Annotated in this window: 198 protein-coding genes, 7 tRNA genes, 1 pseudogene and 1 riboswitch (2 of these 207 cut by a window edge); of the genes and pseudogenes, 92 read left to right on the forward strand and 114 right to left on the reverse strand. The window is 62.7% G+C overall.

Annotated elements, in window-relative coordinates; genetic code table 11:
* The 6 genes in view from ACPFMA_RS17825 to mdcH are tightly spaced (at most 5 nt apart) and all read left to right on the forward strand, a layout consistent with a single transcriptional unit that may run on beyond the window.
* Window positions 1-769, forward strand: partial view of a triphosphoribosyl-dephospho-CoA synthase gene (locus ACPFMA_RS17825; RefSeq protein WP_425928363.1) — the 3' portion only. 86 nt of this gene lie to the left of the window's left edge; only the last 769 of its 855 coding nucleotides appear in the window; the start codon falls outside the window, past its left edge; it ends in the stop codon at window positions 767-769.
* A gap of 2 nt (window positions 770-771) precedes the next feature.
* Window positions 772-1,071 (forward strand): malonate decarboxylase subunit delta, encoded by a 300-nt coding sequence (locus ACPFMA_RS17830; protein WP_009401959.1) that lies wholly within the window; start codon window positions 772-774, stop codon window positions 1,069-1,071.
* A complete protein-coding gene (locus ACPFMA_RS17835; RefSeq protein ID WP_420058437.1) occupies window positions 1,064-1,918 on the forward strand; it encodes a biotin-independent malonate decarboxylase subunit beta in 855 nt (284 codons plus the stop codon). The genes ACPFMA_RS17830 and ACPFMA_RS17835 overlap by 8 nt, the downstream gene beginning before the upstream one ends.
* Window positions 1,915-2,697 (forward strand): biotin-independent malonate decarboxylase subunit gamma, encoded by a 783-nt coding sequence (mdcE, locus tag ACPFMA_RS17840; protein ID WP_009401963.1) that lies wholly within the window; start codon window positions 1,915-1,917, stop codon window positions 2,695-2,697. The genes ACPFMA_RS17835 and mdcE overlap by 4 nt, the downstream gene beginning before the upstream one ends.
* 5 nt (window positions 2,698-2,702) lie before the next feature.
* Window positions 2,703-3,320 carry a malonate decarboxylase holo-ACP synthase gene (locus ACPFMA_RS17845; protein ID WP_425928364.1) on the forward strand — a complete coding sequence of 206 codons (618 nt, stop codon included), beginning with the start codon at window positions 2,703-2,705 and terminating at the stop codon, window positions 3,318-3,320.
* Window positions 3,317-4,246 (forward strand): malonate decarboxylase subunit epsilon, encoded by a 930-nt coding sequence (gene mdcH, locus ACPFMA_RS17850; RefSeq protein WP_425928365.1) that lies wholly within the window; start codon window positions 3,317-3,319, stop codon window positions 4,244-4,246. Before ACPFMA_RS17845 ends, mdcH begins: the two co-directional genes overlap by 4 nt.
* Window positions 4,247-4,568: 322 nt before the next feature.
* Here mdcH and ACPFMA_RS17855 read toward each other — a convergent pair whose 3' ends face one another.
* From ACPFMA_RS17855 to ACPFMA_RS17910, 12 genes are all read right to left on the reverse strand, one after another.
* Window positions 4,569-5,489 carry a LysR family transcriptional regulator gene (locus ACPFMA_RS17855; protein ID WP_425928366.1) on the reverse strand — a complete coding sequence of 307 codons (921 nt, stop codon included), beginning with the start codon at window positions 5,487-5,489 and terminating at the stop codon, window positions 4,569-4,571.
* Window positions 5,490-5,593: 104 nt separating this feature from the next.
* Window positions 5,594-6,940: an SLC13 family permease gene (locus ACPFMA_RS17860; RefSeq protein ID WP_009398922.1), complete on the reverse strand. Its 1,347-nt coding sequence runs from the start codon at window positions 6,938-6,940 to the stop codon at window positions 5,594-5,596.
* 568 nt (window positions 6,941-7,508) lie between these two features.
* On the reverse strand, window positions 7,509-7,751 hold the full coding sequence (locus ACPFMA_RS17865) for a hypothetical protein (RefSeq protein WP_425928367.1): 243 nt from the start codon (window positions 7,749-7,751) through the stop codon (window positions 7,509-7,511).
* A gap of 991 nt (window positions 7,752-8,742) precedes the next feature.
* Window positions 8,743-9,339, reverse strand: a complete 597-nt coding sequence (locus ACPFMA_RS17870; protein ID WP_425928368.1) for an imm11 family protein — start codon at window positions 9,337-9,339, stop codon at window positions 8,743-8,745.
* Between the two features lie 163 nt (window positions 9,340-9,502).
* Complete coding sequence (locus tag ACPFMA_RS17875) at window positions 9,503-10,036, reverse strand: SMI1/KNR4 family protein (RefSeq protein ID WP_425928369.1); 534 nt, start codon at window positions 10,034-10,036, stop codon at window positions 9,503-9,505.
* Window positions 10,037-10,292: 256 nt separating this feature from the next.
* Window positions 10,293-10,640 carry a hypothetical protein gene (locus ACPFMA_RS17880; RefSeq protein WP_425928370.1) on the reverse strand — a complete coding sequence of 116 codons (348 nt, stop codon included), beginning with the start codon at window positions 10,638-10,640 and terminating at the stop codon, window positions 10,293-10,295.
* Window positions 10,641-10,718: 78 nt separating this feature from the next.
* Entirely contained in the window at window positions 10,719-11,039 is a 321-nt protein-coding gene (locus ACPFMA_RS17885) for a YrhB domain-containing protein (protein WP_425928372.1), read from the reverse strand.
* A 69-nt stretch (window positions 11,040-11,108) separates the two neighbouring features.
* Complete coding sequence (locus ACPFMA_RS17890) at window positions 11,109-11,483, reverse strand: hypothetical protein (RefSeq protein ID WP_425928373.1); 375 nt, start codon at window positions 11,481-11,483, stop codon at window positions 11,109-11,111.
* A gap of 208 nt (window positions 11,484-11,691) precedes the next feature.
* The gene (locus tag ACPFMA_RS17895) at window positions 11,692-12,327 is read right to left on the reverse strand and encodes an SMI1/KNR4 family protein (protein ID WP_425928375.1); all 636 of its coding nucleotides are present in this window, start codon (window positions 12,325-12,327) and stop codon (window positions 11,692-11,694) included.
* A 3-nt stretch (window positions 12,328-12,330) separates the two neighbouring features.
* Window positions 12,331-12,522 (reverse strand): NucA/NucB deoxyribonuclease domain-containing protein, encoded by a 192-nt coding sequence (locus ACPFMA_RS17900; RefSeq protein WP_425928376.1) that lies wholly within the window; start codon window positions 12,520-12,522, stop codon window positions 12,331-12,333.
* Between the two features lie 1,365 nt (window positions 12,523-13,887).
* Window positions 13,888-14,136 (reverse strand): hypothetical protein, encoded by a 249-nt coding sequence (locus ACPFMA_RS17905; protein ID WP_425928377.1) that lies wholly within the window; start codon window positions 14,134-14,136, stop codon window positions 13,888-13,890.
* Window positions 14,137-14,151: 15 nt separating this feature from the next.
* Entirely contained in the window at window positions 14,152-14,391 is a 240-nt protein-coding gene (locus ACPFMA_RS17910; protein WP_425928378.1) for a hypothetical protein, read from the reverse strand.
* Between the two features lie 110 nt (window positions 14,392-14,501).
* Here ACPFMA_RS17910 and ACPFMA_RS17915 point away from each other — a divergent pair.
* Window positions 14,502-14,669: pseudogene (locus ACPFMA_RS17915) on the forward strand (IS4 family transposase); the annotation flags it as partial.
* Between the two features lie 192 nt (window positions 14,670-14,861).
* Here ACPFMA_RS17915 and ACPFMA_RS17920 read toward each other — a convergent pair.
* From ACPFMA_RS17920 to ACPFMA_RS17970, 11 genes are all read right to left on the reverse strand, one after another.
* The gene (locus tag ACPFMA_RS17920; RefSeq protein ID WP_425928379.1) at window positions 14,862-15,173 is read right to left on the reverse strand and encodes a hypothetical protein; all 312 of its coding nucleotides are present in this window, start codon (window positions 15,171-15,173) and stop codon (window positions 14,862-14,864) included.
* Window positions 15,170-34,732, reverse strand: a complete 19,563-nt coding sequence (locus ACPFMA_RS17925) for a hemagglutinin repeat-containing protein (protein WP_425928380.1) — start codon at window positions 34,730-34,732, stop codon at window positions 15,170-15,172. Before ACPFMA_RS17925 ends, ACPFMA_RS17920 begins: the two co-directional genes overlap by 4 nt.
* 246 nt (window positions 34,733-34,978) lie before the next feature.
* Window positions 34,979-36,673 (reverse strand): ShlB/FhaC/HecB family hemolysin secretion/activation protein, encoded by a 1,695-nt coding sequence (locus ACPFMA_RS17930; protein ID WP_425928381.1) that lies wholly within the window; start codon window positions 36,671-36,673, stop codon window positions 34,979-34,981.
* 150 nt (window positions 36,674-36,823) lie between these two features.
* On the reverse strand, window positions 36,824-37,597 hold the full coding sequence (locus ACPFMA_RS17935) for a Fic/DOC family protein (protein WP_425928382.1): 774 nt from the start codon (window positions 37,595-37,597) through the stop codon (window positions 36,824-36,826).
* Window positions 37,594-37,857, reverse strand: a complete 264-nt coding sequence (locus ACPFMA_RS17940; RefSeq protein WP_064302947.1) for a hypothetical protein — start codon at window positions 37,855-37,857, stop codon at window positions 37,594-37,596. The genes ACPFMA_RS17935 and ACPFMA_RS17940 overlap by 4 nt, the downstream gene beginning before the upstream one ends.
* 161 nt (window positions 37,858-38,018) lie before the next feature.
* A tRNA-Gly gene (locus ACPFMA_RS17945) sits at window positions 38,019-38,094 on the reverse strand.
* Window positions 38,095-38,159: 65 nt separating this feature from the next.
* A complete protein-coding gene (gene pgsA, locus ACPFMA_RS17950; RefSeq protein ID WP_009394220.1) occupies window positions 38,160-38,720 on the reverse strand; it encodes a CDP-diacylglycerol--glycerol-3-phosphate 3-phosphatidyltransferase in 561 nt (186 codons plus the stop codon).
* A gap of 33 nt (window positions 38,721-38,753) precedes the next feature.
* On the reverse strand, window positions 38,754-40,577 hold the full coding sequence (gene uvrC, locus ACPFMA_RS17955) for an excinuclease ABC subunit UvrC (protein WP_425928383.1): 1,824 nt from the start codon (window positions 40,575-40,577) through the stop codon (window positions 38,754-38,756).
* Between the two features lie 2 nt (window positions 40,578-40,579).
* Complete coding sequence (gene gacA, locus ACPFMA_RS17960; RefSeq protein ID WP_009394222.1) at window positions 40,580-41,221, reverse strand: response regulator transcription factor GacA; 642 nt, start codon at window positions 41,219-41,221, stop codon at window positions 40,580-40,582.
* 134 nt (window positions 41,222-41,355) lie between these two features.
* Entirely contained in the window at window positions 41,356-41,709 is a 354-nt protein-coding gene (locus tag ACPFMA_RS17965; protein WP_009394223.1) for a helix-turn-helix domain-containing protein, read from the reverse strand.
* Between the two features lie 134 nt (window positions 41,710-41,843).
* Window positions 41,844-42,275 (reverse strand): GNAT family N-acetyltransferase, encoded by a 432-nt coding sequence (locus ACPFMA_RS17970; RefSeq protein ID WP_425928384.1) that lies wholly within the window; start codon window positions 42,273-42,275, stop codon window positions 41,844-41,846.
* Window positions 42,276-42,461: 186 nt separating this feature from the next.
* On the opposite strand from ACPFMA_RS17970, the gene ACPFMA_RS17975 reads away from it, so the two are divergent.
* Complete coding sequence (locus ACPFMA_RS17975; RefSeq protein WP_425930608.1) at window positions 42,462-44,072, forward strand: inorganic phosphate transporter; 1,611 nt, start codon at window positions 42,462-42,464, stop codon at window positions 44,070-44,072.
* Here the strand turns inward: ACPFMA_RS17975 and ACPFMA_RS17980 are convergent, their stop codons facing one another.
* Window positions 44,073-45,137 carry a sigma-54 interaction domain-containing protein gene (locus ACPFMA_RS17980; RefSeq protein WP_420058454.1) on the reverse strand — a complete coding sequence of 355 codons (1,065 nt, stop codon included), beginning with the start codon at window positions 45,135-45,137 and terminating at the stop codon, window positions 44,073-44,075.
* 294 nt (window positions 45,138-45,431) lie between these two features.
* On the opposite strand from ACPFMA_RS17980, the gene ACPFMA_RS17985 reads away from it, so the two are divergent.
* Window positions 45,432-46,655, forward strand: a complete 1,224-nt coding sequence (locus ACPFMA_RS17985; protein WP_420058455.1) for a lipase family protein — start codon at window positions 45,432-45,434, stop codon at window positions 46,653-46,655.
* 12 nt (window positions 46,656-46,667) lie between these two features.
* Window positions 46,668-47,855, forward strand: a complete 1,188-nt coding sequence (locus ACPFMA_RS17990) for an LLM class flavin-dependent oxidoreductase (protein ID WP_425928385.1) — start codon at window positions 46,668-46,670, stop codon at window positions 47,853-47,855.
* A gap of 119 nt (window positions 47,856-47,974) precedes the next feature.
* Here ACPFMA_RS17990 and hpaA read toward each other — a convergent pair whose 3' ends face one another.
* Window positions 47,975-48,877 carry a 4-hydroxyphenylacetate catabolism regulatory protein HpaA gene (hpaA, locus tag ACPFMA_RS17995; protein WP_064304449.1) on the reverse strand — a complete coding sequence of 301 codons (903 nt, stop codon included), beginning with the start codon at window positions 48,875-48,877 and terminating at the stop codon, window positions 47,975-47,977.
* A 166-nt stretch (window positions 48,878-49,043) separates the two neighbouring features.
* Between hpaA and ACPFMA_RS18000 the strand changes: the two genes are divergently transcribed.
* From ACPFMA_RS18000 to hpaI, 8 genes are all read left to right on the forward strand, one after another.
* Window positions 49,044-49,715 carry a fumarylacetoacetate hydrolase family protein gene (locus tag ACPFMA_RS18000; RefSeq protein ID WP_064304450.1) on the forward strand — a complete coding sequence of 224 codons (672 nt, stop codon included), beginning with the start codon at window positions 49,044-49,046 and terminating at the stop codon, window positions 49,713-49,715.
* Entirely contained in the window at window positions 49,715-50,488 is a 774-nt protein-coding gene (locus ACPFMA_RS18005; protein ID WP_009394231.1) for a fumarylacetoacetate hydrolase family protein, read from the forward strand. Before ACPFMA_RS18000 ends, ACPFMA_RS18005 begins: the two co-directional genes overlap by 1 nt.
* 5 nt (window positions 50,489-50,493) lie before the next feature.
* Entirely contained in the window at window positions 50,494-51,954 is a 1,461-nt protein-coding gene (gene hpaE, locus ACPFMA_RS18010) for a 5-carboxymethyl-2-hydroxymuconate semialdehyde dehydrogenase (protein ID WP_420058472.1), read from the forward strand.
* 156 nt (window positions 51,955-52,110) lie between these two features.
* Complete coding sequence (hpaD, locus tag ACPFMA_RS18015) at window positions 52,111-52,968, forward strand: 3,4-dihydroxyphenylacetate 2,3-dioxygenase (RefSeq protein ID WP_420058459.1); 858 nt, start codon at window positions 52,111-52,113, stop codon at window positions 52,966-52,968.
* Between the two features lie 15 nt (window positions 52,969-52,983).
* Window positions 52,984-53,376 (forward strand): 6 5-carboxymethyl-2-hydroxymuconate delta-isomerase, encoded by a 393-nt coding sequence (locus ACPFMA_RS18020; protein ID WP_009394234.1) that lies wholly within the window; start codon window positions 52,984-52,986, stop codon window positions 53,374-53,376.
* Between the two features lie 49 nt (window positions 53,377-53,425).
* Window positions 53,426-54,730 (forward strand): MFS transporter, encoded by a 1,305-nt coding sequence (locus ACPFMA_RS18025; protein WP_425928387.1) that lies wholly within the window; start codon window positions 53,426-53,428, stop codon window positions 54,728-54,730.
* Window positions 54,731-54,741: 11 nt separating this feature from the next.
* Window positions 54,742-55,545 (forward strand): 2-oxo-hept-4-ene-1,7-dioate hydratase, encoded by an 804-nt coding sequence (gene hpaH, locus ACPFMA_RS18030; RefSeq protein WP_009394236.1) that lies wholly within the window; start codon window positions 54,742-54,744, stop codon window positions 55,543-55,545.
* Between the two features lie 13 nt (window positions 55,546-55,558).
* Window positions 55,559-56,362 carry a 4-hydroxy-2-oxoheptanedioate aldolase gene (hpaI, locus tag ACPFMA_RS18035; RefSeq protein WP_425928388.1) on the forward strand — a complete coding sequence of 268 codons (804 nt, stop codon included), beginning with the start codon at window positions 55,559-55,561 and terminating at the stop codon, window positions 56,360-56,362.
* Window positions 56,363-56,453: 91 nt separating this feature from the next.
* On the opposite strand, the gene hpaR is transcribed toward hpaI, so the two are convergent.
* Entirely contained in the window at window positions 56,454-56,879 is a 426-nt protein-coding gene (gene hpaR, locus ACPFMA_RS18040; protein ID WP_009394239.1) for a homoprotocatechuate degradation operon regulator HpaR, read from the reverse strand.
* Window positions 56,880-57,046: 167 nt separating this feature from the next.
* On the opposite strand from hpaR, the gene ACPFMA_RS18045 reads away from it, so the two are divergent.
* Window positions 57,047-57,412 carry a cupin domain-containing protein gene (locus ACPFMA_RS18045; RefSeq protein ID WP_009394240.1) on the forward strand — a complete coding sequence of 122 codons (366 nt, stop codon included), beginning with the start codon at window positions 57,047-57,049 and terminating at the stop codon, window positions 57,410-57,412.
* A gap of 48 nt (window positions 57,413-57,460) precedes the next feature.
* Here the strand turns inward: ACPFMA_RS18045 and ACPFMA_RS18050 are convergent, their stop codons facing one another.
* The 4 genes from ACPFMA_RS18050 to ACPFMA_RS18065 form a co-directional block, all read right to left on the reverse strand.
* Window positions 57,461-58,039: a TetR/AcrR family transcriptional regulator gene (locus ACPFMA_RS18050; RefSeq protein WP_064304455.1), complete on the reverse strand. Its 579-nt coding sequence runs from the start codon at window positions 58,037-58,039 to the stop codon at window positions 57,461-57,463.
* 121 nt (window positions 58,040-58,160) lie between these two features.
* On the reverse strand, window positions 58,161-59,120 hold the full coding sequence (gene feaR / locus ACPFMA_RS18055; RefSeq protein ID WP_425928389.1) for a transcriptional regulator FeaR: 960 nt from the start codon (window positions 59,118-59,120) through the stop codon (window positions 58,161-58,163).
* A gap of 151 nt (window positions 59,121-59,271) precedes the next feature.
* Window positions 59,272-59,859 (reverse strand): DUF3156 family protein, encoded by a 588-nt coding sequence (locus tag ACPFMA_RS18060; protein WP_425928390.1) that lies wholly within the window; start codon window positions 59,857-59,859, stop codon window positions 59,272-59,274.
* Window positions 59,819-61,321: an APC family permease gene (locus ACPFMA_RS18065; protein ID WP_425928391.1), complete on the reverse strand. Its 1,503-nt coding sequence runs from the start codon at window positions 61,319-61,321 to the stop codon at window positions 59,819-59,821. Before ACPFMA_RS18065 ends, ACPFMA_RS18060 begins: the two co-directional genes overlap by 41 nt.
* A 212-nt stretch (window positions 61,322-61,533) precedes the next feature.
* On the opposite strand from ACPFMA_RS18065, the gene ACPFMA_RS18070 reads away from it, so the two are divergent.
* A protein-coding gene (locus ACPFMA_RS18070; protein WP_425928249.1) for an IS3 family transposase occupies window positions 61,534-62,891 on the forward strand; the annotation gives its coding sequence in 2 pieces (ribosomal slippage) (window positions 61,534-62,007 and window positions 62,010-62,891; 1,356 coding nt in all).
* Between the two features lie 97 nt (window positions 62,892-62,988).
* Here ACPFMA_RS18070 and ACPFMA_RS18075 read toward each other — a convergent pair.
* Window positions 62,989-63,486 (reverse strand): PaaI family thioesterase, encoded by a 498-nt coding sequence (locus tag ACPFMA_RS18075; protein WP_064304459.1) that lies wholly within the window; start codon window positions 63,484-63,486, stop codon window positions 62,989-62,991.
* Between the two features lie 149 nt (window positions 63,487-63,635).
* Between ACPFMA_RS18075 and ACPFMA_RS18080 the strand changes: the two genes are divergently transcribed.
* Window positions 63,636-64,040 (forward strand): hypothetical protein, encoded by a 405-nt coding sequence (locus ACPFMA_RS18080; protein WP_009394251.1) that lies wholly within the window; start codon window positions 63,636-63,638, stop codon window positions 64,038-64,040.
* A 159-nt stretch (window positions 64,041-64,199) separates the two neighbouring features.
* Complete coding sequence (locus ACPFMA_RS18085) at window positions 64,200-64,844, forward strand: TIGR04211 family SH3 domain-containing protein (RefSeq protein ID WP_009394253.1); 645 nt, start codon at window positions 64,200-64,202, stop codon at window positions 64,842-64,844.
* Here ACPFMA_RS18085 and ACPFMA_RS18090 read toward each other — a convergent pair.
* On the reverse strand, window positions 64,841-65,785 hold the full coding sequence (locus ACPFMA_RS18090; RefSeq protein WP_425928392.1) for a LysR family transcriptional regulator: 945 nt from the start codon (window positions 65,783-65,785) through the stop codon (window positions 64,841-64,843). The genes ACPFMA_RS18085 and ACPFMA_RS18090 overlap by 4 nt on opposite strands.
* Before the next feature lie 91 nt (window positions 65,786-65,876).
* On the opposite strand from ACPFMA_RS18090, the gene ACPFMA_RS18095 reads away from it, so the two are divergent.
* From ACPFMA_RS18095 to fusA, 8 genes are all read left to right on the forward strand, one after another.
* Window positions 65,877-66,929 (forward strand): Gfo/Idh/MocA family protein, encoded by a 1,053-nt coding sequence (locus ACPFMA_RS18095; RefSeq protein WP_420056679.1) that lies wholly within the window; start codon window positions 65,877-65,879, stop codon window positions 66,927-66,929.
* A gap of 144 nt (window positions 66,930-67,073) precedes the next feature.
* Window positions 67,074-68,450 carry an MFS transporter gene (locus ACPFMA_RS18100; protein ID WP_425928393.1) on the forward strand — a complete coding sequence of 459 codons (1,377 nt, stop codon included), beginning with the start codon at window positions 67,074-67,076 and terminating at the stop codon, window positions 68,448-68,450.
* Between the two features lie 18 nt (window positions 68,451-68,468).
* On the forward strand, window positions 68,469-68,909 hold the full coding sequence (gene aroQ / locus ACPFMA_RS18105; RefSeq protein ID WP_425928394.1) for a type II 3-dehydroquinate dehydratase: 441 nt from the start codon (window positions 68,469-68,471) through the stop codon (window positions 68,907-68,909).
* A 217-nt stretch (window positions 68,910-69,126) separates the two neighbouring features.
* Window positions 69,127-69,249, forward strand: coding sequence for a hypothetical protein (locus tag ACPFMA_RS18110; RefSeq protein WP_420056682.1), 123 nt, complete (start codon window positions 69,127-69,129; stop codon window positions 69,247-69,249).
* A gap of 113 nt (window positions 69,250-69,362) precedes the next feature.
* Window positions 69,363-71,987 (forward strand): T6SS effector BTH_I2691 family protein, encoded by a 2,625-nt coding sequence (locus ACPFMA_RS18115; RefSeq protein ID WP_425928395.1) that lies wholly within the window; start codon window positions 69,363-69,365, stop codon window positions 71,985-71,987.
* Window positions 71,988-73,157, forward strand: a complete 1,170-nt coding sequence (locus tag ACPFMA_RS18120) for a DUF6708 domain-containing protein (protein WP_425928396.1) — start codon at window positions 71,988-71,990, stop codon at window positions 73,155-73,157.
* The gene (locus ACPFMA_RS18125; RefSeq protein ID WP_425928397.1) at window positions 73,158-74,240 is read left to right on the forward strand and encodes a DUF6708 domain-containing protein; all 1,083 of its coding nucleotides are present in this window, start codon (window positions 73,158-73,160) and stop codon (window positions 74,238-74,240) included.
* 331 nt (window positions 74,241-74,571) lie between these two features.
* Window positions 74,572-76,677 (forward strand): elongation factor G, encoded by a 2,106-nt coding sequence (gene fusA / locus ACPFMA_RS18130; RefSeq protein WP_009394274.1) that lies wholly within the window; start codon window positions 74,572-74,574, stop codon window positions 76,675-76,677.
* A gap of 95 nt (window positions 76,678-76,772) precedes the next feature.
* On the opposite strand, the gene ACPFMA_RS18135 is transcribed toward fusA, so the two are convergent.
* Window positions 76,773-78,236 carry a SulP family inorganic anion transporter gene (locus ACPFMA_RS18135; protein WP_420056686.1) on the reverse strand — a complete coding sequence of 488 codons (1,464 nt, stop codon included), beginning with the start codon at window positions 78,234-78,236 and terminating at the stop codon, window positions 76,773-76,775.
* Window positions 78,237-79,100: 864 nt separating this feature from the next.
* Here ACPFMA_RS18135 and ACPFMA_RS18140 point away from each other — a divergent pair.
* The 6 genes from ACPFMA_RS18140 (at window position 79,101) to ACPFMA_RS18165 (ending at window position 88,906) form a co-directional block, all read left to right on the forward strand.
* Window positions 79,101-80,378 carry a bifunctional O-acetylhomoserine aminocarboxypropyltransferase/cysteine synthase gene (locus ACPFMA_RS18140; RefSeq protein ID WP_425928398.1) on the forward strand — a complete coding sequence of 426 codons (1,278 nt, stop codon included), beginning with the start codon at window positions 79,101-79,103 and terminating at the stop codon, window positions 80,376-80,378.
* Window positions 80,379-80,622: 244 nt separating this feature from the next.
* Entirely contained in the window at window positions 80,623-82,392 is a 1,770-nt protein-coding gene (locus ACPFMA_RS18145; RefSeq protein WP_425928399.1) for a flavin monoamine oxidase family protein, read from the forward strand.
* Window positions 82,389-84,071: an alpha-keto acid decarboxylase family protein gene (locus tag ACPFMA_RS18150; protein ID WP_425928400.1), complete on the forward strand. Its 1,683-nt coding sequence runs from the start codon at window positions 82,389-82,391 to the stop codon at window positions 84,069-84,071. The genes ACPFMA_RS18145 and ACPFMA_RS18150 overlap by 4 nt, the downstream gene beginning before the upstream one ends.
* Before the next feature lie 21 nt (window positions 84,072-84,092).
* Window positions 84,093-86,090 carry a hypothetical protein gene (locus ACPFMA_RS18155; protein ID WP_425928401.1) on the forward strand — a complete coding sequence of 666 codons (1,998 nt, stop codon included), beginning with the start codon at window positions 84,093-84,095 and terminating at the stop codon, window positions 86,088-86,090.
* A 219-nt stretch (window positions 86,091-86,309) separates the two neighbouring features.
* Window positions 86,310-86,825 carry a hypothetical protein gene (locus ACPFMA_RS18160; RefSeq protein WP_425928402.1) on the forward strand — a complete coding sequence of 172 codons (516 nt, stop codon included), beginning with the start codon at window positions 86,310-86,312 and terminating at the stop codon, window positions 86,823-86,825.
* A 125-nt stretch (window positions 86,826-86,950) separates the two neighbouring features.
* Window positions 86,951-88,906 (forward strand): DNA topoisomerase III, encoded by a 1,956-nt coding sequence (locus ACPFMA_RS18165; RefSeq protein WP_425928403.1) that lies wholly within the window; start codon window positions 86,951-86,953, stop codon window positions 88,904-88,906.
* 118 nt (window positions 88,907-89,024) lie between these two features.
* Here ACPFMA_RS18165 and ACPFMA_RS18170 read toward each other — a convergent pair whose 3' ends face one another.
* Window positions 89,025-89,846 (reverse strand): class I SAM-dependent methyltransferase, encoded by an 822-nt coding sequence (locus ACPFMA_RS18170; protein WP_064303755.1) that lies wholly within the window; start codon window positions 89,844-89,846, stop codon window positions 89,025-89,027.
* A gap of 116 nt (window positions 89,847-89,962) precedes the next feature.
* Here ACPFMA_RS18170 and ACPFMA_RS18175 point away from each other — a divergent pair, with 116 nt between their 5' ends.
* Window positions 89,963-90,352, forward strand: a complete 390-nt coding sequence (locus ACPFMA_RS18175; RefSeq protein WP_420056694.1) for a VOC family protein — start codon at window positions 89,963-89,965, stop codon at window positions 90,350-90,352.
* A gap of 82 nt (window positions 90,353-90,434) precedes the next feature.
* On the opposite strand, the gene ACPFMA_RS18180 is transcribed toward ACPFMA_RS18175, so the two are convergent.
* The 3 genes from ACPFMA_RS18180 to ACPFMA_RS18190 all read right to left on the reverse strand — a co-directional run bounded on the left by ACPFMA_RS18180 (window position 90,435) and on the right by ACPFMA_RS18190 (window position 94,890).
* Entirely contained in the window at window positions 90,435-92,528 is a 2,094-nt protein-coding gene (locus ACPFMA_RS18180) for a TonB-dependent siderophore receptor (protein WP_425928404.1), read from the reverse strand.
* A 178-nt stretch (window positions 92,529-92,706) separates the two neighbouring features.
* Window positions 92,707-93,651: a p-hydroxyphenylacetate 3-hydroxylase reductase component gene (locus ACPFMA_RS18185; protein ID WP_420056696.1), complete on the reverse strand. Its 945-nt coding sequence runs from the start codon at window positions 93,649-93,651 to the stop codon at window positions 92,707-92,709.
* A 69-nt stretch (window positions 93,652-93,720) separates the two neighbouring features.
* Entirely contained in the window at window positions 93,721-94,890 is a 1,170-nt protein-coding gene (locus ACPFMA_RS18190; RefSeq protein ID WP_425928405.1) for a p-hydroxyphenylacetate 3-hydroxylase oxygenase component, read from the reverse strand.
* 259 nt (window positions 94,891-95,149) lie between these two features.
* Here ACPFMA_RS18190 and ACPFMA_RS18195 point away from each other — a divergent pair, with 259 nt between their 5' ends.
* Both ACPFMA_RS18195 and ACPFMA_RS18200 read left to right on the forward strand, forming a co-directional pair.
* Window positions 95,150-96,634, forward strand: coding sequence for an aldehyde dehydrogenase family protein (locus ACPFMA_RS18195; RefSeq protein ID WP_425928406.1), 1,485 nt, complete (start codon window positions 95,150-95,152; stop codon window positions 96,632-96,634).
* A gap of 185 nt (window positions 96,635-96,819) precedes the next feature.
* Window positions 96,820-97,683 (forward strand): LysR family transcriptional regulator, encoded by an 864-nt coding sequence (locus ACPFMA_RS18200; protein ID WP_425928407.1) that lies wholly within the window; start codon window positions 96,820-96,822, stop codon window positions 97,681-97,683.
* On the opposite strand, the gene ACPFMA_RS18205 is transcribed toward ACPFMA_RS18200, so the two are convergent.
* From ACPFMA_RS18205 to ACPFMA_RS18225, 5 genes are all read right to left on the reverse strand, one after another.
* Window positions 97,680-98,828, reverse strand: a complete 1,149-nt coding sequence (locus ACPFMA_RS18205) for an HPP family protein (RefSeq protein ID WP_425928408.1) — start codon at window positions 98,826-98,828, stop codon at window positions 97,680-97,682. The genes ACPFMA_RS18200 and ACPFMA_RS18205 overlap by 4 nt on opposite strands.
* A 201-nt stretch (window positions 98,829-99,029) precedes the next feature.
* Complete coding sequence (locus ACPFMA_RS18210; RefSeq protein ID WP_425928409.1) at window positions 99,030-99,740, reverse strand: anti-sigma factor; 711 nt, start codon at window positions 99,738-99,740, stop codon at window positions 99,030-99,032.
* The gene (locus tag ACPFMA_RS18215; protein ID WP_420056702.1) at window positions 99,737-100,273 is read right to left on the reverse strand and encodes a sigma-70 family RNA polymerase sigma factor; all 537 of its coding nucleotides are present in this window, start codon (window positions 100,271-100,273) and stop codon (window positions 99,737-99,739) included. Before ACPFMA_RS18215 ends, ACPFMA_RS18210 begins: the two co-directional genes overlap by 4 nt.
* 68 nt (window positions 100,274-100,341) lie before the next feature.
* A complete protein-coding gene (locus tag ACPFMA_RS18220) occupies window positions 100,342-100,866 on the reverse strand; it encodes a DUF3455 domain-containing protein (protein ID WP_425928410.1) in 525 nt (174 codons plus the stop codon).
* Between the two features lie 121 nt (window positions 100,867-100,987).
* Window positions 100,988-101,275 (reverse strand): hypothetical protein, encoded by a 288-nt coding sequence (locus ACPFMA_RS18225; protein WP_064303765.1) that lies wholly within the window; start codon window positions 101,273-101,275, stop codon window positions 100,988-100,990.
* 154 nt (window positions 101,276-101,429) lie between these two features.
* Between ACPFMA_RS18225 and ACPFMA_RS18230 the strand changes: the two genes are divergently transcribed.
* Window positions 101,430-101,867, forward strand: coding sequence for a hypothetical protein (locus tag ACPFMA_RS18230; RefSeq protein WP_009408865.1), 438 nt, complete (start codon window positions 101,430-101,432; stop codon window positions 101,865-101,867).
* A gap of 71 nt (window positions 101,868-101,938) precedes the next feature.
* Here the strand turns inward: ACPFMA_RS18230 and ppnN are convergent, their stop codons facing one another.
* Together ppnN and ACPFMA_RS18240 are read right to left on the reverse strand one after the other, a co-directional pair.
* Window positions 101,939-103,312 carry a nucleotide 5'-monophosphate nucleosidase PpnN gene (ppnN, locus tag ACPFMA_RS18235; protein WP_064303766.1) on the reverse strand — a complete coding sequence of 458 codons (1,374 nt, stop codon included), beginning with the start codon at window positions 103,310-103,312 and terminating at the stop codon, window positions 101,939-101,941.
* Window positions 103,313-103,476: 164 nt separating this feature from the next.
* Window positions 103,477-104,670, reverse strand: coding sequence for a Bcr/CflA family multidrug efflux MFS transporter (locus ACPFMA_RS18240; RefSeq protein ID WP_420056704.1), 1,194 nt, complete (start codon window positions 104,668-104,670; stop codon window positions 103,477-103,479).
* A gap of 232 nt (window positions 104,671-104,902) precedes the next feature.
* On the opposite strand from ACPFMA_RS18240, the gene ACPFMA_RS18245 reads away from it, so the two are divergent.
* A complete protein-coding gene (locus ACPFMA_RS18245) occupies window positions 104,903-105,451 on the forward strand; it encodes a cupin domain-containing protein (RefSeq protein ID WP_009408871.1) in 549 nt (182 codons plus the stop codon).
* Window positions 105,452-105,484: 33 nt separating this feature from the next.
* Here ACPFMA_RS18245 and ACPFMA_RS18250 read toward each other — a convergent pair whose 3' ends face one another.
* Window positions 105,485-106,966, reverse strand: a complete 1,482-nt coding sequence (locus ACPFMA_RS18250) for a DASS family sodium-coupled anion symporter (RefSeq protein WP_425928411.1) — start codon at window positions 106,964-106,966, stop codon at window positions 105,485-105,487.
* Between the two features lie 445 nt (window positions 106,967-107,411).
* Between ACPFMA_RS18250 and ACPFMA_RS18255 the strand changes: the two genes are divergently transcribed.
* The gene (locus ACPFMA_RS18255; protein ID WP_009408875.1) at window positions 107,412-107,744 is read left to right on the forward strand and encodes a hypothetical protein; all 333 of its coding nucleotides are present in this window, start codon (window positions 107,412-107,414) and stop codon (window positions 107,742-107,744) included.
* Between the two features lie 97 nt (window positions 107,745-107,841).
* Here ACPFMA_RS18255 and ACPFMA_RS18260 read toward each other — a convergent pair whose 3' ends face one another.
* The 5 genes from ACPFMA_RS18260 to ACPFMA_RS18280 all read right to left on the reverse strand — a co-directional run bounded on the left by ACPFMA_RS18260 (window position 107,842) and on the right by ACPFMA_RS18280 (window position 110,784).
* Complete coding sequence (locus ACPFMA_RS18260) at window positions 107,842-108,144, reverse strand: hypothetical protein (RefSeq protein WP_420056706.1); 303 nt, start codon at window positions 108,142-108,144, stop codon at window positions 107,842-107,844.
* Window positions 108,145-108,318: 174 nt separating this feature from the next.
* Window positions 108,319-108,510 (reverse strand): hypothetical protein, encoded by a 192-nt coding sequence (locus ACPFMA_RS18265; protein WP_009408879.1) that lies wholly within the window; start codon window positions 108,508-108,510, stop codon window positions 108,319-108,321.
* A 137-nt stretch (window positions 108,511-108,647) separates the two neighbouring features.
* Complete coding sequence (locus tag ACPFMA_RS18270; protein WP_064303770.1) at window positions 108,648-109,532, reverse strand: EamA family transporter; 885 nt, start codon at window positions 109,530-109,532, stop codon at window positions 108,648-108,650.
* Window positions 109,533-109,812: 280 nt separating this feature from the next.
* Window positions 109,813-110,364 (reverse strand): ATP-dependent Clp protease proteolytic subunit, encoded by a 552-nt coding sequence (locus ACPFMA_RS18275; RefSeq protein WP_064303771.1) that lies wholly within the window; start codon window positions 110,362-110,364, stop codon window positions 109,813-109,815.
* 27 nt (window positions 110,365-110,391) lie between these two features.
* Window positions 110,392-110,784, reverse strand: coding sequence for a low affinity iron permease family protein (locus tag ACPFMA_RS18280; RefSeq protein ID WP_064303772.1), 393 nt, complete (start codon window positions 110,782-110,784; stop codon window positions 110,392-110,394).
* A gap of 166 nt (window positions 110,785-110,950) precedes the next feature.
* Here ACPFMA_RS18280 and ACPFMA_RS18285 point away from each other — a divergent pair, with 166 nt between their 5' ends.
* From ACPFMA_RS18285 to ACPFMA_RS18295, 3 genes are read left to right on the forward strand one after another with little or no spacing between them, the layout of a single operon-like run.
* The gene (locus ACPFMA_RS18285; protein ID WP_420056708.1) at window positions 110,951-111,868 is read left to right on the forward strand and encodes a DUF72 domain-containing protein; all 918 of its coding nucleotides are present in this window, start codon (window positions 110,951-110,953) and stop codon (window positions 111,866-111,868) included.
* A gap of 12 nt (window positions 111,869-111,880) precedes the next feature.
* Entirely contained in the window at window positions 111,881-112,309 is a 429-nt protein-coding gene (locus ACPFMA_RS18290) for a hypothetical protein (RefSeq protein ID WP_425928412.1), read from the forward strand.
* Window positions 112,310-112,352: 43 nt separating this feature from the next.
* Window positions 112,353-112,724, forward strand: coding sequence for a hypothetical protein (locus tag ACPFMA_RS18295; RefSeq protein ID WP_064303775.1), 372 nt, complete (start codon window positions 112,353-112,355; stop codon window positions 112,722-112,724).
* A 48-nt stretch (window positions 112,725-112,772) separates the two neighbouring features.
* Here the strand turns inward: ACPFMA_RS18295 and ACPFMA_RS18300 are convergent, their stop codons facing one another.
* Both ACPFMA_RS18300 and ACPFMA_RS18305 read right to left on the reverse strand, forming a co-directional pair.
* The gene (locus ACPFMA_RS18300) at window positions 112,773-113,009 is read right to left on the reverse strand and encodes a metallothionein (protein ID WP_009408894.1); all 237 of its coding nucleotides are present in this window, start codon (window positions 113,007-113,009) and stop codon (window positions 112,773-112,775) included.
* Between the two features lie 15 nt (window positions 113,010-113,024).
* On the reverse strand, window positions 113,025-113,492 hold the full coding sequence (locus ACPFMA_RS18305) for a hypothetical protein (RefSeq protein WP_064303776.1): 468 nt from the start codon (window positions 113,490-113,492) through the stop codon (window positions 113,025-113,027).
* A gap of 152 nt (window positions 113,493-113,644) precedes the next feature.
* On the opposite strand from ACPFMA_RS18305, the gene ligD reads away from it, so the two are divergent.
* Genes ligD through ACPFMA_RS18330 form a run of 5 tightly spaced genes read left to right on the forward strand, consistent with a single transcriptional unit; the run spans window position 113,645 to window position 119,168 of the window.
* On the forward strand, window positions 113,645-116,116 hold the full coding sequence (gene ligD, locus ACPFMA_RS18310; protein ID WP_064303777.1) for a DNA ligase D: 2,472 nt from the start codon (window positions 113,645-113,647) through the stop codon (window positions 116,114-116,116).
* A 13-nt stretch (window positions 116,117-116,129) separates the two neighbouring features.
* A complete protein-coding gene (locus ACPFMA_RS18315; protein ID WP_425928413.1) occupies window positions 116,130-117,173 on the forward strand; it encodes an acyl-CoA dehydrogenase in 1,044 nt (347 codons plus the stop codon).
* A complete protein-coding gene (locus tag ACPFMA_RS18320) occupies window positions 117,170-117,922 on the forward strand; it encodes a PIG-L deacetylase family protein (protein WP_420056710.1) in 753 nt (250 codons plus the stop codon). Before ACPFMA_RS18315 ends, ACPFMA_RS18320 begins: the two co-directional genes overlap by 4 nt.
* A complete protein-coding gene (locus tag ACPFMA_RS18325; protein WP_420056711.1) occupies window positions 117,919-118,518 on the forward strand; it encodes a class I SAM-dependent methyltransferase in 600 nt (199 codons plus the stop codon). The genes ACPFMA_RS18320 and ACPFMA_RS18325 overlap by 4 nt, the downstream gene beginning before the upstream one ends.
* The gene (locus tag ACPFMA_RS18330; protein ID WP_420056712.1) at window positions 118,515-119,168 is read left to right on the forward strand and encodes a glycosyltransferase; all 654 of its coding nucleotides are present in this window, start codon (window positions 118,515-118,517) and stop codon (window positions 119,166-119,168) included. Before ACPFMA_RS18325 ends, ACPFMA_RS18330 begins: the two co-directional genes overlap by 4 nt.
* 28 nt (window positions 119,169-119,196) lie before the next feature.
* Here ACPFMA_RS18330 and ACPFMA_RS18335 read toward each other — a convergent pair whose 3' ends face one another.
* From ACPFMA_RS18335 to ACPFMA_RS18360, 6 genes are all read right to left on the reverse strand, one after another.
* The gene (locus ACPFMA_RS18335) at window positions 119,197-120,030 is read right to left on the reverse strand and encodes a Ku protein (protein WP_425928414.1); all 834 of its coding nucleotides are present in this window, start codon (window positions 120,028-120,030) and stop codon (window positions 119,197-119,199) included.
* A gap of 9 nt (window positions 120,031-120,039) precedes the next feature.
* Window positions 120,040-120,174: a PSPA7_2676 family Cys-rich small protein gene (locus ACPFMA_RS18340; protein WP_425928415.1), complete on the reverse strand. Its 135-nt coding sequence runs from the start codon at window positions 120,172-120,174 to the stop codon at window positions 120,040-120,042.
* A 72-nt stretch (window positions 120,175-120,246) separates the two neighbouring features.
* Window positions 120,247-120,432, reverse strand: a complete 186-nt coding sequence (locus tag ACPFMA_RS18345; RefSeq protein WP_158467786.1) for a hypothetical protein — start codon at window positions 120,430-120,432, stop codon at window positions 120,247-120,249.
* Between the two features lie 110 nt (window positions 120,433-120,542).
* Complete coding sequence (locus ACPFMA_RS18350; RefSeq protein WP_009408912.1) at window positions 120,543-120,719, reverse strand: general stress protein; 177 nt, start codon at window positions 120,717-120,719, stop codon at window positions 120,543-120,545.
* A 379-nt stretch (window positions 120,720-121,098) separates the two neighbouring features.
* Complete coding sequence (locus tag ACPFMA_RS18355) at window positions 121,099-121,578, reverse strand: copper chaperone PCu(A)C (RefSeq protein WP_420057056.1); 480 nt, start codon at window positions 121,576-121,578, stop codon at window positions 121,099-121,101.
* Window positions 121,572-122,177 (reverse strand): SCO family protein, encoded by a 606-nt coding sequence (locus tag ACPFMA_RS18360; protein ID WP_009398928.1) that lies wholly within the window; start codon window positions 122,175-122,177, stop codon window positions 121,572-121,574. Before ACPFMA_RS18360 ends, ACPFMA_RS18355 begins: the two co-directional genes overlap by 7 nt.
* A 310-nt stretch (window positions 122,178-122,487) precedes the next feature.
* Here ACPFMA_RS18360 and ACPFMA_RS18365 point away from each other — a divergent pair, with 310 nt between their 5' ends.
* Window positions 122,488-124,431: an autotransporter outer membrane beta-barrel domain-containing protein gene (locus ACPFMA_RS18365; protein WP_425928416.1), complete on the forward strand. Its 1,944-nt coding sequence runs from the start codon at window positions 122,488-122,490 to the stop codon at window positions 124,429-124,431.
* Between the two features lie 171 nt (window positions 124,432-124,602).
* A complete protein-coding gene (locus ACPFMA_RS18370; protein WP_009394085.1) occupies window positions 124,603-125,436 on the forward strand; it encodes a bifunctional allantoicase/(S)-ureidoglycine aminohydrolase in 834 nt (277 codons plus the stop codon).
* A 172-nt stretch (window positions 125,437-125,608) separates the two neighbouring features.
* Here the strand turns inward: ACPFMA_RS18370 and ACPFMA_RS18375 are convergent, their stop codons facing one another.
* The 6 genes from ACPFMA_RS18375 to feaR (ACPFMA_RS18400) all read right to left on the reverse strand — a co-directional run bounded on the left by ACPFMA_RS18375 (window position 125,609) and on the right by feaR (ACPFMA_RS18400) (window position 133,424).
* Window positions 125,609-126,484, reverse strand: coding sequence for a LysR substrate-binding domain-containing protein (locus ACPFMA_RS18375; protein WP_425928417.1), 876 nt, complete (start codon window positions 126,482-126,484; stop codon window positions 125,609-125,611).
* A gap of 45 nt (window positions 126,485-126,529) precedes the next feature.
* Window positions 126,530-126,970, reverse strand: coding sequence for a lysozyme (locus tag ACPFMA_RS18380; protein ID WP_064303785.1), 441 nt, complete (start codon window positions 126,968-126,970; stop codon window positions 126,530-126,532).
* A 108-nt stretch (window positions 126,971-127,078) separates the two neighbouring features.
* Window positions 127,079-129,097, reverse strand: coding sequence for a TonB-dependent receptor family protein (locus ACPFMA_RS18385; RefSeq protein ID WP_425928418.1), 2,019 nt, complete (start codon window positions 129,095-129,097; stop codon window positions 127,079-127,081).
* A gap of 164 nt (window positions 129,098-129,261) precedes the next feature.
* Window positions 129,262-130,122: a transporter gene (locus ACPFMA_RS18390; protein WP_425928419.1), complete on the reverse strand. Its 861-nt coding sequence runs from the start codon at window positions 130,120-130,122 to the stop codon at window positions 129,262-129,264.
* Window positions 130,123-130,205: 83 nt separating this feature from the next.
* The gene (locus ACPFMA_RS18395; protein ID WP_064301746.1) at window positions 130,206-132,323 is read right to left on the reverse strand and encodes a PQQ-dependent dehydrogenase, methanol/ethanol family; all 2,118 of its coding nucleotides are present in this window, start codon (window positions 132,321-132,323) and stop codon (window positions 130,206-130,208) included.
* A 168-nt stretch (window positions 132,324-132,491) separates the two neighbouring features.
* Window positions 132,492-133,424, reverse strand: a complete 933-nt coding sequence (feaR, locus tag ACPFMA_RS18400; RefSeq protein WP_420056717.1) for a transcriptional regulator FeaR — start codon at window positions 133,422-133,424, stop codon at window positions 132,492-132,494.
* Window positions 133,425-133,676: 252 nt separating this feature from the next.
* Between feaR (ACPFMA_RS18400) and ACPFMA_RS18405 the strand changes: the two genes are divergently transcribed.
* A complete protein-coding gene (locus ACPFMA_RS18405) occupies window positions 133,677-135,860 on the forward strand; it encodes a TonB-dependent siderophore receptor (protein ID WP_425928420.1) in 2,184 nt (727 codons plus the stop codon).
* 142 nt (window positions 135,861-136,002) lie between these two features.
* Window positions 136,003-137,907, forward strand: coding sequence for a sigma-54-dependent Fis family transcriptional regulator (locus tag ACPFMA_RS18410; RefSeq protein WP_425928421.1), 1,905 nt, complete (start codon window positions 136,003-136,005; stop codon window positions 137,905-137,907).
* A 110-nt stretch (window positions 137,908-138,017) separates the two neighbouring features.
* Here the strand turns inward: ACPFMA_RS18410 and aldA are convergent, their stop codons facing one another.
* Window positions 138,018-139,451, reverse strand: a complete 1,434-nt coding sequence (aldA, locus tag ACPFMA_RS18415) for an aldehyde dehydrogenase (RefSeq protein ID WP_425928422.1) — start codon at window positions 139,449-139,451, stop codon at window positions 138,018-138,020.
* Window positions 139,452-139,477: 26 nt separating this feature from the next.
* Entirely contained in the window at window positions 139,478-141,658 is a 2,181-nt protein-coding gene (locus ACPFMA_RS18420; protein WP_425928423.1) for a PQQ-dependent dehydrogenase, methanol/ethanol family, read from the reverse strand.
* A gap of 258 nt (window positions 141,659-141,916) precedes the next feature.
* On the opposite strand from ACPFMA_RS18420, the gene ACPFMA_RS18425 reads away from it, so the two are divergent.
* The 6 genes from ACPFMA_RS18425 (at window position 141,917) to ACPFMA_RS18450 (ending at window position 149,492) form a co-directional block, all read left to right on the forward strand.
* Window positions 141,917-142,237 carry a nucleotide pyrophosphohydrolase gene (locus ACPFMA_RS18425; protein ID WP_037058315.1) on the forward strand — a complete coding sequence of 107 codons (321 nt, stop codon included), beginning with the start codon at window positions 141,917-141,919 and terminating at the stop codon, window positions 142,235-142,237.
* On the forward strand, window positions 142,237-144,438 hold the full coding sequence (locus tag ACPFMA_RS18430) for a DNA/RNA helicase domain-containing protein (protein ID WP_425928424.1): 2,202 nt from the start codon (window positions 142,237-142,239) through the stop codon (window positions 144,436-144,438). Before ACPFMA_RS18425 ends, ACPFMA_RS18430 begins: the two co-directional genes overlap by 1 nt.
* Before the next feature lie 16 nt (window positions 144,439-144,454).
* Complete coding sequence (locus ACPFMA_RS18435) at window positions 144,455-145,390, forward strand: LysR substrate-binding domain-containing protein (protein WP_009394067.1); 936 nt, start codon at window positions 144,455-144,457, stop codon at window positions 145,388-145,390.
* Window positions 145,391-145,534: 144 nt separating this feature from the next.
* Window positions 145,535-146,989 (forward strand): FAD-dependent tricarballylate dehydrogenase TcuA, encoded by a 1,455-nt coding sequence (tcuA, locus tag ACPFMA_RS18440; RefSeq protein WP_420056721.1) that lies wholly within the window; start codon window positions 145,535-145,537, stop codon window positions 146,987-146,989.
* Window positions 146,970-148,151 carry a tricarballylate utilization 4Fe-4S protein TcuB gene (tcuB, locus tag ACPFMA_RS18445; protein WP_425928425.1) on the forward strand — a complete coding sequence of 394 codons (1,182 nt, stop codon included), beginning with the start codon at window positions 146,970-146,972 and terminating at the stop codon, window positions 148,149-148,151. The genes tcuA and tcuB overlap by 20 nt, the downstream gene beginning before the upstream one ends.
* 48 nt (window positions 148,152-148,199) lie before the next feature.
* Window positions 148,200-149,492 (forward strand): MFS transporter, encoded by a 1,293-nt coding sequence (locus tag ACPFMA_RS18450; protein WP_064301754.1) that lies wholly within the window; start codon window positions 148,200-148,202, stop codon window positions 149,490-149,492.
* Window positions 149,493-149,543: 51 nt separating this feature from the next.
* Here ACPFMA_RS18450 and ACPFMA_RS18455 read toward each other — a convergent pair whose 3' ends face one another.
* Both ACPFMA_RS18455 and ACPFMA_RS18460 read right to left on the reverse strand, forming a co-directional pair.
* Window positions 149,544-150,926 carry an amidohydrolase family protein gene (locus ACPFMA_RS18455; RefSeq protein WP_425928426.1) on the reverse strand — a complete coding sequence of 461 codons (1,383 nt, stop codon included), beginning with the start codon at window positions 150,924-150,926 and terminating at the stop codon, window positions 149,544-149,546.
* Window positions 150,927-150,966: 40 nt separating this feature from the next.
* The gene (locus ACPFMA_RS18460; protein ID WP_425928427.1) at window positions 150,967-152,340 is read right to left on the reverse strand and encodes a nucleobase:cation symporter-2 family protein; all 1,374 of its coding nucleotides are present in this window, start codon (window positions 152,338-152,340) and stop codon (window positions 150,967-150,969) included.
* A 140-nt stretch (window positions 152,341-152,480) separates the two neighbouring features.
* Between ACPFMA_RS18460 and ACPFMA_RS18465 the strand changes: the two genes are divergently transcribed.
* Both ACPFMA_RS18465 and chrA read left to right on the forward strand, forming a co-directional pair.
* Window positions 152,481-153,380, forward strand: coding sequence for a LysR family transcriptional regulator (locus tag ACPFMA_RS18465; protein WP_425928428.1), 900 nt, complete (start codon window positions 152,481-152,483; stop codon window positions 153,378-153,380).
* Window positions 153,381-153,446: 66 nt separating this feature from the next.
* Entirely contained in the window at window positions 153,447-154,811 is a 1,365-nt protein-coding gene (gene chrA, locus ACPFMA_RS18470) for a chromate efflux transporter (RefSeq protein ID WP_425928429.1), read from the forward strand.
* Window positions 154,812-154,817: 6 nt separating this feature from the next.
* Here the strand turns inward: chrA and ACPFMA_RS18475 are convergent, their stop codons facing one another.
* The 12 genes from ACPFMA_RS18475 to thrS form a co-directional block, all read right to left on the reverse strand.
* Window positions 154,818-155,405, reverse strand: coding sequence for a cytochrome b (locus tag ACPFMA_RS18475; protein ID WP_425928430.1), 588 nt, complete (start codon window positions 155,403-155,405; stop codon window positions 154,818-154,820).
* Window positions 155,402-156,652, reverse strand: coding sequence for a catalase family peroxidase (locus ACPFMA_RS18480; protein ID WP_425928431.1), 1,251 nt, complete (start codon window positions 156,650-156,652; stop codon window positions 155,402-155,404). The genes ACPFMA_RS18475 and ACPFMA_RS18480 overlap by 4 nt, the downstream gene beginning before the upstream one ends.
* An 8-nt stretch (window positions 156,653-156,660) precedes the next feature.
* Window positions 156,661-156,736: transfer RNA gene (locus ACPFMA_RS18485), tRNA-Gly, on the reverse strand.
* 95 nt (window positions 156,737-156,831) lie between these two features.
* Window positions 156,832-156,908 (reverse strand) — tRNA-Pro (locus ACPFMA_RS18490).
* Window positions 156,909-157,007: 99 nt separating this feature from the next.
* Entirely contained in the window at window positions 157,008-157,364 is a 357-nt protein-coding gene (locus ACPFMA_RS18495) for a MerR family transcriptional regulator (protein ID WP_009394050.1), read from the reverse strand.
* Window positions 157,345-157,647 carry an integration host factor subunit alpha gene (gene ihfA, locus ACPFMA_RS18500; RefSeq protein WP_009394049.1) on the reverse strand — a complete coding sequence of 101 codons (303 nt, stop codon included), beginning with the start codon at window positions 157,645-157,647 and terminating at the stop codon, window positions 157,345-157,347. The genes ACPFMA_RS18495 and ihfA overlap by 20 nt, the downstream gene beginning before the upstream one ends.
* Before the next feature lie 3 nt (window positions 157,648-157,650).
* Window positions 157,651-160,026, reverse strand: a complete 2,376-nt coding sequence (gene pheT / locus ACPFMA_RS18505; RefSeq protein ID WP_425928432.1) for a phenylalanine--tRNA ligase subunit beta — start codon at window positions 160,024-160,026, stop codon at window positions 157,651-157,653.
* A gap of 35 nt (window positions 160,027-160,061) precedes the next feature.
* Window positions 160,062-161,078 (reverse strand): phenylalanine--tRNA ligase subunit alpha, encoded by a 1,017-nt coding sequence (gene pheS / locus ACPFMA_RS18510; protein WP_009394047.1) that lies wholly within the window; start codon window positions 161,076-161,078, stop codon window positions 160,062-160,064.
* A gap of 107 nt (window positions 161,079-161,185) precedes the next feature.
* The gene (gene rplT / locus ACPFMA_RS18515; protein WP_009394046.1) at window positions 161,186-161,542 is read right to left on the reverse strand and encodes a 50S ribosomal protein L20; all 357 of its coding nucleotides are present in this window, start codon (window positions 161,540-161,542) and stop codon (window positions 161,186-161,188) included.
* A 28-nt stretch (window positions 161,543-161,570) separates the two neighbouring features.
* Window positions 161,571-161,765 (reverse strand): 50S ribosomal protein L35, encoded by a 195-nt coding sequence (gene rpmI, locus ACPFMA_RS18520; RefSeq protein ID WP_009394045.1) that lies wholly within the window; start codon window positions 161,763-161,765, stop codon window positions 161,571-161,573.
* Between the two features lie 60 nt (window positions 161,766-161,825).
* Window positions 161,826-162,377 carry a translation initiation factor IF-3 gene (gene infC / locus ACPFMA_RS18525; RefSeq protein WP_170395068.1) on the reverse strand — a complete coding sequence of 184 codons (552 nt, stop codon included), beginning with the start codon at window positions 162,375-162,377 and terminating at the stop codon, window positions 161,826-161,828.
* Window positions 162,377-164,299, reverse strand: coding sequence for a threonine--tRNA ligase (gene thrS, locus ACPFMA_RS18530; RefSeq protein WP_009394043.1), 1,923 nt, complete (start codon window positions 164,297-164,299; stop codon window positions 162,377-162,379). The genes infC and thrS overlap by 1 nt, the downstream gene beginning before the upstream one ends.
* 369 nt (window positions 164,300-164,668) lie before the next feature.
* On the opposite strand from thrS, the gene ACPFMA_RS18535 reads away from it, so the two are divergent.
* Window positions 164,669-164,977 (forward strand): hypothetical protein, encoded by a 309-nt coding sequence (locus tag ACPFMA_RS18535; protein ID WP_064301761.1) that lies wholly within the window; start codon window positions 164,669-164,671, stop codon window positions 164,975-164,977.
* 150 nt (window positions 164,978-165,127) lie between these two features.
* A complete protein-coding gene (locus ACPFMA_RS18540) occupies window positions 165,128-165,340 on the forward strand; it encodes a cold-shock protein (protein WP_064301762.1) in 213 nt (70 codons plus the stop codon).
* A gap of 59 nt (window positions 165,341-165,399) precedes the next feature.
* Here ACPFMA_RS18540 and ACPFMA_RS18545 read toward each other — a convergent pair whose 3' ends face one another.
* Both ACPFMA_RS18545 and ACPFMA_RS18550 read right to left on the reverse strand, forming a co-directional pair.
* Window positions 165,400-165,720, reverse strand: coding sequence for an I78 family peptidase inhibitor (locus tag ACPFMA_RS18545; protein WP_064301763.1), 321 nt, complete (start codon window positions 165,718-165,720; stop codon window positions 165,400-165,402).
* A gap of 135 nt (window positions 165,721-165,855) precedes the next feature.
* Window positions 165,856-166,158, reverse strand: coding sequence for a hypothetical protein (locus ACPFMA_RS18550; RefSeq protein ID WP_425928433.1), 303 nt, complete (start codon window positions 166,156-166,158; stop codon window positions 165,856-165,858).
* A gap of 183 nt (window positions 166,159-166,341) precedes the next feature.
* Here ACPFMA_RS18550 and ACPFMA_RS18555 point away from each other — a divergent pair, with 183 nt between their 5' ends.
* Window positions 166,342-166,602, forward strand: coding sequence for a hypothetical protein (locus ACPFMA_RS18555; protein ID WP_009400229.1), 261 nt, complete (start codon window positions 166,342-166,344; stop codon window positions 166,600-166,602).
* Here ACPFMA_RS18555 and rbsK read toward each other — a convergent pair.
* The 5 genes from rbsK to ACPFMA_RS18580 are packed head-to-tail and all read right to left on the reverse strand — an operon-like array spanning window position 166,547 to window position 171,966.
* Window positions 166,547-167,455, reverse strand: a complete 909-nt coding sequence (gene rbsK, locus ACPFMA_RS18560; protein WP_064301765.1) for a ribokinase — start codon at window positions 167,453-167,455, stop codon at window positions 166,547-166,549. The two genes, ACPFMA_RS18555 and rbsK, sit on opposite strands and share 56 nt — an antisense overlap.
* A gap of 9 nt (window positions 167,456-167,464) precedes the next feature.
* Window positions 167,465-168,487 carry a LacI family DNA-binding transcriptional regulator gene (locus ACPFMA_RS18565; protein ID WP_064301766.1) on the reverse strand — a complete coding sequence of 341 codons (1,023 nt, stop codon included), beginning with the start codon at window positions 168,485-168,487 and terminating at the stop codon, window positions 167,465-167,467.
* Between the two features lie 4 nt (window positions 168,488-168,491).
* Window positions 168,492-169,481, reverse strand: a complete 990-nt coding sequence (locus ACPFMA_RS18570; protein ID WP_064301767.1) for an ABC transporter permease — start codon at window positions 169,479-169,481, stop codon at window positions 168,492-168,494.
* On the reverse strand, window positions 169,478-171,022 hold the full coding sequence (locus tag ACPFMA_RS18575) for a sugar ABC transporter ATP-binding protein (protein WP_425928434.1): 1,545 nt from the start codon (window positions 171,020-171,022) through the stop codon (window positions 169,478-169,480). Before ACPFMA_RS18575 ends, ACPFMA_RS18570 begins: the two co-directional genes overlap by 4 nt.
* Window positions 171,019-171,966, reverse strand: a complete 948-nt coding sequence (locus ACPFMA_RS18580; RefSeq protein ID WP_425928435.1) for a sugar ABC transporter substrate-binding protein — start codon at window positions 171,964-171,966, stop codon at window positions 171,019-171,021. Before ACPFMA_RS18580 ends, ACPFMA_RS18575 begins: the two co-directional genes overlap by 4 nt.
* Window positions 171,967-172,347: 381 nt before the next feature.
* Between ACPFMA_RS18580 and ACPFMA_RS18585 the strand changes: the two genes are divergently transcribed.
* Both ACPFMA_RS18585 and ACPFMA_RS18590 read left to right on the forward strand, forming a co-directional pair.
* Window positions 172,348-172,593 (forward strand): DUF1654 domain-containing protein, encoded by a 246-nt coding sequence (locus ACPFMA_RS18585; RefSeq protein ID WP_064301770.1) that lies wholly within the window; start codon window positions 172,348-172,350, stop codon window positions 172,591-172,593.
* A gap of 5 nt (window positions 172,594-172,598) precedes the next feature.
* The gene (locus tag ACPFMA_RS18590) at window positions 172,599-173,288 is read left to right on the forward strand and encodes an endonuclease (protein WP_009400241.1); all 690 of its coding nucleotides are present in this window, start codon (window positions 172,599-172,601) and stop codon (window positions 173,286-173,288) included.
* Window positions 173,289-173,290: 2 nt separating this feature from the next.
* On the opposite strand, the gene ACPFMA_RS18595 is transcribed toward ACPFMA_RS18590, so the two are convergent.
* The 6 genes from ACPFMA_RS18595 to ACPFMA_RS18620 form a co-directional block, all read right to left on the reverse strand.
* Window positions 173,291-173,716, reverse strand: a complete 426-nt coding sequence (locus tag ACPFMA_RS18595) for a GTP pyrophosphokinase (RefSeq protein WP_425928436.1) — start codon at window positions 173,714-173,716, stop codon at window positions 173,291-173,293.
* Window positions 173,717-173,816: 100 nt separating this feature from the next.
* Complete coding sequence (locus tag ACPFMA_RS18600) at window positions 173,817-174,386, reverse strand: SPOR domain-containing protein (protein WP_425928437.1); 570 nt, start codon at window positions 174,384-174,386, stop codon at window positions 173,817-173,819.
* A gap of 58 nt (window positions 174,387-174,444) precedes the next feature.
* On the reverse strand, window positions 174,445-176,700 hold the full coding sequence (locus ACPFMA_RS18605) for an Orn/Lys/Arg decarboxylase N-terminal domain-containing protein (RefSeq protein ID WP_425928438.1): 2,256 nt from the start codon (window positions 176,698-176,700) through the stop codon (window positions 174,445-174,447).
* Window positions 176,701-176,787: 87 nt separating this feature from the next.
* Entirely contained in the window at window positions 176,788-177,534 is a 747-nt protein-coding gene (gene dnaQ, locus ACPFMA_RS18610) for a DNA polymerase III subunit epsilon (RefSeq protein WP_009400247.1), read from the reverse strand.
* Between the two features lie 86 nt (window positions 177,535-177,620).
* On the reverse strand, window positions 177,621-178,067 hold the full coding sequence (rnhA, locus tag ACPFMA_RS18615) for a ribonuclease HI (RefSeq protein ID WP_009400248.1): 447 nt from the start codon (window positions 178,065-178,067) through the stop codon (window positions 177,621-177,623).
* Complete coding sequence (locus ACPFMA_RS18620) at window positions 178,064-178,858, reverse strand: methyltransferase domain-containing protein (RefSeq protein ID WP_425928439.1); 795 nt, start codon at window positions 178,856-178,858, stop codon at window positions 178,064-178,066. Before ACPFMA_RS18620 ends, rnhA begins: the two co-directional genes overlap by 4 nt.
* A gap of 79 nt (window positions 178,859-178,937) precedes the next feature.
* Here ACPFMA_RS18620 and gloB point away from each other — a divergent pair, with 79 nt between their 5' ends.
* From gloB to fabI, 8 genes are all read left to right on the forward strand, one after another.
* Window positions 178,938-179,717, forward strand: coding sequence for a hydroxyacylglutathione hydrolase (gloB, locus tag ACPFMA_RS18625; protein ID WP_425930609.1), 780 nt, complete (start codon window positions 178,938-178,940; stop codon window positions 179,715-179,717).
* A gap of 100 nt (window positions 179,718-179,817) precedes the next feature.
* Window positions 179,818-181,263, forward strand: coding sequence for a lytic transglycosylase domain-containing protein (locus ACPFMA_RS18630; protein ID WP_009400252.1), 1,446 nt, complete (start codon window positions 179,818-179,820; stop codon window positions 181,261-181,263).
* A 118-nt stretch (window positions 181,264-181,381) separates the two neighbouring features.
* Entirely contained in the window at window positions 181,382-183,211 is a 1,830-nt protein-coding gene (locus ACPFMA_RS18635) for an extracellular solute-binding protein (RefSeq protein ID WP_425928440.1), read from the forward strand.
* Window positions 183,208-185,055, forward strand: a complete 1,848-nt coding sequence (locus tag ACPFMA_RS18640; protein WP_420056983.1) for an extracellular solute-binding protein — start codon at window positions 183,208-183,210, stop codon at window positions 185,053-185,055. Before ACPFMA_RS18635 ends, ACPFMA_RS18640 begins: the two co-directional genes overlap by 4 nt.
* 1 nt (window position 185,056) lies before the next feature.
* The gene (locus ACPFMA_RS18645) at window positions 185,057-186,130 is read left to right on the forward strand and encodes a microcin C ABC transporter permease YejB (RefSeq protein ID WP_009400259.1); all 1,074 of its coding nucleotides are present in this window, start codon (window positions 185,057-185,059) and stop codon (window positions 186,128-186,130) included.
* A 1-nt stretch (window position 186,131) separates the two neighbouring features.
* Window positions 186,132-187,151 carry an ABC transporter permease gene (locus tag ACPFMA_RS18650; RefSeq protein ID WP_064301776.1) on the forward strand — a complete coding sequence of 340 codons (1,020 nt, stop codon included), beginning with the start codon at window positions 186,132-186,134 and terminating at the stop codon, window positions 187,149-187,151.
* Between the two features lies 1 nt (window position 187,152).
* On the forward strand, window positions 187,153-188,769 hold the full coding sequence (locus ACPFMA_RS18655) for an ABC transporter ATP-binding protein (RefSeq protein WP_009400261.1): 1,617 nt from the start codon (window positions 187,153-187,155) through the stop codon (window positions 188,767-188,769).
* 13 nt (window positions 188,770-188,782) lie between these two features.
* Window positions 188,783-189,577 (forward strand): enoyl-ACP reductase FabI, encoded by a 795-nt coding sequence (gene fabI, locus ACPFMA_RS18660; protein WP_009400262.1) that lies wholly within the window; start codon window positions 188,783-188,785, stop codon window positions 189,575-189,577.
* Between the two features lie 209 nt (window positions 189,578-189,786).
* Here fabI and ACPFMA_RS18665 read toward each other — a convergent pair whose 3' ends face one another.
* The 7 genes from ACPFMA_RS18665 to ACPFMA_RS18695 form a co-directional block, all read right to left on the reverse strand.
* Window positions 189,787-191,658 (reverse strand): SurA N-terminal domain-containing protein, encoded by a 1,872-nt coding sequence (locus ACPFMA_RS18665; protein WP_425928441.1) that lies wholly within the window; start codon window positions 191,656-191,658, stop codon window positions 189,787-189,789.
* Between the two features lie 192 nt (window positions 191,659-191,850).
* The gene (locus tag ACPFMA_RS18670) at window positions 191,851-192,123 is read right to left on the reverse strand and encodes an HU family DNA-binding protein (RefSeq protein WP_009400264.1); all 273 of its coding nucleotides are present in this window, start codon (window positions 192,121-192,123) and stop codon (window positions 191,851-191,853) included.
* Between the two features lie 138 nt (window positions 192,124-192,261).
* Window positions 192,262-194,658 carry an endopeptidase La gene (lon, locus tag ACPFMA_RS18675; protein WP_009400265.1) on the reverse strand — a complete coding sequence of 799 codons (2,397 nt, stop codon included), beginning with the start codon at window positions 194,656-194,658 and terminating at the stop codon, window positions 192,262-192,264.
* 149 nt (window positions 194,659-194,807) lie between these two features.
* The gene (clpX, locus tag ACPFMA_RS18680) at window positions 194,808-196,091 is read right to left on the reverse strand and encodes an ATP-dependent Clp protease ATP-binding subunit ClpX (RefSeq protein ID WP_009400267.1); all 1,284 of its coding nucleotides are present in this window, start codon (window positions 196,089-196,091) and stop codon (window positions 194,808-194,810) included.
* A 108-nt stretch (window positions 196,092-196,199) separates the two neighbouring features.
* Entirely contained in the window at window positions 196,200-196,841 is a 642-nt protein-coding gene (clpP, locus tag ACPFMA_RS18685) for an ATP-dependent Clp endopeptidase proteolytic subunit ClpP (RefSeq protein WP_009400269.1), read from the reverse strand.
* 91 nt (window positions 196,842-196,932) lie between these two features.
* On the reverse strand, window positions 196,933-198,246 hold the full coding sequence (gene tig / locus ACPFMA_RS18690; RefSeq protein ID WP_425928442.1) for a trigger factor: 1,314 nt from the start codon (window positions 198,244-198,246) through the stop codon (window positions 196,933-196,935).
* A 225-nt stretch (window positions 198,247-198,471) separates the two neighbouring features.
* Window positions 198,472-198,777, reverse strand: a complete 306-nt coding sequence (locus ACPFMA_RS18695) for a DUF6388 family protein (protein WP_420056985.1) — start codon at window positions 198,775-198,777, stop codon at window positions 198,472-198,474.
* Between the two features lie 337 nt (window positions 198,778-199,114).
* Between ACPFMA_RS18695 and ACPFMA_RS18700 the strand changes: the two genes are divergently transcribed.
* A complete protein-coding gene (locus ACPFMA_RS18700) occupies window positions 199,115-199,357 on the forward strand; it encodes a hypothetical protein (RefSeq protein WP_425928443.1) in 243 nt (80 codons plus the stop codon).
* 187 nt (window positions 199,358-199,544) lie between these two features.
* Here the strand turns inward: ACPFMA_RS18700 and ACPFMA_RS18705 are convergent.
* The 4 genes from ACPFMA_RS18705 to ACPFMA_RS18720 form a co-directional block, all read right to left on the reverse strand.
* A tRNA-His gene (locus ACPFMA_RS18705) sits at window positions 199,545-199,620 on the reverse strand.
* Between the two features lie 72 nt (window positions 199,621-199,692).
* Window positions 199,693-199,777: transfer RNA gene (locus tag ACPFMA_RS18710), tRNA-Leu, on the reverse strand.
* Window positions 199,778-199,830: 53 nt separating this feature from the next.
* Window positions 199,831-199,906: transfer RNA gene (locus ACPFMA_RS18715), tRNA-His, on the reverse strand.
* 43 nt (window positions 199,907-199,949) lie between these two features.
* Window positions 199,950-200,026: transfer RNA gene (locus ACPFMA_RS18720), tRNA-Arg, on the reverse strand.
* Between the two features lie 280 nt (window positions 200,027-200,306).
* On the opposite strand from ACPFMA_RS18720, the gene folD reads away from it, so the two are divergent.
* The 11 genes from folD (at window position 200,307) to ACPFMA_RS18775 (ending at window position 210,926) form a co-directional block, all read left to right on the forward strand.
* The gene (gene folD, locus ACPFMA_RS18725; protein WP_009403826.1) at window positions 200,307-201,161 is read left to right on the forward strand and encodes a bifunctional methylenetetrahydrofolate dehydrogenase/methenyltetrahydrofolate cyclohydrolase FolD; all 855 of its coding nucleotides are present in this window, start codon (window positions 200,307-200,309) and stop codon (window positions 201,159-201,161) included.
* 92 nt (window positions 201,162-201,253) lie between these two features.
* A riboswitch (cobalamin riboswitch) is annotated at window positions 201,254-201,455 on the forward strand.
* A gap of 118 nt (window positions 201,456-201,573) precedes the next feature.
* On the forward strand, window positions 201,574-203,508 hold the full coding sequence (locus ACPFMA_RS18730; RefSeq protein WP_425928444.1) for a TonB-dependent receptor plug domain-containing protein: 1,935 nt from the start codon (window positions 201,574-201,576) through the stop codon (window positions 203,506-203,508).
* A 140-nt stretch (window positions 203,509-203,648) separates the two neighbouring features.
* The gene (locus tag ACPFMA_RS18735) at window positions 203,649-203,999 is read left to right on the forward strand and encodes a (2Fe-2S) ferredoxin domain-containing protein (protein ID WP_425928445.1); all 351 of its coding nucleotides are present in this window, start codon (window positions 203,649-203,651) and stop codon (window positions 203,997-203,999) included.
* Entirely contained in the window at window positions 203,996-204,913 is a 918-nt protein-coding gene (locus ACPFMA_RS18740; RefSeq protein WP_064301782.1) for an ABC transporter substrate-binding protein, read from the forward strand. Before ACPFMA_RS18735 ends, ACPFMA_RS18740 begins: the two co-directional genes overlap by 4 nt.
* Window positions 204,914-205,046: 133 nt before the next feature.
* Window positions 205,047-205,964 (forward strand): citrulline utilization hydrolase CtlX, encoded by a 918-nt coding sequence (gene ctlX / locus ACPFMA_RS18745; protein ID WP_064301783.1) that lies wholly within the window; start codon window positions 205,047-205,049, stop codon window positions 205,962-205,964.
* Window positions 205,965-205,992: 28 nt separating this feature from the next.
* Window positions 205,993-207,039 carry an ornithine cyclodeaminase gene (locus tag ACPFMA_RS18750; protein ID WP_425928446.1) on the forward strand — a complete coding sequence of 349 codons (1,047 nt, stop codon included), beginning with the start codon at window positions 205,993-205,995 and terminating at the stop codon, window positions 207,037-207,039.
* Between the two features lie 268 nt (window positions 207,040-207,307).
* Window positions 207,308-208,087 (forward strand): ABC transporter substrate-binding protein, encoded by a 780-nt coding sequence (locus ACPFMA_RS18755; protein ID WP_425928447.1) that lies wholly within the window; start codon window positions 207,308-207,310, stop codon window positions 208,085-208,087.
* An 83-nt stretch (window positions 208,088-208,170) separates the two neighbouring features.
* Complete coding sequence (locus ACPFMA_RS18760; RefSeq protein ID WP_425928448.1) at window positions 208,171-208,881, forward strand: ABC transporter permease; 711 nt, start codon at window positions 208,171-208,173, stop codon at window positions 208,879-208,881.
* A complete protein-coding gene (locus ACPFMA_RS18765; protein WP_064301786.1) occupies window positions 208,878-209,591 on the forward strand; it encodes an ABC transporter permease in 714 nt (237 codons plus the stop codon). Before ACPFMA_RS18760 ends, ACPFMA_RS18765 begins: the two co-directional genes overlap by 4 nt.
* A gap of 3 nt (window positions 209,592-209,594) precedes the next feature.
* Complete coding sequence (locus ACPFMA_RS18770; RefSeq protein WP_240500597.1) at window positions 209,595-210,419, forward strand: ABC transporter ATP-binding protein; 825 nt, start codon at window positions 209,595-209,597, stop codon at window positions 210,417-210,419.
* Between the two features lie 12 nt (window positions 210,420-210,431).
* Window positions 210,432-210,926 (forward strand): Lrp/AsnC family transcriptional regulator, encoded by a 495-nt coding sequence (locus tag ACPFMA_RS18775; RefSeq protein WP_009403806.1) that lies wholly within the window; start codon window positions 210,432-210,434, stop codon window positions 210,924-210,926.
* Between the two features lie 107 nt (window positions 210,927-211,033).
* Here the strand turns inward: ACPFMA_RS18775 and ACPFMA_RS18780 are convergent.
* Both ACPFMA_RS18780 and ACPFMA_RS18785 read right to left on the reverse strand, forming a co-directional pair.
* Window positions 211,034-212,400, reverse strand: a protein-coding gene (locus ACPFMA_RS18780) for an IS3 family transposase (protein WP_425928449.1) whose coding sequence is annotated in 2 segments (ribosomal slippage) — window positions 211,034-211,935 and window positions 211,935-212,400 — 1,368 coding nt in all. Because the reading frame shifts where the segments join, the coding sequence is not laid out codon by codon here.
* Between the two features lie 88 nt (window positions 212,401-212,488).
* Window positions 212,489-214,198: a putative bifunctional diguanylate cyclase/phosphodiesterase gene (locus ACPFMA_RS18785; protein WP_425928450.1), complete on the reverse strand. Its 1,710-nt coding sequence runs from the start codon at window positions 214,196-214,198 to the stop codon at window positions 212,489-212,491.
* 242 nt (window positions 214,199-214,440) lie between these two features.
* Between ACPFMA_RS18785 and ACPFMA_RS18790 the strand changes: the two genes are divergently transcribed.
* From ACPFMA_RS18790 to ACPFMA_RS18805, 4 genes are all read left to right on the forward strand, one after another.
* A complete protein-coding gene (locus tag ACPFMA_RS18790) occupies window positions 214,441-214,755 on the forward strand; it encodes a helix-turn-helix domain-containing protein (protein WP_009397077.1) in 315 nt (104 codons plus the stop codon).
* Window positions 214,756-214,975: 220 nt separating this feature from the next.
* Window positions 214,976-216,280, forward strand: a complete 1,305-nt coding sequence (locus tag ACPFMA_RS18795; protein WP_420056994.1) for a C4-dicarboxylate transporter DctA — start codon at window positions 214,976-214,978, stop codon at window positions 216,278-216,280.
* Window positions 216,281-216,309: 29 nt separating this feature from the next.
* A complete protein-coding gene (locus tag ACPFMA_RS18800; protein WP_064301789.1) occupies window positions 216,310-217,017 on the forward strand; it encodes a FadR/GntR family transcriptional regulator in 708 nt (235 codons plus the stop codon).
* Window positions 217,018-217,033: 16 nt separating this feature from the next.
* Window positions 217,034-217,696: a GntR family transcriptional regulator gene (locus ACPFMA_RS18805; protein WP_064301790.1), complete on the forward strand. Its 663-nt coding sequence runs from the start codon at window positions 217,034-217,036 to the stop codon at window positions 217,694-217,696.
* On the opposite strand, the gene ACPFMA_RS18810 is transcribed toward ACPFMA_RS18805, so the two are convergent.
* From ACPFMA_RS18810 to ACPFMA_RS18830, 5 genes are all read right to left on the reverse strand, one after another.
* On the reverse strand, window positions 217,693-218,742 hold the full coding sequence (locus ACPFMA_RS18810) for an AI-2E family transporter (protein WP_064301791.1): 1,050 nt from the start codon (window positions 218,740-218,742) through the stop codon (window positions 217,693-217,695). The two genes, ACPFMA_RS18805 and ACPFMA_RS18810, sit on opposite strands and share 4 nt — an antisense overlap.
* A gap of 116 nt (window positions 218,743-218,858) precedes the next feature.
* Complete coding sequence (locus ACPFMA_RS18815; RefSeq protein ID WP_425928451.1) at window positions 218,859-219,647, reverse strand: DUF4892 domain-containing protein; 789 nt, start codon at window positions 219,645-219,647, stop codon at window positions 218,859-218,861.
* 117 nt (window positions 219,648-219,764) lie between these two features.
* On the reverse strand, window positions 219,765-220,619 hold the full coding sequence (locus tag ACPFMA_RS18820; protein ID WP_420056996.1) for an alpha/beta fold hydrolase: 855 nt from the start codon (window positions 220,617-220,619) through the stop codon (window positions 219,765-219,767).
* Window positions 220,616-221,410 carry an alpha/beta fold hydrolase gene (locus tag ACPFMA_RS18825; protein ID WP_064301794.1) on the reverse strand — a complete coding sequence of 265 codons (795 nt, stop codon included), beginning with the start codon at window positions 221,408-221,410 and terminating at the stop codon, window positions 220,616-220,618. The genes ACPFMA_RS18820 and ACPFMA_RS18825 overlap by 4 nt, the downstream gene beginning before the upstream one ends.
* A gap of 152 nt (window positions 221,411-221,562) precedes the next feature.
* Window positions 221,563-221,892, reverse strand: coding sequence for a hypothetical protein (locus tag ACPFMA_RS18830; protein WP_081263095.1), 330 nt, complete (start codon window positions 221,890-221,892; stop codon window positions 221,563-221,565).
* A 268-nt stretch (window positions 221,893-222,160) separates the two neighbouring features.
* Here ACPFMA_RS18830 and ACPFMA_RS18835 point away from each other — a divergent pair, with 268 nt between their 5' ends.
* The gene (locus ACPFMA_RS18835; RefSeq protein ID WP_420056997.1) at window positions 222,161-222,439 is read left to right on the forward strand and encodes a LuxR C-terminal-related transcriptional regulator; all 279 of its coding nucleotides are present in this window, start codon (window positions 222,161-222,163) and stop codon (window positions 222,437-222,439) included.
* Between the two features lie 46 nt (window positions 222,440-222,485).
* Here ACPFMA_RS18835 and ACPFMA_RS18840 read toward each other — a convergent pair whose 3' ends face one another.
* From ACPFMA_RS18840 to ACPFMA_RS18850, 3 genes are all read right to left on the reverse strand, one after another.
* Complete coding sequence (locus ACPFMA_RS18840) at window positions 222,486-223,955, reverse strand: hypothetical protein (RefSeq protein WP_425928452.1); 1,470 nt, start codon at window positions 223,953-223,955, stop codon at window positions 222,486-222,488.
* Window positions 223,956-224,115: 160 nt separating this feature from the next.
* Complete coding sequence (locus ACPFMA_RS18845; RefSeq protein WP_425928453.1) at window positions 224,116-226,308, reverse strand: autotransporter outer membrane beta-barrel domain-containing protein; 2,193 nt, start codon at window positions 226,306-226,308, stop codon at window positions 224,116-224,118.
* Window positions 226,309-226,502: 194 nt separating this feature from the next.
* Window positions 226,503-228,406 carry the 3' portion of a hypothetical protein gene (locus ACPFMA_RS18850; protein ID WP_425928454.1) on the reverse strand. The gene runs 118 nt beyond the window's last position, so the window shows 1,904 of its 2,022 coding nt (coding positions 119-2,022); its start codon lies beyond the right edge, outside the window — the gene reads right to left on this strand; it ends in the stop codon at window positions 226,503-226,505.

The following is a 228,406-nucleotide window of genomic DNA, read 5'->3' on the forward strand; positions in this document are numbered from 1 at the left end:
CGACCTGTCGCCCAAACCGGCACTGGTGGACCGCCGCGGCACGGGTGCCCATCACGATCTGCACCTTGGCCTGATGCACGCCTCGGCCCTGGCGCTCTGGCCATGCTTCAAGGAAATGGCGGAGGCTGCACTGGCCCTGGGCGAAGTCGGCCTGCCGCTGCGCGAAGCGCTCGGGCGCATTGGCCGTGAAGGTGAACGCGCGATGTTGGCGACCACCGGCGGCGTCAACACTCACCGCGGCGCGATCTGGGCCCTGGGCCTGCTGGTCGCCGCCCGTGCGCTCGGCGAGCCAGGCGAAGACGCCAGTGCAGTCGCCGCGCGCGCCGGACGCATCGCCCTGATCGACGACCGCTTCGCGCCAAGGCAGCCGGACAGCCACGGCCTTCAGGTGCAACGTCGCTACGGTGCACGCGGCGCCCGGGAACAAGCGCAATCGGGCTTCCCGGCGGTACTCGGCCATGGCTTGCCACAGCTGCGGGCCAGCCGCAGCCGCGGCGCGGGCGAGCAGAATGCGCGCCTCGACGCTCTGCTGGCGATCATGGCCACCCTCGACGACACCTGCGTGCTCTGGCGCGCCGGCCCGCAGGGCTTGCACGCCATGCAGCAAGGCGCCCGGGCCATCCTCGATGCCGGCGGCAGCGCCAGCCTTGCCGGGCGCCGCCGCCTGCGCGAACTGGACACCAGCCTGCTGGCCCTCAACGCCTCGCCAGGCGGCGCCGCAGACTTGCTGGCGGCCTGCCTGTTCCTCGATAACGCCGGGAGCCTCTGACCATGGAAACCCTGTCTTTCACCTTTCCCGCCGGCGAGCCTGGCGCAGGCCGTGCCCTGGTGGGCTGCGTCGGTTCCGGCGATCTGGAAGTGCTGCTCGAACCCGGCGCCCACGGTGTGCTGGCGATCACCGTGGTCACCTCGGTCAACGGCAGTGCGCCACGCTGGGAGCAGCTGTTCCAGCGCCTGTTCACCGAGCAGTTACCGCCGGCCATGAACATCGACATCCACGATTTCGGCGCTACCCCGGGTGTGGTGCGCCTGCGCCTGGAACAAGGCTTCGAGGAGATTGCCCATGACTGACGTCGCCCGCTTGCTCAACAGCCGCAGCTTCGTCGAACTCGGCGCCCGCGAGCGTGCCCGGGCGCTGCTCGATGCCGACAGCATGCGCGAACTGCTCGGGCCGTTCGATCGCCTGATGTCGCCCTGGCTGCCCGGCCAGGGCATCGTGCCCCAGGCCGACGATGGCGTGGTCATCGCCAAGGGCACCCTGGACGGCCGGCCGCTGCTGGTGGCCGCCATCGAAGGCGCCTTCCAGGGCGGCAGCATGGGCGAGGTCGGCGGTGCCAAGATCGCCGGCGCCCTTGAACTGGCGGTCGAGGACAACCGCAAGGGCATCCCCACCGCCGCGGTACTGCTGCTGGAAACCGGTGGCGTACGCCTGCAGGAAGCCAACCTGGGCCTGGCGGCCATCGCCGAGATCCAGGCGGCGATCGTCGAGCTGCGTCAGTTCCAGCCGGTTATCGGCCTGGTCGCCGGTGCCGTCGGTTGCTTTGGCGGCATGTCCATTGCCGCCGGGCTGTGCAGTCACCTGATCGTTACCCGCGAAGCGCGCCTCGGCCTCAATGGCCCGCAGGTGATCGAACAGGAAGCGGGCATCGACGAATACGACTCCCGCGACCGGCCCTTCATCTGGAGCCTCACCGGCGGCGAACAACGGCATGCCTGCGCACTGGCAGACAGCTACATCGCGGACGATGTCGAACAGTTGCGTACGGCGCTGGCAAGGGCCCTCGCCGCCGGCGAACCCGCCCTGCCCCGTAGCCGGCGCCATGCCGATTTCCTTGCCCTGCTGAACAAGCTCGGGGCGGACTGCGAACAACTGGACGCGCGCCGCGTGCGCGCCATCTACCAGGGAGAACTGCAATGAGCCGAGGATACCAGTGGCTGCGCGCATTGGCCGCCGGGCAGGAACTGCCGGGCTTTCCCGCCTCGGTGAAAGTCATCGATGGCGAACTGGCGAACCGCCCCGCGCGCTACCTGGCGGTGGTACCGGACGCACGCAATCCGTTCCCCCGTGCCCGCCAGGGCGAGGTCGGCCTGCTCGAAGGCTGGGGCCTGGCCAAGGCCATAGACGAAGCCATCGAGGCCGACCTTGGCGCTACCCCGCGGGTGCTGGTGGCGGTGGTCGATGTACCGAGCCAGGCCTATGGCCGGCGCGAAGAGGCGCTGGGTATCCACCAGGCGCTGGCCGGCGCGGTGGATGCCTATGCCCGCGCCCGGCTCGCCGGTCACCCGGTGATTGCCCTGCTGGTCGGCAAGGCGATGTCGGGGGCCTTCCTGGCCCACGGTTACCAGGCCCAGCGCCTGATCGCCCTGGACGACGACGGCGTGATGGTGCATGCCATGGGCAAGGCCGCCGCCGCGCGCATCACCTTGCGCAGCGTCGAGGAACTCGAAGCCCTGGCCGCCAGCGTCCCACCCATGGCCTACGACATCGCCAGCTATGCCTCGCTGGGGCTGTTGTGGGAGCGGGTCAAGGTCGAGCGCATCGAGCAGCCCGGCGCGGCGGATACAGCCAGGGTCAACGAGGTGCTGGCCCGCGCGGTGCTGGACATCGGCACGAGCACCGACCTGCGCGGCCGCCTCGGCGCGCCGAACCGGGCGATGTCGTCGCGGGTGCGCGAGCGCTTGCGGGCCCAGTGGTAACTCGGATGAACAGCACGTTTCGCGCACACGATCTGCTGTGGGGCATGCCTCCCGCGCAACTGCCCGAAGATGCCCCGGACTGGGCGCGCCAGGTGCTGGGCGCTGGCCTGCCGGTGGTGGTGCGCCGGGCCAGCGGCGAGGCGGGTTCGGTGCCGGTCGGCGTGCGCGGCGACCAGCGCGCGCGGCGCCTGGCGGCCTGGATGGCGACGGCGGCGGTGCGCTGCCGGCGCCGCCCCGAGGACCTGCGCCTGAACGGCCCGGCGGACCTGCCAGCGCTGGTTGCCCTGCACCAGGTAACACCGATCCTGGACAGCACCGGCCTCGACTGGGGCCCTACCGGTGGCGTCGCCTACCAGTTGGCGACCGGGCTGACGGTGTTGCACGCCGACAGTGATCTCGACCTGCTGCTGCGTACACCGACGCCCATCAGCCGTGGCGAAGCCCGAAGCCTGGGCCAGGCCTTGAAGGCCATGGCCTGCCGCATCGACCTGCAACTGGAAACGCCCAACGGCGCCGTGGCCCTGACCGAGTGGGCCACGGACAGCACGAGGGTGCTGCTCAAGCACCGCGACGGCGCCCGCCTGGTCAGCGATCCCTGGCACCTGGCGGAGCAGCCGGCATGAGCAGCCTGTTCGCCTTTCCCGGCCAGGGCGCGCAACGCGCCGGAATGCTCCAAGGCCTGGTGCAGGACGCCTCGGGCCGGGCTTGCCTGGAAGAAGCCGGCGATGTGCTCGGCGAATCCCTGCTGGGCCTCGACAGCCGCGAGGCACTGGCCTCCACTCGCGCCGTGCAACTGTGCCTGCTGGTGGCCGGCGTTGCAGCCGCGCGCGGGCTGCTGCAACGCAACCCGCCACCGGACTACGTTGCCGGGCTGTCCATCGGTGCCTACCCGGCAGCGGTGATCGCCGGCGCCCTGGACTACGCCGACGCGGTGCGCCTGGTGGCCCTGCGCGGCGAGTTGATGCAACGCGCCTACCCCGCTGGCTACGGCATGACGGCCTTGATCGGCCTGGACCAGGGCAGCGTCGAACGACTGATCGAGACCGAGCGCGAGCCGCTGTTCCTGGCCAACATCAATGCCGAGCAACAGTTCGTGATCGCCGGCAATGACCAGGCCATGCAACGGCTCGCCCAACGAGCGCTGGCCATGGGCGCTCGCGCGGCCAGGCGCCTGGCCATGAGCGTGCCGTCCCATTGCCCGTTGCTGGAATCGCCGGCCAGGGAACTGGCACAGGCCTTCGCCGCGGTCCCCCTGCGCCGCCCCGGCATCAGGTTCCTGAGCAGCAACAGCGCCAGGCCGGTACTCACCGCCGAGGCCCTGCGCGACGACCTGGCCTTCAACATGTGCCGCCGCGTCGACTGGGCGGCGACCGTCCGCACCGCCTGGGAACGGGGCGTGCGCCTGCTGGTGGAGATGCCACCCGGCGCCGTGCTCAGCGGCCTGGCCCGGCCTGTGTTCAACCCCGGAACCGTGATCGCCTGCCAGGACGCCCGAGCGGATACCCTGGATGCGCTGCTGCGCAGGGAGGCAGATACCTCCTTGTCATGATCGCAGGTGCGGGTTTTGTGCTAGCCATTAGATCTGCAGTGCTCTTCAGATCGAGCGCCGCCCGCGCGGCACATCGCCGGCAACGCCGGCTCCCACATTTGTTGCAACGTACCTATGTCTGTAAGGCCGTAGTGATCGCCCCGTTATTACGACGCGATACCGCGTCGTACCCAACAGTGATCTCACAGGCCATGGCGCGTTGCAACCTGTGGGAGCCGGCGTTGCCGGCGATGCGCCGCGCGGGCGGCGCTCGATCTCAAGGGCGCCAGAAAAGCCATGCCAAGCACCTGTCAGCCCTGACGCAATCTCCTGACGAACCTTCTCACCCTTCTTCTCGCCTCCGGCTATACATACGGCACTCGGCAACCAGCGCCAGCAGGTTCGGGTCCCGTTCACGACTCTTCAGGAACACCACGCCTATATGTTGCTGCAGGCGATAGCGCGGCTGCAGCGGGATCAGCTTGACGCGGTTTTCATAGACCGCCGAGATCCGCCCCGGCAGCAAGGCATAGCCCACCCCGGAACTGACCATGCTGAGCAAGGTGAAGATGTCGTTCACCTGCATGGCCACGTTGGGCTCGAACCCGGCCTGCTCGAACACCCGCACCCCATCGCGGTAGGTCGCGAAGCCCTGGGCCAGGGTAATGAAGGTCGAGGCAGCGAGATCGGCCAGGTCCACCTCGGCTTCCTGGGCAAAGGGCGAGTCGGTGGGCACGGCCAGGAAGATATCGTCGGAGAACAACGGCAGCTGTTCGCAGGCCGGGTCGCTGGTGCTTTCGTCCAGGGAAACCAGGATGGCGTCCAGTTCGAAGTTTTTCAGGCGATACATCAGGTCGACGTTGGAGCCCAGGATCAGGTCGATATTCAGCTCGCTGCGCCGCAGCTTCAGGCCCATGACCAGTTGCGGCACGGTCTTCACCGTCAGCGAATACAAGGCGCCGAGCTTGAAACGCTCGGACGAGAAGCCGGCGGCCTCACGCGTCAGACGCACCATTTCACCGGCGTCCTGGATCAGCTTGCGGGCCTTTTCCTCCAGCACATAGGCGCTTTCCAGCGGCGTAAGCTTGCGCCCTTCATGCTTGAACAGCGGGCAGCGCAAAGCGTTCTCCAGCGAATGGATGGCCCTGTGCACGCTGACACTGCTGGTCTCCAGCTCGCTGGCGGCGCGGGCAAGGTTGCCGTTGTGCATGAACGAGAGAAAGATTTCCAGCTTTTTGAGGGTCAGCTCTTCGTCGATTTGCATACTCGGGTCCAGGCAGGAAGGGGCTGCCCGTGAGCATATAGGAACGCCGCAGCGCATGCCGGCAGAGGTGAGGTGGCGACCCGTGGCCGCCACCTGCGCAGGGCCTACATCCAGCCCGGCATCACGAACAGCAGCCAGGCCAGCAACGGCCCGAAGGCCACCACCAACCCGCTGTAGACAAGGAAGCGACGGAACAAGGCTTCGCGCTCTTCCTTCGCCGCCGAAGCCACCACCAGCGCGCCATTGGTGGAGAACGGGCTGACATCCACCACCGTGGAAGACACCGCCAGCGCACAGATGACACCGGCCGCGCCGAGATGGCCCTGCATCAGGAAGGGAACCGCCAGCGGGATGGTTGCCCCCAGTACCGCCGCCGACGACGCGAACGCAGAGACGATGCCCCCGACATAGCAGACCAGCAGCGCACCCAGCAGCGGAATGCCGATGGCACTGACGCCGTGGCCGACGAAATCGACCGCACCCGCCTTCTGCAGCACGGCGACATAGGTCACCACGCCGCTGATCAGCAGCACCGTGGACCAACTGATGCCGTCCACCGCGCCCTTCTGCGCCGACGGCGAAACGATCGCGATAGCGACGGCAACGGTGATCGCCACCAGGCCGACGTTCAGGTCGTACGCCAGCGCGGCGATGCCCAGCCCCAGAAGGCCGACCAGTGTGATCAGGTGATCGCGATTGATCTGCAGCTCACTCAGCGCCTGCGGATCATTGGACAGGGTGCCGCCACCGGCACTGACCAACGCACCGTGGCCCTCGATGGCGAACTCCCGCGACGACGCCTGCACACCGGCGAGCAACGGCTCCTCGACCACGGCACGCCCACGGCGCAGCAAGGCGATGCCGCCAAAGGCGAAGAAGCAGATGAACGCCATCAGCACGTTGAAGCCGAGACTGGTAAGGAACACGGCCATCTCCGTAACGTCCAGCCCGGCCTTCTGCACCACCTGGTTGGTGATGCCGCCATACACGCTGATCGGCGAGAACCCGCCCGCCTGCGCACCGTGGATCACCAGCAGGCCCATCATCAACGGATTGATCTCGTACTGCTTGGCAAAACGCAGCGCAACCGGGCCGATGATCGCAACCGCAGCCGGCCCCAGCGCCCCGAAAGCCGTGAGCACGGCCGTCACGATGAACATCACCCAGGGAATGGCCACGATATGGCCTCGTACCGCCTTCACCGCCCAATGCACCAACAGGTCGATGGTGCCGTTCTTCTGGGCGATGGCGAACAGATAGGTAATCCCGACCAGGGTCAGGAACAGATCGGCGGGGAACCCGGCCAGAACCTCCTTGCCCCCCATGCCGACCCACACGCCGCCAACGATGAACGCCAGGGTAAAGCCGACTGCGCCCATATTGATCGGCAGCGCCGTGGCCACGATGAACATCACCACCAGACCGATGATCGTTGCAATTTCAGGGCTCATACGGCCTCCCGAGGCAGCAGGTTCGTTTCATCGGACAGCAATCCGCCGTCCAGCCTGATGAAACCGGCCCGGGAACAAAAGGCAGTTAGGGCTACACCGTAGATGATCATTGTTTTTACCCTCGTTGATTCGTCGAAGTTATTGTTCTTGTGCTTCGGTAATCGGTAGTGCTATCGGCTGCGGTTCACCTCCTGGCGCAGCAGAAAATACAGGGGATCCAGGCGCGAGGACACGCCGGATCGTCCCAGCGCGGCGGCGGCACCACCGCGGCGGAGGGGAGCGTGTTGTTGGCATTGGAAACTCCACGAAATCCGCTTTCGTGAAGGCACATTAGAAGTGCAGGCCGCAGGGCATCAATCAAGGGAAGAGGTGCTTTGTTACGGTTAGGGTAATGATTGGCTTTTGTGCCGTGCCTTGTGACCAGGAAGAGCATCGATCGAACCAGTGAGAGAGGACGGTTCCCCTGTGACGACGGCAGTGAACTCACTGACGTTATCGAAGGTGAACCGCCTCTGCCGGTTATGTCTGAATCAAGAAATTATGCGCTGTTCCCAGTCACGAGGGCTGTTCACACCGGTATGGTCACCGGCGACTCCGCTACGGCCAGGGACAGCAATGCCTTTGAGATCCTCATGTTCAACACCGCGTTGCTGAGCATTTCCCTATGCCGGGCATCAGGAGGATCGGGAAGGTAGGCGGTCTGGAGAATGGCCCTGTTGAGATGGTCGGCCGCGCGCTTGATGGCTTCCTCATGGGAAAGGCCGGGACCGACACAGAGAGCCGGCGGTGGGTCGGGAACAAGTTTCTTCATGGTGTGTTTCCTCATTTCATCGAATGAATTCGCCACTGGACTCGCTGCTAAACGAATGTATGGTGGCGACTGTGCGTGGGTTAGCAGACCGGTGAAATGAGAAAACCCGGCGCACCCGAAGGTGCCCACACGCACAGCCGCCATAAACAGGTTGCTGGTGGTTTCATCATTTCGACGGACTGCTAATCCGTATCGTCGATGTGCGACGACCGGCGAAGACTAGGCAGGGTTTCCGCAGGACGCAACCAACAGGCGGGGGTCGGGAGTATGCTTGGGAAATTGCCTACAAGAAAGTCGGAAGCAGTGGAAGTTTTGACGCTAAATGCGACAGCTTTGGGACAAAGGGCTATGGGTTGCGAGACGTGATGCAGTTCACTTAACCGAGAAAAATAGATCTGACCTTTTCCAGCGGCACGGGCATGATCACTTCAAGGACCAATAAAAAAAGTAAAAATAGTAAAAAAGGGACTAGTAAAAAGGGACAGATTTATTTTCTACATCGACGCCGCTCGCCTAACCGAGAAAAATAAATCTGTCCCCTTTTCCAATCTCAGGAGAGATGACATCAACAATCACTGAATAAATCATGGAACAGGCCTTATAGTTTTATCTTTGGGATCACCACTCAACACCTTCCAAAAATTCTTACCACTTTCAACATGAATTGCAGTAATAGCACCATCAGAATTAGTCCCTACGAATCCATATTTCGCATCACCACGGGACGAATTACCCAAACTGAACGTAGCCGATTCGCGGTTCACCTTTATATAGATACTGAACTTTTCCCCATTTTGCATAATATCCTTACCCACCTGGGGACGGAAAAGGAGACGAAAAGGGGACCACGAAAAGGGGACCGAAAAGCGAAAAGGGGACAGATTTATTTTCTACCTGACGCCACTCGTCTAGCCGAAAAAAATAAATCCGTCCCCTTTTCCGTCCCTTTTCCAAGTCCCCGTTACCCGGCCTCCTTCCCCCACGCTGGACCTCACGCGACCGTCACTCTATCTCCATTCACCGATTCAAAGATCGCACCTACTACACCGGCCTGCTCGAATCGCCTTTTCACCTCACCGCTAACAACTAGCGCTCCCAAATAATTCTTCAGTCTGAAAATATGCTTACCTCCAACTCTTGAGCCATCGATAACAAGATTGTAGAAAGCACGATAGCAACCAGCCAAATCAGGCCTAACAGGATCCTCAGCTGTATAAACCTCAAATTTCGACTTAGTCTCATCAACGCAGTCAGCCTGACTTTCCACTATCATTATATAGTAGCTGCCAGAAGTTTTCTTTCCTTCAATAACAACAGACTCAAACACCACATTCTTATATGGTTCATCAACCTCAGGCAAACCTACCAACGAGTCCTTGGCCTTCCTGCTCAACACCGGAGCGCTCGCGTACCCTGCAAGGGTATAATCTAATTCCACGCCATCAAATCGCACATCAAGGACATACGCAGCTGGCTCCATGAAGCTGTCTAGAGGATCACTAAACTTCCAATTATCAACATGACGTATATCACCAAGAATCCATTTATCCAATACAGCCAAATCCTGCCTGAGCAAGTAGTAATCCATCTTCAACTCTTTGCTAGCCATTTATTAACTTGGCTCCGAATTATAAAAGAAGCACAGTTTATTTTTATCAACGCAGCTCACCTAGCCGAGAAAGCGCCCCCTTTTCAAATTTTTCCTGAAAAATAAATCCGCCCCTCCCACGCCCCTTCTTTCGTTAGAAAATTTACTCCACAGGTGTAAAAACATGTACACCTAAATTCAAATCAGGGAACTGGGCAGGTAGAATTCTTGAAGAAAGTCCCCCCTTAAGCATCTTCAATAGAAACTCAGCACACCCAAAATCATAAACCTCTTCCTCCCCTTGATCTGAACTATGTATAGCAATCTTCCAAGACTCAGGCTTTCCATCAACCAGCCACACAAAAGTTTCGCCATTGTCAGTCACACCCCAAGGAAGGAAAGAGCCTTGAGCTGGGTATTCGGGCCTTGGATAGTCAGATAAAAAATCTTTCTGCAGAAGAGCATATGCCTCTATGAAATATTTGCTTTTCTCAAAATTCAAATTTGAGTTTTTTGACAACGGATCCAGCAGCCATAAAAAGCCATCAATTGATCCACTTCCATACAAAGAAATGAGCTCCTTAAAATCACTAGGCAAATGGATCTTCCAGTCCGCTTCGAAAAGCGCCCAAGCAGAATGATCAAAAATCCGCTGCGCAGGAGGGGGAAGAATATCAGTCAACTGTTTGACAATCATTATCTTGCTCCATTTATATTGGGGATTGACACATCAAGGGTTAATCCAGACGATCCACGAGCAGATAACGTTACACCTGTGGGAATAGGATTGGTACCGGTGTATATGGGAATTGCCCTGAAGGAAAAGGGGACAGATTTATTTTCTACCTGATGCCACTCGTCTAGCCGAAAAAATAAATCCGTCCCCTTTTCCGCCGGAAAAAATAAATCTGTCCCCTTTCCTCTCTTTTCCGTCGCACCCTTTCCTTACCTAGTTATTCATTAGACAATGTCCACCATCGGCAAAAGACATCAGGCTCAAATATTACTTTAGCCTCTGAAATAGAACCACGAATATCAAATACAACACGAAGCCCTGCCTCCGATGCCTCTCGAAAAATCTCAATAGACCTTACACTTTCCGATGAAACAACTGCAAACTCATGCGTAGCCACCTTTAAAGCAACCTGAAACGACCCCATAACACCACTAAACGATACATCAACTTCCAATTCACTATTTTCTGATTTTTTTATATAGCGACAGAGAGCCAAGCTCGAATCCACTTCAACGGGCTCAATTCCAAACGCCTCTAAAAAATCATTTTCATCGGGAGATTTCATTGCAACTCCCTCAACGCGTCGGTATGACCGCGCTCAGTTTACGAACTCCATCCTAGGAAGACAGAAAAGGGGACAGATTTATTTTATACGTCGATGCAGCCCGCTTAGCGGAGAAAAATAAATCTGTCCCGTTTTCCGTCCTTTTATATAGTCGTTCAAATAGCTATCTATGGGCTTTGCTGTTCCAAGAACATGAAGTTCACCAGACTGCCTATCAATTAAAAACGGGGCATTCCCTGCGAGCTGAGTTGACAGCTCACCTGTTTCCAAAAACTCCTTTGATTGGTAGCAGAAATACCACCCCTCGGAAAATTCTCCCTCACATGTAATTTGCAAAGGAACTTCGGAGCCCTTTAGATATTCCTTCGCCAGCTCCAAGGCATACGCATAAGTGACCATCAATTTGTCCTCGGACAAAAAAGGGGACAGCTTTTCCTGTACTACTCACACCTCAGACAATTACCTCCTTTAAAAATTTAATGCCCCCTCATCTCGCACAACATAAATATCTTCATACTGAAAAGAAAGCAAAAAATTAGAACTTATCCTTCCAGACAAAAACCTCAAAAAAACCCTTATTTCATCATAACTATCCCCAAGCGTTCCTATAGGACAATGAAAAACACCTCTAATCCCTACTAACCAGAATACATTAGCGCCTTCGGCGACAACCTCATCCACCTCACCGCTCCCACGAAAAACAAAATAGGTATTAAATAAGCCTAAACATCCCGTTAGCACTTCATCATCACTACAAACTTCAGCGCCAAAGTCCAAAAAAACAGAACAAATATCCCTGATTGAGACACCCACCTCCACCTCAAGACTCATAGACACTGTCATTTCACCACCTCAATAACCTTAAATTCCCTGCCCTTCAACAAATAACAAAAAAGGGGATAGATTTATTTCCTACCTGATGCCGCTCGTCTAGCCGAAAAATAAATCTGTCCCCTTTTTCTAGCAGGAAAAATAAATCTGTCCCCTTTTCCGGTCCCCTTTTCCGCTTTTCCGTCATCACAACATCGGAGCGAAGCCCGGTGTCGATTCTTCAATCACCAACACTAAATCTAATTTGAGCGCCATCAGGCAAGTCTTTAATCTGAACAGCTAAATCGGCCCTGAGCCTCATACCTTCAACCGCATCAATCAGATGCAAGTTATCGAGCGTAAACTCCCCCCCCAGTACAAACGGCGTCTTAGGCACAAGACGCTTTCCAACAGGGAGTTGGCCATTCTGTTTTTGCCACTGATGTGCTAATGGGTAACCTGTGAGAAATTCATAATCACGAAGGAGTGTTTGCGCCCATTGCTCAATGGTGTCAGCCAGATATTCCAAGGAGCCGAGTTCCGGATCAAACGTGTAAATCCTATTGCCCTTAATACAGAACTGCCCGCCGAATACATCCTCGGCAAAAAATAGGCATCCGTCTGCAAGGCCGTTGTACCGACTGCGCCACAGGGCATTCTCATTCCAATCAGAGATACCGAGCTCGTGCTGGCTGGAGCGTGCTGGAAATACATGCAATGCGCTTTCCAGAGCGTAAAAGCCATTGCGCTGACGCAGCATCCCCAAAATTTGGTCAGCCAACGCTCCTGCACATTCAAGCAGTCGCCCTTGAATCTCCGGCTCACCCTCGCCCAACGATGAACTGGCGTTCAGTAACAATTTTTCCAAGCTGCTCATATTCTAATCCACCACATCTATACGAACCTTCGTACCATTCGGCAACCCTCGACATTGAGCACCAATACAGGCACCTGCACAACGGTTGTCGCCAGGGTCAATATGCCTTACAGAAGCACCCTTGCCACCTTCCTGGAACATAGCCGGTGGGTACTCGTCGCGATCCAGGCCTGGTTTGATTTCAACACCTCGCAAAGAATCTCGTCTACGTGACGCTGCATTCGCACGATCAATGGTGAGAATATCGGGCTTCCCAGCGTCAATAGCATCCTCGATGTGCCGTGCTGACTCAAAAAAGGGACAAAAAAGGGGGACAGATTTATTTTCTACCCGATGTCATTTGTCTAGCAGAAAAATAAATCTGTCCCCTTTTCGCGGTCCCCTTTTCCGTTGGCCTTGATTTTAGATTGACTAATGGGCGCCCTCTTCGTCTTTCTGAAAGCCCAAACGCTTTACAACTTCATCTTTAAATTCCTCCACAGCCCTAACATCCAGATTATTTCTCGTACACTTAGAAAGAGCAGGCATCAGATAGTAGACCATCAACTCCACATCTGCGTTTTACTCTGGAATATAATAGACAAGCTCTTTTAACAAGACTCTGGCAGGCATGATGGATGCCAGAGCCTCGTACGCGCGCCCTGCAGCAAATGGAACCTTCCCAAGGTAGTAGTTAGCCAACCTCCGCTGCTCGCTGCGCCCCCAAGAACGATGAGGAATAAGCACGAATGCTTCGCTGTATTCCTCTGAGCTTATGGGATACCTATTTATCAGCCATTCCGCCGCTTGCTCGGAAGTCATTCCAGAAATCATCAAACACTCTACCCTCTGCTTCTCATTCATTACTGACCTCAAAGCGAGTTAAAAAGATTTCTTGGCAGCCCCGCATTCTCACTCATACTACTAGGCGGCCTATAGTGACCAGAGTTGTTAGTCCACTGAACTATTGAACCACGACTCGGGAAAAGGGGACAGATTTATTTTCCACCCGATGTCATTCGTCTAGCAGAAAAAATAAATCTGTCCCCTTTTCCGTCCCCAAGACAATACCGCTGCTCATTTTACCTTCAATAATCTTCCTACTCGCCGCTATAGATCTCCTCAAAAAATCCAAGTCCGTCAAAGACGCAGAAAAATCAACAATAAACTATATCAGGAACCCTCTTGCCCCCTTGATAGCAAACCCTCAACACCAAGAACCGCGACATTATTATTCTCGCAGTAATCAAGCAACTTTAATCCATCGCTAACATTAAACAAAGGAACGCCACCCCACAGAAGCGTAGGAGTAATTGGCAAATCCTGAACGATCACTTCAACTGTCTTCAATCCCATGGCGCAACCCACCCAGGGTCATTCTTATTGGAAACTTGCACAATAGCTCCAGTAGAGCAAAAAGGGGGGACAGATTTATTTTCCACCCGATGTCATTCGTCTAGCAGAAAAATATATCTGTCCCCTTTCCTGGTCCCCTTTCCCGAGCAGCTAAGAAGAAAAGCTAATGCAGATCAAGGAACACCGGCGCAAGGCCGGTGCCGGGAGAATGCTATCACTGTGTAGTCAACTCAACTCAATTGATTTCAGCTGCCCCTCGCCATCGCACAAAATAATGACCGTACCGTACGGACAATCTAGAGTTATTATCTTGTCTTTGTACTCTTCATCAACCATTCCGGACACCTTACGAGCAGGGCTGTCAAATCTAATCTCTACAAAATAGCCCTCCCCATTAGCTTGACTTGGCAAGGCATCTTTGTTGCCTTGCTCAGACAAAATTCTTTGAATTTCCTCAATATGAATTGACGCCATAAGCCCTCCGCGAACTCAAGGCAACGGGACAAAATCGCCTTTGCCTAATAAGTTTTTAACTTGGTTAGATCTAATTGGACCAACGGAAATAATTTTCATCTCGTCTCTTGGCACAGTAATTCTAATCAGCTTCCCTTCAACCTCTTGAATTACATTGATATGCCCTGTCCTTGCGTCCATAAACCGAGTAGCGCCGGGGTTGTTGGCAAGTTTCTGCAAAGCATCGGCATCAAGCTTTCCTGCAAGCTGACCCATTCGAGGATCGTTGAGCTGGCCAAATACAGCAAAAAGGGGACAGATTTATTTTATACGTCGATACAGCCCGCTTAGCGGAGAAAAATAAATCTGTCCCCTTTCCCGTTCCCTCCGACTTGCTGAGGCTGATTGCACAAAGACGTGTAGGCAACAGGCCTGGACGTATCGAGCCTCGGGCTATAAAGCGAAGACGTCAGGCTTACCCCTTGCTGACCAAACCACGTCGAGCAGCATGGGCTGAAGTCTGGAAATATGGACATCCGAATCATGTTAAGTAAGTGCCACTCAAATCTGTCCCCTTTTCCGCCCGTCCCGTTTTCCTTCTCACTCACTCAGAAAGAATCGTTCGAGACGGACAAAAACCATTTCGCAAATCGAACCAAATCTTATTGAATTTTTAATGGCTCACGAGGCCAGAAGCCAAGTTAAGTACCATGCAAATCTATCCTTTCAATTTTTCGCTTTCGACTCTAACCCTCGCCATATTTAAAGTTGGTTTTCACCTGCTCGCCCTGCCTGTAAGACATAGTAAATGAACTCCAGCGCTCGCCGCGCTGCCCAGCGCTTTCGCGAAGGCGCTTTACCAAATCATACAATATAGAATTATTGATATCCGTTCTGGCATCAGAAATAAAAACACCATCCCTTTCAACTATCAAGCTGACATCAATATACCCCTCCCTCGCCTCAACCTCAAAGCGTAAGGAGTCATAGCCATCGACTATACCCGTATCAACGATTGAAAAAATCTCTTTAACAATCTCAAAATCTTTTGCAATCACTCTGGACTCCTTGGGATTTTATTTGCTTCGTTTTCAAAAATCCTAGTTTTCGTTACTCCATCAATCGTGTACGTCACAGACAATGTATCTGGTCTTGGAGAATCCGGCCTAGTCCTCTCAAACCTTATAGTGGTCGGACCGACAGTTCTTTCAGGATCATTAAGGGCTCGCTTAATTTCATGTTCATAAAAAACCTTGTAGGCCGAATTGTTGAAATTTTTGTCCTGCGGAAACAGATTATATCCATCACACGTACCACCCTGGCTACAAGCCTGAGCATGTCCGCCGACATCAGTGTCGCGCCCTTGCTTTCCAGCCTCTGTTTGCCTAGAGTCTCGCTGCACTTTGTTACTGGAAGGAGTAAACGTCAACTCCTCTACTTGGCCTGCGCTATTTGTCGTGAAGGAATTTCCATTATCAAGCTCGTATCTTGTATTAGGCGATCTGGCGCTAGGGTTGTTAAGCAGCTCAAATTCAGGAGAGCCTTTTACCGCCTTATCAACATTGATATTTACAACAGATGTTTCCGCATGCGTTGAGCCTTTCGGGCGTCCGTTAGGGTCACACTCCCCCTCATTGTGCACCCAAGTCTTCAACTCTCCAACATAAAACGTATGCCCAATATCCACTGTCAGGTTGTACGTCTGCCCCACCGGCTCGAACAGCTCTACCCCGGCCACTCGGCTCGACGTATTTTCCGTAGCACCATCCACCAGCGACTGGAGCAGGTCCCCCGTCTTGAGTTCGATCATCGGCACGAAATCACGCCGAGCCGGCACATAGAACGGGTGACTTGGCGTAACGAACAAAATCTCCTGTTTCACGTCGCCAGTTTTACGAGTACTTTCCAACGTCAGCTTGTAGATAGGCTGATCGTTTCGCTGGAAGGTCTTCACCACCGTTGAGGCAAATGGTTCTCCACCGTGTTCAGGCTTGGTCCAAACGATATCGCCGACCTTCAGCGTTTCGATCTTCCGATCGCCTGCGGGAGTGGCGACTATAGTGCCTGCGGCGAAACAGCACGGATCGCGTTTACCACCCGCTTTCTCAGGAGGCTGCTTGTCCGGCAGATCAGAGCCTTTCGAGTTTTGTGCAATGTGTTCCGAAGGTCCTTTGTTCGCATCTACAGCTGGAGCTGTATTCTTCTTTCCGCCCTTCGAGGTTGGAACAGATCCCAGGAGCACATCGACAATCAGTTTGCCCCCGCCAATCAGAAACTCACTGCCATCCGGCTCGCCACCTTCCAGGGGGGCTCCTTCCAGATGCTCAGCAACGGCCTTGCCCAAAATGCTTCTTAAAATCTCAACCTGCTCACCGACCTTCTGGCCCGCTTGCGTCTCGCTGATCACCGAACCTACGGCCAGTTGAATGATCGCCTTGGGCCCTTGGATCATCGCTAGGGCCAGGGTCAGATTCTGTCCTTCAGTCGGATGTTGATCTATGTATTGGGCAATGTTCGAAGCATATGTCCCCGTCCACTGCAGGAACCCACGTTCACCCACTACGGATGTAACGCCCAGTTGATGTACACCGCCGGCGCTCTCAAGCTCACCGGCAATTTTCCGAGACTCCTCGAAATGCCCCTCTAGGCTCTTGAGTTGCAGTAGCACCTGTTGCTGGAACTCACCATCGGCCATCAACGCTTTTGCCTTGTCAGGCGCCATGCCAGCGAGAATCAGCGACTCCATGGTTTCTTCCGCCAGCTGCTTGCCGGCGATGGCTACCGCACCACTATCCATAGGGCGCCCCATGAGGCGCTCATACCGATTCACCAGGGTGTTGACGACGTTCCCCGCCTGCTCGTAATTCTGTCGTGCAGTCTCGTGGTAAGTGAGCAGGCCTTCGACCCATTTATCAGCCGTCCGCCCTGGATTCATCACATCGTCCAAGGCGCTGTCGGTCACGTAGAGGTCCGTCCTCTCTTCATGATCCCGAGTAATCTCATAGGCCTTGTCTAGATCCCGGTTCAGCCCCGCCGTCGAGTCCTGCCCCGTTCCAGCGTCGCCACGCACGACAATCTCGCCCTCACCCACCGTAGCCCGGACGATCTGCTCGCGGTCCTTTTCATACTCCCAACCGGAAACGCTCCAGCCGTTCTCGCCCTTGGTGCCTTTGCCTTCCTGGCTTGGGTCCTGCTGGGTGGTGCCTCCGTCTTTCTTCCAGCTACCACCTACATTGAGGTAATACCCGTGCTCCTTGTCCGAACCAGCGATATCGCTGTAGCCCAGCGTCCCGGTGTCGAGCTTGAGGTTGCCGTTGTCGGCGGCAATGAGGGCGCCGTCGATCTGGGTGTGGCTTTCGGTGCGGATATCGACCTTGCTGGCACCGGTTACCCGGGTCTGGTTCTCTACCCATTCGGTCTTGCCGGTGGTCTGGCCGTAGCCGACCGAACCACTGACTCCGGAGCCCGGCCCGATGGTGACGGTTACGCTGACGTCGAACTCCTTGCCCTTGACATCGCCGGTGTCGATCGCCGACGACACGTTCAGGTCGCCACCGACGCGGCCGATCACCTCGTCACCTCGCACCTGCGCACCGCTGATGGTGGTGTCCTTGCCGCTGGTGAATTTCAACCGGTCGCCGGCATAGAGGTAAGCCTCCTGATGCCGCTGGGCTTCGCGCTCCAGGTGGCCTTTGCCGAGGTTGACGCTGGCGTAGATACCCACCCCTTCCGAACCAAAGGCCAACCCGACTTCACCGCCGCCGCTGCGACGGTCCTGCTGGTTTTCGGAGTCGTTCTGCGCAGCCTTGATGGTGATGTCGTCGCCCGCTGCCAGCCCGATATCACGTCCGGCATGCACCTGGCTGCCGACGATGTTCAGGTCGTTGACGGCGTCGAGCTTGACGTCACGCCCGGCGTCCAGGTTGCTGGCGGTCGAGTTCCCTTGGTTGCCGTCAGTGCCGGCGGTGCCGTGGCTACCGCCGATGCCGACCTTGAAGCCGCCACTGCTGCCGCCATGTACACCGCCCCAGCTTTGCGAATCACTGGTCTGCTGAGCCGTTCTACCCTTGGCCACATCGAGGGTGATGTCACGCCCCTTGATCGAGATGTCACGCCCCGCCTGGAGCTGGCTGCCCTGAATAGTGACGCCATTGCCCGCGCTGACGTTGATGTCGTTGCCGGCTTCAAGGGTTGAGGCCCGATTGCTCTGTTCGGTGGTCTGCTGGCTGCTGCTCTGAGTGGTGTTGCCCAGCTTCCCGTCACCGGTAGGCCCGGCGAAGAATTGGCTGACTGCGTCCACTGCCTGCAAGGTACTGGAGCCTTTGCTTACGTTGTTTTCGCCACTGCCGGCGTTGCTCAGCGCATCCTTGGTGCGGCCGAAATTGTGGTTGATCGAGCCGCCGGCACCCTGACTGGAATATTCGCGCTCGTGCTCTTCGACGCGGGTTTCATCAGCGGCATCGATATTGATATCGCGGCCGGCAACAAGGTTGATGTCGCGCTCGGCCTTCAGATCGGAACCGCTCTGGTTGATGTCACGACCGGCAGTGACGCTCACGTCCTGCCCGGCCTTGACCTGACTGCCGCTGGCCAGTTGTTCGCGCAACCGGTCCTTGATTTTTTCCTTTTCGACGCCGGCAAAGAAGCTGATGCCATTATCGTCACTGTCGAAACGCAACCCGGTATTGGAGCTGCTGGACCACTGGCTTTCGTCACGCTGGTTCTGCGCCGCAGCCACGTTAACGTCACGCCCGGCATTGATGCTGACATTGCGCCCGGCATTGACCCCGCTGCCGACCAGGTTAATATCCTGCTCCGCGCTGAGCGTGGCGTCCCGCTCGGCCAGCACAAGGCTGCCGACACTGGTGCTGCTCTGGGCCTGTTGCCCCGAAGCCTTGGCCGAGGCGATCGATACCGACGGGGGCAAGAAGGCGCTCGGCGACAGCGAGAGACCGAATTTCTTCTTGTATTCCTCGGTCCGGCTGTAGGCGAGGTCGTTGGCCGACAGCAGGTCGATATCGCCCTCCTTGTCCACCAGACCCGCACGCAGTTCGACATCATTCCCGGCGCTGGCCTCACTGGCCCGCAGGCGCAGGTCGCTGCCCGCCGCCAGCACGATATCGTTGCCGGCCTGCAGCTCGCTGGCCACCTGGCTTGCGCTGGTCTGCAACTGGCTCTTGCCGTTTTTCGACAGGCCGAGGAAGCCCGACTTGGTGGTTTTGCTGTATTCGCCGTGCTCTTCGATGCCGGACAGCACCGCCACATCGCCGGTCGCTCCCAGCAGCAGGTCGTTGCCGGCGGTCAAACGACTGCCGATCACCGTTACATCGCGACCGCCGTCCAGGCTGATGCCTCCCCCCTCGTCCTTGCTAACGTTGACCGTCAGGTCGTTGCCGGCGGTGATCACCGACTCGACGTTGGTGCTGTGATAGCTCTCCTGCTGCTTGGATTTGCTACGGCCGAACGAACCCTTGCTGGTCTTCTGGTAGAAGGATGCCGTCTCGTTCTGATCCGAAGTGATGTTCAGGTCGCTGGCGGCATCCAGGTCGACGTTGCCGCCGCCCTCGATCCGGCTGGCGATGATCGCCATGTCCTGACCGGCGCTGATGGACACATCGCCTCCCGCCTTGAGGGCGGTGGAAATCTGGGTGACTTCATCCTGGCGAATCTTGAGTTTCTTCGAGTTGTAGGCGTAATGGCTTTCATCCGCCGCCGACGCCAGTGTGACGTCACCCGCCGCAGAGATCCCGATATCGCGCTGCGCATCGATCTGGCTGGCTACTGCCGCAAGATCGCGGCCCGCTACGGCAGTGAAATCACGGCCGGCAGTGACGGAAGATCCATTTTGGGTGGTGGCCTGGGTGCTGACACGTCCATAGCCAAGGGCATTGGTGGCCTCGGCGGAGAGCAGTTGTATGTCACGACCGGCCTGCAGGCCGATATCACCACCGCTTTGCAGCACACCGCCGACATTGAGAATATCGCGCCCGGCATCGATGCTCAGGTTGTTCGCGGCTTCGATACGTGCAGCGCTATCAACGTAGTCGGTGCGCTCGTAAAGGCGAGCGCTGTTGGTGACATGGCTGGTTACCGTGCGTTCGTTGATGACATCGCCCGCTACGGTGGTCACGCTGACATCGCGTCCCGAGATGATGCCGCCGGCCTTGTTGACGATATTGTTGCCCGCCAGCAGGTCGAGTCGATTGCCTGCCTCGATCATCCCGCTGTTGACGATGTCGTTGCCGGCCTTGGCCGAGAGATTGTTGGTGGCACGCAGAGTCCCGGCGTTGGTCAGGTCCTGCCCTGCGATCAGGCTCACGTCATTACCGGCGATCAACGCGCCATTTGGCGCCAGCCGACCATTGGCGTTGGCCATGTAGAGCACCGGCACCAGGACCTTCTCGCCATTCACCACGACTTCTTCGAGCCAGACGATGTCGTGGGTCAGCGCAGCGATCTGCTCGGCGGTGAGGCTGACGCCAATCGCCAGGTTGAGTTGCTGCTTGCTGGCGATGGCGTTGTCCATCAGGTACTTGAACATCGCTTCGTCGGTGGTCAGCCCGGCGATGAAGCGCTGGCCGGTGCCGGCGACGATGGCCTGCTGGATCAGGCGCTGTTCATAGAAACCATCGCCCAGGCGCTTGGCGCTGTCGTCCGGGTTGTAGCCGAGGCCGGCGAGCAGGTAGTCGGAGCTCATGAACTGCTTGAGTTCGGTGAGCAGCGGATTGGTTTCGATCAGGTATTTGTGGGGTTGCGCAGCGGCGCTGCGGTCGGGCAGGCCCTGGACGCGGTCGATGGTCTGGCTGCCGGCCGGGGTCGGCTGAGTGGTGACCGGGGCGGTGACTGCGGTACTACGGGGGTCGATCTGCGGCGTCCCCGGACGCTCGGACGCCGGCACGACTGGCTGGCCCGAAGTCGGGTCGAAGGTGGCCGGGAGTGATGACTGGCTCATTCCGATCCCGGCCTGGTTGCCGGGTGCAGGCGCGCCGCCGGGCTGGCCCGCGACAGTGGTGTCCCGCCCGTCCATGGACAGGCCAGGGACGGCAGCGGTGACGCTGATCGCAGTGTCGCGACTTCCTGGGGCCAGGCCGGGAATGTTCAGGTCCGGCCCCTGCTGGCCGCCGACTACCGTGGTATCACGGCTGCCATCGGACAGGCCGGGTACGTTCGGGGTGGAATTGCCGTTTGGGGTGGTGACCCCGACCTGGGTATCGCGGCTACCGGTGATACCGGAGACATCGACACTCTGGCCCGCTGCGCTGAGCGCGCCGCTGGAGTCGCCGGCAGATCCCTGACCGCCGATATCGTCGATGCGCGTGATGCCGCTGCCATCGCTGCGGGTGGACTGCCAGTTGCCGTTATTGACGGCCCCCACGGTAGACACGCTGATAGCGGTTGCATCGGCGCTGACGGTGCTCGCTTCGCGGGCCAAGACCGTGTTTTGCCGGGTGCTGGCAGACAACTGGGTGATGGCGTCCAGTTGCAAGGTGCGGCCGGTGGTGCCGGGGGCGGATTGTTCGCGTTGGGCCAGGTCGATGCTGGCGCCGCCGAGGGTCCAGTTGCGCGGGGTGTTGTCGATCTGGCTAATCTGCCCGGTGCTGGCGGACTGACCGCTCAGGCGGAACAGGCCGTTCTGGTTGGTGGGAAGGGTGAAGCCAGGGAGACCCAGGGGGTTTATCTGTTGCTGAGCGAGATTAGGTGGTAATTGCTTGTTGATTACGATGACCGGAAGACCACCGGTACCACCGGCTGAAGTGCCGATGTCACGTGTTTTGCTTCCTTCAAGCGCAGTGTAGGAACGCTCTACGCCATTAGTAATCGTGTTGGCGGCGGTAATTGATAGCTCGCGCCCCGCTTGGATTATCGAAGGAATCACAGTCGAACCTGTGACACCTATGGTTTTCTCCAAGAAAGGCTGAGTGTTTTGAATCAGTAGCGGAGCGGTTACAGTTCCTGGCATGTAATTCGATGCCGGTATCGGCACCACGCCAGAGCTGTCAGCATTCCAGTGGGACGTTCCGTTAAGGAACCAGATACTACCGAAGACCTGCCAGTACATATCTGTTTCACCCTTCGCCATCCCTGTGTGACGAAGAGTGACCGGCAGTACCTCTTCTACTCCAGCTGCGCTCCAAAAGTGGATTCCACCATCGTAGCCAATGTCGCTTTTCGAGTTGTAATCAAATATTGATTTCCAGAGCGACAAGTCAGGCTTTCGAATATCCAGGTACTTGATGGTCGAAAAGCCCCCCAACGCGGTCCCCGTATTGGACAGCTCATCAACGTTTACCTGCATATCGTTAGCGGCATAAATTGTCGAGTTCAGATTCTCCAATCGCCCGCCATTGATCGAAAAGTCCCTACCCGATATTAAACTTGCCTGAGCCGAGCTATCCTCCGAGACTGCACCCGCCCCATAGTTCTGTACCCATACCAAGTGCGAAGCAAGACCACCTCTATCAGGATGACTGTCCTTGTCAGATGCTTGAATGCAGTCATAGCAGCGGACCCCGATATATGCCGACTCCAATATCGGCGCGGAAGTCAAAATCTCCCTTTTATTTGAGATCTTTTCCGCTGCAATGGAGAAATTCCCGCCACTCTCAAGGGTTCCGGAGATATTTTCCAATAAAGTCGAGCGATTCCCTTGGGCATCTTTCGATATCCGCACCGCTCCCAACCCATAGATATCTCCATAATCATTAAAGAGGCTGTTGACATACAATCCCATGTCCGCGCCACTGAAAACGAATCCATTCTTGTTGAACAGGTTTGCGGTTGTAATAGTCAGCCCTTGGCTTCCACCAATCGACCCATGATTGGTTATGCTCTCGGCATACAGCGTTAAATTAGACGCCGAGGTGAGCTGTCCGGTGTTGTTAAGCTGTCCAGTTACACTTATGGTAGTAGCACCGCCACTGGAGACTCTGGCTGAGTTACCGATTACCAACTGCCCCACCCCGAGGTTCATCTCCCCAAGGCTGGTAATCCGCGCACCGGCGTTCAGGGTGCCTGCCAGATTCAGGTCCAGACGCCCGTCACTGGCAATCAGCCCGTTCGTGGTCCAGTTGCCACCGCTGCCATTGAAGCTTTCCGAGGCGAGCAGTTGCCCGCCGGCAAGCTGGGTCAGTTCCCCGACGTTGACCGTCAACCGCCCCGCCTGAATCACACTGCCATTCGTCCAGCTATCGGCCGTCAACGTCAGCCCGCCGCGGGTGACCAGGTTGCCGCCGGCATTGCTGAGCGTGGCGGTGGCGATATCGAAGGTGCCGTTGCCGCCATGCAGCACCGAGCCGCCGAGGTTGTTCAGCCCCGCCGCATTCAGCGTCAGGTCGGTACTGCCTGCTTCCAGCTTGCCGTTGCGGTTGTCGAAGCCGCCGCGTACCTGGAAGTCGCTCTTGCCCGCGCCGCCCAGCGCCCGCAATACGCCGCCCTGGTTGTCCACGGTGCTTGCGGACACCAGCAGGTGGGTGTCGCTTTCGATGACTCCCGAGCGGTTGCTCAGGCCCTCACCCAGCGCCAGTTCGATGCGATTGCCGGCCAGTTGCCCGCCGTTGTTGTCCAGCCCCAGGCCGTCTACCCGCACCAGTCCCTTGGCATACAAGCCGCCGCCGGCGTTGATCAGGTTGCCGCCGCGGATGCGCACGTCGCCCGTTTGTGCGGCCATGCGCCCGGCGCTGTTGTCGAGCGTGCCCGCCAGTACCTGCAGTTGCTGGCCCTGCACTACCCCGCCCTGGCGGTTATCGAGCAGGCCGGTGAGCGAGAGATCGACCGTCCCGCCGACGCTGGCGAGCACCCCGGCCTGGTTGTCCAGGCTGGCGGCGCGCTGCACCACGAGGTTGCCGCCTTGGGTGAGCAAGGTGCCGCCGCGGTTGTTCAGCGCGCCGGCGACATCCAGCAGCAGCCCGGTGCGGCCTTGCACCTGGCCCTGCTGGTTGATCAGCGCGGCGGCCTGCAGGAACACATCGGCGCTTTCGCTGAAGATCTGGCCTGCAGCGTCGTTGCGCAGGGTCGAGCCGGCGACCAGCTTCACCTGGTTGCGAGCCGCCACGGCACCACCCTGGCTGTTGTCGAGGGTGCCGGCGTTGAGTTCGAGGTCGGCGCGGCTGACGATCTTGCCGCCGTGGTTGAGCAGCTGCTGCGCCTGTTTCAGCAGCAGGTTACCGGCGCTGACGATTTCGCCGTTGGTGTTGATCAGGTTGCCGCGCAGGTCGAAAACCAGGCTGCCGTTGCCGGCGATACGGCCATTGCTGTTGTCGAGATGAGTGCCGGTGACGGTCATCGCCTGCTGTGCATCGATGCTGCCGCCCTGGTTGCCCAGGCTGTCGACCGCCAGTTGCAATTGCCCGCCGCTGGACAGCACGCCACCGGTGTTATCCAGGCTGGCCGCGCCGATATCCATGCGTCCCTGGCTGACCAGCGCGCCGTCCGCGCCGTTGAGCAAGGCCCCGCTGAGTTGCACATCCAGCGCACCATCGCGGCTGGACAAGGTGCCGACATTGCGGTTGTCGAGGCTGCCGCCATGCAGGCTCAGCCCCTGCCAGCCGGACAGCAGGCCGTGCTGGTTGTTGACGCTGCCGACGTTGAGGATCAGGCGATCGACACCGATCAGCTTGCCGTTGCTGTTGTCCAGGCTGCTGGCGTTGAGGGTCAGGCTCTGCTGGGTGGACAGCTCGCCCCCGGCGTTGCCGAAGGCGCCGACCCGGTCGAAGGTCAGCGCGCCCTTGGCCAGGATCAGGCCGCCGGTGTTGCTGAGGTCATTGCCGTTGAGGTCGAGGGTGACGGCCTGGTCGCCGACGATACGGCCACCGCTCAACAGCAACGCGCCGAGGTCCAGGGTGAGGTTGCTGCGCGCGGAGACTTCGCCGCCGCTGCTGTCGAGGCTGCTGGCGCGGAGCTGGAGCCCGCCCTGGCTGTTGATCAGGCCGGCGGCGCTGTTGTTGAGGGCGCGCACGGTGAGGCTTGCGGCGCTGGCGCCGAGCAGGCTGCCGGCCTGGTTGTAGAGGTCGCCGCTGCTCAGGGTGAGAGTGCCGGCGGCGCTGACCAGGCCTTGCTGGCGGTTGTCGAGCAGGCCGTTGCTGGTCAGTTGCAGGTCACCACGGCTGTTGAGGATGCCTTCGCGGTTGTCCACGGACGCGGCGCTGACAACCAGGCTGGCAGCACCGGCCAGGCCCTTGGCGTTGGTCAGGGCCTGGGCGATCAGCAGGTTCAGGGCCTGGTTGCTGAGCAGGCGACCGTTGCTGTTGTCCAGGTTGCGGGCCGCGAGGGTGAAGGCCTGGGCGCTGGAGATTTCGCCGTTGCGGTTGCCGACGTCGGCCAGGTTGCTCAGCAGCAGCGGGCCGGCGCTGTTGATCAGGCCGCCCTGGTTGTCCAGGCGCCCGCCGTTGAGGTCGAGGCTGAGGCGGGTGTTGCTCGACAGCTTGCCGCCCTGCTGGTCGAGCCCGCCAAGGTTGGCGGTCAGGGCCTTGAGGCTGCCGATGTTGCCGCCGTTGTTCAACTGGCTGGCAGTGAGGTCGAGGGTTTCGGCGCTGTTGAGGCGCCCGCCGCTGTTGCTTAGAACCCCGGTGGTGACGCTGACCGCGCCCTTGGCGCTGAGGCTGCCACGGCTGTTGTCCAGGCTGGCGCTGCGCAGTACCAGGGCACCGTCGGTGACCAGTTCGCCGTCGGTGTTGTTCACGCCGTTGCTGGCCGTCAGGGTCAGGTCGCCGGCGCTGCCGAGGCTGCCGGCGCTGTTGTCGACACTGGCGGCACTGAGGCTCAGGGTCGATTCACTGCTCAGGGTGCCCTGGCGGTTGTTGAGGTCGCCGGTGAAGGCGAGTACCAGTGGCAGTTGCGCGAAGATGGCACCGCCGCTGTTGTCCAGGCTGGCACCGCCGAGGTTGACGCCCTGCCCGTTGAGCTGGCCACGGGCGCGGTTGAGCACCTGCTGCACGGCGAGGGTCAGGTTGCCGGCGGCGAAGATCACGCCGGCATCGCTGTTGTCCAGGCGCTGGCCGGTCAGGGTCAGGTCGCTGTTGCTGGTGAGTTCGCCGCCACGGTTATCGACGCTGCCGATCTCGAGTTTCAGCGCTTTTGTGGCGCCCAGCAGACCGCCACGGTTGTCCAGGCTGGCGGCGTTGACGGTCACCCGCTCGGTGCCGATCAGTTGGCCGCCCTGGTTGTCGATGGCACCCGCGTTCAGTTCCACCAAAGCCTTGCCGGCGATCTCGCCCTGGCGATTGTCGAGGCTGGCGCTGGTGATGCCCAGCCGACCATCGGCGACCAGAGTGCCGCCCTGGTTGCGCAGCCAGTCGCCGTTGACCAGGGTCAGGGCGCCACGGCTGCTGAGCAGGCCATCGCGGTTGTCCAGGCGCAGGCTGGCGAGGTCGAGGCTGGCGGCGCTGATACGGCCACCGACGTTGCCCAGCAGTTGCTCGATGCGCAGGGTCAGGCCCTGGTTGCTGACCAGCTTGCCCTGGCTGTTGTCGAGGCTGCGCGCAGCCAGGCTGAAGGCGTTCTGGCTGGAGATCTCGCCCGGGTTGCTGACTGCGCCGAGGTTGGCAAGGACCAGGTTCGGCGCGTTGATCAGGCCTTGGTTGTCGAGGTCGCCGTGGTTGAGGTCGAGGCTCAGGCGGGTGTTGCTGAACAGCTCGCCCTGCTGCTGGACCAGGCCACCGAGGCTGGCGCTTAGCACGCCGGTGCTGGCGATGCGGCCACCGTTGCTGACCTGGCCGGCGCTCAGGTCGAGGGCGGCGCTGCCGATCAGGCGGCCGCCCAGGCTGTTGTCGAAGCGGCCGGTGACCAGGGTCGCATTGCCCTGGCTTTTGATCAGGCCCTGGTTGCCGTTGTCCAGGCTGGCGCTGGCGAGGTTCAGGGTCTGGGCACTTTCGACCACGCCACCCTGGTTGAGCAGGCCGGCGCTGCCCTTGAGGGTCAGCACGCCGGCACTGGAAATGCTCCCGGAGCGGTTGTCCAGGCGGTTGCCAGCCAGGCTCAGGCTGCCCTCGCTGCTGAGGCTGCCCTCGGTGTTGTCGAGGTCGCCCTGCAAGGTCACGTCCAGGGAACGCTGCGCGGCGACGGTGCCCTTGGCGTTGTCCAGATGGCCAGCGCCCAGGCTGATGTCCTGGGCGAACAACAGGCCCTTGGCCTGGTTGATCAACCGGGTGACAGTGACTTCAAGGCGGGTGCCGGCCAGCAGCTTGCCGCCGCTGTTGTCCAGTTGCGTGCCGCCGAGGGTGACGCCCGCCTGGCTGGAGATCGCACCGCCACGGTTATCGGCGCTGGCGACCTGGAGTTTCAGCGCTTTTGTGCTGCCCACCAGACCGCCGGCGCTGTTGTCCAGGCGCTCGCCGTCCAGGCTCAGCTCACCCTGGGCCACCAGCTCGCCGCCCTGCTGTTCGAGCACGCCGACGGTGGCGATCAGGTCGCTCTGGCTAGCGATACGGCCCTTGGCGTTGTTGGCGCTGGCGGCGTCGAGGCGGACCAGGCCGCTGGCGCTGACCAGACCACCCTGGTTGCGCAGCTCGGTGGCGCCCAGGTCGAGGGCGCGCACGCCGTTGATCAGGCCGTTGCGGTTATCCAGCAGGGCCAGGCGCAGGAGCATGTCCTGGTTGGCGCGGATCACCCCGTCGCGGTTGTCCAGGCTGGTGCCGCGCAGGGTCAGGGTGTTCTGCCCGGAGAGGCGACCGCCGCGGTTGTCGAGGTTGCCCACCAGCAGGTCCATCACGCCCTTGGCCAGCAGGCTGCCACCCTGGTTGTCGAGCAGGCCGCTGATGTTCAGGCCGACGCTGCCATCGCTGACCAGGCTGCCGGCCTGGCGGTTGTCGAGGCTGCCGGCGGCGACCTGCAACTGGCGACCGGCACCGAGGGTGCCGCCCTGGTTGAACAGCGCTCCGGTCACGCCCAGGTCCAGGGCGATATCGCTCATCACCTGGCCATTGCCGTTGCCCAGGCTCGCCGCACGAACCCGGCTGCTGCCGGCGCCGGACACTTCGCCCTCCTCGTTGAGCAGGGCCCCGGCGACTTTCAGCTCAAGGTTGGCGGAACTGCTGAACAGGCCATTGCTGTTGTTCAGGCTGCCCGCTTCGGCGGTGAGGCCGTCGGCGGCGATCTGCCCGCCGATATTGAGCAGCGCCTGCTTCACGAGCAGGCTGATCGCCGCGTCGCTGAGCAGGTCGCCGCCGCTGTTGTCGAGGCTTTCGGCATTCAGCTCGAAGCCCTGTTCGCTGGAGATCTCGCCGCCACGGTTGTGCACGGCGGCAAGGTTGCGCAGCAACAGCTGCCCAGGTGCGTTGATCAGGCCACCGCTGTTGTTCAGTACGCCGTGGTTGAGGTCGAGGGTCAGGGCGCTGTTACTGTACAGCTCGCCGCCGTTGCGCTGGTCTAGGCCGCTGATACTGGCGGTCAGGGCCTTGGCGCTGGCGATGCGGCCGCCGCGGTTGTCCACCTGCGCGGCGCTCAGGTCGAGGCGATCGCTGCTGGTCAGGCGGCCGCCCTGGTTGCTGATGCCCTGCCCTGCCGTCACCAGCAGGGTCGAAGCACTGCTGATACGGCCGCCGTCGTTGACCAGGCTGATCAGGTCAAGGCCGAGGCCGGCATCGCTGCGCAGCACACCCTGGGTGTTGTCCAGTTGCCCGGCAAGTCCATTGCCGCCACGCAGCAGCAACGACAGGCCGGTCTTGCCGTACAGGCTACCCTGGGCGCCGTTGTTGACCTGGCCGGCAGTGATCGAGACGGACTGCTGCCCGGAGACCATGCCCTGGTTCTGGTTGTCGAGGCGCGCCAGGGTCAGTTGCAGGGCAGCGTTGGCGACAAGGCGACCGCCGCCGCTGTTGTCCAGGCGGCTGCCGTTGACAGTAAGGCCGGAGACGCTGGCGATTTCCCCGGCACGGTTGTCCACGCCGGTCACGTCCAGGGCCATGGCGCCGCCGGAATTGAGCAGGCCGGCCTGGCGGTTGTCCAGTTCGCTGCCACGTACCCGCAGTTGCCCGCTGGCGATCAGGCTGCCGCCGCGGTTGTCGATGCGGGTCGCGTCGAGGGTCAGGTTGCTGCGGCTGGAGACCAGGCCGTCGAGCTGGTTGTCGAGGCTGGCAGCGCTCAGTTGCAAGGTGCCGACCGAACCCAGCAGGCCGTCGCGGTTGAGCAATTGCCCACCAACGGCAATCTCCAGGGTGCCATCGCTGGCAACCCGGCCGAGGCTGTTATCGAAGCTGGCGGCGGTCAGGTCCAGGGCTTCGCCGGCCAGCAGACGGCCGCCGGCATTGCTGCCGGCGCCGGACAGGTCGAGGGTCAGGCGCTTGTCGCCCTGGATCAGGCCGGCGCCATTGTTCAGCGTGGCGCTGATCACCCCTGTGCTGGTGCCGAGAATTTCGCCTTGCTGGTTGTCCAGGCTGCTGTCCACCAGCAAGGTCAGGCCGTTGCCGGCTTCAACGGTGCCCTGCCGGTTGACCAGGCTGCCGGCACGGCCATCCAGGGCAGCGGCCTTGATCAGGCCCTTGGTGTTGTCCAGTGCCTGGGCAATGCGCAGGGTCAGGGACTGTTCGCTGAGCAGCTTGCCGCCGTTGTCGAAACGGTTCGCGGCCAGCTCGAAGGCCCTGGCACTGGAGATCTCGCCATCGAGGTTGGCCACGCTGCCGAGGTTTTTCAGAAGCAACTGGCCCGGTGCGTTGATCAGGCCGCCCTGGTTGTGCAGAGGGCCGCCGTTCAGATCGAGGGTGATATCGGCCAGGCCATAGAGGCGGCCACCAGCGTTGTTCAGGCTGGTGGCACCGAGCTCGACGCCCTGCCGGGCGAACAGGGTACCCTGGCGGTTGTCCACGCCGCCCACGCTGGTAATAGCCAGGCGGGTATCGCTTTGCACCAGGCCCAGGCGGTTGTCCAGCGAACCGACGCGGATCGCCGCGCTGTCGGCCAGCAGCTTGCCGCCCTGGTTGTCCAGGGCGCCGTCTACCAACAGGTCGATCGCGCCGGAACTGCTCAGGCTGCCGGACGGGTTGACCAGGCTGCCGGCGCGGATATCGAGGCGGGGCGCCGAGACCAGGCCCCGGGTGTTGTCCAGCAGGCGGGCGATGCGCAGGGTCAGGCCTTGCTCGCTGAGCAGCTTGCCGCTGCCGTTGTCCAGCGCAGCGGCGGCCAGCAGGAAGGCCTGTTGGCTGGAAATCTCGCCGCCCCGGTTGTCGACGCTGCCGAGGTTGTTCAACAGCAACTGGCCGGGGGCGTTGATCCGCCCGCCACGGTTGTCCAGCAGGCCACCGTTGAGGTCAAGGCTGACACCGCCCTGGCTGAACAACTGGCCGTCGTTCGGCTGGTCAAGACCGCTGGCGCTGGCCGTCAGTTGACCGCTGCTGCTGATGCGCCCGCCGTCGCCATTGCTCACCTGCCCGGCCCGCAGGTTGAGACCCTGTTCTGCAGCCAGGACGCCGCCACGGTTATCCAGGTTGCCGCTGCGCAGCGACAGGTTGGCTTGGCTGGCGATGCGTCCGGCTTCGCGATTGTCGAGGCTGCCGAGGATCAGATTGGCGTCGCCCTTGGCCGCCAGCAGACCGTGCTGGTTGATCGCCTGTCCGCTTACCTGCACGTCGAGCCGGCCATCGCTGGTCAGGCTGCCCTGGGTGTTGTCCAGGCTGCCGGCGGTGAGGTTCAGATGCTGGCCGGCGAGCAGTTGGCCGTCAGCGTTGAGCAATTCGGCCGTCTGCTGCAACACCAGGCTGCTATCACCCTGGATCAAGCCGTTGCTGTTGTCCAGCGCCTGGCTGGTGACCGAGGTCTGCGCACCGAGCAGCTTGCCCTGCTGGTTGCCCAGCACGCCAGAGACAGCCAGGGCCAGGCCGTGGCGGGCCTCGACCAGGCCTTCGCGGTTGTCCAGGCTGGCGGCGCGCAGGTCCACGCCTGCCGCGCCGATCCGGCCCTGGCCGTTGAGCAGCGCGCGGGCGATGCGCAGGGTCAGGTCCTGCTCGCTGAGCAGCTTGCCGCTGATGTTGTCGAGGCCGGTCGCAGCCAGCTCGAAGGCCAGCTTGCTGGAGATCTCGCCGCGCTGGTTGCCGACCTCGCCGAGGTTGCGCAGGAGCAACTGGCCCGGGGCGTTGATCAGGCCGTTCTGGTTGTTCAGGCTGCCGTTGTTCAGGTCGAGGGTGACGCTGCCAAGGCTGCTCAGCCGCCCAGCGGTATTGTCCAGGCTGGCGGCGCCTGCACTCAGGTGCTGCCCGGCAAACAGGGTGCCCTGGCGATTGTCCAGGGCTGCGCGGCTGACCAGCGCCATGCGGGTATCGGCCTGCAGCAGGCCCTGGCGGTTGTCCAGGCTGCCGAGGCGGATCACGGCGTTGTCGGCGAGCAGCTTGCCGTCGCGGTTATCCAGCGCCTCATCGACCGCAAGGGCCAGTTCGCTGCCGGCACTCAGGCTACCACCCTGGTTGAGCAGCCGCCCCGCCTGGATATCCAGCACGGGCGCGGAGACCAGGCCCTTGGCGTTATCCAGCAGGCGGGCGATACGCAGGGTCAGGCCCTGCTCGCTGAGCAACTTGCCGCTGGTGTTGTCGAGTGCGCCCGCCGCCAGCAGGAAGGCCAGGTTGCTGGAGATCTCGGCATTACGGTTATCGACCGTGCCCAGGTTGTTGAACAGCAACTGCCCGGGGGCGTTGATCCGCCCGCCCTGGTTGTTCAGGTGTCCGTTGTTCAGGTCGAGGGTCAGGCGGCCCTGGCTGAGCAACTGACCGTCACCCTGCTGGTCCAGGCCGGTGACGCTGGCGGTCAGTTGCTCGCCGGCGCTGATGCGCCCGCCAGCGCCGTTGCTCACCTGCCCGGCTTGCAGATCCAGGCTGCGCTCGGCGCGCAGGATGCCGTTCTGGTTGTTCAGCGCGGCAGCCTTGAGCACCAGGTCGCGGGCCAGCAGCTCGCCGTTGCCGTTGTCGAGCAGGCCGGCGGTGCTGAACACCAGGTCGCTGCCGACGCTCAGCTTGCCGCCGGCGTTGTTCAGGCTGGCGCTGCGACCGTCGAGCCGTGCGGCCGAGACCAGGCCAGCGGCATTGTCCAGGGCCTGGGCGATGCGCAGGGTCAGTAACTGATCGCCGAGCAGCTTGCCGCCACGGTTGTCGAGGCTGCCGGCGGCGAACTCGAAGGCGCGGCTGCCGGAGATCTCGCCAGCGCGGTTGTCCACACTGGCCAGGTTGTGCAACAGCAGTTGGCCGGGAGTGCTGATCAGGCCGGCCTGGTTATCCAGATGGCCGTTGTTCAGGTCCAGGCTCAGTACATCCTTGGCGTACAGTTGGCTGCCGGCCGATTGCAGCAGCCCGCCGACACTGGCATCCAGCTCGCGACCGAGCAGGCGCCCGCCGCTGCGGTTGTCCAGGTCACCGGCCTTGACCTTCAGGGTCGAGGCGCTGCTCAGCAGGCCGCCGCGGTTGTCCAGGCCGCCGCCCAGCGCCAGGTCGAGGCTGGCGTCGCTGCGCAGGGTGCCGCCCCGGTTGTCCAGGCTGTCGCCGTGCAACTGGAAGCCCAGGCTGCTGGAGATCTCGCCGGCCTGGTTGGCAACGCTGGCGAGGTTGAACAGTTGCACCTGGCCCGGGGCGGTGAACAGGCCGCCCTGGTTGTTCCAGTGGCCACGGTTGAGGTCGAGGCTGATGCCCGACTGGCCATGCAGGCGCCCGGCGCTGTTGTCCAGGCTGCCCACGGCGAGCTGGATATTGCCCTGGGCGCTGAGGTTGCCGTCGTGGTTGTCCAGCGCAGCGCCGATCCGCGCGGCCAGGGTGCCGCGGCTGGACAGGGTGCCCTGCTGGCCGTTGAACAGGCTGGCAGCATCGATCTGCAGCCCTTGGGCCGCGACCAGCCCGGCGGCGTTGTTCAGGGCTCCGGCGATGCGCAAGGTCAGGGCCTGGTCGCTGAGCAGCTTGCCCGCGCCGTTGTCGAGGCCGCTGGCGGCGAGCGTGAAGGCTCGCTGGCTGGAGATCTCGCCCTGGCGGTTATCGACCGTGGCGAGGTTGTCCAGGATCAACTGGCCAGCGGCATTGATCACGCCGCTGCGGTTGTCCAGCAGGCCATGGTGCAGGTCAAGGCTCAGGCCGGCGTCGCTGCGCAGGCGACCACCGCTTTGCTGGTCGAGGCTGCCGAGGCTGGCGATCATCTGCTGGCGGCTGCTGATCTGGCCGCCGCCGCTGTTGTCCAGCCGTGCAGCGACATACAGGCCGAGCCCCTGGCCGGCACTGAGCAGCCCCGCGACGTTATCCAGGCTCGCCACGCGCAATGTGACCTGCCCTGCCCCGGCCAGCTCGCCCTTGCGGTTGATCAGGCTGCCGCTGTTCAGGTTCAAGGCCGCGCCACTGCTCAGCAACCCGCCCTGACCGTTGAGCAGGGCCTGGCTGGTGCTGGAGAGATTGCCCCCGGCCAGGACCCGCCCACGATTCTGGTTGTCCAGTTGGCTGGCATCGACCTGGGCATTGCCGCCGGCGCTAACGGTACCGCCCTGGTTGGCCAGCGCTGCGCTAGTGATCGTGAGGTCACGGCTGGCCACCAGCGTCCGACCGCTGTTGTCGATGCCCTGCGCGCTGATGCGCAGGTCACCCTGGGCATTGCGGCTGTTGTCCGCATTCACCCCGGCTTCGATCACGCCCTGGTTGATCAGCTGCGCGCTGCTGTCGATGCTCAGGCGGTCGCGCGCGGCAAGGCTGGTGCCGGTCACATCACCCTTGGCGCTGACGGCCAGGTCCTTGCCGGCGTAGGCCCGGCCCATGCCGAGCTTGCCGTTGGCATCGATCTGGATATCGCCACCGGCCATCATGTCGCCCGCCAGCTTCACCCCGACCCCGGCTTCGGTACCGACCAGGCGGATGGTGTCGACGTACATGCCGCCCAGCGCGGAGGAGTCGATTGCCAGCTCCGGCGCCTGGCTGCCATCGGCGGCGCGGGCTGTCGCGGCGAGGGTGCGCGCATCGACGTCGTTGCGCCCGGCGACGATATCCAGCTTCCTGGCCTGGAGTTGCGCATTGATCTGGGTGGCGCGGGTGATGATCTCGAACTGGTCGACGTTGCTCGCGTTGAGCCCGGCGCCTTGGATGGCGACGTTGCCCTGGTCCACCTGGTAGCGGCTCAACTGGCCGTTCTCGATCACCGGCTTGCCGGTGCTGAGGGTAGCGCGCGGGGTGTTGATGAAGCCACAGCCGTCGCAGGTGATGCCGTGGGGGTTGGCGACGATGACATGGGCGGACTTGCCCGCCACCTCGGTGTAGCCGCGCAACTGGCTGGAGCTGCCGCCATTCACCTCGTTGAGGATGATATCGGCGGCGCGACCGCTGAAATTCGGGTTGCCGACGATGATCCCGCCGAGCTGGGTGGCCTGGGTGCGATCCGTGGCGTTGTTGAGGATCAGCCCCTTGGCATCGACGTTGTAGTCCTTGAACTGGTTATGGGACAGACCGTTGGCATTGGGCGCGGCGATATTGACGATGGGCACGCCGTTGCCGGCCTGGGCCAGGCCCGTGCCCGCCGCGCTGACCGCGATGCCATCCGCCTGCGCCCAGACCGGCTGCCAGAACATGACGTTGGCCAGCAGGAACGCCAGCGCCCGCTTCGGAATGCCGCAGAACGACTCGCGCGGTTGCACGGTCGCCGAAGGCAGGCGGGCCAGGAAAGCGAATTGACGGACGTCCATGTCGTGGTCTCGGTTCGGGCTTGGCGGGGCTCACAAGCACGGCTATCCACACTTCTCAACCAGGTACCTTGTGGGAGCGGCTGTTAGCCGCGATCGGCGGCGAAGCCGTCATAAAACCTGAGTCCCAGGTCTGCCTGACACTCCGAAGGCACAGGTTTTATGGCCGCTTCGCGCCCAATCGCGGCTAACAGCCGCTCCCACAGAGGGCTGGGTTGTACATGATTGGGGTGTGTTAGATACCTATGCTTACAAGAGCAGCTCCACGCGGAAGTAAACGGGGGTTTCGCGCTCGGTGATCACGTCCGGGCGCTCCAGGGAATGGGCAAAGGTCACGCTGGCGGCCAGGTGCTGGCCGCGGGCGAAGAATTCGATGGAGTGGCTGGAGACCTGGCCGTGCTGGTCGCCGTTGTAGCGATCGCCGCGGATCACCCCGCGGTCGTAGCCCAGGCTGGCGCCGTACTCGCCGAGCACCGGCTGCAGCCAGCCAAGCGTGACCGGGCGACTCCAGCGCAGGTCGTTGCGCCAGTAGCCGCCGCTGTCGCCGGTCAAGGACTGGTCCTTATAGCCGCGCACCGACGACAGCCCGCCCAGGCTCAGGCGTTGCGGGCTGTACAGTGGATCCTCGCTGCGCTGACCAGTGGCCAGGCTGCTGAAACTGAAATTCTCGCCCCACAGGCTGAACGGCTGCAGGTAGCTGAGGGTAAGGCTGTACTTGCGGTAGCGGGCATCGGGGTCGCCGGGCTGCTCCTGGCGATCGGCCTGGGCGTCGAAGGCACCGATGCCCTGCTGCATGCCGAGGTCGAGGTTGACGAAGGCATTGCCGATACGCCGGCCATGGTTGATGCCGAACTGGGCTTCGCTGAGGCGGTTGCTGCTGTTCTCCAGGCGGCTGTCTTCGATGTAGTTGTTCGAGCGCAGGTAGGCGATGCCGCTGTTGAGCGAGGTTTTCGACAGGCTGTCGCGATGGATCACCCGTTCGGCGCGCAACTGGTGGTTTTGCGTATCGCCGGTCTGCTTGAAGGTGAAGTTGTTGGCCTCGGCCCGGGAGCGGTAGGCGCTCTGGCTGTACGAGTAGCTGAAGTTCCACCAGCCCCAGGGCAAGTTGTAGAAGAGCATTTCACTGTGGGACGTACGCTGGTGATCACTCACGGCGTCATGGCCGCCGCGCAGCATGAGCTGGTCCGCCAGGCCCAGCGGGCTGTCCCATTCCAGGCCGTAGCCCCACTGCTGTTCGCCGGTGGCGAGCTGGCCGTCGTTGTTGCGCGAAATGCTGGCGCGCCAGGGTTTTTTCGGTGTATTGCCAACCTGCACCCTGCTGCCACCGACGTTGCTGCCGGGCACCAGTTCCATCTTGGCCTGGTTGGACGGCAGGCGATTGAGCTGGTCGACCATCTGCTCGATATCGCGCAGGTTGAGCAGTTCGCCCACCCGCCCCGGAAAGGTCATCGCCAGTTCGCGGGGCGACACGCCGTGGCCATCCAGTCCTTCGAGGCGGCCTTCGACCACTTGGATTTCCAGGTGGCGGCTGCTCAGGTCCTGTTGCGGCAGGTAGGCACGGCTGGTGACCAGGCCACGGGCCAGGTAATGATCGGTGACAGCCTTGAGCAAGGCGTTGAGCTGCTCGACACCGAGGCACTGGCCGAGCCACGGCTTGACCAAGCCCTCGCGGTCGGCCGGGGACAACTGGTCGGCGCCTTTGATCTCGATGGTGTCGATGGGAAAGCAGCGGGTATCGGGGGCGGCGGGGGCAGCCGACGGCGTGGCGGACTGGCCCGGTAGATCGCGCAGTTCCTCAAGGCGGCGTTGCTGCTCCTGGAGCAGGCGGTCCTGTCGATCGCGGATCAGGTCCTGGTCGCCCGGGGTGGCGGCAAGGGACGGTAGAGTGGCGCCCAGGCTCAGGGCCAGAAGGCACAACCTCATCGCGAGGTGGTGGAAATGCATGAGCCAGAATCCTTGCCGGTATCACTATGCCATCATTGGCTGGGCGATATTAGTAAGCTGGAAAAATGGCGTCAAGTCTTGGGCATGAGTCGGTTCATTCGTCCTGGGACAAATTCGACGCAACGCTTGGAGCGGGAAAAGAGGCCCGAATCACGACTCGGTTTCAGCTTTCGCCTTACCGGTCATCAGTGCCTTTGCAGTAGTACGATAGGTTTTGTAGATCTGCTGAATTTCTGGATTATCGAGGCTTTCGTACGTAATGCCCTCTTTGTCCAGCCCATCCAGCCCTTTGATACCGCTGATGATCCCCGGCCACTCTTCCCGGCTGGAAATTTCTACCACAAACGGCTGTAGATAGCGGTCAAGATGCCCGGTCGACGGATCGCGAATTTCGTCACTGAGGGCACGCAGATACAGATCCTTCTGCGTTTTTGACCAATCGATGGCGAAACCTGCCCGGAACGAAAGCTCCATGAACACCAGCAATAGAGTGCGCCCATTACCGTCCAGGAACGGGTGAGCAAATGCCAGTTGCCCCATGACCTCTCCAGGGCGGGCCCGAAAGCGTTCACCATTGCCCGCCATTTGAAGCGCATAATCCACAGCTAGCCTGATCTGTGCAGGATGTTCAAATACGGTACTGTCGGGATCGCCATGCACGCCCTTGAAGACGGCAAGATGCGGCACAAGCTCATTTCGGTCTCTACCGGCCCAGGGGTAAAAGGCTGAAAAGAGAATTTCATGGACCTTGAGAACTGCGGCGTAGCCGATCGAACGCTCATTCTTCAGAAATGCGAGCGCATCCTCGATACTGGCTTCGAATGCCAAATGCTCCGACTCTTTAACCTCGATAGAATCTTTGAGCTGCAGCGCGTTCTGCAGATAACCTGCCGTCTCGAAATCTCCGAACGGGTCAAAAGTCATGCGCTGATCGGTTTCCTGGTGCGCCTCTTTTCAGCGAGATAGCGCCCTTGAAGCGCAATGATCTCAACCTTGCTTAGCACGCCTTTCCTTTTAAGGTTCACCAACAACTGCTCGACAACGTCCAGATTGACAACGTCACCAGCCAGGCGACTGATAGTCACTGCCATACCACTCACCCCGTCACGCGCTGCGGTAACGTTATGCTTTTTGGCAAGCTTTCGTACTTCAGTGGCAACACTGATATCAGAAGATCGGGTCATTTCAGGTCTCCAGTCCTGACCAAATCTTAGCATGGTGTCCATTGAGCAGACAGGCGTGCTGGAGAGGGAAGAAGGTATATGGCATAAACGAAAAAAGGCCCCGAAGGGCCTTTTTCTTTCACTCCAGAGTGACCAAAGAAATCACTCTGAAGCGCCATATTTGGAGCGGGAAACGAGACTCGAACTCGCGACCCCGACCTTGGCAAGGTCGTGCTCTACCAACTGAGCTATTCCCGCGTCGTCTTGATGGTGGGCATTGTATAGACTTGAAATATATCGTCAAGCCCTTGATTCAAAAAACTTTATTTTTTCTCGGAGCCTTCGCGCAGGTGCGGCCAGGCGGCACGAAGGTAATGCAGCATGGACCACAGGGTCAGGCCCGCCGCGATCATCAGCAAGGCATAGCCGAGCACTACCCAGGCGGTGAAGGCCGGTGGGTTGGCCAGGAGGATGACCAGCGCCAGCATCTGCGCCGCAGTCTTCCATTTGCCCAGGTTGGAAACCGCGACATGCGCCCTCGCCCCCAGCTCCGCCATCCATTCGCGCAACGCCGAGACCACGATCTCGCGGCCGATGATCACCGCCGCCGGCAGGGTCAGCCACAGGTTGGCGTGGACCTGCACCAGCAGCACCAGCGCCACGGCAACCATCAGTTTGTCCGCCACCGGGTCGAGGAAGGCGCCGAACGGCGTGCTCTGCTGCAGGCGTCGGGCCAGGTAGCCATCGAGCCAGTCGGTGGCGGCGGCGATGGCGAACACGCTGCTGGCTGCTACGTAGCTCCAGTGATACGGGAGATAGAACAGCAGAATGAAGATCGGGATGAGCAAGACACGAAGAACTGTAAGCAGATTCGGGATATTCATCAGGACAACTGGCCACAAGGTGAGCGGAGGATTCTACTCGCTATGCAGGCTGTCATAAATCGACTCGGCGAGCTTTTTGCTGATTCCCGGCGCCTTGGCGATTTCTTCCGCACTGGCACGGGACAATTCCTGCAGGCCGCCGAAATGTTTCAGCAGGTCGCGGCGGCGCTTCGGCCCGACCCCGGCGACATCTTCCAGGCTCGACGTGCGCCGCGCCTTGCCACGCCGGGCGCGGTGGCCGGTGATGGCGAAACGGTGGGCCTCGTCGCGGATCTGCTGGATCAGGTGCAATGCCGGGGAGTCGCCGCGCAAGGTGAATTCATGCTGCACATCGTTGAGGTAAAGCGTTTCGAAACCGGCCTTGCGCGTCACGCCCTTGGCCACGCCGAGCAGGGTCAGGTCGGGCACCTGCAGCGCCTGCATCACTTCCCGGGCCATGTTCAGCTGGCCCTTGCCGCCGTCCACCAGCAGCACGTCCGGCAATTTGCCCTCGCCGTCCTTGATCCGCCCATAGCGCCGGGTAAGGGCCTGCTGCATGGCGGCATAGTCGTCGCCGGCGGTGACGCCTTCGATATTGAAGCGGCGGTAATCCGACTTCAGCGGGCCTTCCGGACCGAACACCACGCACGAGGCCACCGTGGCTTCGCCGCTGGAGTGGCTGATGTCGTAGCACTCCAGGCGCTGCGGCACCTCGGGCAGACCGAGCACCTCGGCCAGGGCCTCGAAACGCGCCGCCATATGCTGGCGGTTGGCAAGACGGGCCATCAATGCCTGCTCGGCGTTGGTCACCGCCAGTTGCTGCCAGCGGGCGCGGGTACCACGCACCCGGTGGCTGATGCTCAACTCACGGCCGCGCAGGGTTTCCACCGCGTCGCGCAGGGCATCGAAGTCTTCGTGCAGCACGTTGACGATCAGTTCCGCAGGCAGTTCACGCTCGGAGTTGCCCAGGTAGTACTGGGACAGGAAGGCCGACATGACCTCGGCCACCTCCTCCTCGATACCCACCTGGGGAAAGAAGTTCTTGCTGCCCAGCACCCGCCCGCCGCGCACGCTGATCAGGTGCACGCAGGCGCCGCCCGGGTTGACGAACGCCGCGACCACATCGACGTCGCCGCTGCCGCCCTCCATGCTTTGCTGGTCCTGGACCCGGCGCAGCAGGGCGATCTGGTCGCGCAGCTCGGCGGCCTTTTCGAACTCCAGGGACATGGCGGCCTTCTCCATGTCGGCGTTGAGCTCGTTGGTCAGTTGATGGCTGCGGCCTTCGAGGAACATCACCGAGTGGCGTACATCGTCGGCGTATTCCTGGCTGTCCACCAGGCCGACGCACGGCCCCTTGCAGCGCTTGATCTGGTATTGCAGGCACGGCCGGGTGCGGTTGGCGTAGTAGCTGTCCTCGCACTGGCGAACGTGGAAGGTCTTCTGCAACAGGCTCAGGCTCTCGCGGATCGCGCCGGCACTGGGATAGGGCCCGAAGTACCTGCCCTTCTGCTTCTTGGCACCACGGTGGATGCCCAGCCGCGGGAACTCGCCGTCGGACAGGAAAACATAGGGGTAGGATTTATCGTCACGCAGCAGGATGTTGTAGGGCGGGCGCCATTCCTTGATCAGCGTCTGTTCGAGCAGCAGCGCCTCGGTCTCGCTGGAGACGATGGTGGTCTCGACATTGGCGATATGCCCGACCAGCGCAGCGGTCTTGGGTGCCAGGCCGGTTTTGCGGAAATAGCTGGCCAGGCGTTTCTTGAGATTCTTGGCCTTGCCTACGTAAAGCAGGCGACCGCCAGCGTCGAACATCCGGTAGACACCCGGACGGCCGCTGCAGGTCGCCAGAAAAGCACTTGGATCAAACGCGGGGGTCATGTTCAGAGGTTGGCATCAACCATACCGTGGCGGACCGCCAGCAAGGTGAGTTCCACATCGCTGGTGACCGAGAGTTTTTCGAAGATGCGGTAACGGTACGTGTTCACCGTTTTCGGCGACAAGCACAGTTTGTCGGAAATGATCTGCACCTTCTGGCAACCGACGATCATCAGGGCGATCTGGATTTCCCGCTCCGACAGGCTGTCGAACGGCGATGCGTTCTTCGGCTCGAAGGATTTGAGTGCCAGTTGCTGGGCAATCTGCGGGCTGATGTAACGCTGCCCGGCAAACACCAGGCGAATGGCCTGGACCATTTCCTCCAGCCCCGCGCCCTTGGTCAGGTAACCGGCGGCGCCGGCCTGGAGCAGGCGGGTGGGGAACGGATCGTCTTCACAGACGGTGACCGCTACCACCTTGATGTCGGGGTGACTGCGCAACAGCTTGCGGGTGGCTTCGAGGCCACCGATTCCGGGCATTTTCACGTCCATCAGGACCACGTCCGGCTTCAGTTCGCGGGTCTTCTTCAGCGCTTCTTCGCCGGAGTCGGCTTCGCCCACCACCTGCAGACCGTCGATGTCGGCCAGCATGCGGGTTATACCGGTACGTACCAGATCGTGATCATCGACCACCAGAACCCTAATCAAGCAGACACCTCGCCTTACGGTCTGAATTGGATCCGGCCACCTTATCAAAAAATCGCAGGGGGGACCTAACAGATTGCGTCACGAATATGACGTCAGATTTCATTTTTTCGACGCTCCGGTTTCGCTCTGTCGTATCAAGCCGATGCCACTTTGCCTACAGGCGACACGGCATTGCCCGCCAAGCTCTCCAGGAGATGTCTTACAGCCTGCTGATCCGCCGGTTGCAAGCGCCGGTAGCAGTCGAGCAGATGGTTTTCGCCGGGGCGAAGATCGTCGAGGGTTGCCGGCGTCGGCACGCCGCTGAGCACATAGAGGGCGTCCACCCCGCGTGCCGCGACCGCTGCGAGATAGTCCGCACGCGGGGTGCGCTCGCCACTTTCATATTTGCCCTGGGCGTTGGGCTCGACCCCGCCGATGTCGCCAAATGCCCGCTGGGTGAGGCCGAGGCGTTCACGTTCTTCCCTGAGACGTAGTCCAATACCCTTCATACGAATACATAATCCTTTGCAAAACACCCGATAGCGGGTAGGAAACCCGGTACATCCACTGCACCGTCAACAAGCGTGAACTATGCCTGCGCGGCGAAGTCCTGCACAAGCCATCCTACGCCTTTCGAAGGGTGTCAGCGGACGCTGCGCTGCATGCGGATGAAGCATTCCTCGGTGCCTTCTTCGCAAAATCCTTCACGCAGATAAAGCTGACGGGCCGGATTGGTTTTGAATACGGTCAAACGCAGCCACGACAACCGCCGCTGCGCCGCCCAGGCGTTCAATTCGCGCAATACCCAGGTGCCTGTGCCCCGACCGTGGCACGACTGGGCGATATGCAGTTCGCGGATATACAACGCACGCATGTCCTGGCTGAGGCTGCAAAAGCCCAGGCGCCGTTCGTCGTCCATGACCAGCCATTGCTCGCGCCAGCCCCAGGCCTGGTCGAAGGCCTCGTCCTGCCACAGCAGGTCGAATTCGCAGTAGTAGCGCAGCATGCCGCGCCGGGTCAGGTCACGGGCAAAGGGCAGGTCGAGGTCGCCGGCCCGGCGCAGTTGCAGGGTCATGGCGCGCGCTGCCCGTTCGATGCTGCAAGGACCTGTCGCCAACGGATCATGAGCCACCCCTCCATCACTGAAATCAATGGAGCTTACACCCGCTTTCATTGACTGGCGTCAGCTCGATCAGTGCCTATGCTAGTACGCTGCCCTGGTACAGGCAGGAGCCTGAAAATGTCGCCCCCGGACCCGTTCATGACTACCCAGACCAGCGCCGCCACTCCCTCGGCCGTGCTCGCTACACCCTCCGCCGGCTCCCGCGCGAGCCGAACCCCCGCCGTGGTTTTCTGCAGCCTGCTGATCGGCGCCCTGCTCTACACCGCCTGGAGCCTGCTGCGCGATATCGACGCCAGCGGCACGGTAATCACCACCTGGACCCCCTTCCTGTTGCTCGGCCTGGCGCTGCTGATCGCCCTGGGCTTCGAATTCGTCAATGGTTTCCACGACACCGCCAATGCAGTGGCCACGGTGATCTACACCAATTCCCTGCCGGCGCGCTTCGCCGTGGTCTGGTCGGGGTTGTGGAATTTTCTTGGTGTGCTGTTTTCCAGCGGCGCGGTGGCCTTCGGCATCATCGCCCTGCTGCCGGTGGAACTGATTCTCCAGGTTGGCTCCTCGGCCGGCTTCGCCATGGTCTTCGCCCTGTTGCTGGCGGCGATCATCTGGAACCTCGGCACCTGGTGGCTGGGCCTGCCGGCGTCTTCCTCGCACACCCTGATCGGTTCGATCATCGGCGTCGGCGTGGCCAATGCGCTGATGCACGGGCGCGACGGCACCTCCGGAGTCGATTGGGCCCAGGCCGGCAAGGTCGGCTATGCCCTGCTGTTTTCGCCGATCCTCGGTTTCGCCTGCGCCGCCGTGCTGTTGCTGGGCCTGCGCAAGCTGGTGAAGAACCGCGCCCTGTACGAAGCGCCAAAGGGCGACCAGCCGCCACCGCTGTGGATCCGCAGCCTGCTGATCGTCACCTGCACCGGCGTGTCCTTCGCCCACGGTTCCAACGACGGACAGAAAGGCATGGGCCTGATCATGCTGATCCTGGTCGGCACCCTGCCCATGGCCTACGCGTTGAACCGGACCATGCCGGAGGAACAATCGCAGCAGTTCGTCGTGGTCGCCGAGGACACGCGCCAGGCACTTTCGGGCTACATCACCGAGCCCCTGCTCAACGCGAAACCACGCGAGGTCCTGACCCAGTTCATCCGCACTCCGCAAGCCAGCCCCCTGCTGGTTCCGGCGCTCGCCGCGCTGGCCGGGGACATTGGTCACCAGGTGGACAGCTATGGCATTGCCGGCATTCCCGCCGAGGCGGTGAGCAACGTGCGCAACGACATGTACCTGACCAGCGAGGCGATCCGCCTGATGGACAAGCACGGGCTGCTGGAGGTGGACACCGCCACGCGCCAGACCGTGCAGCAGTTCAAGGGGGCGATCGACGATGCCACGCGTTTCATTCCGCTCTGGGTCAAGGTGGCCGTGGCCCTGGCCCTTGGCCTGGGCACCATGGTCGGCTGGAAGCGCATCGTGGTGACCGTCGGCGAGAAGATCGGCAAGACCCACCTGACCTACGCCCAGGGCGCCTCGGCGGAACTGGTGGCCATGTGCACCATAGGCGCTGCGGACCATTTCGGCCTGCCGGTGTCCACCACCCACGTGCTGTCTTCAGGGGTGGCCGGGACCATGGTCGCCAACGGCTCCGGGGTGCAGGGCAGGACCATCCGCAACCTGGCGATGGCCTGGATCCTTACCCTGCCGATGTCGATCCTGCTTTCCGCCACCTTGTACTGGCTGCTGACCCGCTTTATCTGATCAGGCGCTGTTGCTGCGCAGTTCACCGATCTTCTCCAGCCGCGCGCGGACGATATTGCGGCTGATGTTCAGCAGGCGCCCGGTCTGCAACTGGTTGCCGTGGCAGAAACGGTAGGCGGTGCGGAACACGGTCTCCTCGATATGCTCGTAGAGGTCGGGGATGTTCTGTTCGAACAGCGCCGTCAGCGCCGCTTCCAGATCCGGCGGTGCGGCCGGCAGGCGTTGCGGCAGGGCATGCTCCTCGTGGCGCACCCCGGTCGGACGCATGTCCACCAGGTGCAGGTCACCCGGCTGCACCCGTTGCTGGCGGCACACCAGCAAGGCGTGGTGGATGGCGTTTTCCAGTTCGCGGATATTCCCCGGCCAGCTGTGGGACAGCAACTTGCGTTCGCTTTCCGGGCTGAGGCTGGCGCGGTTGTAGCCCAGGCGCTGGCAGTGTTCCTCAAGGAAGAATTCGGCCAGGGGCAGGATATCCCCCGGCCGCTCGCGCAATGGCGGCAGGCGGATGGTCGCCACGTGCAGGCGGTAGAACAGGTCCTCGCGGAAATTCCCCGCCACCACTGCGTCGGCCAGGTTGACGTTGGTGGCGGCAACCAAGCGCACATTGATCGGGATCGGCGTGCGCGAGCCCAGGCGCACCACCTCGCGCTCCTGCAACACCCGCAGCAACTTGACCTGCATGTTCAACGGCAGGTCGCCGATCTCGTCGAGGAACAGCGTGCCGCCGTTGGCCGCCTCGAACCAGCCGGCCTTGGCATTGGTCGCCCCGGTGAAGGCGCCCTTCTCGTGGCCGAACAGCTCGCTTTCCACCAGGGTTTCGGCAAAGGCGCCACAGTTCACCGCCACGAACGGCTCGCGGCCACGACGGCTGAGTTGATGGATATGCCGCGCCACCAGTTCCTTGCCGGTCCCGGTCTCGCCGATGATCAGCGTATTGGCTTCGCTGGGCGCCAGGCGCTCGATGCGGCTGAGCAGTTCCTGGGAACGCGGGTCCTTGAACACCAGGACGGTAGCGCGAACGGTTTTGCTCAACTCGCGGGCATTGGGATGGGTAATCAGCGACATAGAAGGCATTCCTGGCATGGGTGGCGCGCCTTCATAGTGCACGAAACAAATTAGAACAAATAATTATTAATTTGCATTTGTATATTCCCAAAAGAATCAAGCGGATGGATTGCTGCTCCAGCAGCAATCAGCCAGCACCGAGGTGCTCCCTGGTCAGCACAGCGACCGCCACCGGCGTCCGGCCGCCCGGCGCAAAGCTGCGCCAGGCAAGGCCTGCGGGGCTTTCCCGGATAACTGGCATGGCTTTCGCTCAAGGGTGAGGGTATCGACCGTCGTCTCGCTCAAGGACCCTTCATGAAACTGCCCCACGCCCTCACCATCGGCCTCAGCCTGCTGACCCTGTCACTGACTGCCCTGGCCGCCGAAACCTACGCACCCAAGCCCGATCCGCTGCAAGGCGACGGCCGGGTCTCGGCGTTCTACACCTTCGACAAGGCGATCCCCGCCACACCGGGCAAACTGCTGCGCAGCGAACCCCTGGAGCAGACCCTCAGCCTGCCCGGCGCCGCCTCGCAACTGCGCATCCTCTACAGCTCCACCGACGGTATCGACGGCAAGACGCCGATCGCCGTTTCCGGCGCGCTGTTCATCCCCCACGGCAAGGCGCCGGAAGGTGGCTGGCCGGTGGTGACCTGGGGCCATGGCACGGTTGGCGTGGCGGACATCTGCGCGCCGTCCTGGTCGGGGCGCTCCTATCGTGACGTGCAGTACCTGGCGCGCTGGCTGAACGAGGGCTATGCCATCGTCGCCACCGACTACCAGGGCCTCGGCGTCCCCGGCGGCCATCCGCTGCTGAACAACCGCATGGCCGCCTACGGCATTCTCGACGCCGCCAGGGCGGTGATCGCCGGCGTCCCGGGCCTGGCCAACAAGGTGCTGGTGCTCGGCCAGTCCCAGGGTGGCGCCGGCGCCTTCGCCGCGGCCGCCTATGCGCCGACCTACGCGCCGGACCTGGGCTTGAAGGGCAGCGTCGGCACCGGGGTGATCTACACCGTCGGCAGCAAGAACGTCGGCGAGCAGGACCCGAACAAGGTCGATGCCGCCCTCGCCTACGGTTTCTACACCCTGCTTGCGGCGCAGCAGTACAACCCGAAGATCGACCCGCGCGACTACTACACCGACAAGGCCCTGCCGCTGTTCGAACAGGCCCGCACCAGTTGCCTGGCACAACTGACCGCCGACGTGATCGGCACCGGCCTGACCCCGGCCAATACGCGCAAGGCCAATGACGGCGAGCAACTGAAGGCCTGGCAGGCGCAGGTCAGCTACCCGACCCTGAAGCTGGCACAACCGATCTTCATCGGCACCGGCGCCGAGGACAAGACCCCCGCCGCCTCGACCCAGGTCGCCCTGATGCAGGACGCCTGCAAGGCCGGCTCGGTGGTCGAGGGCCATCTGTACAAGGGGCTGGGCCATAGCGAGACGGTCAATGCCTCGCTCAAGGACTCGCTGCCGTTCGCCCGCAAGGTCTTCGCCGGCGAAACCGTCGCCCCGGTCTGCAACCCCAGCGTGCAATAAGGACAGCGCCCCATGAGTATCGAATTCTTCACCCGCCTGCCCTTGCACGGCGAAACCCAGTTCCTCCCGGGCGACCCGCGCAACCGCGGCGACTGGCACCCCGGCGGCGACAGCACCGGCGCGGTATCGGGCTTTCGCGTCGGTGACCACTTCACCTACATCGACTACCTGGGGCAGATCGCCAAGGCCGCGGAGATCAACGGCTTCGGCGGCGTGCTGATGGTCAACGCGCCCTATGGCGAAGAGCCCTGGACCGTCTGCTCGCTGCTGGCCCGGGAAACCCGCACGCTGAACTACGTGGCAGCCTTCCAGCCGTACCACTACACCCCGTGGGTCGCGGTGCAGCAGGCCGCCACCTACCAGCGCGCCACCGGCAACCGGCTGATCTGGAACATCATCAACGGTGGCTCTGATGCGGTGCAGCGCCAGGTCGGGGATTTCTTCGAGCACGACGAGCGCTACGAGCGCGCCACCGAGTTCATGGACGTAGTGCGCGGCTACTGGAACTCGGAGAACTTCCATTACGACGGGCGCTTCTTCAAGGCTGGCGGCGGCGGATTGAGCGGCCCGCAGAAAAAGGCCGAACTGCCGCTGATCTGCACCGCCGGGTCATCGATCCCGGCGCGGGAGTTCGCCGCCAAGCATGCCGACTTCTACCTGATGCGTGCCGAGCATCCGGACAGGATCCGTGAACTGATCGCCGATATCCGCGAGCGGGCATTGAAGTACGGGCGCAGCGATATCCGCTTCGGACTGTCCATCGATGTGATCACCCGCGAAACCGAGGAACTGGCCCATGCCGAGGCCAAGCGCTTCTTCGACGAAGGCGTGGCGAAGAACACCATCAAGGCCGCGGCGGCCCATGCCGGGCTGCGCACCGCGCGCAAGCTCAGTTATGAGGAAGAATACGGCGACCGCGAGCAAAGCAAGCGCTTCGACGACTTCTTCATCTACCCGAACGTCTGGGCGGGCTTCGGCTACATCGGCATTCCGCCGGGGCTGGCGCTGGTGGGCAGCTATGAAAACGTGGTGGCGCGGATCCGCGAGTACAACGAACTGGGGATCGATGTGTTCTTCCTGGCGGGGTATCCGCATCTGGAGGAGGCTTATCGGTTGGGGGAGCATATCCTTCCGCATTTCCGCGGGGAGCGGGAGGCGTTGAAGCGGGCTGCTTTGCCTGGGCTTAAAGTGGCTGGCTGATAGCTCTTCATTGCTCTTTCGGGCCTCATCGCCGGCAACGCCGGCTCCCACAGGTATTGGGTACACCGCTGAACCCTGTGGGAGCCGGCGTTGCCGGCGATAGGGCCAGAGAGAACACCCTAGCGCAACCCGCCCTGCCGCAACCGGTACTCCCCCGGCGTCACCTGCGCATACCTCATGAAGAACCGGCTGAAATACGCCGGATCCTTGAACCCCAGGCTGTAGCAGATCTCGTTCGCCGAATTTCCGGTGAACAGCAGCAGCCGCCTGGCCTCCTGCATCACCCTTTCCAGCACCAGGCGCTTGGACGGCAGGTCGGCGATTCGCCGGCACACATCGTTCAGCCGCGCCTCGGTCACCCCGATGCCTTCGGCATAGCGCGACAGCGGCCAGTGCTCTAGGTAATGGGCTTCGATCAGTTCATTGAAGCGATGGAAGATGTGCAAGTCCTCATGCCGCGTGGTCCGCGCCGGCAGTGACCTGGCACACAGGCGCAGCAGGCTGGTCATCAGCAGCCGGGTCAGGCTGTGCAGCGCCGCCTCCCTGCCCGCCTCGGTTCCTTCCACTTCCCCATGCAACAGGTCGAACAGCACTTCCAGGCGCTGCGCCTCGACCGCGAACTTTCCTTCCAGGCCACTCAAGGCCACGCAGGCCGGCGCCACCTGGGCTCCCGGCGCCAGGCCGGGGTCGGCTTCAAGCAACTGCCACACCAGTTGCTGGCGCACCGTCAGCACATGCCCGTCGGCATCCGCCTCGGTGACGAACGAGTGTGGAATGGTCGGCGGCGTCAGAAAGAACATCGGCCCGGACTCGACGTATTGCTGGTCGTCCAGGTAGACCCGCACCGTCCCCGACTTGACGTAGTGCACCTGGAAAAACCGGTCATGGCGGTGCACCGGCATGTTGCGCCCGAAAAACCCGGCCAGGTTGCCGAGCTTGTCGTAATGCACTTCCGAGTCGCTGTAGCGCTGGTCGTAGACCTGGCCGATGTTGATGTTGGGGATCGGCGTGCGATCGCTCATGACTGCCCTCACCTCTTGCCGCTTTCTTGTTCTGCCCGCCAGCTTACCCCTGCGCCCGGCGATCGGCAGCTTGCATTTCGTTAACATCTTAATTATAACGTTAACACATTAACAATTACCCACGTGGGGCACCCCGTGTCGTCCCGCCCACTGCCAGGAGAAGAGCATGAGCCGTGCCCTGCATGACGTTGCCACCGGCACCCTGTTCGGCGTTGCGCTGAACTACAAGGGGCTGCTGGAACAGCGTCTCGCCGAATTCGAACAGGCGCCGTACCAGAAGCCACCGGTCAAGCCGGTGCTGTTCATCAAGACCCCCAACACCCGCAATGGCCACGGCCAGCCGGTGGTCTATCCCAAGGGCGTCGAGCGCCTGCAGGCCGGCCCCGCCCTGGGTGTGGTGATCGGCAAGCGCGCCACCCGGGTCAGCGCCGAACAGGCCCTGGACCACGTTGCCGGCTTCACCATCGTCAACGAATTCAGCCTGCCGGAAGAGAGCTACTACCGCCCGGCGGTCAAGGCCAAGTGCCGTGACGGTTTCTGCGTGATCGGCCCGGAGCTGGTGCCGGTGACACAGATCGCCGACCCGCATGCCCTGGACATCCGCCTGTTCATCAACGGCGAAGTCCGCCAGCAGAACAGCACCGCCAACCTGGTGCGCGGCATTGCGCAACTGATCGCCGAAATCACCGAGTTCATGACCCTGCATGAAGGCGACGTGCTGATCACCGGCACCCCTGAAGGCCGTGTCGATGTGCAGCCGGGCGACCAGGTCGAAATCGAAATCACCGGGCTGGGGCGCCTGGCCAATCCCATCGTCGCCGAACAGGAGGCCCACTGATGAAACACGCTCGTATCCGTTTCCAGGGTGAAGTCCATGCGGTGACCGTGGAAGCCGACAACGCCGTGCGCCTGGCCGATGGCAGGCTGCTCGGCGAAGACCAGGTCGAGTGGTTGCCGCCTGCCAACGGCAGCATGTTCGCCCTCGGCCTGAACTACGCCGACCACGCCGCCGAACTGGCCTTCGCCCCGCCAACCGAGCCGCTGGCGTTCGTCAAGTCGCCCGGCACCTACACCGGCCACAACCAGGTCACCTGGCGCCCGGACAACATCAAGTACATGCACTACGAGTGCGAGCTGGTGGCGGTGATCGGCAAGCCGGCGCGCAACGTCAAGCGCGAGGACGCCCTGGAGTACCTGGCCGGCTACACGGTCTGCAACGACTACGCCATCCGCGACTACCTGGAGAACTACTACCGGCCCAACCTGCGGGTGAAGAACCGCGACTGCACCACCCCGGTCGGCCCGTGGATCGTCGACGTGGCCGACGTGCCGGACCCGTCCAGCCTGACCCTGCGCACCTGGATCAACGGTGAGCTGAAACAGGAAGGCACGACCCGCGACATGATCTTCGACATCCCCTACCTGATCGAATACCTGTCCAGCTTCATGACCCTGCAACCCGGCGACATGATCGCCACCGGCACCCCGGAAGGCCTGGCCGACGTGGTGCCGGGCGATGAAGTGGTGGTGGAAGTGGAAGGTGTCGGCCGCCTGGTCAACCGCATCGTCAGCGAAGCCGAGTTCTTCGCCCAATACAAAAAAGAGGCATGAGCAGCATGATCAAGCACTGGATCAACGGCCGCGAGGTCGAGAGCAAGGACACCTTCGTCAACTACAACCCGGCCACCGGCGAAGCCATCGGTGAGGTCGCCAGCGGCGGTGCCGAGGAAGTTGCCCAGGCCGTCGCGGCGGCCAAGGAAGCCTTCCCGAAATGGGCCAACACCCCGGCCAAGGAACGCGCGCGGCTGATGCGCAAGCTGGGTGAACTGATCGACCAGAACGTACCGCAACTGGCCGAACTGGAAACCCTGGACACCGGCCTGCCGATCCACCAGACCAAAAACGTGCTGATCCCGCGCGCCTCGCACAACTTCGATTTCTTCGCCGAAGTCTGCACGCGCATGGACGGCCACACCTACCCGGTCGACGACCAGATGCTCAACTACACCCTGTACCAGCCGGTCGGTGTGTGTGGCCTGGTGTCGCCGTGGAACGTGCCGTTCATGACCGCCACCTGGAAGACCGCGCCGTGCCTGGCCCTGGGCAACACCGCGGTGCTGAAGATGAGCGAACTGTCGCCGCTGACCGCCAACGAACTGGGCCGCCTGGCCGTGGAAGCCGGCATTCCCAATGGCGTGCTCAACGTGATCCAGGGTTACGGCGCCACCGCCGGCGACGCCCTGGTGCGCCACCCGGACGTGCGCGCGATCTCCTTCACCGGCGGTACCGCCACCGGCAGGAAGATCATGCAGACCGCCGGCCTGAAGAAGTACTCCATGGAACTGGGCGGCAAGTCGCCGGTGCTGATCTTCGAGGATGCCGACCTGGAGCGGGCACTGGACGCCGCGCTGTTCACCATCTTCTCGCTCAACGGCGAGCGCTGCACCGCCGGTAGCCGGATCTTCATCCAGGAAAGCGTGTACCCGCAGTTCGTCGCCGAGTTCGCGGCGCGCGCCAAGCGACTGATCGTGGGCGATCCGACCGATCCGAAGACCCAGGTCGGCTCGATGATCACCCAGGCGCACTACGACAAGGTCACCGGCTACATCCGCATCGGCATCGAGGAAGGCGCCACCCTGCTCGCCGGTGGCCTGGAGCGCCCGGCCAACCTGCCGGCGCACCTCGCCAAGGGCCAGTTCATCCAGCCGACCGTGTTCGCCGACGTGAACAACCGGATGCGCATCGCCCAGGAAGAAATCTTCGGCCCGGTGGTCTGCCTGATCCCGTTCAAGGACGAGGCCGAAGCGCTGCAACTGGCCAACGACACCGAGTACGGCCTGGCCTCGTACATCTGGACCCAGGACATCGGCAAGGCCCACCGCCTTGCCCGTGGCATCGAGGCCGGCATGGTGTTCATCAACAGCCAGAACGTCCGCGACCTGCGCCAGCCGTTCGGCGGCGTGAAAGGCTCGGGTACCGGTCGCGAAGGCGGCCAGTACAGCTTCGAGGTGTTCGCCGAGATCAAGAACGTGTGCATCTCGATGGGCAGCCACCACATTCCGCGTTGGGGTGTGTAAGCCCGCCTAGATCCAGGGTGTACACCGAACCTGTGGGAGCGGGTTCACCCGCGATTGCGGTGGTGGCTTCACTACCGCAATCGCGGCGGCTCGGCGTTCCGATAAACCCGCTCCCACAGGGGTCCGCGTAACGAACAAGAAACCAGGAGTTCCACCATGGGCGAAGTCGTCCTGGCAGCCAAGGTCTGCCACGTCCCCTCGATGTACCTGTCGGAGTTGCCCGGCAAGCACCACGGCTGTCGTGAAGCGGCCATCGCCGGGCACAAGGAAATCGGCCGCCGCGCCCGCGAACTGGGCGCCGATACCGCCGTGGTGTTCGATGTGCACTGGCTGGTCAACAGCGCCTACCACATCAACTGCGGCGAGCATTTCAAAGGCGTCTACACCAGCAACGAACTGCCGCATTTCATCAAGGACATGGCCTTCGAGTATCCCGGCTGTCCTGAACTGGGCGAACTGATCGCCGCCGAGGCCAACGCCGCCGGTGTGCGTACCCAGGCCCACAATATCCCGAGCCTGGAGCTGGAATACGGCACCCTGGTGCCGATGCGCTACATGCATATGGGCGTGCCGGAGGAAGAACGCCTGAAGGTGGTGTCCATCGCCGCCTGGTGCGCCTGGCACCGCCTGGAAGACAGCCTGGCCTTCGGCGCCGCCGTGCGCCGGGCCATCGACAAGAGCGACCGCAAGGTCCTGGTGCTGGCCTCCGGCTCCCTCTCCCACCGTTTCTCCGACGACCGCAACGCCGAAGCCAACATCCACAACTGGACCCGCGAATTCGACAAGCAGGTCGACCTGCGCGTGGTGGAGCTGTGGAAGCAGGGTCGCTTCAAGGAGTTCTGCGCGATGCTCCCCGACTACGCCACGGCCTGCTACGGCGAAGGCGGCATGCACGACACCGCGATGCTCCTCGGCCTGCTCGGCGGCGCCGATTACGACAAGCCGGTGGAGGTCCTGACCGAGGCCTTCGGCAGCTCCGGCACCGGGCAGATCAACGCCATCTTCCCGCTCTGATTCCAAGGAGGCCCCATGCCCCATTTCATCGCTGAAATCACCGACAACATCGAAGCCCGGGCCGACCTGCCCGGCCTGTTCGAGAAGGTCCATGCCACCCTCGGCGCCAGCGGCGTGTTTCCCCTGGGCGGCATCCGCAGCCGCGCGGTGCGCCTGGACACCTGGCGCATGGCCGACGGCAAGCACGACTACGCCTTCGTCCATATGACCCTGAAGGTCGGCCACGGCCGCGACCTGGAAACCCGCACGAAAGTCGCCGAGCAGCTCTTTGCCGTGATCACCGAGCACTTCGCCGCCCTGCAGGCCGAGCGCTTGCTGGCCCTGTCGTTCGAGATGAGCGAACTGCACCCGCAACTCAACTTCAAGCAAAACAACGTCCACGCGTTTCTCGACAACCAGGCGGGTTGACCTCCCCGCCTGAAAATCCCATGGCCACTCTGACAAAAAGTACAAGATCATGAGCACAGCCAATACCGCAGATAGCGTCACCCTTGCCCGTCAGGATTCGACCCATTCCACCGTGACCTGGCGGCTGATGCCGCTGTTGCTGATGTGTTACCTGTTCGCCCACCTCGACCGCATCAACATCGGCTTCGCCAAGATGCAGATGAGCACCGACCTGCACTTCAGCGACACCGTGTACGGCTTCGGCGCCGGACTGTTCTTCATTGCCTATGCGCTGTTCGGCGTGCCGAGCAACATTGCCCTGGATCGCTTCGGCCCGCGGCGCTGGATCGCCACGCTGATGGTGGTCTGGGGCGCGCTTTCGACCAGCATGCTGCTGGTACAGACGCCCACCGGCTTCTATGTGCTGCGCTTCCTCCTGGGCGTGGCCGAGGCCGGGTTTTTCCCGGGTATCCTGGTCTATCTCAACCGGTGGTATCCGGCCCGGCGCCGCGCCGGGATCACCGCGCTGTTCGCCATCGCCGTGCCCATGGCCGGGGTGATCGGCGGGCCGCTGTCGGGTGGCATCCTCGAGCTGTTCCACGACGCCGCCGGCCTGCGCGGCTGGCAGTGGATGTTCCTGATCGAGGGTGCGCCGGTCGTCCTGCTCGGCATGGTCGTCCTCAAGTGCCTGCCGGACAGCTTCGCCAGTGTCGACTGGTTGAGCGCCGAGCAAAAACAAAGCCTGCGCGACGAGCTGGACAAGGAAGAGCAACGCAAGTCGATCACTTCCTTCAGCGGCATCCTCGGCGACGCCCGGGTCTGGCTGCTGGTGGCGGTGTACTGCGCGGTCATGCTGGCGGTGAACACTCTGGCCTTCTGGATGCCGACCCTGATCCACGCCGCCGGCATCGGCAGCGACGGCCGTGTCGGCCTGCTCAGCGCCGTGCCGTACCTGGCCGGCTGCTGCTTCATGATCGCCTGCGGGCGCTCCTCGGACCGCCGCCGCGAAAGACGCTGGCACCTGTGCGTACCGCTGCTGATGTCCGCCGTCGGCATCGCCGTGGCCGGCATATCACCACAGAACCCGACCCTGGTGATGAGCGGCCTGATCGTCGCCGGCATGGGCGCCAGCGCGGCCCTGCCGATGTTCTGGCAATTGCCCCCGGCCTTCCTGGCCAACACCACCCAGGCCGCCGGCATCGCCCTGATCAGCTCGTTCGGCAGCATCGCTTCGTTCGCCGCGCCCTACCTGATCGGCTGGATGCGCGACACCACCCACAGCGCCAGCCTTGCCCTGTACGTGCTGGCCTTCTTCATCACCCTTGGCGGCCTGCTGGTGCTGCGCACCCACGCCGCCACCGTCAACCCTCAGTAAGAGACTCGATCATGCTCGACCACAGCCAGATCCTCAGCGCCGCGGCCCAACTGGACCGGGCCGAACGCAACCGCGAACAGGTGCGCCAGTTTTCCCTGGAGCACCCCGGCATCACCATCGAGGACGCCTATGCCATCCAGCGCGCCTGGGTGGCGCAGAAGATCAAGGACGGGCGCAAGCTGGTCGGCCACAAGATCGGCCTGACCTCTCGCGCCATGCAGGTTTCTTCCAACATCACCGAACCGGACTACGGCGCGCTGCTGGACGACATGCTGTTCGAGGAAGGCAGCGACATCCCGTTCGAGCGCTTCATCGTGCCGCGCGTGGAAGTGGAGCTGGCGTTCATCCTCGGCAAGCCGCTGAAGGGGCCGAATGTCACGGTGTTCGATGTGCTCGACGCCACCGAGTGGGTGATTCCGGCCCTGGAAATCATCGACGCGCGCATCCAGCAGGTCGATCCGCAGACCCAGGTCACCCGCAAGGTCTTCGACACCATCTCCGACAACGCGGCCAACGCCGGCGTGGTCATGGGCGGACGCCCGGTGCGGCCGACCGATATCGACCTGCGCAAGGTCCCCGCAGTGCTTTACCGCAACGGCGTGATCGAGGAATCCGGGGTTTCCGCCGCCGTGCTCAACCACCCGGCCAAGGGCGTGGCGTGGCTGGCCAACAAGCTGGCGCCGTACGACGTCACCCTGGAGGCCGGGCAGATCATCCTCGGCGGCTCCTTCACCCGCCCGGTGGCGGCGCGCCCGGGCGATACCTTCCATGTCGACTACGACATGCTCGGCTCCATCGCCTGCCGTTTCGTCTGATCAGGAGGTCTCCATGGACATGCCCATCAACCGCTTCAAGCAGCGCCTGCAGCAGGACCAGGCGCAGATCGGCCTGTGGCTCGGCCTGGCCGACGCCTACTGCGCGGAGCTGGCGGCCAACGCCGGTTTCGACTGGCTGCTGATCGACGGCGAGCACGCGCCGAACGACCTGCGCGGCATGCTCGCGCAACTGCAGGCGGTGGCGCCCTATGCCAGCGAGGCGATCATCCGCCCGGTGATCGGCGACACCGCGCTGATCAAGCAGATCCTCGATATCGGCACGCAGACCTTGCTGGTGCCGATGGTCGACAGTGCCGAGCAGGCGCGGCAACTGGTGCGTGCCATGCATTACCCGCCCAGGGGCGTGCGTGGCGTGGGTAGCGCGCTGGCGCGGGCGTCGCGCTGGAATAGCATTCCCGGGTACCTCGATCACGCCGATGCGCAGATGTGCCTGCTGGTGCAGATCGAGAACCTGGAGGCGCTGGCTAACCTGGACGAGATCGTGGCCGTGGAAGGAGTCGATGGCGTGTTCATAGGGCCGGCGGACTTGAGTGCGTCCATGGGCCATCGCGGCAATCCGGGGCACCCGCAGGTTCAGGCGGCGATCGAGGACGCCATCCTGCGGATCACCAAGGCCGGCAAGGCGGCGGGGATCCTCAGCGCCGACGAGAAACTGGCCCGGCGCTATATCGAACTGGGGGCCAGGTTCGTCGCGGTGGGGGTGGATACCACGGTGCTGATGCGCGGGTTGCAGGGCTTGGCGGCGAAGTTCAAGGAAGGCCAGGTGGTACAGCCAACCTCCGGCGGCGTCTATTAGTCAGTCATCGCTGGCAAGCCAGCTCCCACAGGTCCAGCGCTGGACTCGATACCTGTGGGAGCCGGCGTTGCCGGCGATGAGGCCGGTGCAGTCACCGCCGCACCTGCTTCAGTTCATCCAGCAGCCCCAGCAACTGCTTCAGCTTCTCCTCCCCGAACTGCCCCTGCAACGCCTGGTAGTTGGCCTCCATGCACTGGCTCATCGAGGCAAAGCACTGCTCGCCTTTCTCCGCCAGCTCCACCAGCACCCGCCGCTGGTCAGTCTCGGCCTTGCGCCGTTTCACCAGTCCCGCCGCCTCCATGCGCACCAGCACGCCGGTCATGCTCGGCTTGAGGATGCAGGCCTGGTCGGCCAGCCGGTAGATCTCCATCTCGCCCTGCTGGCGCAGGATACGGATCACCCGCCACTGCTGCTCGGTCAGGCCGTGTTCGTTGAGGGAGGGACGGAAAAAGCGCATCGCGGCTTCGCGGGCTTGCAACAAGGTCAGGGTCAGGGACTGGCGAGGACGGCTGGACATGAAGTGGTAAGGGGCTCAGGTTGATCTTGTTAACACTTTAACAAAAAGTCCGGCCGCTAACAGTGCGTGGCATCACCGATCAAATGCACCGGCACGGAGGGGCAAGACAGCATCCCCTGCAACGGCGTTAATGACAGCCTTTCTTCCCTCCTTAAAGGAAACCTGCCATGACCCTGCACGCCGCCAAACACGACATCCAGCTCAGCGAACTCGACGCCTGGGGCACCGTTGCCGACCTGGGTTCGGAGATTCTCGAAGGTGAAGTCCGCGCCTTCGGCAAGATGACCTTCGGCGCACCGACCGACGCCATCAGCAGTGCCTATTTCGGCACTACCCAAGGCAGGTTCCGCATGGTCTACCCGTTCAACGAACAGGCCGTGGTGGTAACGGGCGCGGTGCGCCTGACCGACGAAAGCACCGGGCAGGTCACCGAGTACAAGGTGGGTGACAGCTGGTTCGTGACCAAGGGCACGCCGGTGCTGTGGGAAATCCTGAGCGAGAGCTTCGTGAAGCACTACTTCGCGGTGGCCTGAGTTTCTTTATAAACCTTGAGGGCTTGCCAGCGATGAAGCCCTCAAGATCTACACCGCAGCCCGAAGCGAAGCCGCAAAGATCGTCCACATCGCCCGCAACCGCCGCTCGTACGCCGCCTGCCCGGCATAGATCAGCTCGACGATCAGGCTGTCGACCACCCCGAGATAGGCATCCACGAACAGCTCTCGCCTGCCCCCGTCCAGTTGCGGGAACTGGCGTTCCAGCGCCTTGCCGAAGACCTCGCCCATCCGCGCCAGATAGCCCTCGAAACCCGAGGAGACCAAGGGCCGCAGGTCCGCCGGCGGAAAGAACGCCGCCCGCAGCAGGAAGCGCAAATGCGCCGACGCCAGAAAGCGCTCGGACAACTGCTGCGCATACAGCGCCCCCGGCAAGCCGTCATCGGCGGCAAAACAGCCTTCCACATAGAGCCGCTCGGCCTCGATGGCCCGCTCGAACACCGCTTCGAACAGGTCCACCTTGCCGCTGAAATGGGCATACAACGACGGTTTACGCATACCCACTGCCACGGCGATATCGTTGAGCGAGGCGGCGTCGTAGCCGGATTCGGCGAACTGCTCGACAGCTACCAGGCAAATCTTCTCCGCCGAAGGCGACAGCACTCTCATTGCATAACTTCCTTGATCAAACGGGCGAATATTCCACGACCTAGCGACCGATAGGTAGTCACCTCGGGCCAGCCTGGTGCGATCCGCCCAGGCTCAGGTCAACCCATGTTCGACTGTCGCTTCAGCTCAGGATCAGGCCCGCCAGGCTACTGCTGCGGAAGTCCTTGGGTGATTGCTCGAATTGTTTCTTGAACGAACGGCTGAAGTGCGCCGAATCGGTGAAGCCCCACTTGTAGGCGATGGTGGTGATCGATTCGGTCTTGTGGAGCGGGTTGGCGAGGTCGTCGGCGCTGCGTTGCAGGCGTGCACGCTGGATATAGCGGCAGACGCTGTCGCCCTGCTCTTCGAACAGGCGATACAGGTGGCGTACCGAAATGTTCAGGCGGCTGGCCAGGCTGACCGGGGTCAGGCCGGGCTGACCAAGGGACTCATCGATGACCTTCTGCACATAGCTGCGCAAATCGGCGCCTTGCAAGGCGGCAGGCGCACGGCTGTCGTGGTCGCTGCCTTCGAGGGCCGAGCCCAGCAGCGACAGGAAGGCGCTGTGCAGCGCGTCGCCTTCGGCTTGTTCGCCATCCTGGGTGCCGCTCTCCTTGCACAACTGGTCCATCAGCAGGTGCAGCATGCGCCCGCAGGCCTTGCTCTGGGAGATCTTGCCGAAGATCCGCTGGTCACTGCCCAGCTGGCGGCAGACTTCATCGCGGGACAGGCCGAGGGACGCGTGTTCGATCAGGCCGAAGGGCGTGATTTCGCAGGCGCCCACCGAGTCCATCAGCAGCATCTCGCCGGGAGCCAGTTGCAGGCTGGTGCCGTTCTGGGTGATCTGGGAAAAACCGGTGCGCTGGCTGACCAGGAAGCAATGCCGGTCGTTGTCGCAATCGGCCTTGAGACCGTTACGGCGGATTACCCCGGCGTTGGTGCGCAGGTTGGCCATGCCCAGGCCACCCCGCGACCAGGTGGAAATCTCGCCGATGAACAGCGAGCGGTTGAACGCAAGTTCGGTTTCGAAATACCCGCACGTTGCCTGCATTGCCGCGTTCCAGCGATCCAGGGCCGAGCCGGTAGCCTGATGGATACTCATGACGTACCTCCACAGTGGCATCTTGTTTTTGTCGGGCAATAGTTAACATGTTATCTATATGCACGCAACAATTCTGTAAGCACCTGTGTGGAAGCATATTGAGTGCCAACCTTTCGGTAGGTTGGTTTACACCGAGCCTGTGGGATCTCGGTCAGGCCTGGGTCAGCAGTCTCTTGAAACCAATCAACGCAGTCAGCAACAGCTCCCTCTGCTGCGAATCAACGCGGATATACCGCCGAAACGCAGGCATCCGGTTAACCACCTCACTACCGCCCATATGCTCCAGGACCACCGTCCACTGCCCTTCGGCGCGCTCCAGGCGCAGGCGTTTGAAATCCAGTGGCATCAGCGCCTGGTACAGCGTCCGGTCCTGCTCCAGGCGCTGGCGCAGGGTCTCCATCAACCCCGCCTCACCGCCCTTCTGCTTCCAGCCCAGACCGCTGCGACGAATCGCGCCAGTGTGGTGCAATTCCAGGGTCGCACTGCCCTCGGATGCGGCACTGCATTGCAAACGGAACTCGCAGACCACGATGTGCATGAGCAGCTGCGATTCGGTGCGCTCGCGCACCTCGAACGCCACCGCGTCCGCCAGGCTGAAACAGGCCCGGCCGGGCTCCAGTACCTGGCACCCGGCCAGGCCGAGATTGCGTCGCAAATGCTCCAGAGTCACCCCCGGGCGATAGCCCGAGGGTGCACGGTCAAACAGTTTTTGCCAGAGGTTCGGCGTAGTGGCTGCCATGATGGACTCCAGGTTCGTTGGCAAACTCCTTCGCCAGGACGTCCTCGACCGAGGCTGGCTTGAACGGATTGACCCGCTGCACCACCAGCGTCCAGAACAGCGCATAGGCCGCGGTGCCCCCGAGCATCCAGGCAAACGGCACATAGACGTCCGCAGGATTCATGCCCGGCGGGGTGATGAACCACATGCCCAGGACAATACCGACGCTCGACAGGATCTGCGGCAGCGGGAACAGCGGCGAGCGGTAGGCACGCGGCAGGTCCGGGCGGCGGATGCGCAGGATCACCACCGACAGGGTCACCAGCAGGTACGCGGTGCTCCAGGCGCAGACCGCCGCCAGCACCAGGTGCATGATGTTGTCGGTGTTGCCGCCCAGGTACAGGGCGTGCAGGCAGGGAATCAGCATCGCCACCAGGATGCACAGCAGCGGGGTCTTGAAACGCGGGTGCAAGTAGGTGAAGACCCTGGGCAGCGCGCCGTCCACGGCCATGCCATAGAGGATGCGCGGCACGCCGGCCATCAGGGTATTGATGGTCGCGGCCCCGGCGAACAGGAAGCCGATGCCCAGCCACAGCGGGCCGATGTCACCCATCACCTGCTCGGCGAATTTCGGAATGGCCATCGGCGTGTCGAGAAGATGCACGCCGGAAGCAGCGTCGAGCACCACGTTCTCCACCTGGCGCTTCATGGCTGCGCCGTAGATGAACATGCAACTGGCCACGCCCAGCAGGCCGAGGGCCATGGCCCGCGGCATGGTCCGCGCCGAGCGGCGCAGGTCCGGGGCCAGCGGGGTGACGAACTCGCAGCCGACGAACATAAACATCGCCATGCCCACCAGGGACAGCACGGTGACCAGGTCGGTCCCGACCATGGACTCGCCGAACCAGCCATCCAGTTGCACCGCCGGCGCGGCGACCAGGCCAAGCACGCCGAACACCATCAGGGTGGTCCACATGCCGAAGGTGAGGATGATTTCCGCCTTGCCGAAGGCGCTGACGCCGAAGGCATTGAGGATCGCGAAGACCACCACGAAGCCCACCCCCAGCAGCCAGGAGCCGCCGGCGGACTCGGCCAGGGTGTTGAGGTGTTCGAAGTTCACCAGGGCCATGACCCCGGCGAGGATGGTCTCGGCGGTACCGGCGAAGACATGCACGATCAGGTACGCCGAGAGGGTACCGGTAATCGCGAAGAAACGGCCCATGCCGCAGTTGATGTAGTCGTAGACCGAGCCGGTGGTCGGCAGGATCGCCGCGGCTTCGGCGAAGGTGCTCGATTGCGCCAGCATCAACAGCACCGCGATCAGCATCGCCATGGCGAAGGCACTGCCGCCGATGCCGAAGCCCATGGTCGCGGTCAGGATGACAGGGCTGGCCATGATCAGGCCGATGGTGCTGGCCAGGGCGGTGGGAAACCCGATCGTGCCCCGGTTCAGGTGCGCGCTGAGCGTGTCGTTGAGCGACATGGTGAAGACCTCAAGTGCCGTTGTTATGGTTGTGCGCCACTCTGCGCCGCACTCCATTGCACGTCTTGCCCCAGGCTGCCGGGGGTTTTGTTGCTGGCTGCCAGGCCTTGAGAGGGAGGTTGTCGGTCAGGGCCTCATCGCCGGCAACGCCGGCTCCCACAGGTTGGACTGCCCCCAAGAAGTTGGAGACTAATCCAACCCTTGGGGGAGTTATGAGTAAGTACACCGAGCAGTTCAAGCTCACAGCCATCACTGCCTACCTGGAGGGCACCGATGGTTTCCGAAAGGTAGCCCAGCATTTCGGTATCGATTTCAGCCTGCTGAGGCGCTGGGTGGCGAGCTATAAAGCCCGTTCCACTATCAGTCCCATACCTCACGGTCAGCGCTACGACATCGATTTCAAGCGCAGGGTCGTGCAGTACATGCGCGAGCATCGGCTTTCCCTGCGTCAAACGGCAGCTCACTTCGGCTTGGGACAGTCCTCCCGGGTAGGCATTTGGGAGCACCAGTACTACAGTGGCAACCTTGCCACCTCTACTGCCACTCAACGAAAAAAGTCTGCCGACGTGTCCAAGAAGATCAAGCCACTCAAACCCACTGACACTGACGACGCGCTGAAGCCGCGAGATCAGCTCATGGCAGAACTCGAGTATCTGCGCATGGAGAACGCTGTCCTAAAGGAGCTGAAGGCTTTGAGAGAGGAGAAGGAACGAAGGCAAGAGAAAAAACGCTGATCGTCTCCAGACTCCGAACCCGATTCCCGCTGTCAGCGTTGTTGGCCCTGGTCGAGTTGTCGAACAGCACCTTCTACTACCAGCTCAAAAGCCTTCAAAAGCCGGATAAACACGCCGATCTGAAAGAGCTGGTGGGTCAGGTCTATCACAAGGAAAAAGGGCTCTATGGGTATCGGCGTGTGACGCTTGCGATCAAGAATCAAGGCATCCTGGTGAACAAGAAGGTTGTGGAGCGGCTGATGGCCGACCAAGGTTTGCGGGCGGTCGTGCGGCCTAAAAAGTATCGGTCCTATCGAGGAGAAATAGGCAGGATTGCCGAGAATCTGCTGGAGCGAAACTTCATTGCCCAGCGGCCCAATCAGAAGTGGGTAACTGACGTAACCGAGTTTAAAGTGGCTCAGCAAAAGCTCTATCTCTCACCAGTGATGGACTTGTACAACAGTGAGATCGTGGCCTACGAGATCGCTCGCCGCCCAAGCTATGAGCTGGTGGGGAACATGCTGGAAAAAGCCCTGAGTAGCTTGGGAAAGGAGCCGAAGCTGGTCATCCACTCTGATCAGGGATGGCATTATCAGCAGCGCCAATACCGCGAAAAACTTGAGCAGCGTGGGGTAAAGCAGAGCATGTCGCGCAAAGGAAATTGCCTGGATAACGCCGCTATGGAAAGCTTCTTCGGCACGCTCAAGTCTGAGTTTTTCTATTTGAAGCGGTTTGAGAGCATCGAAGAGCTGACCACCGGTCTGGACGAGTACATCCGCTACTACAACCATGACCGCATCAAGCTGAGGTTAAACGGCCTAAGCCCTGTCGATTACAGGGCTCAAGCTGCTAGCTAAAACTGTCCAACTTTTCGGGGGCAGTCCAGGTATCGCATGCTCCGCAGAACCTTGTGGGAGCCGGCGTTGCCGGCGATAGGGCCCTCAAGCTCGACCATCAATCGTGTCCATGCGCCTTCTGCTTCAACCGCTCCGTATCCACCTGCACGAACACCGAGTCCGCCGTCACCGTCAGTACATCCCCCGCCCACACCTCGCAGATCACCCGGGTCTTGCGCCCCGGCTCACCTTCGACCCGGGCCTTCAAGGTCAGCTCCACGCCCATCGGCGTCGGCTTCAGGTAGGTCAGCCCCAGGTGCCCGGTGACGCAGTCGATGCGCGGCAACGACCCCGGCTCACGCCCTTGGGCGCGGTAGTGATACGCCATCGCCGTCCAGTTCGAGTGGCAGTCCACCAGCATGGCCAGCAGCCCGCCATAGACCAGGCCGGGCCAGCCGCAGAAGGTGCTGTCGGGAGAATGGGTGCAGACCACATGGACGCCATCATCGGCCCAATGGCTTTTCAGATGCAGGCCGCTCGGGTGGGCCGAGCCGCAGCCATAGCAGACGCCGTCCGGCGCTGCCAGGTCCTGGAGGGAGGGTGCTGGGTTGTTCATTTGTTTCCAGATTTGTTTTTGTTGGAAAGTTCAGATGTTAACGCTGCAAACGCCGATGCGTCATTAAGTCTCATATGGCTACCCGCCATGCCAGGAAGGAGTAAGCTAGGCGCCCAGCAAGGCCCCACATCAGAACAAGGACTGCTGCGATGATTGCTCAAGATGCCAGCTGGCATTATGCCGATGACGGTTCCCCACGCCACGCCCCCTACACCGGGCTGTTCCTGGCCTGGAGCGCCAACCGCGACCTGCTCAGCCGCGACTTCAAGGCCGACTACGACGCCGAGATCCAGGCCCTCGCCGAACGCCTGCTGACCCCCGCCCGCTTCTTCCAGTTGTGCTGCGACAGCCTGCTGGTGGACGAAGACCTCAACCGCCAGGGCAATGCCTTCGCTGCCCACTACCTTGGCCGCAAGGCCCCGTCCCTGCCCGACGACCTGACCCAGTTGCTCGGCATCGTCGGCATCGACGAGCCCGGCGCCAGTTGGGAACACTACGACCTGCTCGCGCCGCGCCTCGACCAACGGTTCGCCCAATGGCAGGCCGGCCAGTGAACCTGACGCGATAAAAACTGTCTTCTCGCGGTGGCTTGTCGCGGCACTCCCTGACTGACAAGCCCCGGGGACGTCCATCGGTTATCCCCTTTTTTCGTTGCGCTGGCGGCAGGCATGCCGGTCGGCGGTTTTCATTTTTTCTTCTCGGGGAAGATAACCATGCGCCTGCTTCGCCCTCTCCGCGCACGCTCCGCCGTGCTTCCCGCAGTGTTCGCCGGCCTGCTGCTTAACACCCTCGCCCATGCCGAAGAACCTGCCAGCGACGACCGCTGGGTCAGCGACAGCCTCAGCACCTACGTACGCAGCGGCCCCACCGACGGCCACCGGCTGGTCGGCACTCTCAAGTCCGGGCAGAAGGTCAAGCTGCTCGGCAGCCAGGGCAACTACAGCCAGGTCCGTGGCGAGTCCGGCGATACCGTGTGGATTGCCAGCAGCGATCTGCAAAACGTGCCAGGCCAGGCCGAGCGCCTGCCGCAACTGACCGAGCGGGTCGCCCAGCTCGAGCAGGAACTGAAAACCATCGATGACAGCTGGAAGAACCGCGTCCAGGGCATGCAGGAAACCATGGACTCGCGCAAGCAACTGGTGGACGAGCTCCAGGCACGCAACCAGTCCCTCAGCGAGGAGCTCACCCAGGCCCAGTCGCAGCTGCGTGATACCCAGGCCCGTCTTGGCGACGAGAACAAGCAGGTGATGATGCGCTATATGGTCTACGGCGGCGGCATCGCCGGGGCGGGCCTGCTCGCCGGGCTGATCCTCCCGGCGCTGACCCGCAGCCGCAAGCGCAACAGCGGCTGGGCTTAATCCTCTTTCGTCAAGGCATAGGGCCCGCTGGCCAGCTGTTCACGCAGGAACGCCACGCAGGCCCGTACCTTGGCCGAGCTGGACGAGCGTACCGCCGTCACCGCCCAGATATCGGCCGGCTGGTACCAGGCCGGCAGCACCTGGACCAGCGCGCCACTCTCCAGGCTGCCGGCGATATCCCAGCGCGAGGCCATGATGATGCCGTGCCCGTCGTGGGCCCACTGGCGCACGATATCGCTGTGATTGGACGCCATGGGCCCGGTGACCTTGACCGTTTCCGCGCCGTTGGGGCCGACCAGGCGCCACACCCCGAAACGATCGTCGCGGCTGCGGAACAGCAGGCAGTCGTGCTGGGCCAGGTCTGCCGCCACCTTGGGCGCCCCGCGCTGTTCCAGATACTCCGGAGCCGCCGCCAGCACCCGGGTGCTTTCGGCGATGCGGTGGGCAATCAGGTGCTTTTCCTGAACCTCGCCGACGCGAATATCGATGTCGAAATTGTCGGCGATCAGGTCGACCCGGCGGTCCAGCAGTTCGACCCACACCTCCAGCGCCGGATACTGGCGGCGCAGTAGCGAGAGAATCGGCGCAATGTGTTCCCGGCCCAGGCGCAGGCTGGTGCACAGCCGCAATGTCCCCTGCGGCTCGCGCTGGCCGCCGGACAGCGCATCCACCATCGCCCCCACGTCTTCGAGGATCTTCTGCGCCCAGACGAAGGCGGCCTCGCCATCGCTGGTGATGTTCACCCGCCGCGTGGTGCGGTTGAACAGCTTGACCCCGAGCTGTTCCTCGAGCGTGGCGATGCGTTTGCTCACATGCGCCGGCGACAGGCCGGTCTCGCTGGCGGCGGCGATGAAGCTCGAGCGCCGGGCCACTTCGCAGAACAGCTGAAGATCACGCAGCAAGGGCTCATTATTCGCTGTGAGCACATTCTGATTCTTCATTACGCCCGATTATCTCCTGGGACTTTTTATTTAGGCTCTCACATAACCTGCCTTGCCTTGAAGCAGGATTTAAAAAGAACAAGAGAGACCCATGAAGAAGATCCGCATTGCCGTGGCCGGCGCGGGGCTGATCGGCCGCCGCCATATCGAACTGATCCAGGCCAGCAGCGAGTGCGAACTGGCCGCCATCGTCGATCCGCTGCCGGCTACCGCCGCCTATGCCGAATGTCTCGGCGTGCCGCTGTTCGCCGATCTCGACAGCCTGCTCGCCAGCGAACGACCCGATGGCGTGATTCTCGCCACGCCCAACCAGCTGCATGTCGAAGGCGCCCTCGCCTGCGTCGCCCGTGGCGTGCCGGCGCTGATCGAGAAACCGGTCGCCCACACCCTGGACGAAGGCAAGCGCCTGCTGGCCATTGCCGAACAGGCCGGGGCCAGGTTGCTGGTCGGCCATCACCGTGCCCATAGCGCGATCCTGGAAAAGGCCCGGGAGGTGATCGCCGAGGGCGTGCTGGGCAACCTGGTGGCGGTGATGGGCAGCGCGCTGTTCTACAAGCCCGACGACTACTTCGACGCCGCCCCCTGGCGCCGCGAGGCCGGTGGCGGACCGGTGCTGATCAACATGATCCATGAAATCGGCAACCTGCGTTCGCTGTGCGGCGAGATCGTCGCGGTACAGGCCCAGGCGTCCAGCGCCACCCGTGGTTTCGCCGTGGAGGACACGGTGTCCATCAGCCTGCGCTTCGCCAGTGGCGCGCTGGGCACCTTCATGCTTTCCGATACCGCCGCCTGTTCCCGCAGTTGGGAGCAGACCGCGCGGGAAAACCATGACTACCCGAGTTATGCCGACGAAGACTGCTACGTGCTGGCCGGCACCCAGGGTTCGCTGTCGATCCCGACCATGCGCCTGAAGTATTACGCTAAACGCGAGGATCGCTCGTGGTGGAAGCCGTTCGAGACGGCGGTGGCGCAGTTGCAGGAAGCCGATCCGCTAGCGCGTCAACTGGCGCATTTCTGCCAGGTGATCCGCGGTGAGGCCGAGCCGCTGGTAAGTGTGCGCGACGGCCTGCGCAACCTGCAGATCGTCGATGCGATCAGCGAGGCGGCGCGGACCGGGCAGATCGTTTCGACCGAACAGTTGTAGAGACCTTTCGGGCCCTATCGCTGGCAAGCCAGCTCCCACAGGTATCGAGTGCACCGCTGGACCTGTGGGAGCTGGCTTGTCGGACCGCCGCACCGCAGCGATGAGGCCCTCGAGAACACCATAAAAACAACAAGAGTGAACACCATGGCCACACACGACAACAACAGGCAGACCCGCAAGGCTACCGCCAGCGGCTGGGTCGGTTCCGCCCTCGAATACTACGATTTCTTCATCTACGCCCAGGCCGCTGCGCTGGTCTTCCCGCAGATCTTCTTCCCCGCCGGCGACCCGAAACTGGCGATCATCGCCTCCCTGGCCACCTACGGCGTCGGCTACCTGGCCCGCCCGGTCGGCGCCCTCGTGCTCGGCCACTGGGGCGACACCCGCGGGCGCAAGAACGTGCTGCTGCTGTGCATGTTCCTGATGGGCATCGCCACCTTCGCCGTCGGCCTGCTGCCAACCTTCAACCAGATCGGCTACTGGGCCCCGGCCCTGCTGGTGGTGCTGCGCCTGATCCAGGGCTTCGCCGTGGCCGGCGAAATCGCCGGGGCCAGCTCGATGATCCTCGAACACGCGCCACCGGGACGCCGCGGCTTCTTCGCCAGCTTCACCCTGCAAGGCGTGCAGGCCGGCCAGGTGCTGGCGGCGGCGATCTTCCTGCCCCTGGCCTACTTCATGCCGGAAGACGCCTTCAACAGTTGGGGCTGGCGCATTCCCTTCCTGCTCAGCGCCGTGGTACTGATCGCCGCCTTCATCATCCGTCGCGAGGTCAAGGAACCGGAGGCCTTCGTGCAGAAGGTTGAAAAGGTCGCCCGCACCCGCTCGCCGATCGGCGAAGCCTTCAAGTACAGCTGGCACGGCATGCTGGTGGTATTCGGCGTGTCGCTGATGAACGTGATCCCGGTGGTCACCACCATCTTCGGCGCCGCGTACGCGGTACAACCGGCCTATGGCATCGGTTTCGACAAGAGCGTGTACCTGTGGATCCCGGTGGTGGGCAACATCGTCGCGGTGCTGGTCATCCCCTTCGTCGGAAACCTGTCCGACCGTATCGGCCGGCGCCCGCTGGTCATCGGCGCGGCGATCGGTTGCGGCCTGATGTCGTTCCTTTACCTGTACGCCATCAGCATCCATAGCGTACCGTTGGCCTTCGCCGCCTCGCTGCTGATGTGGGGCACGATCTACCAGGGCTACAACGCGATCTTCCCGAGCTTCTTCCCCGAGCAGTTCCAGACCCACTACCGGGTCTCGGCGATGGCCGTGTCCCAGAACATCGGCTACATGATCACCGCCCTGCTGCCGGCGCTGTTCACCGCCGTGGCCCCGCCGGGTTCGGACAACGTGCCACTGCTGATCGGCGCGATCACCTGCGTGGTCACCGCCATTTCGTCGATCGCCGCCTGGAGCGCCCCGGAAACCTACCGCACCCCGCTGGACCAGCTCGGCAAGCCCGACGCCGTGGCCCTCGACAAGACCACCTACGACGCGCAACGGGCCCAGTCCCTGCGCAGCAACGCCTGACCAAGGAACCTTTTGCCCATGAAAACCGTACTCGTCCTCAACGGCCCCAACCTCAACATGCTCGGCCTGCGCCAGCCCGAAGTGTATGGCCGCGAGACCCTCGCCGATGTCGAAGCCCTGTGCCGCGCCGCCGGTGCCCGGCACGACCTGGCCATCGAATTCCAGCAGACCAACCATGAAGGCCAGATGATCGACTGGATCCACCAGGCCCGTGGCCGGGTCGACGGCATCGTCATCAACCCGGGTGCCTGGACCCACACCTCGGTGGCCATCCACGATGCCCTGATCGCCGCCGAAGTGCCGGTGATCGAGGTGCATATCTCCAACGTGCATCGCCGCGAAGCCTTCCGCCATCACTCCTATGTATCGCTGGTGGCGCAATCGGTGCTGGCCGGTTTCGGCACCCACGGCTATGTGCTGGCGGTCGATCACTTCGCCCGGCACCTGCAGGGAGCCTAATGTGAAAACCCTCGCCGATCCGCACGGGCGCGTGCGCCTGGGCTTCGTCGGCGGTGGTCTGGAGTCGTCCATCGGCTCTTGACACACTTCGTACTTGAGCTGCTTTCCGGTGCTTGGAAGTTCAGACATTTCAAGCGGCTGCTTGGGAGTTTTCCTATATATCGGCTACTGAATGGCATGCAGGATCGCCTGGAAATTCTTTCCATGGCGATTCCGCATGTCCGCCCAATCCGATCTGCGCTTCACCTTCTCCGCCGGCCCCGATGAGTTCGAGGTCGTCGAGTTCCGCCTGACCGAAGGCCTTTCCGAGACCTTCTACCTCATTGCCTCTGAACGCTAAGCCGAACATCGGGCTAGAGCCATGGTTGCTCATGGTCCGAATTGGTCGGCCAATCTTTTGCGCCCCAAGTACTGCCCACCCTGTATCGAAAAGTCCCACAGAAGAGAGCTCCCATGTCGAAACCCACCCGTTCCCTCAGCGAGCTACTCGCTATCAGTCGTCGGGCCTCGAATGAAACGCTAAGCGATGAGCTCCCCAGCCCGTGCGTCAGTTGCAAGCGCACGTTCACCATTCTTCCGTTGCGTTATGGCGTGGTCTCCGGATTGGAGCAGGTCGCCGTCGAGCAGCTGGCTCCAGCACTTCCCGCTCACCTGGGTCGGCGCCTGGTAACTCCCCTCAGTCACAGTCGCTATGCCGTGCGCAGTATTCGTGAAGGCTACGTCTATGTATTCGTCAAGCGCATAGGCCGGAACTACGTCTGCGAAGGTACTTACCGCGCACATGACACTGGCCTTCTGCAACCCGTTTTGACGTACGAACCCGGAACACCGGTCGGCGGTATTTCTGCGTTGGGAACTTGGACCCTGACCGTGGGGGACCCAGAAGACGTGGATGAAGCACGCCTGCTGTTCACGCCGGACCCGCTCAGCCCCGACATGCTGGAGCGCTATTTGAAAACCAGCCGCTACCGTGATCGCCTGCAGAGGTTTGACCTTCGGATATTGGCCAACAGCTGTGGCGTTTTCGACGACGTCATCACGCCTTCGCTGGTGGATAGCACCGTTGCGGAGTTTCTGGCCTCCAACAATGCTGCTTCCCGGGCCCTGTTGGAAAAACAGGCATTTCCTCCTTTCCGTAGCGCACTCGCCCCAGGCGAGCTGCCCAGGGACATGGACTCTATCTACCGCAATGCCCTCGAAAAGTTGATGGATGGAAGAGGTGTCGCCGTAGTTCTCGATGATCCCATTGGCATCGTTCAGGAACTGAACGCGTGGCGCAATGACGCCATCGAAATGAACTTGCCCTGGCTCAAAGCAGTAGATGCGGATGGCATCAGCAATGAGCGCAAGTACATGGTGGCCGAGGCTTTGGATGACGTTAAAACCGCCATGCAGTTGGGGTACGTCCAGAATGCTGTCGAAGCGGCAGAGCGCAAGATCAGGGACGAAAAGAGGTACGAAATGATGAACGCGACCCGCTTCGGTACTCGCTTTGGCGGGCCAGCCGAAAGGGGGGACCACCATGATCCTGAACTCGTGACGCACCAGGCCGAGCTGGAGAAGTTCAGGGTCTTCGACAAGTACGAAGCCATGCTCGACTGGAAGGCCAAGGACGACATCCAGGTCGAATTCGCGAGGCGCGATCTTCGCGCTCAGCAAGAAATGGGCAAGCGCGAAGCAGACCACCTTGCCTGGCTGGACAGCGAGATGCTGGAACAGGCTCTGGATCTCTATGATCGCCAACAACCCATCTGGGGACACGCGTTCTCGAGTCAGATGACCCTTTGCCTGATCGGCATGAACGGCTGCAGCAGTGGTTCGGCAAAGCTGGGTTCCTGGTGGAGGGACACCAACATTGCCAAGCGAAATCTGGCCTGGCGCGCCTTGACTCGTAACCAGGTCGAAATCGAAGAGAGAGTGAAGGAGGCGTTTGCCACGGCGAAGGTCGAAGCCAGCGAACTGACCGTCGACAACCTCGGTGCTGAACTAGGAAATGCCAGTGGCTGGTTCCAGAAGGTCGTCGATCTAATGATCAAGGCGGACGCGGTGACACAGCTGGCAGTGGACGTTGGTAGCCATCGCTGGTTCGATCCGCAGCGGCTCGCCATGTCGCTGACGCCTTTTGCCTTCCTTCATCAGCACCTGCTGTCCCTCCTGCCGGCCAACGCACTGGACCGTCGTCTGTTGGGCCCAATGCTGGCCTTCGTTCATGCCGGGCTGGGCGAGGTGACGACCCGTTTGCGGATGAGTGAATTAGCGGCTGCTGGCCAGGTGGCCAATGTCAATCGGGTGGCAGGTCAGGTGAACTCCCAAATCAACCGGGTGCGTGACTCCATCATGCGCGAGTTTCAGAACGGAGCGGGTGGAGACTTTCGCCGCCTGAGGGGCGGCCTTCTGCTGGCAATCATCGAAGGCGTGATTCTCGGCGTCAAAGCTTCGAACAGGGAAGGAGGGGAAAAGGAGTATCTGGAATATCAGGCGGCATTTCTGATTACTTCGGCAGCCGGGATCGAACTGGCTGCGCTCGGTGTACAGTCGGTTGCTGACCGGTTTGGATCTAGGGGAGTTGTGGCGCGGGGAACTGCTGTTGCGCTGGGCGGGTTGCGGTTGGTGGGAGGGAGCTTGGCAACCGTGGGTGGGGGCATGCTTGCTTATGTTGATTTCATCGACGGAAAGAAATCATTTGAAAATGACTTCCGGGTATTGGGTGGTGCTTACTTTTTAAGAAGTGCCTTGTCGCTGAGCGTATCAGTTCTTGGTGGATTGGTGTCAATTTCTTATACCGCCCCTTTGTTGCGTTTGATATTTGGGCAGAAAAGTCAATTGCAAATGATCTCGGCAGTAGAAGGACTCGCCGGGGCCGGACTCAGGGGCATTATGCTACGTTTAATAGGCATTGGTAGCTTAGTTACCCTAGGCATCAGCCTGGCAATTATCTACCTCTCACCAGATGATATGGAGCAGTGGTGCTGGCACAGCTGCCTCAAGGAGCGGACATCGGACGGTTTTTTTAAACCCTTCCAAGACCAAGAAACAGAACTGCAAAAACTGTATGAAGCGCTGGAGGCGGTGGTCTGAATGTATTGGATAGAATGGATGCTCTGGTATATCCAGACCTCACCACGTGAAATCGAGCAGTGGCAAGAAAAACTGAAGAAGATTCTCGCTGCCAAAAAAATAGATAAAAACAAAGGTAGGACTTCCGAAACCCTAGGCCGAGTTAGTGAAACCCCGACTGCAGAAGGATCAATATATGAATTCAATGAAAAATATATTGAGCTTCAGGCAGGAGAGTCACAAGAGCGTCGCGGACTAATTACATATATCTCGATTGCGATTATTTGCTGTGGCTACAAGGCTGCGAGCATAGCGCTAATGCTAAATATGGTCTGGCTCACTGGCACTCATCATTCTTTAACCATTCCTGCAAGTGGGGGTTACTATGCTTCAGCGGTTTTTGTTGCCCTTCTGACAGCTTTGCTATTTTATTTTTTAGTTAGGTATGTAGGTTTTTTCATACGCCTGGAAAATTTTTCTCAACGCCGCATGCTGATTCGCTTCAACCGAATTACGCGCCAAGTCTATTTGCATCGACCAAAATTCGCTGGAGGGGTTACCGTTTTCAACTGGGAGCAGATATCTGCCGAGGCTGTCGTAGGTGAGGAAGAATCGGCCAACATTGGCCGAAAGCTCATTCTGAGTTGGGGACCTTCAATGCCCGACCTTCCCCACCTTCATGTAGTGTTTGTAGGTAAGCGCGCCGACGGTACCAGCGATATCACCAATCTGTGGGAATTCATTCGTCGTTACATGGAGGAAGGCCCACAGTCAGTACCTGCACCCAAGAAGCTTCTGGGCAAGGCTCCATGGCCTTGGCTGTCGGTAATGGCGTCCTTGAGCTTTTTCAGGCCGTTGTGGCGTACAGGCCTTCGTTGGCAGGTCGCCTGCATTGTGGCGCTTGCTTCTCCCGCATTGGCATTACATGCCCTAGGTCACTGGATATCACTGCTGCTGTGCTGGGAGCCCCGTTGGCCGCGCATCATTCGTGAAGCTGGCTTACCTGAAAAGCCTGTTCCACCGCTCTCGACGGCCACGGACTGGCCACCATTGCCCGAGGCAAAGCTGAACATAAAAAAGCCGCGTGCACGAAAGACATTGAAATCTGATGCACAGCTCTCGGAGCAACAATCTGTTCCTGAATCCGCTTCCAGCGTCCACTCGAGCACTGATAGCAAGGTAAAAAACTGAATGTATTGGATCGAATGGATGCTCTGGTATATCCAGACCTCATATCGCGAAAGTGAAAACTGGCAAAAGAAACTGGAAAAGATTCTGGCGTCTGACCGTTTACAAAAAAGCAAAAAATCCATAACTCAGAGTAAAGCAAGCGAAACCCCAAGCGCCGACGGTTCGATATATGAATTCAATGACTGCTATATTGAGTTGAGTGCCGGGGAGTCACAGGAGCGGCGCGGTGTTATTACATATTCAACATTGGCCATTGCATATTTTCTTTTCAGCTTCGCCAGTTTCACCTTGACGTTTAATGAGGTTTGGATCACTGGGGCGTACTACTCCACGAAAAGACCCGCCAATATAGGTGATTATATTACCGGACTGCTTCTAATCACATTCGTTTCCTGCCTGTTCTGGGTGGTGCTTCGTTATGCAAGAATTCTTATAAGGCTCGAGAATTTCGTTCAACGCCGCATGCTGATCCGCTTCAACAGGATGACGCGCCAAGTCTATCTTCACCGGCCTAGATTCGCTGGCGGCATTACAATTTTCGACTGGGATCAGGTATCTGCCGAAGCCGTCATAGGTGAGGAGGAATACGCCAACATCGGTCGAAAACTCATTTTGAGTTGGGGGCCTACCATGCCCGAGCTTCCTCACCTACATGTAGTCTTCGTAGGCAAGCGCGCTGACGGTACCAGCGATATCACCAACCTGTGGGAATTCATCCGCCGCTACATGGAAGAAGGCCCCCAATCAGTGCCTGCACCTCGGGAATTGCTAGGTAAGACGCCATGGCCGTGGTTGTCAGTGATGGCATCGCTGAGCTTTTTCAAGCCGCTGTGGCGCGCTAGGTTGCGTTGGCAGGTCGGCTGCATTGTAGCGCTGGCTTCTCCCGCGTTGGCAGTACACGCTTTAGGCCATTGGATATCGCTGTTGCTATGCTGGAAGCCCCGTTGGCCACGCATCATCCGCGAAGCGGGACTGCCTGGAAAGCCTGTCCCGCCGCTCTCGACGGCTGCGGACTGGCCACCACTGCCCAAGGAAATCAACGAGAGAAAACCACTTCGACAAGCAGGCCGGCGATCCAGGTAGATACAACCCTGGACCCGGCGCTGACCGCCAGGTGTCTGTACTGCACTGTGTCAACACCCAGAACAAGCGCAGCTCGCGCCAAGCCCAGCGCGGCTGTAGACTTTGATAGATCCGCTGACGAGGAGCGTAAAGCTGCCTTCCTGGAGCCCATGTCCGCGGTTCCTGAGGAATAACGCGGATATAGGTTTTGCGGCCTCTTCGCCCCCATTCGCGATCAAGCTACCCCCACATCCGTCTCGCTCCGTTCATCTGTCCGGCGATCCGGCAATCCCCCTAGCCTCTGCTACCGTGGAAATACCACTCCACCCCCACGCAGCACAGGTGACCCCTCATGGCGCGCACCACTCCCATCGAGCTGTACCGCAATATCGGCATCGTCGCCCATGTCGATGCCGGCAAGACCACCACCACCGAGCGCATCCTGTTCTACACCGGGGTCAACCACAAGATGGGCGAGGTCCACGACGGCGCCGCGACCATGGACTGGATGGCCCAGGAACAGGAACGCGGCATCACCATCACCTCGGCGGCGACCACGGCCTTCTGGCAGGGCTCGACCAAGCAGTTCGCCGACAAGTACCGCTTCAATATCATCGACACGCCCGGCCACGTGGACTTCACCATCGAAGTGGAACGCTCCCTGCGCGTGCTCGACGGCGCAGTGGTGGTGTTCAGCGGCGCCGATGGCGTCGAGCCGCAGTCCGAAACGGTATGGCGCCAGGCCAACAAGTACCATGTGCCGCGCCTGGCCTACGTGAACAAGATGGACCGTCAGGGCGCCGACTTCCTGCGCGTGGTCAAGCAGATCGACCAGCGCCTCGGCCATCACCCGGTGCCGATCCAGCTGGCGATCGGCGCCGAGGAACACTTCGCCGGGCAGATCGACCTGGTGAAGATGAAGGCCATCTACTGGAACGAGGACGACCAGGGCACCAGCTACCGCGAGGAAGACATCCCCGCCGAACTGCTGGAGCAGGCCCGGGAATGGCGGGCGCATATGATCGAAGCCGCCGCCGAGGCCAACGATGAATTCATGACCCTCTATCTGGACGGCATCGAACTGAGCAACGAGCAGATCAAGGCCGGCCTGCGCCAGCGCACCCTGGCCAACGAGATCGTTCCGGCGATCCTCGGCTCGTCGTTCAAGAACAAGGGCGTGCCGCTGATGCTCGATGCCGTGATCGACTACCTCCCCGCCCCCTCGGAAATCCCTGCGATCAACGGCACCGACCCGGACCACGAGGACCGGCACCTGGAGCGCCACGCCGACGACAATGAGCCGTTCTCGGCCCTGGCCTTCAAGATCGCCACCGATCCCTTCGTCGGGACCCTAACTTTCGCCCGGGTCTATTCCGGCGTGCTCAGTTCCGGCGATGCCGTGCTCAACTCGGTCAAGGGCAAGAAGGAACGGGTCGGCCGCATGGTGCAGATGCACGCCAACCAGCGCGCCGAGATCAAGGCGGTGTGCGCCGGGGACATTGCCGCGCTGATCGGCATGAAGGACGTGACCACCGGCGACACCCTGTGCGATATCAACAAGCCGATCATCCTCGAACGCATGGACTTCCCCGACCCGGTGATCTCGGTGGCGGTAGAGCCCAAGACCAAGGCCGACCAGGAAAAAATGGGCATCGCCCTCGGCAAGCTGGCCCAGGAAGACCCGTCGTTCCGGGTCAAGACCGACGAGGAAACCGGGCAGACCATCATCTCCGGCATGGGCGAACTGCACCTGGACATCATCGTCGACCGCATGCGCCGCGAGTTCGGGGTCGAGGCCAATATCGGCAAACCCCAGGTGGCGTACCGCGAGAAGATCCGCAACACCTGCGAGATCGAAGGCAGGTTCGTCCGCCAATCCGGCGGGCGCGGCCAGTACGGCCACTGCTGGATCCGCTTCGCGCCGGGTGACGAAGGCAAGGAAGGCCTGGAATTCCTCAACGAGATCGTCGGCGGCGTGGTGCCGCGCGAGTACATCCCGGCAATCCAGAAAGGCATCGAGGAACAGATGCAGAACGGCGTGGTTGCCGGCTATCCGCTGATCAGCCTCAAGGCCGCGGTGTTCGACGGTTCGTACCACGACGTCGACTCCAACGAGATGGCGTTCAAGATCGCCGCGTCCATGGCCACCAAGCAACTGGCGCAAAAAGGCGGCGCGGTGCTGCTGGAGCCGGTGATGAAGGTGGAAGTGGTGACGCCCGAGGAATTCATGGGCGACATCATGGGCGACCTGAGCCGCCGTCGCGGCCTGATCCAGGGCAGCGAGGACACCCCGGCGGGCAAGGTGGTACGGGCCGAAGTGCCGCTGGGCGAAATGTTCGGCTACTCCACCGAAATGCGCTCGATGACCCAGGGCCGGGCCAGCTATTCGATGGAATTCACCCGGTATGCGGAAGCGCCGGCGAGCATTGCCGATGTGATCATCAAGAAGCAGGGATAGCTTCGTCGGGCTGATGGCCTCATCGCTGGCGAGCCAGGCGCGCCCCCTGTGGGAGCTGGCTTGCCAGCGATGAGGCCATCAGCAACGACACATGATCAGTGCTCCGCCCCCGCCCGCTTCAGCAACTGCTTGCAACGCTCCGACAGATGCACCACCCGCAGGTGCTTCCCCGCCTTCTCATAGCGCTCGCGCAAGGTCTTCAGCGCCGCGATCGCCGAGTAATCGACGAAGCTCAGGTGCCGGCAGTCCAGCGTTACCTGCGCCGGATCGTTGGCCGGGTCGAACTGGTCGAGAAACGGCGTCGACGAGGCGAAGAACAACGTTCCATGCACCCGGTACAGCCGGCTGCCGTCCGCTTCGTCATGGATGTCGGCATACAGCTCGCGGGCGTGCTGCCAGGCGAAGTTGATCGCGGCGATGACGATGCCGAACAGCACCGCCGTGGCCAGGTCGGTGAACACCGTGACCACGGTCACCGCGACGATGGCCAGGACATCGCTGGCCGGCACCTTGCGCAGCACCCGCAGCGAGGCCCAGGCGAAGGTCTGCTGGGCGACCACGAACATCACCCCGACCAGCGCCGCCAGCGGGATCTCCTCGATCAACGGCGAGAGGAACAGCACGAACAGCAGGATCATCACCCCCGCCACGACTCCGGACAGGCGCCCGCGCCCGTTGGAGCCGAGGTTGATCACGGTCTGCCCGATCATCGCGCAGCCACCCATGCCGCCACACAGCCCGGACACCATGTTGGCCGCGCCGAGGGCCACGCATTCGCGATCGGGGTGGCCGCGGCTCTCGGTGATTTCGTCGGTGAGGTTGAGGGTCAGCAGGGTTTCCAGGAGGCCGACCAGGGCCATCAGCACCGCGTAGGGGGCGATGATGCGCAGGGTGTCCAGGTTCCACGGCACCTGTGGCAGGGCCAGGGACGGCAGGCCGCCGGCGATATGGGCCATGTCGCCGAGGGTGCGGGTTGGCAGGTCGAGCAGCCAGACCAGCATGCCGACACCGAGGATCGCCACCAGCGCCGGCGGCACCGCGCGGGTCAGTTTCGGCAGGACATGGACCACCAGCATGGTCAGGCCCACCAGGCCAAGCATCAGCCACAACGCCGGGCCCTGCAGCCAGTGCTCGCCATTCTTGAAATGCTCCAGCTGGGCCATGGCGATCACGATGGCCAGGCCGTTGACGAAGCCGAGCATCACTGGATACGGCACCAGGCGCACTAGCTTGCCCAGGCGCAGCAGGCCGAACAGGATCATCAGCAGCCCGCCCAGCAGCACCGTGGCCAGCAGGTACTGCACGCCCTGCTGCACCACCAGGGCGACGATCACCACGGCCATGGAGCCGGCCGCGCCGGAAATCATTCCCGGGCGGCCGCCGAACAAGGCCGTCAGGGTGCAGATGATGAAGGCGCCGTACAGGCCCATCAGCGGATTGAGGTGCGCGACCAGGGCGAAGGCGATGCACTCCGGCACCAGGGCGAACGACGTGGTCAGACCGGCGAGGACATCGCTGCGCACGCGCAGGGCCCGGTTTCGGGTGTGGGTATGGGACATCGGGGAATTCCGTGAGGGCAAGCCAGGCGGGGAAAAATCGTTAGCAAGCTTACCGGATTCGCCATGGCCGACACAAAATCCTGTGGGGCTTGCCAGCGATAGGGCCTGACCTGACAGCATCATTGCTCATGCCGGCCTCATCGCCGGCAACGCCGGCTCCCACAAGTTGCTGAGTCATCCGCAGGATTTGTGTTCGGCACTGACCCTGTGGGAGCTGGCTTGCCAGCGATAGCGCTCGACCTGACAACATCATTGCTCAGCCGGCCTCATCGCTGCATAGGTATCTACACATCTTTTCTGAGCAGTGGCGGTGGCGAGGTGCCTGTCAGAGAACCGCGTCATGGCCACCAGATGCATGCCGGTAGATCTTCAGCGCCCTCTAGATCGAGCGCCGCCCGCGCGGCGCATCGCGGGTGAACCCGCTCCCACATTTGTTGCAACGTGCCTATGCCTGTCAGGCCATGGTTGACCGCCTTGTTCGTACGACGCGATATCGCGCCGAGCCCAACAGCTTCCCCACGATAGATCGCCGTACATCCAAAGGCGAACAACGGAGATCTGACAGGCCATGGCACGTTGCAACAAATGTGGGAGCGGGTTCACCCGCGATGCGCCGCGCGGGCGGCGCTCGATCTCAAGGGCGCCAAAAAAGTCATGACAAGCACCTGTCAGCCCTGATGCGATCTACTGACAGGCCCTCTCACCTCAAAAGATGTGTAGATACCCATGCTCATCGCTGGCAAGCCAGCTCCCACAGGGGTTCCGCGGTGCTCCGGCTATTTCCTTATAACCACTATGGCTATTGACCACCCGCTCGCCCCCGCCCCATGCTCCGCCTCTCCAACCCTTTCAAGGAACGACTGCATGAAGCTGGAAACCCTGGCCATCCACGCGGGCTTCAGCCCGGACCCGACCACCAGGGCGGTGGCCGTGCCGATCTACCAGACCACCTCCTTCGCCTTCGACGATACCCAGCATGGCGCCGACCTGTTCGACCTGAAGGTTGCCGGCAATATCTATTCGCGGATCATGAACCCCACCAACGATGTGCTGGAACAACGCATGGCCGCGCTCGAGGGCGGGGTCGGGGCGCTGGCGGTGGCCTCGGGCATGGCGGCGATCACCTATGCGATCCAGACCATCGCCGAAGTCGGCGACAATATCGTTTCCGTCGCCAAGCTGTATGGCGGTACCTATAACCTGCTGGCCCATACCCTGCCACGCATCGGCATCCAGACCCGCTTCGCCCCGCACGACGATATCGCCGCCCTCGAAGCCCTGATCGACGAGCGCACCAAGGCGGTGTTCTGCGAGTCCATCGGCAACCCGGCGGGCAATATCGTCGACCTGCAGGCCCTGGCCGACGCCGCGCACCGCCATGGCGTGCCGCTGATCGTCGACAACACCGTGGCCACGCCGATCCTCTGTCGGCCGTTCGAACACGGCGCCGATATCGTCGTGCATTCGCTGACCAAATACATCGGCGGCCATGGCACCAGCATCGGCGGCATCGTCATCGACTCGGGCACGTTCCCCTGGGCCGAGAACAAGGAACGCTTCGCCCTGCTCAACACGCCCGACCCGTCCTACCACGGCGTGACCTACACCGAAGCCTTCGGCCCGGCCGCGTTCATCGGCCGTTGCCGGGTGGTGCCGCTGCGCAACACCGGCGCGGCGCTGTCGCCGTTCAATGCCTTCCTGATCCTGCAAGGCCTGGAAACCCTGGCGCTGCGCATGGAACGGCATACCGAGAATGCCCTCAAGGTCGCCCGCTACCTGCAAACCCACGAGCAGGTGGCCTGGGTCAAATATGCCGGCCTGCCGGATCACCCCGAGCACGGACTGGCCCGGCGCTACACCCAGGGCAAGCCGGCGTCGATCCTCTCGTTCGGCATCAAGGGCGGCCAGGAAGCAGGCGCGCGGTTCATCGATGCCCTGAAGCTGGTGGTACGCCTGGTCAACATCGGCGACGCCAAGTCCCTGGCCTGCCACCCCGCCTCCACCACCCACCGCCAGCTCAACGACGAAGAGCTGGAGAAAGCCGGAGTGCCACGCGACATGGTGCGCCTGTCGATCGGCATCGAGCACAGCGATGACATCATCGCCGACCTCGAACAGGCCCTCGCCGCCAGCCGCGGATAACCGCCGCAACCGCCAGCCTCGCCCGACCCGATAACGAGGGAGGGCGCGGGCTTGAGCGGTGCCTTTCAAATTGCCTTGCGCACATACCTTCGACGCTTGGGAAACCCCCGGATTCATTGGGGCTCACCGTTTCAGCCAATGCCGACAACATTTTCCGTAATGGCAGATTGGCATTAAGGAAAACCTCGTCGATACTGGCTCCCGCACGGAATTCCTTGCCCACAACAACATAGGGATATTTGCGATGAGCCAGACCCAGCCATTGGATGTCGCCATCATCGGCGGCGGCGTATCAGGGACCTACAGCGCTTGGCGCCTGCAAGAAGCACAAGGCGATCATCAACGCATCCAGTTGTTCGAATACAGCGACCGCATCGGCGGGCGTCTCTTCAGTATCAACCTGCCCGGCCTGCCCAACGTCGTCGCCGAAGTCGGCGGCATGCGCTGGATGCCGGCCACCAAAGACAATACCGGCGGCCACGTGATGGTCGACAAGCTGGTCGGCGAGCTCAAGCTGGAGAGCAAGAACTTCCCCATGGGCAGCAACCTGCCGGAAGAGGATCCGGTCGGTGCCAAGGACAACCTGTTCTATCTGCGCGGCGAACGCTTCCGCCTGCGTGACTTCACCGAAGCCCCGGAGAAGATCCCCTACAAGCTGGCCTGGTCCGAACGCGGTTTCGGCCCCGAGGACCTGCAGGTCAAGGTGATGCACAACATCTATCCGGGCTTCGACAAGCTCAGCCTGGCCGAGCAGATGCAAGTCAAGGTGTTCGGCAAGGAGATCTGGCGCTATGGCTTCTGGGACCTGCTCTACCGCGTGCTGAGCAACGAAGGCTACCAGTTCATGAAGGACGCCGGCGGCTACGAGGCCAACGTCGCCAACGCCAGCGCGGTAACCCAGTTGCCCGCCACCGAATACAGCGACAAGACCGTCTTCCTGACCCTCAAGAAAGGCTTCCAGGCCTTGCCCCTGACCCTGGCCCAGCGCTTCGCCGAGGTGCCGGGCGGGTTGATCGCGGGCGAACAGCGCATCCGCATGAACCGCCGCCTGGCCTCGGTGCAGTTCAGCGACGACACCGAGTACCCCTACCGCCTGCACTTCCAGGCCACCCGCACCGTCGACGGCAAGACCAGCGACGTGCCCGGTGCAGAGGAAATCATCCACGCCCGCCAGGTGATCCTGGCCTTGCCGCGCCGCTCCCTGGAACTGATCCAGTCACCACTGTTCGACGACCCGTGGCTGAAGGAGAACATCGACTCGGTACTGGTGCAGTCGGCCTTCAAGCTGTTCCTCGCCTACGAGCAACCCTGGTGGCGCAGCCAGGGCCTGGTGGCCGGGCGCTCGGTCACCGACCTGCCGATCCGCCAGTGCTACTACATGGGCACCGAGTGCGAGCAGGACGGCGGCGAGAAAACCCTCAACTCCTTGCTGATGGCCTCCTACAACGACATCGGCACCGTGCCGTTCTGGAAGGGCCTGGAGGACGGCGCGCCGTTCGAGGGCTACCAGCCGAAAAGCCTGCAGGGCCGCATCGATGCCAATGAAGTGGTGCCGAAGATGCAGTACCAGATCAGCGAAGAGATGGTGCGCATCGCCCAGCGCCAGGTCACCTCGCTGCACGACCAGATCGAACTGCCGGCGCCCTATTCGGCGGTCTACCACGCCTGGGATGCCGACCCGTTCGGCGGCGGCTGGCACGAATGGAAGGCCAACTACCGTCTCGACCTGATCATCCAGCGCATGCGCCATCCGGTGCAGGAGCAGGAGGTATACATCGTCGGTGAAGCCTATTCCTACGGCCAGGGTTGGGTCGAAGGCGCGCTGACCACCGCCGAATCCACCCTGCAGGACTTCTTCGGCCTGCCCCGTCCGGCCTGGCTGCCCGAGGCCTACCAGTTGCTGCCCGCCCCGGCGCCGGTCGATATCGACAATCCGCCGGCCCTGGCCTGCACCGACTGCAAGAAGACCCTGACCGAAGTCACCGAATTCGCCTACACGGGGATCAAAGCATGAGCAGCGCACCTTTCACCGTTGCCGACTACCTGCTGACCCGCCTGAAGGAACTGGGCCTGACCAAGGTCTTCCAGGTGCCCGGGGACTACGTGTCCAACTTCATGAACGCCCTGGAAGCCTTCGACGGCATCGACGCGGTGGGCGAAGTCTATGAAATGGGCGCCGCCTACGCCGCCGACGGCTATGCCCGGGTGCATGGTATCGGCGCCGTCTCCCTGCAATATGGCGTGGGCACCTTCAGCGCGGTCAATGCCATCGCCGGTTCCTTCGTCGAACGCGCCCCGGTGGTGGTGATTTCCGCCAGCCCGTCCACCCAGAACCGCGAGCGGGCCCGCCAGCAGCATGTGCTGTTCCACCATTCGACCGGCAACTTCGAGGCCGACCGCAACGTGCTGGAACAGGTCACCGTGGCCTGTGAGATCATCTCCGACGCGCGCCAGGCACCCTGGCAGATCGACAGCGCGCTGATCGCCGCCATCACCCATCGCCAGCCGGTGTACCTGGAGGCATGGAAAGATGTCTGGGGCCTGGAGTGCTCGCTGCCGCAAGGCACCCTGAGCCCTGCGCCACGGCCCTCCAACCCGGACGCGCTCAAGCTGCTGGTGGACAACAGCGTCAAGCGCCTGGCCGAAGCGAAGAAACCGCTGGTGCTGCTGGGCGTGGAAGTCATGCGCTATGGCCTGCAGGACGCCGTGCAACGGCTGATCGATGGCTGCCAATTGCCGTTCAGCACCACCCTCGACGCCAAGACCGTTCTCGACGAAAGCCAGGCGCCGTTCATCGGCACCTATGCCGGCCCGGCCTCGCGCCTGGAAACCTCGCCCCAGGTGCTGGATGCCGACTGCATCCTGGCCATCGGGGTGATTTTCACCGACGACTACCTGGACCTGCTGGGCAAGCGCTTCGAGCAGATCATCCAGGTCAACTGCGACCTGGCCCGCACCGGCGCCGAGTATTACCCCAACGTGCGCCTGCCGGACTACGTCGACAGCCTGCTCAAGGCCTTCGACCTGGACCCGCGCTTCCCGCGCAAGGATGTGTTCCTGCCCCGCCACCCGGCCCTGCTCGCCGCCGGCGGCCCCGGCGACGCGCTCGGTTACCAGAGCTTCTTCGCCAGCCTGGTGGACTTCGCCAGGGAGCATCGGCTGTGGGATAGCAGCACGCTGATCCTCGGTGAAAGCTCGTCGCTGTACGTGGCCAGCAATATCCAGGACATGCCGCGCAACGGCTTTCTCTCCGATGCCATCTGGGGCTCGCTCGGCCACGAAACCGGCTGCGCCCTGGGCGTGGCGCTGGGCAGCGGGCGGCGGCCGGTCGTAGTCGCCGGCGACGGCGGCTTCATGATGGTCAGCCAGTCCCTGGCGGCGCTGGCGCGCAACAAGGTCAATGCCATCGTCTTCGTCATGAGCAACCAGGTGTATGCCATCGAGCAAGCGTTCGTCGATATCAAGGCGTTCGACCCGGATGGCCAGTTCGCCCCGTTCGATACCCTGCCGAGCCTCGACTACCGGGCCCTGGCCCAGGGCTACGGCGCGCTTGGCTACCAGGTGACGACGGTTGGCGAGCTGCAGGCGCTGCTGCCGAAACTGCTGGCGATCGGCGACCGGCCGGCGCTGGTGGAAGTGAAGATCCCCGAGAAAGACCTGGCGGCACAGATCAAGCGTCTGGCCGAAGACTGACAAGGACACAGGAACCCGTTCATGGAAAGAATCACCAGCGTGCGCATGGCGGTAGCCTGCGCACTGCTGGCCTCGTTGCCGCTCAACGCCATCGCTCACGGTGGACACGGCGACGCAGGCCCGCAAGGCAAGACCTTCACCAAACTGCCCGACAACACCCCGCTGCCAAAGGCACTGGAACTGTGCGTCAGCTCGAAGGACACCCGGCAGGACCATCTGCTCTCCGGCCTGGGCGGCACCCACTACGACCTGGTGTCAGTGGGCGACAACGAGAAGATCCAGGCCTTCTACAGCCAGGGCATGGCCCTGCAATACGGCTTCAACTTCAGCGAGGCGATCCGCGCCTTCTACCAGGCTTACGTACTCGACGAGAAGTCGGCGATGCCGCTGTGGGGCATCGCCCTGTCGGCCAGCTCGAACATCAATACCGACGCCACCGAGGGCTGCGATCAACTGGCGTACCTGGCGGTGAACCTGGCGCAACAGCATGCCGATCGGCGTGTGCAAACCGTTCCGGCCGGATTCACCGAGGCGCAGGTCAAGCGCGAAGCGCGCTATGCCAAGGCGTTCCTCAGCCAGTACGACGTCGACGGCGACCGCATCACCCTGTCGGCGGACGGCAAGAAACGCTACGTGGCAGAGATGAAAGGGCTCTCCAACGAGTACTTCGACGACCTCGACGCCGCCGCCCTGTACGCTGACGCCCTGCTCAACATCGACCCGTGGAAATGGTGGAAAGGCAGCGAAGCCACGTCCGATGCGGTCAAGCCCACCGATGAAGCCGCCGACGCCCTTGAAGTGCTCAACCGTGTGCTGGTGCAGGACCAGAACCACTCCGGCGCCAACCACTTCTTCATCCACGCCATCGAGGAATCGCCCTTCCCCGACAGCGGCATGCCCATGGCCGAGCGCTTCCGCACCCTCAACCCGGCGGTGGGCCATCTGATCCACATGGCCTCGCACATCTACCAGCGCACCGGCAACAATGCGCTGTCCAGTGCCACCAACTACGCGGCGATCTCGGTGGACCGCGCCTATGGGCGCGAAATCCAGCCGGAGAGCCCGTACCTGCTGCACTACCTGGGGCACAACATCCACTTCCTGACCTGGACCCTGTCCATCGAAGGGCGCAAGAACGAAGCGCTGAACATGGCCAGCGAACTGGTGGACAACACCACCGAAAACGCTTCGGTGAAGTTCCTCTGCGAGAAGTATCCGGCCGAGCTCAAGACCAAGTCCGACTACTTCTATGCCGTGCCCTACTACTACGCCGTGCGCTTCCAGGCGTGGGACAAGCTCGATGGCTTCGACCAGCAGGTCAAGGACGGGCTGGCAAAGATCAATGACACCTGCAAGGCCAGCCCAGGGGGCTGGGAGACGCTGACCATGCCCTACACGCGGATCATGCAGCGCTACGCCCGGGCCTACCAGGCGCTGGACGGCACGCAGGACAGCGCCCACGCGGTGCAGGCGCTGAACGGTTTCTGGACCACCACCCGCGACGTGCTCCAGGAAACCGAAAATACCGGGCTCAACTACGGCAACAACAAGGCCGTGGACCTGCTGCGCCTGGCCAACCTGATCCTGTTCAACCAGGCGCAGGCGGCGACCGGCAACACGCTGTCGTTGGCTGACGTGCAGAAAACCAGTGCCGGCGCCGTCGGTAACCTCGCCAAGGTCCTGGCCGATGACCTCGCGGAGCTGAAGGGCGACAACAACGCACAGATCCTCGCGGCATGGCGCAAGGCCGTCGAAGTACAGGACGGGCTCTGGTACAACGAACCGCCGGACTGGTACTACACGGTGCGCGAGTCGCTCGGCTATGCGTACCTGGCCCAGGGCAAGGCGCGGGACGCGGAGCGGGTGTTTACCGAGGACCTGAGCGAAAACCGCTTGAGCGGCAGATCGTTGAACGGGTTGAAGCTGAGCCTTGAGGCACAGCAGAAACCGGTGAGTGCGGAGCTGGAGCAGAAGCTGGCGACTGCGTGGCGCAATGCGACGGTGAGTGCGAGGCCTTAGAAGCTAACCGGGGAGCCGCCTGGCGGCCCCCCGATTAGCAATTTGACATGAGAACCGCCTGTACTAACTTTTCAAGTATCTGCCAGGGTGTCGTAAGCATTCCTGGCGGTATTCAAACGTCATTTCCGGCTTCAACCAAACCCTACGCGGTTTGAAGTTTGTTTGTAGACGCGTATTTCCCACTCACCGGGGCGCCATTCCCGGTATAGGAGATCAGCTATGAACAAACGTGTCGTTACCTCACTCTTCATTGCCTTGGGCACCTGCTTCGCCCTTCATACCCCGTCAACCTACGCAGGCGTATCCGTTGGAGGCGCATGCGATGCCAACAAGGGATTGGTCTGTGCTGCTGGGCTGGAATGCAGCAACGCTACCTGTCAATACCCAAGCGACAAAATCGGCGACGACCTTCAGCAGTGCAAGAATAAACTGATAGAAAATGGAATGAGTTCCGGAGCTAAAGCCTCACTCTACCAAAACACCTGCTATGACACTGTAAGTTGCCCTGGGGTATACGATAACCTGTATGAATTCGCGAAGCTCAAGGATGAGCCGGAAACAAGAATCGAATATGGTGCAGATAGCGACACCCCTGGCGGCTACCAAAAAGAGGTGGCTACTGGGGCAAATGCGAAAAGGGAGGCCTTCCTCAAGGCCGCAGTTCAGGCCTGCAGCCAATGCACCTCTGGTGGCAAACCAAGATGCTTTTATCCAGCAATGAAAATCCTGTACTGATCCCCCAGGCCTGTCCAACGCAGCCCATGTCAACCTTGCTGTATATCCATACAGATAATCCTTGCTACCCATTCATTTCCTGCGCATCCTAGGGAACCTCGTTCCCCAGGATGCCTCCCTTCCCCATGCGCCTGTTCCTCTGCGAAAAGCCCTCCCAGGCCAAGGATATCGCCAAGGTCCTCGGCGCCAGCCGGCGCGGGGATGGCTGCTGGGTGGGCAGCGGGGTGACGGTGACCTGGTGCATCGGCCACCTGCTGGAAACCGCGCCGCCCGACGCCTACGACGCGCGCTACAAGCGCTGGGTGCTGGCCGACCTGCCGATCGTGCCGCAGCAGTGGAAGATGCAGGTCAAGCCCAAGACCGCCAGCCAGTACAAGGCCGTCAAGCGCCTGCTGGGCGAAGCCGCCGAGCTGGTGATCGCCACCGATGCCGACCGCGAGGGCGAGATGATCGCCCGCGAGCTGGTGGAACATTGCCGTTATCGCGGGCCGATCCGCCGCCTGTGGCTATCGGCGCTGGACGATGCCTCGATCCGCAAGGCCCTGGCTGCGCTCAAGCCCGGTGCCGAAACCTTCAGCCTGTACCATTCGGCCCTGGGCCGCTCCCGCGCCGACTGGCTGATCGGCATGAACATGAGCCGCCTGTTCACCCTGCTCGGCCGCCAGTCCGGCTACCAGGGCGTACTGCCGGTGGGCCGGGTGCAGACCCCGACCCTGCGCCTGGTGGTGGACCGCGACCGCAGCATCGCCGATTTCGTCCCGGTGCCGTTCTGGGCCATCGATGTGCAACTGGACAGCGCCGGCACGCTGTTTACCGCGCAATGGCGGGCGCCGGATGATGTGTGCGACGACCAGGGCCGCTGCCTGAAGCAGGAACTGGCGCAACAGGCCGCCGCAGCGATGCAGGCGGCGGGCACGGCGCAGGTTATCGAGGTGAAGACCGAGCGGGTCCGCGAGGCGGCGCCCCTGCCCTTCGACCTCGGTACCCTGCAGGAGGTCTGCTCGAAGAAGCTGGGGCTCGGCGCCCAGGAAACCCTCGATATCGCCCAGTCGCTGTACGAAACCCATAAGGTCATCACCTACCCGCGCAGTGATTGCGGCTACCTGCCAGTGAGCCAGCACAGCGAGGCGCCGGCGATTCTCGCCGCGCTCGGTCGGGCCGATCCATCACTGGCGCGCTTGCAGCCACACCTTCAGGCCCAGCGCCGCTCGCGGGCGTGGAACGACGCCAAGGTCAGCGCCCACCACGGCATCATCCCCACCGCGGCGGCGGTCGACCCCAACCGCCTGCCGGGCAAGGCCAAGGCGGTCTACACCCTGATCCGCGCGCGCTACCTGGCGCAATTCCTGCCCAACCATGAATACGACCGTACCCAGGCGGATTTCGACTGTGCCGGCCAGGCGTTGCGGGCCGTGGGCAAGCAGATCGTCGAGCCGGGCTGGCGGCGGGCCTTGCCGGAAGCACTGACGCCGCCAAAGGGCCGGGAGGCGCCAGCAGCGCAAGTGCTGCCGGCGTTGAGCAAGGGTCAATGGTGCGAGGTGCGCGATCTGCAATTGAAAGACCTCTGGACCCAGCCGCCCAAGCCCTTCACCGAAGGCGACCTGATCAAGGCGATGAAAAATGTCGCCAAGCTGGTGGAAGACCCGCGCCTCAAGCAGAAGCTCAAGGAAACCACCGGCATCGGCACCGAGGCGACCCGGGCCGGGATCATCCAGGGGCTGCTCGATCGTGGTTACCTGGTGAAGAACGGCAAGGCCCTGAACGCCACGCCGGCGGCCTTCAGCCTGATCGACGCGGTGCCGCGGGCGATCGCCGACCCGGGTACCACGGCGATCTGGGAGCAGGCGCTGGATATGGTGCAAAGCGGGGAAATGAGCCTGGAGACCTTCGTCGAGAAACAGTCGGCCTGGATGAGCAAGCAGGTGGAGCGCTGTGCAGGCATGCAGTTGCGGATTTCCGGGCCGGCAACCCCGGCCGGCCGGGGTGGATCGCCTTGGAAGAAGAAGCGCAAGGCGGGTACTGCGGCGAAGGATGGGGTGAAGCGGGTGCGCAAGCCGAGGGTGAAAAAGGCAGGGAGTTGATGGGGTGTTCTCGAGGGCCTCATCGCTGGCAAGCCAGCTCCCACAGGTCCGGTGTATGCCATACCTGTGGGAGCTGGCTTGTCGGGCCGCCGAACCGCAGCGATGAGGCCAGCAACCCCTACTCCTTCACTGCCTGCAAGGTGTAACTCAAGGGCAACCGCCAGGGCTGCTTGTCCAGCTGCCATTCCCCATTGTCCCGCCGGCTCATCTGCCCCGGCAGCGCTTCCCAGGGGATGCTGTCGTGCTCCACGAGCCCGGTGACCCGCAGCCCCTGGCTGATCAAGGCACTCACCACCTCGCCCAGCCCGTGGTTCCATTCATGGGTTTCGGTATTGACCAGGCTGGCGTCGGTGCTGACGTAGGTCTGGTCACTGATCCATACCGTCGGCTCGGGCCGTTCGAAGTACGGGTATTCCACCACCAGCCGGTCCTGATGATCCTCATTCAGGGCCAGCAGCATCGGATGGCCCTCGCGCAGGAACAGTCGCCCGCCCGGCTTGAGCAGGGTCGCCACGGTCCCGGCCCAGCGCTGGATGTCCGGCAGCCAGCACAGGGCGCCGATGCCGGTATAGAGCAGGTCGAACGAGGCAGCCGGCAGCACCGAGCAGGCCGCGTAGACCTCGGCTTCGACGTACTCGATGTGCGTGGCGCAACGCCCGGCCAGGGCCCGCGCCTGTTCCAGCGAACGCGCGGAAAAATCCAGCCCGGTCATTTGCGCGCCAAGGCGGGCCAGGGACAGGGTGTCGGTACCGATATGGCATTGCAGGTGCAGGCCGCGCAGGCCGCCGATATCCCCCAGCAGCGGCAAATCGAAGCGCACCACTTCCGAGAGGTGCGCGGGGTCGGCGACGAATGCCGCCACCTCGTAGTCGCCGGACGCCGCATGCAGCGGCGCGCGCTCATCCCAGCTGGCTTTGTTGAGCGCCAGTGAATCGGCCATGGTCAGCTCCTTTGGTCCAGGTCCGTGCGCCAAGATAGTGCGCTCGTTCGACAGTGGCAATGTGCTGGATGCCGCAGTGCGATATAACGTCGGCTTCATCATCAAGGAGGAACGGCATGAAACTGGGTTACACCATTGCTTACGTCGCCGATGTAGCGGCGTCGTTGCGCTTTTTCCAGCAGGCCTTCGGGTTGCAGCAACGCTTCCTGCATGAGTCGGGGGATTATGGCGAGCTGGAAACCGGCGCAACCACCCTCGCCTTCGCTTCGCTGGAACTGGGTGAGATGAATTTCGAGGGTGGCGTGCTGGCGGCGAGTGAAAGCCAGCGGCCACTGGGGATGGAGATCGGATTGGTGACCGAGGATGTACCGGCGGCCCATGCCCGGGCGGTGGCGGCCGGGGCGGTGGAGCTGAAGGCGCCGCAGGTGAAACCCTGGGGGCAGACGGTGTCGTGGGTCAGGTGTCCGGCGGGGATTCTGGTCGAGTTGTGCACTGCCGTGGGTTGACGTGTTGGTCTTGAGGGCCTCATCGCTGGCAAGCCAGCTCCCACAGGGTCTGCGGCGCTTGCGATGAGGCCCTCAAGGACCACTACATCGAATAAGCCAGGCTCAGGCTCAGGTTACGCGGCTCGCCCGGCATGTTCCACGCCAGGTTGTACCCGCGCTCGTAGTACTTGCGGTCGAACAGGTTGTTCAGGTTCAGCCCGAGGGTCAGTTGTTCACTGGCCTTGTAGTGAGCCAGCAGATCGACCGTGCTGTACGACGGCAGCCTGAAGCTGCTTCCCGCCTGCCCCGAGCGGTCGCCGACATAGTTCGCCGAGGCGCCGAAGTCGGAGCCGCGCAACGCCCCGTCCTGGAACTCGTATACCGCCATCACGCTGCCACTGTGCCGCGGAATGCCCAGCAGATCGCTGCCCTTGGGCAGGCTTGCATCGCCCTTGGTCACTTCGGCGTCGATATAGGCATAGGCGCCGATCACCCGCACTGCATCCGTCACCTGCCCGCTGAACTGCAGGTCCACACCCTGGCTACGCGCCTTGCCCGCCGCGATGCTGTCGCCGAAGGCATCGGTGGTGATGACGTTTTCCTTGTCGATGTGGAACAGTGCCAGGGTCGCACCGACGCGGCTGTCGAACAGGTCCAGCTTCAACCCGGTTTCATAGCCGATACCCTTCTCCGGCTTGTACACCTGCCCGCGCGTGCCAATGGCGTTGGGCTTGAACGAGGTGGAGGCATTGGCGAACACGCCTATTTGCGGGGTCACCTGATACAGCAGGCCGACACGTGGCGTGGCGACGTCCTTCTCCTGACTGTTGCTGACCCGGGTCGTGCGGTTCAGCGCCGTCTGCTCGACCCGCTCCAGGCGCACCCCGACCAACCCGCGCAGGCGGTCGGTAAAGGCGATCTGGTCTTGCAGGTTCAACGCATAGCTTTCGGTGTGCTCGAAGAAGTCATTGGCATTCACCAAGGGTGGCTTGGCCTGGCCGTACACCGGGTTGTAGATGTCGAGCCCGTAGCCGAAGCCGGTCACGCTTTGCGGATACTTCTGGCTGTTGCGGTAGTTCTCGTACTCCAGGCCGACGAGACTCTGGTGCTGCCAGCCGAGGAATTCGAACTGCCCGTGCAGCTCGGCCTGGGTGATGTTGTCGTTCCACTCGAAGTTCCGCTCGCGGTAGAAGCGGCTGATGCGATCACCCACCACCCGCGAGGTTTCCGAACTGTTTCCGCGCAGGGTGCCCTGGGTGTAGTGGTTGGCCAGGCGCAGTTTCCAGTTGTCGTCGAGGTAATGCTCCAGCGCCAGGTCCAGGGTCTGGTTGTCATTGCGGATATGGCCGTCGTTGGGCTCGCCAAGGAAGGTCGAACGGGAGACCGGGCCCAGTTCGTTGTTCACCGCCGGGATACCCCGGTCGAATACCGATTCGGTGCGGGAGAATTCGCTGTTGAGGGACAACAGCGTGTCCGGGGTCAGTTGCCAGCTCAGGGACGGGCTGACGATGGCGCGGCGGCTGTCGACATGGTCGCGGAAGCTGCCGTTGTCCTCCAGCGCCAGGTTCACCCGGGACAGCCCCCGTCCCTCCTCGTCGAGCGGCGTGTTGACGTCGAGGCTGCTGCGATAGCGGTCCCAACTGCCGGCGCTGGCCTTGAAGGTGCTGAAGGCCTCGGCCTGGGGCTTCTTGCCGACGATATTCACCAGGCCGCCCGGGTCGCCGCGCCCGTACAGGCTGGCGGCCGGGCCCTTGAGCACTTCGATGCGCTCGATGGTGGAGGTATCCGGCGCACTGTAGCTGCCGCGGTTGATGGCGAAGCCGTTCTTGTAGAGCTCGCCCGTGGTGAAACCGCGCACGCTGTAGTTGAGGAAGGTCAGGCCACCGAAGTTGTTCTGCCGGGAGACGCCACCGGCAAAATCGAGGGCACGGTCGATGCGGGTGGTGTTGAGGTCTTGCAGCACCTGGGCGGGAACTACGCTGATGGCCTGCGGCGTGTCGCGGATATCGGTGTCGGTTTTCGTCGCCGTGGCCGAGCGGGTGGCGCGATAGCCCTGGACAGGGCCGTCGGCGCGTTCTTCGATCTGGCGTTCGCTGATGGTCAGGGCGTCGAGCAGAACCGGTTCCTGGGCAAGGGCGGGCAGGCCGAACAGGCTGGCGGAAAGGCCGAGGGAAAGTGTGGTGAGCGGGGTGTTCATGGGGGCACCTGAATTGTTGACGTAATAACATAACAATTCAGATACAAAAAGACACCTTTGGGTTTGTGGGGATTTGGGGCCGCTGGCGCAGCCAATCGCCGGCAACGCCGGCTCCCACAGGACCGCGAGCACCGCCACCCTGTGGGAGCCGGCGTTGCCGGCGATGAGGCCAGTGGATTCACCCGCGAATCACAGCCTTGAGCACCGTCTTGAAGTTCTCGATCTGCTCTTCACTGAACTGCCCGAACACCTTGTCCTGCTGTTCCTTGGCAATGCTCCACAGCGCCTCGGTCTGCTCCACGCCATTGGAAGTCAGGCGCACATTGCCGCCCTCCTCGCTACCGCTGACCAAGCCCTTGCGGGTCAGGTTGGCCACCGCCTCGTCGATCTCCCGCGCCGGCATCGCCACTTCGCGTTGCAGTTCGGCCAGGCTCAGGCCGGCATCGTTCTCCAGCACCATGAGCATCCGCGCTTCGCTGGTACGCAGGCCACTGGACAGCTGGCGCGGCTGGTACCCGGCCTGATAGGCGCGCAGCGCCTGGGTCATCAGGTAGTACAGGTTATGGCTCAGGCGCCCCTGGAAGTGGCTGCTCGGCGGCTGCCCTTCCTCGCGACGGGTCATTCGCGTATGCGGCAGCACCATCGAGTAAGCACCCTGGTGGTACAGCAACGGTGAACGCCCGCAATCCTCGAAGGCCACGACCTTGCCGATCATGATCCAGTGATCGCCACCGTCGACCATCTGGTACTTCTCGCACTGGAAATTGGCCGAGCAGTCCATGAGGATCGGCGCCCCGCCGGCCCCCGGCTGGTGCGCGATCCCGGCGAAACGGTCATCACGCGGCTTGGCGAAGTTGTTGGACAGGTCGATCTGGTCCGCGGCGAGGATGTTCACCGCGAAATGGCTGGCCGCATCGAAGGTCGCCAGGCTGCTGGAGCGCTTGTCCAGGCTCCAGAGGATCAGCGGCGGATCGAGGGACACCGAGTTGAAGCTGTTGGCGGTAACGCCCACCTTGTTGCCCCGGCCATCGTCGGCGGTGACTACGGTAACGCCAGTGGCGAAGTTGCCCAGGGCGCGGCGGAAGGCGCGGCTGTCGAAGGCCGCGGCAGTTTCTGCAGACATGCAAGACTCCCCGGCTACCGCACAGGGCAGCCGTGATTGTTGTTATGCGAGAGAGAAAAAAGTCCGGACTCAGACCATGCTCGGGTCAGGTTCCAGGCCCATCAGTTCACGACCGAGGATCTGCGCGCAGACGTCGTAGTCGGTGTAGGCATGGGCGCCGGTCATGTGCGAGTCGCGCCACAGGCGCTGCAGCTCGTTGCTTTCGAACCAGGCGGTACCGCCGGCGGCCTCGTACAGGCGATCCACGGCCTGGATGCACATTTTCACCGCGTAGGCCTGGTTGGTACGCCAGAAGGCCAGGGTCTCGCGGCTCGGGTATTGCTTGCGCGCGCCATGCTCGGCGTGATCCTGCCAGGTCTTTTCGAGGAAGGCGCGGGCGGCGGCGACCTGGTGGGTCGACTCGGCCAGGCGCATCAGCGCGGGGGTCGCGGCACCGACGCTGGCGCCGGTGTAGGCACGCACGCGGTTTTTGGTCTTTTCGCGGAACACCTCGAGCATGCGCTCGGCGATCCCCAGGCTGACAGTGGCGAAACCGACGGCGAAGTACGGGCGGTACGGGGTGTAGAAGATCTTGCTGTCCGGGTACAGACCGAAGCCGGCGGACTTGCCTTCCATCATGTCCTTGGCTTTCTGGATACGGTGCTCGGGGACGAAGGCCTTGTCGATGACCAGGGTCTTGGTGCCGCTGCCCTTCATGCCGGCGGCGAACCAGTCATCGCGGATCTCGTAGTCGCTGCGCGGCAGCACGGCGAAGCAGTAGTCCTGGGTGCCTTCGGCGTTGGTCCGGCGGCAACCGACGATGGCCCATTCGGCATGGTCGCAGCCACTGCTCCAGCCCATTTCACCACTGAACAGCAGGCCTCCCTCGACCTCTTCGACCCGACCGAACGGCGCAATGCTGCTGGACGCGGTGTGGTCCGGATCCACGCCCCAGATCTCTTCCTGAAGCCTGGCGGGGAACATCGCCAACTGATGGTTATGGGTGCACAGCAGGCTCATGGCCCAGGCGGTGCTGGCGCAGGCGCCGGCCAGCAGGGCGATGCAATCGGTGAACTCGGGCAGGGAGATTTCCATGCCGCCCCAGGCCTTGGGCTGGAAAGCACGATGCAGGCCGATGCCCTTGAGCAGGGCGATGTTCTCGGCGGGAACCATGCGTTCCTTTTCGGCGCGGGAGGCGTTGGCGGCGATGGCCGGCAGTACCGACCTGAGGTCTTCGAGCAGCGGGTTTGGCTTTTTCATGGGAGGTCCTGCTTATTATTGGATGTCCGGCCCACCTGCCAGCGGCGGCGGTTGCGGCGGATTCGGAGCCAGTATGGGAGCCGGACAACCCGCTGGAAATGCACCTTCCACGGACAAGATTGTACTTTTCATGGCGCAGCCCTCCTGACTGCCACGCCCGTGGCAGACCCGGTCATGTCGTCGTGGCAGGCACAGTCAAGTCCCATCCCCGAGGCTGCGCTAGGGTGCGGTTTTGCCTCTTTGCACAGGTACATCCGACATGAGCATTTCCCTTCTGCCCTCCGTCCAGGCGTTCCTCCAGCGTGATCACGGCCTGTTCATCGACGGCCGCGCCCAGCCCGCCGCCGGCGGGCGCAAACTGGACGTCATCGATCCGGCCAGCGGCGAAGTCATCAGCCGCGTTGGCGAGGCCAGCACGGCGGATATCGATGCCGCGGTGGCCTCGGCGCGCAAAGGCTTCGCCCAGTGGTCCGCAGCGGCGCCCGCGGTACGCGGCGCAGTGCTGCTGAAACTGGCCGACCTGCTGGAACGCAACCGCGAGGAACTGGCGCAGATCGAAACCCTGCAATCAGGCAAGCTCATCCAGATCTCGCGCAATTTCGAGGTCGACCAAGCCGCGCACTTCCTGCGCTACTACGCCGGCTGGGCAACCAAGATCAGCGGCGAAACCATCACCCCGTCGCTGCCCTCGTTCAACGGCGAGAAATACACCGCCTTCACCCTGCGCGAGCCGGTCGGCGTGGTGGTAGGCATCGTGCCGTGGAACTTCTCGACCATGATCGCCATCTGGAAACTGGCCTCGGCGCTGGTCACCGGTTGCAGCGTGGTGATCAAGCCCAGCGAGTTCACCCCGCTGACCATCCTGCGCATCGCCGAGCTGGCGCTCGAAGCCGGGCTGCCGGCCGGCGCGCTGAACGTGGTCACCGGTGCCGGCGGCGTGGGCAAGGCGCTGATCGAGCATCCGCACACCGACAAGGTTTCCTTCACCGGCTCGGTGCCCACCGGCCTGGCCGTGGGCCAGACGGCCATGGCCGCCAACCTGACCCGCGCGACCCTGGAACTGGGCGGCAAGAACGCCGCCGGCTTCCTGCCGGACGTGGACGTGGAAAAAGCGGTCAATGGCATCATCGAGGCGGGCTTCCTGCACTCCGGGCAGATCTGCGCGGCGGCCGAGCGCTTCTATGTGCACCGCTCGCAGATCCACACCATCACCCAACGCCTCTGCGAGCGCCTGAGCCAATTGAAGATCGGCTCGCCGCTGGACGAAAGCGCCGAGTTCGGCCCGGTCACCAACAAGCAGCATCAGGCCAAGCTGGGCCAGTTGTTCGCCAAGGCACGGGCGGAAAACTGCAGCATCCTGCATGGCGGCCAGTTGATCGACGGCCCGGGCTGCTACGTCGAGCCGACCGTGATCCTGGCCAACTCGGCCAAGGACAGCCTGATGACCGAGGAAACCTTCGGGCCGGTGGCGACCTTCCTGCCCTATGACACCGAGGAAGAGCTGGTCGAACTGATGAACGACAGCCCCTATGGTCTCAGCGCCAGCCTGTGGACCAACGACCTGGGCAAGGCCATGCGCCTGATTCCGCAGATCCAGGCGGGGACGCTGTGGGTGAACATGCACACCCTGCTCGATCCGGCGGTGCCGTTTGGCGGGATCAAGGCCTCGGGTGTGGGCCGGGAATTTGGCGGGGCGTTCATAGAGGATTACACCGAGCTGAAATCGGTGATGATCCGCTACTGATTTCGTCAGTGCACCGCTAACCCTGTGGGAGCGGGTTCACCCGCGATTCGGTAGTGAATTCACCATCGCAATCGCGGGTAAACCCGCTCCCACAGGGTTTTGCAGGGCCCGCGAAATCCCGTTCCAACGCAAAATCCGTAATAAAGCCTTAGAATCCCCAGCTCCCCTCCCCTCCAGGTTGCCCTATGGACATCGAGCTGGCCCGGACCTTCCTTGAAATCGTGCGCAGCGGCAGCCTGGTCGCTGCCGCCGAGCGCCTGCATGTCACCCAGACGGCCATCAGCGCCCGGGTGCAGAAGCTCGAACAGCAACTCGACAGCCAGTTGTTCATTCGCAGCCGCACCGGCGCCAGCCTGACGCCCAACGGCGAGGCCTTCGTGCCCTACGCCAAGCAGTTGCTGCACACCTGGGAAGCGGCTCGGCGCGATCTGCCGCTGACCGACAACTCCCTTCAGGTGCTGCGCATCGGCGGCGAAGTCAGCCTGTGCAACCCGCTGATGCTCGACTGGGTCAGCGTGCTTCATGAACGGATGCCGCACCACGCGATCCGCAGCGAAGTCGGCGCCAGCGACAGCCTGCTGGACAAACTGGAAGCCGGCACCCTCGACGCTGCGTTGGTCTACCAGCCGATCTACAGCCCCGGCCTGCAGGTGGAACAACTGCTGGAGGAAAAACTGATCCGCATCCAGCTCAAGCGCAAACCCGAGCCTTACGTCTACATCGACTGGGGCGACGCCTTCCGCCGCCTGCACGACGAGGCCCTGCCCGACTGCATGCGCCCGGACATCAGCTTCAACCTCGGGCCGCTGGCCTTGCAGTTCATCCTCGAACACGGCGGCAGCGGTTATTTCCGCACGCGGGTGGTGCAGAGCTATCTGGACCGCGGGGTGCTGGAACGCGTGCCGCAGGCGCCGGAATTCCCCTATCCGACCTGGCTGGTGTACCCGCGGGAACGGGATTCGCAGGTGCTGCAGCAGGCCTTCGACCTGCTGCGCGAGGTGGTGGCGCGCGACAGCGACTGGTCGCAACGCTGGGACCCGCTGATCTAGGCGGCCTTGGCCAGCCGGTCCTGAGCCAGCAGGTGTTGGCTGAGGGCGGCGATCAGGTCGGTCTGGGTCACCACACCGACCACTTTCCCGCCTTCCAGCACCGGCAGGCAGTGCAAGCCGCGGTCGCACAGCAGCGGGATCAGCTCCACCGCCTGATGATCGCTGTCCACGGTGATCACCGGCTCGCTCATGATCTGCTCCAGCGTCACCGCCTTGCCGCGACCGAACAGCCCGCGCCAGCTGAACCTGGCCTGGGCCATGGCCGGGCCGACCAGGTCACTGAGGCTGACGATGCCCACCAGCTTGCCGGACTCGTCCAGCACCGGAAGATTCTTCAAGTGATGGGCGGACAACTGCTTCCACGCCTGCTGCAAGGTGGTCTGCGGGCTGGCGAACTGCACGTCGCGGGACATCACCCTGGCCGCCGTGAGGCCACCGAGGCTGCGCTGCACGGCGTGACGTTCGGTAGCGAGGATGATCCGCTCCAGCTCGGGGCGAGTCACATCGACGAACCCGCCCAGTTCCTCCAGGGCATCGTCCAGGTCGCGGCTGCTGATCCCGACGCGCTCGCTGGCCGGCTGGTCGGCGGTGGCATGGGCGGCTTTGCGTGGCGCGCCGATCTTCGGGTAAAGCACGCCAGTGAGGCGGTTGTAGCCGATGGCCACGGCCAGCACGATCAGAGCGTTGAGCATCACCGGCTCGATCACCCGCACACCCATGGCCGCCAGCGACGGATCGGCCAGGGCCAGGCTCACCGCCAGCGCCGCCCCCGGCGGGTGCAGGCAGCGCAGCAGGCACATCAACAGGATCACCAGCAACAGGGCGGCACTGGCGACGAACAGGCCCGGGCCGAACCAGTGGTGCAGGCTGATGCCTACCGCTGCCGCACAGACGTAGCTGGCGAGCAGCGGCCAGGGCTGTGACAGCGCGCCGGAATGCACGGCGAACAGCAGCACGGTGGACGCCGCCAGCGGCGCCATCAGGTGCAGCGCCGCAGCCGAACCGAACAGGTAGCTGCACGCACTCCCCGCTGCTACCAATGCCAGCAAGGCACCGATCGCGGCACGGAACCATTCTTGGGGGGGGATATGCAAAGCAGCCGGAATGAAGCGATCGAACCAGTGACCAAGACCACGACTAGACATGTGACGACCAGGCACCTTCTTGAAGAAAAGAAGCCCGCCCAACCTGGGCGGACTTGTATCGCGAGGGGCAATACGCAATGGGCTCCTTCCGTGGAGATGGAAAGATTGCCTGGCAGTCTGAAGAAAACCGGCCCGTTGCTCCAATTCAAAAAAGTGCTGTTTTAGTGCAATTATTTTGCAGTGTCGCATTTTGGTGCTAGCTCAGAGCACCTTGACCGCCCGCCCGATGAACTGGATCGGACCGCTTGGCTTGCCCGTCGGCGAGCCCGCCGGGCCCTCCAGGGTCAATTCGAAGAGCTGGTTGTTTTCCAGCGGCGGCAGGCTCTCCAGCGGCACCTCGACGCGCTCGCCCGGCTTGATCAGGCCCAGCGAAACCGGACCGCTCCAGCCGTCGGCCTTGGTCCAGAATTGCAGGGTCTTGCCCGCCGGTACCTCGGCCATGCCCAGCGGGATCAGCTGGGCGCTGCGCGGGCTGCTTGCCTGCACGACCCAGCCAGGGGCCTGGTCCTGCGGGGCGACCAGCACCACCAGGTAGGTCGGTACCGGTGCAGGCGCTTCACGCCACAGTACAACCGCCATGAACAGGCTGGCCGCCAGCCCTGCTGCGGTGGTCCAGCGCCAGGGCGTAGCACGCTGCCACCAGCGCGAAGGGGTCGCTATGGCCGCCGCAGGCGAGAGGCCATCAAGGCTGCGCTCGATCCTTTGCCATAGATAATCCGAAGGCATTTGCGCCGGTGCCAATTCCTGCAGCGGCTGCAGGCGGCGCTCCCAGGCATCCACCGCCGCGCGCAACGCCGGATCGTGTTGCAGACGCCGGGCCAGCGCCTGGCGCTGTTCGGACGGCAGCGTACCCAGCACGTATTCGGCGGCCTGGGCATCCAGATCGTGGTCCTTACCGTCGCCGCTTGTCATCCCATGCACTCGCGCAAGGCAGCCAGGCTGCGTTTGACCCAGGCTTTCACCGTCCCCAGCGGACTATCGAGCTTGTGCGCGATCTCGGCGTGGGAGTAGCCATCGACATAGGCGTGAACCAGGCATGCCCGGCGTAGTGGCTCCAGTTGGTCCAGGCACTGGTTCAGGCGAGCACCGTGCAACAGCCCGTCGAGCTCGCCGGTAGTGGTGAGTGCGGGCTCGCTCCGTTCGTCCAGCTCCACGTCCCGTTCCTGGCTGCGCAGGAAATCCAGCGCCAGGTGCCGGGTGATGCTGAACATCCAGCCACGCCCGCTGCCCCGCGCCGGGTCGAAGGTGGCGGCGCGGGTCCAGATACGGATGAACGCGTCGTGCACCACGTCCTCTGCCAGTGCGGTGTCCTTGACCAATCGCCGGGCCACGCCGAGCAGGCGCGGGCCCTCGACGTCGTACAGGCGTCGCAGGGCCTGGCGGTCGCCGCGGGCGCAGGCCGCCAGGTGGTCTTCGTAGTCGAACGCAGGTGCGGATAAGGTCACAGGATCTCGCCGTGGCTGGGGACTGGCTGAAAGCAGCGTAGACCAGCCCCCGGGCTGGCAGTGGCGATTTAGCGGGCGGTCCAGAAAATATAATCCGCCTGGTAGCTCACCACCTCGCGCTTGCCCTTGTCGGCCGTGGTGCAGGCGCTGCCCGGCGCGACCCCGCCCTTGAGCGCCGTGCGCTGGATGTAGGTCACGCCGCTCATGGCGCCCTTGCCTTCGGCCGGATTGGCCTTGACCAGTTGGTACGGCAGGTTGCCAGGGCTCGAAGGCGCTACCGCCAGTTGCGTGCCCGTGACCCTGGAACCGTCCTTGGCCTGCCAGGTCGCGGGTGGACCGAAGTAATCGCCTATGGCCTTGCCGCTACGGTCGTTGAGCACCGCTTTCGGCCCGACGAAGACCCATTCGGTCTGCCCCGGCATATTCGCCTTGTCGCGGCACTCGTAGGTGATTTCACCGACGCCCGTGGTCTCCAGGGCGACCTTGTGTCCGTCGGGCACCTTGATGCTGTCGGGCAGCGTGCTGCTGGCGTGGGCCAGGGCGCTGGCCAACAGGGCGGCAACGACCAGTTCGAAGCGGTATTTGACGTTCATGGACATGACTCCAGTCAGGGGATCGGTTCGGCAGCGCGATGGCTGCTGTCTGGACTACCTGGCTGGAGCGGAAATGGATGCAGGCCGCTGAAAATAAATCCGCAGCAGCCTGGGGGAGCGCTTACAGCCCCAGTTCTTCCGGGGTCAGCATGTCCGATTCGAAGGCGATCCAGCCGTATTCCAGCTCGGCGTGGCCGTTGAGGATCTCGCCGTAGTAGGTCAGGCCGTTGTCCAGGGTGACGCAGATATGGGTAGGGTTTTCCGGGGCGGCCAGGGTGCCGTTGAAGTGGACTTTCTTCAGCTTTTCCGACACCGCCTCCAGGGAAACCTGCACACCGGTATTTTCGGTGGCTTCGACGTCATCGCGCTGCTCGGCGCTGATGGTGACGGTGGAGGTGTATTTCTGCATGCTCGGCGGCTCCGGAATGGACGGACGGGAAAAGTCGCACAGGATAAGCCAGGCCGCCGCTAAAAGCCCGCCCGGCCATCATGAAAACGAGCACCCGGGGCCGCGCGCTGGTATCGTGCCCGGCTGAATCCGCACGACCGCAAAGGAGATGACCTTGAGTGCCGAAGCGAAAATGACCGGTGACCTGTTCGAAGTCGACAAGCGCCTGAGCCTGAAGCCCGTGGTGGACTTCAACACCTACCTGAGCAATGCCTTCGGCGACGGCCGTTGTGCCTGCGCGCGCTGCAAGGACAGCGCCAACGACGAAAGCGCCTATGCCTTCGCCCACAGTTTCGAATTCAACGGGATTCCCTTGCATCGGCGCTTCGCCGTGACAACGGCGGCGGACGTGCTGGGCGGTCTGAAGAAGGCCTGGCTGTCCTACAACAAGGAAGAGATGCCGATGACCGGAAGCCTGGACCTGGAAGCGGTCAAGGCCTTTGTCGAGCCGAGCCTGCATGTGCGGGTGAAGCCACTGTTGCTGGCCAGTGGGCTGGTGAAGGAGCAGGCCGACGGGGGCCTGCAATTGATGGCTGACGGGGATTTTGTGTAAGCCTTGAGGGCCTCATCGCCGGCAACGCCGGCTCCCACATTGTGGGAGCCGGCGTTGCCGGCGATTGCGGGCTACGCCACTACCCGATAACACGGCACATAGGCCGCCCCACCCGGCAATTTCATCCGGTGCTGTTCGACGAACGCCTGCAGCAGCTTGTCCAGCGGCCCCATGATCTCGGGATCGCCATGGATCTCGTACGGCCCGTGTTCCTCGATCAGCCGGATGCCCTTGTCCTTGACGTTCCCCGCCACGATCCCGGAAAACGCGCGGCGCAGGTTGGCCGCCAGTTCATGGGGCGGCAGCGACCGGCTCAGCTGCAGTGCCGCCATGTTGGCGTGGGTGGGATCGAACGGCCGCTGGAAGCTCTCCTCGATCTTCAGCAACCAGTTGAAATGGAAGGCGTCGTTGCGCTCGCGACGGAACTGCTTGACCTCCTTCAGCGCCTCGGTCATCACCCGCGCCACCTCTACCGGATCGTCGATGATGATCTGGTACAGGCCCTGCGCCGCCTCGCCAAGGGTGGCCCCGATGAAGGCATGCAGTTGCTGCAAGTAAGGCGCGGCACTGCGCGGGCCGCTGAGGATTACCGGGAAGCGCAGCTCGCGGTTCTCCGGGTGCATCAGGATGCCCAGCAGGTAGAGGAATTCCTCCGCGGTGCCGGCGCCGCCGGGGAAGATGATGATGCCGTGGCCGACACGGACGAAGGCTTCCAGGCGCTTCTCGATGTCCGGCAGGATCACCAGTTCGTTGACGATCGGGTTCGGCGCCTCGGCGGCGATGATTCCCGGTTCGGTGAGCCCCAGGTAGCGGCCGCTGCTCATGCGCTGCTTGGCATGGGCGATGGTGGCGCCCTTCATCGGCCCCTTCATCACGCCCGGGCCGCAGCCGGTGCAGATATCCAGCTTGCGCAGGCCCAGTTCGTGGCCGACCTTCTTGGTGTACTGGTATTCCTCGCTGCTGATGGAGTGGCCGCCCCAGCACACCACCAGCTTGGGATCGACGCCCGAACGCAGGGTCCGCGCGTTGCGCAGGAGCTGGAACACGTAGTCGGTGATGCCCTGGGAGCTGTCCAGGTCGATCTTCAGGCGGTCGAGCTCGCTTTCGGTGTAGACGATGTCGCGCAGGGCGCTGAAGAGCATTTCCCGGGTACTGGCGATCATTTCGCCATCGACGAAGGCGTCGGCCGGGGCATTGAGCAGTTCCAGGCGCACGCCACGGTCCTGCTGATGGAAACGGACCTCGAAGTCCTTGTAGGCATCGAGGATGGTCTTGGCATTGTCGACATGGGCGCCGGTGTTGAGGATGGCCAGGGCGCACTGGCGGAAAAGGGTATACATGCTGCCCGAGCCGGCCTGGCTCAATTGCTGGACTTCACGTTGGGAAAGCGTCTCCAGGCTACCTTTTGGGGCGACCGAAGCATTGATTACCTGTCTTTGGGTCATTCTGGATTCCATGCTGTTCGGTGCCTGCGAACGACTGTGGCACCGCTGTTGTGAACACCGCACGCGCGGGTCTCGCACCTGTTTGTAACAGGTGCCCCGGCATGAGGCAAACGCCGCCGGGGTTCACTGAGTATGGACGCTTGCGCGGACTTGTCGTTCCCTCCTCAGGCCTTGTGCCTGACACCTCGGACAATCATCCCGTAGCAGGCCAGGCAGCCCAGCCCCGCCAGCGCCAGGGTCAGGCACATCGGCCGCGGCGTGCCGTCCGCCAGGGCGCTCACCAGCGCGGAAAACAACGCGCCCAGGGCGAACTGGCAGGCCACCGCCAGCCCGGCCGCAGCCCCGGCCTGGCGCGGGTACAAGGCCAGCAGGCTGGCTACGCAATTGGCACCGAGCAACCCGGTGACGCTGACATAGACCACCACCAGGGCCACCACCAGCGCCAGCCCGCCCCAGCCGGTCAGGCCTGCCGCCAGTAATCCGAGGGCTGACGCCCCGGCAAGGCCCGCGCCCACCGCCAGCATGCGCAACGGCCCCCGACGGCTCACCAGGCGGGCGTTGACCAGGGTCATGAGGATGATCCCGGCGATGTTCAGGCCGAACAGCCAGGCGTAGCTGCGCGGCGACACGCCGAAGTACTCCATGTAGACAAAGGGCGACGCGGTGATGAAAGCGAACATGCCGGCGAAGGCCAGGCCCATGCACAGGATGTAGCCCAGCGCCAACGGTTGCGTGGCGATATGCCAATAGGCCAGGAATACCGTGCCCAGGCTTTCGCCGCGCTGATCGGGCGCGTGGGTTTCGGCAAGCTTCCAGGTGGCGGCAACCAGGCAGGTCGCGCCGAACAGCAGCAGCCCGAGGAATACCGTGCGCCAGCTACCCAGATCCATCAGCACGCTACCCAGCAGCGGTGCGACCAGGGTGGCAAGCATGGTCACCAGGTGCATCAGCGACAGCACCTTCGCCGCTTCGGCCAGGGCGAACAGGTCGCGCACGATGGCCCGCGCCAGCACCGAGGCCGCGGCCCCGCCCAGGGCCTGGAAGAAGCGCCAGGCGACAAGCTGCTCCACCGAGCCGGCGAACAGGCAACCCAGGGTCGCCACCAGGTACAGGCCGATGCCACCGAGCAACAGAGGACGCCGGCCATAGCGGTCGGACAGCGGGCCGTAGACCAGCATGCCCAGGCACAGGCCGACCAGGAACAGGCTGATGGTCAGTTGTACGCTGCCAGCGCTGGCCTGCAGGTCCCTGGCGATCAGCGGCAGGCTGGGCAGGTAGGTATCGATGGACAGCGGCGCGAAGGCCACCAGGGCAGCGAGCAGGACGATCAGCCGCGCTGGATTGGAGTTACGAATCATTGGGGCTCCGCATGCAAGTCATGGCGTTAATGGATTCAGGTAAACAGCGAGGTTCCTGGCTTCGCGGGCTAAAAGATAACATGTTAACAATGTAACGATGACCCATGTCCGCCGAAGCGGGCCGGCCAGCTACGAGGCGCGAAAGAAGCCCATGGAAATCCGGCCCCGACACACCCCCCGCGAGTGTGTTTTAATGCGTCGCCCATTTTTTCTTCTGAACACCAAGGCGGCTATGGACACGGGGACACGACTCAGACTGGTGCGTGAACGCAACAAGCTCTCCCAACGGGAACTGGCCCGACGCAGTGGCCTGACCAACTCGACGATCTCGCAGATCGAGCAGAACCGCGTCAGCCCCTCGGTCAGTTCCCTGAAGAAACTGCTCGAAGGGATTCCCATGTCCCTGGCGGAGTTCTTCAGCTTCGACGAGCCACCGCGGGAAGAACGCTTCGTCTTCCGCGCCGCCGAACAGCCCGACCTGGGCCGCAGCGGCATGCGCATGCTGCTGGTCGGCGCCAGCGTCGAAGGCCGGCAGATGCGCATGCTGCGCGAGCTGTACGCCCCCGGCGCGGATTCCGGCGAAGAGCCGATCGTCCATGCCGAAGGCGAGGAATGCGGCCTGGTGACCCGTGGCACCATCGAACTGCGGGTCGATGGCCAGGTGAGCATCCTTAACTCCGGTGACGGCTACTACTTCCCCACCACCCTGCCCCACAGCTTCAAGAACATCGGCCAGGACGAGGCCGAGATCATCAGCGCCAACACCCCGGCGAACTTCTGATGAAACGGCGGCCCTGGAGGCCGCCGTTCTCGTTCACATCCACCCGAGCCAGTGCCACCAGGTAGCGGCGAACACCAGCATCAGCAGGTAACCGACCAGGGTCACGACAATCCCGACCTTGGCGAACTGGCGTGCGTTGAAGGTTTCGGTGCCCAGGCAGACCATGTTCTGCGGCGCATTGATGGGCAGGATGAAGCCGTAACTGACCACGAAGCCGAGGACCATGGTCATGCCCAGGCGGTTGAAGTCGCCCGGCAGCGTCTGCAAGACCGCAATCAGGATCGGCAACAGCGCCGAGGTCAGCGCGGTAGCGCTGGCAAAGCCCAGGTGGATCAGGATCAGGAAGGCGCCGAGGATCGCGAATACCCCCAGCGTACCCAACTGGTCCAGCCCGGTATGGGCGACCACCTGCGCGCCCAGCCACTGCCCGGCCTGGGTGGTGAGCAGGGTGGTGCCGAGGCTGATGCCAACCCCGAAGACGATTACCGTGCCCCAGGGAATACGTGCCTGCACGTCCTTCCAGGTCATCACGCCGACTCGCGGCAGCAACAGCAGGACCAGCCCGACATAGGTGGTCGAGGTGGTGTCGAACCCGTGCAGCTTGCCTTCGGTGGCCCAGGCCAGCAGCAGGGCCAGGGACACGCCGAGCAGACGTTTCTGCGCGGTGCTCATCGGCCCCAGCGCCGCCAGTTGCGCAGACACCGCTGCCTTGCCCCCGGGAATGCTGTCGGTCTCCGGCGGCAGCATCTTCAGCACCACGACGATCAGCAGCGCCGACATCAGCACCGCCCACGGCGCGCCAGCGATCAGCCAGTCGATCCACGACACCCGGGCACCGAGCATCTTGTCCATGAAACCCACGGTCAGCAGGTTCTGCGCGGCGGCGGTCTGGATACCGATGTTCCAGATGCTGGTGCCCTGGGCGACGATGATCATGATGCCGGCGGCGATGTTCGAGCGCTTGTCCACGCCGAATGCGGCGATCACCCCCATCATGATCGGCACCACGCACGCACTGCGCGCCGTGGCGCTGGGCACTACCAGGCTCAGCAATACCGTGACCACCACCGCGCCCAGGAGGATGCGCCGGGTGCTGACGCCGACGCGGTCCAGGGTGACCAGCGCGATACGCCGGTCCAGGCCGGTGTGGGTCATGGCGGCGGCGAGGAACAGCGCGCCGACCACCAGTGCCAGGGCGGTATTGGAAAAACCGGTGAGGGCCATGCCCACTGCGGCGGACGAGCCATAGCTGACGCTCGGGTCAGCCAGGGTCGGCGCGGTTCCCAGGAGAAACGCCAGCAGCGAGGTAATCATGATCGCACTGGCTTCGTAGGACACCGCCTCGGTGATCCAGATGACCACCGCGAAGGCGAGGATCGCCAGGACCCTGTGCCCGGCCACCGGCAGATCGCTCGGCAACGGCAGCAGCAGGACGCCGATCAACGCGGCGATGCCCACCCACAGGCCGATGGGTAACCCCAGCCTGTGGGTAGCGGTTGTGGACGACGTATTCATGGCCTGCCTCGCTGGCTTGGAAAATGTTGGCAAGCGCTCTACCGCGAGGCCTGCACCCTTCCATCAATCATCCCCGCGCCGTTGCGCGGGGAAAATGACATCGATCAACCCCTGCCGGATTAGCCCATCGCGGATTTTGTAGGACAACCCGGCAATAACTACATAAGCAGGAAATCAATTTTGTAGTGATAAGAAAAAATCACTACAAACCCGTTGACGCCGTTTATCGGGCTCTTGCATGATGGGCCCGTCTCCCCGATCGGGAGCGCTGGCAAGGGTGTTCCAGACGATCCGAGCGGTATCCGGGTTGTCCGTGGAGTGGGACTGTCCAAAAGGCAGAGTGAAGAAAGCCCCTGTTGCGATGCTGCTGTAGCAGCCTTGGTAGATGCGCTACATGAAGCGCGAGTCTGAACGAATCAACCACTGAAGGGTTATGGGGGCTTTAATGATGAATCTGAACGAACAACCGACCATCCAGGAACTGGCCAAGCTGTTCGCTGCGCGCAAAGACACGCTCGACAGCCATATCCTGTGGATCTGCGAAGCCGGTGAAGTGCATATCGACAGCCTGTCGCCCTGCACCACCGAAGATGAATTCGAACAGCGCAAGCCCGGCATGCGAGCGCGGATGAAGATGTACCGCCGTGGCCAGGGCTACGTCGGCAAGAAAGCGGCCGCCGATACCCAGTTCGTCGGTCGCGTGCTGGAAACCCTGCAACAGGAGTGGCCAGCGCTGCGTGAAGGCCAGGGCGTGCGGGTCATCGACCGCCTTAGCTGAGTCTTCCGTTCGCTTGAGCCCGGCCCGCAAGGCCGGGCTTTTTAATGCGCGAAGAAAAGGCCGGTGGGTCACACCGGCCTTTTACCCAAGGTTTTGGTCATGCGCGGCGCAACAGCGCCAGCGGTTCTTCAGGCTGCAACCCGGCGACCATCGCCCGGGCCCGATCCACACCCCAGACCAGCGCCCGGCTCATGCTCTCCCCCGGCCTGGACGGATGATATTCCTCCAGCAGCGCCTTGCCGTGGCGGGCGTACACGCCGAGGAACAGCTGGGTCGCGCCGGTGCGCGAGAGCCGGACCTGGACGTCGATGCTGATCCCGTCGTTGAGCACTTCATCATGGCTGCGGCTATGCAGCATCGCATCCGCCCATTCCCAGTATTTTTCTTCCCTGATACGCATTGCTTTCCTCCACTGGAATAGCGCATTGACGGCACATAGTAAGGCATAGATCGCCATCACTCTCCAGCGCCGCAGGGCGGCGCAATGAGCGAAGTCAAACAAAGCTGCATGAATTGGCCGGAATCGCGTACCCGTCGGTACTTTCACCAATCGGGCAATACTCCGGCCGCAGCGTCAGCGCTTGGGCAATGCTGCGGGAAGGAAGCGGCGACTTTCCATGCGCGCCGGCATCCTCGACTTGAAGGTGGCCTGGGCATCGTCCAGGGTCATATGGGCAAAGCCCAGGCGAAACGCTGACTGGCCACAACGCACCACGGCATTGATCGGGAATTCGTCGCCGAGGTCTTCGAGAAATTGATCCTTCATGTTCCTGCTCCCCTCTGAAAGCGACCGATACCGATCCTCCAGCGGAGAACCTGAAAATATCGATCTCAACCTTCAAAAGACTAGCCGGACATTTAGCGACCAACCGGTCAGCATGCCGATCCCCGACCAATGGCACCTCAGGCCTGGGCGGTCCTCAATGCTTCCCGCAGACGCGGGCCGAATACGTTGATCAACAACCCCAGCATCACCAGCAGGCCGCCCCAGCACTGGATCGCACTGAGACGCTCGTCCAGCAACAAGGCCGACGAAGTCAGCCCTACCACCGGAACCAGAAGCGAAAAGGGTGCCACTTTCCCCGCCGGGTAGCGCGACAGCAGGCGACTCCACAGGCCGTAGCCGAGCATGGTGGCAATAACCGCCAGGTACACCAGCGACAAAATCGAACTCAAGCCGATATTGCGCAGCGACGATTCGATCAGTTCAGGGCCTTCCAGGTACCACGACAGGCCCAGGAACGGCAGCGGCGGAACCAGGCCGCCCCAGATCACCAGGGCCATCAGGTCGATGTTGCCGAAACGCCGGGTAATGATATTGCCCATGGCCCAGCACGCACCGCCGCACAGGGTCAGGAGCAACGCCAGCAAGGGCACGTGGCTGTCGTTCTCGCTGCCGATCAGCGCCAGGCCACCCGCCGCGACCAGCAGGCCGCACACACTCGCGGCGCGCAGGCGCTCACCGAGGAACAGCGCAGCGAAGAGCATGGTGAAGAAGGCCTGGGACTGCAGCACCAACGACGCCAGCCCCGGCGGCATGCCGTTGTGCATGGCCTCGAAGAGAAAGGCGAACTGGCCCAGGGAAATGGTCGAGCCATAGGCGATCAACCAGCGCCAGGGCAACTGCGGACGACGGATGAAAAACACCGCCGGGAACGCCACCAGGATAAACCGCAGCGCGCCCAGCAACATCGGCGGCAGCCCGTCCAGACCGACCTTGATCACCACGAAATTCAGGCCCCAGGCAACGATCACCACCAGCGCCAGCAACAAATCCTTGAGCGGCATTCTTCCCCCATCGCACGCGTAATAATTTGAAACATCATATCGTCATTACGCTGGCGGGTGACACTGCAAGGTCTGCGGCGCGGTTGATTGTGTGGGAGGCCGCCCAGCCTTTCAGGCTGTTCTGTCGCGCAGAGAACAGTTCCAAAGCACGACGCGTACCCTGTGGGAGCGGGCTCACCCGCGATTGCGGTAGTGAAGTCACCATAGCAATCGCGGGTGAACCCGCTCCCACAAGGTCCCTGCAAATCAAAGAGTCATGTTTTGCTCTATGGGAACCGGCTCAGGCATGCACACTCCACTGCACCACATCCACGCCGATCACCGAATCGTCCACCGCCTGGATCAAGCCGCAGCGCATCGCCTCTTCGGGCGTGACGATCCGCGGATGGGCCATCAGGTAGCGCGGAATATCCAGCACCTCTTCCGCGCCCCGGGTGCGTTCCTCGACGATCTGCGCGTACAGCTGCAGGTCGTAATCCAGGCTCATCGCGTATTCAGCCATCCGCGCATGGTCCACCGAACCGTGCAGGGTCCAGTGGAAGGGGTGGAACAGGAATTTGCTCAGGGCACAGGCCGTACGCCGCTCGCCGGCCAGGAACAGGATGTTGCCCATCGACTCCACCGTGCCGAGATTGTGGGTATGCACCGGTACCGGCAGCGCCCGGAGGAAGTTGTACAGGCTGAAGCCGTAGCTGCATTCCCCGCCCATGGTGGCGATATTCAGCTGGATACACTCGGCGCCCTGCTGCAGGGCCCGCGAGCAGGTGGTGATGAGGTTGCCGCAGGTGGACGCATTGATCGGTCCGGTGAAATGGATGATATGACTGGCCATGGTCACCTCGTGCTGTAGGTCCTTGGGTCAGGGGTCGTTGTCACGCGGTTGCTTGTCGGCCCCCTTGTCCTCGGCGAGTTCGCCCAGGTGCTGGTAGCGCTCGCGTAGCGCATGCAGCTGCTTTTCATCCAGGTCGTCGAGCCCGAGCAAGGCGTTGTGGGCCCGGCGCGTGGCGCGCAGCAGCTCGTCGACCTTGATATGCAACTGATCGGTGTCGCGGTTCTGGGTGTTCTGGATCAGGAACACCATGAGGAAGGTCACGATGGTGGTGGAAGTATTGATCACCAGTTGCCACGTGTCGCTGAAGTGGAACAGCGGCCCGCTGATGCCCCAGGCCAGGATCAGGCCGAAGGCGATGGCGAAGGTCAGCGGACGGCCCGTCCAGTTGGCCAGCTTCTGGGCGAAACGGGAGAACTTCATGGGAGGGCCTCCTCTTGCGGTCCTGCGTGTCGAACCCGACATTCGGTGGAAAAGCTGGGGCTGGCAAAGTTCAGTCCGGCCACTGCCCGCCACTCGTCAATCTTGCTGAACCCGCCTTGCCAGGCCCCGGTCGCAACCTGTAACGAGCAGGACAAGGAACGACGGCGTGAGCGAGATTCGCATCGGTATTTCCGGCTGGCGCTATGCCCCGTGGCGCAAAGTGTTCTATCCCCAGGGCCTGGTCCAGGCCAAGGAGCTGGCATTCGCCTCGCGGGCGGTGAGCAGCATCGAGATCAACGGATCGTTCTATGCCCTGCAGACCCCGCAGCGCTATGCCGAATGGCGCGACGCGACGCCCGAGGGCTTCGTCTTCGCGGTCAAGGCGCCGCGCTACATCACCCATGTGCGACGGCTCAAGGAGATCGACGAGCCGCTGGCCAACTTCTTCGCTTCCGGGCCGCTGCAACTGGGCGCCAAGCTGGGGCCGATCCTGTGGCAGTTCCCGCCGAGCCTGAAATTCGACCCGCAGCGCTTCGCCGATTTTCTTCAGCGCCTGCCCCATGATCATGCCGCGGCCAGCCGATGCGCACGCCATTGCGCCGAGCGCTTGAAGAAAGACGGCGCCTTCGAAACCCAGGGCAACGGCACGCTGCGCCATGCCGTGGAGATCCGCCACGACAGCTTCCGTGACCCGGCCTTCATCGAACTGCTGCGCGCACACCAGGTGGCCCTGGTGGTCGCCGATACCGCCGGGAAATGGCCCTACCTGGAAGACCTCACCGCCGACTTCGTCTACCTGCGCCTGCATGGCGATGCCGAGCTGTACGCCAGCGGCTACACCGATGAAGCCCTGCAGCGCTGGGCCCAACGCATCCGCACCTGGAGCCGCGGGCAACAACCGGGCGATGCACAACTGGCCGGGCCCCGGGAAGCCGCGACCAAGGGGGCAAAGGCGGTGTACTGCTATTTCGACAACGACCTGAAAGTCCGCGCGCCCTTCGATGCCCGGGAGCTGCTGCACCGGTTGAAACTCGATGCCGGGCTGCAAACCGAACCGGGCCAACCGGCGCAGCCACCTTTGTGACGGGAGACGACCATGCATACCCCTGCCCTGCTGTTGATCCTTGCCAGCCTTGCCAGCGGCACGGTCCTGGCCGATGCCTGCCAGGTCACCACGCGCTCGTCCAGCGCCGCGGTGCCGGAGGTGGAGACGCGTACCTGCTACAGGCTCGAAGGCATGCCCGATGAGGCGATCGACTGGTCCTGCAGCAGCGAGAACAAGGAAATGCTCACTACCCTCAAACAGCGGGTCCCACGTTGCCCGGACCAGGAAATCGGTCAATGCACTGCACCCTTGACCCAGGAAAGCCTGGCCAACCCCAAGGCCACCAGCAATGACCCGCAGGCGGCCAGGCCACAGATTCCGAACGATGCGCGGGTGGTGACCTATTACTACGACACCCGCAACCAGGGGCAGGCCAGGATCGACTGCGAGAAGGCAGGCGGGACCTGGCGCATGCCGTGACGCCCGCAGATTTCCCTTGCAACCCACACAGGAGTGCATACCCATGCCACGCGGAAGCAAAGCGAAGTACACCGAAGAACAGAAACGCAAGGCCGAGCATATCGAGGACAGCTACGAGGCCAAGGGCGTGTCCAGGGACGAGGCCGAAGCCCGAGCCTGGGCCACGGTAAACAAGCAGTCCGGCGGCGGTGAAAAAGCCGGCGGGTCCGGGCAGAAGAAGAGTGCAAGCGCCAAGCACAAGGCGCGACAGTCTTCGGCACAACGGGCGGTGAAGACCAGGCACGGGGAACCGCGACCGGATCAGCCGCTGGGGGATATGACCAAGGCGGAACTCATGGACCGGGCGCGCAAGCAGAACATCGCGGGGCGTTCGACCATGAACAAGGCGGAGTTGGTCAAGGCGCTGGGCAAGTAGCCGGAAGGCCCGCTTCGGCGTCAAACCGCACGAAGCGGGCCCTCAAGCTCACGGCGAAATCGGATCGCTGGCCGGGAACGTTTCTTCAAGCGCGTTATCCACCTGCTCTTCATCCGGCTGCCTGGCCTTGTCGTCGCCGCAATGGCATTCGCTCATGCGGCACGGTTCGCCATTGGCGTGGCCACTGGCGCAGGCCTTGCAGCAATAGGCCTCGCCGGCCAGTTGCACGGCGTTGGCGTCCACCTCGCAGGTGCATCCGGGACAGGCACAATGTTGTTCGCTCATGGTCGTGTCCTCCTCTCAAACGTCTTCATCGCCTTCGGGCGGCGATACACGATCGGTCCAGGGTTTGCCGTCCAGTGGCGCCGAGCGGGCCAGCTCGGCTTCGTCCAGGCCGATGCCGCCGCCGATCTCGTCCTCGTCGACCCGGCGCAATTGCTGGTCCGCCGGCCCCGGGCCGCCTCGCTCGGACGGATCGCGGGCGCCGGTCTGGTCGAACAGGGTGTCGGGGCTGAGGTCGTCCAGGGTGACGTTGTCCTCGTGCAGGCTTTCGCTGAGCGCTTCACCGCCACTCATGCCACCCCGCTCGACACGCTCGGCCGGGAACTCGCGGTTGAATTCCTCTGCCGGCCGCGCATCGCCGGCGCGGCCCTGACGTTCGTCATGGCGGTCACTGAAATCCAGCTCGCGGACTTCGCCCATGCGGTCCTGGATGTCATCGATTTCGGCTGGCACATGGGTGGCCGGCCTTTGGCTTTTCTCGTTCATGGCAACCTCGCTTGCGGATGAGCTCTCCTGAAGTCGACTCACCTGCGTGGAAAATGATTCAGTCTTTCTGCCGCCCGGTCGCCACGCCGATTGAACTCCCGTCGCGCACGCCCTCTCCCACTTGGTAAGACGCCGGACACAGAGCATTCGCCATGGCCAAGCCCCTCGAGGAGTACCAACGCAAGCGCAACTTCGCCGCCACCCCCGAACCCAGCGGCAAGCGAGCTCGTGGCAAGGCCCGGGCGCTGCAGTTCTGCATCCAGAAACACGACGCCAGCCACCTGCACTACGATTTCCGCCTGGAGCTCGATGGCACCCTGAAAAGCTGGGCGGTGCCCAAGGGCCCGTCGCTGGATCCCAAGGTCAAGCGCCTGGCGGTGCACGTCGAGGACCACCCGCTGGACTACGCCAGCTTCGAAGGTCATATCCCCGAGGGCCACTACGGCGCCGGCGACGTGATCGTGTGGGACCGCGGCATCTGGATTCCCGAAGGCGACCCGCACCAGGGCTACGCCAAGGGCCACCTGCGCTTCGAACTGCAAGGGGAAAAGCTCGGCGGGCGCTGGAACCTGTTCCGCACCCGCCTCGGCGGCAAGAAGGAACAGTGGATGCTGGTCAAGTCCTCGGATGCCCAGGCCCGCGAAGAGAAGGACTACGACATCCTCGAAGCCGCCCCGGACAGCGTGCTCAGCGACCGCAGCCTGCCTTCGGCCAGGCCGGTCGCGGCGCCTGCGGCAAAGGCACCCGCGGCAAGGAAGAAAGCCGCATCCGCCAGCAGCACGAAAAAGGCCCCCAAGGCCGCCCTGCCCGAAAGCCTCAAGCCGCAGTTGGCCACCCTGGTGGACTCGCCGCCGCAAGGCGACTGGAGCTACGAGATCAAGTTCGACGGCTACCGCATCCTTGCCCGTATCGACGATGGCGAGGTGCGCCTGTTCACCCGCAATGGCCATGACTGGACAGCGAAGATGCCGCGCCAGGTGGCGGCGCTGAAAACGCTCAAGCTGAAATCCGCCTGGCTCGACGGTGAGATGGTGGTCGCCGACGACAACGGCGTGGCCGACTTCCAGGCCCTGCAGAACGCCTTCGATACCGAGCACGACGAACGCATTCTCTACTACCTGTTCGATGTGCCCTGGCTCGAAGGTCGCGATCTGCGCCAGTTGCCGCTGCAGGAGCGGCGCGCCGCCCTTGAAGCGATCCTCGCCGACCCGCCGCCGGAGCTGCGTTACTCGGCGAGCTTCGCCGAGCCGGTCGCCTCGCTGCTCGCCAGCGCCTGCCAGATGAACCTGGAAGGCCTGATCGGCAAGCGCCAGGACAGCGTCTACGTGGAGCGCCGCAGCAGCGACTGGATCAAGCTCAAGTGCCAGAAACGCCAGGAGTTCGTGGTGGTCGGCTACACCGAGCCCAAGGGCAGCCGGGCAGCGTTCGGCGCCCTGTTGCTGGCCCTGCATGACGATGGCCGGTTGCGTTATGCGGGCAAGGTCGGCACCGGTTTCAGCACCGAGACCCTGCAAAGCCTGCATCGCCGGCTGCAACCGCTGGAGGCGCCGCGCCCGCCACTGGATAACCCGCCGACCGGCGCCGAAGCCCGGGGCGTTCACTGGCTCAAGCCGCAGTTGCTGGCAGAAGTCAGCTTCGCCCAGATGACCCGCGACGGCATCGTTCGCCACGCGGTCTTCCATGGCCTGCGCAACGACAAGCCGGCCAGCGCCATCAACCTGGAGCGTGCCATGCCCGTAAAGAACAGCAGCGCAAAGGCAATGCGCCTGACCCATCCCGACCGCATCATCGATGCCAGCAGCAACACCACCAAGCTGGATATCGCCGAGTACTACGCCAAGGTTGCCGGGCTGATCCTGCCGCACCTGGAGAACCGTCCCGTGGCGCTGGTCCGCGCCCCGGACGGGCTGGACGGCGAACTGTTCTTCCAGAAGAACGCCGCCCAGCTCGACCTGCCCCACGTGAAAACCTACGACAAGGACCAGGCCGGCCAGGCCGCGATGATCATCAACCGCGAAGACACCCTGCTCGGTGCGGTGCAGATGAACACGCTCGAATTGCACACCTGGAATGCCACCGACAAGCAATTCGAGCGCCCCGACCGCTTCGTGCTCGACCTCGACCCGGACCCGAAACTGCCCTGGAAGGCGATGATCGAAGCCACCACCCTGACCCTCACCCTTCTGGAAGAGCTGGGCCTGCGCTGTTTCCTCAAGACCAGCGGCGGCAAGGGCATCCACGTGGTAGTGCCGTTGCAGCGCAAGGCCGGCTGGGACGAGGTCAAGGACTTCAGCCACGCCATCGTCAGCCACATGGCCGGGCTGTTTCCCGAACGGCTGTCGGCGGTCTCCGGGCCGAAGAACCGGGTCGGGCGGATCTTCATCGACTACCTGCGCAACGGCAAGGGGGCGACCACCGTCTGCGCCTGGTCGCTGCGGGCCCGGGAAGGCATGCCGGTGTCGGTGCCGATCTGGCCCGAGGAACTGGCCGGGCTCAAGGGGGCCAACCAATGGACCCTGGCCAATATCGACGAGCGCCTGGCCGACGGCAACGACCCATGGCAGGACTACGCCAGCACCCGCCAGTCGATCACCGCCGGCATGCGCAAGAAACTCGGCCTGTGAAGGAGCCACCGCCATGAGCATCATCCAGGATTTCGACCTGGGCAGCCTGGACACCCTGCTGCGCAGCTTTACCCAGCGACCCCAGGCGCTACATCTGGACACCCAGTTGCCGCTGGTCATGCAGTCGCTGCAACAGGACCATCTCGACCTGCTGCCACTGCCCGGCCAGGGCCATACCCTGCAACGCTGGCAGACCCTGGCGCGCATCGCCGGCTGCGACCTGAGCCTGGCCAAGCTGTACGAGGGGCACACCGATGCCCTGGCGATCCTCTCCGAGTGCAGCGCCAGCCACCGGGTCGGCCAGGGCATCTGGGGGGTATGGGCCGCCGAGTCGGCAGAGGCCCGCACGCGCATCGTCGGACGCGAAGGCGACACGGTGCTGCTGGAAGGACGCAAGGCCTGGTGCTCCGGCGCCCTGCAGATCGACAACGCCCTGCTGACCGCCTGGGACAATAATGAGCAGCCGCAACTGGTAGCCATCGAGCTGTCCCATCCGAGCCAGCGCATCCTCGCCGAGGACTGGCAAGCGGTGGGCATGGCCACCACCACCAGCGTGGTCATGGAGTTCGAGGGTACTCCTGCCGTGGCCATTGGCGCTCCCGGGCAATACCTGTCGCGACCTGGCTTCTGGCACGGCGGCGGCGGAATCGCAGCGTGCTGGTACGGGGCCGCCGAGGCGCTGGCCGACTACCTGCGCGAGCACTGCCGCAAGCCGCGTCCCGACCCACATGCCGAGGCCCACCTGGGCGCGGTCGATGCCGCACTGGGCGGTGCCCGGGCGACCCTGCGCGAATGCGCCGCGTGGATCGACGCCAACCCCGGCGCCAACGCCGAGCTGCTGGTACGGCGCACCCGTGCCCAGGTCGAACAGGCGGTGAGCCAGGTTATCCAGCATGTCGGCCGCGCCCTGGGTGCCACGCCGTTCTGCCACAACAGCCACTTCGCCCGGCTCTCCGCCGACCTGCCGGTCTTCCTGCGCCAGAGCCATGCCGAACGCGATCTCGCCGTCCTCGGTCAACAACTGGCCCAGGTGCCGGCGGGAGCCTGGCAGCTATGAGCGAAGACCTGTTCCGTGGGCCGGCGACCACACCCGCGCAATGGCAGCAGTCGGCCCATCTGGCCAGGGCCACCTGGATCACCCCCGAGCAGCTGTGCCCACCGGGGCGCCGCCTGATCGTGGTGGCGCCTCACCCTGACGACGAGATCCTCGCCTGCGGCGGCCTGCTCGCCAGCCTGCGCGGGCGCGAGCAGGACCTGCTGCTGATCTCGGCCACCGATGGCGAGGCCAGCCATCCCGGCTCGCAACAGTGGACGGAGCATCGCCTGCGTCGCCAGCGCCCCCAGGAAAGCCGCAACGCCCTGCACCGGCTCGGCCTGGACCTGCAGGCCCTGGACTGGCAGCGCCTGTCGCTCAAGGACACCGCGGTAGCCCGCGACGAAGCCTACCTGGTCGGCCACCTGGGCCAATTGCTGCGGCCCGACGACCTGCTGCTCTGCACCTGGCGTGGCGACGGCCATTGCGACCACGAGGCGGTTGGCCGCGCCTGTGCCCAGGCGGCGCAGGCCAAGGGCGCAACCCTGCTTGAAGTGCCGGTGTGGGCCTGGTACTGGGCGCAGCCCGAGGATCCGCGGCTGCCCTGGGAACGGGCTTGCAAGGTGCAACTGGACGCCGATGCCGTGCAACGCAAGCAACGGGCGATTGCCGCCCATCTCAGCCAGATCGAATCCGATGGCGAGCGCCCGCCGGTGCTCCCGGCGGAAACCCTGGAGTGCCTGATGCAACCTTTCGAACTGGTGTTCCGATGAGTGTGGATGCGCGCTATTTCGCCGACCTGTTCGCCTCCAGCGACGACCCTTGGGCCTTCCGCACCCGCTGGTACGAAAAGCGCAAGCGCGAACTGGTCATGGCCAGCCTGCCCAGGCAGTTCTACGAGCGGATCTTCGAGCCGGCCTGTGCCAACGGGGAGCTGAGCGCGGCGCTGGCCGAACGCTGCACCGAGCTGGTCTGTCATGACCTCGACGGTACCGCCGTAGCCCTTGCCCGCCAGCGCCTGGGCGGCCTGCGCAATGTGCAGGTGGGGCAAGGACGCCTGCCCGGGGACTGGCCCGGCGGCAGTTTCGACCTGATCGTGCTTGGCGAGATCGGCTACTACCTCGACCCGGAGCAGTGGTTGCAAGTGATCGAGCAGGCAGTGGCCAGCCTGGGCGAGGACGGCGGGCTGCTCGCCTGTCACTGGCTGCACCCCATCGATGGCTGCCCGCAGAACGGCCGCCAGGTGCACGCCCTGCTGGAAGAGCGCCTGCCGCTGTACCGCGTGCTGCGTCATGAAGAAGCGGATTTTTTGCTGGAGTACTGGAGTTGCCAGCCCAGCGTGATCGACCTCGACGAGACCTGCCCATGATTGCCGTGATCATCCCCGCCCACAACGAAGCCGATACCCTGCCCCTGTGCCTGGCTGCCGTACGTACCGCCGCCGATGCAGCCGAAGCGTTGGGACATCGGGTCGAAGTCATGGTCGTGCTGGACTGCTGCACCGACGCCAGTGCCGAAATCGCCCGCTGCTTCGGCGTGGACACCCTGGAGGTGGAGGTGCGCAATGTCGGCCAGGCGCGCCGTGCCGGCGCCGAGCTGATGCTGCAGCGTGGCGCCCGATGGCTGGCCTGTACCGATGCCGACAGCTGCGTACCGGCGGACTGGCTCCTGTGCCAGCTGGACTTCGCCGCCGACGCGGTGTGTGGCACGGTGCATATCGAGCAATGGCAGGCCGAGCAAGACCCGGCACTGCGCGAGCGCTACCTGGAGCACTACCAGATGCGCGAAGGACACCGGCATATCCACGGCGCCAACCTGGGAATCTGCGCCCGCGCCTACCAAAGGGTGGGCGGCTTCCGCCCGCTGGCGCTGAACGAGGATGTGCAACTGATCGAAGACCTGCAGGCGTGCGGGGCAACCATCGTATGGACGGCGCGCAACAGTGTGACCACCAGCAGCCGCATGGACAGCCGCGCCCGGGGTGGCTTCGGCGACTATCTCAGGTCGCTGATGGCTTGATTGAGCGCAAGCCTGCCCCGGGGCCGGTTCAAGAGGCCTTGCGCGACGTCTTCTTCTTCGGCGCCGGCTTGGCCTTGCCACCCAGGCTGCGCTTGAGCAGTTCGGTGAGGTCGATGATATCGGCGCCCTTGCCCTCGCCTTCCTCGCCCGGTTGCTCGACCACGCTGATCTTGCCCTTGGAGGCCTTTTCTTCCACCAGGTCCATGATGGTCTGGCGAAACTCGTCGCGGTAATCCTCGGGTGTCCAGCTGCCGCTCATGTCCTTGACCAGGCGCTTGGCCATGTCCAGTTCGGCCTTGCTGACCTTGGCATGGGTCACGCTGTCATCCAGCTCCAGGCTGTCGAGGTCCTTCACTTCGTCTGGCCAGCGCAAGGTAATCAGCACCAGCGCCTCGTCCAGTGGCCGCACAAGTGCCAAATGCTGCTGGGTATGCAGCACCACCGTGGCCAAGGCCACCTTGCCGGTGCTTTCCAGCGTATCGCGAAGCAAGGCGTAGACCTTGCCGCCGCGCTTGTCCGGCGCCAGGTAGTAAGGCGTGTCGAAGTGCTGCAAGGGAATGTCCCCGGCATTGACGAAAGAAAAGATATCGATGGTCTGGGTCGCCTCCGGCCGGGCCTTGCGGATCTCGTCCTCGCTGATCACCACATAGCGGCCCTTCTCGTATTCCACACCCTTGACGATATGTTCCTTGCTGATTTCCTTGCCGGTGACCTTGTTGATCCGCTTGTAGCCCACCGGGTCCATGCTGCGTTGGTCGAGCCAGTCGAAATCGACCCGCTGGCTGCGCACGGCGGATGCCAGGGCGACCGGGATATGCACCAGGCCGAAGCTGATCGCGCCCTTCCAGATTGCACGAGGCATGGCGGACTCCTAGCGACGCGGAAGTTGCAGAAGGTGATGACGCAAGGCACCGCAACGCTCGCAGCATTCGCAGTCGCTCTGCCCGGCATCGCTCACCGGCATCCAACGCCACTGGCATCCACGTAGCAGGCAAAGAAAGGTCATGGTGCACCTCCTGGTCATAGGTCTGTTACCACTAATGACTACCAGGAGGTGCGGAAGGTTTGATCGGGATGATCAGTTGTCGCTGTCCTTGCTTGGCGCCAGTTGCGAGGCAGGGCTTTCCGATTGCGGTTGCTGCATTTGCAGCGATGGCTTGCTCGGATCGGAATCCTTGCCGGGATGATCGGAATTGTCGAAGCAGCCGCCCAGGGCCAGCAGGCCGGACAGCAGCAACAGGGCTGCGCCTTTGTTCATGGCCATGTTCTCCAGGAAAGTTCTTCACAACAGCAAATGGCGCATCAAGGCCGAGGCCTCCGATGCGCCAGACGAACGGGGCATGGCTATGCCCCGTCATTCACTACGCTACCGCGTCAGGAACGGCCACCCTTGCGGCCGGAGTCCTGGGTTTTCTGCCGATCCTGATTCATGCCACCCGAATGTTGCCCGCCCTTGCGACCGGCTTCGGAGGCTTTTTCCCGATCGTTGGCAAAGTTGCCCGGGTTGCCGCCGCCTTGCTTGGAGCCAGTGCGGTTTTCATTGTTAGCCATGATCTTTCACCTCATAGAAAACTAGGGATGCACGACGTTTGCCGTACATGATGTGTGAGTTCATGGCGGTACAAGGATTCGCTTTGGTTCGAAGCGGCCGGACGGGTGGCGGGAAATAGCGGGAAGGGGGTGTTTGGGGTGCGGGGTATTTGTGGTGTGGGTATCGGTTTTGGTGGCTGCGACGTGCCCGTCAGAGAACCGCGTTAGGGCCACTAGGCGCTTGCCGGGAGATCTTCAGCGCTCTCCAGACCGAGCGCCGCCCGCGCGGCGCTCGATCTCAAGGGCGCGGGAGAAGTCATGACAAGCACCTGTCAGCCCTGATGCGATCTACTGACGGACCTTCAAGACACAAGCCAACCGGGCGACGAAGCCCGTGAAATCACTGATGCACGTGACCGTGCTTCATTTCCGGCTCACCCTCGGTCAAGGAGCGCACCGGCGCCTTGATCTCGAGGTTTTCCTTGTTGCCCTTGGCATCCTCGATCACCAGGGTGAGCGGTACTTCCTGACCCTGCTTGAGCTGGTGAGCCAGGCCCATGAGCATCACGTGATAGCCGTTGGCATCCAGGCTCACCGCCTTGCCGGCCGGCAGGTCGAGGCTCGAGACCGGCCCCATGGTCATCACGTCGCCGTTCATCTTCATTTCATGGATCTGCACATCCTTGGCGACCGGCGACTGCACGGCGACCAGCTTGGCGTCGGTATCGGAGGTGAGGGTCATGAACGCGCCGGAGGAATGCTGGTTGGCCACGCTGGCACGGGCCCAGGCATTTTCCACGGTGGTTTGCGCCAGCGCCGGCAGGGCGGCGGCACACAGGGCCAGGACGGCCAGGGGTTTGCGAATCGGCAGCATCAGCAGATCTCCATCAGGGTCAGCAGGTCTTCGGCGCATTCCTTCGCCGTCAGCGAATGGGACAATCCCAGGTGCAGGCGGCCACGGGAATCGAAGACGAAGCTGGTGGACGAGTGCGACACGGTGTAGCTGTCGCCCAGCGGTACCTTCTCGTAGAACACGCCGAATTCCTTGGCGGTGGCCGCGATCTGTTCCGGGGTGCCGGACAGCGCGGTGAAGGTCGGGTCGAAGGCCTTCACATAGTCTTCGAGTACCTGCGGGGTATCCCGTTCCGGATCCAGGGTGATGAACACCACCTTGAGGAAATCGCCGTCACGGCCCATCAGTTTCTTGATCTGCACCGCACGCGCCAGGGTGGTCGGGCAGATCGCCGGGCACTGGGTGAAGCCGAAGAACACCATCGGCATGGAGCCGTAGAAGCTCGACAGCGCGTAGGTATCGCCGTGGACATCCTGGAGCTTGAAGGAGCGGCCGAGGATCTTGTTGCTCAGGTCCTTGCCGTATTTGAAGTCGAGCTTGGGCGAGGTATCGCAGCCGGTCAGGGCGGCGAGCCCCGCCAGGCCGAGCCCGGCGAGAACCTTGCGCCGGGTCAGTAGGTCGTTCATGTAACCATCCTTTGGGGAAGGTGCACGCTTGCGCAGGGAAGCTGTTCATTCCAGCTTTTCACGGGGCGGCATTTTCGCACGCGAGGACAGGAGGGGCCAGCGCAGGGCGCCCGAAGGGTGCGGCGTGGTGTCGCAGAAGGCGCTGCAAAAGCGTAACAAGGCATTAAACAATTCGTGCCGAATACGACAACGACACCGGACAAATCCGACAATTTACCCAAGCCTGTCACATATCGGCCCATTTCCTGCTGTCCTTGCGCCAGCGCATCGACAAGATGCCAACGCCTACCGACACACAAGGACAAGTGCCGTGCTCAAACCCCTCGCCATCGCCGTTGCCCTCGGATCCGCCTTGCTCCCCCTGGGGGCTGGCGCCTATGACTACGGGCAATATGCCAGCCAGACCCTGGATCGCCTGATCCACGACTATCCCGGCCGTTATCGCGGCACCGCCAATTTCGCCGGCGCTGCCGACTGGATGCAGGCGCAATTGGCCTATGGCTACCAGACCAGCCGCCAGGATTTCACTTGGGCCGGCACACGCAGTTCGCAGAACGTCATCGCCTCCGCCGCCGGGACCAGCAGCAACTATGTGGTGCTGGGTGCGCACTTCGACACCTATTTCGGGCGCCCGACCCTGCAAGGCCTGGACGACAATGCCTCGGGCGCGGCGGTGCTGACCGAGATCGCCCGCAACCTCGGCGGCGTGCAACTGGAGAACGGCCTGGAAGTGGTCGGCTTTGGTGCCGAAGAAGAAGGGCTGCGCGGCTCCCGGGCCTACGTCGCGGCCCTCAGCGACAGCCAGCGCGCCAACCTGCTGGGGATGATCAACCTCGATAGCCTGGTCACAGGCGACAAGATGTACGCCCATGCCGGCAGCAATGCCGCCGACAACCCGGCCCTCGGCGCGTACCGCGACCAGCTCATGCGTATCGCCGGGGAGTTGAAGATCGACCTGTTCACCAACCCCGGCCTGAATCCCGCCTACCCTGCTGGCACAGGCTGTTGCAGCGATGGCGCAAGCTTCGAGGGCCTGAATGTGCCAGTGCTGTTCATCGAGGCGACCAATTGGGAGCTGGGTGATCTGGACGGCTACGAGCAGACCGACAACCCGGCGATTCCGGGTGGGTCCACCTGGCACGACCCGAACGAAGACAACCAGACCGTGCTCACCGGCGCCTTCGGTCAGGAGCGCATCGACCAGCGCCTGCGGGATTTTTCGCGGCTGCTGACGCGCCTGGTACTGGAGCTGACCAACGCCGACCTGCTCGCCTCCACCGCGTCCGGTGGGGCCATGGCGCGGCAAATGGAAGACCAGTTGCAGCGCCAGCATCAGGCCATGACGCGACTGCATGACCGCCGCTGGTTGAGCTTGCTGGACAGCCAGCGGACCGTGGGCAGCTTCGATGGCGAGGTTGGCGTCGAGGGCGAGGTGTCGCCCGACAGCGGATTCGATGTGGCCGGCAACCCGGAGTCCAAGCGCGTCGGCGTGCATGTGCTGGGCGACTACCGGCTGAGCGATGCGCTGACCGTCGGTGCCAGCCTGGGCTTCGAGCGCAGCCGCGACAGCCTGGAGCATGGCGGGCGGGTCGAAGGCGATACCTGGCAAGCCGGCCTGTTCGGCCTGCTCGATGATGGCGCAGCGCAGTGGCTGGCGGGTGAGCTGAGTGCCGGGCATACCCGTTTCGACACCCGCCGCTCGGTGTACATCCAGGCCAACAACGGCCCGGTTTTGCTTGACCAGCGCCTGTCCGGGGATACCTCCGCGCTGTTCTGGGGCGCGCGGCTGGAGGGTGGCCATGACTTCGACCTTGGAGGCTTGAAGACCGGGCCGCTGGCGGGGCTGGATTACGTGCATTACCGCATCGATGACTTCCATGAAGACGAAGCGCTGCGTACCGCACTGGGTTACGAGAAGCAGGACTACGACGGGCTCGAGGCCAGCCTGGGCTGGCGCCTGCGTGGCGAACTCGGGCTGGGTGCCGGCATGCGGGTCAAGCCCTACGCCAGCGTGCGCTGGGTGCGGGAGCTGGCGGATGGGCGACTGGACGAGATCGACCTGGCAGCCCGGGCGGACGGGCGCGTGCGGGTCGCGGACCTGGCGAAGGTCGACAAGAGCTTCGGGCGCGCGCAGCTCGGCGCGCAACTGATGGTGACCGAACAGCTGGGGGTATTTGCCGAGGCCAATACCCGATTCGCCCATGACGAAGGAAACCAGGCGGGATATTCGTTGGGCGTGCAGTGGCTATTCTGAGCCTTCGACGCAGTGGTGCATGATGGCGCCCATTCACAAAGCGAATAGAACGGATTCCAACATTTAATTTGTGGATGCACCGCGATGCTCATACTGTAGAGCGGCAGCCCCGGTAGAACGCCCGTTACAGGCGCTCCCGGGGTCACAACAACAAACACCCCGAGACTGTCCATGTCCAAATCCTACTTCGCCCCTCACGGCGGGCACCCGGCTCAGACCGAGCTGCTGACAGACCGTGCGATGTTCACCGAGGCCTATGCCGTCATTCCCAAGGGCGTGATGCGCGATATCGTCACCAGCCACCTGCCCTTCTGGGACAAGATGCGCATGTGGGTCATCGCCCGCCCGCTGTCCGGTTTCGCCGAAACCTTCTCCCAGTACATCGTCGAGGTGGCTCCGGAAGGCGGCAGCGAGCGTCCTGAACTGGACAAGAACGCCGAAGCGGTGCTGTTCGTCGTCGAGGGTGAAGTCGACATCACCCTGCAGGGCAAGAACTACACGCTCAAGCCGGGTGGCTACGCCTTCATCCCGCCGGCGGCCGAATGGAGCCTGCGCAACAACAGCAAGGCCAATGTCACCTTCCACTGGATCCGCAAGCACTACGAAGCCGTGGAAGGCCTGCCGCATCCAGAAGCGTTCGTCACCAACGAGCAGGACATCACCCCGATCCCGATGCCGGGTACCGACGGCGCCTGGGTCACCACCCGCTTCGTCGACATGGCGGACATGCGTCACGACATGCACGTCAACATCGTTACCTTCCAGCCGGGCGGCGTGATTCCGTTCGCCGAAACCCACGTCATGGAGCACGGCCTGTACGTGCTCGAAGGCAAGGCGGTGTATCGCCTGAACCAGGACTGGGTGGAAGTGGAAGCCGGTGACTTCATGTGGCTGCGCGCGTTCTGCCCGCAGGCCTGCTACTCCGGTGGCCCTGGCCCGTTCCGCTACCTGCTGTACAAGGATGTGAACCGCAACGTGCACCTGACGCTGAACCCGAAGCGTTGAGTGACGTCGGGCTCGCAGCCTGAATGAGAAAGCCCGCCGGTGGATGGCGGGCTTTTTTATGGGTGTCTGTGAGGGCCTCATCGCCGGCAACGCCGGCTCCCACAAGGTTTGCGGTGCACACAAAACCTGTGGGAGCTGGCTTGCCAGCGATGAGGCCGTCGAGGTCAAGCACTCATTCCTGATCCAGCAACCCCGCCAGCACAACCCCCAGCTCCTTCACCATCGGCTCCGCCGTCGGCCGGTGCACCACCACGATTTCGTAGCTGTCCACCACCGGCAGCCCGTCCTTTGCCCCCAGCACCCGATGGTCTGCGGTGACTGCCCGCGGAGGCAGCAGGCTGATGCCCATCCCGTCCGCCACTGCCGCCTGGATTCCGCTGAGGCTGGAGCTGGTGAACGCGATCCGCCAACGCCGCCCAAGGCCTTCAACGGCATTGATGATCTCGTCACGGTACAAACCCCGGGGCGGGAAGGTCACCAGCGGGATCGGGTCCAGTTGCAGCGCCGGATTCTTCGCGCTGTCGATCCAGGACAGTTCTTCCGACCAACTGGCCACCCCTTCCCTACCGTTGCGCCGTTGCTTCAACAGCACCAGATCCAGCTCGCCGTTGTCGTAGCTCTGGGCGATGTCCCGGCACAGGCCGCTGGCGACTTCCAGCTTGACCTCGGGATGCTTGCGGTTGAAGGCGGACAAGGCCTTGGTGGTGCGGCCGCCGACGAAATCCTCCGGCACGCCCAAACGCACGGTAACGCCTACGGTTGCTCCGGCCAGGGCTTCGAGCATCTGGTCGTTGAGCGCCAGCATGTGCCGGGCATAGCCGAGCAGGGTCTGGCCGGCATCGGTGGGCAGCACGTCGCGGTTGCCGCGTTCGAGCAGGCGGTGGCCGACCATGTCTTCCAGGCGGCGGACCTTCTGGCTGATGGTGGATTGGGTGGAGTGCAGGCGCGAGGCGGCGGTGGTGAAACTGCCGCAGTCGGCGACCACCACGATCGCGCGTAGCAGATCGAGGTCGAACAGGGTTCTAGCGGGTTTCGCAATGGCAGGCATGGGGGCATTTACAGAATGAATGACCCCCGAGGTTTTAGCATGCCCTCAGGCTGCCGGCGAGCCTTGCAGGAACATCTGCCGTTCGGCATCGCGGCGCTTGACCATGCCGATATCCGGTCGCCCACGGACCTGGATCCATTTGGAAAACTCCGCCGCTGCGTTTTCGAAATCGCCGGCGTTGACGTGGCGCAGCAGGATCGAGTTGCGCAGACGCGCCAGGCCGTAATCGAACACCAGCAGCAAGAGCGCGTCCCATTGGCCCTGGCTGACCGGAACCGTCAGCATCCCGGCCAGTTGCGTCTCGAAACGGCCAATCTCGTGTTCCAGCTTGGCCTCGGCCTCGGGCTGGGTGATCTCCATGCCTTCGCTGACATCGCCATAGTGGGCATAACCGATGAACCACAGGCCGCTGACATCCTGGCGGGCCTTGAGGGTCAGTCCGTTGCGGCGTTTGATCAGGTCCAGGCCCGTCGGGGACAGTCGCATGTGCCAGCTCCTTGCATGAAAGTGAAGGACAACGTCGGGCAAGACTACTTCAGTCATGGCGCCCAGTGATAGCACTTGGCTGCTACTGAATGCCGCATGCCTGGCGCGTCAGAAGCTCACCTTCACCCCCACATACCCGGTACGTCCCGGTGCCGGCTCGTAGTAGCGACCGCCGCTGTCATTGATCCGCAGGTTGTCGTAGTAGCGACGGTCCGTCAGGTTATCCAGCCCTACATAGGGCTCCACGTTTTCCGCCCAGCCCTTGAGCTGCATGCCCAGGCGCAGGTTGACCAGCGCATAGCCACCGACCCGTGCGGTATTACCGCTGTCGGCGTACTGGCGGTCGAACACCGAGGTGTTCAGGCGTGCATACCAATTGTCACGGCTGTAGGAAACTTCACCGAACAGGCTTTGCACGGGAATGCCGGGCAGGCGGTTGCCGTCGGCATTTTCGAAACTGCGGTAGGTGTAGTCGTTGAGGCTGTAGGCCGTGCTGACCTGCCAGTGTTCGTCCGGCTGCCAGCGCGCGCTGAGCTCCAGGCCGTCGCGGCGGGTCGAACCGGCGTTGCGGTAGAACGTGCGGCCATCGACGTAGGGCACCAGTTCGTCACGGGTATCGATGCGGTACACCACGGCTTCGTAGCGCCAATGCGCAGTTTCACCCTTGAAACCGACCTCCTGGTTGAGCGCCTCCGCCGGTTCCAGGCTGCTGTTGAAGCCGCCACCATTGGGATTGGCCAGTTCGCTGACAGTCGGCGTCTCGAAGGAGGTAGCGACGCGGGCGTAGATCGTGTGGGACGGATCCAGGCGATAACTGAGACCAACGCTGTAGTTGAGGTCACGCAGGTTGCGCTTGCCGGAGTCGTCACCATCACGCAGGTAGTGATCGTCCACGCTCAGGCGTACGGTGTCGTGGCGCAGGCCCAGGCTGAGCAGCCAGTTCTCGCCAAGCTCGGTGCGGTTTTCCACGAACAGGCCGAGGCTGCGGGCCTCTTCACGTTGACGGGAGGTCAGCGCCCCCTTCTCGCCCCCGAGGATGTTGTTGTTGCGATCACGGTCGTCGCGCAGGGATTCAAGGTCGCCTCCGAACGTGAACCAGTGCTTGAGGCCGAACCAGTCGGCGACATGGGTGTAGTTGGCGCCGGCGCCGGCGAACAACCGCTCATAGCTCGTCTGGCCGTTGGCGGCCAATGGCAGGCGATTCTCGAAATCCCGTTGACCGACATAGCTGCGGATCTGGTAGGTATCTTCTCCAAGCGGCTGTCCGTCCCACACCAGCGACAGACGCTGCTGCCTGATGCGCTCGTCGGAATCGAAGCTCAGGCTTTGCGGACGGGCCTGGTTGCGGTCGGCACGAACCTGCCCCAAGGTCAACCCGCCCGGGTCCTCCGAGCGGTTATCGAGGGCGTGCAGGGTCAGCGCCAGGCGCCCCGTTTCGCCCCACCAGCGCAGCTTGCCGGTGAGGTTGTTGGCCTCGCTGGTGGCGTGCTGGCGATAGCCGTCGGACTGGGTCGAACTGACCGCGGCCAGGGCGCCGAAATTGCCCTCGGTGCCGCTGGCTTCCACGCTCTGCCGGCGGAAACCGTAGCTGCCGACACTGACATCGCCGGACACACCGGGGTGGTCGCCCGGCTCGCGGGTCTCGATCGCCAGCACCCCGCCCGCGCCGTTGCCATAGAGCACGGCAGCCGGTCCGCGCAGCACTTCCATGCGCTCGATCAGGCCCAGGTCGAAGCCGTCCAGCTCGGTCTGGCCATCGGGCATGGTCAGCGGTACGCCATCGACCAGCACGCGAATGCCGCGCACGCCGAAGCTGGAGCGTGAGCCGAAGCCGCGGATCGCCGGGCGCAGCCCCTGGGCGGCGTTGTAGCGGCTTTGCACCACAACCCCCGGCACGCCGGAGAGCAGGTTGCCGAGGGTCAGCGCCTGTTCGCCGCGACTGTCGGCGGCATCGACCACGCTGGCGGACAATGCGGCCTGGGCCCACTCGTCGCCGGTGCGCGTGGCGCTGATCACCACGGGATCGACATCGACAGCGGTATCGGCCAAGGCGCCGGTACTGGTGAGCAGTAGCGCACCCAGGGCGGCGCGGCGGTGTGCGGCGCGTTGCCGCTCGTTGTCATTCATAAGGCTTTCCATCCGGTCCCGCACAAAGGGGCTGAGTGGACCATAAACCGGCGGTTGGGCATAGGGCTATCAGGCTTGGGGCTGGGGGTTGGGGGACTTGGGTTGGGGGTCGAAAGTAGGAGTGTCAGAGCGATTTTGGGGCTGCTTTGCAGCCCCAAGGGATCTCAATAGAAATACGCCAGCCTGAACTGCAACGAATTATCGATCTTCACGCCCTCGCGCACCGAGGTGTCGTGCATCACCTGCCCCATCACCTGCAACTGCTTGTTGACCATGGTCGCCACGGTGAAGCCGACGGTTCCATTGTCACGGCTGGTGGCCAGGGTCACGCCATCCAGGGTTTCGCGGCCGCCCCAGTTGTGCCGGTAGGTGAGCGCCGCATAGGTATCCCGGGTGAAGTTGTAGCGAAGGTGGTTGTGCAGTTGCAGCAGGGTGTCCTTTTTCGCATCGGTGGAGCGCTGGTCCTGGTAGAACTCGGCCTCGGCGATCACATCCCAGGTGATCCGCTCCGTCAGGCCCTTGATGTAGCCGACCTGGAAATCCACCGCCCAGCGGTTGTTGCTGAGGGCAAAGCCTTCGTTTTTGTCGCTGCCGGTCGGCGCGGTGAAGAACACCGACCAGCCCAGGTGTTCGTTGCGCTCCAGGTCGCCGATGGTCCACAGCGTACCGCCGAAGGTGATGTCGCCGAGCCCGGAATTCTTCGTATGGGTCGCACCGATATCCTGCTGGCCGAAGGGGATGACGATCTGCGGGTCCCAGGTGTAGCCGGTACCGAAGAAGTCCGTGAAGTGGATCAGGCGCAGGACGCCCACCGTCATGTCCAGGTCAAGATCGTCGGCGACCTTCTTGCCGCCGGAGTAGACCTTGTCGCCCCGCGGGTTCTGTTGATAGAGCACCACCACATCGGTGCCCTTGGGCAGCGCAGTGTAATCACCGGGGTCGGGTTTGACATCGGCCAGGGCCGTGCAGGTAGCGCCGAACAGTGTGAGGCCGAGCGCAAGGGCCGGGGCGTTGAAGCTCTTCATGATGGACTCTCGTTGTTGTTTTTGTTGGCGTGCAGAGCCCCGGACGGCCCCGTTTCCGGGGTCGCCTGGGTAATGAATCGAACTCAGTTGGCGGCGCTGGCCTTCAGATCGGCTTGAAGATCATGGGTGCGCTTGACCAGGTACTGGCGGATAAGCTCCATATCCTCGGCCTTGAGGATGTCGGAGAAGTTCGGCATGCCGCGGTAGATCAAGGCCCCGCTGACGAACGCCGGGAAAGCCTGGTGCTTCTCCTTCGTCAGGTAGCGCAGGTCGGGGACGACCCCGCCGGCCACCGCATTCAGGCCATGACAGCCGGCGCACAGGCCATTGAACAGGTTGCGCGCCTGGGCCAGTTGCTCCGGTGAGGCTGTCAGCTCCAGCTCGACATTGGGGAACACCGGCGCCTGCTTCGGCGGGGGTAGCTCACCTTTGGCTCCCAGCTTGAAGGCAATGATCCGCGACTCGGACTGGACCTTGGCCTTGTTGGTCAGCGAGCCGGTCAGCAACGGCAGGATCCCGCCCCAGCCTACGGAAAAGGCCACGTACTGATCCTTGCCCACGGTATAGGTGATCGGCCCGGCCATGACCCCGGAGTTGGCACGGTGCTCCCAGAGCTTCTCGCCCTTGTCGGCGCTGTAGGCCACCACGCGACCGTCTGCGGTGCCCTGGAACACCAGGTTGCCGGCGGTGCTCAGGGTGCCGCCGTTGCCGGCGCTGGCGTATTCCTGCTTCCAGGCCGGGGCCTGCTTGACCGGGTCCCAGGCGATCAGCTCGCCGGTCCAGGCATCGCGGATCTGCTTGAAGGCCTTCGGATCTTCCGGCACGTCCGGTACGTCGAGTCCGAAGTTGAGCACCGATTTGTTAGGGAAGAACATCGGTTCCTTGGCCGCCTTCAGCTCGGCCAGGGTGTGCTGGGCCGGGATATAGACGTAGCCGGTCCTGGGGCTGTAGGACATCGGGTGCCAATTGTGGCCACCGAGGAAACTTGGCTGTACGACCTTGGGTTCTTTCGAGTAATCCGCCGCGCCGGTCAGCACTGGCCGGCCCGTTTTCAGATCGATCTCGCTGGCCCAGTTCACCGGGACGTAGTTCTTCGCCGAAAGCAGCTTGCCGTTGGTGCGGTCGAGCACATAGAAGAAGCCGTTTTTCGGTGCCTGCATCAGGACCTTTCGCACCTGGCCGTCGATCGTGATGTCGGCGAGGATCATGTGCTGGGTCGCGGTGTAGTCCCAGCGGTCCTGCGGGGTGACCTGGTAGTGCCAGACGTATTCACCGGTGTCCGGGCGCAGGGCCAGGATCGACGAAACGAACAGGTTGTCGCCCTTGCCCTGGCTGCGGAACTGGTAGTTCCATGGCGAGCCGTTGCCGGTGCCGATGTACAGCAGGTCGAGTTCCGGGTCGTAGGCCATGGAGTCCCAGGCGGTGCCGCCACCGCCCCACTTCACCCAGCCGTCGCCGGTCCAGGTCTTCATCGCCATGGCCATGGCCGGGTTTTCCGGCGGCAATTTGGGATCGCCCGGCACGGTGTAGAAGCGCCAGGCCTGCTTGCCGGTCTCGGCGTCGTAGGCGGTGACATAGCCGCGCACGCCGAACTCGGCGCCGCCGTTGCCGATCAGCACCTTGCCCTTGACGATACGCGGCGCGCCGGTGATGGAGTAGCTCTTGCTGCGGTCGATGATGGTGTCCACCGACCAGGCTTCCTTGCCGGTGGCCGCGTCGAGGGCGACCAGGCGGCCATCGAAACTGCCAACGTAGACCTTGCCGTTCCACACCGCGACACCGCGGTTGACCGGGCCGCAGCAACCCTGGCTGAGATTGGCCGGCGGCACATGGGGGTCGTATTTCCACAGCATCTCGCCGGTCGCGGCATTCATCGCATAGACGATGCTGAAGGCTCCGGTGGTGTACATCACTCCGTCCACCACGATGGGTGTGGCCTCGGTGCCGCTGTCGATATCCAGCCGGGTGGTCCAGGCCATGCCGAGCTGGCCGACGTTGCTGTCGTTCACCGCGTCCAGCGGGCTATAGCGCTGCTCGTCGTAGGTACGACCATGGCTCATCCAGTTGCCCGGTTCGAGGTTGGCATTGGTCAGGCGTTTCGCATCGACCTGTGCGGGAGCGCTCGGCGGGGCGTCGGCAGCCGAGGCATGCAGGGTCGAAAGCAGCACGGGCAGGCCCGCCAGCAGGAAAAGGGTTTTCATGTGTTTCGGACTCCAGCGACACATTTATTGTTGTTATGCGCCCGCAAGGCAGCCTGCCCCGCAGGTCAAGCATTAGCAGGCTCTGCACTACGCAGGAGTATTAGAAGTCGTGCCGCAAGGCGGCGCTTGACTGTCACCGCCAATGCAGTTGGCATTTCTTGCCAGTGCCTACAGCTGGAAGGCGTGTGCCCGGTAATCCCGGGGCGAAACCTCGAACTGGCGCTTGAACGCGCGGCTGAAATGGGCGACATCGACGAAGCCCCACTTGAAGGCGATCTGGGTGATCGACTGGCTGCGCAGGGTGTGACAACACAGGTCATGGGCCACTTTCGTCAGACGGGTGCGAAGGATGTAGCGCGAGACGCTTTCGCCGTGTTCCTCGAACAACCGGTAAAGACTGCGCACCGAGGTGTGCAGTTGATCCGCCAGATAGGCAGGGCCGAGATCGACATCCTGCAGCGACTCGTCCACCAGGCGCAGCGCCGTGGCGAACAGGCTGTCGCTGTGCAGCAGCGGGTTTTCTCCCTGCGCCTGCCCGGACATCGCCGGCAGCACCAGCGACACCAGCGCGTTCTGGATGGCCTGGCCGTCATCGCCATTGGCCGCGCCGTCGCCGAGCAGGCCGATCGATTGCACCAGCGAGCGCACCATGCGGCTGGACACATTGTTGCGCGACAGTTTGCCGAACAGGTTATCGCCCTTGAACTGGCGGGTAACGATATCCCGTGACAGGTGCACGGAAATGTTTTCGACCAGGCCCAGCGGCTCGATCTCGAACAGCCGCGCCGAGTCCACCAAGGCGATGTCCTCGGGGCCCAGCTCGACCTCCATGCCCGCCTGGCGAATCCGCTGGCGGCCACTGCGCTGGTAGATCAGGAAGCAATGGCTGTCATCGCTGTCCACGCCGATCAATTCGCGGCTGATCAGGCGGGCATTGGTACGGATATGGGCGGTGTCCAGGGCACCGATGGCCTGGCTGTGGATCTCGCCGATGAAGTGGCGGGTAAGGCTCGAAGGCAGGGTGCTGAAATTGCCGCAAATGCTGCGCAGGGACTGGCACCAGCGCTCGAAGCCGGCCTGCTCGCTCGATGACAGGAACATGGCATCCTCCGATCTTATTATTTAATTAACATATTATCTAATTTCGAAGAGATCAAGCCGTTTAACGATACAACCTAAACCTGTAAGCACACTAAAAAGTATCACGATACCCTGGCTTCGACAGGGGAAATGTCATCGGCTTTTTCCTGGGTCCGATCTTTTTGCACCTTGCCCTTCCCCGTGCCAGCAAATCTTGCCATCATTATTGTTAACAATTCTCATAAGCACTTTGTTTTTCATTAGGAGCATGGCATGGCTGTCCCGGTACCTCCCCGTCTCTTTCGTCCTTCACTCAATCTGCTGTCCGTAGCGATCTGCATGGCCGGTTCCCTGTCGGCAATCGCTGACGAAGCGAGCACGACGCCCGCGCAGACGCCACCCGAGACCCTGGAACTGGGCGCGACGCAAATCAGCAACACCCAGCTCGGCAGCACCACCGAGGGCAGTTCGTCCTACACCACGGGCATCATGTCCACCGCGACCAAGCTGCCGATGACGATGCGCGAAACACCCCAGGCGGTCACCGTGATGACACGCCAGCGCATGGACGACCAGGCCATGACCAGCATCAACGACGTGGTCAAGTACACCCCCGGCCTGTTCCTCAGCCAGTCCAGCGGCCCCGGCCGGCAGACCTACTCCTCGCGCGGTTTCGATATCGACAACCTGATGTACGACGGCATCCCCAGCACCTACCAGGGCTGGACCGTCGGCGCCCAGCCGAACCTGGCGATGTTCGACCGGGTCGAACTCGTCCGCGGCGCTACCGGGCTGGTGACCGGCGCCGGCAACCCGTCGGCGGCGATCAACCTGGTCCGCAAGCGCCCGCTGGCCGAGCAGAAGGTCACCCTGACCGGTGCGGCCGGCAGTTGGGACGACTACCGCGGCGAAGTGGATGCCTCCAGCCCGCTGAATGCCAGCGGCACCCTGCGTGGCCGTGTAGTGACGTCCTGGCAGGATGCCAACAGCTTCGTCGATCGCGCCGAAGAGACCCATGGCCTGTTCTATGCCATCACCGAAGCCGACCTGAGCGACGACACCACGCTGTCCCTGGGCTTCTCCCACCAGAAGGACCGGACCAATTACTTCTGGGGCTCGTCGATGATCAGCCTCGACGGCCATCACCTCGACCTGCCGCGCTCGTACAACCCGGGCACCGATTGGGAAGACAAGGACCAGGACATCAACACCCTGTTCGCCGAAATCCGCCAGCAACTGGCCTACGACTGGAAGCTGCAGGTCAATGCCTCCTATACCCAGCAGGACGCGCTGTTCTCGGGCTCCTATCAGTCGCGCTGGGCCCCCGACAAGAGCCTGGCGCGCACCGTTTACCAGTCCGGTCACGACGAAGACCAGGCCGGTGTCGATGCGTTCGCCAGCGGCCCGTTCCAGGCCTTTGGCCGCAGCCATGAACTGGTGGTCGGCGCCAGCAAGCGCATCTACGACATGACCACCCGCAACTACAGCCCCTACGACACCAACTGGCCGCTGAACGCTGGCAAGCCGGACTTCGTGCACAGCGGCAACAGCCGCAAGGTGACCAACCAGGAAGGCGTTTACCTGACCACTCGCCTGAGCCTGGCCGACCCGCTCAAGCTGATCCTCGGCAGCCGGCTGGACTGGTACGACTACGACGACAAGCAGAACTCGGCGGCCGATTACAAGGTCACCCGCAACGTCACACGCTACGCCGGCCTGGTCTACGAGCTGGACGACAGCCACTCGGTCTATGTCAGCTACAGCGACATCTTCAATCCGCAAGCCTACAAGGACGCATCCGGCAGCCCGATCAGGCCGGTGGAAGGCAAGAACTACGAGGTCGGAGTCAAGGGCGAGTACTTCGACGGGGCGCTGAACGCCAGCGTGGCGCTGTTCCGCGTCGACCAGGAAAACCGTGGCGTGTCGCTCACGGACGTCTCCGGCTGCGTGGACCCGACCAACTGCTACGCGGCTTCCGGCCAGGTGCGCAGCCAGGGCATCGACATGGAGCTGCAAGGGGCGCTGACTCGCAACTGGCAGATCGGCGCCGGCTATACCTACGCCCGCACCCACTACCTCAAGGATGACGCCAAGCCGCAGAACGAGAACCAGCGCTTCAGCACCGATACACCCGAGCATCTGTTCAAGGTGTCCACGGTGTACCGCTTCGAAGGTCCGCTGGAAAAGTTGCGGGTGGGCGGCAACGTCTACTGGCAGAGCCGCATGTACAACGATATCGCCACCGCCAATGGCGCGTACCGGCTCGAACAGGGCGCCTATGCGGTCACCGACCTGATGGCGGGCTATCAGCTGACCCGTAACCTCGACCTGCAGCTCAACGCCAACAATATTTTCGACCGCAAGTACTACTCGGCCATCTCCACCTCGGTGGACTATGGTGGGGATGTGTACGGCAAGCCACGAAACATGATGGTGACGGCGAAATACAGCTTCTGATCGCCACGCCCGCGCAGGGATGCGCACCCCTTCCCTCTCCCCTCTTCACTCCCGTCCCTTGGCACGGCTTCCCCCCTGCGGCTATCTTAGTGCCGTGACGCAACATGGCCCGTTACACCGACAACAAGATACGGAGCCGTTCATGACCCGGCATAGCGCGCAGCCCCATCCCAGTGAACTCGCGGCCTTCGTCAGCGAGCATTTTCCTGGTCGAGCGATTCGTCCGGACGGGTTGATCGCCCAGTCCTGGTATCGCAGCGTGGTCCAGCACAGGCTCGACCCAGGCACGGCCACGCGCCTGGATATCCTCAGCGCTGCGGATATCCGCCGCCACCAGCAGCAACACCAGGAGTACCTCGCCATCGCCGGCCAGGGCGTCAGCGGCCTGGCCCGGCGCGTGGTCCCGGCGGGCTTTGCGGTGCTGCTCAGCGATGAGCAGGGCATCACCCTCGACGCCCGCCTGCCCCGTGAACACACGCCGTATGTACGCTCCGGACTGGTGGTCGGGGCGCGCTGGGACGAGTCCATCGCCGGTACCAACGGCATCGGTACCACCCTGGCCGCCGCCGAGCCGCTGATCATTCACCGCCAGGAGCATTTTCTCGACGCCAATGCCGCGCTCAGTTGCTCGGTGGCTCCGATCTTCGATGCCCAGGGCCTGCTTCGTGGCTGCCTGAATGCCACCTGCCTGAACAGCGACGGGCCTAAGGAAAGCCAGTACCTGACCCTGCAACTGGTGATCCTGTACGCCCGCCTGATCGAGAACGCGCATTTCCGCCAGAGCTACAGGGATCGGCTCAGCCTTTCCCTGAAGCCTATCGACGAAATCACCGACCTGGCCAACGAACAATTGCTGGCCCTGGACGACGAGGGTCGGGTCATCGGTGCCAACCACGCAGCCTTTGTCGCCCACGACAGCAATGCCGACGGCCGCTTGATCGGCAGCCTGATCGACCGTTTGCTGCCCATGGCGGTCGATGACCTGCTGCGCCAGACCCACGGCGGCGCCCGCGGCCTGCGCTTGCGCGCCCGGCATGACGACACGCTGCTGGACCTGAGCCTGCGCATTCCCTCGGCCAGGCACGGCCTGGCACAGACACCGGCACCGGCGCCGACTCGCGCCCGGCCACCCCGCCACCCCGACCTGGAACGCCTGGCCGGTGCCGACCCGACGTTGCAGCACAGCGTGCAGCGCCTGCGCAAGGTCCTCGACAAGGACATCGCCATCCTGATAACCGGTGAAACCGGTACCGGAAAGGAAGCCTTCGCCCGCGCCATCCACCAGGCCAGTGCGCGCCGGGGCGGGCCTTTCGTCGCGCTCAATTGCGCGGCGATTCCGGAAAGCCTGATCGAAAGCGAGCTGTTCGGCTACCGCGGCGGCAGCTTCACCGGGGCCGAGAAAAAAGGCATGAAGGGCAAGCTGGAACTGGCCAATGGCGGCACCTTGTTCCTCGATGAAATCGGCGATATGCCTGCGCATCTGCAAACGCGCCTGCTGCGGGTGCTGGCCGAACGCGAGATCTCGCCTATCGGTGCTGCGACACCAGTGGCGCTGGATATCCAGGTGATCTGCGCAACCCACCAGGACCTGCAGGCCATGCTGCGCGACAAGGGCTTTCGCGAAGACCTGTTCTATCGCCTCAACGGCATGCACCTGCGCCTGCCACCCTTGCGCGAACGCAGTGATCGCGGACACCTGCTGGATGCACAGCTCGCAGCCCAGGGCATGCGAATCACCGCCCAGGCGCGCCAGTGCCTGCTCGATGCGCCATGGCCCGGGAATATCCGCCAGTTGCTCAATGCCCTGCGCTATGCGGTGGCCCTGGCGGAGAACGGCTGTATCGACCTGGATTGCCTGCCGGAGGACCTCCTGCAAGGCAGCCCTGCGCCTTCAGGCAGCCACTCGCAAGGCGAGGACCTGCTGGCGGTCCTGCGCCGGCATCGCTGGAACATCAGCGCAGCGGCGAGCGAACTGGGTGTAGCGCGCTCGACGCTGTATCGGCAGATGAAAAAGCAGGGGCTGGTGCAGCCCAATGACCGGTTTTGAACCTGAAACTGCAGTAGTGAATCCACCACTGCAATCGCTGGCAAGCCAGCTCCCACAGGTTTGTGGGAGCTGGCTTGCCAGCGATGAGGCCATCAGCAACAACCAGGCTGTCAGCCCTGGATATAGACCACATGGCTATGGGTGTACTCGTACAACCCATGCTTGCCATCCGCCCCGCCGATCCCCGATTTGCGCGTGCCGGCATGGAAGCCCTGCATGGCTTCGAAGTTCTCGCGGTTGATGTAGGTCTCGCCGAAATCCAGCGAGCGGGTCGCCTGCAAGGCCGCACTCAGGCTGCGGGTGTAGATCGATGAGGTCAGGCCGTATTCGCTGTCGTTGGACAGTGCGATGGCTTCGTCCAGGTCATCGACCACCTGGATCGGCAGGACCGGGCCGAAGATTTCCTTGCGCATGATCTCCATGTCCGCCGAGCATCCCGCCAGTACCGTCGGCTGGTAGTGGAAGCCCTGGCCGAGATCGGCCTGCGCGCCGCCGGTAATCACCTGGGCCCCCTGCCCGCTGGCGGTACGCACCATCTGCGCCACCTTGTCCAGCGCGGCGCGGTTGATCAACGGGCCCATGTCCAGGCCGTTCTCGGCCAGTGGATCACCGTACCGGGTAGCGGCCATGGACGCTGCGATGCGCTCGATAAAGGCATCGGCCACCTTGCGCTCGACATAGACCCGCTCGGCACAGTTGCAGACCTGCCCGGTATTGATCACCCGTGACGCGGTGATGGCCTTGACCGCCAGGTCCAGGTCCGCGTCGGCCAGAACGATCGCAGGCGCCTTGCCGCCCAGCTCCAGGTTGAGCTTGGTGATGTTCGGCGCCGCCGCGGCCATGATCCGCGAACCGGTACCAACGCTGCCGGTAAAGCTGATGAGGTCGATGCCGGGGTGGCTGCTCAGCGCGTTGCCCACCGTCGCCCCGGTACCACAGACCACGTTGAAGACACCGGCAGGCAGTTCGGTCTCGGCCACCAGGCGGGCGAATTCGAAGCAGTTGATCGGGGTTTCCTCGCTCGGCTTGATCACGATGGTATTGCCGGTCAACAGGGCCGGCGCCATCTTGCGCGCGATCAGGAAGAACGGGAAGTTCCACGGCAGGATCCCGGCCACCACGCCCAAGGGCTTGCGCAGCAGCAGGATGCTTTCGCCGGGGCGGTCGCTGCTCAGCACTTCGCCCTCCAGGCGCCGCGCCCACTCGGCCATGTAGTCGAGGTAATCAGCAGTGAAGTTCACCTCGACCCGAGCCAGCTCCAGCACCTTGCCCTGCTCGGCGGTGATGATCCGCGCCAGGCGCTCGCTGTGCTGCCGCACCTTGCCGGCGATGGCGCGCAGGTAGCCGGCACGCTCGATTGCCGGTCGCAACGCCCAGGCCTTCTGCGCCTGGCGCGCGGCGGCGATGGCCTGCTCGACCTGTGCGCTGCTGCCCTGGGGCACCCGGCCGAGCAACTGGCCGTTGGCCGGGTTGTACACCTCGATCAGTTCGTCGCTGGGGACGAAGGCGTTGCCAATGTAGTTCTGATAAGTAGCGTCACTCATGTGTTTTCTCCATGTCGGTCCGTGGCTTAGTGCTTGGTGCTGAACTGCTTCCAGGCTTCGCCTTCGTTCTGCAGGTCGTGGGAACGCTTGATCAGGTATTGGTGGATCTGCTCGACCTGTTCAGGCGTGAAGGCATCGGCGAAGGACGGCATGCCGTCGGGTACGCGACCACCGTAGAGAATGCCGAGGAACATCTGGTGCTTTTCCGCGGTGAGCTTGCGCAGGTCCGGCAGCACGCCGCCGCTGACCGCGTGGATGCCGTGGCACTGCGAGCAGTAGCCGTCGTAGAGTTTCGCGCCGGCCTCGATGGCCGCCGTATCGGTGCCCAGGGGTGGAGGTTTGGGCGTGTCCGGGCGAGGTGCAGGTTCCTGCAGTTTGGCGGTGCCGCCGATCTTGTAGGTCAGCACCTGGGAGAACGGCTGCACACCCGCGCGCAGCGACAACGCCCCGGCAAAGGTGGAGAACGCCCCGCCCCAGCCGGCCATGAAGGTCACGTACTGTTCACCGTCGATGCTGTAGGTGATGGGCGCCGCCATCACCCCGCTGGCCGCCGGTTGCTCCCAGAGTTTCTTGCCGCTGTCGGCGGCGTAGGCGATGACGCGGCCATCGGCGCTGCCTTCGAAAACCAGGTTGCCGGCGGTGCTCAGGGTGCCGCCGTTGAAGATGGTCACATAGGGCACTTCCCAGGCGGGTTGCTGCTTGACCGGGTCCCAGGCGATCAACTTGCCGGACCAGCCCTTGGCCATCTCCAGCAGGCCATCGACGTTTTCCGGCATCATCCCGGTGCGCAGGCCCAGCTGGTACATGCTCTTGAACGGGTTGCGCTTCGGCGCCTCGGGAATGTGTTCATAGTAGGCCGACATGATGTGGGCCGGGATGTACACCAGCCCGGTGTTCGGGTTGTAGGACATCGGCTGCCAGTCATGGGCCCCCCAGAAGGCCGGGGTCACCAGCTTGCGCTTGCCGTCCTTCCAGTACGCGGCATTCTCGTCATCGACGATGGGCCGGCCGGTCTTCATGTCCATGCCCTTGGTCCAGCTCTGCGGCACGATGCCCTTGGCCGAAAGCAGCTCGCCGGTGGCACGGTCGATCACATAGAAAAAGCCGTTCTTCGGGGCCTGCATCAGCACCTTGCGCTGCCTGCCGTCGATCGGCAGTTCGGCGAGGATCATGTGCTGGGTCGCGGTGTAGTCCCAGGCATCGCCCGGCGTGGTCTGGTAGTGCCAGACGTATTCGCCGGTGTCGGCGTTGACCGCGACGATCGACGACAGGAACAGGTTGTCGCCCTTGGCCTGGCTGCGCCATTTCGGGTCCCATAGCGAGCCGTTGCCGACGCCGATATACAGCAGGTTCAACTCCGGGTCGAAGGCGAACGAGTCCCAGGCCGTGCCGCCGCCGCCCTGCTCGACGAAGGCATCGCCATGCCAGGTCTTGGCGGCGATCTCCATGCCCTTGCCTTCCGGTGGCAACTTCGGATCCCCCGGCACGGTATAGAAACGCCAGGCCTGCTTGCCCGTTTCGGCGTCATAGGCAGTGACATAGCCACGCACGCCGAACTCGGCGCCACCGTTGCCGATCACCACCTTGCCGTTGACCACCCGAGGCGCGCCGGTGATGGTGTAGCTGCGCTTATGGTCCGCTCGGGTATCGACCGACCAGGCGAGTTGGCCGGTGCGGGCGTCGATGGCTTCCAGGCGGCCATCGAGCACGCCCACGTACACCTTGCCCTTCCACACCGCCACGCCGCGGTTTACCGCGTCGCAGCAGGCTTCACCGGCGCGGTTGCGGTCGGATTTCGGATCGTATTTCCAGATCAGCTTGCCGTTGCGGGCATCCAGCGCGTAGACCACGGAGAACGGCCCGGTGGTGTACATCACGCCATCGACCACGATCGGCGTGGCCTCCACACCCCGGTCCAGATCGAGCTTGTAGCTCCAGGCCAGGCCGAGCTGGCCGACGTTGCGGTCGGTGATCTGCTTGAGCGGGCTGTAGCGCTGTTCGTCGTAGGTACGACCGGTACTCATCCAGTTGCCAGGTTCCTGGTCGGCGGCGATGAGACGTTTGCTGTCGACATTGGCCGGCATCCCGGCGGCCAGGGCAGGCGCCGCAGCCAGGCTCAGCAGCAACGCGGCGGCCAGGGACTTCAAGGGAATGCCGGCGACGATGGAACGGGCGCCGGGAGGCGAGGCATGGCCAATCTGTGTCATGGGAGTTGTCCTGTTCTTATTAGTGGCGCTTGCTGCGCACCTCTCAGGGAGCAACGGCCATGCCAGCACGCCTTGGCAGCGTGTAAGCGCCGTATCACGCGGGCTTGCCGGGACCGGAGCAACCAGCCAGGTGCAGCGCGGGCGCTACAGGTGTTGCACCTGGCGCTACAGCGCGCGCTACACCTGCCGGGCGAAAACCTTGTTTCACCCGGTTTCGTAAGCAATCATGAGCGCATCAACTTGCCGGCGTGCCTGAATATGGAAGAAGCGATCAAGAAGCTGCGTGCATTTCGCGATGCGCGTGACTGGAAGAAATTCCACAATCCCAAGGACCTGGCGCTCGCCTTGAGCATCGAAGCCAGCGAACTGGCGGAAGTGTTCCTGTGGAAGTCGGCCGAGGAAGCCGACATCGCCAGGGTCAGGGAAGAACTGGCCGATGTCCTCGCCTATGCCCTGCTGCTGGCCGATCACTACGAGCTCGACGCGCAGCAGATCATCCTCGACAAGATCGAACTCAACGAGCGCAAGTATCCGGTGGACAAGGCCAGGGGATCTGCCAGGAAATACACGGAGCTGTAATGAACAAAGCCCTGGACGGCAAACCGCTGGTCGAAGTGAACCGCTACGCCTTTTCGCGCCGGACGCTGGAACAACAGCTTCGTGAGCACTTCCACGCGGCGGATTCGTGGCCGCTGGTCTATATCCTCAGCGATGAAGCCAGAAAGCAGGCCTATGTTGGCGAGACCGCCGATGCCCTCAAGCGGATGAGCACCCACCTGGCCAATGGCGACAAGAGCCTGCTGCGTTCGGTGCATCTGATCAGCAGCGACAGGTTCAACAAGTCGGCGACCCTCGATATCGAATCCTCGCTGATCAAGTACATTGCCGCCGATGGCAGGTTCTCCCTGCTCAACAGCAACCTGGGGCTGGTCGATCACAACTATTACCAGCGCTCCGGACTCTATGCCGCGATCTTCAAGGAGACCTGGAACAAACTGCACAGCGAAGGCCTGGTGCAGCATTCCCTGGAGTCGATCGACAACTCGGACCTGTTCAAGTACTCGCCTTACAAGTCGCTGTCCTCCGAGCAGCGCCAGGGACTGCTCGGCATCCTGCATGCGCTGCTCGACGAGCAAAGCAAGACCCTGGTGGTGCAAGGTGGCGCGGGCACGGGTAAATCGGTGTTGGCGATCTACCTATTCAAACTGCTGCACTCGGCTATCGATGAAACCAGTTTCCACGAGTTCGATAGTGAACAAGCCGAACTGCGCAACCTGTTGCTGGGCATCAAGCAACGCTACGGCACGCCGAAAATGGCGCTTGTGGTGCCCATGGCGTCGTTTCGCTCAACCTTGAAAAAAGCCTTCAGGCACATTGCCGGGCTGTCCCCGGACATGGTCATCGGTCCTGCCGACCTGACCAAGCGAGACTACGACATCGTCCTGGTGGATGAAGCCCATCGCTTGCGCAAGCGCAGCAACCTGGGGCCCTACTTTAAAGGGTTCGACACTGCCTCCCGGGCACTGGGCTTCGACCCCTTCGGTTGCAGTGAAGTGGACTGGGTCTGCCGCCAGGCGGGAAAGGCGATCTTCTTCTACGACAACAGCCAGTCGATCAAGCCCTCTGATGCCAATGCCGAGGACTTTGCCAGGCTCAAGGCACTGGGCACGACGCAAGTGCAGACGCTGTACTCGCAGTTCCGGGTGCGTGCCGGCAATTCCTATGTGACCTTCCTCGATGAGCTGCTCAACGTCCGCCGAAACGGCCAGCCAAGGTTCACCCCGAAAAACTATGAACTGGCACTGTTCGATTCGCTCGGCGACATGATGCAGGTGGTGCAGGAAAGAAATCGCCAGTTCGGCCTGTCGCGCATGATCGCCGGCTACGCCTGGCCCTGGATCTCGCGGAAGAACAAGGACGCGTTCGATATCGAGATCGACGGTGTGCAATTGCGCTGGAACAGCACCAGCCAGGACTGGATCAATACGCCGGGTTCCGAGGCCGAAGTCGGCTGTATCCACACCACCCAGGGCTATGACCTGAACTTCGCCGCCGTCATCCTTGGCCACGAGATCGGATACGACAAGGTCCGCGGCGAGATCACCATCGACCCGGCCCGCTATTTCGACCGCAACGGCAAGAGCGGGATCAGGCAGCCGGGCGAACTGAAGCAGTACATTCTCAATATCTACAAGACCATGATGCTCCGCGGTATCCGCGGGACATTCATCTACGCCTGCAACAAGGACCTGCGCGACTACCTGGCACAGCACCTGCCCTTGCACTCGCCGGCAGAGCCCGTGCGCGAACCGGTGAAACCGGCCCCGTACGTGAACGCGGTGCCACTGTACGACCTGCGCGCGGCGGCAGGCGGGTTCAGCGAGGCACAGCAGGCCGAACGGCAAAGCTGGATAGTCGTCGGCGACGACCTCCCGCTGGACCGCGGCTACTTCGCCTGCGAGGTGCTGGGCGAATCGATGAACACCATCATTCCCGATGGCTCGACCTGCCTGTTCCGCGCCGAGCGCGGCGGCAGCCGCAATGGCCGGATCGTCCTGGTGGAATTGTGGGATGAAGGCGCGAGCGCCCAGTACACGGTCAAGGAATATCGCAGTGTCAAGGTCGAGGACGAGAATGGCTGGCACCACGAAAAAATCCTGCTGCTGCCACGCTCCTCCGACCCGGGGTTCGAACCGCTGGAATTGCGCGACGACCTGCTGTCGCGGTATCGGGTGGTGGGAGAATTCGTACGGGTTATCCGCCAGAACCTGGCCTCCTGACTGGAACTCCTGAACCGTGGAACTCAGACAACTGCGCTACTTCGTGAAAATCATCGAACAGGGCAGCCTCGGTCGCGCCGCGCTGGAGCTGGATGTCGGCGTATCGGCCCTGAGCCAGCAGATCGCCAAGCTGGAAAGCGAGCTGTGTACCCGGCTGCTCAACCGCACCACCACCGGCGTCACCCCGACCACCGCCGGCATGGCGTTCCTGCATCATGCCCAGCTCAGCCTGCGCCAGGCCGACAATGCCATTCTTGCCGCCCACCGGGGACGCATGAGCGGTTATGTCACCGTGGGCCTGCCGCCGACCACCGCGACCGTGCTCGCCCTTCCCCTCATCGACGCGATGCGCGAGCGCTACCCGGATATCCAGTTGCACCTGGTGGAAATGCTCTCCGGCCACCTGGCCGCCCAACTCAATGCCCGCCAGCTCGACCTGGCCATCCTGTTCCAGCTCGAGGGCGGCAAACGCTGGAGCGTGACGCCGCTGCTCGATGAACGGCTGTTCGTCATCAGCGCCCCCCAGGTGCCTCACGCTCCGCATTCCGGCAGCGTGCAACTGGCCGATTTGGGCCAGTTGCCACTGATCATGCCCAGCGTCCAGCACGGGCTTCGCAGCACCTTGATGACGGCGTTCGAACGCTCGGGCCTGGTGCCCAATATCATCATGGAAGTCGATGGCCTGGCCGTGCTGATGAACGCCGTGCGCGCCGGCCACGCCGCTACCATCCAGCCCGGTGCCGCCGCGGCGCTCAAGGGCGAGAACGGGCTTGAAGTGACGCAGATCAGCGACGCCCATGTCGGCCGGCGCAACCTGCTGGCCACCCTGGCGGATGACGAGCTGTCGCCAGCGGCCCTGGCAGCGCGGCGCGTGGTGCTGGACGTGGCGCGGCGGCTGGTCGCCGAGCAGCAGTGGCCCGGGGCGACCTGGATTGCCGACAGCAGTTGCTGAGTCACCAGCCCAGGCCGGCAAAGCCTTTAGTAAAACTGAAGACCCCATGCCGTAGTTCGCCTTTCGGCAGGCCCTCGATCGCACTATTTTCCGCTCACTCGCAGCAGGCTCCTCGTTCATGCCGGCTGCGACCGAGGAGCGAAAATGATCGATGTTCTTGTTGTTGGCGGCGGCAACGCCGCCCTGTGTGCCGCACTGATGGCCCGCGAGGCGGGGGCCAGCGTCCTGCTGCTGGAAGCCGCACCCAAGGCGTGGCGCGGCGGTAATTCGCAGCACACCCGCAACCTGCGCTGCATGCACGACGCACCGCAGGATGTACTGGTCGAGGCCTATCCCGAAGAGGAATTCTGGCAAGACCTGCTCAAGGTCACCGGGGGCCTGACCAACGAAAAACTTGCACGCCTGGTGATCAAGGCTTCGTCCGGTTGCCGGGGCTGGATGCGCCGGCATGGCGTGCACTTCCAGCCATCGCTGTCCGGCGCGCTGCATACCGCCCGCACCAATGCCTTCTTCATGGGCGGCGGCAAGGCGCTGGTCAATGCCTATTTCCGCAGTGCCGAGCGGCTCGGCGTACAGGTTCGCTACGATGCCGGGGTGGTCGATATCGAGATGGACGGCGACCGCTTCGTCGCTGCCCATATCGGTGCGCGCGACGTGCAAGGCCGGCACCTGCCTGCCGAGCGCATCGAGGCGCGCACCTGCGTGCTGGCCGCTGGTGGATTCGAGTCCAACCGCGAATGGCTGCGCGAAGCCTGGGGTCGCAACGAGCGCGGCGAATGGCCATCGGACAACTTCCTGATTCGCGGCACCCGTTTCAACAACGGCGTACTGCTGCGCCGCATGATCGACCTGGGCGCCGACACCATCGGCGATCCTACCCAGGCGCACATGGTCGCCATCGATGCGCGCGCGCCCCTGTACGACGGCGGGATCTGCACGCGCATCGACTGCGTGTCGCTGGGCATCGTGGTCAATCGCGACAGCCAGCGCTTCTACGATGAAGGCGAGGACTTCTGGCCCAAGCGCTATGCAATCTGGGGACGCCTGGTGGCCCAGCAGCCTGGCCAGGTGGGCTTTTCGATCATCGACCAGAAAGCCCTCGGACGCTTCATGCCCCCGGTGTTTCCCGGCACCACGGCCAACACCCTGGAGGAGCTGGCCCAGCGCCTGGGCCTTCCGGTGCAGGCGTTCGTCGAGACGGTACGCGCCTACAACGAGGCCTGCCGCACCGGCACCTTCGACCATACCCGCCTGGACGATTGCCATACCGTCGGCGTGCAACCCGCCAAGAGCCACTGGGCCCGCCCGATCGATACACCGCCCTTCTACGGCTACCCCCTGCGCCCGGGCGTGACCTTCACCTACCTGGGCCTGCGCACCGACGAGACGGCCGCGGTGCACTTCGCCGGGCGTCCCAGCCCGAACCTGTTCGTCGCCGGCGAGATGATGGCCGGCAACGTGCTGGGCAAGGGCTACACCGCAGGCGTCGGCATGTCCATCGGCACCGCGTTCGGACGCATCGCCGGCGTCAGCGCGGCTGCCGCCGCCGGCCATCACTACCCATTCGAAGAGAACGATCATGACCGCGCAACTGCCTGAACCTCGCCAGGTCGACCCCGCCCAGCCGGGTGTCGAGCTTATCCCGCTGTTGAACCTGCAGGAGCAGGAAGTCGATCGGCAAATGCGCATCTGCAACGCCTGCCGTTACTGCGAAGGGTTCTGCGCGGTATTCCCGGCGATGACCCGCAGGCTGGAGTTCGGCAAGGCCGACATCCACTACCTGGCCAATCTTTGCCACAACTGCGGGGCGTGCCTGCATGCCTGCCAGTACGCCGCACCTCATGAATTCGCGGTCAATGTGCCCCAGGCCATGGCCAGGGTGCGCCTGGATACCTACGCCGAGTACGCCTGGCCACGCAGCCTGGGGCGCCTCTATCAGCGCAACGGGCTGACCCTGGCGCTGGCCAGCGGTTTCGCCCTGGTGCTGTTCCTGTGCCTGACCCTGCTGGCCATGGGCAATCTGTTCACCGCCATGCCTGGCGGCAACTTCTACGGCATCTTCCCGCATAACACCCTGGTGCTGATGTTCGGCTCGGTGTTCGGCTTCGCCTTGATCGCCCTTGGCCTGGGCGTGCGCCGCTTCTGGCGGGATGTCTCGCCGCCGCCGGCGAGCACCGCGCTGAAGACCGCTGCGGCAGTGGAAGCGACGGCCAGTGTCGCCAGGCTCAAGTACCTGGATGGTGGCCATAGCCAGGGCTGCAACAATGCCGATGACCGTTTCACCCTGTGGCGGCGTCGCTTCCACCACCTGACCTTCTACGGTTTCATGCTGTGCCTGGCGGCCACTGCCACCGCGACCCTTTACCACTACCTGCTGGGCCTGGCCGCACCCTATGCGCTGACTAGCCTGCCGGTAATGCTCGGCATCGCCGGCGGCCTGGGCCTGCTAGTAGGACCCGCCGGGCTGCTGTACCTCAACCTGCAGCGCGACCCGACCCAGGGCGACGCCAAGCAGAAACCCATGGACCGAGGCTTCATTGCCCTGCTGTTGCTGGTCAGCGCCAGCGGCCTCGCACTGCTGGCATTTCGTGAAACCAGCGCCCTGGGCCTGCTGCTGGCCCTGCACCTGGGCCTGGTGATGGCGTTCTTCCTGACCATGCCCTACAGCAAGTTCGCCCACGGCATGTTCCGCAGCGCCGCGCTGCTCAAGCACGCCATCGAAAAACGCCAGCCAAACCCGATCGACGCCGGCAGCGAATAAGCGCGACAGCGCCCTTGAACAACAACAAAAACCAGCAAAACGGTAGCCATGATGAAAAACACCAAGCAAACCGCTAGCGCCCGGCTGGGCGCTATCCTGCGGGTCACCAGCGGCAACTTCCTCGAACAGTTCGATTTCTTTCTGTTCGGGTTCTATGCCACCTACATCTCCCAGACGTTCTTCCCCGCCAGCAACGAGTTCACCTCGTTGATGATGACCTTCGCCGTATTCGGCTCGGGGTTCCTCATGCGACCGCTGGGTGCCATCGTGCTCGGCGCCTATATCGACAAGGTGGGCCGGCGCAAAGGGCTGATCGTGACGCTGTCGATCATGGCCGCCGGCACGGTATTGATCGCCCTCGTCCCGGGCTACGCCAGCATCGGCCTGTTCGCGCCCCTGCTGGTGCTGCTCGGCCGGCTGTTGCAGGGCTTCTCGGCCGGTGCCGAGATGGGCGGGGTATCCGTGTACCTGTCGGAAATCGCCACGCCGGGGCGCACTGGCTTCTATACCAGCTGGCAGTCGGCGAGCCAGCAGGTGGCGATCGTCGTGGCGGCAGCGCTGGGCTACACCTTGAATACCTGGATGCAGGCCAGCGAGCTGGCCGCGTGGGGCTGGCGCATCCCGTTCTTCATCGGTTGCGTGATCATCCCGTTCATCTTCATCATTCGCCGCTCGCTGCAGGAAACCGAAGCATTCAAGGCCCGCAAGCATCACCCGGGCGCCAGCGAGGTCTTCCGCTCCATGTGCGATAACTGGCGCACCGTGCTGGCAGGCGGGCTGCTGGCGGCAATGACCACCACCACGTTCTACCTGATCACGGTGTACACGCCCACCTTCGGCAAGACCGTGCTGCACCTGAGCAGCACCGACAGCCTGGTGGTGACGCTGCTGGTCGGGGTGAGCAACTTCATCTGGCTGCCCATCGGCGGCAGCCTGTCCGACCGCATCGGCCGCCGGCCGCTGCTGCTGGGCATCTCCCTGCTGTGCGTGCTGACTGCTTACCCGGCCATGCACTGGCTGGCCGAGGCCGCCAGTTTCGAGCGGCTGCTGGCGGTATTGCTGTACTTCTCGTTCTTCTTCGGCATGTACAACGGTGCCATGGTCGCGGCGCTGACCGAGGTCATGCCGCCCAATGTGCGGGTGGTCGGTTTCTCGCTGGCGTTCAGCCTGGCTACCGCGCTGTTCGGCGGCTTCACTCCGGCCGTATCGACACTGCTGGTCGAAGCCACCGCAGACAAGGCCTCACCGGCCTACTGGCTGATGTTCGCAGCGGTATGCGGCTTCACCGCTACCACCGTGCTGTACCGCCGGGCCAGGCCTGCGGTGGCTCGCAACTGCTGAACCACCGCTCCACCCCGCTGACGATGCCGGGCGAAGGCCGCAACCTTCGCCTCAGGCACTGCCCACCCGGTCCAGCTCGTTGACCGACACCCCGGCCTGGTCAAGCCAGGCCTTGCGCCGGACAAACAGGTCGGGGGCCGTCTCGTTGACCTCGGTGATCAGCACGTCCAGTTCGGCGCTCTTGAGCTGCCCGTTTTCCACCAGCACGCGCCCGGCGACCATGGTCATGTCCACGTCCCCGCCCTGCACGGCGTGCACCAGGTTGTGATGAAGGTTGGCCAGCGGACCACGGGAAATCAGCGGCGTCATTCTCGGCGTATCGACACGGATAGCGATGATGTCGGCGGCCTTGCCGATCTCCAGCGAGCCGATCCGGTCGTCCATGCCCAGGGCCCGTGCGCCGTCGATGGTAGCCATGCGGCATACCGACCAGGCATCGAGCGCCGCGGCATCGAGACTGGCGAACTTGGCCAGCAGCGAGGACACCTTCATCTCCTCGAACATATCCAGGTTGTTGTTCTCCTTTTCGCCATCGGTCCCCAGGCCAACGGCAACGCCCGCCGCCAGCAGTTTCACGATCGGAGCGGCCCCCGACGCCAGCTTCATGTTGCTGACCGGGTTGTGCGCCACACCGACATTGCGCCGGGCCATCAAGGCGATTTCCTGGTCATCGACCCAGACGCAATGGGCCAGCAGCACCTTGCTGGCATCGAGCAGGCCGAACTTTTCCAGGGCCTGGACAGGACGTACGCCGTAGCGCCGCAGGGTTTCCTCGACATCGAAGCGGCTTTCGTTGCTATGGGTGTGGAACCCCACCTGGTTGGCCTTGCACATGTCGGCGATGCGCTTCCAGGCCTGCGGCACGGCGTAGAACAGGTGCTCCAGGCCGACCCACACCTCGATGCGACCGTTCGCTGCGCCGTGCCAGCGCTGGATCAAGGCGTCGTTTGCGTCCAGGGTTTCGAAGTAGTCATGGTCCGGATGCTCGGCCACATAGGGGACCAGTACCGCACGGATGCCCAGCTCGTTGGCGGCCTCGGCGCTGCCATGCATGTAGCGCCACATATCCACCAGCGTGGTGGTGCCCGACAGCAGTGCTTCGCTGTAGCAGAGCATCGACGCCAGGCGCGCCTCGCCAGGCAGCAGCACACGGTGCATGGGATCGATGTAGGCCTGCAGCCAGTCCCAGACCGGCAGGCCCTCGGCAGTGCCGCGGAGCATGCCGGAGTGGCAGTGGGTATTGACCAGGCCCGGCATCAGCAAGCGATCGGTCAGGCGACGGATCGGGGCCAGCGGATGCCGGGCGAGCAGCTCGTGCGCCGGGCCGATATCGGCGATCAAACCGTCGCGGACCAGCACTGCGCCGTCCTCGATCACGCTATTGCGGGCGTCCATGGTGAGGACGAAGTCGGCCCTGATGAGTTCACAAGTCATCGTGTTTAACCTTCTTGCTGTTTATAGGGTGTGCAGGCGTTCAGCTGTCGCCGAGCGCGGCAGAGCGGGCAGCTTGCGCCCGGGCTTCGTCGGCCGTGTCCAGGCCGTTGAACAGGAGGTTGAGGAGCATGGCGCTGCAAACGCTGAGGACGATCCCGCTTTCGGTGAATACCCGGCACCAGTCGGGCAAATGATGAAAGTACTGCGGCGAGACCATCGGGATCATGCCGATGCCCACGCTGGTGGCGACGATCAGCAGGTTGGAGCGCGACTGCTCGAAATCGACCGTTGCAAGGATGCGCACGCCCATCAGCGTGACCATGCCGAACATCACCATGCCGGCGGCACCCAGAACGTACTGGGGCGTGGAGGCGACGATCCAGGCCAGTTTGGGAAACAGCCCCAGGCCGATCAGGATCATCGCCCCGGCCATGCAGACATGGCGGCTCCTGACCCCGGTAATGGTCACCAGGCCGATGTTCTGCGAAAAGGAGGTATAGGGAAACGCGTTGAACACCCCGCCAAGAATGGCCCCCAGCCCATCGGAGCGAAGCCCGCGAACCAGCCTTTCGCGGGTGGTCGGACGGTCGACCATCTTGCCCAGGGCAAGGAACATCCCGGTCGACTCGACCATGGTCACCAGCATGACCAGGCACATCGATACGACTGCGACCACATCGAATTTCGGCATGCCGAAGGCGAACGGCGTGATCGTCGCCAGCCATGGCGTCTGCTGCAGGCCGTCAAGCGCGATATCGCCACGCAACAGAGCGATGAAGAAACCGGCCAGCACACCCAGCAGTACCGCGATATTGGCGAGAAACCCTTTTGCGAAGCGATTGATACCCAGGATGAGGATCAGCTGCAAAAGCGAAATGGCCAGGTAGGCCGGTTTGCCGTAGTCCGGATTCGGACTGCCGTTGGCCAGCACCGGGTTGCCGCCGGCCGACCAGTCGATCCCGACCCGCATCAGGCTGATGCCGATGACCAGCAGCACGGTCCCCGTCACCACCGGTGGAAAGAAACGCAGAAGCCGGCCCATGAGCGGCGCAAAAAGAATCCCGAACAGACCGGATGCGATGATCGCCCCATAGACGCCCGGCAGCCCGAGCGACGGGTTCAGGGCAATGGCGATCATCGGCGTGACCGAGGCAAAGGTGACGCCCATCATGATCGGCAAGCGGATGCCGAAGAAACGGTTGCCTGCGCATTGCACAAGCGTGGCCAGGCCGGCGGCGAACAGGTCGGCGTTGATGATCAGGGTCAACTGGTCCTTGGGAAGCTGCAGCGCGGCGCCAAGGATCAGCGGAACGATGATGCATGCCGAATACATCACCAGCACATGCTGGAAGCCCAGTATCAGTGTTTGCGCCAGCGGAAGCCGCTGGTCCACGGGGTGAACGGTGTTGGTCATTGCCTTCTCCTGGTTGGCATGGTCGAGGCAGTGATGGGATAGGATTTTTGTCGTGATTGTTTTTATATGGCGGGGCAAACATGCGCCCCGCCGCTCCCGTTGTAAAAATGGGACCTATCAATTTTTTTCATGGTGCAACGATGAGGATGTCCCTGGAGCAACTGGCCGCCTTTTGCGCAGTCGCCAGCGAGCGCTCGTTCTCCGCCGCAGCGCGCAAGCTGAACAAATCGCAGTCGGCGGTGAGCATTTCCATCGGCAACCTGGAGATCGACCTGGGTGTCACCCTGTTCGACCGCAGTCACCGCTATCCGCAGTTGACCGGCGAAGGGCGTGCGCTGCTGCGCGACGCCGAGGCAATCCTCGGGCAGTGCTTCAACATGGAAAACCGGGCCAGCAGCCTGGCCGAAGAGCTGGAGACCGAGCTGGTGATCAGCATCGACGATGCGATTCCCTACCAGGCACTCGCGCCCGTGATGGAGGACTTTTCCAGGCAGTTCACCCATGTCGACCTGACCGTGCTGCATCCGTCCCGGCAGGACGCCCTTGACCTGATCGAGGAGAAGAAGGTGCTGCTGGGGATCCTGTGCACGCGCTCGCATTACCCCAGGAACCTGCAGTTCAAACGCCTGGGCAGCATCACCTTCAGCAATGTCGTGTGCCGGGATCATCCGCTGGCGCGGATGGCGCCGGTGAGCTTCAACCAGTTGAGCAACTTCCGGCAGTTGGTCTACCTGCCGTTCCAGGACCGGCTGCCTACCAGCGAATACCTCAACTCACCGAATCACTGGCGGGTTGAAAGCTATCTCACCCTGATGAACATGCTGCGCGAAGGCATGGGCTGGGCTACTGTCCCTACGCAGCTCATGCAGGACCTCAGCCCCGACGGGCAACTGGTCGAGCTGGAGCTGGAAGCGTATCCGTTCACCGACTGGACCGTGGGGGTCGACCTGGTCTGGTCGTCATTGTCGCGTTCCGGAAAGGCCGGCACCTGGCTGCGTGAGCAGCTTGGGCGGACACGGATCCCGACAGTCGGAAAATGAGTTTTGTACGCGCCAATGCCAGGGCGCTTATCGATTCGCCACCACACCTTCCAAGGAGACTGCCAATTGGCTGATACCGACACCCCTGCCACCGAGCGACCACAGGTCGAGCGCCCTCCCGTGGGCGTCCTCGAAGCGTTCCTGTTCTGGCTGAAACTGGGCTTCATCAGCTTTGGCGGGCCCGCCGGGCAGATCTCCATCATGCACCAGGAGCTTGTCGAGCGTCGGCGCTGGATCAGCGAGAAGAGGTTCCTGCATGCGCTGAACTACTGCATGCTCCTGCCCGGACCAGAAGCACAGCAATTGGCTACCTATCTAGGCTGGCTGATGCACCGGAGCTGGGGCGGAGTGATCGCCGGCGCGTTGTTCGTGCTGCCATCGCTGTTGATCCTGATCGGCTTGTCCTGGATCTACATCGCCTTTGGCGAAGTACCGGCCGTGGCCGGGATCTTCTACGGCATCAAGCCGGCGGTGACCGCCATCGTCGTCCATGCGGCGCACCGGATCGGCTCCCGGGCCCTGAAAAACCCCTGGCTGTGGGCAATCGCCGCAGCGTCGTTCGTGGCCATCTTCGCGTTGAACGTGCCCTTCCCGCTGATCGTGCTGGGCGCCGGCATCATCGGTTACATCGGCGGTCGCCTGGTACCGGAGAAGTTCGTGATCGGCGGTGGGCACAAGGCGGCCAGCACCGATTACGGTCCTGCCCTGATCGATGACCACACGCCAGCACCCGAGCACGCCCGCTTCCGCTGGCCCCGCCTGCTTGGCCTGGTGGTGCTCGGTGCGGCCCTCTGGCTGCTGCCCATGGGCGTCCTGCTCGCAGCCTTCGGCTGGAATGGCACGCTGACCCAGATGGGCTGGTTCTTTACCAAGGCCGCGCTGCTCACCTTCGGCGGCGCCTATGCGGTTCTGCCCTATGTCTATCAAGGAGCAGTGGGGCATTACGGATGGCTGACGCCGACCCAGATGATCGACGGCCTCGCCCTGGGGGAAACCACCCCCGGGCCGCTGATCATGGTGGTGGCCTTCGTCGGGTTCGTAGGCGGCTATGCACATCCCATGTTCGGCGCCGACCATCCGTTCGCCGCCGGCGCGATCGCCGCGAGCCTGGTCACCTGGTTCACCTTCCTGCCGTCGTTCCTGTTCATACTCGCTGGCGGCCCGCTGGTGGAGTCGACCCGCAACGAGCTGAAGTTCACCGCGCCATTGACCGCAATCACCGCCGCCGTGGTCGGGGTCATCCTCAACCTGGCCCTGTTCTTCGGCTTCCACGTGCTCTGGCCAAACGGCTTCGCCGGGATGTTCGACTGGCCTTCGGCATTGATCGCCGCAGGCGCAGCCATCGCCCTGTTCCGCTTCAAGCGCGGGGTGATCCAGGTATTGGTGGCCTGCGCGCTGATCGGCCTGGCGATTCATCTCGTTAGGTGGTGAGGGGACTCAGTTGTCCGGCAGGCGCGACACCCGGGTACGGGACCCTCGCGCCATGCTGGAAAAGACGCCATCACGGAAAATCCAGGCGTGCACCAGGGCAGCACCGATATGCCCCAGAAGCAGCGCGAACAGCAGCCATGCGCCGATGCCGTGTGCCAAGCGCAGCCATGCGTAAAGCACCGGGTTTTCGGGAACGATGGCCGGCAGCGTCCATCCATCCATGAGGATGACCGGCCAGTTGCCGGCCGAACGTACCGCCCAGCCAAGCAGCGGCAAGGCGATCATCATCAGGTAAAGCAACCAGTGGGAAGCATGCGCGGCCGCCGCCTGCCATCGTGGAACACTCGCGGGCAGCGCCGGCACCGCTCGCAGCAAGCGATTGGCAAGACGCAGCAACGCCAGGACCAGGATGGCGATCCCCAGCGGTTGGTGCAGGTCGATCAACCAGGGACGCAGAGACAGAGAACTCATCATGCCTACGCCAATGAAGAGCATGGCCAGGATTCCGATCGCCATTGCCCAGTGCAGGACTCGCCCGAGAAGGTTGAAATGCCCAGGTGCGGGCGCGGGGGTTTCAGGTAGGTCGTGCATCATTCGCTGTCCTTCTTGCCGATAGCCTGGGTCGCTTTTCCAAACCCGATCTCGCGCAGCCGCGCGTTATAGGAGTGCGAATAAATTCCCGCCCGTGCTGCCAGTACAGGATCCTTGGACAGCTCGATACCCGAGGGCACGAGCGTGGGATCGAAGTTGATATCGCGGCATCCGCCTTCGGCCTGATCGCGAACGCTGGTCACCTCCAGCGTGCCGGCGACCACCTGTTGCCGCTCCGGAGGCCATGGCTGGGAAGGATCATCGACCGGATCACCGGCTTCGGCCAATTGCAGGACCAGGTCCCAATAAAGCGACCCGTTCGCCGACCGCTGTTTTATATCCTCGAACAGAAAATCATGGCCAGCCTTCGCCCGCTCTTCGGCAGAAAGGCCTGGCAGCGTCGCATGGGGTCGCATGGACCAGCGCACGGCCTGGCGCTTGCCATCCGCGGCCAGCAACACGAAAGCGTTGATCACGTTGTACTGCGCACCTGCGAAACTGCGCGGCCAGGGCGCGGTAGCCTTGTATTCGACCGCCTTGCGCGCTTCAGGATACTTCTCGAAGAATGCAGCGACACGTGCCGGATCCGGCTGCCCCGTGGCAGGATCGGGCTCGAAAGCACTCCTCTGCGCCAGGAATCCTTCGGCATCACGGGTCGGGAAATAGGGTGCGTTGTTCAGCTTCATCCGCCATTGCGACTGGTCGTCGGCGGTAAGCAACAAGGCCATGCTGACGGTACTGGTGGAAGTATCGGCCGCATGAGGATCTCCGGACCCGATGGAGAAGCGTCCGATGGCCGGGATGTCTCGTTGGGAAAAAACACGAGCCTTCGACAGCGAGGACGCGGCCCCGCTACTGTGAAAGACCCCGGTGAAACACACACCCTTGCCATGTGCACGACGATAACCGGGCTCGAAGTCCTGCAGCGTATTGCCAAGGAATGTCCTGGTGGTGGTTCGATCCCCTAGCAGACCCGCAGCCCAGGCGAACAGCAGCGCCAACCCGCCGACAATGACGGCGATGGCTGCGAGAGGAAACCAGATTGTCTTGAATTTTCGCGCTTGCACAGCACTCCCTCGGGATCTGTCGATCCACATTGAATTACCGATCGAGAAGCCTAGCGCATTTTGGAAAAGATCCCTTGAGCCGGCGTCGTCACTGGACCGGTCCGCTTGAAGAATCGTTCCCAGGCCGGCCGAAAATATTCGGACCCGGAAATGAAAAATGCCAGTCAGCAAGCTGACTGGCATTTCATGTTTGGAGCGGGAAACGAGACTCGAACTCGCGACCCCGACCTTGGCAAGGTCGTGCTCTACCAACTGAGCTATTCCCGCTTTTTTACCGCTTTACGATGTGGCATGTGGATGACCACTAAACCAGCATCTATGAAAATCCAGTCCGATACAGCAACTGGATCTTCGGGGATTTTTGGTCGGGACGGAGTGATTCGAACACTCGACCCCTTGCACCCCATGCAAGTGCGCTACCGGGCTGCGCTACGCCCCGACTACATTCTCGGTGTTGCTGAGAACGGTGAAGAATCTACCTTAAGCTTTTGAATTTTGGAAGGATTATTTTCATGACCCTTTCAAAACCCGGCCTGGGTCATTTCTTCAGCACCACCAGCACGTCTTCCAGCTCGACAATCATCTGCCGGATCAGTTGCTTGTACTGGGTGGTATCGTCCTTGGCCTCGTCACTGGACAGGCGCAACCTCGCGCCGCCGATGGTGAAGCCCTGGTCGTAAAGCAAGGCGCGGATCTGGCGGATCATCAGCACGTCCTGGCGCTGGTAATACCGCCGGTTTCCGCGGCGCTTGACCGGATTGAGCTGCGGGAACTCCTGCTCCCAGTAACGGAGCACATGCGGTTTTACCGCACAGAGTTCACTGACCTCACCAATGGTGAAGTAACGTTTTCCCGGAATAGGCGGGAGCTCGTCGTTATGGCTTGGTTCCAGCATAAGCCTCAACCCGGGCCTTCAGTTTCTGCCCTGGACGAAAGGTGACGACGCGGCGTGCCGTGATCGGGATTTCTTCCCCGGTTTTGGGGTTGCGTCCCGGACGCTGGCGTTTGTCGCGCAGATCGAAGTTGCCGAAGCCGGACAACTTGACCTGCTCGTTGTCTTCAAGAGCGTGCCTGATTTCTTCAAAGAACAGTTCAACCAGTTCTTTGGCTTCACGCTTGTTCAGGCCCAACTCCTCGTACAGCCGTTCTGCCATCTCAGCTTTCGTCAGAGCACCCATACGCTATTTCCTTAACGTGGTGTTCAACCTTTGTTCGAGCGAGGTGAGGATATTCTGGGTCGTGGCATTCACCTCATCGTCGTTAAGAGTGCGCGATGGATGTTGCCAGGTCAAGCCGACTGCCAGGCTTTTTCTATCAGGATCAATACCTTTACCCTGGTAGACGTCAAACAGCCTGAGGTCGGTGAGCCATTCGCCTGCATTGTCACGAATTACTTCAAGTACCGAACTCGAAGCGACATCACGACCCGCGATCAAGGCCAGGTCACGGCGAACTTCCGGGAACTTCGACAGTTCATGGAACTTCGGCAGGCGCCCTTCCACTACTTCGCCCAGTACCAGCTCGAAGAGGAACACGGGACGGTCCAGACCGAGGGTCTTGGCCAGTTCCGGGTGCAGTGCACCGAGGAAACCGACTTCGCGACCGTTGCGCTCGATGCGCGCGGTCTGGCCCGGATGCAGTGCCGGGTGCTTGCCGGCAGCGAAGGTGAACTCGCCCAGCGAACCGGAGGAATTCAGCAGCGCTTCGACATCCGCTTTCACGTCGAAGAAGTCAATGCCTTCACGGCCGTTGGCCCAGGCTTCCGGCAGACGGCTACCGCACACCACACCGGCCAGCATCGGCTGCTGTTGCAGGCCTTCCAGCTGGCCGACGAAGCGCAGGCCGCTCTCGAACAGGCGCACGCGGTCCTGTTGGCGGTTGAGGTTATGTTGCAGCGCCTTGACCAGGCCTGGCCACAGGGACGCCCGCATGGCCGCCATGTCGCTGGAGATCGGGTTGGCCAGCAGCAGCGGCTCGACACCCGGGGTGAACAGCTCGAACAGTTTCGGATCGATGAAGCTGTAGGTAATCGCTTCCTGGTAGCCACGAGCAACCAGCAGACGGCGCAGGGCCGGCAACTCGCCACGGGCTTCGGCGCGGGCCTGAGGCGCCAGGCGTGCTTGCGGGTAACGAACCGGCAGGCGGTTGTAGCCGTACAGGCGGCCCAGCTCTTCGATCAAGTCGACTTCAAGGCTGATATCGAAGCGATGGCTTGGCACTTCGACCTGCCACTGGCCTTCGCCAGCGACGGTTTTCAAGCCCAGGGCGTTGAGCAGTTGCTCGACCTCGGCACTGGCCATTTCCATGCCCAGCATCTGGCTGATGCGCTCGGCACGCAGGGTGATCGGTGCAACCTGCGGCAGGTGCTGCTCGCTCAGCGTCTCGATGACCGGCCCGGCTTCACCGCCGACGATTTCCAGCAGCAGGCCGGTGGCACGCTCCATGGCTTCGCGGGCCAGCTGCGAGTCTACACCACGCTCGTAGCGGTGCGAGGCATCGGTATGCAGGCCGTAGGAACGGGCCTTGCCAGCGACGGAGATCGGCTCGAAGAACGCGCTTTCCAGGAAGATGTCGCGGGTGGTCGCGGACACGCCGCTATGCTCGCCGCCCATCACGCCAGCGATGGCCAGGGCACGGCTGTGGTCGGCGATGACCAGGGTGTCGGGACGCAGGGTGACTTCCTGGCCGTCCAGCAGGACCAGCTTCTCGCCCTCCTCCGCCATGCGCACGCGGATGCCGCCATTGATCTCGGCGAGATCGAAGGCGTGCAGCGGCTGACCCAGTTCGAGCATCACGTAGTTGGTGATATCGACGGCAGCGTCGATGCTGCGTACGTCGGCGCGACGCAGGCGTTCGACCATCCACAGCGGAGTCGGACGGGACAGATCGACATTACGGATCACCCGGCCCAGGTAACGCGGGCAGGCGGCAGGCGCCAGCACTTCCACCGGGCGCACTTCGTCATGCACAGGGGCGACCGCAGGGACCACCGGGCGGGTGACCGGTGCGGCGTACAGGGCGCCGACTTCGCGGGCCAGGCCGGCCAGGGACAGGCAGTCACCGCGGTTCGGGGTCAGGTCGACCTCGATGCTGGCGTCGTCCAGATCCAGGTATTCACGGATGTCCTGGCCAACCGGCGCATCGGCAGCCAGTTCCAGCAGGCCGTCGTTGTCGTCGCTGATCTGCAGCTCGGAGGCCGAGCAAAGCATGCCGTTGGACTCGACACCACGCAGCTTGGCCTTCTTGATCTTGAAATCGCCCGGCAGCTCGGCGCCGATCATGGCGAAGGGAATTTTCAGGCCCGGGCGCACGTTCGGTGCACCACAGACAACCTGGAACGTCTCGCTGCCGTTGCTCACCTGGCAAACGCGCAACTTGTCGGCGTCGGGGTGCTGCTCGGTGCTCAGCACCTCGCCCACCACGATACCGCTGAACTGGCCGGCGGCCGGGGTCACGCTGTCGACCTCAAGTCCGGCCATCGACAGACGGGCCACCAGCTCGTCACGGGAAACCTGCGGGTTGACCCAACCGCGCAGCCACTTTTCACTGAATTTCATCCTGCTCTCCTAAAGATTCGTTACGGGTGCGCGACCTAGCGAAATTGCGCGAGGAACCGCAAGTCGTTGTCGAAGAACAGGCGCAAATCGTTGACGCCGTAACGCAGCATGGCCAGGCGCTCGGCGCCCATGCCGAATGCGAAGCCGGAGAACTCTTCCGGATCGATCCCGGACATGCGCAGCACGTTCGGGTGCACCATGCCGCAGCCCATGACTTCCAGCCAACCCGTTTGCTTGCACACGCGGCAACCTTTGCCACTGCACATTACGCACTGGATATCGACTTCAGCCGATGGCTCGGTGAAGGGGAAGAACGACGGACGGAAACGCACCGCCAGCTCTTTCTCGAAGAAGACCCGCAGGAACTCCTCGATGGTGCCCTTGAGGTCGGCGAAATTGATGTCGCGATCCACCAGCAGGCCTTCGACCTGGTGGAACATCGGCGAGTGGGTCAGGTCCGAGTCGCAGCGATAGACGCGGCCCGGGCAGACAATGCGGATCGGCGGCTGCGAAGACTCCATGGTCCGCACCTGTACCGGCGAGGTGTGGGTCCGCAACAGCATGTTGGCATTGAAATAGAAGGTGTCGTGCATTGCCCGGGCCGGGTGGTGGCCGGGAATGTTGAGCGCTTCGAAATTGTGGTAGTCGTCTTCGACCTCGGGGCCCTCGGCGATGCCGTAGCCGATGTGGGTGAAGAACTGCTCGATGCGTTCGAGGGTACGGGTGATCGGGTGCAAGCCACCGGAGGTCTGGCCACGGCCCGGCAAGGTCACGTCAATGCATTCGGCCGCCAGGCGCGCGCTCAGTTCGGCCTCTTCGAAAGCGGCCTTGCGTGCATTGAGCACTTCGGTGACGCGCTCCTTGGCGTCGTTGATCAGGGCACCCACCTTCGGGCGCTCGTCAGCCGGCAGGTTGCCCAGGGTCTTCATCACCTGGGTCAGTTCGCCTTTCTTGCCAAGGAATTGAACCCGGATCTGCTCCAGGGCATTGATGTCTTCAGCGCGTTCCACAGCCTCCAGGGCTTGGGAGACCAGCGCATCCAGGTTTTCCATGTACAGACTCCAGATACGAAATAGGGGAAGAGCTTACAGGCTCTTCCCCTATCTATGACGTTTAACATCCGCCGCCGGATCCGGCGGCGGATGATTGTCGTGGGTACTTAAGCCAGAACGGCTTTAGCTTTCTCGACAATCGCAGCAAACGCCGCTTTTTCGTTCACTGCCAGATCAGCCAGAACCTTGCGGTCGATCTCGATGGACGCTTTCTTCAGACCGGCGATCAGACGGCTGTAGGACAGACCGTTGTTGCGAGCACCAGCGTTGATACGAGCGATCCACAGAGCGCGGAACTGACGTTTTTTCTGACGACGGTCGCGGTAGGCGTATTGGCCTGCCTTGATGACCGCTTGCTTGGCAACACGGAATACGCGGGAGCGCGCGCCGTAGTAGCCTTTAGCCAGTTTCAGAATTTTCTTGTGACGCTTACGAGCGATGACGCCACGCTTTACACGAGCCATGAGTTACTTCCTCTATCTTTGACCGAAATTAACGTACGCGCAGCATGCGCTCGACTTTTGCAACGTCCGACGGGTGCAGCAGGCTGCTACCACGCAGTTGACGCTTACGCTTGGTCGACATTTTGGTCAGGATGTGGCTCTTGAAAGCGTGCTTGTGCTTGAAGCCGGAAGCGGTTTTCAGGAAACGCTTCGCGGCACCGCTTTTGGTTTTCATTTTTGGCATGTTCGGATACTCCGCATTCAGTGGATAAACATAACCGCAAGGCCTGCCGTGCCCTGGTGGTTACTTCTTTTTCTTGGGGGCGATGACCATCATAAGCTGGCGTCCTTCCATCTTCGGATGCTGCTCAACGGTGCCGTATTCGGCGAGGTCAACCTCGACCCGCTTCAACAGCTCCATGCCCAGCTCCTGGTGGGCCATCTCACGACCACGGAATCTCAGAGAGATCTTGGCCTTGTCCCCATCACTAAGGAAACGTACCAGGTTGCGTAGTTTTACCTGGTAATCCCCTTCCTCCGTCCCTGGACGAAACTTGATTTCTTTGATCTGGATCTGCTTCTGGTTCTTCTTCGCCGCAGCCTGCTGCTTCTTCTTCTCGAAGAGGCTCTTGCCGTAGTCCATCACCCGGCATACAGGGGGTACAGCGTCAGCAGAAATTTCTACCAGGTCCAGCTTCGCTTCATCAGCGATACGAAGCGCTTCATCAATCGAGACGATGCCAATCTGCTCGCCGTCAGCGCCAATTAACCGAACCTCGCGTGCCGAGATATTCTCGTTGATCGGGGCCTTCGGTGCAGTTCGTTTATCCTGTCTCATATCACGCTTAATGGTAATTACTCCGAATCTTGGCGACCACGCCGGGAAACCGCTTGCGCAAGCAAGTCCGCGAACTGGGCGACGGGCATCGAGCCCAGGTCGGCACCTTCACGGGTACGCACAGCGACAGTTTGCGTTTCGACTTCCCGATCTCCAATAACCAAGAGATAGGGAACCTTGAGCAAGGTATGCTCGCGGATTTTAAAGCCGATCTTTTCATTTCTCAAGTCGGACTTGGCACGGAATCCGCTATTGGTCAGGGTTTTTTCCACCTGCTGGGCGAATTCGGCCTGTTTGTCGGTGATATTCATCACCACAGCCTGGGTCGGCGCCAGCCAGGCCGGGAATGCACCTTCGTAGTGCTCGATCAGAATTCCGACGAAACGCTCGAACGAACCGAGGATGGCGCGGTGCAGCATCACCGGATGCTTGCGGCCGTTGTCTTCGGAAACATACTCGGCGCCGAGGCGGATCGGCAGGTTGAAGTCCAGTTGCAGGGTACCGCACTGCCAGACACGCCCCAGGCAGTCCTTGAGCGAGAACTCGATCTTCGGACCATAGAAGGCGCCCTCGCCCGGCTGCAGATCATACGGCAGGCCTGCGTTGTCCAGTGCAGCGGCCAGTGCGGCCTCGGCACGGTCCCACAGCTCGTCGGAGCCGACGCGCTTTTCGGGACGGGTGGACAGCTTGAGCTGGATGTCCTGGAAACCGAAGTCGGAGTACACATCCATGGTCAGCTTGATGAACGCTGCCGATTCGGACTGCATCTGCTCTTCCGTGCAGAAGATATGCGCGTCGTCCTGGGTGAAGCCGCGCACACGCATGATGCCGTGCAGGGCGCCGGAGGCCTCGTTACGGTGGCAGGCGCCGAATTCGGCCAGGCGCAGCGGCAACTCGCGATAGCTCTTGAGCCCCTGATTGAACACCTGCACGTGGCACGGGCAGTTCATCGGCTTGACCGCGTAGTCACGGTTTTCCGACTGGGTGGTGAACATGTTGTCGGCGTAGTTGGCCCAGTGTCCGGACTTTTCCCACAGGGTGCGATCGACCACCTGCGGCGTCTTGATCTCCAGGTAGCCGTTCTCGCGCTGGACCTGACGCATGTACTGTTCCAGTACCTGGTACAGGGTCCAGCCATTCGGGTGCCAGAACACCATGCCCGGGGCTTCTTCCTGGAGGTGGAACAGGCCGAGGCGCTTGCCGATCTTGCGGTGATCGCGTTTTTCCGCTTCCTCGATGCGCTGGATGTAGGCAGCCAGCTGCTTCTTGTCGGCCCAGGCGGTGCCGTAGACACGCTGCAGCTGCTCGTTCTTGGCGTCGCCGCGCCAGTAGGCACCGGACAGCTTGGTCAGCTTGAACGACTTGAGGAAACGGGTGTTCGGCACGTGCGGGCCGCGGCACATGTCGACATATTCTTCGTGATAGTACAGGCCCATCGCCTGCTCATCGGGCATGTCCTCGACCAGGCGGAGCTTGTAATCCTCGCCACGGGCCTTGAACACTTCGATCACCTCGGCGCGCGGGGTGACCTTCTTGATGACATCGTAGTCCTTGTCGATCAGCTGCTGCATGCGCTGCTCGATCGCCGCCATGTCTTCAGGCGTGAAAGGACGCTCGTAGGCGATGTCGTAGTAGAAGCCTTCGTCGATGACCGGACCGATGACCATTTTCGCGGTCGGGTACAGCTGTTTCACTGCGTGACCAACAAGGTGCGCGCAGGAGTGACGAATGATTTCCAGCCCCTCTTCGTCCTTGGGCGTGATGATTTGCAGACTAGCGTCGTGCTCGATCAGGTCGCAGGCATCGACCAGCTTGCCGTCGACCTTGCCGGCGACGGTGGCCTTGGCCAAACCTGCGCCAATGGATGCAGCGACCTCGGCAACGGTAACCGCCTTGTCGAACGTGCGTTGACTGCCATCGGGAAGAGTAATTACGGGCATGGCGCCTCCTCTCCTAGTGGTGACCCCTACCAAAGGTCACGTGGGTTGGGATGAGCCAGTACGCGATTCGCCCCTGTCCTTCCTTGCGGAAGGCCTGCCTCACAGTGGCAGAAGTCGGATGCCTGCCAGGGAACGAACCAGAGTGACTGGAACAGAAATAAGTGGGTACGGGACGCGCGAAGCATAAGCCCAGCGAACCCGAGCCGGGCATCCTAGCACAGGGATCGAGCGCTGCGGCCCGCTGAACCCCCGACAAGGAGAAATATTTGGAAAAAAGACCGTTCAGTGAACTCCAGCGGTTTTTTCCCGCTCAGAGTCATTGAAGCGTCCTACTCTTCCATGAGACCGAAACCCAAGGAGTGCCTGGTTATGCGACTTCATTCTCTTCTTGCACTGGCTGCCGCCGGATCCCTGCTGCTGCCCCTGGCCGCCAATGCCGGACCATGGCCCGCAGGCAAGAAAGGCGAATACATGGATCAGTGCGTACAGGTTGCCAGCAGCCAGCAAGGTGTCACCGCCGCCCAGGCGGATGAGCACTGCAAATGCGGTGCAAACGCCATCGAGAAGAACTTCACCACTGCGGAAATCGAGCAACTGGACAGCAAGGCCGGCGTAGACGCCAAGCTGAGGGACAGGGCCCAGGCAGCTGTGAAAGCCGCCTGCGCGCCTAAACAGTGAGGCTGATCCGGCTCAATCTTGCGCCAGATCAGCATTCGATGAAGCTAAAAGCCACCACTTGCGAATAATTAGACTATGATGATCAAGTGCATCCTGTTGGCTCTCGGCGACACCGCACTACCGAAAATCTAGTTTCTGGAGATACACCCCATGTCCAATCGCCAAAACGGCACCGTTAAATGGTTCAACGATGAGAAAGGCTACGGCTTCATCACTCCTGCAGGCGGCGGCGATGACCTGTTCGTCCATTTCAAGGCGATCGAATCCGACGGCTTCAAATCCTTGAAAGAAGGCCAGACCGTATCCTTCGTGGCCGAGAAAGGCCAGAAAGGCATGCAGGCTGCACAGGTTCGTCCAGAGTAACCCTCTGCCGAATGAAAAAACCCGTCGCTTGCGACGGGTTTTTTTATTGGCGCAACAAATCAGCCGCAATTGACGCGATTGACGATGCCCTTGTCATCGGCATGCAGGTTCAACCGCTCGGAGCGATACTCCAGGGTGATCGCATCGGTAGGTTTCAGGATACGCGCCAACTGTGCGCCGCTTGCCTTGCGCGCCTGCTCCAGCAGGTCGGCAGACGCAGGCTTGCCAACGACAAACCCGGCATTGCCAGCGTCGCAACGGCCATCAGTGTTCGCAGGAGCCACCGGCTCGGGTGTCTTCGATACACTGCCGCCGCTGCTGCAGCCTGCCAGAACGGCGGCAGCCAAAAGGCTCACCAGTGACGCACGCAAATGAAACATGAATCCTCCTAAGGGATGCTGAATGCTGTTCAATCCGACAGCATCTGATTCCGATTGTTGCAAAAGCGGGTCAGTTTGCCTGAGCAACAGGCCCAGGAAAAATGACAATAGTGTCTGGAATTTGCACCAATTGTTTCAGTAGAGATCGATATAGTCGCTGACAGGCCTTGGCCAGTTATCCTGCAGGACCTTGAACACCTGCCAGACCCACCTGTCATCTTCCGCAGCCGCCGCCCCTACACAGCCGGAACCGGCTGCCCAGGTTTCCAGCCGGAACAGCAAGCCATCCAGCTGCGCGCCGCCAACCACTTCGGACAACCAGGCCTGCCCCGCTCGACTGACACGCAACTGGTTGTGCTTCATCGGATTGCCGCTGGCAAGCAACTGCCGGACGTTGTCGAGGGTGAATTGCCGGGGGTCGTTGAGATCGATGGTCATGCCGCGGTCCTGCCGGAGAAATACCGATAGTTTGCCATGTCGGCATCCTTATGCCTAAGTCGCAGAGCGACCTCCCCTGGAACACGGTTAAACTGAAAGCACCGCACCGAACCCGGTCATGCAAGCACAGGGACCCTGGAACCAGCGGCATGCTTTCAATAAAACGGCAACCGTGAGATCTCCATGACCAGCCACAGCATCGATGCCGACATCAAGGTCAAATGGCCTGAAGGACAGAGCGCCTATAGCCCGGGAACAGCGGAAGAACTGAGCCTTATCGCAATCGACCTGCTGGTCAAGGAGATGGGTAGCGATGCCGCCCGCCTCTTCATCGACCAGGTCTTCGAGCGCTACCGGAACGACCCGCTGGCTGCTCATCCCCATGACGTCAGCCACCGAGCTCTTCCAGACGAGGAATCGACGGCTGGGCCCCTGCGCGAGTAACGGAAATCGCAGCAGCACGCTGGCCAAAAAGAATCGACTCATGCTCGGTGCAGCCGCGAGCCAAAGCCGCCGCGAACGCACCGACGAAGGTATCGCCGGCCGCCGTGGTATCGACTGCTTGCACCACTGGCGCGGCGAAATGCTCGCTTCCCCGGGCACTGACCAGTACCGCGCCTTGCGCCCCCAGTGTAACGATCACCCGAGCCGCGCCCAGGCCGCGTAGATGCCGGCCTGCCTCCTGCGCCGAGGACAGGTCGTCCACGGGCAGGCCGGTCAGGGCCGCCGCCTCGCTTTCGTTGGGAATCAGGTAGTCGACGGAGGCCAGCCACTCCACGGGCAATGGACCGTCGACCGGCGCAGGATTGAGAATCACCGTCTTGCCCAGTTGCCGCGCTCGTGCAAGGGCAAATGCCACGGTATCCGGCGGTACCTCCATCTGGCAGACGACCACATCCGCCCCCTGCAGCATCGCGTCGAAACGTTCTATCAAGCGAGAGGACAGGCAACCATTGCTGCCCGCGACAATGACGATGGTGTTCTGGCTGGCTGCATCCACCACGATCAACGCCACACCGCTGGACATGCCGGCAACCACCTCGAGCGCTCGACAGTCGATACCCTCTGCAATCAGGCCCTCGCGCAGCGACTGGCCATAGGCATCATCACCGACACAACCGATCATCGCCACCTCGGCCCCGAGCCTTGCAGCGGCGACCGCCTGGTTCGCCCCCTTGCCCCCGGGGACCGTGGTGAAAGATTCTCCCGCCAGGGTCTCCCCTGCTCGTGGCAGACGCTGTGCGCGAGTCACCAGGTCCATGTTGAGACTGCCGATCACCACAACCCTGCCCTGCATGATGCGCCCTCAGCCCTCTGCGCCGAACAGGTCAGGACTGCGCCCGGTAGACTCGCGCAGGACGATCTTCGGCGCGACGATCCGCTGTTCCACAGGTAGCGTTCCAGCAGCCACTATGCGCCGCAACAGCATCGACGCAGCCATCTCGCCAAGGTCACGGATGGACTGCCCGACCGTGGTCAACGCCGGATAGACGTACTGGCACATCTGGATATCGTCGAAACCGATCACCGACAACTCGCCCGGCACCGTGATATGACGCTCGGCAGCAGCGCGCAATACACCCATGCCGATCATGTCGTTGCCGGCGAAGATCGCCGTCGGGCGGTCGCCGGCGAGCAGGCGGGCTGCCGCACCATAACCACCAAGGCTGGTGAACTCACTGCTGAGCACCCGCCCCTCGGGCAAGCTCACCCCCGCTTCAGCCAGGGCCCGCCGGAAGCCGGCAAGGCGCATCTTCGCCACGCTGGTCTGCGCCGGGCCATTGATGCAGGCGATATCCACGTGCCCCAGATCAAGCAGGTGTCGGGTCGCCAGGTAGGCTCCCTGCTCGTGGTCGATGCGCACGAGATCGGCGTCCACCCCCTCCAGCTCGCGATCGAGAATGACCATGGGGGTTCGCACACCTGACAGGCTCTCGAGCAGATCGCGCTCCTCCCCTACCGAAGCCACGATCAGGCCGTCGATGCGCTTTTCCAGCAGCACCCGCAAATAACTGCGCTGCTTTTTCGGGTTGTCGTCGGAATTGCACAGAATGACGCAATAGCCGTTCCGCTCGCAGGCATCCTCGATTCCCCGGGCCAGCTCGGCAAAATACGGGTTGACGCTATTGGGCACCAGCAGACCGATGGTTGCGGTGCTGCGGGCCTTGAGGGAGCGTGCCACTGCACTGGGCACATAGTCGAGTTCGGCGATCGCGGCCTCGACCTTCAAACGCACCGGCTCGCTGACCGGCCGGGTCTTGTTCAGCACATGGGACACGGTGGTATAGGAAATTCCAGCCAGTGCCGCTACGTCTTTTATGGTTGCCATGCTTTCAATTCCACCGACTTGTGCGCCGGCTGCGATAAGTGTCGATAATCACGGCGATCACGATGACCGCTCCGGTAATGATGCGCTTTGTCGGCTCCGACGCCCCGATTTGCGCCAGCCCCGCCGCCAGCACGGAAATGATCAGTACGCCGAAGAACGTACTGACCACCGAGCCACGCCCGCCCATCAGGCTGGTACCACCGATCACCACGGCGGCGATGACCTGCAGCTCCAGGCCGGAGCCGGCATTGGGGTCGGCCGCCTCCAGCCGGGAGACCTGGAACAATGCCGCCAGGCCGGCAAGCAACCCCATCAGGGCAAACACGAGGATCCGGTAGGGACGGGGATCGACCCCGGCCAGGCGCACGGCCTCTTCATTGGTGCCGATTGCGACCAGATAGCGGCCGAAGACCGTACGCACCAGCACCAATTGGGCCAACACGATCACAGCCAGGGCAATCAGGAACGACGGCGAAATGCCAAAGGCGATGGGATCGGACAACCAGGCCAGGGCATCCCCGACATAGGCAGTGCGCGAATCGGTCAGTTGATAGGCAGCACCCCTGGCCATCTCCAGCACACCAAGGGATACGATGAAGGAAGGAATACGCCAGGCTACGGTGATGGATCCGGTAAGGCTGCCGACCAGGGCCGCACTGCCCATGCCCAGCAAGGCTGCCGGCAATACACTCCAGCCCCAACCCAGCATGGCGACGCTCACCACCGAACCCGCGAGGGCCAGCACCGAGCCGACGGAGAGATCGATTCCGCCGATGACCAGCACGAACGTCATGCCTACCGCCAGCACCATCAGATCGGGAATCTGGTTGGCAAGCGTGCTGAAGGTCGCGTAGGACAGGAAATGGCTGCTGAGCAGGGAAAACAGGGCAACCATGCCCAGCAGGGCACCTGCAAGGCCGAAGCAGGTGCCGAACGCAAGCCGACCGGGGGCACGCTTGGCCGTCGGCGCAGTACCCAGGGAGGATGTCTTCATGGCGCATTTCCCGGCGCTGCCGCGGACGACAGCGCTTCAGGTTCGTGATAGCCGGAAAAGGCCGCAGCCAGCAGGTTGTCCTGGCTCCAGTCGCCCCGCTCGAAGGTACTCACCAGCCGCCCCGCACTGAGCACACCGATACGGTCGGATACCAGCATCAACTCGCGCAGGTCGCTGGATACCACCACCAGCGCCTTGCCCTGGCGAGTCAGTTCGGCAAGCAGATGATAGATATCCAGCTTCGCGCCGACGTCGATGCCCCGGGTCGGTTCGTCGAACAACAACACCTGGCAGTCCCGTTCGAGCCATCGGCCGATCACGACCTTCTGCTGATTACCGCCGGACAGCTCCCTGACCAACTGCTCCGATCCTGCGCTACGTATGCCCAGGGCAGCGATGCACCGTTCGGCCAGAGCCCGCTCGGCGCTTTGGCTCACCATACCCGCGCGGGATACCGCTGCGAGGTTCCCCAGGACCAGGTTGGCACTGACCGACTCGCCCGGAAGCAGACCCTGGCCCTTGCGGTCCTCGCTGATCAGGGCAATGCCAAGACGCGCCGCCGCCATCGGCGAATCGATGCGGCATTTCCGCAGTGGCCGGCCCACCTCCAGCGTGCCGTGATCGGCAGGGTCTGCGCCGTAGATCAGGCGCAGCAGTTCGGTACGTCCTGCGCCCACCAGGCCGAACAACCCGAAGACCTCGCCAGCCCGCACTTCGAACGAAACATCGACGACCTTTTCTCCTCGCCCCAGGCCGCGGACCCGCAGCAACGGCTCGCCAATCCGCCGATCCGGCGCCTGGATATGCTCGACCAGCTCCCGCCCCGCCATCAACCTGAGCAACTCCTGGCTGCTGTAGCGCAGGATCGGCTCGACGCAGACCAGCTGGCCATCGCGCAGCACCGCGATACGTTGCGCGATGCGCCTGAGCTCTTCCAATCGGTGGGAGATATAAAGCACCGCGACTCCGCGCTCACGCAGGAGCTCTATCTGCTCGAAAAGCAGTTCAACCTCATGCGCCGTGAGCATGGCAGTGGGCTCGTCGAGAATCAGCAGATGGCAGTCGCCGATAAGGTTGCGGGCGATCTCCACCATCTGCTGGTGGCCTATGCCCAGCTCTGCCACCGGCGTATCCGGATCGATAGCCTGCAGCCCCATGCGCGCCATGGCCACCCCGGCCTGGCGCCGCAGGCGCTTGCGATCGATCCAGCCGAAGCGTCCGGGCAACTGGTTGAGGAACAGGTTTTCCGCAACGCTGAGGGTCGGCAGCAGGTTGAGTTCCTGCATCACCATTCGTACACCCAGGCGCTCGGCAACAGTGCGACTGCCTGGCTGGTAGGGACGCCCCTGGAACTCCATGCTTCCGGCGCTGGCCGGTTCCAGGCCGGCGATGATCCGCGACAGCGTACTCTTGCCCGCGCCATTCTCGCCGGTAAGCGCCACTACCTCGCCGCGCCGAAGGGTAAGGTCGATGCCGCCAAGCACCTGCTGGGCGTAGGTCTTGCCTACCCCGCTGACGGTCAGTAGCACGTCGGTGCTCATTGTTTGCCGACCACCAGGTCGACCGGCGTCTGGATGACATTGTCGCCATCCACCTCTGGCTTTTCGCCGTTGAGCATCTTCAACGCCGCCTCGATGCCAAATACTGCCTGTCGGGCGGCATACTGGTCGGCGCTGGCGAGCACACGCCCGTCGGCCAGCATCGGCGCAATGGCCTTGATGTTGTCGTACCCCACCACCTGAACCTGACCGCTACGCCCCGTCGAGCGCACCGCCGAGACCGCGCCCAGTGCCATGCTGTCGTTGCCTGCAAGCAAGGCCTTGAGATTGGGGTATTCGTTGAGCATCGCCGACGCAACGGCATTGCCCTTGTTGATTTCCCAGTTGCCGGACTGTACCGAGACAACCTTCATCTGCGCTGCCTCCATCGCGTCCTGGAAGCCGGCGGTACGTTGCTGCGCATTGGTGGTAGTCGGCACTCCTTCGATGATGCCGACCTCGTCACCGGCCTTGAGCCTGCTCGCCAGGTAGTCGCCGACCAGACGCGCGCCCTTGCGGTTGTCCGGCCCGACGAAGGGCACGCTGAGTTGCTTGCTCGCAAGCACCCCGGGATCGAGGCGGTTATCGATATTGATCACGATGATGCCGGCATCCATGGCGCGCTTGATCACTGGCACCAGTGCCTTGGAATCGGCAGGTGCGATTACCAGGGCATCCACCCTGGAGACGATCATCTGCTCGACGATACGGATCTGCGCGCCAGTATCGGATTCGTCCTTGATGCCGTTGGACACCAGCTCGAAGTCATCCGGGTGTTCTTTCTGATAGGCCTTGGCGCCATCCTCCATGGTCTGGAAGAACTCGTTGGCGAGGGACTTCATGACCAGGGCAACCTTGGGGCGGTCTTCGGCGCAGGCGACGGAAGCAGTGAAAAGAACGGCGAGTACGGCCAAGGCCCGGATCCGTCCAAGGGAAGGCAAATGCATGAAGTTCACTCCGTTTTTTGCTTTTTTATCGGATAGCAAACGTTTGCTGTACGCAACTATGAAAGCGGCACAGGGCTTTGTCAAATAGGCAGCCGCCACGCGACGATATCCGGGGAATTGTCGCTCAAACGCCTGGAAATCCAAACTTTCAATAGCCCGGAATTCCAGAGGGAACAAAGTGCCTTTTCGATTTCGGGCAGAGGGCCAGCTTTCGCGGAGTCCTACATGAGCTATGCGAACGCGCATTGAAAATTGTTTTGCCGCCGATGCAGCAAAACTGCGGCGAAGCAGTCATACACCCTCTTCGAACCGACTAGCTGTTGCGAAAAATCCTACAGTTAAATACTGTATGCACATACAGCAAAAACAAGGAACACTTTCGTGGCTACTCCCTCCGCTACCACGCCAGCCAGCAGTTATGAGCAACTCGGCGTGCGCATCCAGAAAATCATCAATTCCCCGACCGCCCAGCGCTCGAAGGCGGCGCTGATCTTTCGCCTCGAACAGGAGTCCTCGGACGACTGGGAAACCCTGCTCGAGGAAATAGCAGAGAACGACAACGTCACCCTCGCCCATCGCGACGATGGCGGCGTGCAGATTTTCTGGACGGTGCCGAAGGAAGACTGACGCGGATGAGATTCACGTTTTTGGCAGCCAGCTGCCTGTTGTTCAGCCTCACCGCCCACGCAGACGCACCCCGGACTTTCAGCGAAGCGAAGAAGATCGCCTGGCGCTTGTACGCCCCGCAATCGACGGAGTTCTATTGCGGTTGCAAGTACACCGGGAACAAGGTGGACCTTGCTGGCTGTGGCTACGTCCCGCGCAAGAATGCCAACCGCGCCTCGCGGATCGAGTGGGAGCACATAGTGCCGGCCTGGCAGATCGGTCATCAGCGCCAATGCTGGCAAAGCGGTGGACGCAAGAACTGTTCGCGCAACGATACCCTGTACCAGCGTGCAGAAGCCGACCTGCACAACCTGGTGCCGAGCATCGGCGAGGTGAATGGTGATCGCAGCAACTTCGCTTTCGGCTGGCTGCCCGAGCAACACGGACAATATGGTTCGTGCCTGACCCAGGTGGATTTCAAGGCGAAAAAGGTCATGCCGCGCCCTTCCATTCGAGGAATGATCGCGCGCACCTACTTCTACATGAGCAAGCAATATGACCTGCGCTTGTCCAGGCAAGACCGCCAGTTGTACGAAGCCTGGAACAAGACCTATCCGGCGCAGGCCTGGGAGCGCCAACGCAACCAGCGCGTAGCGTGCGTAATGGGCCACGGCAACGAATTCGTCGGCCCGGTTGATCTCAAGGCTTGCAGTTGAAGTCAGGCCAGCGTCTGTAGATAGGCACTGGCCTGCTGGCAACGCTGCAGTCGGGCAATGTCGGCAGGGCCTGCAACCTGGATGCGGCCCGGATCGCTTTCATCGGCCAGGTCCGCCAGCTTGACTGCCCGGGCCAGCGGGTCACTGCCGATCCTGGTAACGAACTCCTCGTCGCTTTCATCGCACCGTGGACTCAACGCCTGCACCGCAGCGAGGATCTTCAGGGCGAAGCCTTCGCGCGCCAGATCGGACAGGGTCATGGGTGAATCCTGAAGCACCTCGTGCAGCACTGCGACGATGCGCTGCTCGGTAGTCGAAACCCGCAGCATCACCCGCAATGGATGCAGGATGTACGCAGCGCCGCCTTTGTCACGGTGCCCTTCATGGGCACGGGCTGCAACCGTAATGGCTCGCTCCAGCGTGGACATGGCCCCCTCCTCACCGTTGCCGCACTCATTGAAATACCTCTATCAATGAGCATAGACCGACAATGCGCCAATACCGTTCCAGAGGACATTACACAAAGGATTATCGCGGGGCGCCGTGCTGGATGACCACCGAGTCAGTGCCCAGGCGTGCCATTACATCGTCTTTGCTGGCCACGGCCTCGGCCTTTTCCATGAACGGCCCGAGAAGGACCACAGGCTTGCCGTCACGGTAGACCACCGAGGACGGGATGCCCTTCTCGATCAGGCGCGCGGTGATATCGCTCAACGCCCCCATGTTCGGCCCCTGGACGATTTCCACATCCCACCCCTGCGGTGCCGGGTCGTTGGCGAGGGCATCGGCACGACGCTGCAGGTCAGCACCACCGCAGACTTCCCGGATACGCAAGTCGTTGCCGGTTTCGTCGATGATGATGTTGTAATCCGCGCCGTTCTTGATCGCTACGTAGCTGCGGTATGGCAGGTAGTTGCCGTTATCGTCCTTGCCGCGGAACTGGCCACAGATATCGCCCTTGGTATTGAACCGCACGTTGGCGAACTTGGCCGTCTTCGGATTCTGCAGGTGCTCGGCGACCTGCTTGTGCACCCGCTCGGCATCGTTGTCACAGCCGGCCAGGGCCAGCACTGCCATTACCACCGCCACTTTGCGCACGCGCTTACCTCCTGAATTCAAGCGGCGGATTCTAGCACCCGGCCACACTCCCGGTCCGCTACTCCTTGACGCAGTCCACGGTGTACACCCGCCCACCATCTGTTTCCTGATGTTGCAAACCATGCACGTCGGCGACGAATCCGGGAAAACCGGTGTCGAAAGCCCGCGCGAAAGCGAGGTAATCGATGATCGACCGGGTCGCCTCGGTGAAGCGCTCACCAGGCATGATCAGCGGAATGCCCGGTGGATACGGGACCAGCATCACCGCGGCGACACGGCCCAGCAACTGCTCGATAGGAACCGCCTCCACTTCACCGCGAACGAGCTTGTCGTAGGCCATGGACGGTTTCATCACCACTTCCGGCAACCGGGTGTAGAGGCGCTTGAGCTGCTTGGCAGTAGCATTGCTGCGATAACAGGCATGCAGCTGATCGCATAGATCACGCAACCCCATGCCACGGTAACGCTGCGGATCCAGGCTGGCGACGCACGGCAGGCAGTGGGCCAGCTCGGTATTGGCATCGTAGCTGCGCTTGAACTCCAGCAGTTCGGTGAGCAACGTGCTCCATTTGCCCTTGGTGATCCCCATCGAAAACAGCACCAGGAAGGAGTAGAGCCCGGTCTTTTCCACCACCAGGCCGCGTTCCCAGAGGAATTTGCTGACCACCGCCGCGGGAATGCCATTGCGATCCAGGCTTCCCGCCGCATCCAGGCCGGGCATGACCAGGGTCACCTTGATCGGGTCGAGCAGCACGTAGTCCTCGCCGAGATCACCGAAGCCGTGCCACTGCGCCTGGGGCTCGAGCAGCCAGTCTTCCGTGGCGACACGATGGATGCCCTCGACCCGCGGCGGCTGCCAGACGCTGAACCACCAGTCGTCGGCACCAAGGTGTTCGCGCAGGTTGGCCAGGGCGCGCCGGAAGCTCAGGGCCTCGTCGAACATCTCCTGAAGCAGCGAGCGCCCCGCCGGCCCTTCCATCATCGCCGAGGACACATCCAGAGACGCCAGGATGCTGTACTGCGGCGAGGTGGAAATGTGCATCATGAACGCTTCATTGAAACGGTCGCGGTCCAGCTGTCGACGACCGCCATCCTGCACATGGATCATCGATGCCTGGCTGAAGGCGGCAAGCAGCTTGTGGGTGGAGTGGGTACTGAACACCAGCGGGCTTTCGGCGCTGCGCGAGGTGCCCATGGCGTAGCGTCCGGCAAAAAATTCGTGGAAGGCCGCATAGGCGTACCAGGCCTCGTCGAAATGCAGGACCTCGACGCTGTTGCCAAGGGTCTGCTTGATCATCTCGGCGTTGTAGCACAAGCCGTCATAGGTGGAGTTGGTCACCACCGCCATCTTGACCCGCGCCTCACGCCCCCTGGCGAGCGGACTGGCAAGGACCTTGGCCTGGATCGACTCGGGGCTGAACTCGCTGAGTGGAATCGGCCCGATGATGCCCAGCTCGTTGCGCTCCGGACACAGGTACAGGGGAATCGCGCCGGTCATGATGATCGCGTGGAGCACCGACTTGTGGCAGTTGCGATCCACCAGCACGAGGTCATCGCGGCCCACCATCGAATGCCAGACGATCTTGTTCGCCGTCGAAGTGCCGTTGATCACGAAGAACGTGTGGTCGGCACCGAAATTGCGCGCGGCGCGGGCTTCGGCCTCTGCCAAGGGGCCCGTGTGGTCCAGCAACGAGCCCAGTTCCGGCACGGAAACCGAGAGGTCGGAGCGCAGGGTGTTCTCCCCGAAAAACTGGTGAAACGCCTGCCCTACCGGACTCTTGCGATAGGCTACGCCGCCACCGTGGCCCGGGGTATGCCACGAGTAATTGGATTGCGCGGTGTGCTGCACCAGCGCCTTGAAAAATGGCGGCAGCAGGCCGTCGAGGTAATTGTGCGCAGCGCGGGCAACCTGGCGAGCGAGAAAAGGCACGGTGTCTTCGAACAGGTACAGGATGCCGCGCAACTGGTTCAGCTCGCTCATTGCATCGGCGGGGGCGTTTTCCAGGGTGACCTGCTCGCCCAGGGCGAAGATCGGCAAATGGGGCGCACGGGAGCGGGCCAGGCGAATCAGCTCGACCATGTTCTGCAACAGATGGGTGTTCTCGCCGGCGCCCTCTGCGGCGATCAGCATGCAGGCGAGGCCGTGATGGGTGGCGGCGACCAGGCGACCTTCGGCGTAGTCGATGGCGCTGAGGATGGTGAAACCGTCCTGGGCCAGTTCCTGGGCGATGCCACGGACACGGTCACCGGCCACGGTGTCGGACTTGATGTCACGGTGAACGATGAGAACGGGAAACTTGAGGTCCTTGTACATGAGCGGCGTTACCTTCTTCCTGCGACAGGCCTCGTGGGCCGTTCATCTCAGGGTAGAAGGTCGCCGCGATGGCGCGCGGGAAATGCCTCAGTTGCCCTGCGCCAGTTGCTGCCACAGGGCCGGGGCACCGGCGGACTTGGCTACCGCTTCGAGGCGGGCAAGGTGGGCTTCGAGTTCCTCGGGCGTGGCGCGGATGATACGTCCGGCCTGCCGGCTGGCGGGCAGCCGGCGGATCTCGCTGCCCTGGTTCGCCGCACCTTCACCCTCGCCCTCGGTGCCAGCCAGCGACAGGCTGGTCTGGCCACCGGTCATCGCCAGGAAGACATCGGCGAGCAACTCGGAGTCGAGCAAGGCGCCGTGCAGTTCACGACCGGAGTTGTCGATGCCGTAGCGTTTGCACAAGGCATCGAGGCTGTTGCGCTGACCCGGATGGCGCTCGCGGGCCATCATCAGGGTGTCGAGAATCTCGCAATGCTGCGACAGGTCGGCGCGATCCTGCTGGCCGATCAGGGCGAATTCATTGTTGAGGAAGCCAACGTCGAACGATGCGTTGTGGATGACCAGGCGCGCGCCCTGGATGAACTCGAAGAACTCGTCGGCGACTTCAGCGAAACGCGGCTTGCCCACCAGGAAGGCGTCGGTAATGCCGTGAACGCCAATGGCAGCCTCGTCGCTTGGACGATCCGGCTGCAGATAGACGTGAAAGTGACGCCCGCTCAGACGCCGCCCGATCAGTTCGACACAACCGATCTCGATGACCCGGTGGCCATCGGTCACCGGCATACCGGTGGTTTCGGTATCGAGGACTACCGACCTGTTGTTTTGCAAATCCACGCCGGTGATCTCCTGCCGTGTTGCTGAAAGCGGCGAATCTTAACCCAGCTTCGCCCTTGCGTCCCGGAGATTCATCGGCAGGCGCCTCAGCGCATGCCGCGGACCTCGTCGACTCCGCGATTGGCCAACTGGTCGGCACGTTCGTTGCCGTGATGGCCGATATGGCCGCGTACCCATTGCCACTTGACCTTGTGCCGGTTGACCTGCTCGTCGAGCAACTGCCAGAGATCGGCGTTCTTCACCGGTTCCTTGGCGGCCGTCTTCCAGCCCCGTTTCTTCCAGTTGGTCATCCACTCGGTGATGCCTTTCATCACATACTGGGAGTCGGTCACCAGCAGCACCTCGCACTCGCGACGCAGCGCCTCCAGGCCCTTGATGGCCGCCATCAGTTCCATGCGGTTGTTGGTGGTTTCCCGCTCGCCACCCCAGAGCTCCTTCTCGACCCCCTTGTAGATCATCAGGACGCCCCACCCGCCGGGGCCGGGATTGCCCTTGCAGGCACCATCGGTGTAGATCTCGACGCTATCGCTCATGTACAGCCTTTTTCATCGTTGAAAGGTCTGCCTTCCGGGTGGGGCGACTGGCGATTGACCTTGGCCAGCGGCAGCGGCAGCAGCTTGCCCATCGGCTCGCGGCGCTCCTGGCGCAACGGTCGCAGGCCGACCACCATCTTGCGCGCGACAAGCAGGTAGACCCCGCCACCGGAGCCCTGCCAGCGCCCGGCAAGACGCTCCCACCCCGCCAACCTGGCTTGCCAGGCCGGCGAGGCAAGCGGCGGACGATAGCACCCGAACCGGCGTTTCTCCAGCGCGAACCCCAGCAGGTTGAGCCAGTCGCCAACCCGCGACGGCGAGATGCAGCGAGCCTTGCGCAAGGCATCGTGGGCGAATACACGACGAATGCCCCAACTGCTCCAGGGGTTGATGCCGACGATCAGCAGGTGCCCTCCGGGGCGCACACTGCTGGCCGCTTCGCGGAGCAGGCCGTGGGGCGACAGGGAAAAGTCCAGGCCGTGTTGCAGTACCACCACGTCGGCCGCATGTTCGCTGAGCGGCCAGGCCTGCTCCTCGCAAACGATTTCGACTCCCGGCAGTGGCGCACCGAGCCGCACGTTGCGCTGCACCTGAGGGGCCGTGGGGGGCGGCTCGGCGCCAGGCCCGTAATGGACCAGATAGCCACCAAAATAACGGCCCAGTTCGTCCTCGAGCAGGCGCTGCTCCTCGGCGAGCATCAGTTGCCCCAAGGGGCCGGCGAACCAGTCGCGGGCCAGGCTGATCAGTTCGAGCCATTGCGGATCGGCGTGGGCGAAGGCTTGATCGGTCATTGCATTCTCCCTTGAAGGTTCTCGATGGAACACATAGCTACTAAGATGCACCCTTGTCCCACGTTTGGCGAATCGCTCGATGATACAGATAGAAGCCTTGCCCGCTTTCAATGACAACTACATCTGGTTGTTGCAGGACGCCGAAAGCCGCCGCTGCGCAGTAGTCGATCCGGGCGATCCGGCACCGGTGCTGGAGTGGCTCGGGCAGCATCCCGGATGGCGCCTGGAGGATATCCTCGTAACGCATCATCACCATGACCATACCGGCGGTGTCGAAACCCTGAAGGCGGCCACCGGTGCTCGGGTCTGCGGGCCGGCCAGCGAAGCCATTCCCGGACGCGACCTGGCCCTTGAAGACAACGCGGTGGTACGGGTCCTGGATACCGACTTCCGGGTCTTCGCGGTTCCCGGCCACACCCTCGGGCACATCGCCTACTTCAGCGACCAGCCCGCCACGCCCTTGCTGTTCAGCGGCGACACCCTGTTCGCAGCCGGCTGCGGCAGGTTGTTCGAAGGCACGCCGCAGCAGATGCACGACTCACTGCAACGTCTGGCTGCCTTGCCGGGAACGACGCTGGTGTACTGCGCACATGAATACACCCTGAGCAACCTGCGTTTTGCCTGTGCCGTCGAGCCGGCCAACCAGCAGGTTCTGGCACGGTTCGAAGAAGTTTCCCGCTTGCGTTCGGAAAATCGCATCACCTTGCCCTCGACCATCGCCCTGGAACGCCTGACCAACCCTTTTTTGCGGGTGGAAGAAACATCCGTTAAAGAAAAAGCAGACGAACGGACAGGCGCCTTAAACCCTACGCCAAGTGCTGTTTTTGCTGGGCTGAGGGCATGGAAGGATAAGTTCTGATGATTGCCGCTTGATGACCGGCCGGTTCTGAAAGGTTGACCCGCCTGGGGGCGCTTTCTAGAATCGCCCGACATTTTCGCCCGGAACTCTGTCCCAGCCAATGTCGTCCAATCGCCGCAGAACCTTCACCACCGTCGCCATGACGCGCCTTGCACAGGCCGTCGCGCTCGGCCTGACAGCCACCCTCGTGGGCTGCCAGAGCACCAGTCAAATGGGCGACAACGAAGCCGTTCGCATGCACGTCCAGCCCCGCGTGAAGCACAAGCCTGTGTTCGTCCAGGCCAAGCCCGCCGAGCAGGCGCCGCAGGACGTCTGGGAGCGCATCCGCCAGGGCTTCCAGTTGCAGGACGATATCGGCGTCAACCCGCGTATCGAGCAGCAGCGCCTGTGGTTTGCCAGCAACCCGAGTTTCCTCGAGACCGCTGGCGACCGCAGCAGCCTCTATATCCACTACATCGTCGAGCGCCTCGAAGAACGCGAAATGCCGCTGGAGCTGGCCCTGTTGCCGGCAATCGAGAGCGCCTACAACCCACTGGCCTATTCCCGTGCCCACGCGGTCGGACTGTGGCAGTTCATTCCCTCCACAGGGCGTCACTACAACCTGCGCCAGACCCGTTTCTACGATGGCCGCCGCGACATCACCGCGTCGACCAACGCCGCGCTGGACTACCTGACCCGCCTGCACGACATGTTCAACGGCGACTGGCTGCTGGCCCTGGCCGCCTACAACGCCGGCGAAGGCACGGTCAGCCGGGCCATCGAGCGCAACGAACGGCTTGGCCTGCCGACCGACTACTGGAACCTGCCGCTCCCCCAGGAAACTCGCGACTACGTGCCGAAGCTGCTGGCCCTGTCCCAGGTGGTGCTGACGCCAGAGGCCTACGGGGTCAATCTCAATCCGATCGCCAACGAACCCTATTTCGAGGCCGTTGCCATCAAGGACCGCCTCGACCTGTCGCGGGTCGCCGCCCTGGCCGAGATCGACGAGGACGAGCTGTTCCAGCTCAATCCTGCCTTCAAGAAACGCATGACCGTGGATGGCCCCCAGCAGTTGCTGGTGCCCACTGCCAAGGCACAACTGCTGACCAGCAGCCTGTCGAGCATGAAGCCCGAGGAACTGCTCGCCCTGCAACCCCAGGCCGCAGTGTTCAAGGCCGCCCTCGCCGAAGCTGAAACCCCGCCTGCACGTAGCGTGCGCTACAAGGTCAAGCGTGGCGACAGCCTGGGCAGCATCGCCAAGGCCAACCGGGTCAGCGTCAAGGACCTGCAACGCTGGAACAAGCTCAAGGGCAACCGCCTGAGCGCAGGCCAGACCCTGGTCATGAACAGCAGCCAGCCGGCCATCAAGCTGGCCTCGACCACGAAGTCGGCACCTGCTGCCGGCAACAAGCAGCGCGCCACCCAGTACAAGGTGCGCAAGGGTGATTCGCTGTACCTGGTCGCCAAACGCTTCAATGTCGAGATGCAACATCTCAAGCGCTGGAATCCGCGCAGCGGCCAGGCTTTGAAGCCAGGCCAGACACTCACCGTCTACCTGCCTCATTGATAAAGGAAGGCGCCGCCCGACTGCGGCGCCAGACGCCACGGATGCGCTCTTTTTCCTGCCGATACAAGCTGTTACTGTAGGGAAACAAAGCCCAAGCCGCCTGGATCGGATCGCCGACTTGATACGTCCCCTCCTGCTGTCATTCAGCCTGGCCTTGAGCTTTCCCGCGGGCGCAACGATCACCGAAAGTCACGGTTACGCCCAGTTCGGCACGCTCAAGTACCCAGCCAAATTTACCCACTTCGATTGGGTCAACCCGCAAGCGCCAAAAGGCGGCATCTTGCGTGCCATGGCATTCGGCACCTTTGACACCCTCAATCCCTATACCTTCAAGGGCAGCAGTCCGGTTACCACGCCGAACTTCCTGCAATACGGGGTCAACGAGCTCAATGAAACGCTGATGGTCGGCACCGGCCAGTACGACCCGTCCGGAGACGAGGCGACGTCGAGCTACGGGCTGATCGCCCGTTCGGTCGAGTATGCGGAAGACCGCAGCTGGGTGGTCTTCAACCTGCGTCCGGAGGCACGTTTCCATGATGGCCGGCCGATCACCGCGGCGGATGTCGCATTTTCCTACCGCACCCTGCTCAAGGAAGGCCACCCGATCTACCGCACCAACCTCCAGGAGGTCGAACGGGTCGATGTGCTCAACCCCCAGCGCGTCCGCTTCGTCTTCAAGCGTGCCGGCAATCCCCTGCTGATCCTGCGTCTCGGTGAAATGCCCGTGCTGCCACAGCATTACTGGCAAGGCCGCGACTTCAAGGCCACCACCTTCGAGCCACCACTGGGTAGTGGCCCGTATCGCATCAGCGAGGTACAGCCGGGCCGGCGCCTGGTGTTCGAGCGAGTCAAGGACTGGTGGGGCAAGGACCTGCCGGTCAATCGGGGCAAGTACAACTTCGATCGCGTCGAGTACGAGTTCTATCGCGACAGCGACGTGGCATTCGAAGCCTTCAAGGCCGGCGAGTTCGACATCTACATCGAGCACCAGGCGAAAAACTGGGCCAATGGCTACAACTTTCCGGCGGTGCGTCGTGGCCAGGTGATAAAGGCGCAGATCAAGCACCAGATCCCGACCCAGACCCAAGGGCTGTTCATGAACAGCCGGCGCGCAGCCTTTGCCGATCGCCGCGTACGCCAGGCGCTGGGCCTGATGTTCGACTTCGAGTGGACCAATCGGGCACTGTTCAGCAGCGCCTACCGGCGTGCCACCAGCTTCTATCCCAATAGCGAATTCAGCGCCGAAGGCTTGCCGGTGGGCAAGGAGTGGCTGCTGCTGGCCCCGTACCGTGACCAACTGCCCGCCGCGATGTTCACCAAACCCTTCGCCGTCAGCCAGACCGACGGCCGCGGAATCGGCCGCGACCAGTTGCGCCAGGCCCTGGAACTGCTCGGCAAGGCCGGCTGGAAGCTCGACGGGCAGCGTTTGCTGAACAGCAACGGCCAGCCGCTCAGGCTGGAGATCCTGCTGGTCAATCCGAACCTGGAACGCATTCTCCAGCCCTACGTGGAGAACCTCGCCAGCATCGGCATCGACGCACGCCTGCGAACCGTCGACCGGGCCCAGTACAAGCAGCGCCTGGACCAGTTCGATTTCGACATGATCCTGATGACCCTGACCCAGACCCTCAGCCCCGGACTGGAACAATGGCAGTATTTCCATTCCAGCCAGGCCAGCACCAAGGGCAGCAAGAACTACGCCGGAGTCGACAGCCCGGTGGTCGACCACCTGCTCGACGCCCTTCTCGCCTCACAGACCCGCGATGACCAGGTGGCCGCCGCCCGCGCCCTGGATCGGGTGCTGTCGTGGCAGTACTACATGATTCCCAACTGGTATCTCGACTATCACCGCCTGGCCTACCGCAACCGGTTCGCCTTCGTCACCACCCCGCCCTATACCCTGGGGCTGAATACCTGGTGGCTCAAGCCTTCGGAGAACGCCCAATGATGCCGATGCCCCGTCTGCGCCTGATGCTCGGCGGCCTGCTTCTGGCCGGCCTGAGCCTGCCGGGTCTGGCTGCGCCGCAACATGCCGTGACCCTTTACAACGAAGCGCCGAAGTACCCGGCGGACTTCAAGCATTTCGACTATGTGAATCCCGACGCGCCAAAGGGCGGCACCTTCCGCGAGAACGGTTTCGGCAGCTTCGACAGCCTCAACCCGTTCATCAGCAAGGGTGTGCCAGCAGACAACATCGACCTGGTCTACGACACGCTGGCCCGCGCCAGCCTGGACGAGCCCTTCACCGAGTACGGCCTGCTGGCCAGGCAGATCGAGAAAGCCCCGGACAACAGTTGGGTGCGTTTCTACCTGCGTCCGGATGCGCGCTTTCACGACGGCACACCGGTGCGCGCGGAAGACGTGGTGTTCACCTTCAATACCTTGATGAAAAGCGGCGCCCCGATGTTCCGCGGCTATTACGCGGACGTCGCCGAGGTGGTCGCCGAAGACCCGCTCAAGGTCCTGTTCAAGTTCAAGCACAGCAACAACCGTGAGCTGCCGCTGATCCTTGGCCAGCTCGCCGTGCTGCCGAAACACTTCTGGGAAAGCCGCGATTTCACCAAGGGCAGCCTGGAAATCCCGGTGGGCAGCGGGCCATACAAGGTCGCCGAGGTCAAGCCAGGACGCTCGATCCGCCTGGTGCGCGACAAGAACTACTGGGGCAAGGACCTGCCCATCAACCGCGGCTTCTACAACTTCGACACCATCACCGTCGACTATTACCGCGACAACACCGTAGCCCTCGAAGCGCTCAAGGCCGGGCAGTTCGACTACTGGTTCGAGACCAGCGCGAAGAACTGGGCCACCGCCTACAACATCCCCGCCGTGCGGGAAAAACGCCTGATCCGCGAGGAGATCCCCAATGGCACGCCCACCGGCATGCAGGGCTTCGTCTTCAACCTGCGTCGCCCGGTGTTCCAGGACGTGCGGGTGCGCCATGCGCTAAGCCTGCTGCTGGACTTCGAATGGACCAACAAACAGTTGTTCAACGGGGCCTACACCCGCACCGGCAGCTATTTCGAAAACTCGGAGATGGCCGCCCGGGGCCTGCCTGGCCCCGATGAGCTGAAGCTCCTGGAACCGCTGCGCGGCAAGATTCCCGAGCAGGTCTTCACCGAGGAGTTCAAGAACCCGGTCACCGACGCCAGCGGCATGATCCGCGAGCAGCAGCGCCAGGCCTACAAACTGCTCCAGGATGCCGGCTGGCGCATTGAAAACGACCGGATGGTGGATGCCCAGGGCAAGCCACTGACCATCGAGTTCCTGCTCGCACAGACCGAGTTCGAACGCATCCTCCTGCCTTACAAACGCAACCTTGCCGATCTCGGCATCACCCTGAACATCCGCCGCGTCGATGTCGCCGAATACATCAACCGCCTGCGCTCCCGGGACTTCGACATGATCGTGGGCGGTTTCCCGCAATCGAATTCCCCGGGTAACGAACAGCGCGAGTTCTGGCAAAGCAGCAGCGCCGAAAACCCGGGCAGCCGCAACTACATGGGCCTCAAGGACCCAGCAATCGATAGCCTGGTGGAATCGCTGATCAACGCCGACTCGCGGCAGAACCTGATTGCCCATACCCGCGCCCTTGACCGCGTATTGCTCTGGGGCTACTACGTGGTGCCGAACTGGCATATCAAGACCTGGCGCGTGGCCTACTGGAACCATATCGGCCACCCGGACACTCCGCCCAAGTACGATATCGGCATCAATACCTGGTGGATCAAGCCCGAGGTCAAGCCGGCCACCCCGGTGACACCGCAGGACACCGCAGCCGACGGGGAGCAGTAAGATGCTGGCCTACATACTGCGGCGCCTGCTGCTGATCATCCCGACCCTGTTCGGCATCCTGATCATCAACTTCGTTATCATCCAGGCCGCTCCCGGCGGCCCGGTGGAACAGATGATCGCCAAGCTCGAAGGCTTCGAGGGCGCCACCAGCCGGATTGCCGGCGGAGGCGCCGAAGTCTCGGTGGCCGGCTCCAATTATCGCGGTGCGCAAGGCCTGGATCCGGCGTTGGTCAAGGAAATCGAGCGCATGTACGGCTTCGACAAGTCGGCGCCGGAACGCCTGTGGATCATGGTCAAGAACTATGCCCGGCTGGACTTCGGCGACAGCTTCTTCCGCGATGCCAAGGTCGTCGACCTGATCGCGGAAAAACTGCCGGTGTCCATCTCGCTGGGGCTGTGGAGCACCCTGATCATGTACCTGGTATCGATTCCCCTGGGGATCGCCAAGGCCACCCGGCACGGCAGCCACTTCGATGTCTGGACCAGCTCGGCGATCATCGTCGGTTATGCGATTCCCGCCTTCCTCTTCGCCATCCTGCTCATCGTGGTCTTCGCCGGCGGCAGCTACCTGGACTGGTTCCCGTTGCGCGGACTGACGTCGAGCAACTTCGATGAACTGAGCACCTGGGGCAAGATCACCGACTATTTCTGGCACCTGGCCCTGCCGATCACCGCCCTGGTCATCGGCAACTTCGCCACCATGACCCTATTGACCAAGAACAGCTTCCTCGACGAGATCAACAAGCAATACGTGGTCACGGCCAAGGCCAAGGGCCTGACGCCGAACCGCGTGCTCTACGGCCATGTGTTCCGCAATGCCATGCTGCTGGTGATCGCCGGCTTCCCTTCGGCCTTCATCGGCATATTCTTCACCGGCTCGCTGCTAGTCGAGGTGATCTTCTCCCTCGACGGCCTCGGCCTGATGAGCTTCGAGGCAGCGATCAACCGCGATTACCCGGTGGTCTTCGGCACGCTGTTCATCTTCACCCTGCTGGGGCTGGTGGTGAAACTGATCGGCGACCTGACCTACACCCTGGTCGATCCACGCATCGACTTCGAAAGCCGGGAGCACTGAGATGAAACTGTCCCCTCTCAATCGCCGCCGCTTCGAGCGCTTCAAGGCCAACCGCCGCGGCTGGTGGTCGCTTTGGCTGTTCGTGATCCTGTTCGGCCTGAGCCTCGGCGCGGAATTGATCGCCAACGACAAACCACTGGTGGTGCGCTACGACGGCGAGTTCTACTTCCCGGCGTTCAAGCGCTACCCCGAGACCACCTTCGGCGGCGAATTCCCGCTCGAGGCCAACTACAAGAGCCCGTACATCCGCGACCTGCTGGAGAAGAAGCAGAGCTGGGTGGTCTGGGCGCCGATTCCATTCAGCTACCAGAGCATCAACTACGACCTCAAGGTCCCTGCCCCTGCGCCGCCTTCCGCGCAGAACTGGCTGGGCACCGATGACCAAGGGCGGGATGTGCTGGCAAGGGTGATCTACGGCTTCCGTATCTCGGTGCTGTTCGCCCTGACGCTGACCGTGCTCAGCTCCATCATCGGCGTGATAGCCGGTGCGCTGCAGGGCTTTTATGGCGGCTGGGTCGATCTGGCCGGACAGCGCTTCCTGGAGATCTGGTCGGGCCTGCCGGTGCTGTATCTGCTGATCATCCTGGCCAGCTTCGTCCAGCCCAACTTCTGGTGGCTGCTGGGGATCATGCTGCTGTTCTCCTGGATGAGCCTGGTGGATGTGGTGCGCGCGGAGTTCCTGCGCGGGCGCAACCTGGAATACGTGCGGGCCGCGCGCGCCCTCGGCATGCAGAACGCGGCAATCATGTACCGGCACATCCTGCCCAACGCCATGGTCTCGACCATGACCTTCCTGCCGTTCATTCTCACCGGCGCCATCGGTACCCTGACCGCCCTGGACTTCCTCGGCTTCGGTCTGCCGCCGGGCGCTCCGTCCCTGGGCGAACTGGTGGCCCAGGGCAAATCCAATCTGCAGGCGCCATGGCTGGGCATCAGTGCCTTCGCCGTGCTGGCCCTGATGCTGAGCCTGCTGGTATTCATCGGCGAATCCGCCCGCGATGCCTTCGACCCGAGGAAATGAGATGAACAAGGACACCTTGATCGAAGTGCGCGACCTTGCCGTCGAATTCGTCAGCGGTGCGCAACAGCAGCGTGTGGTCGAAAACGTCAGCTTCGATATACGCCGCGGCGAGACCCTGGCCCTGGTCGGCGAAAGTGGCTCCGGCAAATCGGTCACCGCCCACTCCATCCTGCGCCTGCTCCCCTACCCGCTGGCACAGCACCCGGCCGGGAGCATCCGCTACGAAAACCAGGACCTCCTGCACCTGGACGAGAAGAAGATGCGCCATATCCGTGGCAACCGCATCGCCATGATCTTCCAGGAGCCGATGACGTCGCTGAACCCGCTGCACAGCATCGAGAAGCAGATCAACGAAGTGCTGATGCTGCATAAGGGCCTGCGCGGCAAGGAAGCCACCGCACGGACCCTGGAGCTGCTGGAACTGGTGGGCATTCCCGACCCGGTCAAGCGCCTCAAGGCCCTGCCCCATGAACTCTCGGGCGGCCAGCGGCAGCGAGTGATGATCGCCATGGCGCTGGCCAACGAGCCGGAGCTGCTGATCGCCGACGAACCAACCACCGCGCTGGACGTTACCGTCCAGTTGAAGATCCTTGAGTTGCTCAAGAACCTGCAGGCCAGGCTGGGCATGGCGCTGTTACTGATCAGTCACGATCTGAACCTGGTGAAAAGAATTGCACACCGCGTATGTGTCATGCAGCGCGGTTGCATCGTCGAACAGGCGTCGTGTGAAGAATTGTTCCGCGCTCCGCAGCATCCGTACACGAAAATGCTGCTCGGCGCCGAGCCCAGCGGCGGGCCGGCCGGCAACCCGGAAGGCGCGCCGTTGCTGGAAGTCGAAGACCTGCGGGTGTGGTTCCCGATCAAGAAAGGCCTGCTGCGCCGCACCGTGGACCATGTCAAGGCGGTGGACGGCATCAACTTCAGCCTGCCCCAGGGCCAGACCCTGGGCATCGTCGGTGAAAGTGGCTCGGGCAAGTCGACGCTGGGCCTGGCCATCCTGCGGCTGATTGGCAGCCAGGGCGTCATCCGCTTCGAGAACCAGCGGCTGGACGGCATGAGCCAGCAGCAGGTGCGACCGCTGCGACGCGAGATGCAGGTGGTGTTCCAGGACCCCTTCGGCAGCCTCAGCCCGCGCATGTGCGTGAGCGACATCGTCGGAGAGGGCCTGCGCATTCATCGGATAGGCACGGAGGCGGAACAGGAACAAGCCATCATGGAGGCGCTCAGGGAAGTAGGTCTGGACCCGGAAACCCGGCACCGCTACCCTCACGAGTTTTCCGGAGGCCAACGACAACGGATTGCCATTGCCCGGGCACTGGTATTGAAACCGGCGCTGATCCTGCTGGACGAGCCCACTTCGGCGCTCGACCGCACCGTTCAGCGCCAGGTGGTGGAACTGCTGCGCGCGCTGCAGACCAAGTACAACCTGACCTACCTGTTCATCAGCCATGACCTGGCGGTGGTCAAGGCGCTGAGTCACCAGTTGATGGTGGTCAAGCAAGGCCAGGTGGTTGAGCAAGGTCCGGCCGCGCAGATTTTCGCCGCACCACAACATTCGTATACACAGCAGCTGCTGGAGGCCGCTTTCCTGGCTCCCACGGCTGTCGATATAACCTGAAGAGGAACAACACATGGGTTTTCTCGCCGGTAAGCGCGTACTGATCGTCGGTGTCGCCAGCAAACTGTCCATCGCATCCGGCATCGCTGCCGCCATGCATCGCGAGGGTGCAGAACTTGCCTTCACCTACCAGAACGAAAAGCTCAAGGGCCGCGTCGAAGAATTCGCCGCTGGCTGGGGCTCCAACCCTGAGCTGTGCTTCCCTTGCGACGTTGCCAACGATGACGACATCGCCAAGGTCTTCGAGGCGCTGGGCAAGAAGTGGGACGGCCTGGACTGCATCGTGCACTCCGTAGGCTTCGCCCCGGGCGACCAGCTCGATGGCGACTTCACCGAAGTGACCACCCGAGAAGGTTTCCGCATCGCCCACGACATCAGCGCCTACAGCTTCGTGGCCCTGGCCAAGGCCGGTCGTGAAATGATGAAAGGCCGCAACGGCAGCCTGCTGACCCTGTCCTACCTGGGCGCCGAGCGCACCATGCCGAACTACAACGTGATGGGCATGGCCAAGGCCAGCCTGGAAGCCGGCGTTCGCTACCTGGCCGGCAGCCTCGGCCCGGAAGGCACCCGCGTCAACGCCATCTCCGCCGGTCCGATCCGCACCCTGGCTGCTTCCGGCATCAAGAGCTTCCGCAAGATGCTCGCCGCCAACGAAGCCCAGACCCCGCTGCGCCGCAACGTCACCATCGAAGAAGTCGGCAACGCCGGCGCCTTCCTCTGCTCCGACCTGGCGTCGGGTGTCAGCGGTGAAATCATGTACGTGGACGGTGGCTTCAATACCACCGCCATGGGTGATATCTCGGAGTAAGTCTTCGGGAAGCGAGGAAAAGGCCGCTGATGCGGCCTTTTCTTTTGCCTGGTGTTTTTGAGGGCCTCATCGCTGGCAAGCCAGCTCCCACAGGTTTCGCGAACCTGTGGGAGCTGGCTTGCCAGCGATGAGGCCAGTACAGACAAAGCTGATTCAAGGAGCAATGAAAAAGGCCGCTTGCGCGGCCTTTTTCATTGCAGGGGGACAACTCAGTAGCGAGTGATCTCCGCCTTGGCTTCCAGTTGCTTGCGGTAGGCGGCGAAATCCTGCTGACCGGCACGCGAGGCCAGATAGCGGCGATACTCGCCCTTCTCCTGCTCACTGGCCGCGCTGCCCTCGTTCACACCATTCAGGCGCAGGACGACGACGCTGCCATCAGCCAGGGTCACCGTGGAGTACACCGGCTTGTCCTTGGCTTCAGGCTTGCTCATGCGGAACAGTGCCTGCAGCTCGGTCGGATCTATGCCTTCCTGCATGCGGGTCACGGCTTCCTGGACCTTCCAGGCCTGGCCGTCCTGCACGGGCGCATAGGCGACCTTGCCATCACGCAGCCCGGCTACCAGTCCATCGGTCTTGCTCTTCACGGCAGCGGTGGCCTGTTCCTGGGCCAGGTGGTCGCGGATAGGACCGGCAACGGCTTCCAGAGGCAGTTGCGCCGGCTTGCGATGCTCCTTGGCGCGTACGACCACGACGGTCTCCGGATCCAGCTCGATGGCCGAGCTGTTGGCCCCCTCGTCCAGCACTTCAGGGCTGAACGCCGCCTGGATCACCTGCCGGTTGGCGGTGATGCCGTCACCGCCCTCACGACCGAACGGCGCGGAGGTCTGCACCTTCAGGCCGAGGTCCTGGGCGGGCTGGGCCAGGTCCGACGCTTCGAACGCCGAATCTTCCAGTTGCTTGGTCGCTTCCACGAAGCGCTGCTCGACCTGCTGGGTCTTCAGCTCACGGGTAAGCTTGTCCTTCAGGCTGGCGAACGTGGGGACCTCAGGCGCCTGCACGCCCAGCAGCTTGATCAGGTGGAAGCCGAACTCGGTGCGCACCGGAGCGGACACCTGGTCCTTGTTCAGCGCATACAGCGCATCTTCGAAGGCCTGGTCATAAACACCCTTGCCGGCGAAACCAAGGTCACCGCCATTGCTGGCCGAGCCTGGATCCTGGGAGAACTCCTTGGCCAGCGCGGCGAAGTCTTCACCCTTGGCCAGACGCTGCTGGATTTCCTCGATGCGGGCCTTGGCCTGGGCCTCATCCTGCTTGTCATTGACCTCGACCAGGATATGCGCAGCATGGCGCTGCTCGGCGAGGTTGGCGATTTCCTTCTGGTACAGCGCCTGCAATGCGTCCTCGTCGACCTTGACCTGATCGAAGAACGCGGCCTTCTTGAGCTCGATGTAGTCGATCACGACCTGATCGGGGCTCATGAATTCCTTGGCATGCTGCTCGTAATGAGCCTTGACCTGTTCATCGGTAACATTGACGGACGCAGGGTCCGCCTTGAAGGTCAGCGAAGCGAAGTCACGGGTCTGCTTTTCCAGGCGAGCGAAGGCGTCAACCTGCGCATCGGTGACGAAACCGCTGCCAGCCAGACCGGCGCGCAGCTGGCCGATGAGCATTTCCTGGGCCAGCATTTCACGGAACTGCATACGGCCATAGCCCAACTGGCGAATGACCTGGTCGAAACGTTCGGCGCTGAACTTGCCGTCCACCTGGAACTCGGGCGTCTGCAGGATCACCTGGTCCAGAGCGGCCTCGGAGAAGGAGAATTTGGCATCACGTGCGCCCTGCAGCAGCAGCTGACGCTCGATCAGGCCTTTCAAGGCCGCTTCGCGCAGCATCTTGTCGTCCAGCAGGGAGGGGTCGAAGTCCTTGCCCAGCCGTTGCATCAGTTGCCGACGTTGCGTGTCGACGGCCTGACTCAACTCGTTCTGGCTGATGGTATCGCCATTGACCTTGGCAGCATCCTGGTTGTGGCTGACTGCCTGGAAGATGGCATCGAAGCCGGTCAGCGCCATCAGTACCACGATGACACCAATGATGGTCTTGGCAATCCAACCTTGTGAATTGTCCCTGATATTTTGCAGCATGCGTCCCCCAGAAACGGCTGTGGCGGCTGCACAACCGCGGAGCGTGGGTAGAATCCTGATAGAAGAAAGGCGCATCCGGGGATGCGCCTTCTCGTAACGGGCGGAGCAGACGAATTCGTGATTCTTTCCGCCCCACCGGCGGGCGCGGTTGCGGGAACCGGCCCGACCAGGCTGAAGCCTGAAAAGGGCGACTTAGTTGACCGCGTCCTTCAGCGCCTTGCCAGCCTTGAAGCCAGGCTTCTTGGCGGCAGGGATTTCCAGCGTCTTGCCAGTTTGCGGGTTGCGGCCTGTACGAGCAGGACGGTCGGTGACCGAGAAGGTACCGAAACCTACCAGAACCACGGAATCACCGGCCTTCAGGGCACCAGTGATGGATTCGATGACTGCGTCCAGCGCACGGCCGGCAGCAGCTTTTGGAATATCAGCATTTGCAGCGATAGCGTCAATCAGTTCCGACTTGTTCACTCTAAGTCCCCTTATTTCTATTTGAGTTTATTTCTAACTATGTAAATTGAATCAACGCCGAGTGCCCCGTGACACTTGAGTGCCTTTTAATGGCAAGGACCTGGAAAACAGTCGGACGGGGCGCCCAGCTAAATACTTTCAATGCGTACTGATTCGTTCCTTGGAATCAACGTCGCGTTTTTCATCCTTGGCAACGATCTCGGGAGCCACATCCGGCAAGGGCTCCGGGGCGTATTGCAGCGCAATTTGGAGGACTTCGTCAATCCATTTAACCGGCTTAATCTGAAGATCCTGCTTAATATTGTCAGGAATCTCTTTCAGATCACGCACGTTTTCTTCCGGAATGATCACTGTCTTGATTCCACCACGGTGCGCGGCCAGCAATTTTTCCTTCAGGCCACCGATTGCCAGCACCTGCCCACGCAGGGTGATCTCGCCGGTCATCGCCACATCGGCACGCACCGGGATTTGCGTCAACGCAGAAACCAGGGCGGTGCACATGCCGATACCGGCACTCGGACCATCCTTGGGCGTAGCCCCTTCCGGCATGTGGATGTGGGTATCGCGCTTCTCATGGAAATCGGCCGGGATACCAAGGCTTTGCGCACGACTGCGCACCACGGTCTGCGCCGCTGTAATGGACTCGACCATGACATCGCCGAGGGAACCGGTCTTGATCAACTGCCCCTTGCCCGGAATGACCGCCGCCTCGATGGTCAGCAATTCGCCGCCCACCTGGGTCCAGGCCAGGCCGGTGACCTGACCCACCTGGTCCTGCTGCTCGGCCAGGCCGTAGCGGAACTTGCGCACACCGAGGAAATGCTCCAGCTGGTCGCTACCCACCTTGACCTGCGCCTGCTTCTGGCCCGTGTACTCCTTGACCACCTTGCGGCAGACCTTGGCGATCTGCCGCTCCAGGCCACGCACACCGGCTTCACGGGTGTAGTAGCGGATGATGTCGCGAATGGTTGCGACCTCAACGTCCAGCTCACCCTTCTTCAGGCCATTGGCCTTGATCTGCTTCGGCAGCAGGTACTTGACCGCGATATTGATCTTCTCGTCCTCGGTGTAGCCCGGCAGACGAATGACTTCCATCCGGTCCAGCAGCGCTGGCGGGATGTTCATCGAGTTGGAGGTGCAGAGGAACATCACATCCGACAGGTCGTAATCGACCTCCAGGTAGTGATCGTTGAAGTTGTGGTTCTGCTCCGGATCCAGTACCTCGAGCAGCGCCGAGGCCGGGTCACCGCGCATGTCGCTGCCCATCTTGTCGATCTCGTCGAGCAGGAACAGCGGATTGCGCACGCCCACCTTGGTCATTTTCTGGATCAGGCGACCGGGCATGGAACCGATATAGGTACGTCGGTGGCCACGGATCTCGGCCTCGTCACGCACACCGCCGAGCGCCATGCGCACGAACTTGCGGTTGGTCGCGCTGGCGATGGATTCGGCGAGCGACGTCTTGCCCACGCCAGGCGGGCCGACCAGGCACAGTACCGGGCCACGGATCTTCTTGACGCGCTTCTGCACCGCGAGGTACTCGAGGATGCGCTCCTTGACCTCTTCCAGGCCATAGTGGTCGGCATCGAGGATTTCCTCGGCCTTGGCCAGGTCGAGGCGTACCTTGCTCTGCGCCTTCCACGGTACCTGCACCAGCCAATCGAGGTACGAGCGCACCACGGTGGCCTCGGCCGACATCGGCGACATCTGCTTGAGCTTGTTCAGCTCGGCCTGGGCCTTGGCATAGGCATCCTTCGGCAGGCCGGCAGCCTCGAGGCGCTTCTTCAGTTCCTCGACTTCGTTATGCCCCTCGTCGCCATCGCCGAGCTCCTTCTGAATGGCCTTCATCTGCTCGTTCAGGTAGTACTCGCGCTGGCTGCGCTCCATCTGCTTCTTGACCCGTCCGCGAATGCGCTTCTCGACCTGCAGCAGGTCGATTTCCGCATCCAGCAGGGCCAGTACATGCTCAACGCGCGCGGCCAGATCGATGATCTCGAGGATTTCCTGCTTCTGCTCGATCTTCAGGGCCATGTGCGCAGCCATGGTATCCACCAGGCGCCCAGGCTCATCGATGCTGTTGAGGGACGACAGGACCTCGGCGGGCACCTTCTTGCCCAACTGAACGTATTGCTCGAACTGGGACAGCAGGCTGCGCACGAACACTTCGGACTCGCGATCAGCCGCTTCGGTCTCCTCGATCAGGGCGACTTCGGCACGAATGTGGCCCTCGACCTCGACGAAGCGCTCGACCGCACCGCGCTGCTCACCTTCGACCAGCACCTTGACGGTGCCATCGGGCAATTTCAGCAACTGGAGGACGGTAGCGATGGTGCCGACCCGATACAGGGCGTCTTCGCCTGGATCGTCGTCAGCGGGATTCTTCTGAGCCAGCAAAAGGATTTGCTTCTCACCGGTCATCGCAGCCTCGAGGGCTTCGATGGACTTTTCACGCCCCACGAACAGCGGGATGACCATGTGCGGGTAAACAACGACATCGCGCAATGGCAAAAGAGGCAAGTCGAGGGTTGTCTTCATGATTTCGCCTCTACAGCGGCCCTGTGGCCGTAATCCGATGGAAATTTGAGCTTGGACTTAATGTGGGGGCAGCCCCGGAAAAAAACAAGCTCTGCGACAGGAAAAGCAAAGGGGCCCGTAGGCCCCTTGCTGGTTTCGCTGCCCAAGACTCAGGCGTCTGGTGCCGCCTTGGCTGGCGGCTCGCTGTTCTCGTAGATGAGCAGCGGCTGGGAAGTGCCATCGATGACGCTCTCGTCGATCACCACCTTGCTGACATCCTTCTGCGAAGGAATTTCATACATGGTGTCGAGCAGGATGCCTTCGAGGATGGAACGCAGGCCACGGGCGCCAGTCTTGCGCTCGAGGGCCTTGCGGGCCACCGACTTCAGCGCATCACTGCGGAACTCAAGGTCCACGCCTTCCATTTCGAACAGCTTGCCATATTGCTTGGTCAAGGCATTCTTCGGCTCGGTGAGGATCTGCATCAATGCAGCTTCATCCAGTTCATCGAGGGTCGCCAGAACCGGCAGGCGCCCGACGAACTCGGGAATCAGGCCAAACTTGACCAGATCGTCCGGCTCGACTTCACGCAGCGATTCGCCAACCTTCTTGCCCTCCTCCTTGCTCCGGACTTCGGCGCCAAAGCCGATGCCGCCGCGGGTGGAACGCTGCTGGATGACTTTCTCCAGGCCGGAGAACGCACCGCCACAGATGAACAGGATGTTGCGTGTATCGACCTGCAGGAACTCCTGCTGGGGATGCTTGCGGCCACCTTGCGGCGGCACCGAGGCAACGGTGCCCTCGATCAGCTTCAACAGCGCCTGCTGCACGCCTTCGCCCGAAACATCGCGAGTGATCGACGGATTGTCCGATTTGCGCGAAATCTTGTCGATTTCGTCGATGTAGACAATGCCCATCTGGGCCTTCTCGACATCGTAGTCGCACTTCTGCAGCAGCTTCTGGATGATGTTCTCGACGTCTTCGCCCACGTAGCCGGCTTCGGTCAACGTCGTGGCGTCGGCAATGGTGAACGGTACGTTGAGCAGGCGAGCGAGGGTTTCGGCGAGCAGCGTCTTGCCCGAGCCGGTAGGCCCGATCAGCAGGATGTTGCTCTTGCCAAGTTCGACTTCGTCGCCTTTCTTGTCGCGTTGATTCAAGCGCTTGTAGTGGTTGTACACCGCTACGGCCAGAACCTTTTTCGCGCGCTCCTGGCCAATGACATATTGGTCAAGGATGGCGCTGATTTCTTTCGGCGAAGGCAATTTATGCGCGCTGCTCTCGGCCTGGGCTTCCTGCACCTCCTCGCGGATGATGTCATTGCACAGGTCGACGCACTCGTCGCAGATAAATACCGAGGGGCCGGCAATCAACTTGCGCACTTCATGCTGGCTTTTGCCGCAGAAGGAGCAATAGAGCAATTTGCCGTTGTCCTCGCCGTTACGGGTGTCAGTCATTCGATCGATCCAATCCGGTAGGCTTGCAACACAAGATGAAGGCAATTGCGGGCTTTTTCAAGTCCGCAGGCAGGCGCTTTCCGCGTCTGCCCGCTCTGGCACCCAGGATCAGGACGCCAGTTGCCGCTTGTCGTATACCGAGTCGATCAGGCCGTACTCGGCCGCGCGCTGGGCGCTCATGAAGTTGTCACGTTCCGTATCGCGCTTGATGGTTTCGAGATCCTGGCCAGTATGGTGTGCCAGCAGCTCGTTCAGACGCGACTTGATGTTGAGGATTTCCTGGGCATGGATCTCGATATCGGTTGCCTGGCCCTGGAAGCCGCCCAACGGCTGGTGAATCATCACCCGCGAATTGGGCAGGCAGTGACGCTTGCCAGCGGCACCGGCAGCGAGCAGGAACGCACCCATGCTGCAGGCCTGGCCGATGCAGATGGTGGAAACGTCCGGCTTGATGAACTGCATGGTGTCGTAGATCGACATGCCGGCAGTTACCGAACCGCCCGGGGAGTTGATGTACAGATGGATATCCTTGTCCGGGTTTTCCGCTTCAAGGAACAGCAGTTGCGCCACTACCAGGTTGGCCATGTAGTCTTCTACCGGCCCGACCAGGAAGATCACGCGCTCCTTCAACAGGCGCGAGTAGATGTCGTAGGCGCGTTCGCCACGGGCGGACTGCTCGATAACCATCGGGACCAGGCCACCGGCGGCCTGGATGTCAGAGCTCTGCTGAATATAAGAATTGCGGGACATGTCCTGCACTCACTCCCAAATAGTCATGGCTTGAATACGCACAAGCCAGCGCGAAGGCTGGCTTGTGGGGTTTTCCTACGAAGAGAGGAAATCACTCAGCGGCGGCAGGTGCCTGTGCTGGCTTGACGGCTTCTTCGTACGAGACCGATTTGTCGGTCACAGTCGCTTTCTGCAGGACAGTATCTACAACTTGCTCTTCCAGCACAACCGAGCGAACTTCGTTCAGTTGCTGGTCGTTCTTGTAGTACCAGGCCACGACCTGCTCTGGTTCCTGGTAGGCCGAAGCCATTTCCTGGATCAGTTCGCGAACGCGGGCTTCGTCAGGCTTCAGCTCGTTCTGCTTGACCACCTCGGCGACGATCAGGCCCAGCACGACGCGGCGCTTGGCTTGCTCTTCGAACAGCTCGGCGGGCAGTTGCTCAGGCTTGATGTTGCCGCCGAATTGCTGAACGGCCTGGACGCGCAGACGGTTCACTTCGTTTTCCAGCAGGGCCTTCGGCACTTCGATCGGGTTGGCAGCCAGCAGGCCGTCCATTACCTGGTTCTTTACCTTGGTCTTGATCGCCTGGCGCAGCTCGCGCTCCATGTTCTTGCGAACTTCGGTGCGGAAGCCGTCGATGCCGGTTTCCTTGATGCCGAACTGGGCGAAGAACTCTTCGTTCAGCTCAGGCAGTTTCGGCTCGGAAACACTGTTGACGGTAACGGTGAACTCGGCGGCCTTGCCGGCCAGGTCCAGGTTCTGGTAGTCCTCGGGGAAGGTCAGGGTCAGAACACGCTCTTCACCCGCCTTGGCGCCGACCAGGCCTTCTTCGAAGCCAGGGATCATGCGGCCGGAGCCCAGAACCAGCTGGGTGCCCTTGGCAGAACCGCCAGCGAAGGCTTCGCCGTCGATCTTGCCAACGAAATCGATGTTCAGCTGGTCTTCGTTCTGGGCAGCGCGATCAGTGGCTTCGAAACGGGTGTTCTGCTTGCGCAGCACTTCCAGCATGTTGTCCAGGTCGGCGTCACTGACGTCAGCGCTCAGGCGCTCGACGGCAATCGATTCGAAACCGGAAACGGTGAACTCGGGGAACACTTCGAAGATTGCAACGTATTCCAGGTCCTTGCCTTTTTCGAACGACTTTGGCTCGACGGCAGGAGCACCGGCCGGGTTCAGCTTCTGCTCGACGACGGCTTCGTAGAAGGAAGCCTGGACCAGATCACCGAACGCTTCCTGACGGGCAGCGTCTTCGTAACGCTGACGGATCACGCTCATAGGCACCTTGCCAGGACGGAAGCCTGGAACCTTGGCGCGACGGGCAGTCTGTTGCAGACGCTTGTTGACTTCGGTCTCGACGCGCTCTGCCGGAACGGCGATGGTCATACGACGCTCGAGAGCGGAAGTATTTTCAACAGAAACTTGCATGAATATTCCTCGTTGCACAGACGTTAGCCGGCGATACCCGACTCCAGAATCAAGGGCAAGCATTCTAGTAGCTCAGACACCAGAAGTCACCCTGTTCGACCCGGAGACGGACAGCATCGGCTCTCAATATTTTTCAGAAAAGCCCGGGCGGCGCCAGCGCAGCACTGCAACCTGCGAGACAGAGCCATTGCACCACCCGAAAAGCAATCGACAAGCCACCCGCGATCAGCCGGAGAGACCGTCGATCTCGTTGAAGTCGCAGTACTCTTCCCAACTCATGCCCAGCGCCTCGGCCACCTCGCGATGAACCTCCAGACGCATGACCTGCAGCTCCTCAGGCGACTCCGCGACAAGCCGCAGCGTCAACTCCCAGGGCTCGATACCCTGCGCCTGCGCCTCATCCTCGAACGCCCACTGGATCTGCTGCCGCTGCTCGACGTCGCTCAACACAGCGATTTCCGCCAGCAACTGCGGGTTGGCCTGGGCGAAGCGCTCCAGCGCAACTGCCTGACGGGACTCTTTAGCAATCATCTTCACTACCTGCTTGCCAGGGCACTGGCACTTGATCAACCCCCTGAAATCTATCAGCTTTTATTCGAGCGTTACCAGCCATCCCACACCAACGGAAGGACACCCGCCAGCGAGTTCGGACCGCACCGATCATCACCAGTGGCCATGTGCCGTAGCCCCGAAACGTTTGGATTGAGTACCGATTTGACCCTCACTGGGGAACCAAAGGCAAAATACCCAGCACGGATCAAGCCGCATCCTGAAGGTTCAACCAGCTTGCGCCACACACCTTTGGGGCACATGCTCTTTTTCAAGAGCAGCGCGTGCCGCACGACCCGCCTCCCGGAAGGATGAATCGATGACCACAGCCGACATGAGCACCGAAGCCGAAAAGATTCACGCCGAGATCGCCAAGCTCATGGCCGAAACAGTCAAGCTGAGCGCTGAGACCGGCAAGCTCGCCGCCGAAAGCGCGAAACTTGCGGCAGAGTCGCGCAAGCTTACACGCGAGACTTTCTGGTACCCGCTGGCCATCGCTTCAGCCCTGGTGGGATCGGTGGCAGCAATCACCGCGCTTACAGTCAAATATCTGTTTACCTGACCCCGGGGCCACCATGGAGCATTACACACCGCCGTCATCGGCAGAATTAGCTCGCCTCAAAGAAAACCTCGGCTTGACCAGCGATGAAATGGCCAGGCTGACCGAATGATCTCGAACCCGCCCCACACGCCTCCGCCCCAAAAAAAGAAAAAGGCGCCTGGTTATTCACCAGGCGCCTTTCAAAATATGGGGTGGACGAAGGGAATCGAACCCTCGACCACAGGAATCACAATCCTGCGCTCTACCAACTGAGCTACGCCCACCATAGCTGTACGCGCTTCTCAGCGCGGTGTTGCCGGCATTCCCGCTTCAACGTGCGACGGGAAAAGCTTGAATGGTGCGGACGAAGAGACTCGAACTCTTACAGCTTGCGCCGCTGGAACCTAAATCCAGTGTGTCTACCAATTTCACCACGTCCGCGTGAAGCATTTAAAGCAAAGGCGCCAGACTTTCATCAGGCGCCTTCTGGAATATGGGGTGGACGAAGGGAATCGAACCCTCGACCACAGGAATCACAATCCTGCGCTCTACCAACTGAGCTACGCCCACCATATTGCATGCTGCTTTTACTTGTGCCAAAGCTGCCTTTGATTGGCGCACCCGGCAGGACTCGAACCTGCGACCATCCGCTTAGAAGGCGGATGCTCTATCCAGCTGAGCTACGGGCGCACATTTAATCTGCTTTCGCTTGCGATTACAAATTAACTTTCGGCCGTACCGAACAAGCCAAAATCCGCTTATTCTGCCCGACCTTGCTAACCAGTGCTAGGCCCTGCCCGACAAGTGAGGCGCATCTTATAGACGCACTGAAATAGCGTCAACAGATTTCTCAAAAAAATTCATTTTATTGAAGGGCTTAGGCTATTTGCCGGACCAAGCGCCTTTGCCCTGCGCGCGGCTCATGAGAGAATGCGCGCTCTTTTTTTCTCTCGATGGTTAATCACCCGTCATGACTGCACAACTTATCGACGGCAAGGCGATCGCCGCCAGCCTGCGCCAGCAGATCGCCCAACGTGTCGTTGAACGTCGCCAGCAAGGGCTGCGCACCCCCGGCCTGGCGGTGATCCTGGTTGGCACCGACCCGGCTTCCCAAGTCTACGTTTCGCACAAGCGCAAGGACTGCGAGGAAGTCGGCTTCATCTCGCAAGCCTTCGACCTGCCCAGCAGCACCAGCCAGCAGGAACTGACCGACCTGATCGATCGCCTCAACGACGACGCGAACATCGACGGCATCCTCCTGCAACTGCCGTTGCCGGCCCACCTCGACGCCTCCCTGCTGCTGGAGCGCATCCGCCCGGACAAGGACGTCGACGGTTTCCACCCCTACAACATCGGCCGCCTGGCCCAGCGCATTCCGCTGCTCCGCCCGTGCACCCCGAAAGGCATCATGACCCTGCTGCAAAGCACCGGGCAGGACCTCTACGGCATGAACGCCGTGGTTGTCGGCGCTTCCAACATCGTCGGTCGCCCGATGGCCATGGAACTGCTGCTGGCCGGCTGCACCGTCACCGTTACCCATCGCTTCACCAAGGACCTCGCCGGCCACGTCGGCCGTGCCGACCTGGTGGTGGTGGCTGCCGGCAAGCCGGGCTTGGTCAAGGGTGAATGGATCAAGGAAGGCGCCATCGTCATCGACGTCGGCATCAATCGCCAGGAAGATGGCAAGCTGGTCGGCGACGTGGTCTACGAGACCGCCCTGCCCCGCGCCGGCTGGATCACTCCGGTGCCGGGCGGCGTGGGCCCGATGACCCGCGCCTGCCTGCTGGAAAACACCCTGTACGCCGCGGAAGAACTGCACAAGTAACCTGCCCGCGCGAATGAAAACGGCACCCCGCGCGGTGCCGTTTTTTATGCCCGGGCGAAAAGCGCAGGTTGACGAACGGTCATCCCGATGGTCAGATGCCGCCCGTTTCAGGTGTCTGCCGCCGCCGCGCGGCAGGTGAAACGGGAAGCCGGTGCGTCCTTGAGGACAAGTCCGGCGCTGCCCCCGCAACGGTAAGCGAGTGAAGCATTCAACAGGCCACTGTGCAGACGCATGGGAAGGCGAAGCGCTTCGATACCCGCAAGCCCGGAGACCGGCCTGGAGCATCACGACTGAAGAACGGATGCGTCAGTCATTTGGCAAACCTGCGGTGGGCGGGCACGAGCCGGTAGACTGGCGCGCGCTCGCCAGCTCCCTCCTGTGCGCTTCCCGAAAAGTCCTTTTCGAGAAGTCAATGAATACACGGTACATCCCCCTGATCGGCTGCCTGCTCGGCGGCAACGGCGGCGCCCTTGCGACGACGCTGGAACTCGATCGGCAAATCGTCTCGGCACCTGCGGTGGAATCCGACACCATCGCGCAGATGGCCCGCTATGGCAGCAAGATCGAAGTGGTGGAGCGCGAGCAGATCGAACGCGCCGGCCCCAGCGCCGATATCACCCGCGTCCTGCAGATGTTCGTCCCCGGCCTGTATGTTGCGCCCAAGCAGGGGCCTTTCGACTACGGCACCTATTCGCTGCTGGGCGGGCGCAACGACGACACCCTGATCATGCTCGACGGTGTGCGCCTGAACAATCGCCTCTACGGCGGCATCTACATCGATACCCTGCCCGCCGCGGCCATCGAACGCATCGAGGTGCTCAAGGGCGGCCAGAGCCTGTTGTTCGGCACTCAGGCGGTGTCCGGAGTGATCAATATCGTTACGCGCAATGCGCGGTCCCGGGAGGCCTCGGGCCAAGTCAACCTGGGCGTGGACAGCTTCGCCGGACGCAATGGCGATGCCCGTATCGAGCGAATCTTCAGCAACGGCTTCGGCGACCTTGGCCTGCTGGCCTATGTCAGCCACAACATTTCCGAGGGCTACCAGCCCTACCGCAGCAGCGCCATCAGCGCAACGGTCAGCGACCGCAAGCGCAGCTACGAGGTCAACACCTTCGGGGCCAAGGCCACCCAGGGTTTCGGCGACGACAGCCGCCTGGAACTGTTCTATCAGTACAGCGCGGCCAGCCTCGACTTCCTGCGCCCCGATGCCAACCGCAACACCACCAACGACCGTGTCCAGCAGATCGCCACGGCCACCTTCCAGCAGCATCTGAACGAGCACTTCAGCTACTTCGTCAAAGGCCACATGAACGACTGGGACACCCGCTACAACCGGGTCTACAACACCAGCGTCGGCGGCATCGAAGTGAAGAACCACAACGACTACTGGGGCTTCAGCGACTGGGGCGTGCAGGCCGAGGGAGAAGCCGTGCTGCCCGGCGGCCACACCCTGGTGTTCGGCAGCGACAACCAGTGGTTCAAGGGCAAGGACGATGTCTTGAAGATCGACCAGAACCAGGCCGAGGCCCACGCCCTCTATCTGCAACTGCGCCCCGAGATTGCCGCCCTGCCCGACTGGCATCCCAGCATCGGTGTGCGCCGCGAGCACCTGAGCGGTGGCGACAGCGCCACCGTGGGCATGTTCACCTCGCTGTACGACCTGACCGACAACCTCAAGCTGCGCGGCCAGTTCGGCTCGGCCTACAAGTTGCCCAACGCCGAGCAGTTGTACGTCAACGAGCCCGGCGACGAGATGGGCAACCCCAACCTCAAGCCGGAGAAAAGCCGCAACGCCGAACTGGGCCTGGACTACAGCAACCTGCTCGACGGCCAGCCATGGAGTGTCAGCGCTACGCTGTTCCATCGGCGCATCGAGGACCTGATCACTCTCGTCGATACCCAATGGGTCAACGGCGACGGCGAAATCACCGTGCGCGGCTTCGAGCTCGACGGCAAGGTGCAGCTCGACGATCGCTGGCAGCTGCAGGCGGACATGACGCGCAACCTGAGCGAATCGCGTAACGGCGCCACCATCAACAACATCCCCGGGTTCTTCGCCCGCAGCCGGGTCGGCTACGAGTCCGCCGACCGTATGTGGGGCGCCGGTGCGGCGATCCGCTATATCGGCAGCGTGGAAAGCCCGCGGGGGATCGACTACGGGCACTACAGCGTGGTGGATGCCGACGCTTATCGGTATCTCGATCTCCAGCGCCAGCATCGCCTGGCCCTGTTGCTGGAGAACCTGCTGGACCGGGACTACACCACCAGCATGGACAGCGGGTCGCGTCGGGTGGGGAACCTGGGAAGGCCGTTTACGGCTGAAGCGCGGTACACCTACAGCTTCTGATTTTGTGCTGTGACTGATGGCCTCATCGCTGCGGTGCGGCGGTCCGACAAGCCAGCTCCCACAGGTACTGCACAGGTCTCAAACTTTGTGCTGAACCTGTGGGAGCTGGCTTGCCAGCGATGCTTTACCAAGGAAACACCATGAACGAACAGGACATACCCACCCACCCCGACTGGTCGCATATCCCCGAACATGCCCGCCACGTCATGCTCTGCACCGGCCCGCGCTGTACCCTGCGCGGGGCGCTGAAGGTGTGGAAGACGGTACGCAACGAGCTGCTCGCCGCCGACCGGATCGAGACGAAAAACGGCGTGCTGCTGACCCGTACCCATTGCCAGTTCCCCTGCAACCTCGGGCCTATCGCCACGGTCTATCCGGACCGTTGCTGGTACCGCATCGCCAGCCACGAGGACGCCCGGCGCTTTGCCCGCGAGCATCTGGTCGGCGGGCAACCGGTCAAGGACCTGCTGCTCGAGCGAGGTACCCAATGAAACACAGCCTCTGGCTCGCCCTGCTGCTGGGCACCAGCGCCCAGGCCCTCGACTACCGCAACTGCGGCGAAGACTGGGCCCTGCGCCAGTCACCGCCCCAGCGCATCCTCGCCCTCAACCAGCACGCAGCCGACATGGTCCTGGCCCTGGAAGCCGGTCCGGCCCTGGCGGCGGTGAGCTATATAGATGACGACGCCAGCGCCCTGGCCGCCAATCACTATCGCGGCGTGCCGCTGTTGTCGCACAAATATCCCTCGCCGGAAGTGTTGTATGCCGGACGCTACGATCTGGTGATCGGTGGTTTTCAAAGCGCCTTCCGCGACGGCGTCGGCCCGCGTCGCGACCTGGCCCGCCACGGCATCGCCAGCTACCTGCTGGAAAATGCCTGCCCGGCAAAACCCGAGGCAAGCGGTTTCCAGGCCATCGAACAGGACCTGCGCACCCTCGGCCGGCTACTTGGCCGTGTGCCCCAGGCCGAACGCCTGATCGCCCGGCAGCATGCCGACCTGAAGGCAGCGCAGCAGCTCGCCGACGGGCACCCGGCACTCAAGGTCTTCTACCTGGACAGCGAAACACGCGGTCTCGACAGCGAAGGCAAGCAGGGTTTCGTCAGCGAGCTGATCGCCAGCGCCGGCGGGCGCAACGTCCTCGCCGACCTCGACCTGAGGCGCGTCACCGTGGACGCCGAAACCCTGCTGCAACTGGACCCGGATGTCCTGCTGCTGGCAGATGCCGTCTGGTCCACCGCCGCTGCCAAACGCGCGTACCTGGCCGGTCACCCGGCCCTTTCCCGCCTGCGGGCGGTCAGGGAAAAGCGCATGATCGACGTGCCGTTCACCCATCTGGTCGCCGGCGAACACAGTGCCCGCACGGCCCTGCACCTGGCCCGTGAACTGGCAAGGATCAACCACTGATAACCGACAGCCGATTCGGCTGCAAAATCGCCGCTTTCAGCTTTCCCGGCTGGGCACTTCATAGGCTTCAGCCGGGATTGCAGCGCCATCGGGAGGACAATGTCCGCATCGCCAACACCTGGATGCGTGCCCGATGCAAACAACAAATACGGTCCTGATGATCCGCCCGGCGCGATTCGCCTTCAACCCGGATACCGCCCGCGACAACCATTTCCAGAAACCGCTGCTGGACGCCGACAGCGCTCAAGACAAAGCGCTGGAGGAGTTCGACGGCTATGTCGATACCCTGCGCCAGCACGGCGTCGAAGTGCTGGTGGTGCAGGACACCCCGGCACCCCATACCCCGGACTCGATCTTTCCCAACAACTGGTGGAGCAGCCACGCCGACGGCAGCCTGGTGCTCTACCCGATGGAAGGCCGCAACCGCCGCCTGGAACGGGACAAGGGCGTGCTGCGTGCACTCGACGAACGCTTCGCCATTCGTACCACCATCGACCTCAGCCCGCTGGAGCAAGCGGATATCTTCCTCGAAGGTACCGGCAGCATGGTTCTCGACCGCGAACACCGCATCAGTTATGCCTGCCACTCCGGGCGCACCCACGGCGAGGCCCTGCGCGAGTTCGCCGAACGCCTCGATTATCGCCTTTGCGTGTTCCACGCCGTCGATCGCCAGCAGGCACCGATCTACCACAGCAACGTGATGATGAGCGTCGGCCGCCAGCTCGCCGTGGTCTGCCTCGACGCCCTGCCCAACGCCGCCGAACGCTACACCCTGGAACGCAGCCTGCGCGATACCGGCAAGGACATCCTCGCCCTGGACTTCGACCAGCTCGAAGGCTTCGCCGGCAACATGCTCGAAGTCCATGACAAGCATGGCCAGCCGCTGCTGGTGATGTCGCGCAGTGCCTGGAACTCGCTGAACCCGGCGCAGCGCCGACAGGCCGAGCGCCACAGCCGCCCGGTGGTAGTGAATATCGACCATATCGAACGCATCGGTGGCGGCAGCGCGCGCTGCATGCTCGCCGAAGTGCACCTGCCCGTTCGTAACTGAAACCGACGCCAAGAAAAAGGAAGCCATCATGACCCGCTATATCGACGTGACCGACCTCAGCCACCTGGTGGCCCGCAAGGGCCTGACCACCTGCCTGGAACAAATGGCCGAGTACATCCGCCAGGACTACCTGCGCTGGCACGACTTCGAAAAGTGCGCGCGGGTGGCCAACCATTCGCCGGACGGCGTGATCGAGCTGATGCCGGCCTCCGACGCCAACCTGTACGCGTTCAAGTACGTCAACGGCCACCCGAAGAACACCCGCAACGGCATGCTCACCGTCATGGCCTTCGGCGCCCTGGGTGACGTCGACACCGGCAAGCCCCTGCTGCTCAGCGAGATGACCCTGACCACGGCGCTGCGCACCGCTGCCACCTCGGCCCTGGCCGCACGCTACCTGGCCCGTCCGGACAGCCGCAGCATGGCGCTGATCGGCAATGGCTCGCAGAGCGAATTCCAGGCCATCGCCTTCCACGCCCTGCTCGGCATCGAGGAAATCCGCCTGTACGACCTCGACCCGCAAGCCACCGCCAAGCTGGCCGCCAACCTTGCCGGCTACCCGGGCATCCGCCTGGTCCTGGCCCGGTCGGTGGCCGAGGCGGTACGCGGCGCCGATATCGCCACCACCGTCACGGCCGACAAGGCCTACGCCACCATCCTGACCCCGGAAATGATCGAACCCGGCATGCACCTCAATGCGGTCGGCGGTGATTGCCCGGGCAAGACCGAGCTGCACCGCGACATCGTCGAACGCTCCCGGGTGATCGTCGAGTACGAGCCGCAAAGCCGCATCGAAGGCGAGATCCAGCAGATGCCGGCCGATTCGCCGGTGACCGAGTTCTGGCAGGTGGTCAACGGGCAGGTCAAGGGCCGCGAATCGGCAGGCCAGGTGACCCTGTTCGACTCCGTCGGCTTCGCCATCGAGGACTACTCGGCGCTGCGCTATGTGCTGGATATGGCCAGGGCCCTGGACATCGGCAGCGAGATCGAACTGGTGCCGGATCTGGACAATCCGAAAGACCTCTACGCCCTGCTTCAGCCGTCAGTCAGCGAAGCGCAGAAAAAACGCGCCTGAACCCAACGGATCCGCCGTGGCAGCACCACGGCGGATCGGAAAACGCTGCGCCAAAGCCTAAACAGGAGGCACCTCGACAGGATCGGCTGCCGCGCGCGCCGCTAACAGCATATTCCGGCAGTCGGCGCCCGCCTTTACGACACAAAAAATCCGCTGCCATCACGCATCCTGAGTCCCTGACCAAAGAGTCACCGTACGACCGAACGGCTCATAACCACGAAGATTTTCCACCGCCCTACATCAACAACAAAACACAGGGAACCCACACATGACCTCACTGCGCAAACACCTCGGCGCGCTCCTCCTGACCCTCTGCACCAGCGCGGCCCAGGCCCAGGAATGGAAGGAAATCCGCTTCGGCGTCTTCCCCGAATATCCACCCTTCGAGTCCGTCGCCGCCGACGGCAGCCTGCAAGGTTTCGACATCGAACTGGGCGATGCCATCTGCGCCAAGCTGGAAGTCAAGTGCACCTGGGTGCACAACGAATTCGACGGCATGATCCCCGCCCTGCGCGCACGCAAGTTCGACGCCATCATGTCGTCCATGGCGGTCACCCCGGCGCGGCAGAAACAGATCGACTTCAGCGACCGCCTGTTCCTCAGCCCGACCTCGGTGATCGTGCGCAAGGGTGCCGACTTCGGCGACACACCCGAGTCGCTCAAGGGCAAGTCGGTGGGCGTATTGCAGGGCTCGCTGCAGGAAGCCTACGCCCGCGCCAAACTGGCGCCGCTGGGCGTGCAGGTCAAGGCGTACCAGGCCCAGGACCAGAACTACGCCGACCTGGTCAATGGCCGACTCGACGCCACCGTCACCGACAAGCTGGAAGCCCAGCTCAACTTCCTGAGCAAGCCCGAAGGCGCCGGCTTCCAGAGCGGCCCGGCGATCAAGGACCCGACGCTGCCGCTGGACATCGCCATGGGCGTGCGCAAGAACGATACCGAGCTTAGGGAGCTGCTGAACAAAGGCATCGCTGCCGTGCTCGCCGATGGCACCTTCGCCAGGATCCAGCGCAAGTATGTCGGCGACCTGGACATCTACAACGAGTGACCCGCCCGGGCGGTGACCCGGGCCCGGCGCCCAGGTCACCGGCACGCCCAAGCCCAACGTCCAACGCCCAACGAGACTTTCCCGTGAACGACTTCCTTCACTCTGTCAGCCTGCAGGGTTTCGGCCCGCTGTTGGCGCAAGGGACCTGGATGACCCTGAAACTGGCCTTCCTGTCCCTCGGCCTGAGCCTGCTGCTGGGCCTGATCGGCGCCAGCGCCAAGCTCTCCACCCTGAGCCTGCTGCGCATTCCCGCCACGCTCTACACCACCCTGATCCGCAGCGTCCCGGACCTGGTACTGATCCTGCTGATCTTCTACACCTTCCAGATCTGGCTCAACGACTTCACCGAGTGGATGGGCTGGGGCTACGTCGAGATCGACCCGTTCGCCGCCGGCGTCCTGACCCTTGGCTTCATCTATGGCGCCTATTTCACCGAGAACTTCCGCGGCGCCATCCTCAGCGTGCCTGCCGGACAACTGGAAGCGGCCACCGCCTACGGCCTGAGCCGCGCCCAGCGTTTTCGCCTGGTGCTGTTCCCGCAACTGATGCGCTTCGCCCTGCCGGGCCTGGGCAACAACTGGCTGGTGCTGCTCAAGTCCACCGCGCTGGTCTCGATCATCGGCCTCGCCGACCTGGTCAAGGCCGCGCAGAACGCCGGCAAGAGCACCAATAACGTCCTGTACTTCCTGATCATCGCCGGGCTGGTCTACCTGCTCATCACCACCCTCTCCAACCGCCTGCTCAAGCGTCTGCAGCGGCGCTACAACACCGGCATCAAAGGGCTCGCATCATGATCGAATTGATCCAGGACTATGGCCTGGCCTACCTGTACAGCGACGGCGCCGGGCTTTCCGGGCTGGCCATGACCCTGTGGCTGTTCGTCGTCACCATGGTCGTCGGCTTCCTGTTGTCACTGCCGCTGGCCCTGGCGCGGGTCTCGCGCAAGCCGTGGCTGCGCTGGCCGGTGGAGTTCTACACCTGGCTGTTCCGCGGCACGCCACTCTATATCCAGTTGCTGATCTGCTACACCGGGTTGTACGGCCTGGAGGTGGTGCGCGATCACGAGATGCTCGACCGCTTCTTCCGCAACGCGCTGAACTGCACCCTGCTGGCCTTCGTCCTGAACACCTGCGCCTACACCGTGGAGATCTTCGCCGGGGCCATCCGCAACATTCCCCATGGCGAGATCGAGGCGGCCCAGGCCTACGGGCTGCATGGCTGGAAGCTGAACCTGTTCGTGGTCCTGCCGGCGGCGCTGCGCCGTTCGCTGCCGTCCTACGGCAACGAACTGATCCTGATGCTGCATGCCACGTCCCTGGCCTTCACCGCGACCATCGCCGACATCCTCAAGGTGGCCCGCGACGCCAATGCCGCGACCTTCCTCACCTTCCAGGCCTTCGGTATCGCCGCACTGCTGTACATGCTGCTGTCCTTCGCGCTGGTCGGGCTGTTGCGCCTGGCCGAACGCCGCTGGATGCGTTTTCTCGTTCCTTCCCGAGGCTGACCCATGACCACTTCCGCACACGCCTTGTCGATTCAACCCGACTTCACTGCTCAACCGAGGGCCGCCCTGAACAGCGCCGCGATCAAGCTGACGGTGGACGCGCTGCACAAAAGTTATGGCGATCACCAGGTGCTCAAGGGCGTCTCGCTGCAGGCGCGCAAGGGCGACGTGATCAGCCTGATCGGCGCCAGCGGCTCGGGCAAGAGCACCATGCTGCGCTGCATCAACTTCCTCGAACAACCGGAAGCCGGCGCCATCACCCTCGATGGCCAGACCATCGAACTGCGTCAGGGCCGCGGCCCGAATCCGGCACAACTGCAAAACCTGCGCACGCGCCTGGCCATGGTCTTCCAGCATTTCAACCTGTGGAGCCATATGACCGTGCTGGAGAACATCACCCTCGCCCCGCGCCGGGTGCTGGGTATCACCCGGCATGAAGCCGAGGCCCGGGCGCGCGCCTACCTGGACAAGGTCGGCCTGCCCGCCCGGGTCGCCGACCAGTACCCGGCCTTCCTTTCCGGCGGCCAGCAGCAAAGGGTAGCGATCGCCCGGGCCCTGGCGATGGAGCCGGAAATCATCCTGTTCGACGAACCGACGTCAGCTCTTGATCCAGAGCTTGTGGGAGAAGTCCTAAAGGTCATACAGACGCTGGCCGAGGAAGGTCGTACCATGCTGATGGTCACCCACGAGATGGGCTTTGCCCGCCAGGTGTCCAGCCAGGTGCTGTTCCTGCATCAGGGGCGCGTCGAGGAACAGGGAAGCGCGAGCATCCTCGACCAGCCGCAAAGCGAGCGCCTGCAGCAATTTCTTTCCAACCGCTTGAAGTGAAACAACGCCACCATGGATACCAAGGCCAACCCGACCCATGCCAACCCGCCGCTGGACCGCATCGACGAAGCGATCATCGATGTATTGCGGCATAACGGCCGGATCACCTACGAAAAGCTCTCGACCCTGGTGCACCTGACGCCCCGGCCTTGCCTGGAGCGGGTGCGCAAGCTGGAGCGGCGCGGGGTGATTCGCGGCTACGGGGCGATCATCGACGTGCAGATGGTTTCGCCGGGGTTGTCCTTGCTGGTGCTGGTGGCGTTGTCGAACCAGAGCGGGCGTTCGGCGCAGAAAGCCTTCGAGGCCTGTGTCAGGGCCTGTCCGCAGGTCTTCGACTGCCAGCTGATCAGCGGGCACTTCGACTACAGCCTGCGCATGCGCTGCCGCGACATGGAGCATTACCGGGTGCTGACCGAGACCTGGATGAACAACGACGAATTGCATATCGACAAGCTGGTGGCGCATCCGGAGCTGGCGGTGGTCAAGAACACCGCGCCACAGCTGTAGATCTTGCAGTGCCTGTACCGGCCCTATCGCTGGCAAGCCAGCTCCCACAGGTTCTGCGGTGTACGCGATTGAGCTGCGCCCCGGATGTTGGACACTTTTGTCTAAAGCTATGCGGCTTGTGCTCTGTACGCTACAGGGCTCAGGCCGCCGAGCTTCATCTTGATACGTTCGTGGTTGTAGTAGCGGATGTAATCATCAATCCCAGCGCGTAATTGCTCGATGCTCTCAAATTTCTCGCGGTAGAAATACTCCGACTTCAGCGTGCCGAAAAAGCTTTCCATCGCCGCATTGTCCAGGCAGTTGCCCTTGCGCGACATGCTCTGTTCCAAGCCCGCTTCTTTCAAGCGCTGGCGGTAATCCGGATAGCGATAATGCCATCCCTGATCTGAGTGCAGCATCGGCTTACTGTCAGTCGGCAGCTTCTCCAGCGCTCGTTCAAGCATCGTTCCCACCAGGGTGTAACGCGGCCGAGTATCCGTTTGATAGGCCACGATCTCCCCGTTGTACAAGTCCAGAACTGGCGACAGATAAAGCTTTTCTCCAGCCACCTTGAACTCGGTAACGTCTGTCACCCATTTCTGATTCGGCTGATCAGCAGCGAACTCCCGGTTCATGGTGTTCGGCGATGCTTCGTCCATCAGCCCTCTGTACGACTTGTATTTCTTCGGTCGTACCGTGCACTTGAGGTCCAACTCGCCCATGAGGCGGCGCACTTTCTTGCCGTTGATCACGTGCCCTTTCTGGCGCAGCGCAGCGGTCATGCGACGATAACCATACCGGCCCCTGTGGTGCTCCTGAATGCCCCGCATCGCCTGTTTCAGTGGAGCGTACTTATCCTCGGCGCCCTCGCCCCCGAAGTAGGTGTAGTAAGTGCTACGAGGCAAACCAGCAGCGATCAGCAGGTATTTCAGCCTGAACTGTCGGCGCAGCGCGGTAATCAGCTGGGCTTTTTCCTTACTGCCCGGGTCTGCCTGAGCTTCGCCTCCTCTAACTCCTCGAGCTTTTTTAGGTAGGCGTTCTCCGCTTCAAGCATGCGAACTTTCTCTAGTAACTCTTTGGGCGAGAGGTCCTCGTTACGCACGGCTGCAGGCTTGGAGGACTTGGCGGAAGGCTTGGGCATGGTGCGGGTTGAACTCTTTTCTACAGAAAGCTGGTTTGCGAGCCCGTCACTGTAATACTGGCGCAGCCATCTGCCCAGCTGACTAGAGTTACCTAGGTTGAACAACGCTGCGGCGGCGCGCTGAGAAAGACGGTCATTTAGCATGCGGTGAAGCACCGTAATCTTGAATTCGGCGCTGTGGCGCTGATGGCGACGCTCAAGGCTGGACCTGCCGTGTTGCTGATAGGCCACGACCCAACGGCGAAGCAAGGTGGGATCTATCTGGAACTGGTTCGCCACATGACGGAAACCTCGGCCTCGCTTGAGGAAGGCTTCGATGGCGGACAACTTGAACTGCTTTGAATACTTGGTCATGCAAAACACCCCGATGTTGGATTTTTTGTCCAACATCCGGGGCGCAGCTCAGATCCCTGTGGGAGCTGGCTTGCCAGCGATAGGGCCATCAGCATAACTGCGCCCCGAGAGCCTTGACCTGCCACTCCTGCGGCTGCCGGTACCCCTCCACCCATTCCACCACCTGCCACGCCGGCATCGGTCGGGCAATGCCGTAGCCCTGGGCGATGTCGCAGCCCAGGTCCATCAGCAATTCGCCATGGGCCACGGTCTCCACGCCTTCGGCAATCACCTGCCGGTCGAACTCCCGGGCCAGGCCGATCACCGCACGGGTCAGGGCCAGGTCGTCCTGGTCATGCAGAATGTCCTGGATAAAGGATTTGTCGATCTTCATGGTCTGGGTCGGCAGCCGCTTGAGGTAGCTGAGCGACGAATAGCCGGTGCCGAAATCGTCCAGCGAGAAGCGCACGCCGAGGCGCTGGCAGGCCTGCAGGCAATCGCTGACCCGCTGGAGATTCTCGATCGCCACCGATTCGACGATCTCCAGGTCGAGCATCTGCGGCGCCACCGAGGCATGCCGTGCCAGCAGGCGCTGCAGGCGCACGACGAAATCATCGCGCTGGAAATGCCGCGCTGCGATGTTCACGCTCACCGGCCAGTGGCAGCCCTGCGCCTGCCATTGCTGCATCTGCGCCAGGGCGCGATCGATCACCCACTCGCCTATATCGACGATCAGGTCGGTACGCTCTACCAACGGCAGGAAATCCCCCGGCGGTACCACGCCGCGCAGTGGATGGTGCCAGCGCAGCAGCGCCTCGAACCCGACCACCGTGCCACTGCGCATGTTGACCTTGGGCTGGTAGTGCAGCGACAGGTCGCCGTGATGCAGGGCATGGCGCACCTGTTCGACGGTCTGGTGGGTGGCCTTGACCTCCTTGTCCAGCGACACGTCGAACAGGTGGTAGCGATTACGCCCGCGCTGCTTGGCCAGGTACATGGCCTGATCGGCGTGGCGCAGCAGGGTGTCGGCATCATCGTCGTCATGGGGGAAGCGGGTCACGCCGATGCTGGCGCTGACGCTGATGGAGCGCCCGCGGATCATGCAGGGCTCGGCCAGGGTACGGAGGATCCGGTCAAGGCTGTCCTGCAGGCAGGGTGGCCCGTGACGGTCACCGAGGATCAGCACGAACTCGTCGCCGGACAAACGCGCCAGGGCATCGCCGGGGTCGAGGAAACGCTTAAGGCGCCGCGCCACCTCCACCAGCAGCAGGTCGCCGCTGTCATGGCCATAACCATCGTTGACCGCCTTGAAACCGTCGAGATCGAGCATGCACACCGCCAGCGAGGTTTTCGCCATGCGCGCACGCTGCAGCGTTGCTTCGAGCAGTTCGCCGATGCAGGAACGGTTGGGCAGGCCGGTCAGCGGATCATGCCCTACCCGCCATTCCAGGCTGTGCAGCATCTGCCGCTTGTGCGTGACATCGAAGCGGATCGAGGCGTATTTGCGCAGCTCGCCAGTGTCGCGGTCGAACAGCGGCACGATGGTGCTGTCGACCCAGAACAGCGAACCGTCCTTGGCCCGGTTGCACAGCTCGCCCTTCCACACCTCGCCGGCGGTCAGGGCCCGCCACATCTCCCTGAACACCTCAGGGCCATGCTGGCCGGACTTGAGGATACGGTGGTCGGCGCCCAGCAGCTCTTCCCGGCTGTAGCCGGAAATGGCACAGAACTGCTCGTTGACGTAGGTGATACGCCCGTCGAGGTCGGTCTCGGAGAAGATCGCCGCGGCGTCCACGGCAGTACGGTAGCCCTCACCCATGGGCCACCCCGACATAGGACGTCTGCTGCGCGGCAGTGATTGGCAACTTGGAACGCACGATAAAGCTCCATGAGCCGCAGAAATACACGGGTTGTTCTCACCGAAGCCCGCTGCGGGAAAACCTGTCCAGGGAGCAAATTCTACGAGAAGCATCACCTTTTGCAATCCAAGGTGATGGCACCAGAGGTTGTCCTTTAAAATTATTTGTCGTTAAGTTCTTGATTCTAAAAGGGAATTGAGCGATGGAAATTTCAAGTTTGGGGTCTGCCATCAGACGCTATCGCAAGGTGGCCGGGCTTACCCAGGCGGAATTGGGGGAGAGAGCCGGGTTCGACCCCAAGACCATAAGCCGCTTCGAAACCGGCACCTACACCCCCAGCGTCGAAACCCTTGTCATTTTTGCCCGCATCCTGGGCGTCAAACTCACCGCCTTCTTTACCGACCTCGATAGCGAAGAAGAACAACGCGCCTATCTGTTCGGTGTCATCCACAAAGCCCCGCGCCAGGACCTGAGCAAACTGATCGCCGCTGTCGATCAGGCGCTCTCGGACAACTGACGGCAGGCATCGCGACGGAATGGTTCGCACTTTGGAAATGCAATATCAATACGCCTTTACTGGTCAGACCGGTAAAACCAATTATCGCCTGCCCCCTTGCGCCAGCGAAAAATCGGTGGGTATAGTGGCCGCGCACTGGACATACCGGTAAGACCACAATAATTAAGTCCGACGCGCCATCTTCCCCATGGCAGCCGGACACCGACCAGAGATCCCTCCCATGCTTAAATGGTGCTCGCGTTCGATCTTTCTCCAAGTAGTGCTCGGCCTGATGCTCGGCATCGCCTGCGGCCTGAGCTTCCCCGACCTCTCCCTGCAACTCAAGCCCCTCGGTGACGGCTTCATCAAGCTGATCAAGATGCTGATCGGCCTGATCGTGTTCTGCGTGGTGGTCAGCGGCATTTCCGGTGCCGGCGACCTGAAGAAGGTCGGGCGCATCGGCCTGAAATCGGTGGTCTATTTCGAAATCCTCACCACCATCGCCCTGGTCCTGGGCCTGGTGCTGGCCTTCAGCACCGGTATCGGCAGCGGCGCCAACATCCACCTGGACCAGCTCTCGGCCACCGATGCCGGTGCCCTCGCCGAGCGCGGCCAGCATATCCATAGCACCACCGCGTTCCTCATGGACCTGATCCCGACCTCGGTGATCGGGGCCTTCGCCGATAACAACATCCTCCAGGTCCTGCTGTTCTCGGTGCTGTTCGGCAGCGCCCTGAACCTGGTGGGCGAATCGGCTTCGGGCATCTCGCGGCTGATCAACGAACTGAGCCATGTGATCTTCCGCATCATGGGCATGATCGTGCGCCTGGCACCGATCGGCGTATTCGGTGCCATCGCCTTCACCACCAGCAAGTACGGCCTGGACTCGCTGCAACACCTGGGCGGCCTGGTAGCGCTGTTCTACCTGACCTGCGCCGGCTTCGTCCTGCTGATCCTTGGCGTGGTGATGCGCGTGTCCGGCCTCAAGCTGCTGCCCTTCCTCAAGTACCTGCGCGAAGAACTCACCATCGTCCTCGGCACCGCTTCGTCCGACGCCGTGCTGCCGCAGATCATGCGCAAGCTCGAGCACCTGGGCATCGGCAGTTCCACCGTCGGCCTGGTAATTCCAACCGGCTACTCCTTCAACCTCGACGGTTTCTCCATCTACCTGACCCTGGCCATTGTCTTCATTGCCAATGCCACCGGCACGCCGCTGGCGATGACCGACCTGCTGACCATCCTCCTGGTGTCGCTGGTGACCTCCAAGGGTGCCCATGGCATTCCAGGCTCAGCGCTGGTGATTCTTGCCGCGACCCTCACCGCGATCCCGGCGATACCGGTAGTAGGCCTGGTACTGGTGCTGGCGGTGGACTGGTTCATGGGCATCGGCCGCGCGCTGACCAACCTGATCGGCAACTGCGTGGCCACCGTGGCGATCGCCCGCTGGGAGAAGGACATCGACCTGGATCGCGCCCACAACGTCCTCGACGGCAAGCAGGGCTACAGCTTCCAGCCGCGCAAGACGGCACACCAGCAAGAATTCTGAAGCATGACCGATAGTTCCTGGAGCAACCTGTGATCACCTCATCGACCGTAGTCAACGCAGTAGTGGAAAAACTGCGCCAGGCCCTGGCCCGAGGCCAGTGGCGCTCCGGCGAGATGCTGCCGGGGCAGCGCGAACTGGCCGAGCAACTGGGCATCAGCCGGCCCAGCCTGCGCGAAGCGGTGACGGTACTGGAAACCCTTGGCCTGGTGCGATCCATGCCAGGCAAGGGCGTCCTGGTGCTCGATCCCGATACCGCCGAGCCGACGCTGGTCCCGGCCGCGTCGGTGGCCGAGGCCAGCCTCGAGGATGTACTGCAACTGCGCTACACCCTCGAGCCGTTTATCGTCGGGCTGGTGGCGCAGTCCATCAGCAGCAGCGAGACCGGGCAATTGCGCCTGACCCTGATGGACATGCGCGAAGCCCTTGAAGCCGACGACGCCGAAGCCGGGGTCGGTGCCTACATCGCCTTCCATGAGGCGCTGTTCGCCCTGACCTCCAACCCGATCTTCCAGAGCGTGGTGCAGCAGACCAGCAACGCCCTCAAGCAGAGCGCCCAGGTGCTGCGCAAGTCCCCCGAGCATCTGGCCGCGCGCCTGGCGGAGAACGAAGCGGTGGTACGCGCCATCCGCAACAAGGACAGCGCCCAGGCCAGCGCCCAGATGCGCCGGCACATCCTCGCCGAGGGGCGGCGCATGGGTATCGAACTGAAGATCCCGGACGAGCAGCCGGGTCATTGACTACAGGAGAGCGAAGATGAATACCTCCCTGCCCTTCCTCATGGCCGGCGGCGGACGCCGGATGTCCGCGGACGAGATCTATCCGCAGCTGTTCGACGCCATCCTCGAACAGCGCCTGGGCCCAGGCACGCCATTGACCGAACTCGCCCTCGGCGAAGCATTCGGGGTGAGTCGCACGGTGATTCGCCGGGTGCTGGGCCGGCTGTCGGACCAGCAGGTGATCGTCCAGCGTCCGGCCCATACCGCGCGCCTGGCGGCGCCGGACCCTGAACAGGCGCGGCAGGTCTTGAGTGCCCGGCGCCTGGCGGAAACCACCCTGATCGAACTGGCCGCACAGCGCTCGCGGCCGGGGCAATTGCGCCAGCTGCGCGAGCTGATCGCCCGCGAGCGCCTGAGCCACGAACAGGGCCAGCGCTGCACGGCGATCCGCCTTGGCGGCGAGTTCCACCTGAAGCTTGCGGAGATCGCCGACAATGCGCCACTGACGCGTTTTCTCAACGGCCTGGTACCGATGACCTCATTGATCATCGCCAAGTACGAACAGCATGGCTGCGAGCACTGCGCCTGGCAGGAGCATGCGGCACTGGTGGATGCGCTGGAGGACGGTGACAGCGAGGCCGCGTTGCGTCTGATGCACGTGCATCTGGACCGCATCGAGGCCAAGCTGGATTTAGGTTAAGCGCGATTCGCCGGGCCGCTGCGATTGGACCAGTCCACCAGCAGGCTGTAGCCCACCGCCAGCAGGGTCGGGCCGATGAACAGGCCGATGAAGCCGAACGCCAGCAAGCCGCCGAAGACGCCGAGCAGCACGATCACCAGCGGCAGGTCGCCACCGCGGCTGATCAGGTAGGGCTTGAGCACGTTGTCCACGCCGCTGATGATGAAGGTGCCCCAGATCCCCAGGAAGATGGCCATGCCGTAGTCACCCTTCCAGGCCAGCCAGGCGGTGGCGGGTACCCAGGCCAGCGGCGGGCCCATGGGGATCAGGCTAAGCATGAAGGTCACCAGGCCGAGCACCAGCGCCCCCGGCACCCCGGCGATCAGGAAGCCGATCAAGGCCAGCAGGCCCTGGGCGGCGGCGGTGCCGATCACCCCGTTGACCACCCGCTGCACGGTGCCGGCCACCAGGCCCAGGTAGTAGGCGCCGCGATCGTCCACCAGGCGCTCCAGCAGGCGCAGGACGAAAGCCGACAGACGCGGCCCGTCGCGATAGAAGAAGAACACGAAGACCAGGCTGAGGATCAGTTCGACGACACCACTGCCCAGTTGCGCGCTGCGGGCCAGGATCCAGTTGCCGACCTGCCCGAGATGCGGCTTGACCGTGGTCAGCAAGGCCGCGCCCTGCTGATCGAGTGTGTTCCAGTAGCGCACCAGGCGTTCACCGAAGAAAGGCACGCTGCCCAGCCAGGCCGGGGCGTCCGGCAGGCCGTCGACCTGCACGTCGCGGATGAATGCCGTGGCGTCACGCACATGGTCGGCCAGGTTGAAGCCAAGCCAGACCAGGGGCAAGGCCACCAGCAGTAGCCACAGGCAGGTCAGCAGGCTGGCCGCAAGGGTTTCGCGCCCACCGCACCAGCGCGTCACCAGGCGCATCAGCGGCCAGCTGGCAAAGGCCAGGATCGCGCCCCAGAGCAGCGCGGAAATGAACGGGGCCATGACCCACAGGGCGGCGCCGAGCAGGGTCAGCAAGAGGATCTGCACCAATAGGCGGTCGTTGTTGAGCATGATGAATCCTTGGCTTGACGCAAAACCCTGTGGGAGCGGGTTCACCCGCGATTGCGGTATTGGGGCCGCTGACGCAATCGCGGGTAAACCCGCTCCCACAAGGGACCAGTGTCGCTTTAGCGGATCAGTTCCACATGCAGGCCGGCAGCCGGTTTGTCGCCGGTCTCCAGCCTGGCCGCCCGCACACCCGCCGCACTCAGCTGGTCATTCCACGCCACCGCCTCCGCCCCGGTCAGGCTGACCCGCAGGCTGCTGTCCAGGTTCAGGCTGCGTGCCAGCAGTTCCACCCAGGCCTTCGGCGGCTCGCCATCGAGGTCCGGGTAGTCCAGCTTGCCCGTGCTGCGCAATTCCCGCAGCACCGTGGCCGGGGTCGGCAGCAGGTCGCCCAGCGGCGCATTGGCCTCGAATTTCTCCACATGCAGGAAGGCCCGCTTGTTGCCACGGGTGATGGCGTACAGGGCGACCAGGGTGTCGTGGTCGTCGCCGGAACGGCGCAGCAGGATGAACGCCTGGTCCTCGTCCGAGCCATACAAGCGTGCATTGCGGAATATCTCGTTGGCCCACAGGCTGCTTTCGCCGCAGTCGCGCCGCTCGCACCAGAACAGCGGATAGCCGCCGTCGGCCTGCAAGGCTTCGCGGGCGGCGGTGAAGGCTTCGCCGGCACTGCGCTCGGGCGGCAATTGCCAGGTGGTGGAGCTGACCTGGCCACGGCTTTCGACCTTGCCTTCCATGCGCAACTGCCCGCTGATCTTGCGCAGCGGACCCAGCGGATAGACGCGCTCCTGCTCCCGCGCCGGCTGTTCGTCGAACACCTTGGCATCCTGCGGAATCGGCAGTTCGCCAGCGGCCTGGGCAGCGCCGGCGACCAGCAACAGCGCGGTAAGAACGAACCGGACGGCACTCATCGGCGAACCCCGCCGGCATGGCCGGCGTGGCGTACGGAAAGGGGGCTGCTGTCGTGCTGGGTCATGATTGTCTCCCTGATCAAAACCCGCCAAGCCTCGACAGTTGCCCGTTACAAGTCAAGGAATGGCAAAGAAGCGATTGAAACAGTCTGCAACAAGCGTTGCGCCGGCCTCGTCGTTCAGGTGCAGGTGATGGCCACCGGGCAAATGTTCCAGAGTGAAGGGTAGCTGCTCGAGCAGGCTCGTGTTGCGCGCCAGCATGCCGTCGTCGGCCACCACCAGGGTGGTCGGGCAGGCAATGCGCCGGACGAAACTCAGCGCCTGCTCTTCGCTCATGCGCAGCGGCGACGGCAGGGTCAGGCGGCTGTCGCTGCGCCAGCTGAAACCGCCCGGCACCGGCACCAGGCCGCGCTGGGCGAGGAGTTCGGCGGCCTCGCGGGTGACCGCGACCATGCCCTTCATCCGTGCTTCCACCGCCCGGTCCAGCTCGGCATACACCGATTTGCGCTTGCCTTCATGGCGCAACTGCGCCTCCAGGGCCATGCCCATGCGCTCGGCGGCATCCTGCGCCGCCGCACCCGGCGGAATCACCCCGTCGATCAAGGCCAGGCGCTGGATCCGCTCGGGCAGGCTGCCGGCGAGGATCACCGAAACGATCGCCCCCAGCGAATGCCCGAGCAGGGAAAAACGCTCCCAGCCCAGTTGCCCGGCAACCCGCAGCACATCATGGGCGTAGTCCCATAGGGCGTAGCCGGCACCGGCCGGCCGGTGTCCCGAGTAACCGTGCCCGGCGAAATCCAGGGCGACGATGCGCAGCCCGTGCAGCCTGGGCGCCAGGCGGGCAAAGCTGTTGGCGTTGTCCAGCCAGCCATGCAGGGCGATCACCGGCCGGCCATCCTCGGGCCCGTACAAATGCGCAGCCAGTTCGATATGCCCAAGGTCCAGGCGGATTTCCTCGACGGGATGGCTCATGCCGAGCGCTCCTGCCAGCGCTGGAACACCGAGCGGATCAGGCGCGCGGTATCGTCCGGACGCTCCAGCGGGAACATGTGCCCGCCGGCGACGCTGTGGTTTTCGCCCAGCGGCATGCGCCGTACCGCCTGGGCGTGGTGGGCGCGGACGATGCGGCTGTGGCTGCCGCGCACCATGGCCAGCGGCACCTTGAGCTTGCCGGGCGATGCCGGCCGGGTGTGCGGGATGCTGCGGTAGATGCGCATCTCGATGGCCGGGTCGAAAGCCAGGCGCAAACCCTCGCCTTCGGTCTTCAGGCCATGTTGCAGGTAGGCTTCCAGGCAGTCCGGGTCGAAGGCACGGAACAGCGACTTGGCGGAGAAGTAGGCGCGGGCCTGGTCAAGGTCGTCGAAGGCTTCGCGGCGGCCCTCGGTGCGCCCGGCCGGGGTGATCCGGTCGATGAAGCCCCAGCGCTTGGCCAGGCGGATCAGCCACTGGTCGGCGAGGGTCAGCACCGGCGAGTCGAGCATCACCACCCCGCGGTACAGCTCGGGGCAGCGCAGTGCGGCATGCAGGTGCAGCACGCCGCCAAGGGAATGGCCGACGCCCCAGACCGGTTCGCCTTGCCGTTCCAGGTGATGGATCAGCTCGTCCACCAGCAGCAGCCAGTTGTCCCCGGCCGGAAAGCGCGGGTCGTGGCCGTGCTGTGGCAGATGCTGGACCTGGTAATCCGGCGCAAGCCCGGCGAACAGCTTGCCGTAGGTGGCCGAGGGGAAGCCGTTGGCATGGGCGAAGAAGATCTGTTGCGACATTTTCGGACGGCCTGCTGCGGAAAAAACTGACAGTGATTGTCCGCAACGGATGGAGATGGAGCAATGACCGGAACAGCCATCAGGGACGGCACTCCGGTCAGGAACCCTGTGTCGCTGTTCAGGGCCTCATCGCCGGCAAGCCCCCACAGGGCTCAGAACCCTTCGAACGAGCGGTGCAGGCAGGCCTGGATATAGGCCACCTGGTACTCGTAGGCCTCACGCACCTGATGGCGCTCCTGTTCGCAGAGCTGGGCCCGCTGCATGGCCAGGCACGACACCTGGAGCATCTTCGCCATCTGCTCGCAGGCCAGCTGGAACTGCTGCAACTGCTCGGACTCGCGGCGATTGCCGTAGCGCCGCACCAGCGCGTCGAAGCGGGCATCGGCGGCATCGTGCAACACCTGGAACTCGGCGAAGTCCAGTTGATGGTTGAAGTTGCATTCATCCAGTACCTGGCGCAGGTCCGCTGAACAGGCTCGCATTCCATTACTTCCGATCATGGGGTTTCCTCCCAGGGCATGCTGCTCGTACACCTCCACGCTAGCAATTCGGGGTGAGTGCAACAACTGACAAAAATATCAGGTCGGCGCATCGAAAGCGGGGGCGTGCCCACCGCACAAAATCTTCACAACTGATATTTTTGTCAGGTTTCAACATGAAGAATCGGCGATATAAGTGTGTCCGTACCGTCCCGGTCGAATCGATTTTCGAAGGAATCACACTGCACTTCCAACGTCAGGAGCTCACTTCATGTACGCATCCCAATCCCTTGGCAGCGCCCCGTCCCTTGCTCCGGTCCAGCGCGCGCCCACCCTGTCGGAAGACCCCATCAGGCTGACCCTGCGCGAAACCGTGGTCCTGCAATGGAGCGCCGAAGGCAAGACGTCCTGGGAGATCGCCCACATCCTGCAATGCAGCGAGTCGGCAGTGAATTTCCATTTCTGCAACATCCGCCGCAAGTTCGGCGTGACCTCGCGCAGCGCGGCGATGCTCAAGGCCCTCGACCAGGGCCTGATCAAGTTGCGTTGAATCCGTCGCCCAGGCCGGCCGCAAGCAGTCGGCCACGGGCGCGGCATCAGGGGATGAGCGTCAGCCTGAGGCTCGGAAAGTTCGGCGCGGCCTCGTACGGCCAGGTCTCACCAAGGTCGAAGCTGACGTAGACTTTCACGCTGAGCACTTCCCCGATCTTCAGCGATTCGAGGAACGCCTTGGTGATGACCACATCACCTTCGGCACCGATGCCGCTGACCAGCTCCGCCTCGGTGACCCGATGGTCGTACAGGGCCCGGTGCACCAGGGTTTCGCCTGCGGGGTTAACGCCACTGACCAGAATCCTGACCATCTGATCGGTGGTCATCAGCTTCCAGAACGCAAGGGTCAGGCGCGCCCCCGAGGCCGGCACCCCCGCCAGGCTGAGCCCATTGCTGGTCTGGCCCTCGCACTGCACGGTAGGAAATCCGGACGAGACCTTGCTGACGCGGACACGGCGCGGCGTCGATGGCAGCACCTCGCCAGGCCCTCTTACCTCGTAATACAAGGTCACCGTCTTGCCGATCGATGCAATCACGCTTTCCTTTGGAATACGGCAGAGCCGCGGATCACCGTCCTTGTCCAGCAGGCCCTCGAAGTCCGCCACACTGCCGGGGTCATCCCAAAGCACCCAGACCTCCTCGTCAGGATGAATGAGCACCTGCGCGTCGAGCACGGCCTGTATGCCGCTGCGCCCTTTCTCGGGATCGAGCACCAGTTCCTCGCCGACGCCATCGGCCTCCACTACATCCAGCCACAGCAGTTCCCGCGGTATCGGCGTGGCACTGACCGTCAAGGGCACCTGCCGGGAGGAAACACTGGGATTGCCGGCGCGGTCCGTGACGTCGTAATGCACATAACGCCGGCCATCGCCCTGCTCGCGAATCAGGTTGCCGTCGAAGACCAGCTCCAGCGGCTTGCCGGTATCTTCGGAAGTAAGCGTGCGCGAGCCCGCCTGATGATAGGCGAAGGGCTCATCGTCCCAGTACCAGGTCAGCGTATCGCCGGGACGTACCTCGCGGTACTCCGGAACCTGCGCCACCACCCGGTCGTTGCAGGCCTCCAGGTACTGCCAGGTCAGGCCGCCGTCGATGACCTCGGTCGGAAAGACCAGGGCGCCCTGCTCACCGCCCAGGATCGGCGGTGAGGTATCGATGGTGATGATGAGCGGCTGCGATCCCTGGGGCGAGCCATTGTAGAGCACCACCTTGTACTCCATGCGTTGCTGCCCTTCGGTGAGAAACTCCGTCGCCACCGTCAGGTGCAGATCTTCCGGAAGGATCGGCGTGGTCCAGAATCGCGTGGCTACGGTCTTTTCATTCCAGAACAGCTCCAGGCTCTCGGGATGGTCCGGCGAGGGGACGCTGTGCAGCCATTCCGGGATCTCGACCGCCAGCGGCACCTGCAAGTCGTCGATATGCAGCAGGTTGGGCTGGCCACCGTCGATATCGTCGAGCAGGGCGTCGACGATGGGTGGCGGGAGCAGTACCAGGGCTTCTTGCAACGGGGTCGACATCGGCAGCTCTCCTCAAGAAAGCGGATCGGTACCCGAAGGCTCGGGTGTCGCACTCCATTTAACGGCAAGAAGGGGATGGGGCATAACTGACAGAAGTATCAGGTATCCGCGGCAGGCCAGGGTATTCAAGGAGCGAGCCTGGCGGCTCGCTCCCGCAGCATTACCAGCTATAGCGCAGGCCGACGTTGGCCCCCCATGGCTGCTCGATCTGCTCGCCGTTGCTGTAGTCCAGGTCGACATGCATCTGCAGGCTCCGCGCCAGCGACACCGAGACCCCGGCCCCCAGCTCGCCACGCGATCCCGAGAGGTCATTGTTGAAGCGGTTGTCGTTGACCCGCACAGCGTTGTCGCTGGCGAACTCATGGGCATAGGCGACCCGTACATAGGGCTGGATCACCCGGCCCTCGCCCAGTTCGACATTACGCCCGAAGGTGCTGCCGACCTTGCCCAGCAACGAATGGGCGGTATCGCCATCGGCGCGCATGCCGTTGTCGAGGTTATAGCGCTTGCCCTGGATGGTCACGCCGGACCACTGGGTGTAGGGCTCGGCGAACCAGCCATCGCCCAGGGCAATATGCCGGCCGAATTCCAGCGAGGTACCCAGCGCATGGTTGTCGTAGTCGCCCTTGGTCCGGGTTCCGTCGCTGAGATTGACCGTGGCGTCGTTCTGCAGGCGGTTGAACTTGAGCACGGCGTCGAAGTAGTAGCCGCTTTGCGGGTCCAGCCAGGTGGTGTACGCGCCCAGGTAGTAGCTGTCGACCTGACCGCTGGAACCACGGGCCAGGTTCAGGTCCGAGTCGCTGTAGCCGGCCAGCACGCCCGCCAGCCAGTGCCCGTCACCGATCGGCAGTGGCGCATCGGCACCGAGGGAAACGCCCTGCTGGGTCTGCTTGTACGCGGTGCCCGACGAGGCGGAAACGTTGTACTTGTTGCCGTAGCTGCGCATCCAGGCACCGCCCTTGCCGCCATTCAGGCGCAGTTCACCCATGCGGCTGCGCAGGCTCGACAGTTCGCCGTACCACACGGTGGGCGCGGCATTGAACAGGCCGAGCACCACCTGGGTCCCGGGGCTGATTTTTCTCGTCGAAGCGTCCAGGTACCAGTTGTCACCGTCGCGGATCAGGTCGTAGGAAAATGTGCCAAGGTCCACCTCGCCGTTGAGCAGGGAGAAGCTGGCATCGCCACCGGCCGTTTGCACTACATGGATCTGCCCGTCGGTCAACGGGTCGGCACCGCTGCTGCCGACCAGCAATTTGTGATCGCCGTGGGCTTCGCCGGTCACTTCGAGAAAATCGGTCTGCCCGGTGGAGAAGTCGGTATCCATGATGAAGGTGCCGTTGCCGGAGAGGTTCTCCACGGTCAGGCGGTGGAAGGCGTCGGCCTCGCCGAACCGCACCGCGCCCCCGTCCATGACCAGGTCACCCACTTCGTCGTCCTCGACCATGTTCCACTGGCCCTGGCTGGCCAGGGTCAGGCTGGCGACGTTTTCCAGGGCGCCGGTCAGGGTGGCATGGTTCTGCAGGGTCAGGTTGGCCGTGGCGCCGTCCTCGGCCACCACATTGCCCACCAGGTGGCTGTTGTCTACGGTCATGTTGCCGGTCGAGCCGCTGGCGACCATCAATACATTGCCGTCGCCGCCTGTCAGGGTCGAACCGTTGGCCACCACGATATCGGCGCTGACGCCCTGGCCTGCTCCCGTTCCGACCTGGATCGCCGCACCGGTGCTACCCTCGACATGGGTGCCATCCAGGTTCACCGTGCCGCTGTCGGGAAGAGCGCTGTCCAGACGGATACGGATACCGTGGGTGCCGCCGATGATCGAGCTGTTGCGGGCCGTGACCGAGCCGCCGAACATCTGGATGCCCTGGCTGGTGGCATTGGTGCCAGTCACCTGGGTGTTTTCCAGGAACAGGTCGCTGTTGGCGGAAATCTGCACGCCGCTGCGGGCACCGGTGATGGTGCTGTCACGCACATTGGCGGTGGAGCCGTTGCTGCCCTGGCGTCCCAGGGACAAGCCTTCGGTTTCGCTGGTGATGGTGCTTCCCGAGATATCCGCCGAACCGCTGCCGAGGAACACGCCGACATTGATGCCGGTGGCGGTCACGGTGCTGCCGTTGAGGGTCAGCCTGCCGCCATCCTGGGTCAGGATGTGCTGGGTCTGCGCGCCATTGGCGGTGAGATGGGAGCCGCCGGTTACCAGGTAATTGTCGGAAGGCGTCGTTGCATCGATGGTTTCGTCGCCGATGATCGTCCTGGCCATTGCATACTCGCTGCCGAGCACCAGCGGCGCGAGGGCGGCGAATTTCAGAATGCGAACCAGGGGACGCAGTTTGAACGAAGGAGTCTTGGGCATCATGGGAAGCTCTCGCAGGCTATGAAACGACGCGGTCAAACCAAGCTGGCGGGCAACCGGGTTCACTTCGCAAAGGCCGGCGAGACTACAGACGACAACCCAAATTTTATGTAGGAAAATTCCACAAAATATAGCAGAGATTACGACAAGCCCCGCGCCCGCCGAATGCCCCGGGCGCGAGGTAACCCGGCCTGCTAGGGCACGCGTTTGCGCTCAGGCATAGGGCAGTAGCCCGAGGGCACGTGCATGGAAACGGTCGCCACGACTTCCAGGGATGTCACCGGTACACCATTCAACTGGAAGGAGTACTTGGTGTAGGCCCGCCCGTCGATCTTGCCCCCGTCCGGGTTATAGGTCGGCAGGATGTGCTTGTCGTAGGGGTGCACGCGAATGACGAAGCCGGTGGCCGGATGCTCGGTACCGATGATGTAGTCCTCGGTGAAGATTGCTTCCTCGATGATCTCGCCGGTGTCGGCGAAACGGCTGTCCCAGGGTGTCCAGGTCACGGTCACGCTATCACCGTCCTTGAGCCATTTGCTCAGGTCGGGAATCCTGACCCGCACCGCCGGCTCGTCCGGATGGGGGTTGGCGAAGTCCTCGAACAGCGACTCGCAGAGCAGCCAGCCCCTGTCGCCGCTGAGCCCCAGGTACTCCGGTGCTTCCGGAGTCAGGACGAAGGCGTCGACCTTCACGTGGTAGGTGGCCGAATGCTGCTTGTTGTTTCCGCCTGGCGCGCTGATGCGGTAATGCACCGGCACCGCGGGACCATTGCCGACGTCCTGGATGATCTCCCAGGGAATCTCCACGCCGATCTCGTGGCCTGGCTCTTCGAAGCCTTGCAGCACGTAGGTGTAGGCGAGGCGATCGCCCCAGTAGAACTCGATGATCTCGTCCTTCGCCGCCGGTGCGTAGAGGATGATGTTCTGCTTGGCCGGCTGGCCGTTGTCCTCGGGCGTCAGTTCGTTGAACTGCTCGGAGACCTTGCCATAGGTATCGAGCTGGCCCAGGGCCGGGTTGACCGGGTCGGGCCAGGTCAGGTCCGGGTCGGGCCGCGGCGGACCGATATGGGAGAAGTCGACGTTGATCTTGATCTCCGGCGCATCGAACGGCACGGTGCCGCGCAGGATCCTGTAGCTGACACTGGTTTCCAGCTCGCCCACGGCGGTGCCGTACTCGGCCTTGAGGATGGCCGACGGTACCCGCACCGGCACTGGGAACTCCGGGACCGAGCCCAGCTCCTCCGCAGTCACCAGGCTGTTGCCCCACTTCACCTCGATGCGGTCTTTCGGCTTCCAGCCGACGTAGCCGGGAATGTTCACCACCACACCAATCCCGGCATCGGCCATGTCGATCAGGTTGTCGCCCTCGGCCAAGGGTACCGTCGGCGGCTCGAGGTCGGCCGGCAGGGTGCCCAGGGCAACGGCCACCGGCTGGTAGACGGCCAGGCGGCTGCGGTTCAGCGCCTTGTCGATCAGCATATAGGTTATGTAGCAGCCACCGTCACCCACCTCGCGGATCAGATCCGTCCTGACCTTGAACGTCATCGGCTCGCCCGTCACATCGAAACGCCCGCCGATCGCTACATCCATCGGGTCGTCGGGAATGGGGTAAGTCGCCCACCAGTAGATCAGTTCATCACCTGGCTGGCGGTCGCCGTACTCCGGAAGGGTGGCGGTGATGCCATCGGGGTTGTCGATCAGGGTCTGCTCGCTGATGAAGCCCTCGGGCATGATCAGCTTCGGCGGCTCGTGCGGGCGCCAGGGCTCGTAGGCGTCGACCAGCACAGTGAGCGCCGGCGACGTCTCCGAGGTGGTGTTGTAGTGGATGATCCGATAGGTGATATCCCAGGCGCCATGCGTCTGCATGACCTCGGGCGGCACGTGCAGGGTCAGCGGAAAGTGCGCGAGGAACGGCGGCGCCAGTTCGATCTCGTCGACCGTTTCGTAGTGGGTGGTGCCAGCGGGTGCCCACTGGATGAACACTCGCTCACGGTCATCCGGATCGGCAGGGTCAGGCAGGGTCCAGGCCTGCATGGTAACGGCCAGTGGCACCTGCCGGGCACTGCTGAACAGGGTGTTGTCGTTGGCGTCGGCGATCA

This window comes from Pseudomonas sp. NyZ201 (assembly GCF_049860765.1).
Taxonomy (GTDB): Bacteria; Pseudomonadota; Gammaproteobacteria; order Pseudomonadales; family Pseudomonadaceae; genus Aquipseudomonas; species Aquipseudomonas bharatica.

What these genes read in the sequence shown, in the direction of transcription:
- ACPFMA_RS17830 (WP_009401959.1), top strand. Translation starts at nt 772, where the DNA reads ATGGAAACCCTGTCTTTCACCTTTCCCGCCGGCGAGCCTGGCGCAGGC.
- ACPFMA_RS17835 (WP_420058437.1), top strand. Translation starts at nt 1,064, where the DNA reads ATGACTGACGTCGCCCGCTTGCTCAACAGCCGCAGCTTCGTCGAACTC.
- mdcE (WP_009401963.1), top strand. Translation starts at nt 1,915, where the DNA reads ATGAGCCGAGGATACCAGTGGCTGCGCGCATTGGCCGCCGGGCAGGAA.
- ACPFMA_RS17845 (WP_425928364.1), top strand. Translation starts at nt 2,703, where the DNA reads ATGAACAGCACGTTTCGCGCACACGATCTGCTGTGGGGCATGCCTCCC.
- mdcH (WP_425928365.1), top strand. Translation starts at nt 3,317, where the DNA reads ATGAGCAGCCTGTTCGCCTTTCCCGGCCAGGGCGCGCAACGCGCCGGA.
- ACPFMA_RS17855 (WP_425928366.1), bottom strand. Translation starts at nt 5,489, where the DNA reads ATGCAAATCGACGAAGAGCTGACCCTCAAAAAGCTGGAAATCTTTCTC.
- ACPFMA_RS17860 (WP_009398922.1), bottom strand. Translation starts at nt 6,940, where the DNA reads ATGAGCCCTGAAATTGCAACGATCATCGGTCTGGTGGTGATGTTCATC.
- ACPFMA_RS17865 (WP_425928367.1), bottom strand. Translation starts at nt 7,751, where the DNA reads ATGAAGAAACTTGTTCCCGACCCACCGCCGGCTCTCTGTGTCGGTCCC.
- ACPFMA_RS17870 (WP_425928368.1), bottom strand. Translation starts at nt 9,339, where the DNA reads ATGGATTACTACTTGCTCAGGCAGGATTTGGCTGTATTGGATAAATGG.
- ACPFMA_RS17875 (WP_425928369.1), bottom strand. Translation starts at nt 10,036, where the DNA reads ATGATTGTCAAACAGTTGACTGATATTCTTCCCCCTCCTGCGCAGCGG.
- ACPFMA_RS17880 (WP_425928370.1), bottom strand. Translation starts at nt 10,640, where the DNA reads ATGAAATCTCCCGATGAAAATGATTTTTTAGAGGCGTTTGGAATTGAG.
- ACPFMA_RS17885 (WP_425928372.1), bottom strand. Translation starts at nt 11,039, where the DNA reads ATGGTCACTTATGCGTATGCCTTGGAGCTGGCGAAGGAATATCTAAAG.
- ACPFMA_RS17890 (WP_425928373.1), bottom strand. Translation starts at nt 11,483, where the DNA reads ATGACAGTGTCTATGAGTCTTGAGGTGGAGGTGGGTGTCTCAATCAGG.
- ACPFMA_RS17895 (WP_425928375.1), bottom strand. Translation starts at nt 12,327, where the DNA reads ATGAGCAGCTTGGAAAAATTGTTACTGAACGCCAGTTCATCGTTGGGC.
- ACPFMA_RS17905 (WP_425928377.1), bottom strand. Translation starts at nt 14,136, where the DNA reads ATGGCGTCAATTCATATTGAGGAAATTCAAAGAATTTTGTCTGAGCAA.
- ACPFMA_RS17910 (WP_425928378.1), bottom strand. Translation starts at nt 14,391, where the DNA reads ATGGGTCAGCTTGCAGGAAAGCTTGATGCCGATGCTTTGCAGAAACTT.
- ACPFMA_RS17925 (WP_425928380.1), bottom strand. Translation starts at nt 34,732, where the DNA reads ATGGACGTCCGTCAATTCGCTTTCCTGGCCCGCCTGCCTTCGGCGACC.
- ACPFMA_RS17930 (WP_425928381.1), bottom strand. Translation starts at nt 36,673, where the DNA reads ATGCATTTCCACCACCTCGCGATGAGGTTGTGCCTTCTGGCCCTGAGC.
- ACPFMA_RS17935 (WP_425928382.1), bottom strand. Translation starts at nt 37,597, where the DNA reads ATGACTTTTGACCCGTTCGGAGATTTCGAGACGGCAGGTTATCTGCAG.
- ACPFMA_RS17940 (WP_064302947.1), bottom strand. Translation starts at nt 37,857, where the DNA reads ATGACCCGATCTTCTGATATCAGTGTTGCCACTGAAGTACGAAAGCTT.
- pgsA (WP_009394220.1), bottom strand. Translation starts at nt 38,720, where the DNA reads ATGAATATCCCGAATCTGCTTACAGTTCTTCGTGTCTTGCTCATCCCG.
- uvrC (WP_425928383.1), bottom strand. Translation starts at nt 40,577, where the DNA reads ATGACCCCCGCGTTTGATCCAAGTGCTTTTCTGGCGACCTGCAGCGGC.
- ACPFMA_RS17965 (WP_009394223.1), bottom strand. Translation starts at nt 41,709, where the DNA reads ATGAAGGGTATTGGACTACGTCTCAGGGAAGAACGTGAACGCCTCGGC.
- ACPFMA_RS17970 (WP_425928384.1), bottom strand. Translation starts at nt 42,275, where the DNA reads ATGACCCTGCAACTGCGCCGGGCCGGCGACCTCGACCTGCCCTTTGCC.
- ACPFMA_RS17975 (WP_425930608.1), top strand. Translation starts at nt 42,462, where the DNA reads ATGACTACCCAGACCAGCGCCGCCACTCCCTCGGCCGTGCTCGCTACA.
- ACPFMA_RS17980 (WP_420058454.1), bottom strand. Translation starts at nt 45,137, where the DNA reads ATGTCGCTGATTACCCATCCCAATGCCCGCGAGTTGAGCAAAACCGTT.
- ACPFMA_RS17985 (WP_420058455.1), top strand. Translation starts at nt 45,432, where the DNA reads ATGAAACTGCCCCACGCCCTCACCATCGGCCTCAGCCTGCTGACCCTG.
- ACPFMA_RS17990 (WP_425928385.1), top strand. Translation starts at nt 46,668, where the DNA reads ATGAGTATCGAATTCTTCACCCGCCTGCCCTTGCACGGCGAAACCCAG.
- hpaA (WP_064304449.1), bottom strand. Translation starts at nt 48,877, where the DNA reads ATGAGCGATCGCACGCCGATCCCCAACATCAACATCGGCCAGGTCTAC.
- ACPFMA_RS18000 (WP_064304450.1), top strand. Translation starts at nt 49,044, where the DNA reads ATGAGCCGTGCCCTGCATGACGTTGCCACCGGCACCCTGTTCGGCGTT.
- ACPFMA_RS18005 (WP_009394231.1), top strand. Translation starts at nt 49,715, where the DNA reads ATGAAACACGCTCGTATCCGTTTCCAGGGTGAAGTCCATGCGGTGACC.
- hpaE (WP_420058472.1), top strand. Translation starts at nt 50,494, where the DNA reads ATGATCAAGCACTGGATCAACGGCCGCGAGGTCGAGAGCAAGGACACC.
- hpaD (WP_420058459.1), top strand. Translation starts at nt 52,111, where the DNA reads ATGGGCGAAGTCGTCCTGGCAGCCAAGGTCTGCCACGTCCCCTCGATG.
- ACPFMA_RS18020 (WP_009394234.1), top strand. Translation starts at nt 52,984, where the DNA reads ATGCCCCATTTCATCGCTGAAATCACCGACAACATCGAAGCCCGGGCC.
- ACPFMA_RS18025 (WP_425928387.1), top strand. Translation starts at nt 53,426, where the DNA reads ATGAGCACAGCCAATACCGCAGATAGCGTCACCCTTGCCCGTCAGGAT.
- hpaH (WP_009394236.1), top strand. Translation starts at nt 54,742, where the DNA reads ATGCTCGACCACAGCCAGATCCTCAGCGCCGCGGCCCAACTGGACCGG.
- hpaI (WP_425928388.1), top strand. Translation starts at nt 55,559, where the DNA reads ATGGACATGCCCATCAACCGCTTCAAGCAGCGCCTGCAGCAGGACCAG.
- hpaR (WP_009394239.1), bottom strand. Translation starts at nt 56,879, where the DNA reads ATGTCCAGCCGTCCTCGCCAGTCCCTGACCCTGACCTTGTTGCAAGCC.
- ACPFMA_RS18045 (WP_009394240.1), top strand. Translation starts at nt 57,047, where the DNA reads ATGACCCTGCACGCCGCCAAACACGACATCCAGCTCAGCGAACTCGAC.
- ACPFMA_RS18050 (WP_064304455.1), bottom strand. Translation starts at nt 58,039, where the DNA reads ATGAGAGTGCTGTCGCCTTCGGCGGAGAAGATTTGCCTGGTAGCTGTC.
- feaR (WP_425928389.1), bottom strand. Translation starts at nt 59,120, where the DNA reads ATGAGTATCCATCAGGCTACCGGCTCGGCCCTGGATCGCTGGAACGCG.
- ACPFMA_RS18060 (WP_425928390.1), bottom strand. Translation starts at nt 59,859, where the DNA reads ATGGCAGCCACTACGCCGAACCTCTGGCAAAAACTGTTTGACCGTGCA.
- ACPFMA_RS18065 (WP_425928391.1), bottom strand. Translation starts at nt 61,321, where the DNA reads ATGTCGCTCAACGACACGCTCAGCGCGCACCTGAACCGGGGCACGATC.
- ACPFMA_RS18075 (WP_064304459.1), bottom strand. Translation starts at nt 63,486, where the DNA reads ATGAACAACCCAGCACCCTCCCTCCAGGACCTGGCAGCGCCGGACGGC.
- ACPFMA_RS18080 (WP_009394251.1), top strand. Translation starts at nt 63,636, where the DNA reads ATGATTGCTCAAGATGCCAGCTGGCATTATGCCGATGACGGTTCCCCA.
- ACPFMA_RS18085 (WP_009394253.1), top strand. Translation starts at nt 64,200, where the DNA reads ATGCGCCTGCTTCGCCCTCTCCGCGCACGCTCCGCCGTGCTTCCCGCA.
- ACPFMA_RS18090 (WP_425928392.1), bottom strand. Translation starts at nt 65,785, where the DNA reads ATGAAGAATCAGAATGTGCTCACAGCGAATAATGAGCCCTTGCTGCGT.
- ACPFMA_RS18095 (WP_420056679.1), top strand. Translation starts at nt 65,877, where the DNA reads ATGAAGAAGATCCGCATTGCCGTGGCCGGCGCGGGGCTGATCGGCCGC.
- ACPFMA_RS18100 (WP_425928393.1), top strand. Translation starts at nt 67,074, where the DNA reads ATGGCCACACACGACAACAACAGGCAGACCCGCAAGGCTACCGCCAGC.
- aroQ (WP_425928394.1), top strand. Translation starts at nt 68,469, where the DNA reads ATGAAAACCGTACTCGTCCTCAACGGCCCCAACCTCAACATGCTCGGC.
- ACPFMA_RS18110 (WP_420056682.1), top strand. Translation starts at nt 69,127, where the DNA reads ATGTCCGCCCAATCCGATCTGCGCTTCACCTTCTCCGCCGGCCCCGAT.
- ACPFMA_RS18115 (WP_425928395.1), top strand. Translation starts at nt 69,363, where the DNA reads ATGTCGAAACCCACCCGTTCCCTCAGCGAGCTACTCGCTATCAGTCGT.
- ACPFMA_RS18120 (WP_425928396.1), top strand. Translation starts at nt 71,988, where the DNA reads ATGTATTGGATAGAATGGATGCTCTGGTATATCCAGACCTCACCACGT.
- ACPFMA_RS18125 (WP_425928397.1), top strand. Translation starts at nt 73,158, where the DNA reads ATGTATTGGATCGAATGGATGCTCTGGTATATCCAGACCTCATATCGC.
- fusA (WP_009394274.1), top strand. Translation starts at nt 74,572, where the DNA reads ATGGCGCGCACCACTCCCATCGAGCTGTACCGCAATATCGGCATCGTC.
- ACPFMA_RS18135 (WP_420056686.1), bottom strand. Translation starts at nt 78,236, where the DNA reads ATGTCCCATACCCACACCCGAAACCGGGCCCTGCGCGTGCGCAGCGAT.
- ACPFMA_RS18140 (WP_425928398.1), top strand. Translation starts at nt 79,101, where the DNA reads ATGAAGCTGGAAACCCTGGCCATCCACGCGGGCTTCAGCCCGGACCCG.
- ACPFMA_RS18145 (WP_425928399.1), top strand. Translation starts at nt 80,623, where the DNA reads ATGAGCCAGACCCAGCCATTGGATGTCGCCATCATCGGCGGCGGCGTA.
- ACPFMA_RS18150 (WP_425928400.1), top strand. Translation starts at nt 82,389, where the DNA reads ATGAGCAGCGCACCTTTCACCGTTGCCGACTACCTGCTGACCCGCCTG.
- ACPFMA_RS18155 (WP_425928401.1), top strand. Translation starts at nt 84,093, where the DNA reads ATGGAAAGAATCACCAGCGTGCGCATGGCGGTAGCCTGCGCACTGCTG.
- ACPFMA_RS18160 (WP_425928402.1), top strand. Translation starts at nt 86,310, where the DNA reads ATGAACAAACGTGTCGTTACCTCACTCTTCATTGCCTTGGGCACCTGC.
- ACPFMA_RS18165 (WP_425928403.1), top strand. Translation starts at nt 86,951, where the DNA reads ATGCGCCTGTTCCTCTGCGAAAAGCCCTCCCAGGCCAAGGATATCGCC.
- ACPFMA_RS18170 (WP_064303755.1), bottom strand. Translation starts at nt 89,846, where the DNA reads ATGGCCGATTCACTGGCGCTCAACAAAGCCAGCTGGGATGAGCGCGCG.
- ACPFMA_RS18175 (WP_420056694.1), top strand. Translation starts at nt 89,963, where the DNA reads ATGAAACTGGGTTACACCATTGCTTACGTCGCCGATGTAGCGGCGTCG.
- ACPFMA_RS18180 (WP_425928404.1), bottom strand. Translation starts at nt 92,528, where the DNA reads ATGAACACCCCGCTCACCACACTTTCCCTCGGCCTTTCCGCCAGCCTG.
- ACPFMA_RS18185 (WP_420056696.1), bottom strand. Translation starts at nt 93,651, where the DNA reads ATGTCTGCAGAAACTGCCGCGGCCTTCGACAGCCGCGCCTTCCGCCGC.
- ACPFMA_RS18190 (WP_425928405.1), bottom strand. Translation starts at nt 94,890, where the DNA reads ATGAAAAAGCCAAACCCGCTGCTCGAAGACCTCAGGTCGGTACTGCCG.
- ACPFMA_RS18195 (WP_425928406.1), top strand. Translation starts at nt 95,150, where the DNA reads ATGAGCATTTCCCTTCTGCCCTCCGTCCAGGCGTTCCTCCAGCGTGAT.
- ACPFMA_RS18200 (WP_425928407.1), top strand. Translation starts at nt 96,820, where the DNA reads ATGGACATCGAGCTGGCCCGGACCTTCCTTGAAATCGTGCGCAGCGGC.
- ACPFMA_RS18205 (WP_425928408.1), bottom strand. Translation starts at nt 98,828, where the DNA reads ATGTCTAGTCGTGGTCTTGGTCACTGGTTCGATCGCTTCATTCCGGCT.
- ACPFMA_RS18210 (WP_425928409.1), bottom strand. Translation starts at nt 99,740, where the DNA reads ATGACAAGCGGCGACGGTAAGGACCACGATCTGGATGCCCAGGCCGCC.
- ACPFMA_RS18220 (WP_425928410.1), bottom strand. Translation starts at nt 100,866, where the DNA reads ATGAACGTCAAATACCGCTTCGAACTGGTCGTTGCCGCCCTGTTGGCC.
- ACPFMA_RS18225 (WP_064303765.1), bottom strand. Translation starts at nt 101,275, where the DNA reads ATGCAGAAATACACCTCCACCGTCACCATCAGCGCCGAGCAGCGCGAT.
- ppnN (WP_064303766.1), bottom strand. Translation starts at nt 103,312, where the DNA reads ATGACCCAAAGACAGGTAATCAATGCTTCGGTCGCCCCAAAAGGTAGC.
- ACPFMA_RS18240 (WP_420056704.1), bottom strand. Translation starts at nt 104,670, where the DNA reads ATGATTCGTAACTCCAATCCAGCGCGGCTGATCGTCCTGCTCGCTGCC.
- ACPFMA_RS18245 (WP_009408871.1), top strand. Translation starts at nt 104,903, where the DNA reads ATGGACACGGGGACACGACTCAGACTGGTGCGTGAACGCAACAAGCTC.
- ACPFMA_RS18250 (WP_425928411.1), bottom strand. Translation starts at nt 106,966, where the DNA reads ATGAATACGTCGTCCACAACCGCTACCCACAGGCTGGGGTTACCCATC.
- ACPFMA_RS18255 (WP_009408875.1), top strand. Translation starts at nt 107,412, where the DNA reads ATGATGAATCTGAACGAACAACCGACCATCCAGGAACTGGCCAAGCTG.
- ACPFMA_RS18260 (WP_420056706.1), bottom strand. Translation starts at nt 108,144, where the DNA reads ATGCGTATCAGGGAAGAAAAATACTGGGAATGGGCGGATGCGATGCTG.
- ACPFMA_RS18265 (WP_009408879.1), bottom strand. Translation starts at nt 108,510, where the DNA reads ATGAAGGATCAATTTCTCGAAGACCTCGGCGACGAATTCCCGATCAAT.
- ACPFMA_RS18270 (WP_064303770.1), bottom strand. Translation starts at nt 109,532, where the DNA reads ATGCCGCTCAAGGATTTGTTGCTGGCGCTGGTGGTGATCGTTGCCTGG.
- ACPFMA_RS18275 (WP_064303771.1), bottom strand. Translation starts at nt 110,364, where the DNA reads ATGGCCAGTCATATCATCCATTTCACCGGACCGATCAATGCGTCCACC.
- ACPFMA_RS18280 (WP_064303772.1), bottom strand. Translation starts at nt 110,784, where the DNA reads ATGAAGTTCTCCCGTTTCGCCCAGAAGCTGGCCAACTGGACGGGCCGT.
- ACPFMA_RS18290 (WP_425928412.1), top strand. Translation starts at nt 111,881, where the DNA reads ATGCATACCCCTGCCCTGCTGTTGATCCTTGCCAGCCTTGCCAGCGGC.
- ACPFMA_RS18295 (WP_064303775.1), top strand. Translation starts at nt 112,353, where the DNA reads ATGCCACGCGGAAGCAAAGCGAAGTACACCGAAGAACAGAAACGCAAG.
- ACPFMA_RS18300 (WP_009408894.1), bottom strand. Translation starts at nt 113,009, where the DNA reads ATGAGCGAACAACATTGTGCCTGTCCCGGATGCACCTGCGAGGTGGAC.
- ACPFMA_RS18305 (WP_064303776.1), bottom strand. Translation starts at nt 113,492, where the DNA reads ATGAACGAGAAAAGCCAAAGGCCGGCCACCCATGTGCCAGCCGAAATC.
- ligD (WP_064303777.1), top strand. Translation starts at nt 113,645, where the DNA reads ATGGCCAAGCCCCTCGAGGAGTACCAACGCAAGCGCAACTTCGCCGCC.
- ACPFMA_RS18315 (WP_425928413.1), top strand. Translation starts at nt 116,130, where the DNA reads ATGAGCATCATCCAGGATTTCGACCTGGGCAGCCTGGACACCCTGCTG.
- ACPFMA_RS18320 (WP_420056710.1), top strand. Translation starts at nt 117,170, where the DNA reads ATGAGCGAAGACCTGTTCCGTGGGCCGGCGACCACACCCGCGCAATGG.
- ACPFMA_RS18325 (WP_420056711.1), top strand. Translation starts at nt 117,919, where the DNA reads ATGAGTGTGGATGCGCGCTATTTCGCCGACCTGTTCGCCTCCAGCGAC.
- ACPFMA_RS18330 (WP_420056712.1), top strand. Translation starts at nt 118,515, where the DNA reads ATGATTGCCGTGATCATCCCCGCCCACAACGAAGCCGATACCCTGCCC.
- ACPFMA_RS18335 (WP_425928414.1), bottom strand. Translation starts at nt 120,030, where the DNA reads ATGCCTCGTGCAATCTGGAAGGGCGCGATCAGCTTCGGCCTGGTGCAT.
- ACPFMA_RS18340 (WP_425928415.1), bottom strand. Translation starts at nt 120,174, where the DNA reads ATGACCTTTCTTTGCCTGCTACGTGGATGCCAGTGGCGTTGGATGCCG.
- ACPFMA_RS18345 (WP_158467786.1), bottom strand. Translation starts at nt 120,432, where the DNA reads ATGGCCATGAACAAAGGCGCAGCCCTGTTGCTGCTGTCCGGCCTGCTG.
- ACPFMA_RS18350 (WP_009408912.1), bottom strand. Translation starts at nt 120,719, where the DNA reads ATGGCTAACAATGAAAACCGCACTGGCTCCAAGCAAGGCGGCGGCAAC.
- ACPFMA_RS18360 (WP_009398928.1), bottom strand. Translation starts at nt 122,177, where the DNA reads ATGAACGACCTACTGACCCGGCGCAAGGTTCTCGCCGGGCTCGGCCTG.
- ACPFMA_RS18370 (WP_009394085.1), top strand. Translation starts at nt 124,603, where the DNA reads ATGTCCAAATCCTACTTCGCCCCTCACGGCGGGCACCCGGCTCAGACC.
- ACPFMA_RS18375 (WP_425928417.1), bottom strand. Translation starts at nt 126,484, where the DNA reads ATGCCTGCCATTGCGAAACCCGCTAGAACCCTGTTCGACCTCGATCTG.
- ACPFMA_RS18380 (WP_064303785.1), bottom strand. Translation starts at nt 126,970, where the DNA reads ATGCGACTGTCCCCGACGGGCCTGGACCTGATCAAACGCCGCAACGGA.
- ACPFMA_RS18385 (WP_425928418.1), bottom strand. Translation starts at nt 129,097, where the DNA reads ATGAATGACAACGAGCGGCAACGCGCCGCACACCGCCGCGCCGCCCTG.
- ACPFMA_RS18390 (WP_425928419.1), bottom strand. Translation starts at nt 130,122, where the DNA reads ATGAAGAGCTTCAACGCCCCGGCCCTTGCGCTCGGCCTCACACTGTTC.
- ACPFMA_RS18395 (WP_064301746.1), bottom strand. Translation starts at nt 132,323, where the DNA reads ATGAAAACCCTTTTCCTGCTGGCGGGCCTGCCCGTGCTGCTTTCGACC.
- feaR (WP_420056717.1), bottom strand. Translation starts at nt 133,424, where the DNA reads ATGTTCCTGTCATCGAGCGAGCAGGCCGGCTTCGAGCGCTGGTGCCAG.
- ACPFMA_RS18405 (WP_425928420.1), top strand. Translation starts at nt 133,677, where the DNA reads ATGGCTGTCCCGGTACCTCCCCGTCTCTTTCGTCCTTCACTCAATCTG.
- ACPFMA_RS18410 (WP_425928421.1), top strand. Translation starts at nt 136,003, where the DNA reads ATGACCCGGCATAGCGCGCAGCCCCATCCCAGTGAACTCGCGGCCTTC.
- aldA (WP_425928422.1), bottom strand. Translation starts at nt 139,451, where the DNA reads ATGAGTGACGCTACTTATCAGAACTACATTGGCAACGCCTTCGTCCCC.
- ACPFMA_RS18420 (WP_425928423.1), bottom strand. Translation starts at nt 141,658, where the DNA reads ATGACACAGATTGGCCATGCCTCGCCTCCCGGCGCCCGTTCCATCGTC.
- ACPFMA_RS18425 (WP_037058315.1), top strand. Translation starts at nt 141,917, where the DNA reads ATGGAAGAAGCGATCAAGAAGCTGCGTGCATTTCGCGATGCGCGTGAC.
- ACPFMA_RS18430 (WP_425928424.1), top strand. Translation starts at nt 142,237, where the DNA reads ATGAACAAAGCCCTGGACGGCAAACCGCTGGTCGAAGTGAACCGCTAC.
- tcuA (WP_420056721.1), top strand. Translation starts at nt 145,535, where the DNA reads ATGATCGATGTTCTTGTTGTTGGCGGCGGCAACGCCGCCCTGTGTGCC.
- tcuB (WP_425928425.1), top strand. Translation starts at nt 146,970, where the DNA reads ATGACCGCGCAACTGCCTGAACCTCGCCAGGTCGACCCCGCCCAGCCG.
- ACPFMA_RS18450 (WP_064301754.1), top strand. Translation starts at nt 148,200, where the DNA reads ATGATGAAAAACACCAAGCAAACCGCTAGCGCCCGGCTGGGCGCTATC.
- ACPFMA_RS18455 (WP_425928426.1), bottom strand. Translation starts at nt 150,926, where the DNA reads ATGACTTGTGAACTCATCAGGGCCGACTTCGTCCTCACCATGGACGCC.
- ACPFMA_RS18460 (WP_425928427.1), bottom strand. Translation starts at nt 152,340, where the DNA reads ATGACCAACACCGTTCACCCCGTGGACCAGCGGCTTCCGCTGGCGCAA.
- ACPFMA_RS18465 (WP_425928428.1), top strand. Translation starts at nt 152,481, where the DNA reads ATGAGGATGTCCCTGGAGCAACTGGCCGCCTTTTGCGCAGTCGCCAGC.
- ACPFMA_RS18475 (WP_425928430.1), bottom strand. Translation starts at nt 155,405, where the DNA reads ATGATGCACGACCTACCTGAAACCCCCGCGCCCGCACCTGGGCATTTC.
- ACPFMA_RS18480 (WP_425928431.1), bottom strand. Translation starts at nt 156,652, where the DNA reads ATGCCAGTCAGCTTGCTGACTGGCATTTTTCATTTCCGGGTCCGAATA.
- ACPFMA_RS18495 (WP_009394050.1), bottom strand. Translation starts at nt 157,364, where the DNA reads ATGCTGGAACCAAGCCATAACGACGAGCTCCCGCCTATTCCGGGAAAA.
- ihfA (WP_009394049.1), bottom strand. Translation starts at nt 157,647, where the DNA reads ATGGGTGCTCTGACGAAAGCTGAGATGGCAGAACGGCTGTACGAGGAG.
- pheT (WP_425928432.1), bottom strand. Translation starts at nt 160,026, where the DNA reads ATGAAATTCAGTGAAAAGTGGCTGCGCGGTTGGGTCAACCCGCAGGTT.
- pheS (WP_009394047.1), bottom strand. Translation starts at nt 161,078, where the DNA reads ATGGAAAACCTGGATGCGCTGGTCTCCCAAGCCCTGGAGGCTGTGGAA.
- rplT (WP_009394046.1), bottom strand. Translation starts at nt 161,542, where the DNA reads ATGGCTCGTGTAAAGCGTGGCGTCATCGCTCGTAAGCGTCACAAGAAA.
- rpmI (WP_009394045.1), bottom strand. Translation starts at nt 161,765, where the DNA reads ATGCCAAAAATGAAAACCAAAAGCGGTGCCGCGAAGCGTTTCCTGAAA.
- thrS (WP_009394043.1), bottom strand. Translation starts at nt 164,299, where the DNA reads ATGCCCGTAATTACTCTTCCCGATGGCAGTCAACGCACGTTCGACAAG.
- ACPFMA_RS18535 (WP_064301761.1), top strand. Translation starts at nt 164,669, where the DNA reads ATGCGACTTCATTCTCTTCTTGCACTGGCTGCCGCCGGATCCCTGCTG.
- ACPFMA_RS18540 (WP_064301762.1), top strand. Translation starts at nt 165,128, where the DNA reads ATGTCCAATCGCCAAAACGGCACCGTTAAATGGTTCAACGATGAGAAA.
- ACPFMA_RS18545 (WP_064301763.1), bottom strand. Translation starts at nt 165,720, where the DNA reads ATGTTTCATTTGCGTGCGTCACTGGTGAGCCTTTTGGCTGCCGCCGTT.
- ACPFMA_RS18550 (WP_425928433.1), bottom strand. Translation starts at nt 166,158, where the DNA reads ATGACCATCGATCTCAACGACCCCCGGCAATTCACCCTCGACAACGTC.
- ACPFMA_RS18555 (WP_009400229.1), top strand. Translation starts at nt 166,342, where the DNA reads ATGACCAGCCACAGCATCGATGCCGACATCAAGGTCAAATGGCCTGAA.
- rbsK (WP_064301765.1), bottom strand. Translation starts at nt 167,455, where the DNA reads ATGCAGGGCAGGGTTGTGGTGATCGGCAGTCTCAACATGGACCTGGTG.
- ACPFMA_RS18565 (WP_064301766.1), bottom strand. Translation starts at nt 168,487, where the DNA reads ATGGCAACCATAAAAGACGTAGCGGCACTGGCTGGAATTTCCTATACC.
- ACPFMA_RS18570 (WP_064301767.1), bottom strand. Translation starts at nt 169,481, where the DNA reads ATGAAGACATCCTCCCTGGGTACTGCGCCGACGGCCAAGCGTGCCCCC.
- ACPFMA_RS18575 (WP_425928434.1), bottom strand. Translation starts at nt 171,022, where the DNA reads ATGAGCACCGACGTGCTACTGACCGTCAGCGGGGTAGGCAAGACCTAC.
- ACPFMA_RS18580 (WP_425928435.1), bottom strand. Translation starts at nt 171,966, where the DNA reads ATGCATTTGCCTTCCCTTGGACGGATCCGGGCCTTGGCCGTACTCGCC.
- ACPFMA_RS18590 (WP_009400241.1), top strand. Translation starts at nt 172,599, where the DNA reads ATGAGATTCACGTTTTTGGCAGCCAGCTGCCTGTTGTTCAGCCTCACC.
- ACPFMA_RS18595 (WP_425928436.1), bottom strand. Translation starts at nt 173,716, where the DNA reads ATGTCCACGCTGGAGCGAGCCATTACGGTTGCAGCCCGTGCCCATGAA.
- ACPFMA_RS18605 (WP_425928438.1), bottom strand. Translation starts at nt 176,700, where the DNA reads ATGTACAAGGACCTCAAGTTTCCCGTTCTCATCGTTCACCGTGACATC.
- rnhA (WP_009400248.1), bottom strand. Translation starts at nt 178,067, where the DNA reads ATGAGCGATAGCGTCGAGATCTACACCGATGGTGCCTGCAAGGGCAAT.
- ACPFMA_RS18620 (WP_425928439.1), bottom strand. Translation starts at nt 178,858, where the DNA reads ATGACCGATCAAGCCTTCGCCCACGCCGATCCGCAATGGCTCGAACTG.
- gloB (WP_425930609.1), top strand. Translation starts at nt 178,938, where the DNA reads ATGATACAGATAGAAGCCTTGCCCGCTTTCAATGACAACTACATCTGG.
- ACPFMA_RS18630 (WP_009400252.1), top strand. Translation starts at nt 179,818, where the DNA reads ATGTCGTCCAATCGCCGCAGAACCTTCACCACCGTCGCCATGACGCGC.
- ACPFMA_RS18640 (WP_420056983.1), top strand. Translation starts at nt 183,208, where the DNA reads ATGATGCCGATGCCCCGTCTGCGCCTGATGCTCGGCGGCCTGCTTCTG.
- ACPFMA_RS18645 (WP_009400259.1), top strand. Translation starts at nt 185,057, where the DNA reads ATGCTGGCCTACATACTGCGGCGCCTGCTGCTGATCATCCCGACCCTG.
- ACPFMA_RS18650 (WP_064301776.1), top strand. Translation starts at nt 186,132, where the DNA reads ATGAAACTGTCCCCTCTCAATCGCCGCCGCTTCGAGCGCTTCAAGGCC.
- ACPFMA_RS18655 (WP_009400261.1), top strand. Translation starts at nt 187,153, where the DNA reads ATGAACAAGGACACCTTGATCGAAGTGCGCGACCTTGCCGTCGAATTC.
- fabI (WP_009400262.1), top strand. Translation starts at nt 188,783, where the DNA reads ATGGGTTTTCTCGCCGGTAAGCGCGTACTGATCGTCGGTGTCGCCAGC.
- ACPFMA_RS18665 (WP_425928441.1), bottom strand. Translation starts at nt 191,658, where the DNA reads ATGCTGCAAAATATCAGGGACAATTCACAAGGTTGGATTGCCAAGACC.
- lon (WP_009400265.1), bottom strand. Translation starts at nt 194,658, where the DNA reads ATGAAGACAACCCTCGACTTGCCTCTTTTGCCATTGCGCGATGTCGTT.
- clpX (WP_009400267.1), bottom strand. Translation starts at nt 196,091, where the DNA reads ATGACTGACACCCGTAACGGCGAGGACAACGGCAAATTGCTCTATTGC.
- clpP (WP_009400269.1), bottom strand. Translation starts at nt 196,841, where the DNA reads ATGTCCCGCAATTCTTATATTCAGCAGAGCTCTGACATCCAGGCCGCC.
- tig (WP_425928442.1), bottom strand. Translation starts at nt 198,246, where the DNA reads ATGCAAGTTTCTGTTGAAAATACTTCCGCTCTCGAGCGTCGTATGACC.
- ACPFMA_RS18695 (WP_420056985.1), bottom strand. Translation starts at nt 198,777, where the DNA reads ATGATTGCTAAAGAGTCCCGTCAGGCAGTTGCGCTGGAGCGCTTCGCC.
- ACPFMA_RS18700 (WP_425928443.1), top strand. Translation starts at nt 199,115, where the DNA reads ATGACCACAGCCGACATGAGCACCGAAGCCGAAAAGATTCACGCCGAG.
- folD (WP_009403826.1), top strand. Translation starts at nt 200,307, where the DNA reads ATGACTGCACAACTTATCGACGGCAAGGCGATCGCCGCCAGCCTGCGC.
- ACPFMA_RS18730 (WP_425928444.1), top strand. Translation starts at nt 201,574, where the DNA reads ATGAATACACGGTACATCCCCCTGATCGGCTGCCTGCTCGGCGGCAAC.
- ACPFMA_RS18735 (WP_425928445.1), top strand. Translation starts at nt 203,649, where the DNA reads ATGAACGAACAGGACATACCCACCCACCCCGACTGGTCGCATATCCCC.
- ACPFMA_RS18740 (WP_064301782.1), top strand. Translation starts at nt 203,996, where the DNA reads ATGAAACACAGCCTCTGGCTCGCCCTGCTGCTGGGCACCAGCGCCCAG.
- ctlX (WP_064301783.1), top strand. Translation starts at nt 205,047, where the DNA reads ATGCAAACAACAAATACGGTCCTGATGATCCGCCCGGCGCGATTCGCC.
- ACPFMA_RS18750 (WP_425928446.1), top strand. Translation starts at nt 205,993, where the DNA reads ATGACCCGCTATATCGACGTGACCGACCTCAGCCACCTGGTGGCCCGC.
- ACPFMA_RS18755 (WP_425928447.1), top strand. Translation starts at nt 207,308, where the DNA reads ATGACCTCACTGCGCAAACACCTCGGCGCGCTCCTCCTGACCCTCTGC.
- ACPFMA_RS18765 (WP_064301786.1), top strand. Translation starts at nt 208,878, where the DNA reads ATGATCGAATTGATCCAGGACTATGGCCTGGCCTACCTGTACAGCGAC.
- ACPFMA_RS18770 (WP_240500597.1), top strand. Translation starts at nt 209,595, where the DNA reads ATGACCACTTCCGCACACGCCTTGTCGATTCAACCCGACTTCACTGCT.
- ACPFMA_RS18775 (WP_009403806.1), top strand. Translation starts at nt 210,432, where the DNA reads ATGGATACCAAGGCCAACCCGACCCATGCCAACCCGCCGCTGGACCGC.
- ACPFMA_RS18785 (WP_425928450.1), bottom strand. Translation starts at nt 214,198, where the DNA reads ATGGGTGAGGGCTACCGTACTGCCGTGGACGCCGCGGCGATCTTCTCC.
- ACPFMA_RS18790 (WP_009397077.1), top strand. Translation starts at nt 214,441, where the DNA reads ATGGAAATTTCAAGTTTGGGGTCTGCCATCAGACGCTATCGCAAGGTG.
- ACPFMA_RS18795 (WP_420056994.1), top strand. Translation starts at nt 214,976, where the DNA reads ATGCTTAAATGGTGCTCGCGTTCGATCTTTCTCCAAGTAGTGCTCGGC.
- ACPFMA_RS18805 (WP_064301790.1), top strand. Translation starts at nt 217,034, where the DNA reads ATGAATACCTCCCTGCCCTTCCTCATGGCCGGCGGCGGACGCCGGATG.
- ACPFMA_RS18810 (WP_064301791.1), bottom strand. Translation starts at nt 218,742, where the DNA reads ATGCTCAACAACGACCGCCTATTGGTGCAGATCCTCTTGCTGACCCTG.
- ACPFMA_RS18815 (WP_425928451.1), bottom strand. Translation starts at nt 219,647, where the DNA reads ATGAGTGCCGTCCGGTTCGTTCTTACCGCGCTGTTGCTGGTCGCCGGC.
- ACPFMA_RS18820 (WP_420056996.1), bottom strand. Translation starts at nt 220,619, where the DNA reads ATGAGCCATCCCGTCGAGGAAATCCGCCTGGACCTTGGGCATATCGAA.
- ACPFMA_RS18825 (WP_064301794.1), bottom strand. Translation starts at nt 221,410, where the DNA reads ATGTCGCAACAGATCTTCTTCGCCCATGCCAACGGCTTCCCCTCGGCC.
- ACPFMA_RS18830 (WP_081263095.1), bottom strand. Translation starts at nt 221,892, where the DNA reads ATGCGAGCCTGTTCAGCGGACCTGCGCCAGGTACTGGATGAATGCAAC.
- ACPFMA_RS18835 (WP_420056997.1), top strand. Translation starts at nt 222,161, where the DNA reads ATGTACGCATCCCAATCCCTTGGCAGCGCCCCGTCCCTTGCTCCGGTC.
- ACPFMA_RS18840 (WP_425928452.1), bottom strand. Translation starts at nt 223,955, where the DNA reads ATGTCGACCCCGTTGCAAGAAGCCCTGGTACTGCTCCCGCCACCCATC.
- ACPFMA_RS18845 (WP_425928453.1), bottom strand. Translation starts at nt 226,308, where the DNA reads ATGCCCAAGACTCCTTCGTTCAAACTGCGTCCCCTGGTTCGCATTCTG.